Annotated in this window: 199 protein-coding genes, 1 tRNA gene, 1 other RNA gene and 1 pseudogene (2 of these 202 cut by a window edge); 103 read left to right on the forward strand and 99 right to left on the reverse strand. The window is 73.8% G+C overall.

Features of this window, described 5'->3' with window-relative positions; translation table 11 throughout:
• A protein-coding gene (locus H7H31_RS25235) for a sensor histidine kinase (RefSeq protein WP_187061027.1) crosses the window boundary here: on the reverse strand, positions 1–346 show its beginning. The gene continues 779 nt to the left of window position 1, outside the view; 346 of the gene's 1125 nt are visible here — the first part of the coding sequence; its start codon is at positions 344–346; its stop codon lies beyond the left edge, outside the window.
• 389 nt (positions 347–735) lie between these two features.
• On the opposite strand from H7H31_RS25235, the gene H7H31_RS25240 reads away from it, so the two are divergent.
• Both H7H31_RS25240 and H7H31_RS25245 read left to right on the forward strand, forming a co-directional pair.
• Complete coding sequence (locus tag H7H31_RS25240) at positions 736–1281, forward strand: GlcG/HbpS family heme-binding protein (protein ID WP_187061022.1); 546 nt, start codon at positions 736–738, stop codon at positions 1279–1281.
• A gap of 226 nt (positions 1282–1507) precedes the next feature.
• On the forward strand, positions 1508–2275 hold the full coding sequence (locus tag H7H31_RS25245; protein ID WP_187061023.1) for a YqjF family protein: 768 nt from the start codon (positions 1508–1510) through the stop codon (positions 2273–2275).
• A gap of 22 nt (positions 2276–2297) precedes the next feature.
• On the opposite strand, the gene H7H31_RS25250 is transcribed toward H7H31_RS25245, so the two are convergent.
• The 3 genes from H7H31_RS25250 to H7H31_RS25260 form a co-directional block, all read right to left on the reverse strand.
• Complete coding sequence (locus H7H31_RS25250; RefSeq protein ID WP_187061024.1) at positions 2298–2747, reverse strand: MarR family winged helix-turn-helix transcriptional regulator; 450 nt, start codon at positions 2745–2747, stop codon at positions 2298–2300.
• Positions 2747–4216, reverse strand: coding sequence for an MFS transporter (locus H7H31_RS25255; protein WP_187061025.1), 1470 nt, complete (start codon positions 4214–4216; stop codon positions 2747–2749). Before H7H31_RS25255 ends, H7H31_RS25250 begins: the two co-directional genes overlap by 1 nt.
• Positions 4217–4404: 188 nt before the next feature.
• Positions 4405–5139 carry a D-Ala-D-Ala carboxypeptidase family metallohydrolase gene (locus H7H31_RS25260; RefSeq protein WP_187062560.1) on the reverse strand — a complete coding sequence of 245 codons (735 nt, stop codon included), beginning with the start codon at positions 5137–5139 and terminating at the stop codon, positions 4405–4407.
• Positions 5140–5469: 330 nt separating this feature from the next.
• Between H7H31_RS25260 and H7H31_RS25265 the strand changes: the two genes are divergently transcribed.
• On the forward strand, positions 5470–6288 hold the full coding sequence (locus H7H31_RS25265) for an alpha/beta hydrolase fold domain-containing protein (protein WP_232110073.1): 819 nt from the start codon (positions 5470–5472) through the stop codon (positions 6286–6288).
• A 448-nt stretch (positions 6289–6736) separates the two neighbouring features.
• Here H7H31_RS25265 and H7H31_RS25270 read toward each other — a convergent pair whose 3' ends face one another.
• Positions 6737–7660 carry an NmrA family NAD(P)-binding protein gene (locus H7H31_RS25270; RefSeq protein WP_232110074.1) on the reverse strand — a complete coding sequence of 308 codons (924 nt, stop codon included), beginning with the start codon at positions 7658–7660 and terminating at the stop codon, positions 6737–6739.
• Positions 7657–8091: a nuclear transport factor 2 family protein gene (locus H7H31_RS25275; protein ID WP_187062561.1), complete on the reverse strand. Its 435-nt coding sequence runs from the start codon at positions 8089–8091 to the stop codon at positions 7657–7659. Before H7H31_RS25275 ends, H7H31_RS25270 begins: the two co-directional genes overlap by 4 nt.
• 96 nt (positions 8092–8187) lie before the next feature.
• On the opposite strand from H7H31_RS25275, the gene H7H31_RS25280 reads away from it, so the two are divergent.
• The 15 genes from H7H31_RS25280 (at position 8188) to H7H31_RS25350 (ending at position 32022) form a co-directional block, all read left to right on the forward strand.
• Positions 8188–8763, forward strand: a complete 576-nt coding sequence (locus H7H31_RS25280; RefSeq protein ID WP_187062562.1) for a TetR/AcrR family transcriptional regulator — start codon at positions 8188–8190, stop codon at positions 8761–8763.
• A 2092-nt stretch (positions 8764–10855) separates the two neighbouring features.
• Positions 10856–12871, forward strand: coding sequence for an AfsR/SARP family transcriptional regulator (locus H7H31_RS25285; RefSeq protein WP_187062563.1), 2016 nt, complete (start codon positions 10856–10858; stop codon positions 12869–12871).
• A gap of 181 nt (positions 12872–13052) precedes the next feature.
• A complete protein-coding gene (locus H7H31_RS25290) occupies positions 13053–13238 on the forward strand; it encodes a hypothetical protein (RefSeq protein ID WP_187062564.1) in 186 nt (61 codons plus the stop codon).
• Between the two features lie 85 nt (positions 13239–13323).
• Entirely contained in the window at positions 13324–14199 is an 876-nt protein-coding gene (locus H7H31_RS25295) for an alpha/beta fold hydrolase (protein ID WP_187062565.1), read from the forward strand.
• A 185-nt stretch (positions 14200–14384) separates the two neighbouring features.
• Positions 14385–15548: an SDR family oxidoreductase gene (locus H7H31_RS25300; protein WP_187062566.1), complete on the forward strand. Its 1164-nt coding sequence runs from the start codon at positions 14385–14387 to the stop codon at positions 15546–15548.
• A 146-nt stretch (positions 15549–15694) separates the two neighbouring features.
• Positions 15695–15982, forward strand: a complete 288-nt coding sequence (locus tag H7H31_RS25305) for a phosphopantetheine-binding protein (protein ID WP_176161471.1) — start codon at positions 15695–15697, stop codon at positions 15980–15982.
• Positions 15979–17529, forward strand: coding sequence for an AMP-binding protein (locus H7H31_RS25310; RefSeq protein ID WP_187062567.1), 1551 nt, complete (start codon positions 15979–15981; stop codon positions 17527–17529). The genes H7H31_RS25305 and H7H31_RS25310 overlap by 4 nt, the downstream gene beginning before the upstream one ends.
• Positions 17530–17551: 22 nt before the next feature.
• A complete protein-coding gene (locus tag H7H31_RS25315) occupies positions 17552–18538 on the forward strand; it encodes a transglutaminase domain-containing protein (RefSeq protein WP_187062568.1) in 987 nt (328 codons plus the stop codon).
• Between the two features lie 72 nt (positions 18539–18610).
• Positions 18611–20848 carry an MMPL family transporter gene (locus H7H31_RS25320; RefSeq protein WP_187118092.1) on the forward strand — a complete coding sequence of 746 codons (2238 nt, stop codon included), beginning with the start codon at positions 18611–18613 and terminating at the stop codon, positions 20846–20848.
• A gap of 294 nt (positions 20849–21142) precedes the next feature.
• Positions 21143–23029 (forward strand): AMP-binding protein, encoded by a 1887-nt coding sequence (locus H7H31_RS25325; RefSeq protein ID WP_187061866.1) that lies wholly within the window; start codon positions 21143–21145, stop codon positions 23027–23029.
• Between the two features lie 5 nt (positions 23030–23034).
• Positions 23035–24696 (forward strand): FAD-dependent monooxygenase, encoded by a 1662-nt coding sequence (locus tag H7H31_RS25330; RefSeq protein WP_187061867.1) that lies wholly within the window; start codon positions 23035–23037, stop codon positions 24694–24696.
• 56 nt (positions 24697–24752) lie between these two features.
• Positions 24753–27002, forward strand: a complete 2250-nt coding sequence (locus H7H31_RS25335; protein WP_187061868.1) for an anthranilate synthase component I — start codon at positions 24753–24755, stop codon at positions 27000–27002.
• 167 nt (positions 27003–27169) lie between these two features.
• Positions 27170–29149, forward strand: a complete 1980-nt coding sequence (locus tag H7H31_RS25340) for an FAD/NAD(P)-binding protein (protein WP_187061869.1) — start codon at positions 27170–27172, stop codon at positions 29147–29149.
• Between the two features lie 95 nt (positions 29150–29244).
• Complete coding sequence (pcaB, locus tag H7H31_RS25345; protein WP_187061870.1) at positions 29245–30675, forward strand: 3-carboxy-cis,cis-muconate cycloisomerase; 1431 nt, start codon at positions 29245–29247, stop codon at positions 30673–30675.
• A 60-nt stretch (positions 30676–30735) separates the two neighbouring features.
• A complete protein-coding gene (locus H7H31_RS25350) occupies positions 30736–32022 on the forward strand; it encodes an acyltransferase family protein (protein ID WP_187061871.1) in 1287 nt (428 codons plus the stop codon).
• 154 nt (positions 32023–32176) lie between these two features.
• On the opposite strand, the gene H7H31_RS25355 is transcribed toward H7H31_RS25350, so the two are convergent.
• On the reverse strand, positions 32177–32623 hold the full coding sequence (locus tag H7H31_RS25355) for a MaoC family dehydratase N-terminal domain-containing protein (RefSeq protein WP_187061872.1): 447 nt from the start codon (positions 32621–32623) through the stop codon (positions 32177–32179).
• Between the two features lie 641 nt (positions 32624–33264).
• Here H7H31_RS25355 and H7H31_RS25360 point away from each other — a divergent pair.
• From H7H31_RS25360 to H7H31_RS25375, 4 genes are all read left to right on the forward strand, one after another.
• Positions 33265–35205, forward strand: coding sequence for an NAD-binding protein (locus H7H31_RS25360; protein ID WP_187064312.1), 1941 nt, complete (start codon positions 33265–33267; stop codon positions 35203–35205).
• Positions 35206–35799: 594 nt separating this feature from the next.
• Positions 35800–36714, forward strand: a complete 915-nt coding sequence (locus H7H31_RS25365; RefSeq protein ID WP_187064289.1) for a LysR family transcriptional regulator — start codon at positions 35800–35802, stop codon at positions 36712–36714.
• A 412-nt stretch (positions 36715–37126) separates the two neighbouring features.
• Positions 37127–37510, forward strand: a complete 384-nt coding sequence (trxA, locus tag H7H31_RS25370) for a thioredoxin (protein WP_176161459.1) — start codon at positions 37127–37129, stop codon at positions 37508–37510.
• Positions 37503–38111, forward strand: a complete 609-nt coding sequence (locus H7H31_RS25375; protein WP_187064290.1) for a histidine phosphatase family protein — start codon at positions 37503–37505, stop codon at positions 38109–38111. Before trxA ends, H7H31_RS25375 begins: the two co-directional genes overlap by 8 nt.
• Before the next feature lie 98 nt (positions 38112–38209).
• On the opposite strand, the gene H7H31_RS25380 is transcribed toward H7H31_RS25375, so the two are convergent.
• On the reverse strand, positions 38210–38755 hold the full coding sequence (locus tag H7H31_RS25380) for a hypothetical protein (RefSeq protein ID WP_232110364.1): 546 nt from the start codon (positions 38753–38755) through the stop codon (positions 38210–38212).
• Between the two features lie 496 nt (positions 38756–39251).
• Entirely contained in the window at positions 39252–39857 is a 606-nt protein-coding gene (locus tag H7H31_RS25385) for a TetR/AcrR family transcriptional regulator (RefSeq protein WP_176161457.1), read from the reverse strand.
• Positions 39858–39944: 87 nt separating this feature from the next.
• Between H7H31_RS25385 and H7H31_RS25390 the strand changes: the two genes are divergently transcribed.
• From H7H31_RS25390 to H7H31_RS25400, 3 genes are read left to right on the forward strand one after another with little or no spacing between them, the layout of a single operon-like run.
• Positions 39945–40952 (forward strand): LLM class oxidoreductase, encoded by a 1008-nt coding sequence (locus tag H7H31_RS25390; RefSeq protein WP_176161456.1) that lies wholly within the window; start codon positions 39945–39947, stop codon positions 40950–40952.
• Positions 40949–41503, forward strand: a complete 555-nt coding sequence (locus tag H7H31_RS25395; protein ID WP_187118093.1) for a flavin reductase family protein — start codon at positions 40949–40951, stop codon at positions 41501–41503. The genes H7H31_RS25390 and H7H31_RS25395 overlap by 4 nt, the downstream gene beginning before the upstream one ends.
• Complete coding sequence (locus tag H7H31_RS25400; protein ID WP_187064291.1) at positions 41496–42635, forward strand: serine hydrolase domain-containing protein; 1140 nt, start codon at positions 41496–41498, stop codon at positions 42633–42635. The genes H7H31_RS25395 and H7H31_RS25400 overlap by 8 nt, the downstream gene beginning before the upstream one ends.
• 182 nt (positions 42636–42817) lie before the next feature.
• Here H7H31_RS25400 and ectB read toward each other — a convergent pair whose 3' ends face one another.
• The 8 genes from ectB to H7H31_RS25440 form a co-directional block, all read right to left on the reverse strand.
• On the reverse strand, positions 42818–44086 hold the full coding sequence (ectB, locus tag H7H31_RS25405) for a diaminobutyrate--2-oxoglutarate transaminase (RefSeq protein ID WP_187064292.1): 1269 nt from the start codon (positions 44084–44086) through the stop codon (positions 42818–42820).
• A 226-nt stretch (positions 44087–44312) separates the two neighbouring features.
• The gene (locus H7H31_RS25410; RefSeq protein WP_187064293.1) at positions 44313–45200 is read right to left on the reverse strand and encodes a hypothetical protein; all 888 of its coding nucleotides are present in this window, start codon (positions 45198–45200) and stop codon (positions 44313–44315) included.
• A 95-nt stretch (positions 45201–45295) separates the two neighbouring features.
• Complete coding sequence (locus tag H7H31_RS25415) at positions 45296–46951, reverse strand: methionine--tRNA ligase (protein WP_187064294.1); 1656 nt, start codon at positions 46949–46951, stop codon at positions 45296–45298.
• Complete coding sequence (gene epsC, locus H7H31_RS25420; RefSeq protein ID WP_187064295.1) at positions 46948–47544, reverse strand: serine O-acetyltransferase EpsC; 597 nt, start codon at positions 47542–47544, stop codon at positions 46948–46950. Before epsC ends, H7H31_RS25415 begins: the two co-directional genes overlap by 4 nt.
• Positions 47531–48733: an NAD(P)/FAD-dependent oxidoreductase gene (locus H7H31_RS25425; RefSeq protein WP_187064296.1), complete on the reverse strand. Its 1203-nt coding sequence runs from the start codon at positions 48731–48733 to the stop codon at positions 47531–47533. Before H7H31_RS25425 ends, epsC begins: the two co-directional genes overlap by 14 nt.
• Positions 48730–49146: a cupin domain-containing protein gene (locus H7H31_RS25430; protein ID WP_176161448.1), complete on the reverse strand. Its 417-nt coding sequence runs from the start codon at positions 49144–49146 to the stop codon at positions 48730–48732. The genes H7H31_RS25425 and H7H31_RS25430 overlap by 4 nt, the downstream gene beginning before the upstream one ends.
• Before the next feature lie 38 nt (positions 49147–49184).
• Positions 49185–50513 carry a SidA/IucD/PvdA family monooxygenase gene (locus tag H7H31_RS25435; RefSeq protein WP_187064297.1) on the reverse strand — a complete coding sequence of 443 codons (1329 nt, stop codon included), beginning with the start codon at positions 50511–50513 and terminating at the stop codon, positions 49185–49187.
• 38 nt (positions 50514–50551) lie between these two features.
• The gene (locus H7H31_RS25440) at positions 50552–51892 is read right to left on the reverse strand and encodes a SidA/IucD/PvdA family monooxygenase (protein ID WP_187064298.1); all 1341 of its coding nucleotides are present in this window, start codon (positions 51890–51892) and stop codon (positions 50552–50554) included.
• A gap of 514 nt (positions 51893–52406) precedes the next feature.
• Here H7H31_RS25440 and H7H31_RS25445 point away from each other — a divergent pair.
• The 5 genes from H7H31_RS25445 to H7H31_RS25465 all read left to right on the forward strand — a co-directional run bounded on the left by H7H31_RS25445 (position 52407) and on the right by H7H31_RS25465 (position 57179).
• Entirely contained in the window at positions 52407–52850 is a 444-nt protein-coding gene (locus H7H31_RS25445; protein WP_372454704.1) for an Lrp/AsnC family transcriptional regulator, read from the forward strand.
• A gap of 359 nt (positions 52851–53209) precedes the next feature.
• Positions 53210–54109, forward strand: coding sequence for a LysR family transcriptional regulator (locus H7H31_RS25450; protein WP_187064299.1), 900 nt, complete (start codon positions 53210–53212; stop codon positions 54107–54109).
• Between the two features lie 782 nt (positions 54110–54891).
• Complete coding sequence (locus H7H31_RS25455) at positions 54892–55890, forward strand: LLM class oxidoreductase (protein ID WP_187064300.1); 999 nt, start codon at positions 54892–54894, stop codon at positions 55888–55890.
• 21 nt (positions 55891–55911) lie between these two features.
• Positions 55912–56406 (forward strand): methylated-DNA--[protein]-cysteine S-methyltransferase, encoded by a 495-nt coding sequence (locus H7H31_RS25460; RefSeq protein WP_187064301.1) that lies wholly within the window; start codon positions 55912–55914, stop codon positions 56404–56406.
• Positions 56407–56417: 11 nt separating this feature from the next.
• The gene (locus tag H7H31_RS25465; RefSeq protein WP_187064302.1) at positions 56418–57179 is read left to right on the forward strand and encodes a maleylpyruvate isomerase family mycothiol-dependent enzyme; all 762 of its coding nucleotides are present in this window, start codon (positions 56418–56420) and stop codon (positions 57177–57179) included.
• Positions 57180–57228: 49 nt separating this feature from the next.
• On the opposite strand, the gene H7H31_RS25470 is transcribed toward H7H31_RS25465, so the two are convergent.
• Positions 57229–57747, reverse strand: a complete 519-nt coding sequence (locus H7H31_RS25470) for an ACT domain-containing protein (protein WP_187064303.1) — start codon at positions 57745–57747, stop codon at positions 57229–57231.
• A 357-nt stretch (positions 57748–58104) separates the two neighbouring features.
• Here H7H31_RS25470 and H7H31_RS25475 point away from each other — a divergent pair, with 357 nt between their 5' ends.
• Positions 58105–59565: a pyridoxal phosphate-dependent decarboxylase family protein gene (locus tag H7H31_RS25475; protein WP_187064304.1), complete on the forward strand. Its 1461-nt coding sequence runs from the start codon at positions 58105–58107 to the stop codon at positions 59563–59565.
• Positions 59566–60357: 792 nt separating this feature from the next.
• Here H7H31_RS25475 and H7H31_RS25480 read toward each other — a convergent pair.
• The gene (locus tag H7H31_RS25480) at positions 60358–60978 is read right to left on the reverse strand and encodes a mycothiol-dependent nitroreductase Rv2466c family protein (protein WP_187064305.1); all 621 of its coding nucleotides are present in this window, start codon (positions 60976–60978) and stop codon (positions 60358–60360) included.
• A gap of 13 nt (positions 60979–60991) precedes the next feature.
• Positions 60992–61435: a MarR family winged helix-turn-helix transcriptional regulator gene (locus H7H31_RS25485; RefSeq protein WP_187064306.1), complete on the reverse strand. Its 444-nt coding sequence runs from the start codon at positions 61433–61435 to the stop codon at positions 60992–60994.
• Between the two features lie 88 nt (positions 61436–61523).
• On the opposite strand from H7H31_RS25485, the gene H7H31_RS25490 reads away from it, so the two are divergent.
• From H7H31_RS25490 to H7H31_RS25500, 3 genes are all read left to right on the forward strand, one after another.
• Positions 61524–62564, forward strand: coding sequence for an NADP-dependent oxidoreductase (locus tag H7H31_RS25490; RefSeq protein ID WP_187064307.1), 1041 nt, complete (start codon positions 61524–61526; stop codon positions 62562–62564).
• A 103-nt stretch (positions 62565–62667) separates the two neighbouring features.
• Positions 62668–63096, forward strand: coding sequence for an organic hydroperoxide resistance protein (locus tag H7H31_RS25495; protein WP_187064308.1), 429 nt, complete (start codon positions 62668–62670; stop codon positions 63094–63096).
• A 100-nt stretch (positions 63097–63196) separates the two neighbouring features.
• Positions 63197–64051, forward strand: a complete 855-nt coding sequence (locus H7H31_RS25500) for an EI24 domain-containing protein (protein WP_187064309.1) — start codon at positions 63197–63199, stop codon at positions 64049–64051.
• 193 nt (positions 64052–64244) lie between these two features.
• Here the strand turns inward: H7H31_RS25500 and H7H31_RS25505 are convergent, their stop codons facing one another.
• A complete protein-coding gene (locus H7H31_RS25505) occupies positions 64245–65144 on the reverse strand; it encodes an SGNH/GDSL hydrolase family protein (RefSeq protein ID WP_232110076.1) in 900 nt (299 codons plus the stop codon).
• Positions 65145–65466: 322 nt separating this feature from the next.
• On the opposite strand from H7H31_RS25505, the gene H7H31_RS25510 reads away from it, so the two are divergent.
• The gene (locus tag H7H31_RS25510) at positions 65467–65961 is read left to right on the forward strand and encodes a DUF3145 domain-containing protein (protein WP_187064311.1); all 495 of its coding nucleotides are present in this window, start codon (positions 65467–65469) and stop codon (positions 65959–65961) included.
• A 308-nt stretch (positions 65962–66269) separates the two neighbouring features.
• On the opposite strand, the gene fabF is transcribed toward H7H31_RS25510, so the two are convergent.
• The 5 genes from fabF to H7H31_RS25535 form a co-directional block, all read right to left on the reverse strand.
• The gene (fabF, locus tag H7H31_RS25515) at positions 66270–67532 is read right to left on the reverse strand and encodes a beta-ketoacyl-ACP synthase II (RefSeq protein WP_176161431.1); all 1263 of its coding nucleotides are present in this window, start codon (positions 67530–67532) and stop codon (positions 66270–66272) included.
• A 66-nt stretch (positions 67533–67598) separates the two neighbouring features.
• Positions 67599–67847 carry an acyl carrier protein gene (locus tag H7H31_RS25520; RefSeq protein ID WP_176161430.1) on the reverse strand — a complete coding sequence of 83 codons (249 nt, stop codon included), beginning with the start codon at positions 67845–67847 and terminating at the stop codon, positions 67599–67601.
• A gap of 96 nt (positions 67848–67943) precedes the next feature.
• A complete protein-coding gene (locus H7H31_RS25525; protein ID WP_187064043.1) occupies positions 67944–68957 on the reverse strand; it encodes a ketoacyl-ACP synthase III in 1014 nt (337 codons plus the stop codon).
• Between the two features lie 13 nt (positions 68958–68970).
• Entirely contained in the window at positions 68971–69912 is a 942-nt protein-coding gene (locus tag H7H31_RS25530) for an ACP S-malonyltransferase (RefSeq protein ID WP_187064044.1), read from the reverse strand.
• A 95-nt stretch (positions 69913–70007) separates the two neighbouring features.
• Positions 70008–71186 carry a PucR family transcriptional regulator gene (locus tag H7H31_RS25535; RefSeq protein ID WP_176161427.1) on the reverse strand — a complete coding sequence of 393 codons (1179 nt, stop codon included), beginning with the start codon at positions 71184–71186 and terminating at the stop codon, positions 70008–70010.
• A gap of 70 nt (positions 71187–71256) precedes the next feature.
• On the opposite strand from H7H31_RS25535, the gene H7H31_RS25540 reads away from it, so the two are divergent.
• Entirely contained in the window at positions 71257–71928 is a 672-nt protein-coding gene (locus H7H31_RS25540; protein WP_187064045.1) for a pirin family protein, read from the forward strand.
• Positions 71929–72198: 270 nt separating this feature from the next.
• On the opposite strand, the gene H7H31_RS25545 is transcribed toward H7H31_RS25540, so the two are convergent.
• Positions 72199–73017, reverse strand: a complete 819-nt coding sequence (locus H7H31_RS25545) for a serine hydrolase domain-containing protein (RefSeq protein WP_187064046.1) — start codon at positions 73015–73017, stop codon at positions 72199–72201.
• 255 nt (positions 73018–73272) lie between these two features.
• Here H7H31_RS25545 and H7H31_RS25550 point away from each other — a divergent pair, with 255 nt between their 5' ends.
• Together H7H31_RS25550 and H7H31_RS25555 are read left to right on the forward strand one after the other, a co-directional pair.
• Positions 73273–73743: a MerR family transcriptional regulator gene (locus H7H31_RS25550; RefSeq protein ID WP_187064047.1), complete on the forward strand. Its 471-nt coding sequence runs from the start codon at positions 73273–73275 to the stop codon at positions 73741–73743.
• Positions 73744–73748: 5 nt separating this feature from the next.
• Positions 73749–74765, forward strand: coding sequence for an aldo/keto reductase (locus H7H31_RS25555; RefSeq protein ID WP_187064048.1), 1017 nt, complete (start codon positions 73749–73751; stop codon positions 74763–74765).
• Positions 74766–75274: 509 nt separating this feature from the next.
• On the opposite strand, the pseudogene H7H31_RS25560 reads toward H7H31_RS25555, so the two are convergent.
• From H7H31_RS25560 to H7H31_RS25590, 7 genes and pseudogenes are all read right to left on the reverse strand, one after another.
• Positions 75275–76447 (reverse strand): annotated as a pseudogene (locus H7H31_RS25560) (acyltransferase family protein); the annotation flags it as partial.
• A 322-nt stretch (positions 76448–76769) separates the two neighbouring features.
• Positions 76770–78236: an alpha/beta hydrolase gene (locus H7H31_RS25565; RefSeq protein ID WP_187064049.1), complete on the reverse strand. Its 1467-nt coding sequence runs from the start codon at positions 78234–78236 to the stop codon at positions 76770–76772.
• A 391-nt stretch (positions 78237–78627) separates the two neighbouring features.
• Positions 78628–79308, reverse strand: a complete 681-nt coding sequence (locus H7H31_RS25570) for a response regulator (RefSeq protein WP_176161420.1) — start codon at positions 79306–79308, stop codon at positions 78628–78630.
• Positions 79309–79378: 70 nt separating this feature from the next.
• Entirely contained in the window at positions 79379–80812 is a 1434-nt protein-coding gene (locus H7H31_RS25575; protein WP_187064050.1) for a sensor histidine kinase, read from the reverse strand.
• Positions 80813–81127: 315 nt separating this feature from the next.
• Positions 81128–82030: a DUF4429 domain-containing protein gene (locus tag H7H31_RS25580; RefSeq protein WP_187064051.1), complete on the reverse strand. Its 903-nt coding sequence runs from the start codon at positions 82028–82030 to the stop codon at positions 81128–81130.
• A gap of 95 nt (positions 82031–82125) precedes the next feature.
• Positions 82126–83352, reverse strand: coding sequence for an alpha/beta hydrolase (locus tag H7H31_RS25585; protein WP_187064052.1), 1227 nt, complete (start codon positions 83350–83352; stop codon positions 82126–82128).
• Positions 83353–83649: 297 nt separating this feature from the next.
• Entirely contained in the window at positions 83650–84402 is a 753-nt protein-coding gene (locus H7H31_RS25590; RefSeq protein WP_187064053.1) for a TetR family transcriptional regulator, read from the reverse strand.
• Between the two features lie 322 nt (positions 84403–84724).
• On the opposite strand from H7H31_RS25590, the gene H7H31_RS25595 reads away from it, so the two are divergent.
• Together H7H31_RS25595 and H7H31_RS25600 are read left to right on the forward strand one after the other, a co-directional pair.
• Entirely contained in the window at positions 84725–86332 is a 1608-nt protein-coding gene (locus H7H31_RS25595; protein WP_187064054.1) for an MFS transporter, read from the forward strand.
• 356 nt (positions 86333–86688) lie between these two features.
• Positions 86689–87114 (forward strand): peptidase inhibitor family I36 protein, encoded by a 426-nt coding sequence (locus H7H31_RS25600; protein ID WP_176161414.1) that lies wholly within the window; start codon positions 86689–86691, stop codon positions 87112–87114.
• A gap of 68 nt (positions 87115–87182) precedes the next feature.
• Here the strand turns inward: H7H31_RS25600 and aceE are convergent, their stop codons facing one another.
• On the reverse strand, positions 87183–89930 hold the full coding sequence (aceE, locus tag H7H31_RS25605) for a pyruvate dehydrogenase (acetyl-transferring), homodimeric type (protein WP_187064055.1): 2748 nt from the start codon (positions 89928–89930) through the stop codon (positions 87183–87185).
• A 474-nt stretch (positions 89931–90404) separates the two neighbouring features.
• On the opposite strand from aceE, the gene H7H31_RS25610 reads away from it, so the two are divergent.
• The 6 genes from H7H31_RS25610 (at position 90405) to H7H31_RS25635 (ending at position 95137) form a co-directional block, all read left to right on the forward strand.
• A complete protein-coding gene (locus H7H31_RS25610) occupies positions 90405–90845 on the forward strand; it encodes a DUF3052 domain-containing protein (RefSeq protein WP_176161412.1) in 441 nt (146 codons plus the stop codon).
• A 119-nt stretch (positions 90846–90964) separates the two neighbouring features.
• Positions 90965–91423, forward strand: coding sequence for a peroxiredoxin (locus H7H31_RS25615; protein ID WP_187064056.1), 459 nt, complete (start codon positions 90965–90967; stop codon positions 91421–91423).
• Between the two features lie 181 nt (positions 91424–91604).
• Positions 91605–92180 (forward strand): TerD family protein, encoded by a 576-nt coding sequence (locus H7H31_RS25620; RefSeq protein ID WP_176161410.1) that lies wholly within the window; start codon positions 91605–91607, stop codon positions 92178–92180.
• Positions 92181–92525: 345 nt separating this feature from the next.
• Complete coding sequence (locus tag H7H31_RS25625; protein ID WP_187064057.1) at positions 92526–93101, forward strand: TerD family protein; 576 nt, start codon at positions 92526–92528, stop codon at positions 93099–93101.
• Positions 93102–93150: 49 nt separating this feature from the next.
• Positions 93151–94299 (forward strand): DUF475 domain-containing protein, encoded by a 1149-nt coding sequence (locus H7H31_RS25630; protein ID WP_187064058.1) that lies wholly within the window; start codon positions 93151–93153, stop codon positions 94297–94299.
• Positions 94300–94405: 106 nt separating this feature from the next.
• Positions 94406–95137, forward strand: a complete 732-nt coding sequence (locus tag H7H31_RS25635; RefSeq protein ID WP_176161407.1) for a TerD family protein — start codon at positions 94406–94408, stop codon at positions 95135–95137.
• Positions 95138–95279: 142 nt separating this feature from the next.
• Here H7H31_RS25635 and H7H31_RS25640 read toward each other — a convergent pair whose 3' ends face one another.
• Positions 95280–96236 carry a TerD family protein gene (locus tag H7H31_RS25640; protein ID WP_187118094.1) on the reverse strand — a complete coding sequence of 319 codons (957 nt, stop codon included), beginning with the start codon at positions 96234–96236 and terminating at the stop codon, positions 95280–95282.
• Between the two features lie 217 nt (positions 96237–96453).
• On the opposite strand from H7H31_RS25640, the gene H7H31_RS25645 reads away from it, so the two are divergent.
• The 3 genes from H7H31_RS25645 (at position 96454) to H7H31_RS25655 (ending at position 101503) form a co-directional block, all read left to right on the forward strand.
• Positions 96454–97626, forward strand: coding sequence for an HpcH/HpaI aldolase/citrate lyase family protein (locus tag H7H31_RS25645; RefSeq protein WP_187060012.1), 1173 nt, complete (start codon positions 96454–96456; stop codon positions 97624–97626).
• Between the two features lie 119 nt (positions 97627–97745).
• Positions 97746–100640 (forward strand): phosphoribosyltransferase, encoded by a 2895-nt coding sequence (locus H7H31_RS25650; RefSeq protein ID WP_232110077.1) that lies wholly within the window; start codon positions 97746–97748, stop codon positions 100638–100640.
• Positions 100641–100759: 119 nt separating this feature from the next.
• Entirely contained in the window at positions 100760–101503 is a 744-nt protein-coding gene (locus H7H31_RS25655) for an HAD family hydrolase (protein WP_308118128.1), read from the forward strand.
• Between the two features lie 143 nt (positions 101504–101646).
• On the opposite strand, the gene H7H31_RS25660 is transcribed toward H7H31_RS25655, so the two are convergent.
• Entirely contained in the window at positions 101647–102270 is a 624-nt protein-coding gene (locus tag H7H31_RS25660; protein ID WP_187060071.1) for a DedA family protein, read from the reverse strand.
• A 133-nt stretch (positions 102271–102403) separates the two neighbouring features.
• Between H7H31_RS25660 and H7H31_RS25665 the strand changes: the two genes are divergently transcribed.
• The 4 genes from H7H31_RS25665 to H7H31_RS25685 all read left to right on the forward strand — a co-directional run bounded on the left by H7H31_RS25665 (position 102404) and on the right by H7H31_RS25685 (position 106219).
• Positions 102404–103672: a sensor histidine kinase gene (locus H7H31_RS25665; protein ID WP_232110078.1), complete on the forward strand. Its 1269-nt coding sequence runs from the start codon at positions 102404–102406 to the stop codon at positions 103670–103672.
• On the forward strand, positions 103663–104319 hold the full coding sequence (locus tag H7H31_RS25675) for a response regulator transcription factor (RefSeq protein ID WP_176161403.1): 657 nt from the start codon (positions 103663–103665) through the stop codon (positions 104317–104319). The genes H7H31_RS25665 and H7H31_RS25675 overlap by 10 nt, the downstream gene beginning before the upstream one ends.
• A 147-nt stretch (positions 104320–104466) precedes the next feature.
• On the forward strand, positions 104467–105129 hold the full coding sequence (locus H7H31_RS25680) for an O-methyltransferase (protein ID WP_187060192.1): 663 nt from the start codon (positions 104467–104469) through the stop codon (positions 105127–105129).
• 217 nt (positions 105130–105346) lie between these two features.
• Positions 105347–106219, forward strand: coding sequence for a GntR family transcriptional regulator (locus H7H31_RS25685; protein WP_232110079.1), 873 nt, complete (start codon positions 105347–105349; stop codon positions 106217–106219).
• A gap of 70 nt (positions 106220–106289) precedes the next feature.
• Here H7H31_RS25685 and H7H31_RS25690 read toward each other — a convergent pair whose 3' ends face one another.
• Both H7H31_RS25690 and H7H31_RS25695 read right to left on the reverse strand, forming a co-directional pair.
• Positions 106290–106514, reverse strand: a complete 225-nt coding sequence (locus H7H31_RS25690) for an FmdB family zinc ribbon protein (protein WP_187060193.1) — start codon at positions 106512–106514, stop codon at positions 106290–106292.
• A gap of 127 nt (positions 106515–106641) precedes the next feature.
• A complete protein-coding gene (locus H7H31_RS25695; RefSeq protein ID WP_372455944.1) occupies positions 106642–108144 on the reverse strand; it encodes a coiled-coil domain-containing protein in 1503 nt (500 codons plus the stop codon).
• A 200-nt stretch (positions 108145–108344) separates the two neighbouring features.
• Here H7H31_RS25695 and H7H31_RS25700 point away from each other — a divergent pair.
• Both H7H31_RS25700 and H7H31_RS34360 read left to right on the forward strand, forming a co-directional pair.
• Positions 108345–108416: transfer RNA gene (locus H7H31_RS25700), tRNA-Val, on the forward strand.
• A gap of 713 nt (positions 108417–109129) precedes the next feature.
• Positions 109130–109516 carry an anti-sigma factor antagonist gene (locus H7H31_RS34360; RefSeq protein WP_232110080.1) on the forward strand — a complete coding sequence of 129 codons (387 nt, stop codon included), beginning with the start codon at positions 109130–109132 and terminating at the stop codon, positions 109514–109516.
• Here H7H31_RS34360 and H7H31_RS25710 read toward each other — a convergent pair.
• Positions 109428–110537, reverse strand: coding sequence for a LysR family transcriptional regulator (locus H7H31_RS25710; protein WP_408647981.1), 1110 nt, complete (start codon positions 110535–110537; stop codon positions 109428–109430). The two genes, H7H31_RS34360 and H7H31_RS25710, sit on opposite strands and share 89 nt — an antisense overlap.
• 308 nt (positions 110538–110845) lie before the next feature.
• Here H7H31_RS25710 and snpA point away from each other — a divergent pair, with 308 nt between their 5' ends.
• A complete protein-coding gene (gene snpA / locus H7H31_RS25715) occupies positions 110846–111511 on the forward strand; it encodes a snapalysin (RefSeq protein ID WP_187063871.1) in 666 nt (221 codons plus the stop codon).
• Between the two features lie 249 nt (positions 111512–111760).
• On the opposite strand, the gene H7H31_RS25720 is transcribed toward snpA, so the two are convergent.
• Positions 111761–112477: a hypothetical protein gene (locus tag H7H31_RS25720; RefSeq protein ID WP_232110081.1), complete on the reverse strand. Its 717-nt coding sequence runs from the start codon at positions 112475–112477 to the stop codon at positions 111761–111763.
• Positions 112478–112633: 156 nt separating this feature from the next.
• On the opposite strand from H7H31_RS25720, the gene H7H31_RS25725 reads away from it, so the two are divergent.
• Positions 112634–113311 (forward strand): TetR/AcrR family transcriptional regulator, encoded by a 678-nt coding sequence (locus H7H31_RS25725; RefSeq protein WP_232110082.1) that lies wholly within the window; start codon positions 112634–112636, stop codon positions 113309–113311.
• Positions 113312–113601: 290 nt separating this feature from the next.
• Here the strand turns inward: H7H31_RS25725 and H7H31_RS25730 are convergent, their stop codons facing one another.
• Positions 113602–114633 (reverse strand): aspartate-semialdehyde dehydrogenase, encoded by a 1032-nt coding sequence (locus tag H7H31_RS25730; RefSeq protein ID WP_187063872.1) that lies wholly within the window; start codon positions 114631–114633, stop codon positions 113602–113604.
• A gap of 452 nt (positions 114634–115085) precedes the next feature.
• Here H7H31_RS25730 and H7H31_RS25735 point away from each other — a divergent pair, with 452 nt between their 5' ends.
• On the forward strand, positions 115086–115868 hold the full coding sequence (locus H7H31_RS25735) for an alpha/beta fold hydrolase (protein WP_187063873.1): 783 nt from the start codon (positions 115086–115088) through the stop codon (positions 115866–115868).
• Between the two features lie 111 nt (positions 115869–115979).
• Here the strand turns inward: H7H31_RS25735 and H7H31_RS25740 are convergent, their stop codons facing one another.
• From H7H31_RS25740 to H7H31_RS25750, 3 genes are all read right to left on the reverse strand, one after another.
• On the reverse strand, positions 115980–116675 hold the full coding sequence (locus H7H31_RS25740; protein ID WP_187063874.1) for a lytic transglycosylase domain-containing protein: 696 nt from the start codon (positions 116673–116675) through the stop codon (positions 115980–115982).
• A 225-nt stretch (positions 116676–116900) separates the two neighbouring features.
• Positions 116901–117554, reverse strand: coding sequence for a DedA family protein (locus tag H7H31_RS25745; protein WP_187063875.1), 654 nt, complete (start codon positions 117552–117554; stop codon positions 116901–116903).
• A gap of 501 nt (positions 117555–118055) precedes the next feature.
• The gene (locus tag H7H31_RS25750) at positions 118056–118514 is read right to left on the reverse strand and encodes a DoxX family protein (protein ID WP_187063876.1); all 459 of its coding nucleotides are present in this window, start codon (positions 118512–118514) and stop codon (positions 118056–118058) included.
• A 620-nt stretch (positions 118515–119134) separates the two neighbouring features.
• Here H7H31_RS25750 and H7H31_RS25755 point away from each other — a divergent pair.
• Positions 119135–119878, forward strand: coding sequence for a Clp protease N-terminal domain-containing protein (locus H7H31_RS25755; protein ID WP_187063877.1), 744 nt, complete (start codon positions 119135–119137; stop codon positions 119876–119878).
• Positions 119879–119977: 99 nt separating this feature from the next.
• Here H7H31_RS25755 and H7H31_RS25760 read toward each other — a convergent pair whose 3' ends face one another.
• Together H7H31_RS25760 and H7H31_RS25765 are read right to left on the reverse strand one after the other, a co-directional pair.
• On the reverse strand, positions 119978–121729 hold the full coding sequence (locus H7H31_RS25760) for an alkaline phosphatase D family protein (protein WP_187063878.1): 1752 nt from the start codon (positions 121727–121729) through the stop codon (positions 119978–119980).
• 283 nt (positions 121730–122012) lie between these two features.
• The gene (locus tag H7H31_RS25765; protein WP_187063879.1) at positions 122013–122681 is read right to left on the reverse strand and encodes an HNH endonuclease family protein; all 669 of its coding nucleotides are present in this window, start codon (positions 122679–122681) and stop codon (positions 122013–122015) included.
• Between the two features lie 191 nt (positions 122682–122872).
• Between H7H31_RS25765 and H7H31_RS25770 the strand changes: the two genes are divergently transcribed.
• Positions 122873–123730: an ABC transporter permease gene (locus tag H7H31_RS25770; protein ID WP_232110083.1), complete on the forward strand. Its 858-nt coding sequence runs from the start codon at positions 122873–122875 to the stop codon at positions 123728–123730.
• A gap of 269 nt (positions 123731–123999) precedes the next feature.
• Positions 124000–124581, forward strand: coding sequence for a TMEM165/GDT1 family protein (locus H7H31_RS25775; RefSeq protein WP_187063880.1), 582 nt, complete (start codon positions 124000–124002; stop codon positions 124579–124581).
• A gap of 171 nt (positions 124582–124752) precedes the next feature.
• Here H7H31_RS25775 and H7H31_RS25780 read toward each other — a convergent pair whose 3' ends face one another.
• From H7H31_RS25780 to H7H31_RS25800, 5 genes are all read right to left on the reverse strand, one after another.
• Complete coding sequence (locus H7H31_RS25780) at positions 124753–125040, reverse strand: hypothetical protein (protein WP_187063881.1); 288 nt, start codon at positions 125038–125040, stop codon at positions 124753–124755.
• Positions 125037–125312, reverse strand: coding sequence for a hypothetical protein (locus H7H31_RS25785; RefSeq protein WP_232110084.1), 276 nt, complete (start codon positions 125310–125312; stop codon positions 125037–125039). Before H7H31_RS25785 ends, H7H31_RS25780 begins: the two co-directional genes overlap by 4 nt.
• Positions 125313–125597: 285 nt before the next feature.
• Positions 125598–126179, reverse strand: coding sequence for a dihydrofolate reductase family protein (locus H7H31_RS25790; RefSeq protein ID WP_187063882.1), 582 nt, complete (start codon positions 126177–126179; stop codon positions 125598–125600).
• A 126-nt stretch (positions 126180–126305) separates the two neighbouring features.
• Positions 126306–126980, reverse strand: a complete 675-nt coding sequence (locus H7H31_RS25795; RefSeq protein ID WP_187063883.1) for an HAD-IA family hydrolase — start codon at positions 126978–126980, stop codon at positions 126306–126308.
• Between the two features lie 240 nt (positions 126981–127220).
• Entirely contained in the window at positions 127221–128213 is a 993-nt protein-coding gene (locus H7H31_RS25800; protein WP_187118096.1) for a peptidoglycan-binding domain-containing protein, read from the reverse strand.
• A gap of 192 nt (positions 128214–128405) precedes the next feature.
• Between H7H31_RS25800 and H7H31_RS25805 the strand changes: the two genes are divergently transcribed.
• On the forward strand, positions 128406–130526 hold the full coding sequence (locus tag H7H31_RS25805) for a DHA2 family efflux MFS transporter permease subunit (RefSeq protein ID WP_187063885.1): 2121 nt from the start codon (positions 128406–128408) through the stop codon (positions 130524–130526).
• Positions 130527–130550: 24 nt separating this feature from the next.
• On the opposite strand, the gene H7H31_RS25810 is transcribed toward H7H31_RS25805, so the two are convergent.
• The 5 genes from H7H31_RS25810 to H7H31_RS25830 form a co-directional block, all read right to left on the reverse strand.
• A complete protein-coding gene (locus tag H7H31_RS25810) occupies positions 130551–131066 on the reverse strand; it encodes a GNAT family N-acetyltransferase (protein WP_187063886.1) in 516 nt (171 codons plus the stop codon).
• A gap of 69 nt (positions 131067–131135) precedes the next feature.
• Positions 131136–131471 (reverse strand): antibiotic biosynthesis monooxygenase family protein, encoded by a 336-nt coding sequence (locus H7H31_RS25815; protein ID WP_187063887.1) that lies wholly within the window; start codon positions 131469–131471, stop codon positions 131136–131138.
• A gap of 147 nt (positions 131472–131618) precedes the next feature.
• Positions 131619–132299 carry a DUF4352 domain-containing protein gene (locus tag H7H31_RS25820; protein WP_187063888.1) on the reverse strand — a complete coding sequence of 227 codons (681 nt, stop codon included), beginning with the start codon at positions 132297–132299 and terminating at the stop codon, positions 131619–131621.
• Positions 132300–132437: 138 nt separating this feature from the next.
• The gene (locus tag H7H31_RS25825; RefSeq protein ID WP_187063889.1) at positions 132438–132707 is read right to left on the reverse strand and encodes a hypothetical protein; all 270 of its coding nucleotides are present in this window, start codon (positions 132705–132707) and stop codon (positions 132438–132440) included.
• 165 nt (positions 132708–132872) lie between these two features.
• Positions 132873–133283, reverse strand: coding sequence for a DUF2000 family protein (locus H7H31_RS25830; protein WP_187063890.1), 411 nt, complete (start codon positions 133281–133283; stop codon positions 132873–132875).
• 706 nt (positions 133284–133989) lie between these two features.
• Here H7H31_RS25830 and H7H31_RS25835 point away from each other — a divergent pair.
• Positions 133990–136188 carry a bifunctional glycosyltransferase 87/phosphatase PAP2 family protein gene (locus H7H31_RS25835; protein WP_187063895.1) on the forward strand — a complete coding sequence of 733 codons (2199 nt, stop codon included), beginning with the start codon at positions 133990–133992 and terminating at the stop codon, positions 136186–136188.
• Between the two features lie 31 nt (positions 136189–136219).
• Here the strand turns inward: H7H31_RS25835 and H7H31_RS25840 are convergent, their stop codons facing one another.
• The 5 genes from H7H31_RS25840 to H7H31_RS34365 form a co-directional block, all read right to left on the reverse strand.
• Entirely contained in the window at positions 136220–138403 is a 2184-nt protein-coding gene (locus tag H7H31_RS25840; protein WP_187118097.1) for an MMPL family transporter, read from the reverse strand.
• 120 nt (positions 138404–138523) lie between these two features.
• Entirely contained in the window at positions 138524–139105 is a 582-nt protein-coding gene (locus tag H7H31_RS25845) for a GNAT family N-acetyltransferase (protein WP_187060131.1), read from the reverse strand.
• A 186-nt stretch (positions 139106–139291) separates the two neighbouring features.
• Positions 139292–139981, reverse strand: coding sequence for a hypothetical protein (locus tag H7H31_RS25850; protein ID WP_187060132.1), 690 nt, complete (start codon positions 139979–139981; stop codon positions 139292–139294).
• A gap of 88 nt (positions 139982–140069) precedes the next feature.
• A complete protein-coding gene (locus H7H31_RS25855) occupies positions 140070–140207 on the reverse strand; it encodes a hypothetical protein (protein ID WP_187060133.1) in 138 nt (45 codons plus the stop codon).
• 100 nt (positions 140208–140307) lie between these two features.
• A complete protein-coding gene (locus H7H31_RS34365) occupies positions 140308–141201 on the reverse strand; it encodes a MerR family transcriptional regulator (protein WP_232110085.1) in 894 nt (297 codons plus the stop codon).
• Positions 141202–141525: 324 nt separating this feature from the next.
• On the opposite strand from H7H31_RS34365, the gene H7H31_RS25865 reads away from it, so the two are divergent.
• Together H7H31_RS25865 and H7H31_RS25870 are read left to right on the forward strand one after the other, a co-directional pair.
• Positions 141526–142767 (forward strand): acetyl-CoA C-acyltransferase, encoded by a 1242-nt coding sequence (locus H7H31_RS25865; protein WP_187061334.1) that lies wholly within the window; start codon positions 141526–141528, stop codon positions 142765–142767.
• 198 nt (positions 142768–142965) lie between these two features.
• The gene (locus tag H7H31_RS25870; RefSeq protein ID WP_187061335.1) at positions 142966–143421 is read left to right on the forward strand and encodes a GNAT family N-acetyltransferase; all 456 of its coding nucleotides are present in this window, start codon (positions 142966–142968) and stop codon (positions 143419–143421) included.
• A gap of 65 nt (positions 143422–143486) precedes the next feature.
• Here H7H31_RS25870 and H7H31_RS25875 read toward each other — a convergent pair whose 3' ends face one another.
• The 6 genes from H7H31_RS25875 to H7H31_RS25900 form a co-directional block, all read right to left on the reverse strand.
• Complete coding sequence (locus tag H7H31_RS25875; protein ID WP_187061340.1) at positions 143487–144380, reverse strand: ECF transporter S component family protein; 894 nt, start codon at positions 144378–144380, stop codon at positions 143487–143489.
• Between the two features lie 8 nt (positions 144381–144388).
• Positions 144389–146017, reverse strand: a complete 1629-nt coding sequence (locus H7H31_RS25880) for an ABC transporter ATP-binding protein (RefSeq protein WP_187061336.1) — start codon at positions 146015–146017, stop codon at positions 144389–144391.
• Complete coding sequence (locus H7H31_RS25885; protein ID WP_187061337.1) at positions 146014–147411, reverse strand: energy-coupling factor transporter transmembrane component T; 1398 nt, start codon at positions 147409–147411, stop codon at positions 146014–146016. The genes H7H31_RS25880 and H7H31_RS25885 overlap by 4 nt, the downstream gene beginning before the upstream one ends.
• A gap of 17 nt (positions 147412–147428) precedes the next feature.
• Positions 147429–148100 (reverse strand): SCO2322 family protein, encoded by a 672-nt coding sequence (locus H7H31_RS25890; RefSeq protein WP_308284234.1) that lies wholly within the window; start codon positions 148098–148100, stop codon positions 147429–147431.
• Positions 148101–148252: 152 nt separating this feature from the next.
• On the reverse strand, positions 148253–149602 hold the full coding sequence (locus tag H7H31_RS25895) for a prenyltransferase/squalene oxidase repeat-containing protein (RefSeq protein WP_187061338.1): 1350 nt from the start codon (positions 149600–149602) through the stop codon (positions 148253–148255).
• A 540-nt stretch (positions 149603–150142) separates the two neighbouring features.
• On the reverse strand, positions 150143–150520 hold the full coding sequence (locus H7H31_RS25900) for an SH3 domain-containing protein (protein WP_187118098.1): 378 nt from the start codon (positions 150518–150520) through the stop codon (positions 150143–150145).
• Between the two features lie 575 nt (positions 150521–151095).
• On the opposite strand from H7H31_RS25900, the gene H7H31_RS25905 reads away from it, so the two are divergent.
• Entirely contained in the window at positions 151096–151326 is a 231-nt protein-coding gene (locus H7H31_RS25905; protein ID WP_187059877.1) for a ferredoxin, read from the forward strand.
• A 347-nt stretch (positions 151327–151673) separates the two neighbouring features.
• Here H7H31_RS25905 and H7H31_RS25910 read toward each other — a convergent pair whose 3' ends face one another.
• The gene (locus H7H31_RS25910; protein WP_187059878.1) at positions 151674–152279 is read right to left on the reverse strand and encodes a TetR family transcriptional regulator; all 606 of its coding nucleotides are present in this window, start codon (positions 152277–152279) and stop codon (positions 151674–151676) included.
• 358 nt (positions 152280–152637) lie between these two features.
• On the opposite strand from H7H31_RS25910, the gene H7H31_RS25915 reads away from it, so the two are divergent.
• The 4 genes from H7H31_RS25915 (at position 152638) to H7H31_RS25930 (ending at position 156997) form a co-directional block, all read left to right on the forward strand.
• Positions 152638–153999, forward strand: a complete 1362-nt coding sequence (locus H7H31_RS25915; protein ID WP_187059879.1) for a glycosyltransferase family 4 protein — start codon at positions 152638–152640, stop codon at positions 153997–153999.
• Between the two features lie 168 nt (positions 154000–154167).
• A complete protein-coding gene (locus tag H7H31_RS25920) occupies positions 154168–154968 on the forward strand; it encodes a class I SAM-dependent methyltransferase (protein ID WP_187118099.1) in 801 nt (266 codons plus the stop codon).
• Entirely contained in the window at positions 154965–156065 is a 1101-nt protein-coding gene (locus H7H31_RS25925) for a prenyltransferase/squalene oxidase repeat-containing protein (protein WP_187062032.1), read from the forward strand. Before H7H31_RS25920 ends, H7H31_RS25925 begins: the two co-directional genes overlap by 4 nt.
• Positions 156066–156208: 143 nt before the next feature.
• Positions 156209–156997 (forward strand): maleylpyruvate isomerase N-terminal domain-containing protein, encoded by a 789-nt coding sequence (locus H7H31_RS25930; protein WP_187062033.1) that lies wholly within the window; start codon positions 156209–156211, stop codon positions 156995–156997.
• Between the two features lie 100 nt (positions 156998–157097).
• On the opposite strand, the gene H7H31_RS25935 is transcribed toward H7H31_RS25930, so the two are convergent.
• From H7H31_RS25935 to H7H31_RS25945, 3 genes are all read right to left on the reverse strand, one after another.
• Complete coding sequence (locus H7H31_RS25935) at positions 157098–157943, reverse strand: hypothetical protein (protein ID WP_187062034.1); 846 nt, start codon at positions 157941–157943, stop codon at positions 157098–157100.
• 157 nt (positions 157944–158100) lie between these two features.
• The gene (locus tag H7H31_RS25940; protein ID WP_187062035.1) at positions 158101–159036 is read right to left on the reverse strand and encodes an N-acetylmuramoyl-L-alanine amidase; all 936 of its coding nucleotides are present in this window, start codon (positions 159034–159036) and stop codon (positions 158101–158103) included.
• A 195-nt stretch (positions 159037–159231) separates the two neighbouring features.
• Complete coding sequence (locus H7H31_RS25945) at positions 159232–159870, reverse strand: class I SAM-dependent methyltransferase (RefSeq protein ID WP_187062036.1); 639 nt, start codon at positions 159868–159870, stop codon at positions 159232–159234.
• Positions 159871–160742: 872 nt separating this feature from the next.
• Between H7H31_RS25945 and H7H31_RS25950 the strand changes: the two genes are divergently transcribed.
• Positions 160743–162368, forward strand: coding sequence for an MFS transporter (locus tag H7H31_RS25950; RefSeq protein ID WP_187062037.1), 1626 nt, complete (start codon positions 160743–160745; stop codon positions 162366–162368).
• A gap of 221 nt (positions 162369–162589) precedes the next feature.
• Positions 162590–163399: an SDR family NAD(P)-dependent oxidoreductase gene (locus H7H31_RS25955; RefSeq protein WP_187062038.1), complete on the forward strand. Its 810-nt coding sequence runs from the start codon at positions 162590–162592 to the stop codon at positions 163397–163399.
• An 87-nt stretch (positions 163400–163486) separates the two neighbouring features.
• On the opposite strand, the gene H7H31_RS25960 is transcribed toward H7H31_RS25955, so the two are convergent.
• On the reverse strand, positions 163487–164149 hold the full coding sequence (locus H7H31_RS25960; RefSeq protein ID WP_187062039.1) for a response regulator transcription factor: 663 nt from the start codon (positions 164147–164149) through the stop codon (positions 163487–163489).
• A 198-nt stretch (positions 164150–164347) separates the two neighbouring features.
• Between H7H31_RS25960 and H7H31_RS25965 the strand changes: the two genes are divergently transcribed.
• On the forward strand, positions 164348–164866 hold the full coding sequence (locus H7H31_RS25965; RefSeq protein ID WP_187062040.1) for a DinB family protein: 519 nt from the start codon (positions 164348–164350) through the stop codon (positions 164864–164866).
• Here H7H31_RS25965 and H7H31_RS25970 read toward each other — a convergent pair.
• The 4 genes from H7H31_RS25970 to H7H31_RS34370 all read right to left on the reverse strand — a co-directional run bounded on the left by H7H31_RS25970 (position 164860) and on the right by H7H31_RS34370 (position 170675).
• Positions 164860–166131: a sensor histidine kinase gene (locus H7H31_RS25970; protein ID WP_187062041.1), complete on the reverse strand. Its 1272-nt coding sequence runs from the start codon at positions 166129–166131 to the stop codon at positions 164860–164862. The two genes, H7H31_RS25965 and H7H31_RS25970, sit on opposite strands and share 7 nt — an antisense overlap.
• A 182-nt stretch (positions 166132–166313) precedes the next feature.
• The gene (locus tag H7H31_RS25975; RefSeq protein ID WP_187062042.1) at positions 166314–167042 is read right to left on the reverse strand and encodes an ABC transporter permease; all 729 of its coding nucleotides are present in this window, start codon (positions 167040–167042) and stop codon (positions 166314–166316) included.
• Positions 167039–168034 (reverse strand): ABC transporter ATP-binding protein, encoded by a 996-nt coding sequence (locus H7H31_RS25980; RefSeq protein ID WP_187062043.1) that lies wholly within the window; start codon positions 168032–168034, stop codon positions 167039–167041. The genes H7H31_RS25975 and H7H31_RS25980 overlap by 4 nt, the downstream gene beginning before the upstream one ends.
• 1003 nt (positions 168035–169037) lie before the next feature.
• Complete coding sequence (locus H7H31_RS34370) at positions 169038–170675, reverse strand: hypothetical protein (RefSeq protein ID WP_232110087.1); 1638 nt, start codon at positions 170673–170675, stop codon at positions 169038–169040.
• A gap of 370 nt (positions 170676–171045) precedes the next feature.
• On the opposite strand from H7H31_RS34370, the gene H7H31_RS25990 reads away from it, so the two are divergent.
• The 4 genes from H7H31_RS25990 (at position 171046) to H7H31_RS26005 (ending at position 175084) form a co-directional block, all read left to right on the forward strand.
• Complete coding sequence (locus tag H7H31_RS25990; protein ID WP_187063001.1) at positions 171046–172095, forward strand: ABC transporter substrate-binding protein; 1050 nt, start codon at positions 171046–171048, stop codon at positions 172093–172095.
• A gap of 150 nt (positions 172096–172245) precedes the next feature.
• A complete protein-coding gene (locus H7H31_RS25995) occupies positions 172246–173112 on the forward strand; it encodes a Nif3-like dinuclear metal center hexameric protein (protein WP_187063002.1) in 867 nt (288 codons plus the stop codon).
• Positions 173109–173852: a zinc ribbon domain-containing protein gene (locus H7H31_RS26000; RefSeq protein ID WP_187063013.1), complete on the forward strand. Its 744-nt coding sequence runs from the start codon at positions 173109–173111 to the stop codon at positions 173850–173852. Before H7H31_RS25995 ends, H7H31_RS26000 begins: the two co-directional genes overlap by 4 nt.
• A gap of 5 nt (positions 173853–173857) precedes the next feature.
• Entirely contained in the window at positions 173858–175084 is a 1227-nt protein-coding gene (locus tag H7H31_RS26005) for a bifunctional RNase H/acid phosphatase (RefSeq protein WP_187063003.1), read from the forward strand.
• Between the two features lie 142 nt (positions 175085–175226).
• Here H7H31_RS26005 and eda read toward each other — a convergent pair whose 3' ends face one another.
• The 3 genes from eda to H7H31_RS26020 form a co-directional block, all read right to left on the reverse strand.
• Positions 175227–175838, reverse strand: coding sequence for a bifunctional 4-hydroxy-2-oxoglutarate aldolase/2-dehydro-3-deoxy-phosphogluconate aldolase (eda, locus tag H7H31_RS26010; protein WP_222624305.1), 612 nt, complete (start codon positions 175836–175838; stop codon positions 175227–175229).
• A gap of 180 nt (positions 175839–176018) precedes the next feature.
• On the reverse strand, positions 176019–176825 hold the full coding sequence (yaaA, locus tag H7H31_RS26015) for a peroxide stress protein YaaA (protein WP_187063005.1): 807 nt from the start codon (positions 176823–176825) through the stop codon (positions 176019–176021).
• 154 nt (positions 176826–176979) lie between these two features.
• Positions 176980–178242, reverse strand: a complete 1263-nt coding sequence (locus tag H7H31_RS26020; protein WP_187063006.1) for an APC family permease — start codon at positions 178240–178242, stop codon at positions 176980–176982.
• 218 nt (positions 178243–178460) lie between these two features.
• Between H7H31_RS26020 and rnpB the strand changes: the two genes are divergently transcribed.
• Positions 178461–178887: RNase P RNA component class A (rnpB, locus tag H7H31_RS26025), an RNA gene on the forward strand.
• Positions 178888–178963: 76 nt separating this feature from the next.
• Here the strand turns inward: rnpB and H7H31_RS26030 are convergent.
• The 4 genes from H7H31_RS26030 to H7H31_RS26045 form a co-directional block, all read right to left on the reverse strand.
• The gene (locus tag H7H31_RS26030) at positions 178964–179413 is read right to left on the reverse strand and encodes a cupin domain-containing protein (protein ID WP_187063007.1); all 450 of its coding nucleotides are present in this window, start codon (positions 179411–179413) and stop codon (positions 178964–178966) included.
• Between the two features lie 238 nt (positions 179414–179651).
• Entirely contained in the window at positions 179652–180260 is a 609-nt protein-coding gene (locus H7H31_RS26035) for a hypothetical protein (protein WP_187063008.1), read from the reverse strand.
• A gap of 138 nt (positions 180261–180398) precedes the next feature.
• Positions 180399–181160, reverse strand: coding sequence for an SDR family NAD(P)-dependent oxidoreductase (locus H7H31_RS26040; RefSeq protein WP_187063009.1), 762 nt, complete (start codon positions 181158–181160; stop codon positions 180399–180401).
• Between the two features lie 197 nt (positions 181161–181357).
• The gene (locus H7H31_RS26045) at positions 181358–182302 is read right to left on the reverse strand and encodes a PhzF family phenazine biosynthesis protein (RefSeq protein ID WP_187063010.1); all 945 of its coding nucleotides are present in this window, start codon (positions 182300–182302) and stop codon (positions 181358–181360) included.
• A 295-nt stretch (positions 182303–182597) separates the two neighbouring features.
• Here H7H31_RS26045 and H7H31_RS26050 point away from each other — a divergent pair, with 295 nt between their 5' ends.
• From H7H31_RS26050 to H7H31_RS26070, 5 genes are all read left to right on the forward strand, one after another.
• The gene (locus tag H7H31_RS26050; RefSeq protein ID WP_187063011.1) at positions 182598–184238 is read left to right on the forward strand and encodes an alkaline phosphatase D family protein; all 1641 of its coding nucleotides are present in this window, start codon (positions 182598–182600) and stop codon (positions 184236–184238) included.
• Between the two features lie 115 nt (positions 184239–184353).
• Positions 184354–184542, forward strand: coding sequence for a DUF2795 domain-containing protein (locus H7H31_RS26055; RefSeq protein ID WP_176161334.1), 189 nt, complete (start codon positions 184354–184356; stop codon positions 184540–184542).
• 253 nt (positions 184543–184795) lie between these two features.
• On the forward strand, positions 184796–186355 hold the full coding sequence (locus H7H31_RS26060; protein ID WP_232110088.1) for a Bcr/CflA family multidrug efflux MFS transporter: 1560 nt from the start codon (positions 184796–184798) through the stop codon (positions 186353–186355).
• On the forward strand, positions 186277–187521 hold the full coding sequence (locus H7H31_RS26065) for a serine hydrolase domain-containing protein (protein WP_187063012.1): 1245 nt from the start codon (positions 186277–186279) through the stop codon (positions 187519–187521). The genes H7H31_RS26060 and H7H31_RS26065 overlap by 79 nt, the downstream gene beginning before the upstream one ends.
• A 10-nt stretch (positions 187522–187531) precedes the next feature.
• Complete coding sequence (locus H7H31_RS26070; RefSeq protein WP_187118101.1) at positions 187532–188662, forward strand: small ribosomal subunit Rsm22 family protein; 1131 nt, start codon at positions 187532–187534, stop codon at positions 188660–188662.
• Between the two features lie 223 nt (positions 188663–188885).
• Here H7H31_RS26070 and ddaH read toward each other — a convergent pair whose 3' ends face one another.
• On the reverse strand, positions 188886–189710 hold the full coding sequence (gene ddaH, locus H7H31_RS26075; protein WP_372454569.1) for a dimethylargininase: 825 nt from the start codon (positions 189708–189710) through the stop codon (positions 188886–188888).
• Between the two features lie 499 nt (positions 189711–190209).
• The gene (locus H7H31_RS26080) at positions 190210–190389 is read right to left on the reverse strand and encodes a DUF6243 family protein (protein ID WP_187059981.1); all 180 of its coding nucleotides are present in this window, start codon (positions 190387–190389) and stop codon (positions 190210–190212) included.
• 148 nt (positions 190390–190537) lie between these two features.
• On the opposite strand from H7H31_RS26080, the gene H7H31_RS26085 reads away from it, so the two are divergent.
• A complete protein-coding gene (locus H7H31_RS26085) occupies positions 190538–191185 on the forward strand; it encodes a TetR/AcrR family transcriptional regulator (RefSeq protein WP_187118290.1) in 648 nt (215 codons plus the stop codon).
• 460 nt (positions 191186–191645) lie between these two features.
• Positions 191646–192359: a bifunctional DNA primase/polymerase gene (locus H7H31_RS26090; RefSeq protein ID WP_176161330.1), complete on the forward strand. Its 714-nt coding sequence runs from the start codon at positions 191646–191648 to the stop codon at positions 192357–192359.
• A gap of 66 nt (positions 192360–192425) precedes the next feature.
• On the opposite strand, the gene H7H31_RS26095 is transcribed toward H7H31_RS26090, so the two are convergent.
• The 4 genes from H7H31_RS26095 to H7H31_RS26110 all read right to left on the reverse strand — a co-directional run bounded on the left by H7H31_RS26095 (position 192426) and on the right by H7H31_RS26110 (position 196661).
• The gene (locus tag H7H31_RS26095; RefSeq protein WP_232110089.1) at positions 192426–193400 is read right to left on the reverse strand and encodes a hypothetical protein; all 975 of its coding nucleotides are present in this window, start codon (positions 193398–193400) and stop codon (positions 192426–192428) included.
• A gap of 104 nt (positions 193401–193504) precedes the next feature.
• Complete coding sequence (locus tag H7H31_RS26100) at positions 193505–194380, reverse strand: heme ABC transporter ATP-binding protein (protein WP_187061282.1); 876 nt, start codon at positions 194378–194380, stop codon at positions 193505–193507.
• On the reverse strand, positions 194377–195417 hold the full coding sequence (locus H7H31_RS26105) for a FecCD family ABC transporter permease (protein ID WP_232110366.1): 1041 nt from the start codon (positions 195415–195417) through the stop codon (positions 194377–194379). Before H7H31_RS26105 ends, H7H31_RS26100 begins: the two co-directional genes overlap by 4 nt.
• Positions 195418–195611: 194 nt before the next feature.
• Positions 195612–196661, reverse strand: coding sequence for a heme/hemin ABC transporter substrate-binding protein (locus tag H7H31_RS26110; RefSeq protein ID WP_187061284.1), 1050 nt, complete (start codon positions 196659–196661; stop codon positions 195612–195614).
• Positions 196662–196780: 119 nt separating this feature from the next.
• On the opposite strand from H7H31_RS26110, the gene H7H31_RS26115 reads away from it, so the two are divergent.
• The 3 genes from H7H31_RS26115 to H7H31_RS26125 all read left to right on the forward strand — a co-directional run bounded on the left by H7H31_RS26115 (position 196781) and on the right by H7H31_RS26125 (position 201224).
• Entirely contained in the window at positions 196781–198301 is a 1521-nt protein-coding gene (locus H7H31_RS26115) for an HtaA domain-containing protein (RefSeq protein WP_187061285.1), read from the forward strand.
• 237 nt (positions 198302–198538) lie between these two features.
• Positions 198539–200224, forward strand: coding sequence for an HtaA domain-containing protein (locus H7H31_RS26120; protein WP_187061286.1), 1686 nt, complete (start codon positions 198539–198541; stop codon positions 200222–200224).
• Positions 200225–200540: 316 nt separating this feature from the next.
• Positions 200541–201224, forward strand: a complete 684-nt coding sequence (locus H7H31_RS26125; protein WP_187060889.1) for a biliverdin-producing heme oxygenase — start codon at positions 200541–200543, stop codon at positions 201222–201224.
• Positions 201225–201332: 108 nt separating this feature from the next.
• Here the strand turns inward: H7H31_RS26125 and map are convergent, their stop codons facing one another.
• Positions 201333–202190 (reverse strand): type I methionyl aminopeptidase, encoded by an 858-nt coding sequence (gene map / locus H7H31_RS26130; RefSeq protein ID WP_176161325.1) that lies wholly within the window; start codon positions 202188–202190, stop codon positions 201333–201335.
• A 101-nt stretch (positions 202191–202291) separates the two neighbouring features.
• Here map and H7H31_RS26135 point away from each other — a divergent pair, with 101 nt between their 5' ends.
• The 3 genes from H7H31_RS26135 to H7H31_RS26145 all read left to right on the forward strand — a co-directional run bounded on the left by H7H31_RS26135 (position 202292) and on the right by H7H31_RS26145 (position 203977).
• Positions 202292–202495: a hypothetical protein gene (locus H7H31_RS26135; protein ID WP_187060890.1), complete on the forward strand. Its 204-nt coding sequence runs from the start codon at positions 202292–202294 to the stop codon at positions 202493–202495.
• A 202-nt stretch (positions 202496–202697) separates the two neighbouring features.
• Complete coding sequence (locus H7H31_RS26140; protein ID WP_187060891.1) at positions 202698–203648, forward strand: NADP-dependent oxidoreductase; 951 nt, start codon at positions 202698–202700, stop codon at positions 203646–203648.
• A 170-nt stretch (positions 203649–203818) separates the two neighbouring features.
• Positions 203819–203977 (forward strand): hypothetical protein, encoded by a 159-nt coding sequence (locus H7H31_RS26145; RefSeq protein ID WP_187060892.1) that lies wholly within the window; start codon positions 203819–203821, stop codon positions 203975–203977.
• 123 nt (positions 203978–204100) lie between these two features.
• On the opposite strand, the gene H7H31_RS26150 is transcribed toward H7H31_RS26145, so the two are convergent.
• Positions 204101–205243 (reverse strand): FAD-dependent monooxygenase, encoded by a 1143-nt coding sequence (locus H7H31_RS26150; protein WP_187060893.1) that lies wholly within the window; start codon positions 205241–205243, stop codon positions 204101–204103.
• A 171-nt stretch (positions 205244–205414) separates the two neighbouring features.
• Here H7H31_RS26150 and H7H31_RS26155 point away from each other — a divergent pair, with 171 nt between their 5' ends.
• Entirely contained in the window at positions 205415–205750 is a 336-nt protein-coding gene (locus tag H7H31_RS26155) for an ArsR/SmtB family transcription factor (protein ID WP_187060894.1), read from the forward strand.
• 371 nt (positions 205751–206121) lie between these two features.
• Here H7H31_RS26155 and H7H31_RS26160 read toward each other — a convergent pair whose 3' ends face one another.
• Together H7H31_RS26160 and H7H31_RS26165 are read right to left on the reverse strand one after the other, a co-directional pair.
• The gene (locus H7H31_RS26160; RefSeq protein ID WP_232110368.1) at positions 206122–207402 is read right to left on the reverse strand and encodes an MFS transporter; all 1281 of its coding nucleotides are present in this window, start codon (positions 207400–207402) and stop codon (positions 206122–206124) included.
• Between the two features lie 354 nt (positions 207403–207756).
• The gene (locus H7H31_RS26165) at positions 207757–208020 is read right to left on the reverse strand and encodes a DUF5708 family protein (protein WP_372454948.1); all 264 of its coding nucleotides are present in this window, start codon (positions 208018–208020) and stop codon (positions 207757–207759) included.
• A gap of 388 nt (positions 208021–208408) precedes the next feature.
• Here H7H31_RS26165 and H7H31_RS26170 point away from each other — a divergent pair, with 388 nt between their 5' ends.
• The 6 genes from H7H31_RS26170 (at position 208409) to H7H31_RS26195 (ending at position 213928) form a co-directional block, all read left to right on the forward strand.
• Complete coding sequence (locus tag H7H31_RS26170; protein WP_232110090.1) at positions 208409–209536, forward strand: sialidase family protein; 1128 nt, start codon at positions 208409–208411, stop codon at positions 209534–209536.
• The gene (locus H7H31_RS26175; RefSeq protein WP_187064228.1) at positions 209533–210867 is read left to right on the forward strand and encodes an ABC transporter substrate-binding protein; all 1335 of its coding nucleotides are present in this window, start codon (positions 209533–209535) and stop codon (positions 210865–210867) included. The genes H7H31_RS26170 and H7H31_RS26175 overlap by 4 nt, the downstream gene beginning before the upstream one ends.
• A 152-nt stretch (positions 210868–211019) precedes the next feature.
• Entirely contained in the window at positions 211020–211943 is a 924-nt protein-coding gene (locus H7H31_RS26180) for a carbohydrate ABC transporter permease (RefSeq protein WP_187064229.1), read from the forward strand.
• A complete protein-coding gene (locus H7H31_RS26185; RefSeq protein WP_176161319.1) occupies positions 211940–212788 on the forward strand; it encodes a carbohydrate ABC transporter permease in 849 nt (282 codons plus the stop codon). The genes H7H31_RS26180 and H7H31_RS26185 overlap by 4 nt, the downstream gene beginning before the upstream one ends.
• Positions 212789–212845: 57 nt before the next feature.
• Positions 212846–213574 carry an NADPH-dependent F420 reductase gene (gene npdG / locus H7H31_RS26190; RefSeq protein ID WP_187064230.1) on the forward strand — a complete coding sequence of 243 codons (729 nt, stop codon included), beginning with the start codon at positions 212846–212848 and terminating at the stop codon, positions 213572–213574.
• 120 nt (positions 213575–213694) lie between these two features.
• Positions 213695–213928: a hypothetical protein gene (locus H7H31_RS26195; protein WP_176161317.1), complete on the forward strand. Its 234-nt coding sequence runs from the start codon at positions 213695–213697 to the stop codon at positions 213926–213928.
• Between the two features lie 38 nt (positions 213929–213966).
• On the opposite strand, the gene H7H31_RS26200 is transcribed toward H7H31_RS26195, so the two are convergent.
• Positions 213967–214785 (reverse strand): site-2 protease family protein, encoded by an 819-nt coding sequence (locus tag H7H31_RS26200; protein WP_187064231.1) that lies wholly within the window; start codon positions 214783–214785, stop codon positions 213967–213969.
• A gap of 402 nt (positions 214786–215187) precedes the next feature.
• Between H7H31_RS26200 and H7H31_RS26205 the strand changes: the two genes are divergently transcribed.
• Complete coding sequence (locus H7H31_RS26205) at positions 215188–219246, forward strand: BTAD domain-containing putative transcriptional regulator (protein ID WP_187064247.1); 4059 nt, start codon at positions 215188–215190, stop codon at positions 219244–219246.
• Positions 219247–219387: 141 nt separating this feature from the next.
• Here H7H31_RS26205 and H7H31_RS26210 read toward each other — a convergent pair whose 3' ends face one another.
• A complete protein-coding gene (locus H7H31_RS26210; RefSeq protein ID WP_176161315.1) occupies positions 219388–220251 on the reverse strand; it encodes an ABC transporter permease in 864 nt (287 codons plus the stop codon).
• Positions 220248–221285 (reverse strand): ATP-binding cassette domain-containing protein, encoded by a 1038-nt coding sequence (locus H7H31_RS26215; protein ID WP_187064232.1) that lies wholly within the window; start codon positions 221283–221285, stop codon positions 220248–220250. Before H7H31_RS26215 ends, H7H31_RS26210 begins: the two co-directional genes overlap by 4 nt.
• A gap of 495 nt (positions 221286–221780) precedes the next feature.
• Between H7H31_RS26215 and H7H31_RS26220 the strand changes: the two genes are divergently transcribed.
• The gene (locus tag H7H31_RS26220) at positions 221781–222869 is read left to right on the forward strand and encodes a methyltransferase domain-containing protein (RefSeq protein ID WP_232110091.1); all 1089 of its coding nucleotides are present in this window, start codon (positions 221781–221783) and stop codon (positions 222867–222869) included.
• 110 nt (positions 222870–222979) lie between these two features.
• Here the strand turns inward: H7H31_RS26220 and panB are convergent, their stop codons facing one another.
• Positions 222980–223918 carry a 3-methyl-2-oxobutanoate hydroxymethyltransferase gene (panB, locus tag H7H31_RS26225; protein ID WP_232110092.1) on the reverse strand — a complete coding sequence of 313 codons (939 nt, stop codon included), beginning with the start codon at positions 223916–223918 and terminating at the stop codon, positions 222980–222982.
• Between the two features lie 347 nt (positions 223919–224265).
• On the opposite strand from panB, the gene H7H31_RS26230 reads away from it, so the two are divergent.
• The 3 genes from H7H31_RS26230 (at position 224266) to H7H31_RS26240 (ending at position 228311) form a co-directional block, all read left to right on the forward strand.
• Complete coding sequence (locus H7H31_RS26230) at positions 224266–225960, forward strand: MFS transporter (protein WP_187064233.1); 1695 nt, start codon at positions 224266–224268, stop codon at positions 225958–225960.
• Between the two features lie 185 nt (positions 225961–226145).
• On the forward strand, positions 226146–226748 hold the full coding sequence (locus tag H7H31_RS26235; protein ID WP_187064250.1) for a TetR/AcrR family transcriptional regulator: 603 nt from the start codon (positions 226146–226148) through the stop codon (positions 226746–226748).
• A 516-nt stretch (positions 226749–227264) separates the two neighbouring features.
• On the forward strand, positions 227265–228311 hold the full coding sequence (locus H7H31_RS26240) for an endonuclease/exonuclease/phosphatase family protein (protein WP_187064234.1): 1047 nt from the start codon (positions 227265–227267) through the stop codon (positions 228309–228311).
• Between the two features lie 124 nt (positions 228312–228435).
• On the opposite strand, the gene H7H31_RS26245 is transcribed toward H7H31_RS26240, so the two are convergent.
• Positions 228436–228582, reverse strand: partial view of a DsbA family oxidoreductase gene (locus tag H7H31_RS26245; RefSeq protein ID WP_187064235.1) — the end only. 588 nt of this gene lie beyond the right edge of the window; the window shows 147 of its 735 coding nt (coding positions 589–735); the start codon falls outside the window, past its right edge; the stop codon is at positions 228436–228438.

The following is a 228582-nucleotide window of genomic DNA, read 5'->3' on the forward strand; positions in this document are numbered from 1 at the left end:
CGGATACCAGGCGCTGCTGGGCGACCACCATGAACGTGGTCAGCAGCGCGGCCAGGCTGAGCGCGGCGCGCGGCGGCAACGTACGCAGCCCCGTGTAGAACAGCGGCACCGCGCACCACCCGAAGCTGGGAGCGAGCACCACGAGCACCACCCAGACGGCCACTTCGGCGCCGAGCCACAGCAGCCTGCGCAGGGTGGGACGGGAGCCCATCGCGGGGCCGAAGGCGTAGAGCAGGCCGAGGACCGCGCTGAGCGCGACGATCCACACCGTGTGCGGCGACCCCGGGTGCCGGATGAGGTAGCGGGTGAGGGAGGCGGCGAGCAGCAGGAAGAAGGCCGCGTGCATGACCGCCGAGAGCCAGCGGGAGTCGCGCTCACCCGCGCTGGTCGGCTCGTCGGGGCCGACCCGGGTCGAGCTCACGGCCGTGCCCCCGCGAGGTCCCTGGAGGCTGTGCCCACCCGTGCGCTCCGTTCTGGTCGCGTGCGCGCCGCACGAGGCGTGCGGCGCCGTTCCTCACCGTGCACCGCGCGGTACGCGGACGGATCGACACTGCCCGGACCTGCGCGGATGCCCTCATTGTCCGTCGAGGCGTCGTCCGCCGGGTCAACCGATCGGATGACCCGGGGCTCCGCCGTCCGGCGCCGGGGACGAGGCCGATCCGCCGAGCCGCGAGGGCGGACACGGACCGCAGGCTTGGAGCACAGCACGTCACCGAGGAGCAGGAGACACCCGAGATGAAGAAGCTTTCCCGTGGCGCCCGCGCCCTGACCGGCACCGCCGTCGCCGCCACCCTCGCGGCCGGCACCTTCGGCGCGCTCTCCGCCAACGCCGCGACCCCGGAGGCCGCGCCCGTCGCCGCCGTCGCCAGCGCGCACACCACCCAGTCCACGCACCTGTCCGTCGAGGCCGCCACCAAGGCCGCGAGGGCCGCCCTGGACGAGGCGCGGAAGCACAACGAGCGGGTGTCCGTCGCGGTCGTCGACCGCAACGGCAACACCGTGGTCACCCTGCGCGGGGACGGCGCGGGCCCGCAGTCCTACGAGTCCGCGGTCAGGAAGGCGTACACCTCGGTCTCCTGGAACGCGCCCACCTCCGAACTGGCCGACCGCCTGAAGAAGGCACCGAACCTGAAGGACATCCCGAACACCCTGTTCCTGGCCGGCGGCGCCCCGATCGCCGTCAAGGGCGCCCCGATCGCGGGCATCGGCGTGGCCGGCGCCCCCAGCGGCGAACTGGACGAGAAGTTCGCCCGCGCCGGCGTCGCCGCCCTGGGGCGGTAGCCGCCCCGTACGGTGTCCGTGCCCGGCACGTGCCGGGCACGGACACCGGCCCACCACACCCGGGCACCACCGGGGGCGCCGACGGCACGGTGCCACCTCACCACGGGTTCACAGCACCGCTCGCAGGTCGACCAGCACGAAGGGGCCACGCGGCTGCCCCGAAGGCCCGCGCACGGTAGTCGCGCCGGCCGGTGGGGGCCGGGTGGTGTCCTGGGATACTGCGGCGATGGTGTCGCTGGAGAGGGTTCCCGAGCCGATAACGGCCGACCCGCCGCACGAGGCGGAGTACCCGCTGCTCACGCAGTCCTGGCTGGACCTGGCCTTCCTGCACTGGGCCGCCGAACCCGCCGTCGTCGCCCCGCTGTTGCCCGTCGGCACCCGTCCGGACACGTTGGACGGGCGCACCTACGTCGGGCTGGTCGCCTTCCGGATGCACCGGGTGGGCTGGTTCCGTCTTCCCGGCGTTCCCTACCTCGGGACCTTCCCGGAGACGAACGTCCGCCTGTACTCGGTGGACGCCCATGGCCGGCGCGGGGTGGTCTTCCGTTCGTTGGACGCGTCCCGACTGATCCCCGTCGCCGTCGCCCGGGCCGCGTTCCGGCTCCCCTACCTCTGGTCGAGGATGAGTGTGCGCCGGGCCGGGGACACCGTCACGTACACCAGCCGGCGGCGCTGGCCCGGGCCGCGGGGCGCGTACAGCCGGATAGCGATCCGGATCGCCGGGCCGGTCGAGGAGCCCACCGAGCTGGAACACTTCCTGACCGCCCGCTGGGGCATGCACAACACGTTCTTCGGGCGCTCGACGTACCTCCCGAACACCCACCCCCGCTGGCCCCTGCACCGTGCCGAACTCCTGCGCTGCGACGAGAACCTGATCGCCGCCGCTGGCCTGCCGGCGCCGGTGGCGCGGCCGGTGAGCGTGCTGTACTCGCCGGGCGTTCCGGTCCGCTTCGGGCGCCCGCCGCGCGCCCCGGCGGGCATTCCCACGCCGTAGCCGGGCCGTCGCTGACAGCGGGTCAGCCCAGGAGCCTGGTCACCACGCGGTCGAGCGCCTCGATGTCCTCGCGGGGGAGGGCGAGCAGGTCGTCGGGCGGGGTGGCGAGGATCGTGGCGGCGCGGTGGGCGGCGGCCTTGCCCTCCTCGGTGAGGCGGACCAGCTTGGAGCGCCGGTCGACGGGGTGCGTGACGCGTTCGGCGAAGCCGCGTCGTACCAGGTCGTCGACGATGACGGTGGTGTACGGCGGGTCGGTGCTCATCCGCTGTGCCAGGTCCCGCAGCGTGAGCGGGCCCGGGGCGATGCGGCGCAGGGCGCGGATGCGGCTGAAGCTCATGCCGAGCGCGTCGGCGACCTCCTTACGACGGTTGTGGCGCTCCAACAGGAGGGTGTGCAGCCCCTGCCAGGCTCGGGTGGCGGCCTGAGTGGCGGCGTCGTCCACCGGTCGGTCCGTCTCGCGTGGGCGTTCCATCAGGCCTTCACTGTCGCTTGGGTCTCCTCGTCGGCCAGCCGCCGCGCGGTGCGCCGGGCCGTGGACTGCGCCCAGCGGCCAGAGGTGAGCGTACCCACCAGCAGGATTCCGCCGCCGCACCCGGCGATCAGCCACCAGGCCGTCCGGCTGGCGTCGATGAAGGCCGTCGGGTCCGGGTGCGGGCCGGTCGCCGCCGGGTCCAGGTGGGCGCCGGTCGCCAGCAGCGCGCCGATGACCGCCACCCCGAGCGCCTGGCCGAGCTGGCGGCTGGTGGAGGCCATCGCGGCGGCCACACCGGCCCGCGAGCGCGGCAGCGAGGCCACGGCGGTGTTGGTGATCGGGGCGTTGACCATCCCGAAGCCGACGCCGAACAGCGCGTAGGCGGCGAACAACGTGGCCACCGAGAGGTGCGCGGAGTAGGTCAGCGCCTGGAGGGTCGCGCTCGCGCCCAGCGCGGCCCCGGCCACCAGGAGCGGCGCGCGGGGCCCGCGCGATCCGACGATCCGCCCCGACAGCGGCGCGCTGACCAGCGCCATCACGGCCATGGGCAGCATGAACAGGCCGGCGTGCAGCGGGTCGAAGCCGCGTACGTGCTGGAGGTAGAGGGAGCTGATGAACAGGAAGCCGCCCAGCGAGAAGAACGCGGCGACGGCGGTGACGGTGGCCCCCGAGAACGGCACGGAGCGGAACAGTCGCAGGTCGACCAGGGGATCGGCGCGCCTGGGCTCGTACCAGAGGAGCCCCAGGAGCGCGCCGAGGGCGGTGAGCGCGCAGGCGACCACGAGCGGCGAGTCCCCGCCCCGGGCCGGCGACTCGATGATCGCGTACGTCACCGTCGCGAGGAGGACGATGACCAGGAGCTGGCCGATCGGGTCGACGCGGCGGGGACGCGCGGCGCGGGACTCCGGTACGTAGCGCCGGGTCAGCGCGAGCGCGGCCAGGCCGATGGGGACGTTGATCCAGAAGATGGCGCGCCAGCCAGCCGCCTCCACGAGCGCGCCGCCCATGATCGGCCCGGCCGCCATGCTGATCCCGACGACGCCGCTCCACACGCCGATCGCGCGGGCGCGCTCGCGGGAGTCGGTGAAGACGTTGCTGATGATCGACATGGCGACGGGGTTGAGCATCGATCCGCCGACGGCCTGGAGTACCCGCGCGGCGATCAGCCAACCCAGGCCCGGCGCGAGGCTGCACAGCAGCGAGGCCGTGGTGAAGACGGCCAGCCCGGCCTGGAAGACGCGCCGTCGTCCCACCCGGTCGGCGAGCGACCCCGAGAACATCAACAGACTGGCCAGCACGAGGGTGTAGCCGTCGACCGTCCATTGCAGGCCGGAGACCGAGCTGCCCAGGTCGCGCTGGATGGACGGCAGCGCGACGTTGAGGGCGGTGACGTCGAGGCTGACGATCAACAGGCTCAGGCAGCAGATGGCCAGCACCAACCAGCGCCGGCGCGGAGCGAGCTGGGCCACGGGACCTCGATTCGTTGTGTGGCTACAACTATTGCGTCCACACAACTAAAAGTCCAGGGGAGCCTGGCCGCCCCAGGCGGTGGCGGGTGGTGCCGGCCAGGGCCGGAAGGGGGTGGGAAGCGGCGAGCCCGCCCCGTCGGCTCGCCGCTCGGGGCGGGCTCGCCGATGGGGCGGGCGGGTGGTGCGGTTCAGATGCCGCACTTGGGGGCGGACCAGAACGGTGAGGGGTCGAAGGCCACGTGGGTGTGGTCGTCGTGGCCGGTGTAGCCCGGGCCGAGGATCTCCGAGAAGCCGTGCGTCCTGGACTGCTGCGCGAGGCGGCACAGGGTCGGCGAGCCGACGAGGTCGGCGGCGTCGCCGTACAGGTGGCGGCTGCTGGACGCGCCGCCGACCGCGTCGTTGCAGGCGTGGGAGCGGAAGCCGCTGGAGATCTGGATCGGCACGTCGCCGAGCGCGTGCCGCATCGCCTCCAGCTTCCACATGGTCTTCAGCGCGTTTGCCTTGGCGGTGGTCGCCGAGACCGCGCCGCCGGACCAGGTGGAGTTGCACTTGTTCAGCTCGGCGTACGTGAAGTGGATCGGCGTGCAGTCCGCGTCCTGGAGCGAGTAGATCTTGCTGAAGGTCTTCGGGCCCGCCACGCCGTCCGCGCTGAGCCCGTACGCGGCCTGGAACTTCTTCACGGCGGCGGCGGTCCGCGCGCCGTAGTTGCCGTCGTACGAGAGGCGTTCGCCCGAGGTCACCCAACCGGCCACGCGGATCTGCAACTGGGTCACGTCGCTGCCCGACGAGCCCTGGGAGAGGGTGCGGTTCCAGGTGTAGCACGAGGCGGCCTGTGCCGTGCCCGACGTCGTGCCGACGCCGATCACGGCACCCGCCATGACCATGACAAATGAGACAAGCAAGCGTGTGGTGCGTCTGAGCATCCCGGCCTCCCGACCGTCAACCGTCACATCGCGCACGGGAGCCGACGGCCCCCGGCTGAAGTGGCCCACGCCAACGGCTCGTTGGCAGCCGGCATCTAGCCTGTGGCCGGCACGCTACGCGCGTCAACCGCCCGTACGCGGGCCGCCGAAAGTTCGCCTCGCCGTTGCGCGACGGCAAGGGGCGTGGCGCGGGGCGGTGCGGGGCGCGGCGCAGGGGGGCGCGGCGCTCCGGCGGGTCGGGCCGGTGTCGCGGAGGCGGTCGTCGGGGCGGCCGGTGGTGCGGGCAGGATCGAAGGTCCGCCACCACCGACGGATCAGGAGCGCCAGGACGTGACCGCCAAGCCACCCACGACGCACACCACCACCTACGGGGCCGCCGCCCTGGCCATGGATGTCCACTACCCCGACGGGGCCTGGGCGGCGGCGCCCGTCGCCCTGCTGTGGCACGGCATCGGCCCCGAAGAACGGGACGTCCTGCGGCCGTTGGCGCGCGAGGTCGCGCGGCGCGGGCTGCTCGTCTACGTACCGGACTGGCGCTCCGACGCCGCCGACGGCGGGCGCGCGCACCTGCTTGAGTCGCTGCGCTTCGTACGGGAGCACGCCGGCGCGCACGGGGGCGACGTCGATCGGTGCGTGCTCGCCGGCTGGTCGGCCGGGGCCGGGGCCGCGGCGGGCCTCGCGCTGCGGCCCGCGACGAGCGACGGGTGGCGGCCGACCGCCGTCGTCGGCATCGCGGGCCACTACGGCCGGCCCGCCCGCACCACCGGCGCCAGCCCGTCGGCGGAGTCGGCCACCACGTCGGCCGGGCCGCTGCCCGTGCGGCTGGTGCACGGGACGGCGGACGACATCGTGCCGGCCGAGCACACCCGCGAGTTCGCCGCCGCCTTGCGGGGGCGCGGCTGGCCCGTGCGGCAGGCGGAGTTGGCGACCGACCACGCGGGCGTGGTCATGGCCGAGTTCGACGCGGAGCGCGGGCGGTGCGTCCCGGCCCGGGCCGCGCACGCGGTGGCCGGCGGGCGGGCCACGGCCGAGGTCATCGCGCACGCGGCCGGCCTCGCGCTGGCGGAGGACGGCTCGGTCGAGGGTGGTTCGGGTGCGGGTGGTTCGGGTGCGGGTGATGCGGGTGGGGAGGGCCCGGCCGGGCGGTGAACGCGGCGCCGCGTCGGCGGGCGCCGGGCTGACCCGCGTAGGCGGCGAGCATCCGCTCCGTCGGCAGTCGACATGCGTACAGCGGTCAGTGGGACACGCGGGCGCGCGGTCGGCGGCAGGGCCGGGTGCGGGCCGGACCCGGGTGGGTCCGGCCCGGTGTCCGCATCGCGCAGCAGCCAGCAGCGTGGATAGGGACGACTCACACGCTACGACCGACCACTGACAACGCCCGGCCACCGGCCACGCCCCCGGCCGTCGCCACGGCGCACGCGCCGGGCGGTGATCCGCGCACCGCGCGCCGGCCGGTACCGGCCCGCGCTGGCCCGCCCCGTTCAGGGCTCCCCGAACGGGGCGTCAGGCCGCGCGGTCAGGGCTGCCCGCCCGGGGGCGCGTGACCAGGCGTGTACGTCAGCCGTGTACATCAGGCACGTACGTCAGCCGCGTACGGTCAGGGCGTGTGATCAGGGCGCGTGACGTGCGTGGGGCGCTGGACCAGGTGGGCGAGGGCGTGCTCGCGGAGGGTGCGGGGCGGGCGGCCCGTGACGCGCAGCACGGTGTCGGTGACGCGGTCCTCGGCGCCCTCGGCGATGGCACGGTCGAGCCCGGCCAGGAACGCGGCGTACGCCACGGGCAGTTCGGCCGCCAACCGGTCGCGCAGGTCGGCGAAGCCGACCGGGGCGTGGCGGACGGGGCGGCCCGTCACCGTGCTGAGCAGGGCGGCGACCTCGTCGTAACTCAGCGCCTCGGGGCCGGTGATGACCAGGTCGCCGGTGGGTGGCGGATCGTCGGTCAGGGCATGTACGGCGACCGCGGCGATGTCGTCGGCGTCCACGAAGCCGACGCGGCCGGTGCCGGTGGCGGTGGTGAGCACGCCGTCGCCGCGGACGCTGTCGGCGTGCGGGTGGTGGCCGGTGAAGTTCTGCATGAACCACGACGGCCGCAACACGGTCCAGGTGTCGAAGAGGTCGCCGAGCGCGGCGTGCACCTGCCCCACGCCCGGGTCGCCGGCGCGGACGGCGGACGAGCTGAGGAGTACGACGCGGCGCACGCCGGCCGCGCGCGCCCGGCGCAGGAACGGCAGGACGACCGGCGCGGGATCGGGGTCGCTGACCGGCGGGACGACGTACAGCCGGTCCGCGCCGCGCAGGGCGTCGCCGTGCGTGGCGGGGTCGTACCAGTCGAAGCGCGCGCCCCGGGCACCCGCCGGCGCGGTGGCCCCACGGCTGGCCGCGGTGACGGGCCGCCCGAGCGAGACGAGCCGACGGACGATGCGCCCGCCGGTGGTGCCCGTGGCCCCGGTGACCAGGGTGGTTCCCGTGATCTCGGTGGGCGGGGCGGTCGGTGCGGTCGGTGCGGTCTCGTGCTCGGTCACGGCGCGCTCCTCGCGGTGGTCTGCTCGGCGGCCATCGAGTCCGGGATGGCGAGCGGGTTCCAGTAGTCGCGGTAGCGCGTGAACCGCCCGTGGTGGGCGGTCGCGACGACGACGTACGTCATGTCGTAGGGCGCGCCGGTCGCCACGACGCGGCCGGTGCCGCGCCACTCGGCGACGATGGTCGTCGGGTCGGCGGTCTCGTGGATCTCCAGGTGGGCGACGTCGCGCAGGTCGATGTGGGCGGGGTAGTCCCGCAGGTACGCGGCGAGTTCGGAGCGGCCCGTCAGCCGCCGGGGGTAGCCGGGCGGGGCGTACGGGAACTCGACCAGCACCCGCTCGTCGCTCAGCGCCACCCAGCCGTCGATGTCCTTGGCGAGCGGCAGGCGCAGCCCGTGGCGGAAGAGGTCCGCCGGTGTCATGGGGTCGGTCATCGGAAGTGCTCCGTCCGATACGATGCGGACCGATAGTCCGCTTGTGCTCGTCGGCAATATACGGACCGCCGGTCCGCATCGCAAGAGGAGGGTTTCGTGACCGTACGGAGGGAGCGCGCGGACGCCGCGCGCAACCGCGAGGCCGTGTTGGCGGCGGCCGACGCGCTGTTCGCCCGCAGCGAGCGCCCGCGCGGCGTCTCGATGGACGACGTGGCGGCGGCGGCCGGGGTCGGCAAGGGAACCCTCTTCCGACGGTTCGGGGATCGGACGGGGCTGATCCGCGCCCTGGTCGAGGCCCGGATCGAGCCGCTGCGACAGGCCGTGGAGGCCGGGCCGCCGCCGCTCGGCCCGGGTGGCGCGCCCCGGGAGCGCGCCCTGGCGCTGCTCGACGCCGTGCTGGAGTTCAAGCTCGCCAACCGGCACCTGACGCTGGCCCTGGAGGACGCCGGCGGCGGCAGCCCGTACCAGGCCGGGCACTACGTCGGGTGGCACGCGACCCTCCGCGACGTGCTGCGGGACCTGCCCGACGTGCCGGACGCCGACTACGCCGCCCACGTCCTGCTGGCCGCGACCCGGGCCGACCTCGTGGAACACCTGGTGGGGGTCGAGGGGTTGACGGGGGATGAGGTGCGGCGGCGGTTGGCGGACCTCGCGTCCGCGATGCTCGGTTAGCGAGGCGGCGGCGCCCCGCCCGCCGGACGCTGTGGGGCGCCCCAGGGTGGCCCGGTGGTGTCTTCGGTGCTGGTGTCACTTCCGTGGGGTTGCCGGGCCGCGCCACCCCGGGCATTGCGCGCTTTCGGGACGCTCGCATTCCCTGTCGCGCGCGGTGGGAGTTCGGCGCGGGGGATGGCGTCCGGGCACCTTGGCTCGTCGGGTGCGTGAATGGCGGAAAGGCCGTTGCCGTACGGGATCTGGCGTACGATCAGGGGCGCGGTGATATGCGCGACGCGGTGAAGTCCGGGTAAGACGCCATGAGTTCGGGGCGGCGCCCATGGGGGCGGTTCGTGCTGGGTGCGCGTCGTGTGCTGGGTTGGAAATACGGGCCGGAGAATGGGCCGGTGCGGCGTGGCCGCTTCGCGGGCTTCCCCGTCCGGCGTCGCCCGTAACGCGTCAGCCGGAATTCACGAAATGTGCCGGGGAAACCGGGGTTTCTGGGGTGCCTGGTGGGTGTTGCGAGGGGTTGGCGGCGATAGCGCATTTCGCCGCACCAGGGTTGCTGGCGCCGCGCATTCTGCCGCCCGGCTCCCGTTTACGGACCGGTAATGACGGGCCGTGAGGAAAGGCCCGGTGCATACCCGGCCAATCGGTGCGGATTTCGCGCGCGCGGTGTGCCCGCCGGTGCTGCGGGTCGAGGCCCCGGAGCCAGCCGCGTGACCGGGGTGGGTCGGCGCCGGCCCGCGACGGGTGTTCCGACGTGGTCGCCGGGCGCCCGAGGCGTGGCATGTGCCCTGGTGGGGCGGCGGGTGCCGGGCGTGGCGGGCCGGTCGGTGGCTCGGTGCGGGGCGGCCCGCGCGACCTGGCCGGTGGTCGGGGGCGGCGTATTTCGCGACGGCGGGCACCGGCCAGTCGTCGGTACGGGCCGCGCGCGGGCCTGCCGGATGCCGGCGCTGTGCCGATGCTCACACCAGTGGCCGCCGAGGGATGGCAGTCATATGGCGCGGCAATGAACAAGGCGTTGATCGGCGCGAAGGGGGAACGGCGCCTCGGAATCACCATGGAAATCCGGCCGGGTCCTATGCCATGATTCACCGGCGCGACGCACTGGATGCGACCCAACTGGCCACGTAGCTACTGGGATCGCTGGGAAAACTCGTCAGCATGAGACATGGAGGGTCCAGGGATGCGTGTCGCCGCACCGAGCGGTCACCGTTCTCATTTCTCTCTTCCACTATCCCGCGCGAGGGTCGGCGCCGCCGCCCGTAGCGCGGATCGAGCGGGCGAATCCGCCACTTCCGTCGACGGTGGGAACCGCCCCGAACCGGGCGGTACGGGCGTGCGCGGCAAGCGCGTCCCGCATTTCTGTCAGTCGTTTCGTTCGCCCAATGACAAGGCCGCCGAAGACAACGGCAAATTCCTGCTAGTCACCCGATCCCGGTGGTGCTACTGCGCTGATTCGCGGCGCGCCGTACGGTCAGCCCCATGAGCACCCGGCCACCTCGTCCGCGGTTAGCGGCCCGCACCCGGGCGGTAAGCGGTGGATCGCCCCGTCCCCGGTGCGGCACGGGGTCGGCCCCCGGCCGGGTGCGCACGACTCGCCCGCGCACCGCGCAGCTCGCTACCACCGCAGGACCGCTCGCGACGCCCGCCGGGCCGCTCGGGAGACCCGGCACGCCCGTGGCACCGGCCGTCACGCCACCCGTGGCAACGCTGTCGCGGGCCGCCCCGCCGGCGCGTACCACCGCGCGGTTCCGTGGCGCCCCCGGCCGAGTGGGCGCACCTACCCAGGTGGCCGCGCGCGCCGCCATCCCGTACGCCACCGCCTCTCCCACCACCGCCTCACCCACCACCATCCCGTCCGCCGTCGGGCGCCTCGCCGCCCCGACCCGCCGCCGCCGGCCCGCACCGGGCGAGCCGTGGCGGCGCTCGACACCCGATGCCCGCGCCGCGACCGCGGCGGGCGCCCAGCGCCGCGGCCCGGTGCCCGGCCCCACGCCGGACCCACTGGCCGGCCGAGCCCCACCCCGGTGAGCCCGCGGGGCCCACTCGCCCCGCGAGTCGTCGGTGGGAACCATGCGCGATGTGACAACGCAACACGGGGGAAGACATGAAGGACGGCGCGTTGCCCTATGCGGGCACACCCGATACCGAGCCGACGGCCCTGCGCATCGGGGTGCTCGGACCGATGGAGGTCAGAGAGCGGGGCGAGAGCCGCACGCCATCGGCGCCCATGGCCCGGCGCGCCCTGGCCGTGCTGCTCATCCACGCCAACCGGCTGGTCACGACGTCCGCGCTGATCGAGGAGTTGTGGGAGGACGAGCCGCCACGGCTCGCCCGCAAGACCGTACAGACCTACGTCTACCAGCTCCGCCGGGCGCTACAGAGCGCGTCGGGCCCCACCAACCGGCTGGAGACGTGCCCCAACGGCTACCGGATCAACCTGCTGGTGGACGAGCTGGACCTGTGGGAGTTCGAGCGCCGGGTCACCCAGGCGCGGCGGGCCCTCGGCAAGGGGGACGCGCTGAACGTGGTGGCCACGCTGCGCTCCGCGCTGGCGCTGTGGCGCGGCGACCCGTTCGCCGGCCTTGAGGCGGGGCCCGTGCTCGCGGCCAGGATCACGCAGATCTCCGAGGCCCGGATCAGCGCCCTGGAACTGCGCATCGAGGCCGAGCTGCAACTCGGCCGGCACCGCAGCCTGCTGGGCGAACTGCGGCAGCTCACCGCGGCGCACCCGGTGCACGAGGAGTTCACGGCGCAGCTCATGCGCGCCGCCTACCGGGCCGACCAGCGCAGCATGGCGCTCGACGCGTTCAGCCGGCTGCGCCGCAACCTCGTCGAGGACCTGGGGATCGACCCGTCGGAGCGGTTGCAGAAGCTCCAGTGGGACGTGCTCAACGAGACCCTCGAACTGGACCAGCCCGCGGTGCGCGCCGAGCCGGTGGTGCTGACCGCGCCCACCGGTGCCGCACAGCCCGAGCCGGCCCCGCTGTCGCCGGCCGTGCCCGCGCCGGCCGCCACCCTCGCGGCCCACCCGGTGGCGGCTCACCGACCACCGGCCCAACTCCCGGTGGACACCGCCGACTTCACCGGGCGCCGCGCCGAGTTGGCGCGCTTGGAGGAGTTGGCGCAGCCGGCCGCCGGCGCGCGCTCCGCGCCCCGTATCGTCACCGTGCTCGGCGGCGCCGGCGCCGGCAAGACCGCGCTGGCCGTGCACGCCGCGCACCGGCTGCGCGAACTCTTCCCCGACGGGCAGTTGTACGCGCGGCTGCACGACGACGACGACCGTCCGGTGCGCCCCGCGTGCGTGCTGCGCGCGCTCCTGCGCGACCTGGGGCACCCGGTGGTCGACCTGCCCGACGACACCGAGGAACTGGGGCGCATCTTCCGCAACTGGAGCGCGGAGCGGCGGCTGCTGGTCCTGCTCGACGACGCCACGTCGGCCGACCAGGTGGCGCCGCTGCTGCCGGGCGGCCCGGGCAGCACGGTGCTGGTCACCTCCCGGGTGCGGCTGCCGGGCCTGCCGGGCGCGGCCACCGTGGAACTCGGCCCGATGGAGACCGACGAGGCGGCCGAGCTGTTCGCGTCGCTGGCCGGCCGCCACCGGGTCGGCGCGGACTCGGCGGTGGCCCGCCAGGTGGTGCGGCTGACCGGCAACCTGCCGCTCGCGGTGCGCGCCGCGGGCGAGAAGCTGGCGGCGCGGCCCATGTGGTCGGTCACCGACCTCGCCGCGCGGCTGGCCGAGGAGGACCACCGCATCGCCCAGTTGCGTACCGGTTCCTTCGATGTCCTGGCCCGCCTTGCCAGCGCTTGCGCGCGCCTTGACCAGACCGCGTACGAGGCGCTGACGCTGCTGTCGGCCGCCGGCGGCGAGCCGTTCACCATCGCGCGCGCCGCGACGCTGCTCGGCGTGGACGCCTGGAGTGCGGAGATGCTGGTCGGACAGCTTCTCGACCACTGCGTGGCGGAGATGTGGCGCGAGGGCCCGGACGCCGTGCCACTGTTCCGTATCCCCGTGTTGATCCGGCTGTCCGTGCCCGTACACGCGCCGGCGACCGCCGCGTTGCACGTCCTGCCCGGAGCGCGCGAGCGAGCCGTGCCGGCCGCGGCGGGCACCTCCGCGTAAGTCAACCCCCGTTCCCTGGGCACCCCTTTTCCACGCCTTGAACGCGCCTTGGCCGCCGGCCAGCAGGATCGTTCCCGGAGCGTTCGAACAACGCTCCGACATGCCTCCCCACCGGCCGTGCGCCGACCGCGACGAAGCGGCGAGCCCACGGTCGGCGGGCGAAGCAGACAGGGGGTGCCCCATGGGACACAGCGGATGGCCGCTGGTGCCCGCAGGGCTTGACGTGGAGGTCGTCGCAGCGGGCCATGGTGACATCAGCGGATGTCGCTTCGAGGTGCACTGCGCGGCCGAGCGCGCCGCGGACCCGGGACCGCACGCCGGGGTCGGCACCGACCCGGCCCACGGCGGTCGGGAGTCCCGCCGCTGACGGCCACGACCCCGCCCAGGCCCACCACGCCGAGCGCACCTACGCACCCGCGCAGTCGTGCGATGACAACGGAGGACGAACCAACATGGCAGACCTGGAGTTCGGACAACTCGACGTCCGGTACGCCGACCACGAGACGCTGGCGCTCGGCGGCGGTGTGGAGCTGAGCTACGAGGTGCGCGGCGAGGGCCCCGCCGTCGTCATGCTCAACAACTTCGCCATGGTGAGCCCCTTCTGGCACGGCTTCACCACCCAGTTGGAGGGCGACTTCCAGCTCATCAACTACGACCTGCGCAACCAGGGCAACTCCAAGCCCGGCCCGGAGAAAGTCCGCTTCGTGGACCACGTCGAGGACCTCAAGGCCCTCCTCGACCACCTCAAGGTGGACAGGACGTACCTGATCGGCACCTCGATCTCCACCCTCATCGTGCGCGACTTCGCGCTCAGGTACCCCGAGCGCGTCGCCGGCCTGGTCCTGGTCGGCCCGGCGTTCTCGCCCAACGGCGGCCTGCGCCGCGAGCTGGTCACCCGCTCCTGGGTGGCGAGCCTGGACTCGGGCGGCATCCCGCAGTTCTTCAACCACCTGTACGCCATGTCCTTCTGCGACCAGACCATCAACGGCGGCGGCCTGCCCGCCTACCTGGCGCTGCGCGACAGCTTCGCCTCGCTGTTCACCGCCGAGGGCATCAAGGAGAACTTCCTCGCCTCCCTCGAACTGGACGACAATCCCGAGCTGCTGTCCCGGATCACCGCGCCCACCCTGCTCATCCTCGGCGACGGCGACTTCTCCTGGAGCGAGTCGGTCGTCGAGGACGCGCTGGCCCGCATCCCGGGTTCGCGCGCCGTGACGTTGGCCCGCGCCGGCCACGTGCCCTTCTTCGACGACCCGGACGGCTTCCAGAAGGCCACCGGCGAGTTCCTGCGCGAACTGGTGGCGGCCGGCCAGCACGTTCCGGCCTGATCCACCACCCGGCGGGGGAGCGGGCCGGCGCGAACCGCCCGACCGCCCGGCGCGCGTCGGCCGCCACCCCGTGCCGGCGCGCCCCCGAGGCCCGCCCCCGCCGCACCCACGCGACCGACCGACAGTCACCGCCGCCGCGGCGAGCGGACTGACCGCGCTGTCACCATCCCCTGGGAGAAGCACTGATGACGATCCGTCTGCTGACCGGGGCCACCGGCTTTGTCGGCGGCACCGTGGTCCTGGAACTGCTGGAGCGCACCGAGGGCGTCATCTACGCCATGGTGCGCGGCAGCGACGACGAGGTAGCAACCAAGCGCCTGCACGAGGCGCTGAACGGCCTGGCCGAGGGCTACGGACGCCCCGAGCTGGCCACCGCGATCGCCGAGCGCACCCGGGCCATCCGCGGCGACATGACCGTCGCCGGCGGCGGCGTCGACCTGGCCACCGCCCCCCGGATCGACGAGCTGTGGCACTGCGCGGCGTCCCTGCGGTACGAGGAGGAGTACCGCGACGAGATCGAGGCGCAGAACATCGGCGGCACCCGCAACATCCTCCAACTCGCCCAGGACCTCGGCGCCACCACGTTCAACTACGTCAGCACCTCCTACGTCGCCGGCGCCCGGCGCGGCCTGATCCGCGAGGTGCGCGCCACCGACACCTCGGTGGCCAACAACAGCTACGAGCGCTCCAAGATCCAGGCCGAGGCGCTGGTCCTGGACGCCGCCGACCGGATGCGCGTCCGCGTGCTGCGCCCCAGCATCGTCATCGGGCACAGCGTCACCCGGCACGGCATCAACTGGTCGGGCATGTACGGTTTCGCCCGACAGGTGCTGCTCTTCAAGCGCGTGGCCGGCCGCCGGCTCGGCGTCGAGATGCTGCCCGACACGCCGGTGCGGCTGCTGGCCGACCCCGAGTCGCGGCTGAACTTCGTACCGGTGGACATGGTGGCCCGCAACGCGGTCTCCATCGCGCTCTCCGACTCGCCGGAGACCTTCTTCCACCTGGCCAACTCCGAGCAGCCCACCACCAGCGACGTGATCACCACGGTGATGGACCTGGTCGGCCTGCCCAGCCCCATCTGGGCCTCGGACACCACCGACTTCACGCCCGTGGACGACGTCTTCGACAAGGGCATGGACTTCTACCGCCCGCACATGAAGAACAGCAAGACGTTCGACCTGACGCACACCGACGCCGTCTGCGGCGCGGACGCCTCGCGGGCTCCGATGGGCATCGATGACCTGGCCGAGTACGTCCTGTACTTCCTGCGCCAGCAGCGGGGGTTCGACGAGAGCGCCGGCCTCGGGCGCGTGGTCAAGCCCGCCACCGAGCGCCTGCGCGTGGCCTAGGCCGCGGCGGTCGCGGCCCGCACCCGGCGGTCGCGACCGCCGCACCTCCCGTACCGCCCGCACTTCCCCGTATCGCCCGCACTGTCCGTACCGACCGCACCACCCCGAGCCTGCCAGCACACGCGGGCAGTGAATGGAGGACCCCAATGCACAGCCCGGAAGCAGTAGCGGAGAAGCTGCGCGCCCTGCTGGAGGACATAGTCGGCGGCGCTGTGCCGCTGGACGAGCCGGGTGCCCGCACGGTGCCGCTGTGGAACCTCGGCCTGACCTCGACCGGCTTCATGCGCCTGCTCGACGCCATCGACGAGACGTTCGGCGTCGAGTGGGACCTGCTGGACTCGGTCGACGCCGTCTCCTCGTTCGACAACCTGGTGGCGCACATCGCCGCCGAGCCCGACACCCGCGCGGCCGTGCGCGAGGGAGCCGACCAGTGAGCCGGCGCACCATGGCGCTGGCCACCGCGCCCGCGGAGGCCGCACGCCGCCACCCGGGCGCCTCCCTCTACCTGGACCGCCCGCTCGACCTGTTCCCGGCCGCCGGCACCGAGCTGAGCTTCGTGGACTTCCGCGACCGCGTCGACCAGGCCGCGGGGCTGCTCGCCGCCGCCGGGGTCAGCGCCGGCGGCCGGGTCGTCATCGTCAAGCGGCCCAACTTCGACGTGCCGCTGCTCGCCTTCGCGTGCGCCCGGATCGGCGCCGTGCCCGTGCTGGTGCACGACGCGGTCGGGGCGGCCTCGCTCGGCGCCCTGGTGCGCACCGCCGAACCGGTCGCGATCGTCACCGACGCCGCCATCGAGGCCGGCGGCACCCTGGCCGAGGTGGCGGCCGACGCCGCGCCCCGCTGGTACGTCGGCGCCGCCGGCGCCCACGGCCGCTCGCTCGGCGACCTGAGCCCGGCCCCGCTGCCCGCGCTGGCCGTGCCGCCGCAGGACTCCCCGCAGTTGGTCACGCACAGCTCCGGCACCACCGGGGTGCCCAAGCTGGTCGTGCACTCCGTCAGGAGCTTCGCCGGGCACGCCAAGCCGCAGGTCATGATCGGCCGGGTGCTGCGCGTCAACGACCCGCTGCTGATGTGCCTGTCGCCGGTGCACGCGCGCAGCATGTCCGGCATGCTCGCCATCCTCGCCCTCGGCGTGCCGCTGGGCTTCATGGTCGACCCCGAGCCGGCCAACGCCGCCGCCATGATGGCCCGGGTCCGCCCCGGCCTCCTGGAGACCGTGCCCAACGTGTTCATCCGCTGGGAGGAGGTGGCCGAGCAGCGGCCCGAACTCTTCGCGGGCGTACGGATGTTCCTCAGCTCCTTCGACGCCGCCCACCCCAGGACCATCAACACGCTGCTGCGGGTCGCCAAGCCCAAGGCCCGCTACCTCCAGGCGTACGGCCAGTCCGAGACCGGCCCCGTCACCGTCAAACTGCACCGGCTCGGCGGCGGCTGCGAGGACGGCCGCTGCGTGGGCAAGCCGGTCTTCGGGCACACCAGGATTCGCATCAGCGACGAGAACGGCGACACCCACCTCGGCAAGCAGACCCCCGGCGCGATCTTCGCCCGCTCCGGCGGCATCACCCCCAGCTACATCGGCTACCCCGACCAGCGGAAGAACGGCTGGTGGGCGATGGGGGACTACGGGATGATCAGCAAGAAGGGCTGCCTGCACCTGTACGACCGGCTGGTGGACCGCGCCAGCGGCGTGGACAGCCTGCTGGCCACCGAGGACCACATCCTGGAGAGCATCCCGCAGCTCACCGAGGCCGTGCTGATCCCGGTCGAGGACGGGCCGCCGGTGCCGCTGGTGTGCACGCGCGGCGACCTGCCGCTCGACCCGGTGGCCTGGGCGGCGGCGACCAAGGAACTGCCGCCGCTGGCGGACCCGGTGCACTGCCGCTGGGACGACATCCCGCACACCGCCACGTGGAAGGTCAAGCGACTCGAGGTCGCGCGCCGGCTCGCCGCCGGCGAGCTGACCCGGCTCGCGGAACGGTAAAAGGCGACAAGGAGCCCGGAAGATGACGACCGATCACCGGAACGCGGCGGGCGACCCGCCGGCCTCGCGGCTTGAGGCCCTGAAGCGCGGCGTGGAGAGGATGATCCCGGTACCCGCCGGGCACCGGGACGCCCGGCTGGACGTGGACGAGGCGGCCCATCAACTCGGCTGCGACAGCGAGCTGGTGGAGCTGCTGGTGGCGGCCGGCTTCCCGGCCGAGGAGACGCCGCGGGGTCCGCGGTTCGACTACCACGACGTGATGAACCTGGGCCTGCAGTCCGGCACCGGCAAGTCGGTGGCCGAACTCGGCGAGCGCTCCTGCATGCGACTGGCCACGGGCAGGCCGGAGAGCTGGACGACGGCCCGCACCTGGCGCGTGCGGCTCGCCGCCTCCGTCGAGGGCTCGCCCGAGACCGTGGTCGCCCCGCTGCCGCCGGAACCCAAGGTGCTCGGCGGCGAACTCCTCGCGTGGCAGGCGGACGTCGACGGCCCCGGCACCGCCGAGGCCCGCCTGACCACCCGGGGCCTGGTGGACAGCCCGCGCACCGACGCCGTGCGCGACATCCACGACCAGCTCCTGGACGAACTGGCCACCGGCGTCTACCAGTACGGCTGGATACCCGGCACGCTGCGCGCCGAGCCGCGCACCGCGCTCGCCCACCGGATGGCCGACTGCGTGGTCTCCGCCTGGCTGATGCGCGAGCGCGCCGAGGAGGCCGGCCTGCGCGCCCGCACCCGCAAGGGGTTCCTGCTCGGCCTCATCGGCGTCGAGCACGCCTGGACCGAGGTGTACGAGGAGGGGCGCTGGCTGGTGCTCGACCCGGTGCTCGCCTATCTCGGCGGGCGCCAGCGCAATACCGCCCCCGAGTTCGCCGACTTCTGCCGCGGTTCCATTCACAATCGCGTACTCGCCTGGGACCGAACGGCCGAAGAGCCACTGGCCGATCACGTCTCTGCCAATGGCGAGCGAATTCTGGTCGATTGCCGCCCGCTGCCACTGGCCGACTGATCTGATCATCTCCGACACGCCCTCGTCGGAACCGAATCGGCCGGTTCCGAAAGCTCCACACTGGAGGATCTGATGTTCAACAAGCTGGCAGCGCTGGCGACCGGACGCAGAAAGCTGGTGCTCATCCTGTGCCTGCTTTTCTGCGTGGTCGCCGGAGGGCTCGGCGGCAGCGTTTCGAGCAAGCTGTCGTCGGGCGGGTACGAGGTGCCGGACGCGGAATCGACCAAGGCGAGCAAGGCGCTGACCGACCGCTTCGGCACCGGCGAGCCCAACCTGGTGCTGCTGGTGAGGACCCCACAGGGCGCGGACCAGGCGCAGACCGCGCGCAAGGGCGCCGAGCTGACCAGGAAGCTCGGCGACGAGCCCGGCGTCCAGTCGGCCGGCTCCTACTGGACGCTGGGCAAGGACCCCTCGCTGCGCAGCGAGAAGTCCGACTCCGCGCTCGTCCTGGCCCACCTGGAGGGCGACGAGGACGAGGTGGAGGACAACCTGGAGAAGCTGCTCCCGCACTACGAGGACGGCTTCGAGGGGCTCGACGTCCTCTTCGGCGGCCGGGCCGAGGCGTACCGCGAGCTGAACGTCCAGACGCAGGACGACCTGCTCCTCGCGGAGACCATCGCGCTGCCCATCACCCTGGTTCTGCTGATTCTGGTCTTCCGCGGCGTCATCGCCGCCCTGTTGCCGCTCGCCCTCGGAATTGTCTCCATCATCGGCGCCATGCTGGTGTTGCAGATCCTCGTCTCGTTCACCGACGTCTCGGTGTTCGCGATGAATATGACAACGGGGCTCGGACTCGGTCTCGGTATCGACTACAGCCTCTTTGTCGTCAGTCGATACCGCGAGGAACTCGGAAAGGGCGCGACGGTCGAGGAAGCGGTCGCCACGAGCGTCAAGACCGCCGGTCGTACGGTGCTCTACTCGGCCATCACCGTCATTCTGTCGCTTTCCGCCCTGCTGCTGTTCCCCATGTACTTCCTGCGGTCCTTCGCCTACTCCGGCATCGCCGTCGTGGCCTTCGCCGCGCTCTCCACCCTGGTGATGCTGCCGGCGCTGCTGGCCGTCATCGGGCCGCGCATCAACAAGTGGTCGTGGACCAAGCAGCGGACCAGGTCGGTCGAGGACGGTTTCTGGCACAAGGTCGCCACCAGGGTGATGCGCCGCCCGGTCCCGTTCGCCTCCGGCGTCATCGTCGTACTCCTGGTGCTCGGCGGCCCGTTCCTCGGCATCAGCTTCAACCTCGCCGACGAGCGCGCGCTGCCCAAGGACGCCGAGGCGCACCGGGTCAACACCACGCTCTCGCAGGACTACACGGCCCGCGAGATGGAGCCGGTCATGGTCGTCGCCGAGGGCCTCGGCGACCCCAGCGCCAGGACGGCCGAGATCGGCGACTACGCCAGCGCGCTCTCCCAACTCGACAACGTCGCCCGGGTGGACGCGCTGACCGGCTCGTACGCCGAGGGTCGCCAGGTCACCCGGGCCAACAAGGAGTCGGCCCGGTACGCGGGTGAGGACGGCACCTGGCTGTCGGTGGTGCCCAGCGTCGGCTCCTACAGCGACGAGGGCCAGGACGTGGTGCGCGACGTCCGCGCCACCAACGCCCCCTTCGACGTCAAGGTGGGCGGCACCGGGCCGGCGTTCCACGACACCATGGACTCGCTCGGCGACCGACTGCCGTACAGCATCGCGCTGATCGCCGTCTCCACCTTCGTCCTGCTCTTCCTGCTCACCGGCAGCGTCCTGGTGCCCGTCAAGGCGCTGGTGCTCAACCTGCTCAGCCTGACGGCCACCTTCGGCGCCATGGTCTGGATCTTCCAGGACGGGCACCTGCAGTGGCTGGTGGGCGACTTCACGGTCACCGGCGGCATCGTGGCCACCACGCCGATCATGATGTTCTGCGTGGCGTTCGGCCTCTCCATGGACTACGAGGTCTTCCTCCTCTCGCGGATCAAGGAGGAGTACGACCTGACCGGCGACAACACCCGCTCCGTCGCGCTCGGCCTGGAGCGCACCGGCGGCATCGTCACCGCCGCCGCCGTGCTCGTGGCCACGGTCTTCCTGTCCTTCGTCGTCTCCGGCATCACGTACATGAAGATCCTGGGCCTCGGTATGGCACTGGCCGTGATCATGGACGCGACCCTGGTGCGGGGCGTGCTCGTGCCGGCCTTCATGCGGCTGGCCGGCAGGTGGAACTGGTGGGCCCCCGGCCCGCTGGCCGGCCTCCACCAGCGCTTCGGGCTCAGGGAGGGCGGCGAGACCGCCCCCGCTCCCGCCCCGGCCCCGGCGCGCAAGGACTCGGAGGTCGGCGGCTAGACCACGGCGCCCACGCGCACCCGAGCGGCGGCGGGGCCCACGCCACGGCCCACGGCCCCGCCGCCCACGTCGGCGTACGACGGCGCCCGCCGCCCCGCCACCGCTCCGCCGAGGCCGCCACGTACCCAGCGCCCGCACCACCCGCACCACCCGCACACCACGAGGGGAAGCCGAAGCCGTGACCGACCAGATCGCACCGGGTCACCGACCGCTGCCGGAGCCCAGCCACCTGCCGCGACCGCTCGACCGCGCCGCCCACGCCACGCCCAGCACCGCCGGCCGGGAGGCCCGCTGATGTGGGTGGCCCACCTCGTCCGCCGCCACCGCCAGCGGCGCCCCGACGCGCTGGCGGTGGTGGCCGGCGCGCGCGAGCTGACCTGGCGCGAGCTGGACGCCCGCACCGACGCGCTGGCCAGCGCGCTGCTCGACCGGGGCGTACGGCGCGGCGAGCGGATCGCGGTCAGCTCGCCGAACCGCGCCGAGGTCCTTGAGCTGTACGTCGCCGCGGCCAAGGCGGGCGTCATCGTCTGCCCCGTCAACCACACCTTCCCCGGGCCCGAGGTCGCGTACGTCATCGACACCGTCGAGCCGGTGGGCGTCTTCGTCGAGCGGTCCGTGCTCGACCGGCACGGCGACGTACTCGGCGACGGCTGGCGGGTGACGCTCGGTTCGCCCGCGTACGAGGCGATGGCCACCGGGCCCGTGCGGACGCTGCCGCTGCCCCGGCAGGACGACATCCACGCCATCCTGCACACCTCGGCCACCACGGGCCGGGCCAAGGGCGTGACGGTCACCCACCGCTCCCTGTCCGCCTGTTACACCGGGATGGCCGCCGAGCTGGGCTTCGGCCCGGGCGATGTCATGGTCAACCCGTGCCCGCTGTTCCACGGCAGCATGGTCATCGGCCTCGCCCTGCTCGCCGCCGGCGGCACCCTCGTCCTGGAGCCCGAGTTCACCCCGGAGCGGTTCCTGGCCGACGTGGCCCGACACCGCGCCACCCGCGCCTTCCTGGTGCCCGCCATGGTCCGCGCCGTGCTGCGCGCGGCGGCCTTCGACGCGGCGGAGTTGGCCACCCTCACCGAGGTGATGTGCGGCGGCGCGCCGATCCCCGACGAGGTGTTGCGGGAGGCGCTTGAGCGCTTCCCGTGCCCGCTGCGCAACGTCTACGGCATCACCGAGGGCGGCGGGCCCATCGCCGCCATGCTCTTCGACCGCGCCCAGGTGACCGGTGGTGCCGCCGGCATCGCCGACGCCACCGCCGAACTGCGGCTGCGCTCGGCGGGGCGGATGCTGCCCGGCTGCCACATCGAGATCCACGACCGCGCGGGCCGCCGGGTGCCGCCCGGCGAGATCGGCGAGCTGTGCGTGCGCGGCGACGGGCGGATGCTCGGCTACTGGGGCGACGAGGCCGCGACGGCCGAGGTGCTGCGCGACGGCTGGCTGCGCACCGGCGACGCCGCGTACGCCGATCCGGACGGCTACCTCTACCTCGTCGACCGGCTCCGCGACGTCATCGACCGGGGCGGCCGACACGTCTACCCGGCCGAGGTCGAGCGGGTGCTCGCGGCCCAGCCCGGGGTGGCGGACGTGGCCGTGGTGGGCGAGCCGTGCGCGCGGTGGGGCGAGGTGCCCGTCGCGTTCGTCGCCGCGGCCGAGCCGGCGCCGAGGGCCTCCGCCCTGCTCGCCGCCTGCGTCGCCGAACTGGCCGGCTACAAGCGCCCGGCGCGCGTGGTGTTCGTCCCCGAGGTGCCGCGCAGCACCGCGGGCAAGGTGCTGCGCCGGGTGCTGCGCGCTGGCCTCGGCCAGCCGGCCACCGACACCCACGGCGCGCCCGACCTGACCACCGGCGCCCGGCCCGCGACCACCGAGGCCCGGCCCACCGGCGCGCCGAGCGCCGACACCGGGGCAACCGACACGCCGACCACCGACGTCCAGGCCACGGGCGCCGAGGCCATCGACGTCCAGGCCACGGGCGCCGAGGCCACCGGCGTCCAGGCGGCCGGCCCGGCGCCGGGCGGCGAGCCGGCCACCGGCCCGGGCGAGGGCGGGCCGGGCGCCCGGCCGAGCGGTGCCGACGCCGCTTCGACCAGCACACAGGCGCCGACCGACGGCGCCGCACAGGACACCAGCGGGAGTGGCGAGGCGGACCTTCCGCCCGCCACCCCGGCCAAGGGGGTATGAGGACGATGCGAGTTGCGTGCGTGGGCGCCGGTCCCGGCGGGTTGATGCTCGCCCTGTTGCTGCGCCGGCTCGGCGACCACGAGGTGGACGTCTTCGAGCGCAGCCCGGCCGACGCCACCTTCGGCTTCGGCGTGGTCTTCTCCCGGCTGAGCCTGGCCCGGCTGCGGCAGGCCGCGCCCGACGTGGTCGCCGCCCTCCTCGACCAGGGCGCCCGCTGGGAGGACGTGGAGGTGCGCCGCGACGGCCACGCCGTGCGCTCCTCGGGCCACGGCTTCGCCGCCGTCGAGCGGCGCGCGCTGCTGCTGAGCCTGCAGAAGCTGGCCCGCGAGTCCGGCGCCCGGCTGCACTACCGCACCGAGGCCGACGCCACCGACCTGCTGGAGCGCTACGACGTGGTGGTCGCCGCCGACGGCGCCGGCAGCCGCACCCGCGCGGCCAGGTCCCAGGAGTGGGGCGCCCGCCAGGTCACCGGCGAGAGCCGGTACGCGTGGTTCGGCGTGGAACGCGCCTTCGACGCGATGACCTTCCTGTTCGCCGACGGCGGGCACGGCCCGGTCGGCGCGCACGTCTACCCGTACACCCGGGACAAGTCCACCTTCCTGGTGGAGATCAGCGCGGAGACCTTCCGGGCCGGCGGGTTCGTCGACGGACACACCCAGCCGCCGGGGTGGAACGACGAGCAGGCCATGGAGTACTGCGCCAAGGTCTTCGCCGCCGACCTGGAGGGCGCGCGGCTGATCGGCAACGGATCGCGCTGGCTGACGTTCTCGCACGTCGACGCCGACCGCTGGTCCCACGGCCGCCTGGTCGGCATCGGCGACGCCGTGCACACCGCGCACTTCTCGGTCGGCTCCGGCACCACCATGGCCCTGGAGGACGCCACCGAACTCGCCCGCCGCCTGCACGACGCCGCCGCGAGCGGCCCCGACGCGCTGGAGGAGGCCCTGGTCGCGTACGAGAAGGCCCGCCGGCCGATCGTGACGGGCATCCAGCGGGCGGCCTGGGCCAGCCGCCGGATGTGGGAGCACCAGGAGGACCACGCCGACCTGGACGTCGGCACGCTCATGCTGCGCCTGCTCAGCCGCAGCGGACAGTCCCCGGCCGACCTGCTGCTGCGCCTCGACAAGGGGCTCGCCGAGCGCTGCGGGCACGCGTGGACCCCCAAGCCCACCGAGCCGGTGCCCACCCTGGTGGGCGTGGGCGAGCCGGCCGAACCCGGCGACGCGGTGCTCGTGAGGGCGGTGGACGAGCCCCTCGCGCCGATGCGGGACGCGGACACCGTGGTCGTCGAAGTCGACGCGACGGGCGGCACGTTGGACGCGTTCCTGAGCGGCGCGACGGCCCGCCTGCGGCAGGCGCGCGCGGCGGCGCCCGGCGCCCGGGTCGGCGTGCTGGTGCGCGCCACCGCGCCCGCCGAGGAGCCGGTGGCCACGGCCGTGGCGCGGGTGGCCGCACTGGTGCGGGCCGAGACCGTGGACGTGGTGGCGGTGGCCCCGGGCGAGGGTGACGCGGCCGACAACCGGGCCGCACAGATGGCGCTGAGCGAACGCGTCCGCGCCGTCACCGGCGCCCGCACCGCCTACGTCTGCCCGCCGGCCGAACTCAGCCAGGGCTGGACCCACGTGCAGTCCGCCCGCGCGGACCTCCTCTGGACCACCACCGCGTGACCCGGTGATCGACACGGGGTGCCCGCGCGGCACCCGGGCTTGAAAGGAGCCGGGAGATGACCCTGCTGGAAGCCGCCGAACCGCCCGCCACCCGGGCGGCACAGACCACGCGGTGGACCACGCCGGCCGGCGTGCGGGTGGTGCGCACCACCGAGCACGTCGGCAGCGCCACGGCCCTCCGCGGCGTCCTGGAGGACGCGCTGTGCGAACGCCGCGGGCTGCTCCAGTTCCGGGACGGTGACCGGGCGATCGGCTACCTCGACCCGCCCGTCGAGGTCACCGCGTCCGGCGCCCAGGTCACCTTCCGCGCCCTGAACGACCGCGGCGGGCTGCTGCTCCCGGTGCTCGGCGCGCTCCTGGACGGGGTGCCCTCGCTCACCCGGATCAGCGGCCTCACGGGGGCCGACGGCACCGCCCGGGGCGGGGACAGCGTGCGGGTGCAGGGCGCGCCTCCGGCCGGGCTGTTCGCCGAGGAGGACCGCACCCGCCAGGTCGGCGTCTTCGCCGCCGTCCGCGCCCTGGTCGAGGGCATGGCCGGGCCCGACCCGCTGCTCGGCCTGTACGGGGCGTTCGGCTACGACCTGATCTTCCAGGTGGACCCGATGGAGCAGCACCAGCGGCGTACGCCAGGCGACCGCGACATGGTGCTGCACCTGCCGGACGCGCTGTACGAACTCGACCTGCACAGCGACGAGGCGCTGCGGCACGCCTACGAGTTCCGGGTCCCGGCCGGCAGCACCGAGGGGCTGGAGCGCACCACCCCCGCCTGCCCGTTCGCGCCCGGCCGGCGCCCCGTCAGGGAACGGGACCTGGAGCCCGGCGAGTACGCCCGGGTGGTGGACGCGGCCATGCCGCTGTTCCGCTCCGGGGCCCTGTTCGAGGCCGTGCCCGGACAGGTCTTCCGGCGCGCGGTCAGCGGCGGCCCGGCCCAGCTCTTCCGCCGGCTGCGGCACCGCAACCCGGCCCCGCGCAGCCTGCTGATGAACCTCGCCGACGGGGAGTTCCTGGTCGGCGCCTCGCCCGAGATGTTCGTCCGGGTCCGCCGCGACGCCGGCGCCGACGGGACGCGCACCCTGGTCGAGTCGTCGCCGATCAGCGGCACCATCCGGCGCGGCGGCAACGCCCTGGAGGACGCCGAGCACATCCGTACCCTGCTCAACTCGGCCAAGGACGAGAACGAGCTGACCATGTGCACCGACGTGGACCGGGGCGACAAGTCCCGGGTGTGCGTGCCGGGCACCGTGCGGGTCACCGCCCGGCGCCGCATCGAGATGTACTCCAGCCTCATCCACACCGTCGACCACGTCGAGGGCGAACTGCGCCCGGGCCTCGACGCGTTGGACGCGCTGATGGCGCACCTGTGGGCGGTCACCGTGACCGGCGCGCCCAAGCTGGCGGCCGTCGAGTTCATCGAGCGGCACGAGCGCTCGCCGCGCCGCTGGTACGGCGGCGCCGTCGGCCGGGTCGGCTTCGACGGCGGCCTGGACACGGTGCTCACGCTGCGCACCATCGAGCTGCGCGACGGCGTGGCCACCGTGCGGGTGGGCGCGACGTTGCTGCACGACTCGCGGCCCGAGGACGAGGAGCAGGAGACCGAACTCAAGGCCAGGACGCTGCTTGAGGTGTTGGAGGACAGCGTCGACCGGCCGGCCGCCGGCCGGCTGCACGTGCGCGAGGCGCCGGGCGAGGGGCGCAGCGTGCTCATCGTCGACCACCGCGACTCCTTCGTGCACTGCCTGGCCGGCTACTTCCGCGAGACCGGCGCCCAGGTGGACACCTACCGCAGCGGCGGACACCTGCGCCTGCTTGAGGAGCGGCGGCCCGACCTGGTGGTGCTCTCGCCGGGCCCCGGCACCCCGTCCGACTTCGCCACCGCCGCCACCATCGCCGAGGCCGAACGCCTGGCCATCCCCGCCTTCGGGGTCTGCCTGGGACTCCAGGGACTGGTCGAGTACTTCGGCGGACGCCTGGCCACGCTGCCCGCGCCCGTGCACGGCAAGCGCTCGCGCGTCCTGCGCACCACCACCGACTCGCTCCTCCTGGACGGGCTGCCGCCGGCCTTCGACGCGGGCCGCTACCACTCGCTGTACGCGGTGCCCGAGCTGCTGCCCGAGCAGCTCAAGGTCACCGCGACCACGGAGGAGGGGCGGGTCGCGATGGCCGTGGAGATGCCCGAACGCGGCTTCGCCGCCGTGCAGTTCCACCCGGAGTCGATCCTGACCGTCGCCGGGCACACCGGCCGGACCGTCATCGGCAACGCCGTGACCCACCTGATGCGCCGCGCGCCGCGCGGGGCCGGCCGGTGAACGGGCCCGTGGGCCGCCCCGCCCACCCACGCCGCCCGCCGTCAGCGCCGCCGCCGGCCCACTGAACCCGCCAGCCCTACCGGCACCTCCCCCCAGCAGTCAGCACCACCCCCACCGTCACCTCACCACCACTTCTACCGCCACCTCTACCGGCAGGACGGACGCGCATGACCTCCAGGCAGCAAGCCGTGTGCGTAGTAGGCGCGGGGCCACGTGGCCTCTCCGTGCTAGAGCGCCTGTGCGCCGCCGCGCGCGGGACCAGCCGCGACACCCGGCTCCACATCCACCTCGTCGACCCCCATCCGCCCGGGCCCGGCCGCGTCTGGCGCGTCGACCAGTCCCGGCAGTTGCTCATGAACACCGTCGCGGGACAGATATCCCTGTTCACCGACGACAGCGTCGAACTCCAGGGACCCCTCGAACCGGGCCCGAGCCTCTACCAGTGGGCCCAGGCGCTGCTGGCCCCGGGCGGCGCGGCCGACTGCGGCGACCCGGCCTACCGCGACGTCACCCTGGCCGAGGCGCGCGATCTCGGCCCCGACTCGTACCCCACCCGCGCCTTCTACGGCCAGTACCTGACCTGGGTCTTCGACCGGATCGTCGCCGGCGCCCCGGCCCATGTGCACCTCACCACGCACGCCGCCCGGGCCGTCGCCCTGGACGACGCGCAGGCGCGGCCGGGGCACGAGGTGCCGCTCCAGCGGGTGACGCTGTCCAACGGCACCGTGCTGGACGGACTGGACGCCGTGGTACTCGCCCTGGGCCACCTGCCCGCCGATGCCGGCGCGGGGGAGCGCGCGATCGCCGAGCAGGCCAGCGCCCACGGCCTCGGCTACCTGCCGCCGGCCAACCCGGCCGACGTCGACCTGAGCGCGATCGGCGCCGGCGAGCCGGTGCTGCTGCGCGGCCTCGGGCTGAACTTCTTCGACTACCAGGCCCTGCTGACCGCCGGCCGCGGCGGCGTCTTCGAGCGCGTGGCCGGCCGCCTGGTCTACCGGCCCTCCGGCCGCGAGCCGCGCCTGTACGCCGGCTCCCGCCGCGGCATCCCGTACCAGGCGCGCGGCGAGAACGAGAAGGGCCCGCACGGGCGGCACGAGCCGCTGCTGCTCACTCCCGAGAAGATCGCCGAGCTGCACCGCAGGCCCGAGGACAGCCCGGGCGTGGACTTCCGCGCCGAGGTGTGGCCGCTGGTCGCCAAGGAGGCCGAGACGGTCTACTACAGCGCCCTGCTGGCCAGCCGCGACCGGGCCGCCGACGTCGAGGGGTTCCGCAAGGAGTACCTGGACCGGCCCTGGAACAGCGCCGAGGAGTCCCAGGTGCTCGACGCGTACGGGATCGCCGGGGCCGACCGCTGGGACTGGGACGGCCTCGCCCATCCCTACCGTGACCAGGAGTTCGACGGCCCTGCCGACTTCGAGCGCTGGCTCCTGGACCACCTGCGCACCGACGTCGCCCAGGCCCGCCGGGGCAACGTCAGCGGCCCGCACAAGGCCGCCCTCGACGTGCTGCGCGACCTGCGCAACGAGATCCGGCTCGTGGTGGACCACGGCGGGCTGCACGGCGACAGCCACCGCGAACACCTGGACCGCTGGTACACCCCGCTCAACGCCTACCTGTCCATCGGCCCGCCCGCCCGGCGCACCGAGGAGATGGTGGCCCTCATCGAGGCCGGCGTGCTGCGCGTGATCGGCCCCGACCTACGCGTGGACGTCAGCGCGGACGGCTACCGCGCCACGTCCCCGTACGTCCCGGACTCGACGGTGCGCGCGCGGTTCCTCATCGAGGCCCGGCTGCCCGACATCACGCTGCGCCGCACCGGCGACGCGCTGCTGCGCCACCTCCGGGACAGCGGGCAGTGCCGCGCGCACCGCGTCGCCACCCGGGACGGCGGCTGGTACGAGACCGACGGCCTGGCCGTCACCGCCCGCCCGTTCCACCTCCTGGACGCCGCCGACCGCCCGCACCCGCGCCGCTTCGCCTTCGGCGTGCCCACCGAGGCCGTGCACTGGGTCACCGCCGCCGGCATCAGGCCCGGCGTGGGATCGGTGACCCTCACCGACTCCGACGCCATCGCCCTGGCCGCCCTGGCCTGCGGCGCCGCGAGCGCCCCCGACCCGGAGCCGGCCCGCACCGAGAGCGCGGCCTGACCGCGCCCGGGTCGCCAGCCCAGTCCCACTCAGCCCACCCGCTCCACCGAACCCCACCCACCCACGAAGGCCCACGAAGGGACGCGAGTAACGAGATGACAGCCCACCGCAGTGAACCCGTCGGGTCGTTGGACGCGGGACTGCTGTCCCCGGTCAGAGCGGCCACGCCCGTCGAGGCGGAGGTCGACGACCAGGCGTGGCTGCGCGCCATGATCGAGGCGGAGGTCGCCCTCGCCCGTGCCCAGGCCCGCCTGGGCACGGTTCCGGCCCAGGCGGCGGAGGTCATCGCCGCCGTCGGCGCCGACGCCGAACTCGACCTGGTGGCCCTCGCGCACGCGGCCCGGGAGACCGCCAACCCGGTCGTCGGCTTCGTCCAGGCGCTGACCTCGGCCGTGGCCGACCGGGACGCGCTGGCGGCCGACTACGTCCACCGCGGCTCCACCAGCCAGGACGTGCTGGACACCGCGGCCATGCTGGTCACCCGGCGGGCCGTGCGGCTGATCCTGGCCGACCTGGACCGCTGCCGGGCCGCCCTCGAACGGCTGGCCCGCGACCACCGGGACACCCCGATGGCCGGCCGCACCCTCACCCTGCACGCGGTGCCGACCACCTTCGGGCTCAAGGCGGCCGGCTGGCTCGACCTGGTCCGCCAGGCCATCCACCGCCTCCAGACGCTGGCCGACACGCTGCCGGTGGAACTCGGCGGCGCCGCCGGCACGCTGGCCGGCTACCTGGAGTACGCGGGCCACGGGGACACCGGGGACGGGGCGGTCCGGGAGCGGCGGCGGGCCGAGGCCGCCGCGTACGGCGAGGCCCTGACCGCCGCGTACGCCGACGAACTCGACCTGGCCGTGCCGCTGTTGCCCTGGCACGTGCTGCGCACCCCGCTGGCCGACGTCGCGGCGGCCACCTCGTTCCTGGCCGGCGCGCTCGGCAAGATCGCCGTGGACGTGCAGTCGCTGACCCGCACCGAGGTCGGCGAGGTCAGCGAGCCGGGGCCGGCCGGGCGCGGCGCGTCCTCGGCCATGCCGCACAAGCGCAACCCCGTCCTGGCCACCCTGATCCGCTCGGCCGCCCTGCAACTGCCGCAGTTGGCCGCCGGGTTGTACGGCTGCATGCTCACCGAGGACGAGCGCTCCGGTGGCGCCTGGCACGCCGAGTGGCAGCCGCTGCGCGAGTGCCTGCGGCTGGCCGGCGGCGCCGCGCACACCGCGGCCGAACTCCTGACCGGCCTTGAGCCGCACCCGGAGCGGATGCGCGCCAACCTCGACCTGACCGGCGGGCAGATCGTCTCCGAGCGCGTCGCCGCCGTGCTCACCCCGCACCTGGGCAAGGCGCGCGCCAAGGCCGTGCTCGGCGCGGCGGCCCGCACCGCCGCCGAGCGCGGTTGCGGGCTCGGCACGGTCCTGGCCGAACTGCCCGACGTCACCGCCCACCTCGACGAGGAGGACATCAACGGGCTGCTCGACCCCGCCCGCTACACCGGGGCGGCGTCGGCTCTCACCGATCGGGCCCTACGCGCCTGAGCGGGGCACCACTGACACACCGAGCCGGCCACGCGCCGGGCCTCTAGGGAGCACCACACCATGACCCCCACGCACCATCGCACGTCCCGCCTGCCCTCGCTGACCGGCATGCGCTTCATCGCCGCGCTGATGGTCTTCGCCTTCCACGTCGCCTGGGAGCGCTTCTTCCGCGACGCCGAGGTGCAGGGCGACTACGCCGACGTCGTGAACAAGGCCGGCTGGATCGGCGTCTCGTTCTTCTTCGTGCTCAGCGGGTTCGTCCTCGCCTGGTCGCGCCGCGCGGGCGACAGCTCACCCCGGTTCTGGCGCCGCCGGATCGCCAAGGTCTACCCCGGGCACTTCGTGACCGCCCTGGTGGCCTTCTGGCTGATCTCGCGCACCGACGGCATGCTGGCTGCCGCGGGCACGGTCGACGCCGACGAGGCGATCACCAACCTGCTGCTGATCCACTCCTGGTGGCCCGAGTACGACGTGTTCCTCAGCGGCAACGCCGTCAGCTGGTCGCTCGCCTGCGAACTCTTCTTCTACCTGGCCTTCCCCGTGCTGTGGAGGGGGATCTCCCGCATCCGCCCCTCGCACCTGTGGCCCGCCACCGTGGTCGTGACCGCCGCGATCGTCTGCGTACCGCTGGTGGCCAAGCTGGTCACCGCGGAACCGGTGATGATGCTTCCCGACGGCACCGCGAGCCTCAAGCAGTACTGGTTCGTCTACATCTTCCCGCCGGTGCGCGCCCTGGAGTTCGTGCTCGGCATGCTGCTGGCCCGGGTGCTGGCCGAGGGCAGGTGGTTCCGGCTGCCGCTGATCGTGCCGATCGCGCTGTTCGGCCTCGGCTACTACCTGGCCGCGCGGGAGGTCCCGTACCTCTACAGCCTGGTGGCCGCCACCATCATCCCGATCGCGCTGCTGATCCCGGCCGCCGCCGACGCCGACATCCGCGGCCGGGGCAGTTGGTTCGCCAGCAAGCCGATGGTCTGGCTCGGCGAGCGCTCGTTCGCCTTCTACCTGGTGCACCTGCTGGTCCTGCTGTACGGGCACGACTGGCTGGGCCGCGGCAAGAACTGGGAAACCGGCCAGGCCGTCCTCGTCATCATCGGCTTCCTGCTGGTCAGCCTGGCGATCTCGGCCGTGCTCTACGAGGCGGTCGAGAAGCCCGGCATGCGCTACCTCAGCGACTCCCGGCCGACGCGGTCCGCCCCCGGCAGCGGCGGCGCCGCGCGGGAGGCGGGCATGGCCCCCGGCACGTCGGAACCCGCCGGGCCGGACTCTGTCGCGCCGGACTCCGCCGAGCGGGCCCGCGCCGCGCGGTCGAGCGGCGACAGCGACGAGCGGGTGCCGAGCAAGACCTGAACCGGTCGTCGCCGGCCACCTCCGGTCGGCCTCCGGCCGGGGTCGGCCGGCGCCGGCTGACCGACCCCGCGTCGGGGGCGCCGACCGGCACGGCGGCGCCCCGGGGCGGCCCGCTCTCGCGGCGGGCCGCCCCCGCGCCCGGTGCCGCGAGGCTTCAGTCCGCGGCCCGCGAGACCAGGGTCAGGTAGACGGTGACCACGTGCTCGCCCTGGTCGGTGCCCACCTCGCCGCGCAGGTCCACCACGTCGTTGCCGGCCAGCGCCTTGATGCCGTCCACGTGCACGACCACCGTCAGCCGGTCGCCGGCGTAGATGGGCCGGCTGTACTCGAAGCGCTGGTCGCGGTGGACCACGCGGCTGTAGTCCAGGCCGAGTTCGGGGTCGTGCACCACCTGGTCGGTGGCCCGCTGGGCGAGAGTGAAGATGAACGTCGGCGGGGCGATCACATCGGCGTGCCCGTGCTCCCGCGCTGCCTGGGGATCGGTGAAGACGGGGTTCGCCTCCCCCACGGCCGTCGCGAACTCGCGGATCTTCTCGCGGCCCACCTCATAAGGCGCAGTGGGCGGATAAACCCGTCCGACGTAAGAGGCGTCGAGAGGCATGCGGTGCTCCTAGCACATGAACTTGCGGATATCTTGCGGAGAGTGAGTGCGGCAGAACTGGCGGCACCGTAGACGGCCGGAAACGAAAGCGTCGGCCACCCGGCGCCCACGGTCCGGGCGCGATCGGTGGTACGTGCGCGCCGCTCGCGAACCGAGCGGAACAAGGCCCCCCGTTTCGCCTCGCGCGGTCAGTCGCCGCCGTCCCTCCCGGTAATTCCCGGGCCGATAAGCGACCTTGGCGGCGGCCCTCCGCATTGTGCCACGGAACCACGCCCAGGGGACTGCGAAAGAGGCCACACTGACGCGGCGACAGAACACTCGGCCCACCCGGTGAGCGGAATTCACCCCGCGACGATTGGCGGCCACCGGCCGACCAATTGCGCCATGAAACCATCCCCCCGCACCCGGCCCCCACCTCCCGGCCCGCGCCCCGGCCGCCGCCCCGCACGCCCGCGACCTTCGGCTCGTACCTCCCGCGACCCTCGGCTCGTACGCCCGGCCACCCCGCTCCCCGCGCCCGGGCCCCCGGGACCCGAACCGGAGGCGGAGGGAACTGCCGCCGCGGCACGGGACTCTCTACAGGTGTGTCCTCACTCTCCCCCTCCACCCAGGCTGATCCGTCCACGGCGCTGACCGGGCACATGATCGTGTCCGGCGACGACGCCCTGGCCCACCGGCTCGCGGCCGAGTTGCGCGGCGTCTACGGGGAGCGGGTGACGCTCGTGGTGCCGCCCGCGCGGGAGGCCACGGGGCGGCGCGCGCGGGGACGTGCCGTCGTGCGCGCCACGGCGCTGTTCGGGCGCGTGACCGCCGCCATGGCCCGCGCGACCACGACCGGGAACGGCGCCGACCCCGCGACCGGCCCCGCCGACGACGCGCCAACGACGCTGGAAGCGGCGGAACTTGACGAGAGCGTGCTGATCGAGGCGGGCGTGCGGCGGGCCGCCGCGCTCGCCCTGGTCCACGATGACGACGAGGCCAACATCCGGGCCGCGCTCGCCGCCCGCCGCCTCAGCCCCCACCTGCGCCTGGTGATCCGGCTCTACAACCGCAAGCTCGGCCAGCGCCTGGAGGAACTCCTCGACCAGGCGGCGGCCGTCGTCGACCCGGGGAGCGCCGGCGGGGCGGGGGCCGCGCCGGAGGCGGTCACCACCGTGCTCTCCGACGCGGACACCGCCGCCCCCGCGCTCGCGGCCACCGCCATCGCCGGGACCAGCAAGGTCGTCCAGGCGGACGGGCTGATGCTGCGCGTGGTGGAGCGGGCCCCGGCGTCCGGCGGAGCGGACGCCGATCGCGGACTCGGCGTCCTCGCGCTGCTCTCCTCGACCGAGGGCGACCCGGCCGGCTCCGACGGCTCCGACAGCAGCGGCGACGAGGGCCCGCGTCTGCTGCCCGACGAGGCCACCGTACGGGCCGCCACGGGCCGGCGCAGGCTGGTCCTGGAGGCCGTCTCGCACGACGTCCCCGCCCGCTCCTCGCGCCGCGTCGGCGGACGGAGGGCGCCGCTGACCGCGCTGCTGCCCACCCGACTGCGCTGGTCGATCGCGGGCGTGAGCGCCGCGGTGCTGGCACTGGCCGTGACGTCCTGGCTGACCACCGGCGACCACCCGCTGCACGCCGCGTACCTGACGCTGCTCGACCTGTTCGCCATGGGCGACCCGGCGGTGGGGGAGCGCACCAGCCGCCAGGCGATGCAACTGCTGACGGGGTTGATCGGGTTGCTGCTGCTGCCGGTCATGGTCGCCGCCGCGCTGGAGGCGTTCGGCACCTTCCGTACCGCCTCCGCGCTCCGCCGCCCGCCGCGCGGCCTCTCGGGCCACGTCGTGCTGCTCGGCCTCGGCAAGATCGGCACGCGGGTGCTGGTCAGACTGCGGGAGCTGGACATTCCGGTGGTCTGCGTGGAGAACGATCCGGAGGCCCGGGGCATCGCCCTGGCCCGCCGCCTGCGGGTGCCCGTGGTGCTCGGCGACGTCACGCAGGAAGGCGTCCTCGAAGCGGCCAAGATCCACCGCGCCCACGCGCTGTTGGCCCTGACCAGCGTGGACATCACCAACCTTGAGGCCGCCCTGTACGCCCGCTCGGTCCACCCCGGCGTGCGCGTGGCGCTGCGGCTGTACGACGACGACTTCGCCACCGCGGTCTACCGCACCCTGCGCGCCGCCCACCCGCAGGCCCTCACCCGCAGCCGCAGCGTCTCGTCGCTGGCCGCGCCCGCCTTCGCCGGTGCCATGATGGGGCGTCAGGTCCTCGGTGCCTTCTCGGTGGAGCGCAAGGTGCTGCTGGTGGCCGCCGTCGAGGTGGCGGGCCATCCGCGACTCGCGGGCCGCACCGTCGCGCAGGCGTTCCAGGCCGGGGCCTGGCGGGTGCTCGCGCTGGACACCTCGGCCCCCGGCGACCGGTCGGCCGACCTCAGCGCGGCCCCGCCACCCGAGGGCGAGGCCGGCGCCGACGCCCCCCGCCGCCTGGTGTGGGACCTGGACCCGACGTACGAACTGCGCGCCGCCGACCGCGTCGTCCTGGTCGCCACCCGCCGCGGCCTGGCCGAACTCCTCGGCCGCCCGCAGGCGCGCCGCACCGGATAGCACGCCGAACCCGCCGCGATTCCCCGCCCTTTCGCACCGCGGGCAGCCCGCACGTCGTACGCGTTTCTCACCGCCCGCACCGCCACCGCCTAACCGCCCAACGGAGTCCGAGAAACGCGAAACCCGGCAAGTAACTGTCACATCGCGGTGGCTTCACCACGAGAAGAACGCCCACGCTCATGCGCCCTCACGCCATCGGAGGAAACGGCCGCCGAGTGGTACGGAATACGCGACGCGCAGTGCTTGCGTAAGGGCGTCGAAAGGGCGAGTCCGGGCGCTGTGACGGCGAGAGGAAAGGCGGCGGAAACGGGCAGTGCGACGGGCATTGACCGCCCCGCGAAAAAAGGCGAGTGTCCCCTGCGTGACGCGCCCGGTGGGTGAATTCCCCGGTCAGTGCCCCGCCACGCATCTCCGGTGGCCGTCCGCCCGTGACGCCGCCTGGAACCACCACCGCGCGCCGCCGAGCGGCCACCCCGAGCCGGGGGGGAAGCGGGCGGTCCGCGACGGCGCTGGCGCCCGCGAGGGCCCCGGGCGACGGGATGGCCTGCGGGACGCCTTCTCGGTGGGGCGGATGAGCGATAGGTTGCCGGTCCTATGGAACTGGAGTTGCGTCACCTGCGCACACTGGTGACGATCGCGGACACCGGCAGTCTGACCAGGGCCGCTGCCACCCTCCTGCTCTCCCAGCCCGCGGTCTCCACCCAGCTCAAGCGCATCGAGGCGGCATTGGGGCGCCCCGTGTTCATCCGCGAGGCCACGGGCGTGCGGCCGACACGCTTCGGGGACGAGGTGCTCGCGCACGCGCGCAACGCCGTCGCCAGCGCCGACCGCATCCGGGAGAGCAAGCGCATCGCGGCGGCCGAGACGGTGACGGTACGGCTCGGCGGCTCGCCCGGGCCGGTCTTCTCGCACCTGGCGACCAAGCTGTCGGGCCTGATCGACGCGCCCGTGGTCTCGCACCAGTTCCCCTCCGCCTCCTGGGCGTTGGACCGGCTTGCCAATGACCAGCTCGATGTCGCCGCCATCACCGACGTGCCCGGCTACGAGTCCAGGCCCCAGGCCGGCATCGTGCACGCGGTGATCGGTATCGAGCCCGCGCTGGTGCTGCTGCCGCACGCACACCCACTGGCCGAAAAGGAGCGGGTGGACCTGGCGGACCTGGCCGACGAGAGCTGGACCATGTCGCCCCTGGAACGCGACGGGGGCGACCGCGCGGCGTTCATCGCCACCTGCATGGCGGCCGGGTTCACGCCCCGTATCGACCACGACATCGTCGACGCCGGGACCGCCTTCGACCTGGTGATCCAGGGGGCCGCGATCGCCCTGGCCCAGGGCGGGGTGCGGATGCGCGAGGGGACGGTCGCCAAGCGGCTCACCGGCGATCCGATACGGGTGCGCCACGTGCTGGCCTGGCGGGACCCCGGGCGGCTCGCCGACTGCCAGCACACGCTGGTCACGGCCGCCGAGGAGGGCTTCGCCGGTCGACGGCGCGCGGCGGACCTGGAGTGAGGGCGGGCGCGCCGGGTGCGCGAGCGCGCGCCGGCGCCCTTGGGCCAGCGGCCGACAGGCGTGTGGAGCCACGGCTGCCGGCCGCTGGAGTCTTGCGTGGGGGGTGGCAGCACCGGCCCCGGAACCCGGCGACCGGCACGGGCCGGGCCACCGCTCCCCAGAAGCAAACGGCTTGCGAACGACCCGGCCGTGGCTTCACTATCCCGCGCCGCTCGCTGTGCGGCCAATGTCAAAAGCCCATAACGTCAGGTGTTATGGCGGCCCGGGACTGGGCAGCAGACGCCCGTCGAACCTCCGACCACGCCCGGCGGCGGACGGCTCAAAAATACCCGGCGCTCGCGGGAATAGCGCGCGTGCAGGGACCGTTAGGGTTGCCGGAACCACCGCCGAGACGGAAAGCAGGGAGCCGCACATGAGCACGGTGGAACTCACCAAGGACAACTTTGACGAGATCGTTTCCGGGAGTGAATTCGTCCTGATCGACTTCTGGGCTTCCTGGTGCGGCCCGTGCCGCACGTTCTCCCCAGTCTTCGAGAGCGCGTCCGAGCGCCACGACGACCTGGTCTTCGCCAAGGTCAACACCGAGGCGCAGCCGGAGTTGGCGGCGGCCTTCGAGATCCAGTCCATCCCGACGCTGATGATCGTCCGGGACAACATCGCGGTCTTCGCCCAGCCCGGCGCGCTGCCGGCCACCGCGCTGGAGGACGTCATCGGCCAGGCGCGCGCGCTGAACATGGACGAGGTGCGCGCCTCGGTCGCCGACGCGGCGGCCAAGCAGCAGGGCGCGAGTGACTGAACTGCTGTTGGTGCGGCACGGCGAGACGGACTGGAGCCGTTCGGGCCAGCACACGAGCTGGACCGAGCTGCCGCTCACGGAGCGGGGCGCGGAGCAGGCGCGCGCCCTCCGTCCGCTGTTGGCGACCAGGACCCTGGCGAGGGTCCTGGTCAGCCCGCGGAGGCGGGCGCGGGAGACGGCCCGGTTGACCGGTCTGCTCGACCGCGCCGAGGTCGAGAGCGACCTGACCGAATGGGCCTACGGCGCGTACGAGGGCCGGACCACGCCCGACATCCACCGCACCCGCCCCGACTGGGACCTGTGGACCGACGGCGCCCCACAGGAGTCCCCCGAGCGCCCGGGGGAGAGCCCCCAGCAGGTGAGCGCCCGGGTCGACCGGCTGCTCGCCGGGCTCGCCCCGCTGCTGGACGCGGACGCCGAGGACGCCGGTGACGTGCTGCTCTTCGGGCACGGGCACATCCTGCGGGCCGTCGCGGCCCGTCGGCTGGGCCTGCCGGTGGCGGCGGGCGCGCTCTTCCGGCTGGACACGGCCACCGTGAGCCGCATCGGCACCGAGCACGGCCGCCCCGCGGTCACCGGATGGAACGTCCCCGCCGGCTAGGACCGCCGCCCACGAGCGTCCCGCGCGCCACCGACCCCCCCCTCGCCACCAGCACGCGCCACGGACAGCCCCACTCGCGGCACCCAGCCGCGCGAGCCTCACCCGGCCTTGGTCACCCGCTGGAGCAGCCCCCAGGTGAACTCCGCGACGTACGACTCCGGCGCCGGGTCGCCGTCCCCGCCTGGTTCGGCGGGCCCGGCGGGGGCGGTGAAGGCCAGCCGCCAGCGGGTCGGAGCCGTTCCCTCCAGGGGTCGGGCCGGGGCGAAGGCCCGCGCCACCTCGTCCACCGTGCACGACCAGGGCGCCAGGTCGGCGGCGGTGCGCAGGGTGGGCCCCGCCGCCCCCGGGGCGCGCACCAGCCACTCGTTCCAGACCGCCCCGCCCGGGCCGGCCAGCACCTCGAACCGCAGCGTGGGCCACAGCGGCACCGGCCAGCTCAGCGCCTCGCAGGTCAGATCCCCGATCCGGCGCCGGCCCACCGCCTCGGGCGGCCCCAGCACCGACCGGTAGCGCCGCACGGCCCCCTGCTGTCGCGGCGAGCGCACCATGGCCTGCCAGCGGCGGTTCGCCTCACGCAGGTCGGCACGGCTCACCCGCAACGCCCGTAGCGCCTCCGCGACCAGTTCCCCCTGGTGGTCGGCCATCCGTCGGAGCAGCACGAGCTGGAAGTGCAGCGGCCCGAAGGCCGGCCCGAGCCCCTGCGCACCGGACGCGGCGAGCAACGACCTCCCGGCGCCTTCCTCCCCGGCGCCCTCGCCGCCCTCGCCCCCGGCCTCCTCTGCGGTCACCCCCGGGTCCCCGTCCTCGGGCTCGGCGGCGGCGCCGGGCTCCGCGGGATCGGCGTCCGCGTCGGGCGGGCCCGGCGGCCGGCCGGGGGCCGCTGGACGCGCGGAGGGTGCTGGACGATCGGGGTCGGGCGAGACGGCGGCGGGGCTCATGCCCCCATCGTGACGCACCCGGCAGAACGCGGGGGCCCGGGTCCAACGCCTCGTGCGCGTGACGTACGCCGGCGCGCTCGGCCAGCCGCCCTCGGAAGACGTCAGGAGTGCTCTACGAAGGTCAACACGCGCCCCACGTAACGGAGTTGGCGCCGTGCTGGCCAGGTGCCCGGTGGCCGGGCGGTCGACCGGTGGGGAGTCGTCAGGCGCTGGCGCGGACGAGCTGGGCCAGGTGTTCCGCCGCGAGGTGCAGCGGCTCGTCGTCGCTGGAGACGCGGCTCAGCAGCTCGGCGCCTTCGAGGGTGGAGAGGATCGTGCAGGCCAGGGCCGTGGCCTTGACCTCGGGGATCGCGCCGTCCTTGAGCTTGGAGGCGATCAGTTCGCGCCACTGGCGCAGCGCCTCGTCGGAGGTGCGCTGGATGACGGGGGAGCGGCCGATGATCTCCAGCGCGGTGGCCGCGACGGGGCAGCCGTCGGTCCAGTTGGACTCGCGGAGCGTGTCGGCCAGCAGGTGCGCGCAGTTCGCGACGGCCTCGGCGGGCTCGTCGGCGCTGGAGAGCCCCCGGCGCAGCAGGTCGGTGAAGTCGGCGGCGCCGAAGCGCAGCGCCTCGGCCGCCAGCTCCTCCTTGCCGGCCGGGAAGAAGTGGTAGAGGGAGCCGTAGGTGGCCTCCGCCTCCCGCAGGATCTGCTTGACGCTGGTGCCCTCGTACCCCTGGCGTTGCAGCAGCGTCGCCGTCGCCACCACGAGCCGGGTTCGGGTGTCACTGCGCGCTTCTGGCTGAGCAGTCGTCCGTTCCGTGGCGTTCATGCCACTCAGGCTACCGGATGGATCGATCGATCTACTCTGCTATCGTACGGACTAGAGCGATCGATCCATCTAGGGAAGGCTGATGTCATGAGTGACGCGTTCGTACGTGATGCGCACCCCGGTTTCGCGCGCATGTTCGGCGAGGGGAAGCTGACGGTCGGTCTCTTCCTGCCGCTGTGGCAGTACGCGGGTGACATGAAGGCCATGGCCGGCCAGGCGGAGGCCATCAAGCGCGCCGACGAGGCGGAGTTCTCGGCCGTGTGGGTGCGCGACGTGCCGCTGTTCGACCCCGGGTTCGGCGACGCCGGCCAGGTCTTCGACCCCTGGACCTACCTCGCCTGGCTGGCCGCGCACACCAAGCGGGTCTCGCTGGCCGCCGGCAGCGCCATCTTCACCCTGCGCCACCCCATCGACCTGGCCAAGCAGGCCGCCTCGATCGACCACCTCAGCGGCGGGCGCGTCGTGCTGGGCGCCGCCTCCGGCGACCGCGCCTCCGAGTTCCCCGCGTACGGCATCGACCACGCGACGCGCGGCGAGCGCTACCGCGACGCCGTGACCTGGTTCCGCGAGCTGACCGAGGCCAAGAACCCCTCCATCAGCTCCAGCCTGGGCCGCTTCGGTGGCGGCGTGGACGTGCTCCCGAAGCCGGTGGCCGGGCGCATCCCGCTGCTCGTCACGGGCTCCTCGCAGCAGAAGCCGCAGTGGATCGCGGAGAACGCCGACGGCTGGCTGGTCTACCCGGGCGCCACGGCCACCCCGGCCGGCCCGAAGGCGCTGGGCCAGAAGGCCGCCGCGTGGCGCGAGCTCATCCCCGGCGGCCAGTTCAAGCCGGTGGCCACCAACGAGTGGATCGACCTGGTCGAGGACCGGAAGTACAAGCCCACGCCGCTGCGCGGCGGGTTCGTCCTGCGCACCGGCTCCGACGGCCTCATCGAGCTGCTCCAGCGCTGGCAGGACGCCGGCGTCAACCACGCCGCGCTCGGCGTGCAGCACGGCCGCCGGCCGGCCGCCGAGGCCGTGGCCCAACTGGCCGAGGAGGTCGTCCCGCACTTCCCCGCCCTGGCCGGGCCCGCGCCGCACCAGCCGACGTGGTGACCGAGTCCGTCACGCGTACCGCGCCCGAGGTGCGAGGCGCTGACGCCGAGGAGTTCCGTGCCGTGATGCGGCACTTCCCCACCGGCGTCACCGTGCTGACCACCATCGGGCCCGCGGGACCACACGGCATGACGGCGAACGCGGTGATGTCGCTGTCGCTGCACCCGCCCACGGCGCTGGCCGCGGTCAACCACGAGACGAACACGTACGCCATCCTGCGGAACGCGTCGAGCTTCGCGATCAACTTCCTGGCCGCCGACCAGGAGGAACTCGCGGTGCTCTTCGCGCGCTCCAACCCGCGGGAGGACCCCTTCGACCGGGTCGCGTGGCGGCCGTCGCCCGAGACGGGGGACCCGGTGCTCGCCGCGAGCGTGGCCGTCCTGGAGTGCCGCCTGGAGCAGCGCATCCCGGTGGCGGACCACAGCCTGATGGTCGGCGCCGTCGCCGGCTCGTACATCCACCGGCCCGACGCCGCCCCGCTCGTCTTCACCCGGGGCGGCTTCCGGACCGTGACCGGGTCACCTCTCCAGCACGAGGAAAAAGATGCCTGAGCCCCAACGGAAAACGCTGGGCGAACTCGACCTCTTCACCGGCGCCCCGCAGCACGAGCGCTTCAGTCGGCTGCAAAGGCTCCTGCCCACGAGCGAGTTGACCCCCGCCGCCCGGCCGTACACCTGGCCGCACGGCGAGTCGCTCAGCCTGCCGGAGACCTTCGCGTTCGACGGCACCGAGCTGTCGTGCGAGGAGTTCCTCACGGACACCGACACCGCGGCGCTGCTGGTGCTGGTGGACGGCGCGATCAGGTACGAGCGCTACACCCTCACCGGCGGCGTGGACGCGCAGTGGCTGTCGATGTCGATAGCCAAGAGCTACGTCTCCGCGCTCGTCGGGATCGCCGTCGCGGACGGGCACATAGCCGGGGTCGACGACCCGATCAGCTCCTACGTGCCGGTGCCGGCGGGCTCCGCGTACGACGGGGTGTCGATCAGGGACGTGCTCCAGATGTCCTCCGGCGCCCGGTGGAACGAGGACTACAGCGACCCGTCCTCGGACTTCAACCGGCTCACCGGCGCCACCCTGGAGGGCTTCGCCGAGGGCCTGGAGCGCGAGAGCGAGCCCGGCACCGTGTGCCGCTACAACTCGGCCGAGACCCAGTTGCTGGGCACCCTCCTGGCCCGGGCCACCGGTCGCTCGCTCACCGCGTACACGCAGGAGAAGCTGTGCGAGCCGCTGGGCATGGAGGCGCCCGGCTACTGGCTGGTGGACCCCGCGGGGACCGAGCTGGCCTACGCCGGGCTCAACCTGACCGCGCGCGACTACGCCAAGTTCGGCGAGCTGTACCGCAACGGCGGCGTGTGGCAGGGGCGGCGGATCGTGCCCGAGCAGTGGGTGCGGGACTCGGTCACGGTCGCTGCCGACCACCTGGCGCCCGGCGGCCCGATCATCGCCGACCACGCCGTCGACGTCGGCTACGGCTACCAGTGGTGGCTCCCCGAGGGCGACCAGGGCGAGTTCAGCGCGATCGGCGTGTACAACCAGTTCCTCTACGTCGCCCCCGCTCACCGGGCCACCATCGTGAAGCTGTCCGCCAACCGGCGGTACGGCACCACGACCGGTGAGCAGAGCAACCGCGAGATGGAGACGGTGGCGTTCCTGCGCGCGGTGGCGCGGCACGCCGCCTGAGGCACGCGGCCCCGCGACCGACGGCTGGGCCGACGGTCACGGGGCCAGGCTCTCCCGGGCGGGGCGCGCGTGCCGGCCGCCGGTGCGGCGACCAGCGCGCACGCCCCCGCCCGGCCGCCGCGCTGGCGCGCCGACCGGGCGGGTGGGCCGCGGCGGCCGTGGCCGCGCGGCCCGTGGCTGGATCAGGCGGTCTCCCGGATGGCGCGGGCCAGGATGCGCAGGCCCTCGTCCAGTTGCTCGGTCGAGATGGTCAGCGCCGGCAGCAGCTTGACCACCTCGCTCTGCGGCCCCGAGGTCTCCACGATCAGCCCCAGCTCGAAGGCGCGGGCGCACACCTTGGTGGCCCGCTCCTTGTCGGCGAACTCCACGCCCCACACCAGGCCACGGCCCCGGACGCTGACGATGGAGCGCCGGTGCTCGTCGGCCATGGCCAGCAGGCTGGTCTCCACGACCTCGCCGCGGGCCAGGGTCTGCTTCTCCATCTGGCCGTCGGCCCAGTAGGTGTCGAGGGTGGCGGCGGCGGTGACGAAGGCGGGGTTGTTGCCGCGGAAGGTGCCGTTGTGCTCGCCGGGCTCCCAGATGTCGAGTTCGGGCTTGAAGAGGGTCAGGGCCATGGGCAGGCCGTAGCCGCTGATCGACTTCGAGACCGTGACGATGTCCGGGATGATGCCGGCCTCCTCGAAGGAGAAGAAGGCGCCGGTGCGTCCGCAGCCCATCTGGATGTCGTCGACGATGAGCAGCATGTCGCGGCGCTTGCACAGGTCGGCCAGTTCGCGCAGCCACTGCGCGCGGGCGACGTTGATGCCGCCCTCGCCCTGCACCGTCTCCACGATCACGGCCGCCGGGTAGTTGAACCCGGAGCCCGAGTCCTCGAGCAGCCGCTCGAACCACAGGAAGTCCGGGGTGCGGCCCTGGAGGTAGTTGTCGAACGGCATCGGCGTGCCGTGCACCAACGGCACCCCGGCGCCGGCGCGCTTGAAGGAGTTGCCGGTGACGGCCAGCGAGCCGAGCGACATGCCGTGGAAGGCGTTGGTGAAGGAGACGATCGACTCGCGGCCCTTGACCTTGCGGGCCAGCTTCAGCGCGGACTCCACCGCGTTGGTGCCGGTCGGGCCCGGGAACATCACCTTGTACGGCAGGTCGCGCGGGCGCAGGATGATGCTCTGGAACTTCTCCAGAAAGCTCCGCTTGGCCGTGGTCGACATGTCCAGGCCGTGCGTGATCCCGTCGCGTTCGATGTAGTCGATTAACGCGCGCTTGAGCACCGGGTTGTTGTGGCCGTAGTTGAGCGATCCGGCCCCGGCGAAGAAGTCCAGGTAGGTGTGGCCGTCCTCGTCGTACATGCGGCTGCCCTGCGCCCGGTCGAACACGGTGGGCCAGCTCCGGCAGTAGCTGCGCACCTCCGACTCCAGGGTTTCGAAAACGCTCAGGTCAGGGGGCGTGATGGTCACAGCATCCTCCGAGGGGGAACAAGGGGAAGGATCGAGAAGCCGTGTGGTGTGCGGGCTGCTGCGCAGTGCAGTGGGTCGCGGTCGCGGAGGCGGCCCTGGGGCTTGTCGACGAAGGGACTTCGGTGGCGGCCCCGGTCGTCCGACCGGCGCCGCCACCCGTGGTGCAGCAAGGGGACCGGCACGTGGTCCGCGCACGCCCCCGGCGGTGTGGCAGGTGGTGGCACCCCTAGGCGCCGCGCGACCGACGGGCGGCCGACACGGCGAGCAGGGCGTAGATGGAGGCCGTGGCCGTGCCAGGGCCGAGCAGCAGGAGGGCGACGCTCCAGTCGAGCGCGGCGGCCAGGCTGAGGGCGGCCAACGCGATGACGGCCGCCACCGCGATCCCCCGCCGCTCGGGGCCTCGGGCCGCCCCCGCCCCGGTGGCTCCGGGACACAGGTGCCGCCAACGGGCCCCCACGGCAAGCAGGTTGGTCAGACAGTAGGAGGCGAGGACGAGGGCGGCGAACCACCCGATGACCGTCTCGCCGGCCTGGCCCCCGGGCGGCGCGGCGTCCCGGGGAGACAGCAACACGACGTACAGCAGGGTCGGCGCCGCGAGGCCCAACACGATTCCCAGCGTGCCGGCGGCGGGGGAGGAGCGCAGGGACGGCACCGTCGACTCGAGACCCACCCACGCGAAGAGCAGCGGTACGACGAGCAGCAGCGCCCCGCCCGGGAACGAGTCGCCCGTGTCGAGCGACAGCGACCGGGGCGAGAGCCACCACAGCGCGGCCAGCGCCAGGACCACCACCGTCCGCGCGCTCCGCACCGCGGGCGACGGCGTCACCCCGGCCCAGGCCAGCACCGCGGCCAGCAGCAGCACGGCCACCCCGAGGACGTAGGCCGTCGGGCCGGAGCCGGCGAACTCGCCGGCCGCACCGACCACGACGGCCTGTCCGATGGCGAAGCCGCCGAAGTACAGGCCGTGCACGACGTACGCCACGCCCGGCCCGGCCCGCTCCCGCACGAACTCCGCCGCCCCCAGCCCGCGCGTCCCGCCGGCGGCCCCGACCCACAGGGCCCAGGCCAACAACGCCCCGGCGAGGACGAGCGAGGCCGATCCGCTCTTCGACACGGGTGCCAGTGCCGCGGGTACCAGCAGTGTTCCCGCTCCCAGAACCGCGGTCGTGCTACCGAACGCGGTGCGCACGACACTCATGCCGGCCCAGCTCACCCGAGCTTGTGGAAGACGTCCGGCAGCGGGGTCCTCACCTGCCGGCCCGCGGGCACCAGCAGCAGGTCCGCCAGCTCGGGCCAGCTCGGCATCCGCGTCGCCACGTCCACCGGGATGTCCAGGTGCTTGGCGATCAGGTGGGCCCACCCCGGCATCAGCGGCGCGGCCAGCACCGACACCAGCGCCAGCGTCTCCACGTGCGTCACCAGGCGCGAGGCGTACGCCCGCTGACCCTCCTCGGAACCCTCGGCCGCGCCGCGCGCCTCGTTCAGCCGCGGCAGGTCCTTCACGGCCCGGTCGATGGTGGCCGCCAGCTCACCCGCGGCGCGCTGCGGCGAGAACGAGTTGGCCGACAGCGAGACGGCGATGGCCTTGGGGAGTTCCAGCAGCGAGATGGTCAGCGGCTCGGTCAGGCCGTCGTGCTCGGGCACCGTCGAACCGAAGTCCTCGGCCAGCAGCGAGAACACCGTCTGCGCCCACCGCTGCAACCCGTCGACGAGGATCGTCTCCACCGAGTTGACGAGCTCCTTCATCGCGAAGTTGCCCTGCTCCCGCTCCGGCCCGGTCAGGCACAGGTGGAAGCGCAGCGCGTCCGCGTTGACCTGGTGCAGGAACTCCCCGCCCCAGATCGCGTGGCCCCGGCTGGTGGAGAACTTGTCGCCCTCCAACCGGTAGAACTCGTTGGTGATCACCTGGCTCGGCAGCGTGTAGTCGCCGTGCGCCAGCAGCAGCGCCGGCCACAGCACCGCGTGCGAGAAGGAGCAGTCGAAACCGAGGAAATTGACGATCCTGGTATCCGGGTCGGACCACTGTTCCTGCCACAGCCCCGGCTGCCCCTGGGCCTCGGTCAGGCAGGCGGTCCCGGCCAGGTAGCCGCAGATGCCGCTGAACCAGGTGTCCAGGATGTGCCCCTCCCAGCCGTCCAGCGGCACCGGGATGCCGTAGTCGGCCTGCCGGCTGATCGGGGTGAGCGGCAGCTCGTTCTCGAACAACGTGTCAAGGTAGGCGCGCAGCCGGGGCCGCCACTGGCCGCCGTTCTCCGCGTAGTAGGCGAGCAACTGCTCGCGGTACTCGTCCAACGGGAAGACGATGCGCTGGAGCGTGGTCAGCTCCGGCGTCTCCCAGCAGGCCGTGCACTTCGCGGCGCCCAGCGCGCCGGACTCCTGGGCTAGGCCGCACGCCTCGCAGTAGATGCCGTCCGACGGCGCGGCGCAGAACTGGCACTCGCCGCGGACCTCGGCCTCGTACAGGTAGCGCTCGCACCGAGGGCAGTGGAACACCGGCAGCTCGACGACCTTGAGCTTGCCCGCCTCCCAGAGCCGGGTGAAGAAGCTCTGGACGATCTCGGTGTGCTTGGGCGTCATCAGCGGACGGGTGAACCAGTCGTGGTGCATCGAGCCCAGCGAGAGGGTCTCCTCCATCCGGTTGCCGAACAGCAACGCGGTCTCGTGCGGAGTGGACCCGATCTCGGCGGCGCGGCGCGGCACATAGCAGGAGTGCTCGTCCGAGTAGCCGACGTAGCGCACCTCGTGGCCGCGCTGGCGCAGGTGCCGGCTCAGCACGTCCGCGCCGAGGAAGGGACCGGATATGTGACCCAGGTGCAGGTCCCCGTTGGGGTTGGGCGGCGCGCTGGTGACGATGTAGGTGTTCACGAAACGCTGCTTCCTTCCGCGATACGGAGGGCGGAGACGACGTCGTCCGACGCATGGGGGTACGTGATGCCGGCCCCGATACGGGCGTCCGGCGGCAGATCGTCCAGAATCACGGCGTGCGCGCCGATCCGGGTGTTCACGCCGATGCACACCGGGCCGAGCACGCTGGCCCCGGTGCAGATGATCACGCCGTCCTCCACCACCGGGTGGCGGCGCGAACGGGCGGGTCGCTTCAGGTCCTTCCACCAACCCACCGAGCCGAGGGTGACCTGGTGGTAGAGCATCACATCGTCGCCGATGCGGACCGTCTCCCCGATGACCACGCCGGTGCCGTGGTCGATGAAGAAGCGCCGGCCGATCGTCGCGCCCGGGTGGATCTCGATCCCGCTGACCGCCCGCGCCATCAGCGACAACGCGCGCGCCAGGGTGCGGTTGCCGCGCTTCCACAGGCGGTTGGCCAGCCGGTAGGTCCACAGGGCGTGGATGTGCGGGTACAGCAGGACCTCTCGGTTGCTGCGCGCCGCCGGGTCCTTGGCACGAACGGTGGCGAGGTCCTCGCGCAGCATCTCTAACACGGACTTATATGTGGGCATACGGAGCCTCCGGCGTGATCAGGTTGCCGTTCGCGAAACGCTGCGGTCGGTAGGGCTCCAGCAGCGGCTCGCCGGCCTTGCCGATGACGGCCTCGCCCTCGCTTATCTCTCGTGCGGCCAACTCGGCCACGGCGGGCGCCAACTTGAAACCGCCGCCGCTGAAGCCGAGGGCCAGGTACAGCCCGTCGGGCCCGGCCGGGCCGATCACGGGTCGCTTGTCCGGGGTGTAGCCGTCGTAGCCGGCGCGGGTGCCGACCAGCGGGGCGTTGGTCACGGCCGGCACCCGGCGGGAGACCGCGGCCACCGCCGCGTTCACCTCGTCACCGGTCAGCGGGGCGGCGCCCTGCTCCAGGTCCACGTCCGGGTGGCTCTGCACACCGAAGAAGAACCGGTCCGTGCCGCCGGGCCGGAAGTAGCTGCCGATGGTGTCGTCGATGCAGGTCGGGAGCTGGTTGTCGGAGCCACGGCGGCCGGCGCCGGGCAGCGCGACCTGGGCCAGACCGATCCGGCGGGGCACCACCGGGACCTCGACCCCGAGGTGGGCGGCCGACTCGGCCCCCCAGGCGCCGCTGGTCAGCACGACCAACGGCGCCTCGATGCGGCCCGCCGAGGTCTCCACCCCGGTCACCGCGCCCTCGCGCTCCAGCACCCGGACGACCCGCGTGCCCTCGGCCTCGCTGACCCCGATCCGGCGCGCCGCCGCGATCAGCGAGGTGGCCGTGGCGGCCGGGTCCGCGTAACCGCCGGAGGGCTCGTACGCCACGGCGGCCACGCCCGCCAGGTCCAGGCCGGGAAAGAGGGTCCCGGCCTGGTCCGGGTCGATGACCTCGACCCGCTCGTAGGACAGCGCCTCGGCGGCGACGGCGGTGTTCACCCGCAGCGCCGCCACGTGCTCCTCGCCCACCAGCATCGCGAAGCCGGTGCGCCGGTACCCGCAGTCGCCCCCGATGACCTCGCCCCACTGCTCGAAGGTGGGCAGGCTGAGCGCGGTCAGCCGGGTGTCGCAGGCCGTCGTGTGGTGCAGGCGCAGCAGCCCGCCCGAGCGGGCCGTCGCGCCCTGGGAGGCGATCCGGCTCTGCTCGCACACGACGACCCGTTCCAGGCCGGCGAGGGCGAGGTGGTAGGCGATGGCCGCCCCGATCACGCCGCCGCCGACGATGACGGCGTCCGCGCTCCGGGTAGCGGTCACTGACTCGGCCCGGTGGCGTCGTCCTCGATGCCGAACTCGGCCGCCCACTTGGCGCGCTCGGCGGCGATGGCCTCCGCGCTGCCCCACCAGATGGTGACGAACCGCAGTCGGGTGTCGCCGTCGTTGGTCAGCGCGTGGTCCTTGAACGGCGTCATCAGGATCGTGTCACCGGGGCTCACCCGGCGCTCCTCGTCGCCGAGGCGCAGCACGCCGGTGCCCTCGGTGATGAAGAACATCTCGTACTCGTCGTGGTTGTGCGGCGTGGAGGTCGCACCGGGCGCCACATCGACCCAGGCGCCGCCCCAGAACGGGGTCTCCGGGACCGCCTCCTCCCACGGGAAGATGCGCCGGCCGCTGACGTTGAACTTCTCCTCGAAGGTCATGTCTTCCGGGCGTGTGGTGAAGAAGTGCACGATTGATTCCTCTCCTGAGCAGTGCTGTTCCGACGGTGCTAGACGACGAGGGCGGCGGAGGCGGCCTGCTGCTGGCGCGCGATGGTGGCCCGCAGGTCGCGGTGGACGGTGTCCGCCTTGGTCGCCATCTGACTGAAGGACGTCGCGCTGGCGATGCCGTGCCGCCACTCGGTCATTCCGTCGAGGTAGATGCCGACCGTGCAGCGGTCGCTGTTCTCGGCGCGGTAGGCGCGGGTGACGTTGAGGAGTCCGTCGGCGTCGTGCGACAGGTGGGGGGCGAAGGGCTCAAGCGCCGTCGGGAACTGCGGCTCCGTGTACCCGGTGCACAGGATCACCGCGTCGGCCTCGATGGCGCCCGCCTCCTCCGTGTACACCTCGGAGGTCGTCAGCCGCACCCCGCTCTCGGAGACCGCGAGGTCGGTGACCTCGACGCGGCGGTGCATGTGCAGCCGGTTGGTGCCGGACAACCGGTCCTGGTAGGCCGCCTGGTAGAGGGCGGTGGACACGTCGGGGTCCACGGCCGAGTAGTTGGTGGCGCGGGCGTGCGCGAGCGCTCGCTCCCGGGCGTCGCCCTCCAGGCCGTAGAAGTAGTCCGTCTCGGCGGGGAAGTACGCCTCGTTGCTGAAGTGGCCGAGTTCGTACATCTTGAAGCCGCCGTGCCGCACCAGCGAGTGGATCTGCGCGTCGGGGTGCGCGTTCGCCAGGTACAGGATGATCTCACCCGCGGTCTGGCCGGCACCGATGATCGCGAAGCGCGGCGCCCGGCCCAGGTTCTCGCGCAGCGCGGTCATCCGGGGCAGGAACTCGCTGGCGTGGAAGACGCGCTCGCCGACGTGCTTCTGGAAGGACTCCGGCACGTACGGGACGTGGCCGGTGGCCAGCACCACGTTGCGGCTCAGGTGCTCGTGGGTGGTGCCGTCCCGGGGGTCGCGGCTGATCACCCGCGCGGTGCGGACGGTGCCGTCGGCGTCGGTGACGGGCTCGACGCGCAGCACCTCCCGGTGGTACTCGGCCTGCCTGCGCACCTGGGCCGCGGCCCACTGCACGTACTCCGACCACTCCAGGCGGCTCACGTACCCGCCCAGCAGCGTGAACGGGTAGAAACGCCCGCTTTGCATGAGGAAGTTGGTGAAGGAGAAGCGGGAGCGGGGGTCGCGCGGGGTGGCGAGGTCGCGCAGGAAGTGGTGCTGGATGTCGGTGCCCGGCAGGACCTGGTTGGGCTGCCAGGCCGACGTCGCGCTCCGTTCCAGGTAGACCGCGTCCAGGGGGCCGGTTCCCTGATGGGCGTCGTCGTGGTCCTCGATAGCGGCGGCGAGCGAGATGCCAGAGGGGCCGAATCCGGCCACCACAACGTCGTGGATGTGCATGTTGGGGTTTCTCCCGTCGAAGGTCGCGGTCCGGTGGATCAGAGGGCGATCGGGACAGAGTCCGAGGGGTCGTCCAGCTTCTCGCCCAGCCGGGCGGCCAGTCCCTCGGCGAGGGTCCCGGTACGCAGCGACAGCAGGCTGAACGAGCCGGCGTCGCCGATGCCGTGGCTGGACTCGCACAGGCCGTTGAGGAACAGCGGCGGGAGCGCGTTCTCGTCCTCGTTGGAGACCAGCGCGTAGTCGCGGCTGACCTCGAGGCGACCGTCCAGCTCCTTCTTGAGGTGCTGCGCGACGGGGGCCAGCAGCGGCGGGAACAGCTCCTCGTGCGGACCCGGACCCATGTTGCGGAAACCGGTGGCCAACACCACGAAGTCGACCTCGTCGCGCACCTGCTCGCCGGTGTGCAGCTCCTCGAAGTCGATGACCACGCTCTTGTCGTTGGGCACGACGGAGGTGGCCTGGAGGTTGCCCTTCACGAACAGCCGCTGGTCGCCGTCGAGCTGCTGCTCGTAGATGGCCAGGTACAGCTCCTTGAGCACGTCACCGTCGGCCGACGAGTAGTTGGTGGGCTGCATGTACGCGTCCAGCGCGCGGCGGCTCTCCCGCGAGGCGTTGAAGTAGTACTCGGTGAACTCGGGGAAATAGCCCTCTTCGCTGAACGGGCTGGTGTCCTTGAGCCGCAGCGAGTACGAGCGCGGATAGGTCATCACCCGGGTTCCGGGGAATTGCCGGTGCAGGTCGAGCGCGAGCTCGACGGCGCTCTGACTGCCACCGATCACCGCGACGGCCTTCGGCGGTTCGTCGGCGGTGAGTTCCTTGAGCCGCGGCAGGTACTGGGTGAGGTGGAAGACGCGGTTGCTCTCCGCGGCGGCGGCGTCGTACGGGGTGGGCACATAGGGCGTACGACCGGGTGCCATGACCACGGAGCGGCTCAGGTACCTGCGGCCGGAACCGGTGGTGACCTCCCAGACGCGCTCGCCGGCGTTCTCCACCACCTCGATGCCGACGGCGTACTGACCGCAGTCCACCTGGTGGGAGAAGAAGCTCGCCGCCCAGCGGATGTAGCCGGCGTACTCCTTGCGCAGCGGGAACTCGATCGGGAGGTTGAAGTGCTTGAGCAACCGCCCCTGTTCGTGCAGGTAGTTGATGAAGCTGTAGCGGCTGCGCGGGTTCCGCAGCGTCACCAGGTCGCGGCTCGGGTGGTTCTGGATGTCGGAGCCGTCGAGGAGCATGCCGGGCTGCCAGTCGGGCGTCGGGCGAGCCTCAAGAAACCGTATGTCCAGGCTTGGATACTTCTCCTCTAATGCGATTGCCAAGGCAAGGTTGGCAGGGCCGAAGCCAACACCGAGAACGTCGTGCACACGCGCAGGAAAAGACATGACAATTCTCCTCTTACTCGCATTGAGTTCAAGCCTAACGCTGAGGGCGTCGCGAATTGAGAACAAGCCCTGCAGGTGAGTCAAACCGTATGCAGCTTTGGCGCGACATGCAGACAGGTTGCAGCGCAACCTGTCGGTACTTTCCTGGGCAGCCCAAAGGCTTCTCCGGGCTGTACTAAAGGGGGCGCTGTAGCGGCTCTCGGGCCGGCGTCAGATGCCTTCGAAAACCCGTAGAGAGGGGCGGGTTCGAGAGGCGCGTCGATGCCGGATTTGACCGAGAATCAAGAGTTCCGCTTATCCACTCTTGCGGCAGCGAAGCTCCGCAGTCAAAGGGATTCACTGGTAACCGATAGCGACGATCACAGGCTGACGCCCGTCAGAAGGCGGCCGACGGGACCTTCATTGTTGGGCGCTGGAATTACTGTACCCCAAGGTCGCTAGCAACTGACGCTAAGTCCTTGTTTTTTGCGCATGGGTTGTAGCATGATCAACCACCATGGACAGAATTGATCGCATGATCCTCCATGAGCTTGAACAGGACGGTCGGTTAACCAATGCTGATCTTGCTGCCAAGGTGGGATTGACCCCGACGCCGTGCCTCCGGCGCGTCAGGAACCTGGAAAGAATTGGGGTCATACGCGGTTACCGAGCGGATCTGGATGGCAGTTTCCTGGACTCGGGATTCCAGCCCTTCGCCACGGTGGCGCTGAAACAAGGGGATTGGCATCTTATGACCGAATTTGAGGCCAAGGTGGCGGCCCTACCCCAGGTACTGGAAGCGCACCGGCTCTTTGGTGACCCGGACTACCTGCTGCGTATCGCGGTGGCGGACATCACGGCCTATGAGCGGTTCTACGCCGAAACCCTGTGCCGGTTGCCCGGAGTCGCGCAAGTGACGACGCACTTAACCATGAAGGTAGTCAAGGGCAACCGGGGGCTACTCGCGGGACATGAGTGATATCACACCCGGTGCCGAGGCGAACGCTTGCTTTCGATGAGGGCGAGATCGCCGCATGGAGACGTTTGAAGCCCTGGGAGCGATACGACATCGCTCCCGGGCGATCCATCCGCGGGCAGCTCGACCACGGCCTGGCGCCGCGTCGATTCGCGCTTGAGGTGACTATGTCAAGACTGCGAGATCGGTGAGGAAGCGCTGGTCACAGCGGGTATATGGGGGCCGGGCCGGCGTATGGCGCGTTCGGCCCACAATTCATTGATAAGCGTGGAAATAGGGTTGGCCAAATCGAGCGCGGCCGGGCTCGGTTGGTGCCGTCGATAGCGATCACAAAGCGCACGCACAGCGTACACTCACCGTTCATGACGGTTGATCTACGGCAATTCCGCTACTTCATAGGCGTCGCTGAGGAAGGCAACTTCACCCGGGCGTCGGGCCGGCTCAAAGTCGCCCAACCATCGCTCTCCCGGCAGATCCGCCAGTTGGAGCGGGAACTTGGGTTACAACTCCTGATCCGACATCCGCACGGCGTCACTCTGAGTGCCGCCGGGGCGGAGTTCCTCGTGAACGCCCGCGTTGCGGTTGCGGCGTTCGACGAGGCAATCGGCGCGGCGCAGCTCGCGGCCGAAGGCAAGAGCGGTCGTCTCAAGGTGGGCTTCCTGGTTGCCGCGGCCCTTGAATTCACTCCGCTCGTGCTACAGATGTTCCGCAAGCGCTTCCCCGATGTCAAGGTCGAGGTGCGTGAGTTTGACTTTAATGACACATCGGCGGGGCTGGCGGATCGCGCGACAGACGTTGCCTTCCTTCGCCTCCCGCATCAGACCTCGGGTTTGGATCACTTGGTCTTCACTGAGGAACGACTGGTTGCCGCCATGCCGGTCGATCACCCGCTCGCGCACAGCGTCGAGGTCAGTGTTGCCCAGTTGCTCAAAGAACCACTCATCGCGCCACCAGGAAATGGGGCGTGGCGAGATTTTTGGATGTTCAACGATCAACGCGGTGACGCTCCGGAAGTCGTGGGTGTCGAAGCCGCTTCTTTCGAAAGCGAGCTGCAAGCCGCAGCGGCCGGTCACGGGGTCAGTATCACCACCGAGGGCGCGTGCCGCTTCTATAATCGGCCTGACCTGGTGTTCGTCAGCATCCGCGACGCTCCCATGTCCACCATCGCCCTGGCCTGGCGCGCGGACAGCCTCTCGCCGCCCCTGCGGCAGTTCATCGCCGTCGCGAAAGAGGCCATCGAGCAGCAGTCGGGCAGTACGTAACCCCCGGACATCGTTGCCTGTACAGCACGCGTGATGTGTCCACCCGCTGCCCCCTCCACGCCCTTCGCTTCCCGGCACGGATCCGGTGTGACCTGCGACGCTCGCCGCTCCCCACAGCGTGAACCCGCGTCGACGTCATGACCGCCGTGACCCTCCTGCCCCTCCTGACACCATCCCGGCCCACACGACCAGCCGCAACACCCCCTCGGCCCGCTCGTGGGCACCTGCGTCCCGTCAGCCACTTACATGGCCAAAACGCATGGGTCGGCACGGTCGCACCCGCATCATCGGGCGCACCCGCCACCCTTGGAAGGGGGAAAGCGGGGCATAAGCGCGATCGCGTACGACAGCTCGGTGGCTCGTACGGCCCCTCGCGCTGGCGCCCGGCGAACCCGCCGGGCGAGGCCCCGCCGCGGCACCCCGTCGCGGCCCGCCCGCACCCGGCCTGGCCAGCGCCTCCGGTCGAGAACGGGCGACGGTTCCGCGATGCGCCCCGAAGCCGCCCCGAACCGTGGAAGGATGAGGTCCTTCCGGTTCCGGAGCAGGTCAGCGCGCTGCGGAGGGTCACGGGTTAGTTACGTCACAGAGTCGTCCGGAGTCCGGCGGCAATGGAGGCGCTAAGCGGAACCCGTTCAGCTAATCGCTCCAAGGCCACGTGAAATACGTTTCCGGTATATCTCTATTCAGATTCGCTATACCTGATCCCGCAGATCAGCGCCGTGAAGTTTCTGATAGCGTCACGGAGAGCCGACCTTTCTACGCGGGAAGTAGGTATATCCGGGATGGACCTCACGGACGAGCATCCGGGTTTTCTCAGGATGTTCACCCCGGGCAAGCTGACAGTCGGCCTGTTCCTGCCGTTGTGGCCCTACACCGGTGACATGAAGCGGATGGTCGGGCAGGGCGAAGCGGTTCGACTGGCCGACCGGTCCGGCTTCGCGGCGATCTGGGTGCGGGACGTCCCCCTGTCCGATCCGAGCTTCGGTGACGTCGGGCAGGTCTTCGACCCCTGGACGTACCTGACCTGGCTGGCCGCGCACACCAGCCACGCTTCGCTGGCCGCGGGGAGCGTCGTCTTCACCCTGCGGCACCCGATCGACCTGGCCAAACAGGCCGCCTCGATCGACCAGTTGTCCGGCGGTCGCCTGGTCCTGGGCGCGGCCTCCGGCGACCGGCCGGCCGAGTTCCCGGCCTACGGGATCGACTTCCCCACGCGGGGCGAGCGTTACCGGCAGGCGGTGGAGATGTTCCGGACCGTCCTGGAGTCCGAACGCCCCACCGTCGCCTCCCCGCTGGGCCGCCTGAGCGGCGGCGTCGACGTACTGCCGAAACCGGTCAGTGGCCGTGTTCCGTTGTTGGTGACGGGTTCTTCGCAGCAGGACCCGGAGTGGATCGCGGAGCACGCCGATGGCTGGTTGACGTATCCGGGGGCCATGGTCAACGCGGCCGGACCGCGGGCCCTGGGAGAAAACGCGGCAGCATGGCGAAAACTCATTCCGAGTGGCCGGTTCAAGCCGGTAGCGACGAATGCGTGGATTGACTTGGTCGAGGACCGGCGGCACGAGCGCACGGCTCTGCGGGCCGGATTCATCCTGCGGACCGGAACCGACGGCCTGCTGGAGCTGCTGGGGCGCTGGCAGGACGCCGGCGTCAACCACGTGGCCCTGGGGGTCCAGCACGGTCAGCGACCGGCCGCGGAGGTGGTGGCCCAGCTGGCCGAGGAAGTCGTACCGCACTTCCCCGCGCTCGCCGGGCCGACGCCGCAGGAGCCCACGTGGTAGCGGAACAGTGGTAATGGAGCAATGGAAACCCTAGGCAGCGAAGTGCTGGACACCCCCGTCGGGCCGTTGGTGATTGTCAGTCACGAGGACGGCGCGGTAGCGGTGTGTGGATTCTCCCGTACGTCCGAGGAACTGTTCGACTCCTTGCGGATACCGCAGGAGCCGACTTCACCGCGGCGCGAGCCGACCGTTGCGGCGGCGGCATTGCGGGCGTATTTCGACGGAGATCTCACGGCCATTGACGCCGTCGAGGTACGTCAACCCGGTACGACCCTTATGCAAGAAGCCTGGCAACGTCTGAGGGATCAGCCCGCGGGGGTGACGATGACCTACAGCGAGATGCTTCCCAAGGCGCCGCGCGCGGCCGGTCGCGCCTGCGCGGTGAATCGGGTGGGAATTCTCGTGCCCTGCCACCGCGTGCACCGCACCGACGGCAACCTGGGGGGCTATACCTGGGGACTGGACATCAAGCGCTGGTTGCGCCACCACGAAAACCAAGCTGACTCCCTCTTCTAGGAGAGCGCCCGATGACTGCTGCCTCCCCCAAGCAGCGATGTTTCACCGATGAGGAGTACCTGCGCCTCATCGAGGCGTGGACCGCGGAACTCTTCGACATCTCGGCGCACCACCTGGACGTCACCGTGCCCAGTTGCCCGGGATGGCGGCTGCGCGACCTCGTACACCACGTGGGAAACATCGCGTACTTCGTCAACGCCGTCATCGACGCGGCCGGCCCGGAGCCCGAGTTCACCGACGCCACCCCGCGGCCCGACGCCGAGGTCACCGGGTGGGCGGCGGACCAGACGCACGCCATGGTCAAGCAGTTGCGCGCGCTGGACCCGGCGACCCACGTCTGGAACTGGTCGCGCGAGCCCCAGCGACTCGACTTCTGGCCGCGCTGCATCGCCCACGAGGCGCTGGTGCACGCCTGGGACGCGCACCACGCGCTGGGCCGGGAACGCGCCCTGCCGACGCGGGCCTGCCTGGACGGCATCGGCGAGATCCTGGACATCCAACTGCCGCTGCGCACCGAGGAGGTCGCCGACGCCCGCTGGACGGCGGTCGTCCGTGCCACCGACGAGGAGGCACAGGGGGCGCGGTGGTCCGTCACGATCGACCACGGCGCCGTGGCCACCATGCTCACCACCGGCCACCAGGCCGCCGACGACCATGCCGACGTCCTGCTCAGCGGCCCGGCCGACCGCCTCTACCTCGGCCTGTGGCGCAGGGTGCCGCTGCCCCTCACGCACGGGGCCCCGGACCGGGTGCGGGTCCTGTGTACGGACTGAACCCACCACCGCGATCCGGGGCCGGGAAGACGCGCACCCCGAAGGCTTCCTATCGTCCTAGCCCGGCGGGGACCTTCGGCTCCGAGACAGCCGGGAGTTGAAAGGCCGCACTGAGCGCGCGCACTGCCTCGGTCAACCGGGAATCGTGGCAGACCGCCGAGATCTGGAGCTCCGAGGTGGTGATCAGATCGATGCTGATCCGGTGACGTGCCAGCGTCTCGCAGAACTTGGCGAGCACGCCGGGGTCCGCCCGCATACCGAATCCGCGCAGCAGCACCCTGCCGATGTGGTCGTCGAAGAGAACGTCGTCGAAACCGAAGGCGGTCCGCAGATTCGTCAACTGCGTCATCGCCCGCCAGCCCCACTTGTTCGGGACGGTGAAGGTGATATCGATACGATCGTCGGCCGATCGGTTCGTGTTTTGGGAAATCGTGCCAACGACGAGCCCGGAAACAGCGAGGGCTCGCAATATCTGACCAGTCACGCTCGGCTTGGTCGGAACGCCGATGAGGGTTATCTTCGCCTCGGACCGGTCCTGTGCGATGTCGGTGATCTTGGCCTGCTCCACTGTGCTCCCTTTCGCCGTGTCAGCAACCGCGGTGCCTGGGTCGAAAATGCAGGGGACTTGAGCTGGATGAATGCGCCACTCCTTCTGCCGCATTCGACCGATGAGGGTCACAGGATACCTACCCCGCTTCTCGTCATTTCAAGTGCTGGGCCGAGTAAATTCTCCTGAACCCTCCGGCGGCATAGAGATGTCGGGAACGTCGGATGCGGCGCTCCTTTTGAAAGCCACCTCTTGGCAGCAGCCGTTATTGGTTGTAGATTTTCGGTGCCGGGGAATATCCCGTGCCACTTTCCGCGCGATTCGCGCGACCTCAAGACGAGATAGGCGATGATGAGTGATCTTATTTCTGCCGACCTAATGGAGTCCTGGCTCCGCAAGCCGAGCCCCCTGGACATCGGGCCGGAGCAGGTGGACGAGTTACTGGAGACCACCGTCACCCTGGTGCGCAAGCACGCGGACGGGGTGGCCGACGGGCCCGTGGCGCCCGTGGCGTTCGACAGCGACCAGATCCGCAAGTGGGTGGGCGAGTACGACTTCTCCACGCCCCACTCCGCCGAGTCGGTGCTGGCCGACGTCGCCACGGGGCTGACGCAGTGGGGCGTCCACACCACCCACCCCCGCTACTTCGGGCTGTTCAACCCGACCCCCCACTGGTGGGGTGTCGCGGGCGAGTTGCTCACCGCGGCGTTCAACCCGCAGCTCGCCGCGTACAGCCACGCGCCGGCGGCGGTCGAGATCGAACAGCACGTGCTGCGCTTCCTGGCCGACCGACTCGGCCTGCCGTCGCCGGTGGCCGGTTCGTTCACCACCGGGGGCGCCGAGGCCAACCTGAGCGCGGTGCTCATCGCGCTCACCCGACACTTCCCGGAGTACGCCGACCGCGGCCTGGCGGCCATTCCCGGCCAGCCGGTGCTGTACGCCTCGGCCGAAAGCCATCTGGCCTGGCTGAAGATCGCGCACATGACCGGCCTCGGTCGGGACGCGGTGCGACTGGTTCCGGTCGACGACAGCTACCGGATGGACATCGACGAACTCCGCCGGCTGCACGCGGCCGACGTCGCGGCCGGCATGCGGCCGTTCCTGCTCGTCGGCACGTCGGGCACCACCGGCGGCGGCGCCCTCGACCCGCTGCCCGAGCTGGCCGCGTGCGCCGCCGAGTGGAACACGCACCTGCACGTCGACGCGGCCTGGGCGGGCACGGTCGCCTTCTCCGACGAACTGCGCCCCATGCTGGCCGGGATCGAGCGGGCGGACAGCGTCACCGTGGACGCGCACAAGTGGATGTCCGCGCCGATGGGCGCCGGCATGTTCCTGAGCAAGCACCCACAGGCGGTCGCGGAGAGCTTCCGGGTCAGCACCTCGTACATGCCCGCGGACACCGTGGGCAGCGACCCCTACACGAACAGCGTGCAGTGGTCGCGCCGGCTGATCGGTCTCAAGGTCTTCCTCGGGCTGGCGGTGACCGGGCAGGACGGTTACGCCACCCAGGTCGAACGCGACACCGCGCTCGGCCGGTTGCTCGCCGTCCGCGCCAAGGAGAGCGGCTGGCACCGCATCAACGACACGCCGCTGCCCCTGGTGTGCGTCGTGGACCCGGCGGTCGACGCGCGGCTGAGCCCGGCGGAGAGCTGGGCCTGGCACTCGGCCGTCGCGGACAAGGTGGTCGAGCGCGGACAGGCGTGGATCAGTCCGGTGCGCCTCTCCGGCCGCGCCGCGCTGCGGCTGTGCATCACGAGCTACCGCACCGAGGCCGCCGACGTCGCCGCGTTGGTGGAGGAGATGGACAAGGCCCGTACCGCCGTCGGCATCCCCGGCTGACGAGCGGGCACGACGACGAGCCGGACCGGCACGCTCCGGTCGCCGACCGCCCCGCCGTCGGCCCGCCGTTCCGGTGTCGGACCCGCGGCCTGCCGGTCGCGGCGGGCGCACGATGAGGTACGCGGTACGCACGCCGCACGCGACAGGACGCCGCCGGTGGGGAGTCGGCGGGCGTCAGCGGCGTGCGGGGGCCGGGCCCGCGGGCCCGGCGAACGAGAGCGGGCTGCGGTCGCGGCCAGCGTTGTCCCACGCGCCGGAGGGCATCCCCGGCGCGCATGACCGCAGCGAGTGCCGTGCGATCGGGCCGCGGAAGCCACTTGGTCGAGAACGCGGCCCGAACGAAACCCACAGGCTCAGCAGCCGAGCGCAACGACGCGCCCTGCGACAGACATGCGACGGACCCGCGATGGACCCGCGCCGGAAATGGTCGGCGCGACGCGGCCGGAAGCGGTCCGCCGCGCCGTCGAACGCGCGGTGAGCGGCCCGACGCGGGCGCGCTCGCCGCGACCGCGGCCCGAGGCGACCCGTTGTCGCGCGGCGGTGGGACGCCGCCGCCCGCGCGTACATCGCGACCGCGACGGCCACGGTCAACCGGCCGCCACCCGCACCACCGCGCGAGCGAGTTCACGCCTGCGGGCAGTCGGGAGCAGGTCAGGCGACGGCCAACCGCCCTCGCCTGAGCCGGTGTTGGGGCGCGGCGTAGGCAACCGGGCCGGCGAGGTAGGGATACGGCGCGCGGGGCGGTGGCGTGGTGGCTGGATCGCCGCTGCGCCACCGCCCCGCGCGGCGGTCTCAGGAGAAGTCCAGCTCCCCGGTGCGGGAGCGCTTCAGCTCGAAGAACTTCGGGTAGCCGGCCAGCAGTCGGGCCCCGTCGAAGACCCGCAGGGCCTCCTCGCCACGGGGGATGGCGGTCAGCACGGGACCGAAGAAGGCGACGCCGTCGATGTGCAGCGTCGGCGTGCCGACCTCCTGGCCCACCGGGTCCATGCCCTCGTGGTGGCTCTTGCGCAGCGCCTCGTCGTACGCGGTGGAATCCGCGGCGTCCGCCAGCTCCGTCGGCAGGCCGGCCTCCGCCAGCGCCTCCTCGATGAGCTTCCGGTCCACCTGGCGGCCCTCGTTGTGGATGCGGGTGCCCAGCGCCGTGTACAGCTCGCGCAGCACCCCCTCGCCGTGCTGCTGCGCCGCGGCTATGCAGACCCTGACCGGGCCCCAGTTGCGCGCGAGGGACTCCTTGTAGCGCTCGGGTATGTCCTCCCGCCCCTCGTTGAGCACGGACAGGCTCATGACGCGAAAGCGCAGGTCAAGGTCGCGGTGCTGCTCGACCTCCAGGATCCAGCGGGAGGTGATCCAGGCGAAGGGGCAGGCCGGGTCGAAGTAGAAGTCAACGGAGTGGCGTGTGGTCTGATCGCTCATGGTCCGAACCTAACTATTCAGCGGGCTCTTCCGGGGTGATCTCCAGCATCCGTTGCAGAAGATCACGTAGCACCATGCGTTCCTGGTGCGAGAGGCCGGCCAGGGGCTCTCGCGCGAAGTCGAGCGAGCCGCGCAACCGCACCGCGGTCTCCATGCCCGACTCGGTGGTGGCGGCGAGCTTGACCCGACGGTCGGTCGGGTCGGGGCGGCGCTCGACCAGGCCCCGGCCTTCGAGGCGGTCCACGATGCCGGTGACGTTCGACGGCTCGCACTTGAGCTGCTGCGCGATCCGGCGCATCGGCATCGGCTCACGCGCGAGCAGCCCGAGCACCCTGGCCTGCGCGCCGGTCAGCGCGTGCTGGGCCGCCGCGTGCTCGTACTCCTCGTGGTAGCGCGCTACGACGGTGCCGATGAGCTCGATGACCTCGAAGGTGAGGGGGTCGATGCGTGGGGCCATACGAGTCAGGGTACCGCGTTGCTTGACATCATGAAATATCGATGTGCATGGTTGTTTCACCACCTGAAGTAACTGGAGGTTCCGCCGCATGTCCGTCACCCACCCGTCCGGCCTCCCCGCGACCAGCCGCGCCTGGCACCTCGTCGCCCGCCCGAAGGGCTGGCCCACGCCGGACGACTTCGCGCTCCGCGAGATCCCGATCGACGAGCCGGGACCGGGCGAGATCCTGGTGCGCAACACGCACATGTCGGTCGACCCCTACATGCGCGGCCGTATGAACGACGTCAAGTCGTACGTGCCGCCCTTCGCGCTGGACGAGCCGATGGACGGCGGCGCGGTCGGCGTGGTCGTCGCCGTCGGCCCCGACACCCCCGAGTATCGGCCCGGCGACCACGTCACGCATCGCCTGGGCTGGCGCGAGTACGCGCTGGTCGCGGCCAAGGACACCGGCGCGGTCAACCCGGACGCCGCCCCGCTCTCCGCCTACCTCGGCGTGCTCGGCATGACCGGCCTCACCGCCTACGCCGGCCTGCTGCGCTCCGCCGCGTTCCAGGAGGGCGACGCGGTCTTCGTCTCCGGCGCCGCGGGCGCGGTCGGCAGCCAGGTCGGCCAGATCGCCCGGCTCAAGGGAGCCTCGCGGGTCGTCGGCAGCGCCGGCTCGGACGAGAAGGTGCGACTCCTCCTCGACGAGTACGGCTTCGACGCGGCCTTCAACTACAAGAACGGCCCGGTCGCCGAGCAGCTCAGGGAGGCGGCCCCCGACGGCATCGACGTCTACTTCGACAACGTCGGCGGGGACCACCTGGCCGCGGCCATCGACTCCCTCCACGTACACGGCCGGGTCGCCGCCTGCGGGATGATCGCGCAGTACAACGCCACCGAGCCGAGCCCGGCCCCGCACAACCTGCCGCTGATCGTCGGCAAGCGGCTGCGCATCCAGGGGCTACTCGTCTCCGACCACTTCGACCTGCGTCCCCAGTTCCTGAACGAGGTCGGCGGCTGGCTGCGCGACGGAAGCCTGCGCCACCGCGAGACCGTGGTGCCCGGCATCGAGAACGCCGTGGACGCCTTCCTCGGGATGCTGCGCGGCGAGAACGTCGGCAAGATGATCGTCAGCCTCGGCGACTGACCCCCCCCGCACGCCTGCCCGGGCCCACCGCCCGGGCAGGCGCCCGGCCCCGCACGACCCCCGCGTCGCGGCGTGCGCCGCGACACCCCCAGAAGGAGCACCCATGTCCGTCCAACTCGTCGAGGTCGCGTACACCGCCGTCGCCACCGCGGAGAACGGCCGTGACGGCCGCGTGGCCACCGACGACGGCAAGCTCGAGGTCACCGTCAACCCGCCGCGCGAGATGGGCGGCAGCGGCGCGGGCACCAATCCGGAGCAACTCTTCGCCGCCGGCTACAGCGCCTGCTTCCAGAGCGCGCTGGGCGTCGTCGCCCGGCGCGAGAAGGCGGACGTCTCCGGCTCGACCGTCACCGCCAGGGTGGGCCTCGGCAAGACGCCCGACGGCGGCTTCGGCCTCACCGTCGAGATCTCGGCCCACATCCCGAACGTGACCGCCGACGCCGCTCGGGACCTGGTGGAGAAGGCCCACCAGGTCTGCCCGTACTCCCGGGCCACCCGAGGCAACATCGAGGTGTCGCTCGCGGTCCACTGACGCCACGGCCCCGGCGGGCGCGGGGTGCCAGGGCCCTGGTGGGCGCGGGGTGCCAGGGCCCCCGACGGTCTTCCGACCGGTCACCGCCTAAGCTGCGCCCATGCGAGATCTGGCGGCCGGCTTGGGCTATCTGATGAAGGGTCAGCGTTGGGTGGCCCGCCACCCCCGCTCGTGGGGGCTGGGCATGGTGCCGGCCCTGATCACCCTGGTGGGGTACGTCGCCGCGCTGATCGCGCTCGGTTGGTGGACCGACGACGTCATCGCCTGGCTGACGCCCTTCGCCGACGACTGGGGCACGCCCTGGCTCGGCCTCTTCCGTGGCGCGCTGGCCGTGTTGTTCTTCGGCGGCTGCCTGCTCCTGGCGCTGATCACCTTCACCGCCGTCACCCTCCTGGTGGGCCAGCCGTTCTACGAGTCGCTCTCCGAACGCGTGGACGCGGCCATCGACGGCCAGGTCCCCTCGTCGGGGCTGCCGCTCTGGCGCGAACTGCTCATCTCCGCGCGGGAGAGCACGGCCGTCCTCGTGCGCGTCGCGCTGTGGGGGACGGTGCTGTTCGCGGCGGGCTTCCTGCCCGTGATCGGGCAGACCGCGATCCCCGCCATCGGCTTCTGCGTCTCCGGCTTCTTCCTCACCGAGGAACTGGCCGCCGTCGCCCTCGCCCGCCGTCGGGTCCCGCTCGCCGAGCGGCTGCGGCTGCTGCGCTCCCGCAAGCTGCTCGTCCTCGGCTTCGGCGTGCCGCTGACCCTGCTCTTCCTGGTGCCGCTGGCCGCCGTGATCGTGATGCCCGGCGCCGTGGCCGGGGCGACGCTGCTCGCCCGCGACCTGCTCGGCGAACCGACCTCCGAGGAGGGACCGGCCCCGGGCGAGGCCACGGCGGGCACGGGCGGCGCCGGTACGGGCGGTACGGGTACGGGCGCGCCGCACGGCCCCGGGGGACCCACCCCGTACGGCTGAGTCGCGCGGCGCGTCCGGGCCACACGACATGACCCGTACGGCTGACCCTGCCGCGCCGCCCCGCGCTGACCCGGTACGGGTGGCGCGCCCGCCCTCGCTGGGGCGTCCGCGCTCGGGGTGGGGCCGGGGGAGCGGGGCAACTCCCTTGTGTCGTACGCCCGCTGGGGTGGTTCGGGGCGGCCCCGGGGCCGGGCTAGGCGCCGCCGTCGCGGCGGGTGATCTCGGTGTAGGCCAGGGTGGCCAGCTTCTGCTGGCCCTCCTTGCTGGGGTGGAACCAGTCCCACTTGCTCAGCTCGTCACTCGTGAAGCGGTAGTCGTGCACCGCCTTGTCGTAGCGGCAGAGCACGACCTTGGCGCACTCCTCGCGCAGCACCTGGTTGTAGTCCCGCACCCGTTGGTGTACCTGCTCGCGCCGGTCGTTGGCCCGTTCGTGGGTGGACTGCGCGTCGCGCAGCATCGAGGGGCAGATGCCCAGCTTCCACACCTGGCGCCGGACCGCGTCCTTGCGGCCCTCGGACCACAGCCGCTTGAGGTCGGGCACGCTCGCCACGTACACCTGCGTCTTGGGCAGCGCGCGGCGCAGCGCGCCCAGCGAGGCGGCGAAGTCGGCCCGGAAGTCGGCCACCGGCGTCATCTGGGCGACCGTGTCCTGGCAGGCGTCGTTGGCGCCGATCAGCACGGTGACCAGCTCGGGCCGCTTGGCCGTGGCCGCGCTGACCTGGGCCGGCAGGTCCGCCATCACCGCGCCGGTCTTGGCGTAGTTCCAGGTGCGCCGCTGCGGGTTCGGCAGCAGTTGCCGGGCCAGGCTGTCCACGTCCATGCCGGTGGACCAGGACGCCTCCGGGCAGTCGGAGAGCACCGAACAGGCGTCGAAGCCGCGGCTGATCGAGTCACCGACCGAGGCGATCGAACTCGGTCGGGGGTCCCACGTCGGAGTGGGTTTCGCGGCGGGGCGGTTGGCCCCCGACCGGGCGCTCTTGGCGCCGGCATCGCCGGAGTCGCTCGTACACCCCGCGAGCAGCGCCGCGCACGCCAGCAGGGCGGTAGCTGCGGTGGAGCGCCGCAGACGAGTTGACTGAGCGTGATCCCGCACCGCTGTTCCCCTCTCGGGCCGCGCAATGATATGTATCCGAGACCGACGGTACGTCATCCCCCCGGTGTCGCTGCGCGGTAGCTTTGCCCGTGTGAGGTGGGCGCCAATCGTGGGAGCATGCGTTTCCGTGCCGGCAGATTACATCGCGTCATTTCCTGTCCCATTTCGAGAGAATTACCCCCAGTAGTGTTTACTGCAGGTAGCCTCGGGGGCTGGTGCGGGTGTGATCATTGGGGCAGAATGGCTGCTGTCCTGGGCTCAGGCCGGTACGGAACGCGAGGCCGCTGGGGAAGGCGAACCTCGAACCGCACTGGAGGTCCCGGTGACGACACGTGGAGTTCTGTACGTTCACTCCGCCCCGCGCGCGCTGTGCCCGCACGTCGAATGGGCCATCGCGGGCGTGCTCGGCGTGCGCGTCACCCTGGACTGGATCAGACAGCCCGCCGCGCCCGGCACCTGGCGCGCCGAGTTCTCCTGGCAGGGCCAGGCCGGCACCGCGTCCAAGCTCGCCTCCGCGCTGCGCGGTTGGCACCTGCTGCGCTTTGAGGTGACCGCCGAGCCGTGCGCCACGGCCGAGGGTGAGCGCTACAGCTCCACGCCGGAGCTGGGCATCTTCCACGCCGTCACCGGCATGCACGGCGACATCCTGATCCCCGAGGACCGGCTGCGCGCCGCGCTCGGCCGCGCCTCGCGCGGCGAGAGCGAACTCGCCGCAGAACTCACCCGACTGCTGGGCAAGCCGTGGGACGACGAGCTTGAGCCGTTCCGGTACGCCGGCGAGGGCGCCCCGGTGCGCTGGCTGCACCAGGTCGTCTGAGCCGGCACGGTCCGCGACACGGGCCGACGGGCGGGCGTGGCGTCGCGCTGTGCGGGGCGCGCGCCGCGGGCCGCCCGGGGCGGGGGCGCCCGCCCTTCCCGCCGTACGCCCCGGACACCGTCCGTGGGACGTTCGCCGCGTGTCACCTGCCCGGTACGCCGAAACGCCGAAGCGCCCGTCCGGTCGTCGAGACCGGACGGGCGCTTCGGCGTACGCCGTCGAGCGGGGCCGCCGCCGTCACACAGGGCCGTTGCCGCGGGGTCGCCGTCGAGCGGGGCCGCCGCCGTCACACAGGGGCGGCGGCGGGGTCAGACCGTGCGGAAGGCGAGCGCCACGTTGTGGCCGCCGAAGCCGAACGAGTTGTTCAGCGCCGCGATGGTGCCCTCGGGCAGCGCGCGCGGCTCGTCGCGCACGATGTCCCCGTCCACCTCCGGGTCGAGTTCGGAGATGTTGATCGTCGGCGGGGCGGTCCGGTGCTTGAGCGCCAGTACCGTCGCGACGGTCTCGATGCCGCCCGCGCCGCCGAGCAGGTGGCCGGTCATCGACTTGGTCGCCGAGACGGCCATGTGGTCGACGTCGTCGCCGAACACCTTGCGCAGCGCCTTGAGCTCCGCCACGTCGCCCAGCGGCGTGGAGGTGGCGTGCGCGTTGATGTGCGTGATCGTGGCGGGGTCGAGGTCGGTGCCGTCGAGCAGGTTCTGCAGGGCGTTGGCGATGCCGCTGCCGGAGGGCTCGGGCTGCGCGATGTGGTGGCTGTCGGCGGACAGGCCCTGCCCGACGGCCTCGCAGTAGACCGTGGCGCCGCGCTGCGCGGCGTGCTCGGCCGACTCCAGGACCACGACGCCGGCGCCCTCGCCGAGCACGAAGCCGTCCCGGCCCGTGTCGTAGGGGCGCGAGGCACCCTCGGGGTCCTCGTTGTTCTTGGTCATCGCCATCATGTTGCCGAAGGCGGCGATGGGCAGCGGGTGGATGGCCGCCTCGGTGCCGCCCGCGACGACGACGTCGGCGCGCCCGCTGCGGATCATCTCGATGGCGTAGCCGATGGCCTCGGCGCCGGAGGCGCACGCGCTCACCGGGGTGTGCACGCCGGCCTGCGCGTTGACCTCGAGTCCGACGTTGGCCGCCGGGCTGTTCGGCATGAGCATGGGCACGGTGTGCGGGGAGACCTTCCGCACGCCCTGCTCCCGCAGGATGTCGTACTGGCCGAGCAGGGTGGTGACCCCGCCGATGCCGGACGCGATGACCGCGCCGAGCCGGTCGGGGTTGACGGCCGCCTCGGCCCCGGCCTTGCCGGTGTACCCGGCGTCCGCCCACGCCTCGCGGGCCGCGATCAGCGCGAACTGCGCCGACCGGTCGAGCTTCCTGGCCTGCGGCCGGGGGATGGACTCACCGGGGTCCACGGCGATCTGCGCCGCGATCTGGACGGGCAGCTCGGCCGCCCAGTCCTGCGTGAGGGGGCTGACGCCGGAGCGCCCGGCGAGCAGACCCTCCCAGAATGACGCGCTGTCGCCACCCAGCGGTGTGGTTGCGCCGATACCGGTGACGACCACCGTGCGATTGGTCGCGTTCACAGGAATTCTTTCTCCACGGGTAGAGGTGCGGAATACGCCACCGCTCGGGTGGCGACAGGCGGTGCCTCAGGACTGGTGCTTGAGGATGTAGTTCGTCGCGTCGCCGACGGTCTTGAGGTTCTTGACGTCGTCGTCCGGGATCTTGACGTCGAAGCGCTCCTCGGCGGCGACGACGACCTCGACCATGGACAGCGAGTCGACGTCCAGGTCGTCGGTGAAGGACTTGTCCACCTGGACGTCCTCGGCCGGGATACCGGCGATCTCGTTCACGATCTCTGCGAGACCGGCGACGATCTCTTCCTGAGTGGCGGCCATGTTGGCGCTCTCCTTCGATGTTGTGCGATGAGGTGTGCAGCCCCGAGGGTTCCGGGCTGCGGTGAAGCGGTGGATCCGCGGGTCGATCGTACGGACCTAGGGGAGGGTAACGACCGTGGCGGCGTAGACGAGACCCGCCCCGAAGCCGATGACGAGAGCGGTGTCGCCGCTCTTCGCCTGGCCGGTGGCCAACAGCCGCTCCATGGCGAGCGGGATGGAGGCTGCCGAGGTGTTGCCGGTGGACTCCACGTCACGGGCGACCGTGACGTGCTCCGGCAGCTTGAGAGTCTTGATCATCGAGTCGATGATGCGCATGTTGGCCTGGTGCGGGATGAAGACGTCGAGGTCCTCGGCCTGCACGCCGGCCTGGTCCAGGGCCTGCTGGGCGACCTTGGCCATCTCGTAGACGGCCCAGCGGAAGACCGCCTGGCCCTCCTGGGTGATGGCCGGGTAGCGGACCTCGTTGCGGTCCTGGGCGTCCTTGAAGACCTCCCACGACTCGGTCTGCATGATGGTGTTCGACTTGTCACCCTCCGAGCCCCAGACCGTGGGGCCGATGCCGGGCTCCTTCGCCGGGCCGACCACCACGGCGCCGGCGCCGTCGCCGAACAGGAACGCCGTCGCGCGGTCCGTCAGGTCCGTCAGGTCGGACAGCCGCTCCACGCCGAGCACCAGCACGTACTCCGCGCTGCCCTCGACGATCAGGCCCTTGGCCAGCGTCAGGCCGTACCCGAAACCGGCGCAGCCGGCGGAGATGTCGAACGCGGCGGGCTTGCCGGTGCCCAGGCGGTGCGCGATCTCGGTGGCGATGGCCGGGGTCTGCTTGAAGTGCGAGACCGTCGAGACGATCACGGCACCGATCTGGTCCGGGGTTATTCCGGCGTCGGCGATCGCCTTGCCGCCGGCCTCCACGGACATGGCGGCCACGGTCTCCTCCGGGCCGGCCCAGTGCCGGGTGGCGATGCCGGAGCGCGAACGAATCCACTCGTCCGACGAGTCGATGTGCTTGAGGATCTCCTCGTTCGGCACCACCCGGGTCGGGCGGTAGCCGCCGACGCCGAGAATGCGCGCGTACGGGTGGCCCTTGGCGGGCTTGATCTTCGACGTCATGCTCTGAGGACTCCTATTCGGCCGGGACAGCGTGCTCGGCGATCAGCGTGCGGGCCGCTTCGAGGTGGTCCGGCTTCTTCAGCGCCACGTGCCGCACGCCGGGTAGCGCGCGCTTGGCCAGCCCGGTCAGGGCTCCACCGGGCGCCACCTCGATGAGGGCGGTGGCGCCGAGTGCGCTGAAGGTCTCCATGCACAGGTCCCAGCGCACGGGGCTGGCGACCTGTCCGACCAGCCGGTCGATGACGTCCTTGCCATCGGCGACGAGCTGGCCGTCCTTGTTGGACACGTATCGGGTGTGCGGGTCGGCGGGCACGAGCTGGGTCGCGGCGGACGCCAGGGCGTCGACGGCGGGCGCCATGTGCCGGGTGTGGAAGGCACCGGCCACCTTGAGCGGCACGACCTTGCGGGTGCCCTCCGGCTTGTCCGCGGCGAGCGCGGCGAGCTGCTCGGCGGTGCCGGCGGCCACGATCTGGCCCGCGCCGTTCACGTTCGCCGGCGTCAGGCCCAGCTTCTCCAGGTGCGGCAGGACCACGTCCTGGTCGCCGCCGAGCAGGGCGGCCATGCCGGTCTCGGTCACCGCCGCGGCCTCGGCCATCGCCAGGCCGCGCTTGCGCACCAGGCGCAGCGCGTCCACGGTCGACAGCACGCCGGTCAGCGCCGCCGCGGTCACCTCGCCGACGCTGTGCCCGGCCGCCACGCCCACCTTCGCGGAGAAGTCCTCCGCGGTCGGGAAGAGCTGCTGGGCCGAGACCAGCGCGGCGGCCACGAGCAGCGGCTGCGCCACGGCGGTGTCCCGGATCTCGTCCTCGTCGGCCTCCGTGCCGTAGTGGACGAGGTCGAGGTCGAGGACGGTGGACCAGGCGCGGAGCTGGTCCTCAACGCCGGGAAGTTCGAGCCAGGGGGTGAGGAAGCCGGGCGTCTGAGCGCCTTGGCCGGGAGCGACGAGTACGAGCACTCTCACACTCTCTCTTGTGCGGGGTCCCGAACGCCCGTGGGGACAGGGACGAAGAACCGTGTGGGGAATTGTGGGGCTTGGACAAAACCCTGGACTCACGTTCCGGCGTCGGTCAGCCGCCCCAGGATGAGCGCGATACGCAGCGTGAACGCCGACCGCACGTCAGACGGGGACCATCCGGTGACGTCGGTCACACGTCGGAGCCGGTAGCGCACGGTGTTGGGGTGCACGAACAACATCCGGGCGGCGCCCTCCAGGCTGCTCGCCTGCTCCAGGTACACGCTCAGCGTTTCCAGGAGTGCCGAGCCCGCCTCGCTCAACGGTCTGTAGATCTCCTCCACTAGCTGTTCACGAGCGGCAGGGTCGCCCGCCATCGCTCGTTCGGGCAGGAGATCGTCCGCGAGAACCGGTCGCGGAGCGTCCGGCCAGGCCGCGCTCGCCTTCAGGCCGGCCGCTGCCGCCCCGGCCGAACGGGTCGCCGACACCAGGTCGCCCACCACCGGGCCGGCGACCACGGGGCCGGGCGCGAACGGGCCGATGAGGGCCTTCGCCGTCTGGAGCGGATTGTCCGATCCGCCCGCGATGACCACCAGCCGCTCGCCGAGCACCCCGGTCAGCACCTGCACCTTGGCGTGCCGGGCGGCGCGCCGGATGGCCTCCACCGTCAACTCGCTGTTGCCGCTGGGGGCCGTGCCGAGCACCACGCACACCGACTCGGGCGAGGTCCAGCCGAGCGCCGCGGCCCGCGAGAGGGCGCCCTCGTCCGCCTCGCCGGAGAGCACCGCGTTGACCACCAGCGATTCGAGCCGGGCGTCCCAGGCGCCCCGGGCCTCGGCGGCCTGCGCGTACACCTGGGCCGTCGCGAACGCGATCTCCCGCGCGTAGACCAGGACCGCCTCGCGCAGCACCGACTCGTCGCCGGGCGCCGCGACCTCGTCGATGGCCGACTCCATGACCTCGATGGTCGTACGGACCATCTCCACGGTCTGCCGCAGCGTGATCGCCCGGGTCAGCTCCCTGGGCGCGGTGCCGAACACGTCGGTGCTGATGGCCTGCGGCGTCTCGGGATGCCGGAACCACTCCGTGAACGCCGCGATACCGGCCTGGGCGACCAGACCGATCCAGGAGCGGTTCTCGGGTGGCATCGCCCGATACCACGGGAGCTGCTCGTCCATGCGGGCGATGGCGACCGCCGCGAGCTTGCCGGACGACTTCTCCAATCGGCGGAGCGTTGCGGGATGCGGGTGCGGAGTAGCGGATGCGGGTTCAGGCACGGAGACAAGCCTGCCTTATCGGGTGGGGTGCGCGGGGGCACGGGGTCCGCGCAGGGGCTACCGTGGGCCGATGACGTGGGTGCGACGGGCTGACGAGCGCTACCGGGGCGGAGCCGAACCGGGTGTCGAGACCTGGCATGCCTTCTCCTTCTCGGGTTTCTACGACCCGGACAACGTGCGGTTCGGACTGCTGGCGGCGTGCAACGAGGAGCACCTCGCGCCCGGCGCCGGGTTCGACGAGCACCCACACCGCGACCTGGAGATCGTCACGTGGGTGATCGAGGGAGAGCTCACCCACGAGGACTCCACCGGGCACCGGACGGTTGTCCGCCCCGGCGACGTGCAGCGACTGAGCGCCGGCAGCGGCGTACGGCACAGCGAGCGCAACGAGGGCAGCCGGCCGCTGCGGTTCGTACAGATGTGGCTGACGCCCGCGGCCTGGGGCGGCGAACCGGAGTACGAGGTGGTACGGGGCATCGCCGACGCGACCCCGTACGCGTTGGAGCGCACCGAGGCGGTGCTGCACCCGCGCCGGCTCGCGGACGGCGCGCACACCGAGTTGCCCGACGCGCCGGCGATCTACGTCCACGTGGTGCGCGGCGGCCTGCGGCTGGCGGGCGAGACGCTGGGCCCGGGGGACGCCGCGCGCCTGTTCGAGCGGCCCGGGTTGCGGGGCACGGCGGTGGGCGAGACGGAGTTCCTGGTCTGGGAGATGCACGCGGAGCCCGACTACGGCTTCTAGCGCCGGCGGGTACGGCCGCGGTGGCGGGTGGGGTTGGGCGGCGCCTGCCGGTGCTCGCGCGCTGGGCTTGTGCGCCGGGGCGTCGAACGCCGGGGCTTCGCGTGCGGCCGGTCGTCGCGTGTGGCGCGTGTGGCGCGAGTGGCGGTGTGTCGGGCGCGGGCGGGTCGGCAGGTCGGAGGGTTGGTGTTCCGGGGGCCCGGGCCTGGGGCCGGTGGCGGCGCGCCCTCCTGGAGCGGCGGCCGTCACCGGCCCGTGCGTGAGCGCGTGGCGTCAGGCCCGTGCCAACTCGGCGAGCACCGCGTCGGTGAGGACCGGCCACGCCTCGATGGCCCACGGGCCGAAGGCCCGGTTCGTCAGCGCCACACAGGCCGCGCCGGCCGCCGGGTCCACCCACAGGAACGTGCCGGCCTGCCCGAAGTGGCCGAACGTGGCGGGCGATGAGGCGGAGCCCGTCCAGTGCGGCGACTTGTGCGCGCGGATCTCGAAGCCGAGGCCCCAGTCGTTCGGCCGCTGGTTCCCGTAGCCGGGCAGCACGCCGCCGAGGTCCGGGAAGACCACGGACGTCGCGTCGGTGAGGGTCTGCCGCGCGACCAGGCGGGGGCGTTGCAACTCGGCGGCGAGGGCGACCAGGTCGGCCACGGTGGAGACCGCGTCCTTGGCCGGCGAGCCGGCCAACTCGCTGTCGGCCATGCCGAGCGGCTCGAACACCGCCTGCCGCACGTACTCGGGGAACGGGATGTCGGTGGCCGCCGCGATGTGCTCGCCGAGCACCTCGAAGCCCGCGTTGGAGTAGATGCGCCGCTCGCCGGGGCCGGCCATCGTACGGTGCTCGTCGAAGGCGAGCCCCGAGGTGTGCGCGAGCAGGTGCCGCACCGTGGACCCGGCCGGACCGGCCGGCTCGTCCAGCTCGACCGCCCCCTCCTCGACGGCGACCAGCGCGGCGAGCGCCACCAGCGGCTTGGTGACCGACGCGAGCGGGAAGCGGTCACGGATCGGGCCGTGCGTCCCGACCACGGTGCCATCGGCGCGTACGACGGCCGCCGCCGCGGCGGGGACCGGCCAGTTATCGATGATCCGCAGGCTTTCCATGGCAGCGAGCCTACGACCCGGCCCCCGCCGCACGACGCACAGGGCCCGCCCTCGCCGGCCCGCTCGCCCGCTCGTCCGTCCACCCGCCGGTTCGGGTTCGGCCGGCCGGTCCGGTCGGCCCGGCGGGGGAGGCCGGGGTGCTCGACCGGCCCGCGGGCAATGACTTCGCAATATCGGCGCTTGCTTGGAGTGCACTCCAACTCTCTAGCGTTGAAGACGCCGCGAGGGACAGGCAACCTGCGAAGGGTGGACGGCATGACCGTGACGGACAGCGCATACGCCACGACGGCTCCCGCAGCCGCGGTGACGACGTGTGCGCAGCCGCTGGTACATCCACGGCCGACCGGCCAGGACCGCTACACGATCAGCGAGGTCGTCGCCGCGACCGGACTCAGCGCGCACACGCTGCGCTGGTACGAGCGGATCGGCCTGATGCCACACGTGGACCGGTCACACACCGGCCAGCGCCGCTACAGCAACCGGGACCTGAACTGGCTCGACCTGGTCGGCAAGCTCCGACTGACCGGCATGCCGGTCGCGGACATGGTCCACTACGCCGAACTGGTCCGCGCCGGCGAGCACACCTTCCCCGACCGCGAGGAACTGCTCACCGCGCACCGGGAGGACGTACGGCGCCGCATCGCCGAACTGCAGGGCACCCTCGCGATCCTCGACCACAAGATCGACATCTACGCTGACGCCCGTCGGGCGTCGGAGAGGGCCTGAGCGCCATGAGCAACGAGAAGATCGCGGCCGTCACCCTCGGCACGGACGGCCCCCTGGTCGGCGTGCAGGGGCTGGGCTGCATGGGCATGACGCACGCCTACGGCCCGACCGACGAGGCCGAGGCCCGAGCCACCCTGGAGCACGCCCTGGAACGGGGCGTCACGCTCTTCGACACGGCCGACATCTACGGCTTCGGCCGCAACGAGGAGTTCCTCGCCCCCTTCGTCACGGCCCACCGCGACGAGATCACGCTGGCCACCAAGTTCGCGATCGTACGCCGCGAGGACGACCCGTCGTACCAGGAGATCCGCAACGACCGCGACTACATCCGGCAGTCCATCGAGGGCAGCCTGCGCCGGCTCGGCGTGGACCACGTGGATCTCTACTACATGCACCGCCGTAACGTCGACGTGCCGATCGAGGAGACCGTGGGTGCCATGGCCGAACTCGTCACCGAGGGCAAGGTCAAGCACCTCGGGCTGAGCGAGGTCTCCGGCACCGAACTGCGCGCCGCGCACGGCGTGCACCCGATCGCCGCGGTGCAGTCCGAGTGGTCCCTGTTCAGCCGCGACGTGGAGGAGGGCGTGGTGGCCGCGGCGCGGGAACTCGGCGTCACCTTCGTGCCGTACTCGCCGCTCGGCCGTGGCTTCCTCACCGGCGCGTTCGTCCACGCCGACCAGGAACTGGCCGAGGACGACTGGCGCCGCACCCAGCCCCGCTTCACCGGCGACAACGCCGCCGCCAACGCCGCCCTGCTGGAGCCCGTGCGCGGCATCGCCGAGGAGCGCGGGGTGACGCTCGCCCAGGTCGCCCTGGCCTGGGTGCACCAGCGGTCCCGGGTGCACGACCTGGCGGTGGTCCCGATCCCGGGCACCCGCAAGCGCTCCCGGCTGGACGAGAACCTCGCCGCCGCCGACCTCACCCTGGACGCGGCCGAACTCGCCGCCCTGGAGCCGATCGCCAGCCGGGTCACGGGCGGACGCTACGCGGACATGACGTTCACGGCGGTCGGTCGGGAGTAACGGCGTTCGGCCGCGAGTAGCGGCCACCCCTCGGTGGGGGGCCGGGTGCTCGCGGGGCACGCCGGTCCGGCCTCTGACGGGGAGCGGGCCGGGGGCGGCCTGGCAGGCGGCCGGCCGGAGCCGGAGCCGGATCCCCACCGGGACGCGGCGCGGGTCGGGGGCCGGTGTTCGGGCAGCGACGTTCGGGCGTGGGTCTTCGGGCATGGGCGTTCGCGTCGTACGGGTCGTGGGTGAGGTGACGGCCGGCACCGGGACTACGGCCGGCGCGGCCGGCACGGTATCGCCTCGCGCTCGGGTGGCGCGGACCGTCTGGCCTGGGCCGGCAGCGGCGTTCGCGGGGGCGGCAGCGCCGTTCGCGGGGGAGGCGTTCCCCCGGTCCCGTGCGTCGGCTCTGTCGGCTCTGCGGGTTGCCCCGCCTGGGCGGGTTGCGCCGCCTGGGCTGGCGGCGTCGGCCGGGCCGGCGGCGTCGGCGCGGCCTCCCGCGTGGAGGGCGCACCCCTCGCCTCCCGCCCGGGGCCCGGGCGCCGCGCCGGCCCGGCGGCCTGGGCGGCCGGGCCTCGCTCGAACTGGCGGGCCCACCGCGCCAGGACCAGCAGGACCGCGGCGAACAGCGGAAGCCAGGCACCGCGCAGCAACAGCCAACCCATCGAATCCGGCGCCGCCACCAAGCCCGGCACTTCACCGAGCCACGCGGCGGGCACGGCGAGCACCAGCGGCGCGCACTGGTGCCAGCAGAGCACCGTCACCGCCGAGAGGTTGATCAGCGCGACCGGGGCCCACAGCAGCGGGCGTCGCAACAGGCGGGCCAGCGGCCCGCGCAGCAGTATCGCGGCCCCGCACTGCGCGGCGGCCAACGCGAGCACCAGCAGGGAAGGCGGATGCGAGTTGGTGCGGTCGGCGCCCGGCACGCCGACCATGCTCGCCGGATAGCCGCACCGGCCGACCAGCACCGCGAACAGCGCCGTGCCCCCGACGAGCAGCAGCCAGCCCCCGCGCCGATCCAGCCGCCCGCGCCCCCAGGCCACACCGAGCTGGTAGCCGAACAGCCAGCCAGGCAGCATGTTGAGCAGCCCGACCGAGGAGGGCACGGACTGCGCGTACGGCCCGTACCGCAGGAGGTCAACGGCGGCCACGCACAGCAGCAGCGGCACCGCCGACCAGGCTCCGGCGCGGCGCACCGCGCGGTCGCAGTACGGGGTGAGCGCGGTGAGGACGGCGTAGAGGGCCAGGAACCACAAGGGTTGTGCCACCAGCGTGAGGGCGGTGCGCAGCGTCTCGCCGGGCACGCCCACGGCGTGTAGCTCGGCCACCAGAACCGCACAGGCGACCGCGAGCGCGCCCACCGGCCGCCCCAACCGCACCAGCCGGGCCCACAGCCACTGGCCCGTGCGCACGCCACGGGCCTCCGCCCGGCGCCACGAGCGCACGGACGCGTACCCGCCGACCAGGAAGAACAGGCCCAGGAGCTGAAGGACCCAGCTCAGCGGCGCGAGCTGGCCCAGCGATGCCAGCGGGCTCGCGGTCTCCAGCGCCCCGCCGTCACCGCGGGTCAGCCCGCCCAGCAACCAGTGCCCGAGGACGACGGCCAGCAGCGCCAGCGCCCGCAGCCCGTCGAGGGCCCGGTCGCGGTCGGTCGGCGTACCGGCATCGATGCGGCGCGCGGCGCGGCGGGCCCGCGCCAACGGCCGGCCGGCGTCCCGCCGCGCGTCGGCGCGGGCGCGGCCGGAGCCGCCCGTACTCGGGCCCTCCGCATCAGGCTCGTCCGCACTTCGCCCCTCGGCACCTGGCCCCTCCGCACCTGGCCCCTCCCTGTTCGTGCCCTGCGCGCCCGGGCCCTCCGCACCCGGCGCGTCCACACTCCGCCCGTCCGCACCTGGCTCCTCCCTGCCCGAGCCCTGCGGGTCCTCCGCCTCCAGGCCGTTCCCACCAGGGCCCTTCTCACCGGGGTCGTCCGTGCCCGCGTGGTCCGTGTCCCCATGTCCCGCTGCGGTGGGCGTTCCGCGGTCAGAGCAGATCACTGACGCACCCCCGAGCGTCGGCGGCGGTGCTGTCGGAGTCCACCGCGCAGCGGACCGCGTCGAAGTCGCCCAGCGTGATGCGGGCGAAGTTGCGCACCGACTCGGTGTTCGGCGCGAAGTACCCCGCGTGGCCGTCGACGCGCGCCGTGGACAGCCGGCGGGCGCCGAAGCCGCCATCTGCCGGGTCGGCCCCGTGGCCGAGGCCGAACAACTCGACGTGCGGGATCTTGCCGATCCAGTCGGAGCCGTCCTTGGCGGCCCACACCCTGGCGTTGGTCTCCAGGTCGGCCGCGCTGTCCGCGCGGGTGCCGGGGCTCCCCAGGACGACCAGGTCGGACGCGTCGGGGCCGATCCGGTGCGCGGCGAGCCCGCAGACCACCGAGCCGTAGCTGTGGCAGAGCACGGTCGGCGGGGCGGCGGGCGCGCCGTCGGCGGCTGCCAGCCCCGCCAGGAACCGGTCGAGCCGGGGTGCGCCCGCCCGCGCGAGCCGGCCCGTCGCCGCGTCCAGGCCGAGGCCCACCGGCGTGGAGTAACCGGTCCAGGAGATGACGGCGGTGCCGGTGTGCGGGGCCTGGCGTGCCAGTTCGGACCGCAGTGACGTGGCCATCCCGATCGGTGTCGCAGCCGCCTCGGCATCGGCCGGCGGCGTGCTCGCCCCCTCGCCGGAGCCAGCGTCTGCCCGGTCGGCGGTGGTCGTGGCCGCGCGGGATGGCGTGGCTGGAGCCGTCGGGGTGGCGTACGAGCCGAGGTCGATGTCCGAGCCCGGCACGATGACGGCCGTGCGGCGGGCCCGGGTCAGGTCCCCGTAGACCTCCGCGACCTGGCCTCGGTCGCGTGGGTCGAACGCGAGGATCTGCCGGTCACCGACCAGGAGCGCGGCATAGCGCTCGGCCCGGTCGCGGGCCCGGTCGCGGCCTTGCGAGGTCAGCCCGTCGTCCCGGGCGCGGGCCAACTCGCGGTCCCGCTCGACCGCGAGGGCGCGCGCGTTCGCCGCGTACCGCAGCGTGATCGGGGCGCCGTCCAGGTTGCCGGTGATCAGGGGGTGTCGCTGGGCCAGCGTGTGCTGCTCGGCGGTGGTGAGGCCGGCGAAGAAGCGGGCAACGGTGGTGGGCGAGGCGGTCGCCGGGTCGGGCAGCGGGCGGCCCAGCGAGTCGTCCGCGCGCCAGGCCGCGGCGCCCGGTGGCGGGCCGGTGACGGCGGGCTGCTCGTGCGCCACGGCCCAGCCCGCGGTGCCGGTCACGGTGGTGATCGCGAGCGCCACCGCCACCAGCGTCCGTCTGCCCCGCCCCGCGCGGCGCCGCCTCCCGCGCCGCCCGCCCGGGGCGAGAGTGGCGCCAGCCGTGGACGACGGGGACGCCGCGGCGGCGGCCGGCCGTGCCTCGGCCGTCGCGTCCAGCACCTCCGCACCCCGCGCGTACCGCTTCCGCTCGTCGTGCTGCCCCCGCTGGGCCATCGCCGCTCACTTCCCTCGTCCGTGGCCGCGCGCCGTCCTGGCGGCCTGGCGAGGGGAAGGTAGGAAGCAAAAGGGTCGCGACACCTCGTGCCTCGGAGCCAACTCGCGGTTGGCTCCGGGGTATTGCCGGGTGCTACTGGGGTAGGGGGTCGCTCCCGTACACCCAGGTCAGCGGGGCACACCTGAGCACGGGGCCGGTCGCCGGGCCCGGCGCGGGGGAGTAGGGAAAGGGGGTGTGGAGGTCGCCCGTACTGGGCGGGGGCGCGCGATCAGGCCGGAGCCGGCCCACGAGGCCGGCCCGGCACCGGAGGACGCGACGGGCCGATCGAACCGCCCGCCACGGGCTTTCGCCGCCCGGGCCCGCCGCCCGCCACACCGCCGTCCGGCCAGGTCAGGGGGCGTCGCCGGGGGCGACCAGGCCCGACTCGTAGGCGAAGATCACGGCCTGCGCGCGGTCGCGCAGCCCCAACTTGGCCAGCACCCTGCCGATGTGGCTCTTCACGGTCTGCTCGGCCAGCACGAGGGACGAGGCGATCTCCGCGTTCGACAGGCCCCGGGCTATCAACTCCAGGACCTCCGTCTCGCGAGGCGTGAGCCCCTGGAGGCGCAGCGCGGGGTCACGTCGCGGGGCCGGGCGCTGCCGGGCGAAGTCGGCGATCAGGCGGCGGGTCACCGACGGCGCGAGCAGCGCCTCGCCCCGCGCGACGATCCGTACCGCCGAGATCAGGTCGGCCGGCGGCGCGTCCTTGAGGAGGAAGCCGCTGGCGCCCGCGCGCAGCGCCTCGTACACGTAGTCGTCCACGTCGAACGTGGTCAACATCAACACCTTGGGCCGGTGCACGACGCCCGGCGGCGGCGACAGGAGTTGCCGGGCCGCCTCCAGCCCGTCCATCTCGGGCATCCGGACATCCATGAGCACCACGTCGGGGTGCGTGGACCGGCTGACCTCGACCCCCTGCTTCCCGTCCGGGGCCTCGCCGACGACGTCGATGTCGCTCTGCGTGGCGAGGAGCGCGGCGAAGCCCGCCCGCACCATGGCCTGATCGTCAACGATGATCACGCGGGTGGTCATGGATTCCTGGGGTCCTTTATCTCGCGGGCTGCTCTGCCGGGCGCGGCCCCGCCGGGGGCCCGTGCGGAGACTAGCCGTCCGGGGCGGGCGGGGAGGGAGTCCGCGGGATCTCCACCTCTTCGGGGCCCGCGGCCGAGCGGTCCGACCCGGACTCCGCCCCCGCGCCGTGTGCCGATAGCGGCAGGCGGGCCGCCACGCGGAACCCCCCGTCGGGCAGCGGCCCGATGTCCACGGTGCCGCCGACGAGCCGCACGCGTTCGCGCATGCCCACCAGACCGTGGCCGGTGCCCGCGGTCTCCAGCGGCACCGACGCCGGCTCGGGCGGCGCGTAGTTGATCACCAGCACGCCCAGATGGCTGCCGGTCGTGGTCAGCGACACGTGCGTGGGGGCGCCCGGCGCGTGCCGTACGACGTTGGCCAGCGCCTCCTGCACGATCCGGTACGCCGACAGCTCCACGGCCTGCGGGAGCGGACCGAGCCGGCTCACCGCCTCCGGGATCTCCCACTCCACCGGCACCCCGGCCCGCAACGTCGCCTCCACGAGCTGCGGCACCCGGCTCAGCCCCGGCTGCGGCATGCGCTCGGGATCGTTGCCGGCGCCGTCGCTGCGCAACACGCCGAGCAGCCGACGCATCTCGGTCAGCGACTCGCGGGCCATCGCCGCGATGGTGCCGAACTCCTCGCGCGCCTGCGGCGGCAACTCCTCGATGCGGTACGGAGCGCTGTCCGCCTGCACGGTGATCACCGACATGTGGTGTGCCACCACGTCGTGCAGCTCGCGGGCGATGCGCGCGCGCTCCTCAAGCAGCGTGCGGCGGGCGCGCTCCGCCTCGCTGATCGTCTCCACCTCGGCCAGTCGCCGCTGGGCGTCGCGGCGCTCCCGCACCGTGCCGCCGATCAGCAGCATGATGCCGCCGAGTACGAACAGCAGCACGGGCGAGCCGTCGCTGCGGTCCTGCGAGACCAGCTCGAACAGCGCGCCGACCGCCCCGCTCAACAGCCAGACGGTGACCAGCGTGCGCCGCCCCTCGCGCAGCCCCAGCGCGAGCGCCAGCGCCAGGTAGCCGATGATCACCATCGGCGTCCAGGGCCAGGGCTGCTCCTGGCCGGGCACCGCCAGCAGCGCGAACCCGCCCACCACGTCGGCCGGGAAGATGATCCACCACGCCTGGAGCGGTCGGCGCACCGTCAGCAACAGCGGCGTGACCTGCGTGACGGCCAGCACCCCGGAGGCCGCCGGATGCAGGCCGTAGTTGTTGGTCAGCACCGTCCCCGTGACCGGCAACAGGATCGCCGTGAGCACGCCGAGGAGGAAGTAGGGCAGCCGGTGCGGCCAGCGCCGTTCACCGGGCGCTGGCCGCGCCGGCGGCGGTTCGGCGGGCGTGGTCAGGTCGTGCACGACGTCACGCAGCACACGAAGCGCCGCGGCACGCGCTCGCTGCCACGGCGGCGTGCGCGGCTCACCGCCGGACGGCGGTACGGGGGAGGGGGGTGCGGTGGACATGACGTGCCCAGCGTATGGCCTGACCATCCGGGGTCGCGCGGCCCCACGTGCGGTGACGCCCGATACGTCCGTGAGGTCGGCCCGCCGGGGCGCGGCCCCCGCGACGGGACGACGCCGCGGCGCGCCCGACCCCCCGGCCGAGACGCGCCGCGCACGCCGTCACCGCTGCTCGGTGCCGCCGGCCACCGCCCGACACGGGCTAGCGCCGGAACGCGGGCCACCGCTCGACGTGGGGCGGCGCACGACGTGCACCCTCGTACGACGTGAACCGCCGCGCGCCACGGACCGCCGCACGCCGTGTGTCACCGCGCGCCGTCACAGCTCCGCCAGCAGCTCCGCCTTCTTCGCCGTGAACTCGTCGTCCGTCAACAGCCCCGCCTGGTGCAGGTCGCCCAGATGTCGGATGCGGTCGGCGATGTGCCCCGGGTCGGGGCGGGCCGCGGCCTGCTGGGCCTCCACCGGGCTCGGCACCGGCGCGCCGTGCGGGTGCAGCCCGCCACCGTTGCTGGTGGACGCGGCGCGCACCGCCTCCAGGACGGCCGCCGCGAACGGCAGCGAGTCATGCACCAGGCCGTATCCCATGCCGAAGACGACCGCGGCCGGGTTCTGGTCGGCGGCACCCGGTTCGCCCCCGCCCGCGCCGCGCGCCACCAGCCGCAGGTGCCCGTTGAACACCTCGGGTGACCGCCACTCGACCCCGGCCAGCTCCGAGATCGGGAACCGCTGGTCACCGGCCTTCCACTTGGCGGAGGACGCACCCGTCCAGAACCACCGGAAGATCACGGACGACCCGTCGAAGGACGCCTTCCCGTCGTACGCCTTGAAGGCCAGCGGTGGCGCGGGCGCCGCCACCAGATGGGTGTCGGCCGGCGCCTTGGCATCCGGGCCCAGCGCGGCCCGTATCTCGTCCGCGTAGTACTCGGCGAGCGTCTCCCGCTCGGCGGGCAGCACCAGCCGATACGGGTCGTAGTTCTCCTTGAGCTGCCCGTCCGCCGCGTCCATCAGCGGATCGGCGCCGGGCCTCGGCACCGCGCGCAACACCACCGTGCCGCGCTTGCCGGGCGTCAGCTCCACTCCTGCCAACGCCTCGTAGGGGATGCGGCGTTCACCGAGCGCCTGGAGCAGCTTCGGTGTGCGAATCCCCCGTTCGAAGCGGATGAGCACGGAGTCAGCGTCGAACTCCCAGACCGTGTGAAAACCGGCCAGCACATCACCCATATGGCTCATCGTATGTTGCGGTCGCCCGCCCGTCCCCCTTTGGTGCGCTACGCGCGTCAAACCTCTGCTTGGCGTTCCTTCGTCTTCCGCCGCGGTCAGATCAGGCCCGCGGTGCAGGCGTCACCACCCCCGCAGCTCACCGACGTCACCGCGCCGACGCCGACCTTGGCGAAGTTGGCGAGGCTCGTCGTCCCCGGTTCGAAGTATCCCGCGTGTCCCGCCGCCCCGTCAGCAGACAGCACGCGAGCGCCGAAGTCCGGCTCCACCGGGTCGGCCCCGTGCCCGAACCCGGCGATGTCCAGATGGGGCACGTCGGCGATCCAGTCGCCGGAGTCCCGCGCGGCCCACACGCGCGCGGATGTGCCCAGGTCGGCGACGTTCTCGGCGCGCATGCCGGGGCTGCCCGAGACGGCGATGTCGGTGACCGCGCGCGGCAGGTCGTCGGCGGCGACCCCGCACACCACGGAACCGTAGCTGTGACAGAACAGGGCGACCTCGGCCCGCGACCGCCCGGGCAGCCCGCCCAGCGTGGCGCGCAGCCGCCGCGCGCCGTCCTCGGCCCGCGCGCCGGTCGCGGCGTCGATGCCGATGCCGGCCGGGCTGGTGTAGTCGGCCCAGGCGATCACGGCGGTCCGGCTCGCGGGACCCGCGGACCGCTCGGCCGCGTACAGCGCACGCGCCATGCCGACCGGCGCCCGGTAGGGCTGGCGGGTCCGCTCGAACGTCAGGAGGTCCGTGTCCACGCCAGGTACCACGACCGACACCCGCCGCGCGGTTGCCAGGTTCCCGAAGACCTCCGCGACCCGGCCCGATCCCGCGGGGTCGAAGGCGAGAATCTGTCGCCCCCGGCTCAGCAGCGCCTCGTAGCGATGCATGCGCCGCCCCGCCTCGCGCTGCCCGTACGGCGTGAGCCGGTCGTCGCGCGTCCGCTCCCGCTCCACCAGCCTGGCCTGGCGCAGCGCCAACCGGTTGGCCCGGTAGCGCAGCGCGACGGGGGCGCCGTTGAGGTTGCCCACGGCCAGCGGGTAGCGCCGGACGAGACGGGTGAGTTGGGCGCCGGTGAGCGAGTCGAAGAACCGCGCCAGGCGGCGGGGCGAGGAGTCCGTGTCCGGCAGCGGGCGCCCGGCGATGGCGCCCTTCCCCCACGCGGCCAGCGAGGCGCTCAACGGGTCGGGCCCGGCGCCGAGCCGCCTGCCCACGGCCCAGCCGCTGGTGGCGAGCAGCACGAAGACCACGACCAGCGCGAGCGCGGTGCGCCAGGCGGTGGCCGTGTGGACCCAGGACAGGGAGGAGCGGGAGCCAAGCTCCGGAAAGGAAGTCACCGCGAACCACCCTAGGAGAAGCGGGGCAACGGCCGCCAAAACGCGTGAGTCATCTCACGTTTGAATGCGGACAATTGAACTCAGGGGGTGATTTTCCTTCGCCCTTCCGGCGCCTTCCGAACGCTCGTCCGGACCGTTTATCGGCACTTTCCAGCGCTTTCCAGAGGTTTGGGGCACTTCGTCCCTGTTGTGTCATGGTGCACGACGCGCCGGTGGCACGGGCTGACCGCCGCGCCCGCCACCACGAGCGGCGCGCCTACCCCGTCCAGGCGGGGCCCCATCGCTTCCGGATGTCGGCTACGCGCGGCACACGCCGTCCGCGCCGGCCACGGTGACCGTGTGGCCACGGCCGTGGCTGTTGGGGTTGGGGTTGGGGGTGTTGGGACTGCTGGGTCTGGCCGGGCGTGGGCGGTGCCAGTCCTCGGCCAGCGCCGGGGACAACTGGTCCAGATACGACTCGGTGAGGTCGCGAATCGCGGCCACCGTGCAGTCGTCGCCCTCGCTCCACACCTTGGCCGCCACCCGCATCACGCCCCCGAACGCCGCCACCAACACCCGCGGCCTGGGGTCGGCCTCCAGGTCCACTCCCTCACGGCGCGCGATCTCCTGCGCGAACCGCGCCTCAAGCTCGGCATTGCGACGCAGGTGGACGGCGAGCAGGGCGGGGGTGGACTCGATCATCCGGTAGGCGCGCATGTGGAGTTCGAGCGGCACCACCTCCCGGATGGCCTCGTCGATGCTCTCCCAGGCCGCGGAGACGCTCCGACGCAGCGCGACGAGCGGCGCCTCGTGCGCGGGCCGATCCAGCACCGCCGCGTAGAAGTACGCCTCGGCCAACTCCTGTACGGAGAACGCCACCTCCTCCTTGTTGGCGAAGTAGCGGAAGAAGGTGCGCTGCGAGACGTCGACCGCCTCGGCGATCTCGTCAACGGTGGTGTCCTCGTACCCCTGCTCCACGAAGAGTTCGAGCGCCGCGCGGGTCAGGGCGTCGCGCGTCCGTTGCTTCTTGCGCTGCCGCAGGCCGATGGGGGGTGTCACCTGGTCCGTCATCACCTTCCGGCTCTCTCCTCGCGAGGGCGGGCCCACGCGCCGTCCGCACGCCACCCGACTGGATCCGTACGCCCTGCGGCCTGGCCGCCGGCGCTCGGTGCTCGGCGGTGTCCTGTCGTACGTCTCCCGCCGCACCGCACGTCGTACGAGGTGCCTGCGTGTCGTGCGAGGCGCCGCGTGTCGTACGGCGTGCGCCCGGTCGTGCGCTCCGGTGGCACGGGCGTGCCCCCGGGGCAGTTCACCCTACCCAGCGCCTACCGTGACAGGCTCCGACTCTTGAAACTGTTTGTCACTTGTCAGTGGCTGTCATTAATCTCATTTAATGACTTCAGAGACCACCGTCGCCGGCGCCGCGCCGGAGCAACAGGAGCCGCTGCCCCAGTCCGGAATGCGGGGCCACCCCTGGCTCACCCTCATCTCCGTCGCGATCGGCGTCATGATGGTCGCCCTCGACGGCACGATCGTGGCCATCGCCAACCCCGCCATCCAGCACGACCTCGGCGCCTCGCTCGCCGACGTGCAGTGGATAACCAACGGCTACCTGCTCGCCCTCGCCGTCGCCCTGATCACGGCGGGCAAGCTCGGCGACCGCTTCGGCCACCGGCAGACCTTCCTCGTCGGCGTCAGCGGCTTCGCGCTCGCCTCGGCCGCCATCGGACTCTCCGGCAACGTGTCGGCGGTGGTGACCTTCCGCGTGCTCCAGGGCCTGTTCGGCGCCCTGCTGATGCCCGCGGCGCTCGGCCTGCTGCGCGCCACCTTCCCGGCCGAGAAGCTCAACATGGCGATCGGCATCTGGGGCATGGTCATCGGCGCCTCCACCGCGGGCGGCCCGATCGTCGGCGGCCTGCTCGTGGAGCACGTCAACTGGCAGTCGGTGTTCTTCGTCAACGTGCCCGTCGGCGTCATCGCGCTCGCCATCGGCCTGCTGATCCTGCGGGACCACCGGGCCGAGAACGCCCCGCGCTCGTTCGACCTCCCCGGCATCGCGTTGCTGTCCGGCGCGATGTTCTGCCTGATCTGGGCGCTGATCAAGGCGCCCGAGTGGGGCTGGGGCGACCCGGCGACGCTGCTCTTCCTCGGCCTCGCGGTGGCCGCCTTCGCCGCCTTCGCGTACTGGCAGACCCGGGCCGCGGAACCGCTGCTGCCGCTCGGCCTCTTCCGCTCCGTCCCGCTGTCCGCCGGCACCGTCCTCATGGTCCTGATGGCCTTCGGCTTCATGGGCGGGCTGTTCTTCGTGACCTTCTACCTGCAGAACGTGCACGGCATGAGCCCCGTCGACAGCGGCCTGCACCTGCTGCCGCTGACCGCGATGATGATCGTCGCGTCCCCGGCGGCCGGCGCGCTGATCACGCGGGTCGGGCCGCGTGTCCCCCTGGTCGGCGCGATGGTGCTGACCGCGGTCGCGCTCTACGGGCTGGCCGGCCTGGACGTCGACTCGGGCACCGGACTGATGTCGCTGTGGTTCGCCCTGCTCGGCCTCGGCCTGGCACCCGTCATGGTGGGCGCGACGGAGGTCATCGTCGGCAACGCGCCGCTGGAGTTCTCCGGTGTGGCGGGCGGCCTCCAACAGGCCGCGATGCAGGTCGGCGGCAGTCTGGGCACGGCCGTGCTGGGCGCGGTCATGGCGGGCCGCGTGGACCGCGACCTGCCCGCCAACTGGGCGGAGGCCGGCCTGCCCGCCCCCTCCGGGCACGAGCTGGACCAGGCCGCCGACGCGGTCGCCATCGGTCGGCCGCCCATCGACCCGGACAACCCGCCGCCGGCGGACGTCGCGGAGAAGATCACGCACGTCGCGCACGAGACGTTCGTCTCCGGCATGGGCCTGTCCTTCACGGTCGCCGCCGTCGTCGCGGTCGGCGCGGCCGCCGTCGCGACGCTCGCCAAGCGGGGCGCCCAGTCCGATGCGAGCACCGGAACGCCGCACATCTGAACGCTTTCCGTCCTCCGTTCGGGTGACTCTCGGGCGCCCCGCGCGGCGGCCCCGTCGTGGGTCCGGCGGGGCCGCCCGGGCCGGTCAACACCCCTCTGAGCTTGGACGCAAGGCTCAACCCTGCCCTTTACGCAGCGTCAACACCGCACGTCAACGAGGGCCGTCGTGGCCAAACCGACGCGAGCATCCCCTATCTGGGTCGCGTCCCTCCCTCGCCCTTGGCGCACCCCTTCGCAACCCAGCAAGCTGCGGTGACGGGGAAGCGGCGCCGGCCCACACAGGGGCCGCGCCGACGCCTTCCCCGGGGCGTGCCACCAGGCCCGGCCCGAAACCGAGCACACGGGGAGTAACAGGACATGCGTACGACGACGAAGCGGGGCACCACGGTCCGGGCGCTGACGACCCTCGCGACGGTGGGGGCGGTGGCGGCCATGACCACGGCCCTGGCACCCCCGCGAGCCAGCGCGCAGCCGACCGCCCCGCACGCCAGCCGGTCGGGCGCCTGCGCGGCGGGCCAGCTCTGCCTGTGGGAGCGACCCGACTTCAAGGGCCCGCGCCACACCTACGAGCTGTCGAACACCGACATCGAGAGCTGCGTCCCGCTGCCGGCCGGGGCGAGGGCCGAGTCCCTCGCCAACCGCACGGGGCGCCCGGTCACCACATACCAGAGCGCCGAGTGCGGGGAGACCGGCGAGTTCGACACCTACCCGGGCAAGGGCAGCGGCGCCCGGCTGTCCGAGTCGCCCTACCAGATCGGCGCGATCAAGATCTGGGAGCGCTGAGAACGCCGCCGGGCCGGACGGGAAGCCCCGTCCGGCCCGGCGGTTCGCGCCTCGTTACGCGGTACGGCTCACGCGTCGCCACCCGCCGCGCCCGGGTCGGCCGCGGTGGCGTCCAGGAGCTGGTAGCGGTCGATGGCCTGCTTGAGGGCGGAGCGGTCCACCTTGCCCTCCTGGGCGAGCTCCGTGAGCACGCCGAGGACGATCGACTGGGCGTCGATGTTGAAGAAGCGGCGGGCCGCTCCCCGGGTGTCGGCGAAGCCGAAGCCGTCGGCGCCCAGCGACTGGTACCGGCCGGGCACCCAGCGGGCGATCTGGTCGGGGACCGCGCGCATCCAGTCGGAGACGGCCACGAACGGGCCCTGCGCGTCGGCGAGCTTGCGCGTCACGTACGGCACGCGCTGCTCCTCCTCCGGGTGCAGGAGGTTGTGCTCCTCGACCTCCACGGCGTCGCGGCGCAGCTCGTTCCAGGAGGTCGCCGACCAGACGTCCGCCTTGACGTTCCACTCGTCGGCCAGGATCTGCTGGGCCTCGAGCGCCCACGGCACGGCCACGCCGGAGGCGAGGATCTGCGCCGGGATGGCGCCCTTCTCGCCCGACTTCAGGTGGTAGATGCCCTTGAGGATGCCCTCGGCGTCCACGTCGGCGGGCTCCGCCGGGTGCTGGATGGGCTCGTTGTAGACGGTGAGGTAGTAGAAGACGTCCTCGCCCGGCTGGCCGTCCGCGGTCTCGCCGTACATCCGGCGCAGGCCGTCCTGCACGATGTGCGCGATCTCGTACCCGTACGCCGGGTCGTAGGACACGCACGCCGGGTTGGTCGAGGCCAGGAGCTGCGAGTGGCCGTCGGCGTGCTGGAGGCCCTCACCGGTCAGCGTCGTGCGCCCGGCGGTCGCGCCGAGGACGAAACCGCGCGAGAGCTGGTCGGCCATCTGCCAGAACTGGTCACCCGTGCGCTGGAACCCGAACATCGAGTAGAAGACGTAGACCGGGATCAGCGGCTCGCCGTGCGTGGCGTACGCGGAACCGGCCGCGATCAGCGACGCCGTGCAGCCCGCCTCGGAGATGCCGTCGTGCAGCATCTGGCCGGTGGGGGACTCCTTGTACGCCAGGAGCAGGTCGCGGTCGACGGACTCGTACTGCTGGCCCAGCGGGTTGTAGATCTTGGCCGACGGGAAGAACGCGTCCATGCCGAAGGTGCGGTACTCGTCGGGGGCGATCAGCACGAAGCGCTTGCCGATCTCCTTGTCCCGCATCAGGTCCTTGAGGACCCGCACGAAGGCCATGGTGGTGGCGATCGACTGCTGGCCGGAGCCCTTCTTGGCCGCCGCGTACAGCTTCTCGTCCGGCTGCGGCAGCGGCTTCGCGCGCACGACACGGGTCGGCACGTAGCCGCCCAGCGCCTTGCGGCGGTCGTGCATGTACTGGATCTCCTCGGAGTCGCGACCCGGGTGGTAGTACGGGGGAAGGCCCGACTCCAGTTCCTTGTCCGCGATCGGCAGGTGCAGCCGGTCACGGAAGCGCTTGAGGTCCTCGACCGTGAGCTTCTTCATCTGGTGGGTCGCGTTGCGGCCCTCGAAGTTCGGCCCGAGCGTCCAGCCCTTGACGGTCTGCGCGAGGATCACGGTGGGCTGGCCCTTGTGGGCCTTGGCCGCCGCGTACGCCGCGTAGATCTTGCGGTGGTCGTGGCCACCGCGGCCCAGGTGCAGGATCTGGTCGTCGGTCATGCCGTCGACCATGGCGCGCAGCCGCTGGTCGTCGCCGAAGAAGTGCTGGCGGATGTAGGCGCCGGTCTCGGTCGCGTACGTCTGGAACTGACCGTCCGGGGTCGTGTTCAGCTTGTTGACCAGCACGCCGTCCCGGTCCTGCGCGAGCAGCGGGTCCCAGCTCCGGTCCCACACGAGCTTGATCACGTTCCAGCCGGCGCCGCGGAACTGCGACTCCAGCTCCTGCATGACCTTGCCGTTGCCGCGCACCGGGCCGTCGAGGCGCTGCAGGTTGCAGTTGACGACGAAGGTCAGGTTATCCAGGCCCTCGCGGGCGGCGATGGAGAGCTGGCCCAGCGACTCGGGCTCGTCCATCTCGCCGTCGCCCAGGTAGGCCCAGACGTGTGAGGCGGAGGTGTCGGCGATGCCGCGGGCCTCCATGTAGCGGTTCATCCGCGCCTGGTAGATCGCGCCGAGCGGGCCGAGGCCCATGGAGACGGTCGGGAACTCCCAGAAGTCCGGCATCAGCCGCGGGTGCGGGTAGCTGGACAGGCCGTAGGGGGCCTTGGACTTCTCCTGCCGGAAGGCGTCGAGGTGGTGCTCGTTCAGCCGGTCGAGGAGGAAGGCGCGGGCGTAGATGCCGGGCGAGGCGTGGCCCTGGAAGAAGATCTGGTCGCCGCCGTCGCCCGCGTCCTTGCCCCGGAAGAAGTGGTTGAAGCCCACGTCGTACAGGGAGGCCGAGGAGGCGAAGGTGGCGATGTGGCCGCCGACGCCGATGCCGGGGCGCTGCGCGCGCGAGACCATGACGGCCGCGTTCCACCGGGTCGCGTTCAGGACCTTGCGCTCGATCTCCTCGTTTCCGGGGAAGAACGGCTCGTCCTTGGTCGCGATGGTGTTGACGTAGTCCGTGCTGCGCATCTCGGGCACGGCAACCCGCTTTTCGCGGGCGCGCTCGATCAGGCGGAGCATCAGGTAGCGGGCGCGTTCCCGGCCTCGCTCATCGACGGCTGCGTCGAGCGAGTCGAGCCATTCCTGGGTCTCTTCGGGATCGAAGTCCGGGACCTGGCTGGGAAGGCCGCCAATGATGATCGGGTTGCGATCTGATCCGGAAGCCACGCTGTTCCTTCGCTGTTCTGTCGTGTCGTGCTCGGCACGTGAGTGCTGCTGCGCACGCGGTCTTCGTATCTGGTCCTGCTTTCGCGCCGTCCTCCATCGTGTACCGCGGTGTGCGAGTACGTCATCTCTACTCAGCGGTAACCACCACAGGGTGAGACGGGCGCCAGGGAGCCCAGCGACTGGCGACGGCCAAATCGCAACCATACGCCCACTATGGAAGTCGCTCGTGTACGGCCGTTCGACCCCGAATGCCGCAGTGTCGGGAAAGAACTTCGCAAGCCGGACATAAGCCTGTGTCTTGAATCACTTACGCCCGTGGCGTCAGGATGTGAGTTGCGGCGAGTCGTCAACGTTTGGGCGGGATCGGCAGCCGGGTACTTGCGCGAACCGCCCGGCACGTGTGGACTACGCCCAATGCCCCGCGTACGCGCGAGGCGATCAAGACAATTTCTGCAGGATGACAGGAGGCAATCCGTGAGCGCGACCGCGGACCACGCGGAGGAGCGGACCAATCCGGCCGCCAGGCTGGGTTTCGAGCCCGGGCAGGTGGTCCAGGAGATCGGCTACGACGACGACGTGGAGCAGGAGCTGCGTGAGGGCATCGAGGAGCTCACCGGCACTGAGCTTGTCGACGAGGATTACGACGACGTGGCCGATGCCGTGGTGCTGTGGTTCCGAGAGGACGACGGCGACCTGACCGACGCGCTCGTGGACGCCACCACGATGATCGACGAAGGCGGCTCGGTCTGGTTGATGACCCCGAAGACCGGTCGCGACGGGTACGTGGAGCCCAGCGACATCGGTGAGGCGGCGACGACCGCCGGTCTGTCCCAGACCAGGAGCATCAGCGCCGGGAAGGACTGGAGCGGCAGCCGCCTGGTCACCCCGAAGACGGCTCGCTCCGCCAAGCGCTGAGACCGTCGGTGGCCTTGCCCCGAGGTCGCTGCGAGAGCCCCCATCCGACGACGGTCGGATGGGGGCTCTGCGCGTAGGGTGGACGCGATCTGTCGAGATTCTTCGAAGGGACGTCCCCCATGGCCGTCGAGGTCGGTGCGCAGGCCCCGGACTTCGCGCTGCGGACCCAGCATGGCGAACAGGCCACGCTCTCCGAGTTCCGCGGAGAGCGGAACGTCGTCCTGCTCTTCTACCCGTTCGCCTTCACCGGCGTCTGCACCGGCGAGCTGCGCGCGCTCCGCGACGAACTCCCGACGTTCGTCAACGACGACGTGCAGCTCCTCGCGGTCTCCAACGACTCGCCGTTCAGCCTGCGCGTCTTCGCCGAGCAGGAGGGGCTTGAGTTCCCGCTGCTCTCCGACTTCTGGCCGCACGGCGAGGTCTCCCGGGCCTACGGGGTCTTCGACGAGGAGAAGGGGTGCGCCGTGCGGGGCACCTTCGTCATCGACAAGGAGGGCGTGGTGCGCTGGACGGTCGTCAACGGCCTGCCGGACGCCCGCGACCTGAACGACTACGTCAAGGCGCTCGCGGAGCTCTAGGCGTGGCCCGCGCCCCGCGTCGGCCGAGCGGGCCGGCGGAAGCGGCGCGACACCTCGTCCCGGCGGTGCACGGTCGTACCGCTCGGGGGGAACCGCTCACTAGGATCAAAACGTTGATCCGATGGCAACCGTATGACGGGGGCACGCTGTGCTCCCTGACGAAACTCACCTGGGAGGACTCGTGGGAGTCAGCCTCAGCAAGGGCGGCAACGTCTCGCTGACCAAGGAAGCCCCTAACCTGACCGCCGTTATCGTCGGTCTCGGCTGGGACGCCCGTACGACCACGGGCACTGACTTCGACCTCGACGCCAGCGCGCTGCTGGCCAACGCCGAGGGCAAGGTCGCCAACGACTCGAACTTCGTCTTCTTCAACAACCTGAAGAGCCCCGACGGCTCCGTGGAGCACACCGGTGACAACATCACCGGTGAGGGCGAGGGCGACGACGAGCAGATCAAGGTGAACCTGGCCGCTGTTCCGGCCGATGTCGCCAAGATCGTTTTCCCGGTCTCGATCTACGACGCCGAGACCCGCCAGCAGAGCTTCGGCCAGGTGCGCAACGCGTTCATCCGCGTCGTCAACCAGGCCGACAACGTCGAGCTGGCGCGCTACGACCTGAGCGAGGACGCCTCGACCGAGACCGCGATGGTCTTCGGCGAGCTGTACCGCAACGGCGCCGAGTGGAAGTTCCGGGCCATCGGTCAGGGGTACGCCTCGGGCCTGCGCGGCATCGCGCAGGACTTCGGCGTCAACGTCTGACCCTCGCGTTCGTCGTAGCGCGTCCGGCGCCGCACACCCCCGACCTTCCGGTGGGGGCCCGACTCAACCCCGGGAGTGCGGCGCCGGACGTGCTCCGGGGCCCGGTCGCGTGACCGCGGCCGGAGGTCCGGCCGGGGGCGGGCCACGCGCCCGGGCCCCGGGTCGGCGGCGCGCGCGGGGCGTGCGCGCCCGAGCGGCTCGACGTCGGCCCGCGCGGGCGCGGAAACGAGCAGAACGAGCAGTACGCGCTGTACTGGCCTGGCTGGTGGGGCGTGCAGTACGAGTAGTGCGGTGGTGCAGCGCGAGCCGTACCCAGCGCCGTGACTTTGGGGAGGACACAACAACATGGGCGTAACGCTCGCCAAGGGAGGCAACGTCTCCCTCTCGAAGGCCGCGCCGAATCTCACCCAGGTGCTGGTGGGGCTCGGCTGGGACGCGCGCTCCACCACCGGTGCGCCGTTCGACCTCGACGCCAGCGCGCTGCTGTGCCGGTCGGGCCGAGTGCTGGGGGACGAGTACTTCGTCTTCTACAACAACCTCAAGAGCCCCGAGGGCTCCGTGGAGCACACCGGCGACAACCTCACCGGCGAGGGCGACGGCGACGACGAGTCGCTGATCGTGGACCTGGCCAAGGTGCCGACCGAGGTCGACAAGATCATCTTTCCGGTCTCCATCCACGACGCCGACGCCCGGGGCCAGAGCTTCGGCCAGGTGAGCAACGCGTTCATCCGCGTGGTCAACCAGGCCGACGGCAGCGAGCTGGCCCGGTACGACCTGAGCGAGGACGCGTCGAGCGAGACGGCGATGATCTTCGGCGAGGTGTACCGGTACGGCGGCGAGTGGAAGTTCCGTGCCGTCGGGCAGGGGTACGCGTCGGGTCTGCGGGGCATCGCTCTAGACTTCGGGGTCAACGTTTCGTAAAACCGCGCACTAGCGCGCGGGGGACCCCTCACACACGATTGGGTGGCCAGTGCTCCTGAGAACCTTCGGCTGGTCTTTCGGCGTCACCGCCGCGGGACTCGCCTGTGCTGCGATCTTCTGGGGCTGGGAGGCCTTCGCGATCGTCGCGATCCTCTCCGTCCTGGAGATCTCACTCTCCTTCGACAACGCGGTCGTCAACGCCGGCGTGCTGAAGAAGATGAACGCCTTCTGGCAGAAGATCTTCCTGAGCGTCGGCATCATCATCGCCGTGTTCGGTATGCGACTGGTCTTCCCCGTCGTCATCGTCGCCGTCACCGCCCAGATGGGGCCCATCGAGGCCGTCAGACTGGCGATGAACGACGCCGACAAGTACGAGCAGCTGGTGACGGACGCGCATCCGGCCATCGCCTCCTTCGGCGGCATGTTCCTGCTCATGATCTTCCTCGACTTCATCTTCGACGACCATGAGCACAAGTGGATCGGGTGGCTGGAGCGCCCGCTGTCGCGGCTCGGCAAGATCGACGGGTTCTCGGTGTGCGTGGCCCTCATCGTGCTGCTGACCGCCGCCACCACCTGGGCCGAATCGGCCGCGCAACACGGCGGCGGACACGTGGACAAGGCGGCGACGGTGATGCTGTCCGGCATCGCCGGCCTGATCACGTATCTGATCGTCGGCGGACTCTCCGGACACTTCGAGAACAAGCTCGAAGAAGAGGAGGAGCGCGAGCACGAGGCGGAGGAGGAGGCCAAGAAGGCGGGCAAGGAGCCCACCATGATCGGCCTCGCCGGCAAGGCCGCGTTCTTCATGTTCCTCTACCTCGAGGTGCTGGACGCGTCCTTCTCGTTCGACGGCGTGATCGGCGCCTTCGCGGTCACCAACCACATCTTCTGGATGGCGCTCGGCCTCGGCATCGGCGCCATGTACGTCCGGTCGCTCACGGTCTACCTCGTTCGCGAGGGCACCCTGGACGACTACGTCTACCTGGAGCACGGCGCCCACTACGCGATCGGCGCCCTGGCCGCGCTGCTGCTGGTCACCATCAAGTGGCACATCCACGAGGTCATCACCGGCGGCATCGGCGTCGCGTTGATCGCCGGTGCGTTCTGGTCCTCGGTCGCCCGCAACCGTCGCATCGCGGCGGAAGAGGGCGGCGCGGGTGGCTCGAACGAGAAGTCCGAGGTCACCTCCGGAGTGTGACCCGGGCTCGGATGCGGAACCCTTCTACGGGGCGGGCCGCGAGGTTGCACCTCGCGGCCCGCCCCGCTTCGGTGTGGGTGTCTTCTCGGACATGGGGGTGTGCGCAATGCCGTTGTGGAGCGGTTGGCGACGCGGCGCGGGACAGGACTTCGACAGCGGCGGTGCCTCCGGGGCCGTCGAGCTGACCAAGCGACATCCGACCGTCTCGCTCACCAAACAGGGCGCGGCCAGCGGGAACCTACGGGTCAACCTCTCCTGGCAGATGCGCACCACCGACTTCAACGCCAAGCCGAACAGAGGGCTGTGGCGCAACCCGCTCCAGATGTTCAAGCCGCAGATGGTGCAGACCCAGGGGCCCGCGATGGTCAACGTGGACCTGGACCTGGCGTGCATGTACGAGATGCAGAGCGGCAGCAAGGGCGTGGTGCAGCCGCTGGGCAACTTCTTCGGGTCGCTGAACGAGCCGCCGTACGTGCACCTGAGCGGCGACGACCGGTTCGGCTCGGCCTCCGGCGAGACCGTCTACATCAACCTCGACCACAAGGACGACTTCAGCCGGCTGCTGATCTTCGTCTACATCTACGACGGCACGCCCGCCTTCGACCGGACACACGGGGTGGTCACGCTCTACCCCAGCAGCGGGCCGCGCATCGAGATCACCCTGGACGAGCGGGCCCCGCAGGCGCGCTCGTGCGCCGTGGTGCTCATCGAGAACATCAAGGGCGAGATCGTGGTGCGCCGCGAGGTGAAGTACGTCTACGGCTTCCAGGCCGAGCTGGACCGGCTCTACGGCTGGGGGCTCCAGTGGGGTCGGGGCTACAAGAAGACCAAGGTCTGAGCCGGGGGCCGGGGGCCGGTCGGCCGACCGCCACCCAGCCTAGACGACCCCGCCAGCTTCGACGCCCTACCCGGCTTCGGCGATCCGCGCGGCGGCGGCCACGACCCGCCCGGCCCCGGCCGACCCCGCGCGGGGGCGGGGCTCAGCGGCGCCGTTGGAACTGCGGGCCCTGCGGGGGCAGTTGGAACTGGTGCGGTGGCGGGGCCACCGGCTGTGGGTGCTGGGGGTAGCCGTACGCGGGGTGCGGCGGATAGCCGTAGGCCGGCTGCTGCTGCGGCGGCGCCGGCGGCTGCTGCGGGTGCCCGGCCCACTGGGCGTCGCGCCGCGCGCCCGCGGCGTACGCGGGGGCGGTCGCGGGCTGGGGCGGGACGGCCGGGGGCGCGGCCGGTGGGGCCGTCGGGGGCGCGGGCGGTGGCGGCGGGAAGCCGTAGCCGCCCACGGGCTGGGCCGGGACCGGGCCCGGGGCGGGGCCGGTCGCGGGGCTCGGGGCGCCGGGGCCCGGAGCGCCGGGGCGCGGGACGTGCGCGGTGGGCTCGGAGGCCGGGGGTGCCTCGGAGTCGTCCACCGAGATGCCGAACTCCGTGGCGAGGCCGACCAGGCCCGAGTCGTAGCCCTGGCCGAGCGCGCGGAACTTCCAGCGGTCGCCGCGCCGGTAGAGCTCGCCGCAGATGAGTGCCGTCTCCTCGCCCGTCTCGGCGACGACGTTGAAGACGGCGAAGGGCTCCCCGCCGTCGGCCGCCGCGCTGTCGTACAGCCGCAGGCGCAGGTCCCGGACCAGACCGAAGGGGCCGCCGTCGGCGGAGGCCGCGAGCACCACCCGGTTCACGCCGGCCTCCAGGGAGCCCAGGTCGGCCTCGATGGTGTCCGTGAGCCCGTCGGCGAGCCGCTGCTTGGGTAGGTGCCGCACGAGGCCGGAGGGGTGGCGGGGCTGGTTGTAGAAGACGAAGTCCTCGTCCGAGCGCACGTGTCCGTCGGCGGCGAGCAGCAGTGCCGAGGCATCCACGTCCGGCACGCCGGACCCCGGCGTCCACTGCAGCACCGCCCGTACGGCCGTTGCCGGCAGCGGGATGTTCGACCCCTTCGACATCGCGTGCGTCATGGTCGCAATCCTGCCCTCCCGAGGGGTGCCGGAACAACGTGGGGGTTACACGCCGGCCATCTGGGAGATACGGGGAGCGAGTGCACCCTGCGTACGCATGTGAGTTACCGGACTTTCACGTACTTGGGGAACTCTTGACCCGCATGGGTCGTACGATTATCGGCCACGCTTCCGGCCAGTCGGGCCGTCGGAGGGCTGCGGCAGCTTTGGGAGTTATATGCGTCATTTCGGATACCTGTCGGCGGCGGCGCGGAAGGATCTGTTCCACCGCGAGCCCACCGAGTTCACGCCGGACGCACCGGCCAGCACCCTCGCCGTCGCGCTCGGGGCCACCCTCTACAGCCCCGCGACCCGCCAGGGCCTCGCCGACGCCATCGTCAAACAGGCAGGTCGGGGCGTGGTTTCGATGGTGCTGTGCCTGGAGGACTCGATCGATGACAGCGAGGTGACGCAGGCGGAGGAGAACCTGGTCCGCCAGTTCGCCGCGCTGGCCGCGCGCACGGACGAGGTGCCGCTGCCGCTGCTGTTCATCCGGGTGCGGACCGCCGAACAGATACCGGACCTGGTGCGGCGGCTCGGCGCCTCGGTCCGATTGCTGTCTGGTTTTGTACTTCCCAAGTTCACCGAGGAGCGTGGCGTACCGTTCCTGGAGGCGCTGACCTCGTGCGGCCCGGCCCTGGAGCGGCGGCTGTACGCCATGCCGGTCCTGGAGTCGCCGGAGCTGCTGCACCTGGAGACACGCGGGGAGACGCTCGGCGGCATAGCGCGCACCGTCGACAAGTACCGGGACCGGGTGCTGGCCCTGCGCCTCGGCGTCACCGACTTCTGCTCCGCCTACGGGCTGCGCCGGGCGCCCGACATGACCGCGTACGACGTGCAGTTGGTCGCCTCCGTCATCGCGGACGTGGTCAACGTCCTCGGCCGCGCGGACGGCACCGGGTTCACCGTGACCGGCCCCGTGTGGGAGTACTTCAAGCCGCACGAGCGGATGTTCAAGCCGCAGCTTCGGCGCAGCCCCTTCATCGGCGAGGCCGAGGCGCTGCGTACCGCCCTCATCGAGCACGACATGGACGGCCTGCTGCGCGAGATCGAACTCGACCGCGCCAACGGCCTCCAGGGCAAGACCTGTATCCACCCCACGCACGTGGCCCCGGTGCACGCGCTGTCGGTCGTCAGCCACGAGGAGTTCAGCGACGCGGCCGACATCCTCGCGCCGCAGCGCTGCGGCGGCGGCGTGCTGCGTTCCGCGTACACGAACAAGATGAACGAGGTGAAGCCGCACCGAGCCTGGGCGGAGCGGACCATGCTGCGCGCCGAGGTGTTCGGCGTGGCGCGCGAGGGCGTGGGCTTCGTGGAGCTGCTCTCGGCGGGGCTGCCAGCGGCCGACTGACGGCGGTCCGGTGTCCGGCGGTCGAGCCGGGCGCGGCCGGTCGTGGTGGCCGGTGGTGGTGGCCGGGGCGTGCGGGTGGCGCGGCGGGCAGGGGCGATGATGCGTGAAAGGTGCGGGAGTTGACGGTTGACGAGGGAGCGGGGCAGCGCGTGATGTGGTCGGGGCAGTGGGTGGCGGATCAACTCGGCATCGCTCTGGAGGACGCGCCGGAGGCGTCGGAGGCGGTGGCCGCAGTCGGCGCGTCCGACGCACCGGCCGACCAGGCCAGCCGGGCCGACCAGCCCAGCCACGCCGGCCCGGACGGCGCCGGTGACGGGCGGCTGCGGGAGTTGCTCGGGCTCGCGTTGCGCCGCAACCCGCGCCGGGCGCACCTGTTGGTCTCCAACGTCCTCGGCAAGCACGTGCCGCAGCGCCCCGCCGTCGTCTACGGGGCGGGGGTGCGGCTCGGCGAGCGGGTGCGCGCGCTGCTCGGCGACGCGGACGCGGCGCGCGCGGTGGTGCTCGGCTACGCGGAGACGGCGACCGGGCTCGGCCACAGTGTCGCCGACGGCCTCGCGCTCGCCCCGTACCTGCACTCGACCCGCCGGCCGGTGGACGGGGTGCGGCCGGTGGGCGGCTTCGAGGAGGAGCACAGCCACGCGACCTCGCACCTCCTGCTGCCCGAGGACCCCGCGCTGCTGGCCGGGGACGGGCCGCTGGTGCTCGTGGACGACGAGTTCTCCACCGGGCGCACCGTGCTCAACACCATCCGCACGTTGCACCGAAGGTTCCCGCGCGAGCGGTACGTGGTCGTCGCCCTGGTGGACATGCGCTCCGCCGCCGACCGCGCCGACCTGGACCGCTTCGCCGCCTCGCTGGGCGCCCGGGTCGACCTGGTGGCGCTCGCGGCCGGCACGGTGCGCCTGCCAGCGGACGTGCTGGCCCGCGGCCAGGCGCTGGTGGCCGAGCACGAGACGGACCCCGCCGCCGCCCTCCCGGACGAGACGCCCGAGCACGCCGGGCCCGAGCACCCGGCCCCCGTACGCGTCGAGCTCGACTGGCCGCGCGGGCTGCCCGACGGCGGCCGGCACGGCTTCACGCCCGCGCACCGCCGGGCCCTGGACGCCGCGCTGCCCGAGATGGCCCGCCGCCTGGCCCGGGCCGTGCGCCCCGCGCGGCTCGCCCCCGGGGCACGCGTGCTCGTGCTCGGCTTCGAGGAGCTGATGTACGCGCCGCTGCGGCTGGCCGAGGCGTTGCAGGCCGAGTTCGACCACACCACGACCGACGGCGCCAGCGGCGCGGGCGGGGCGGGCGGCGCGGCCGGTGGCGTCGAGGTGCGGTACTCGACCACGACCCGCTCGCCGGTGCTGGCCCTGGACGACCCCGGGTACGCCATCCGCACCCGACTCACCTTCCCCGCGCACGACGCGCCCGCCGACGGCCCCGGCCCGCGCTACGCGTACAACGTGGCGCCCGGCGGCGACCCGGCGCGCCGCTTCGACGCGATCGTGGCCGTCGTGGACTCGGCCGCCGACACGCCCGCCCTGCACGCGCCCGGCGGGCTGCTCGACGCGCTGGCCGCGCAGACGCCGTGCCTCGCGTACGCCGTCGTACCGTCCTACGTGCCCGCCGGCGCCGTCGACGAGCCGGCCACCGCCGCCGGGCCGGCCCCCGTCGAGGCCGCCGTCCCCGCCCGCCGCGCCCCGCAGGACCCGCCCACACCCGCTACCGCCGCACCCGCCGGCCCGGCGGCTCCCGCCGAACCGGCCCAGGCAGCCGGCCCCGCCGGTCCCGCACCCTCCCCCCGCACGCCCGCCGGCGTGCCCGACCGACAGGCGTCACCCATGCAAGAGCCGCTCCGCGGGCCCGACTTCTCCTCGTACGCCGCCGACGAGGTCGGCTGGCTGCTCCAGGACTTCTCCGAGGTGACCCTGGAGGCGCCGATCGAGGAGCGGGAGGAGGCGATCCAGGGCGGCGGGGCGCACTACGCCGAGTCGCTGCCCATCGAGTACCAGCCCAGCGACGCCTACCAGGACCTGTTCCGCTCCGCGCTCCAGACCTCCGCCGCGCGCATCGCGCGGGCCGTCGGGGCCGTCACCGAGACGCTGCTGGCCGAGCACCAGGACCGCCCGGGTCGCGGGCCCGACTCGCGCCCGGTGCTGGTCTCGCTGGCCCGCGCGGGCACGCCCGTCGGCGTGTTGATGCGCCGCTGGGCCCAGCACGCGCACGGCATCGACCTGCCGCACTACGCGATCTCCATCGTGCGCGGCCGGGGCATCGACACGGCGGCGCTGCGCTGGCTGGCCCGTCACCACGACCCGGTCGACGTCGTCTTCGTGGACGGCTGGACCGGCAAGGGCGCCATCACCCGCGAACTGGCCGCCGCCATCGAGGAGTTCGAGGCGTCCGAGGCGGCCGGTGGCGTGCGCGGTTTCGACCCGCGGATCGCCGTACTGGCCGACCCCGGCGGGTGCGTCGCGACCTACGGCACCCGGGACGACTTCCTCATCCCCTCCGCGTGCCTCAACTCGACGGTCTCCGGGCTCGTCTCGCGCACCGTGCTCCGCGCCGACCTGGTGCGGCCCGGCCAGTTCCACGGCGCGAAGTTCTACCGCGAGCTGGCCGACGCCGACCTGTCCGCGCTGTTCCTCGACACCGTCACGGCGCGCTTCGCCGAGGTCGCCGACGCCGCCGCCCGGGACGCCAAGGAGTTGCTCGCCACCCCGCACCGGGCCCCCACCTGGGAGGGCTGGGCCGCCGTCGAGCGGATCAGCGAGGAGTACGGCATCCACGACGTGAACCTCGTCAAGCCGGGCGTCGGCGAGACCAGCCGGGTGCTGTTGCGCCGGGTGCCCTGGAAGGTCCTCGCGCGCTGTGGCGCCGGCCCCGACCTGGATCACGTGCGCATGCTCGCCGAACAGCGCGGGGTCCCGGTGGAGGAGGTGGACGACCTGCCGTACTCGTGCGTCGGGCTGATCCACCCCCGTTACACGCGCGCCGCGACCGGCGCCGACGGCCGGGCGGTGGCCCAGTGAGCGCCTCCGTCGCGGGTAGCCCGGTGAGCGCCTCCGTCGCGGGTGGCACCGCCCCCGTCCTGGTGGCCAGCGACCTGGACCGGACGCTCATCTACTCGGCCGCCGCGCTCGGGCTCGACATGCCCGACGCGCGGGCGCCGCGCCTGCTGTGCGTGGAGGTCTACCAGGCCAAGCCGCTGTCGTACCTGACCGAGACCGCCGCCGGGCTGCTCACCGAGCTGGCCTCGGCCGCCACCTTCGTGCCGGCCACCACCCGCACCCGCGAGCAGTTCGGGCGCATCCGGCTGCCGGGCCCGCCGCCGCGCTACGCGGTCTGCGCCAACGGCGGCCACCTCCTGGTGGACGGCGAGAGCGACCCCGACTGGCAGCGCACGGTGGGCCGGGCGCTGCGCGGCGAGTGCGCCTCGCTGGCGGAGGTGCGCGCCCACCTGGTGGCCACGGCCGACCCGGCCTGGCTGCTCAAGGAGCGGGTCGCCGAGGACCTGTTCGCCTACCTCGTGGTCGAGCGCGCGCTGCTGCCCGACGGCTGGGTGGCGGAGCTGACCGACTGGGCCGACCAGCGCGGCTGGGGCGTCTCGCTCCAGGGCCGCAAGCTGTACGTGGTGCCGCGCCCGCTGACCAAGAGCGCCGCCGTCGCCGAGGTGGCGCGGCGCACCGGGGCGCGACGGGTGCTCGCCGCCGGCGACGCCCTGCTCGACGCGGACCTGCTGCTCGCCGCCGACCAGGGCTGGCGCCCGGGCCACGGCGAGTTGGCCGCCGTGGGCTGGTCGGCGCCGCACGTCAGCGCCCTCGCCGAACGCGGGGTCGCCGCCGGCGAGGAGATCCTGCGCCAGTTCCGCAAGGCGGCGGCCGACGGCGGCTGAGCGGAGCGGCTGGCCGGGCCGGTGGCTGGAGCAGCCGGTTCCGCGCCCCGGCCTGGCCACCCGGACCGGGTCGGTGGCCGGAGCGGTTGGGCCGGCCGGGGCCCGCGCGCTGGCGGGCTCGCCCGCCCCGTCCCCGTCCCGGCTCAGCCGCGCCGCTTCCCACGGCCCGGGCGGGCCAGCCGCAGGGTGACGAAGGCGAGGACGGCCAGGAGGGCGGCGGCGAGCACGCCCTTGGAGTAGACCGAGACGTAGTCGGAGACGTCCTCCCAGTTGTCCCCGAGGGCGTAGCCGGCCAGCACGAACGCCGTGTTCCACAGCAGGCTGCCGAGGGTGGTCAGGAGCGTGAAGGTGGGCAGCGGCATCCGCTCGACGCCGGCGGGCAGGGAGATGAGGCTGCGGAAGATGGGGATCATGCGGCCGAAGAAGACCGCCTTGGTGCCGTGCCGGACGAACCAGCGCTCCGTCCTGTCGATGTCGGCCGGCTTGACCAGCGGCAGCCGTCCGGCGAGCGCGATCACCCGGTCCCGGCCGAGCAGCGCGCCCACCCAGTACAGGGCGAGCGCCCCCACCACGGAGCCGGCGGTGGTCCAGGCCAGCACGGCCAGCAGGTTCATGTCGCCCTGGCCGGCCGAGAAGCCGGCGAGCGGCAGGATCACCTCGCTCGGCAGCGGCGGGAACAGGTTCTCCAGCGCGATGGCGAGCCCCGCGCCCGGCGCTCCCAGGGTGTCCATGAGACCGGTTGCCCAGTCGGTGATGCGATCCGTCATGCCCGAGACGCTAGAAACGCCGCCGCCCCCGGACCATGGTGTGCGCCGCCCACCCCACCTGCCGTCCGCCGCAGCCACCACCTGCGGAAATCCTCAGTGTGCCGGCCCCGGTGGGGCGGCTAGCGTGCGGGGCATGGTCATGTGGGTGCGGCGTGGGCTGCGCATATCGGTGGGGCTGGTGATCGGTGGTTGCACGGCCGTGGTCAGCCTGGTGTACGCGGCGCTCAGCGGCCTGGCGCTGCTGTGCGTGTTCGTCTGGCCGCGGGTACGGCAGGCGGTGCTGCGGGCCGTGGCCCGCGGGGCGCGCCACCTGGCCCAGGTGGAGCGGCGCCGCCTGGCGTACTTCCTGGACGTCGAGATCGGCTCCTCCTACGGCGGCAGCCGGGCGCTCGGCTACCTGGCCGTGCGTTGGCTGCTCGCGCCGCTCGGCTGCCTGGTGGTCTTCTCCGCGCTGATCGGCGCCCTGTACGGGTCGCTGATCATCTGGGGCTGGCCGATGTTCCACTCGCACAACCGCGACGAGCAGGTCTACTCCTCCGTCGCCGGCATGTTCCTGCTCTTCCTCGCCGCCCAGAGCCTGTTCGGCGTCGTCGCCCTGGAGCAGCGGCTCGCCTGGCACTTCCTCGGCGCCGACCCGCGGGACGAGTTGCGCCGCCGCATCGAGGAGCTGGCCAGCAGCCGGGCCGGCGTGGTCGCCGCCGTGGACGACGAGCGCCGCCGCATCGAACGCGACCTGCACGACGGGGTGCAGCAGCGCCTCGTGGCGCTCGGCATGCTGCTCGGCCGGGCCCGCCGAGGCCAGGACGCGGCGCGCACGCGAGCCCTGTTGGCCCAGGCGCACGAGGAGAGCCGGCAGGCGCTGGACGAACTGCGCGAGGTGGCCTGGCGGGTCTATCCCACGGTCCTGGACGAGGCGGGGCTGCGGGCCGCCCTGGAGACCGTCGCCGAGCGCGTCGGGCTACCCGTGCGACTCGACTACGGCCTCACCGCCGAGCCCGCGACGGAGGTGCGCACCGTCGCCTACTTCGTCATCAGCGAGGCCGTGACCAACGCCGTCAAGCACTCCGGGGCGCGGCGCGTGCACATCGCCGTGACCCGCGCCCCGGCCGAGCCCGCCCCGCCCGCCCCGGTGCCGGTGGCCGCGGGGCCGCCCGGCGCGCGCGACGGGCAGCCACAGCCGGCCCCGCCCCGGCCCCCGGCCCGTACCGCCCGTGGCGCCGACCGCGCCCCGTCCTTCGTCCTGCGGGCGCGGGTCACCGACGACGGTGCGGGCGGCGCCGACCCGACGGGCAGCGGCCTGCTCGGGCTGGCCCGCCGCGTCGCGGCCATCGACGGCACCCTGCGGGTGGACAGCCCGCCGGGAGGCCCCACCACCATCACCGCGGAGTTGCCGTGCGCGTAATCCTGGCCGACGATTCGACACTGCTGCGCGAGGGCCTGGTGCGGCTGCTCGCCGAGGAGGGCCACGACGTCGTCGCGGCCGTCGGCGACGCGACCGCGCTGCTGGCGGCGGTGGACGAACACCCCGCAGACGCGGTCTGCGTCGACGTACGCATGCCCCCCACGCACACCGACGAGGGGTTGCGCGCCGCCCTGGAGATCCGCGGTCGCCACCCCCGGCTCGGAGTGCTCGTGCTCTCCCAGTACGTCGAGAAGCGCTACGCCACCGAGTTGCTGACCGGCGAGATGACCGCCGGCGGCGGGGGCGTCGGCTACCTGCTGAAGGACCGGGTCATGCAGGTGGACGAGTTCCTGGACGCCCTGGAGCGGGTCGCCGCGGGCCAGGCGGCCTTCGACCCCGAGGTGGTACGCCAGCTCCTGGCCCGCAGCACCCACACGGACCCGCTCGCCCGGCTCACCGAGCGCGAACGCGAGGTGCTCGGCGAGATGGCGCAGGGGCACGCCAACGCCGCCATCGCGCAGCGGCTGCACGTCTCCCGCAGCGCCGTCGAGAAACACATCAACGCCATCTTCGACAAGCTGGAGCTGACCGGAACCACCGGCTACAGCCGCCGGGTGCTTGCCGTGCTCCGGTACGTGGGTAGTTAAGCCGGGATCGCCCCGCGCGGCATGGCGTGCCGCACGGGGCGCTCACTCATGGCGGCCACACCGTTCGGAGAGCGGTCGCCGCTTTCGGAGACATGCGAGGAACGAGGAACGCCGTCGCTCCGCGGGAAGTGAGAGGGAAGGGTTTCCATGGCTGATTCCAAGCGTCCGGCACCGTCCAGCGCGCTGCACGCCTACGTACTGGCACACAACCCCCCACCCGACGCCGTACAGCGCGAACTCGTCACCCGGACCAGGGCCGCCCTGCCGGACCACGCGGGGATGCAGATCGCGCAGGAGCAGGGGCCGCTGCTCGCGTTCCTGGTCCGCCTGGTCGACGCCCGCCACGTCGTGGAGATCGGCACCTTCACCGGCCTGTCCACCCTGTGCATGGCCCGGGCGCTGCCCCCGGAGGGAAAGCTCGTCGCCTGCGACGTCTCCGCCGAGTGGGCGGCGTACGGCCGCGCGGCCTGGGAGCGGGCCGACGTCGCCGACCGCATCGACCTGCGCATCGCCCCCGCCCTCCAGACGCTGCGCGCGATGCCCCCCGAACCCCATGTCGACCTGGCCTTCATCGACGCCGACAAGCAGGGCTACCTGGCCTACTGGGAGGAGCTGGTGCCCCGGATGCGCCCGGGCGGGCTGATCGCCGCCGACAACGTCTGTTACGGCGGCGAGGTCGCCGACCTGCCCTCCGCGTCCCCCAACGGCGCCGCGATCCACGCCTTCAACGAGCACGTGCTGGCCGACTCCCGGGTCGACTCGGTGATGCTGGAGGTCGCCGACGGCCTGACGCTGGCCCGCCGCCGCTAACCGCCGGCCCGGCCGCCCCGACCCCACCGATCCGCGGGCCCACCGCCCGCGCCGCTCGCCGCGCCGCCCCGGCCCTCGGGGGCGGCCGGCGAGCGCGCCGCGCGCGGCTAGGCTCCCATTCCAGGACGCGCGCGGCGCCGGCAACCGGCGCGACGGACATGCCGGGCGCGGGGCGCTAGCGAGGCGAGGGCGCGGGAGACGTGGAGGAGAGGCAGTGGTGAACGGCGCGACCGCGGGCGACACCGCGGAGGGCGGTGCCGTGGCGGGCGGCGCGACCGGGGGCCGGCAGCGGACGATGTACCAGCGGGTGGCCGCCGACCTGCGGCAGGCGATCACCGACGGGGCCTACGGATCGGGCGGCCGGCTCCCGGCCGAGGGCGACCTGGCGCGGCGCTACGGCGTCTCGCGCGGCACCGTACGACAGGCGCTCGCCGTGCTCCGCGCGGAGGGCCTGGTCACCTCGCGGCGCGGCACCCGCCGGGTCGTCCTCGGCTCCGAGGGCACGCAGAGCTTCGGCGAACTCCTCAGCTTCACCCGCTGGGCCCGCTCCGTCGACGAGGAGCCCGGCGGCCGGGTCATCTCGATCGAGCGCCACCCGGCCGACGCCACCGAACGCGAGCAGCTCCGGCTCGACAGGCAGGCCACGGTCTACCGGATGCTGCGGGTCCGTACGCTCTCCGGCCGGCCGGTCATGACCGAGCGCACGGTCTACCCGGAGCCCGTCGGCGCCCTCGTCGCCGCGCTGGACCCGGACACCGTCTCGCACACGGTGCGGCTTGAGGAACAGGGCGTCATGATCGCCGACGCGCACCACACCATCGACCTCGTACGGGCCGACGCGGACGACGCCCGGCTGCTCGGCTGCCGCCCCGGCGACCCGCTGCTGCGCGAGCGCCGCCGCAGCACCGACCCAGCCGGCACGCCCATCGAGTGGTCGGACGACCGGTACGTGCCGGGCACGATGGCCTTCACGGTGCACAGCTCGGCCGCCACCGGCTCACTCGCCCGGCGCCGCGCCACCCCCGAGGAACCGGGCCAGGACGCGGACGCGAACCCGGGCCAGGCCCCGGCCTCGCCGCCGGCACGCTGAGCGCACGGGCCGGCGGGCGGGTGGGCCGGGACAGCCTGGCGGGGACGGCGCGCACGTCCCCGGCGGGCGCTCAGCCGCAGCAGCCACCGCCGCAGCAACCGCCCCCGCCCCCGCCGCCCGTGGCGGGCGCGGGACCGCGCGAGGCGGCGCTGGTGCCGACGGCGACCGTCGACAGCAGCTTGACCGTGTCGCCGTGCCCGTCGGGGCAGGTGGCGGGCGCGTTGGAGTCCGCCATGGGCCGGCTGAGCTCGAAGTTGGCGCCACAGGCGCGGCAGCGGTATTCGTAACGAGGCATGCCCGCAGCCTAATCGCGATCCGCCGCCGGCCGGGCCTTCGTTCGCAACCCCGTTCGCGACCCCGTCCCGACCACGTCCCCGTCGCCTTGGCGCGGGGCGCGCGTCGCGGCCGGGCGCCGGGGCGGGTCAGCCGCCGGCCGCGCCGCGCTCCTCGCGGATCTCCTGCACCACCCGGGCCGCGGTCTGCCGCACGGCCTCGGTCTCGGTGAGGAAGTGCCACCAGTCGGGGTGCCGTCCCTCCAGGCCGGCGATCGCGCGGTCCAACCGCGCGACGGCGTCGTCGAGCGGGCGCGCGTGGCGCGGATCGGGGGTGTTACGCCCCGCCATGGCCAGCCGCTGCGCGTCCCGCACGGCGAACCGGGTGCGCTCCACCTCGTGCGCCTGGTCGTGGGAGACCTCGTCCAGCCGGCGCAGCCGCTCGCCGGCGGTGGACACCGCCTCGTCGGTGGTGTTGAGCAGCGCCCGCGCCGTGGACAGCAGGGCCAGCGCGTCCGGCCAGCGCTGCTCGTCGCGGGCCGCCCGCGCCTCGGCCAGCTTGGCCTCGGCCTGCGCCACCGCGTGCGCGGCCTGCTCGGGCACGGGCTGGAGGTCCTGCCAGCAGGCGGCGCTGTAGCGCCGGCGCAACTCGCTGAGCACCGGCTCGACGCCCGCGGCGCGCGTGGTGATGGCCTCGGCCCGGGTACGCAGCGAGACCAGCCGCTTGTCGATGTCGGCGGCGGTCGCCGGCAGCCGCTCGGCCTCCCCGCGCACGGCCTCGGCCGCGCGCAGCACGTGATCGGCGCGCCGGATCGTCTCCTGTACGCCGTGCTGCCCGGCGCCCTGGTTGAGCTTGGTCAGCTCGGGCGAGAGCGCGGCGAGCCGGGCCGCCAACTCGTCGGCCCGCAGCCCGGAGGCCCGCACCGCGTCCAGCGCCTGGGTGGCGGCCAGCAGCGCCTGCCGGGCCCGCTCGACGGCCGGCGCCAGCCGGGCCAACTGCGTCTCGGCCGTACGCAACAAGGGCGCCAGACCCTCGGCGAACCGGTCGAGGTCACCCTTGGCGCGCTCCAGCTCGGCCTTGGCCCGCGTCAGTTCGGCGCGGGCGCGGGAGGCGGCGGAGGCTTCCAGGTCGTCGCGGTCCAGGTCGTGCGAGTCGACGGCGTTGATGTAGTCGTGGCTGGCCTGGTCGATGCGCTGGCCGAGCGCCGCGAAGTCGCTGATGGCCCGGCGCGCGGCGGGGGAGTCGTCCACGGCCGCGATCGTCTCGATGGAGATCCGCAGGTCCCGCTGGGCGGTGTCCAGCTCGTAGAACGCGGCGGCGGCGGCGTCCTTCGCCGCCTGCGCGTCGGCCCGCTGGCTCTCGCCCCGCCCGAACCAGCGCCGCGTCCCACCCCCGGTGAACGACCCGGCCAGCGCAGCCAGCACCAGCGGCACCGGCAGCGCGACGAGCACGAGGACGTCCCCGGCCGCGCGACGGGTGGTGGTGGGGGTTACGGCGGCGGGGGCCCCGGTGGCCGGGCTGGTCACGGAGGTCGGGGCGGCGGCGCGGGCGGGCGGCCGGCCATGAAGCAGGCGACGTACTAGCCGTACAGACTGCGCGGTGGTCGCCGTCACTACCCTCTCCCGATGAATCGCCCCAGGCCCGAATGCCATTCTCCCACCCGTTAGGGACGAACACACGGGTCGGATAGTTCGCGCCCCACCACGCCGATCTGAGCCCTCCAGGCCGCTCGCTTCCCTCCCCGGCCCTCGGCCTCGGCGCCCCCGCCGCCCCACCGACCGGAGCCCGCGTCCTCAGGGGCACGAGTTTGCGAGTACGGGGCCGGGTCGGGGTAGGCTGTCGGCGCGTACCAGGGCGCATAGCTCAGCGGTAGAGCGCTGCCCTTACAAGGCAGATGTCACAGGTTCGATCCCTGTTGTGCCCACCCAGCCGGCCTGGTCCTTCCTCGCGAGACCGCGAGAGGGGCCGGGCCGTCAGTGTTTTCCGGGCCCGGTGGCGGGGCACGTCGGCCGAGGTGTCGGCGGTCGGGTTCGACGGCGCCTGCGAGCCGCCTCCGCTAGGCCCCGCCGGGGCCCTCCGGAACCGGGCTCCGAGGCGGCGTCGGACGGCCCCGGTCGGTCGCCGGGATCGTCCACGGAGCGCATACTTCAAGCCCACTCGCGCGGAGCATGTTTGACGCCACGTCAACAACAAGAGTGCGGGGGCGTCTTCACTCGTACGAGTGTTCTTCGGCGCCCAAGAATCGTTCTTGCATGCTGTCTCGGCACGGCTCGCCGCTAGCGTGGCCCGTCTGTCACCCCAGTTGCCGATGGCGTGAAATCGACGTCGGCGAGCACCAGGCACCGGCACCAGGCGTACCCGTGCCAGGGCGGCAGGTCAGGCGGACATGGGGACCTCAGCATGGGCTGTGACCATCAACGAAGGACGGCGGCGGTGGAGCACGGGGAGACCGCCCTGTCCACCCGCACGCCACGGGCGCTCGGGCCGGCGGCGGCCGGGACGGTAGGTGCCCGCGTCGGGCACTCAGGGAATCTGGGGGAGACATGCGGTACGGGGGATGTGCGGGACACGGGAGTGATCAGGGGAGCAGGGGGTGCGGGGGCTGTGGGGGAAACGGGGCCGTGTGGCGGGTGTGGGGTGAGCGCGAGCGGTGCCGCCTGGGCGAGCGAGCGGGCCGACGGCGAGCGGCTGGCACGGTCGTACGACGTACGCGGCTGCACGGTGGTGGAGCTGTCGGGGGATGTGGATCTCGCCACCGCCGGGGAGATCCGGGTCGTCCTTGACGAGGCGACGGCGCCGAACGGGACCCCGCACGTCGTCGTCGACCTGCGGCGTACGACGTTCTTCGACTGCACGGGGCTGGCCCTGCTGGTGCGCGCCGAGGAGCGCATGACGCAGCGCGCGGGGCGGCTCGGCCTGGTCTGCGCGCACGCCGTCACCCTGCGGCTGATGGAGATCGCCAACCTGACGGGGCTGCTGCGGCCCGTGCCGACGTTGGAGCAGGCCCTGGAGCGGGCAGCGTGACCGGTATCGGCGCCAGGCACGAGGCGGCGGCCGAGGACGGGCGCGCGCCGGGCGCGGCCTCGTCGGAGCGCAACAACGGGCTGTTGTGACGCAGCAGCCACAGCCGGTACGCCGCGTTCGCCCAGGCCAGCTCCAGGTAGGACGCCTTGAGGTCGGCGTAGAGGGCGTCCGCGTCGGGGGCGCAGGTGGTGTGCGGCCGGGAGACCATGAACAGCCGTACGGTCAGCGGGTCGTCCCGGAGCGGGCGGATCACGATGCCCTCGCGGGCGCTCGTGGTGGGCTGGCAGGGGGTGACGGCCTCGCCGGAGGCGACGAGTTCGGCGGCCGTGGTGTTGTCGCGTACGTGCACCAGGCGGGGGTTGAGGCCGGCGTCGGTGAAGGCGCGGCGCAGCGCGGCGCACTCGTCCTCCACGGTCAGGTCGACCACCCAGCGGTCGTCGGCCAGGTCTGCGAGCCGGACCACGGGGCGTTCGGCCGCCGGGTGGCTCGCGGAGAGGGCGATGAACTGCGGCTCCCGGGCGACCAGGACGCGCCGCTCGACGCCGCTGGGCACGGGCAGCGGGAAGCCCGTGAACTCGTGCACGAACGCCACGTCGAGCTGCTGGGTGGCCACCATCTGGAGCAGCATCGTGGCGGAGACGTCGACGTGGATCGTGGTGTCCGTGTCGGGCAGCCGGGTGTGCAGCCTGCGCAGCCAGCCGGCCACGGCGCGGTTGCCGGTGCTGCCGATGCGCAGGTGCGCCTCGCTGATGTTGGCGGCGGCGTCCTTGGCGGCGCTGACCAGGGCGCTCATGTCGGCCACGATCGGCCGGGCCCGGGCCAGGATGGACCGCCCGAGTGGCGTGGGTTGGCTGCCTGACTGTTCGCGGGTGAACAGCAGGCCGCCGATCGCCTTCTCGATGCGCCTGAGCTGTGTGGTGAGGGACGGTTGCGTCATGCCCAGTTGCAGCGCGGCCTTGCGCACGCTGCCCGCGTCGGCAATAGCACAGAGCGCACGAAGGTGTCTCACGTCGAGCTCCACGGCCGGAGCATAACGGCGCACGCGGGGCGCACACCAGACACACCATCCGATCGTCCGCTTCGACGTCCGGACAACGGCGCGTCGCTTCGCGTTGCCCTTCCGGCCCCACGGCGGCGGCACCTTGCCCTAGTGTGAGTGGATTTGTGCTGTTCCCGGCTTCCTGGCCCCATAGCGCCGTGCTATCGCCACTTGGCATCATCCGCGCCGCGCGATGTCTCCCTGACACTCGGCGGGACACGTTCCGGACGGCCCGACCGCTACCCCACGGCGGTCGCTGGGGCCCCCGGACGCACGAAGGAGTCCCCCACATGAAGCACTCCAGGATATTGGTGTCGGTTTCGCTGGGCCTCGGCCTGGCCACCATGAGCGCGCTGCCCGCCTCGGCCGCCACCAGCACGGACGCCGTGCAGCGCTCGACGCCGGCCAGCATCGCCGCGTACGAGGCGTCCGGTGAGAACGCCGCGGCCACCAAGGCGTTCTTCACGGCCGTCATCGAGTCGGCCAAGGCCAAGCAGGCCAGGACCGGCGAGCGGGCCGTCACCGTCACCTACGACGCCAGCCAGGCGCCCACCTTCGCCTCGCAGATCGCGCGGAGCACGCAGATCTGGAACTCGCACGTGTCCAACGTGAAGCTCCAGGAGGGCTCCGGCGGCGACTTCGAGTACCGCGAGGGCAACGACCCGCGCGGCTCGTACGCCAGCACCGACGGGCACGGCAGGGGCTACATCTTCCTGGACTACCAGCAGAACCAGGAGTACGACTCGACCCGGGTCACCGCGCACGAGACCGGCCACGTCCTCGGCCTGCCGGACAACTACTCGGGCCCGTGCAGTGAGCTGATGTCGGGCGGCGGCCCCGGCCCGTCCTGCACCAACCCGAACCCGAACGCGCAGGAGTCGGCCCGCGTCGACCAGCTCTGGGCGGGCGGGATCACCAGCCTGAGCGCCTTCGACAAGGGCGCGTTCCTCAAGTGACGCCTCCCGCCGCGGCCTGACCCCGCCAGGGCCTGACCCCGCCGCGGCCCGTCGAGCGGGCCGGCGCGCGACCGCACACCCCCCACGGCAGCCGCGTTCCGCGCCGGCGCCCGCCCGTGGCCGCGACAGCACGACGGACCGGCCGTCCCCGCACGACCCGTGCGGGGACGGCCGGTCCGCTGCCGTACGGAGCGGGAGCCCGGCCCGTGAGGTCGGGCCGTGACCAGTCGTGTCGAGCCGGGCCGGGGATCAGTAGAGCTTGTTGACCGCGGTCGTCGTGGTCTTCTTGAAGTCGGGCACCTGCGCGTGCTGGAAGTTGCCCATCTGGCCCCACTTCACGACCGTGACCGTCCGGCCGTCCCGGCCCACCGAGAACATGTTGATGTCGGACGAGCCCCAGGCGTGGGCCGTGTGGATGCCGTAGACGTTGGCGCCCTCCTCGACGTTGATCGAGCCGAAGTCCCGGAACTCCGCCGTCATGTCGGGGTCCTCCTGCTCGACCTTGTCCGCGCAGGCGCGGATGGTCTTGTTCCACAGGGCCGCCAACGACTTGGCGCTCGTCTCGTCCCGCTCGACGACGGTCACCTGGACCGCGCCGGTGTCGTACTCGGTCCAGAAGTCGCGGTGTACGGAGGTGGCGCCCGGCAGCGCGGGGCCGACGCAGAACGGCAGCGGGTCCGGCGTGCCGGCGGTGACGGGGCTGGCGTACCAGGCGGAGGAGGCGTGCGGGGGCAGCTCGTTGGGCGCCAGGAACGCGGGCTCGGCCGCCTGGGTCGCCCGCGGGGCCGCGGTCGCCGTCGGAGCGAGGACGGCGGTGGTCGCCGCGGTGGCCAGGACGGCCAGGCCGATGGCGCCGGCCCGGCCGAGCTGGGCCCGGACGCCGGCACGGGTGGTGCTGACGGTGCTGGCAGTGGTGGCAGTGGTGCCGGTGCTGGCGCTGTTGTCGTGGTGCGAGTGCGTGTTCATGGGGCAACTTCGCCACGGCCGCGCCCGGGCCGGCAAGGCCATGGCGCCCATGCGGGACGCTGGAACGCCGAAACCCCCGCTCACCTGCGCATATGCCAGGTGGCTGGAACGCCGGCGCGGAACGCGGGAACGGCGCTGGCACTAGGATCGGGCAGCGTGTCGACCCCATCGCCCCCACGGCGCCGGAAGCCGCGCGCCGACGCCGAGCGCAACCGGGCCCGTGTCCTGGCCGCCGCCCGCGCGCTGTTCACGGCCCGCGGCCAGGACGTGCAGATGCCCGAGGTGGCCCGGGCCGCGGGGGTCGGCATCGGCACCGTCTACCGTCACTTCCCGAGCCGGGCCGCGCTCATCGAGGCGGCGGGCGAGGCGCGCCACGACGACATCGTCGAGTTCGGCCGCACGGTGTGCGTGCCGTGCCCGGACGCCGCCGACGGGCTCGCCCGCTACATCGGCTACATCGGCGAGGTGCTGGCCAGCGACCGCGGGCTGACCGCGTCGATCGAGGCGACCCTCGGATCGGCCAGGCCCGAGGGCGCGGCGGCGGAGCGGACCGAGGCCATAGCGGCCGAACTCATCGCCCGTGCCAGGACGCAGGGGACGATCCGGCCCGACGTGGAGGTCGCGGACCTCAGCATGATCGTGTGCGGGCTCGCGGCGATCATCCGCAACGGGACCGGGGACTGGCGCCGCTACCTGGACATCAGCCTGGCCGGCCTGCGCGACGTGTCCGCGGGCCCACTCGACGCGGCCCCCGGCGCCGCCGCCGTGCCCCGGCCGAGCGGCGGGCCGCGCGACGGCGCGACCTCCGGCGAGCACCACCAGGCGGCGACCTGACGGCCCGCCGGACCAGCACCGCGACCGGGCCGCCACCGAACGCGCCGCCGGGCGCCGCCCCGGGGCCCCGACGGGCGCCCGCTACCCCGAGATCGGAGCAGCCGACCGAATCCCGACAGGCGCGACACGACCGACCCCACCCGCACCGACCCCGCCCGCACCGACCCCACCCGCACCGGATCCGCCCGGCGCGCCGGGCGGGCACACGGCGGGAGCCCGGCCCGCGGACTCGCGGGGCCGGGCTCCTGTCGTACGGCGTGGGCGGCGTGCGTGCGGCGTGGCCGCGGGCGTTACGCGGACTCGGCCGCCACCAGCTCCGCGAGCTGCACGGCGTTGAGCGCCGCGCCCTTGCGCAGGTTGTCGCTGGCGCAGAAGAAGGCCAGGCCACGGCCGTCGGGAACGGTCTCGTCCGACCGGATGCGGCCGACGAACGTCGGGTCCTGACCGGCGGCCTGGAGCGGCGTGGGGATGTCGGAGAGCGTCACGCCCGGCGCGTCGGCGAACAGCTCGGCGGCCCGCTCGGGGCTGATCGGCGCCGCGAAGCGCGCGTTGACCTGGAGCGAGTGGCCGGTGAAGACGGGCACCCGGACGCAGGTTCCGGAGACGAGCAGCTCCGGGATGCCCAGGATCTTGCGGCTCTCATTGCGCAGCTTGCGCTCCTCGTCCGTCTCACCCGAGCCGTCGTCGAGCAGCGACCCGGCCATCGGCAGCACGTTGTACGCGATGGGCCGGGCGTACTTGCGCGGCTCGGGCAGGGCCACGGCCGAGCCGCCGTGGGTGAGCCGCGCCGCCGTCCCGGCGGTCTTCTGGATCTGCTCCTCCAGTTCGGCCACGCCCTCCAGGCCGCTTCCGGACACCGCCTGGTAGGAGGCGATGACCAGGCTCTCCAGACCGGCCTCGGCGTGCAGCGGGCGCAGCACGGGCATGGCCGCCATGGTGGTGCAGTTGGGGTTGGCGATGATGCCCTTCGGGCGCTTCGCGACGGCGTCCGGGTTCACCTCGGAGACCACCAGCGGGACCTCGGGGTCCATCCGCCAGGCCGACGAGTTGTCGATCACCACGGGTCCGGCGGCGGCCACCTTGGGGGCCAGCGCCCTGGAGGTGGCGCCGCCCGCCGAGAACAGCACGATGTCCAGGCCGGAGTAGTCGGCCGTGGCCGCGTCCTCCACGGTGATCTCGGTGTCCTGCCACGGCAGGGTGCGCCCCGCCGAGCGCGCCGAGGCGAACAGCCGCAACTGCTCCACCGGGAAGCCACGCTCGGCGAGTATGCCGAGCATCACCCCGCCGACCTGGCCGGTGGCACCGACGATTCCGATTCTCATCCTGCTCCTCCACTCACCCGCGCCCGCCGGGACCGGCGGACGCACCGCCACCCCCGGTCGTGCTCCGTCATCACGTCGTCACCCCGTCCGCACGCGCCCTCGCCCCGTGGGCGACCCGCCGCCGACCCGCTGGCCGGGCGCGTACGACCGTGTGCAGTATCTCCCGCACCTTCCCGTCCGCCGCCCCGGTGTAAGCCCGATCCGCGGGTGAAGCGGGTCACGCGGACCGGCGGGTTCCGATCGCGGGTGTGATCTCGGACCGAGGCGACGCGGCCGGTGGCGGCGCTACGGACGGGGGTGGCCGGGGTCCCGCCCAGGCGACGCGGCAGGCGGCGGCGCTACGGACGAGGGTGGCCGATCCGGCCAGCCACCTTGCCCGGGCGCCGCGTTGCGGCCACGGTGATGCCCTGTGGGTGTGCCAGGCACCCGCGTCCACCCGTACCGGAGGCGCCGTGGCATCCCTCGCTCCCTTCGTACCACCGCACGAGGTCATCGGAGAGGGCCCGCACCGGGTCGTGGCCATCCACGGCTGGTTCTCGGACCGCTCCGCCTACACCGCGCTGCTCCCGCACCTCGACCGCCGGGCGTTCAGCTACGCCCTGCCGGACCTGCGCGGATACGGCAGGGCGCGCGGGGTGCCCGGCGAGTACACCACCAGCGAGGCGGGCCGCGACCTGCTGGCGCTCGCCGACCACCTGGGGTGGGAGCGCTTCTCCGTCCTTGGCCACTCCATGGGCGGCGCGGTGGCCCAGCGGCTGCTGGCGGCGGCCCCGCACCGGGTGCGCCGGCTGGTGGGCGTCTCGCCGGTGCCCGCGAGCGGGGTGCCGATGGCGGGCGAGCAGTGGGAGCTGTTCGCCTCGGCCGCGGACCGCCCCGACAACCGGCGCGCGATCATCGACCTGACGACGGGCAACCGGCACCCCGACGCCTGGCTCGACCTCATGGTCCGGCACTCGGTCGAGCACATCGACCCCGTGGCGTTCCGGGCCTGGCTGGACTCCTGGGCCCTTGAGGACTTCCACGAGCAGATCGAGGGCCTGTCGCTGCCGGTGCGGGTGGTGGTCGGCGGGCACGATCCGGCGCTGTCGGCGCGGGTCATGCGCGAGACCTGGCTGCGCTGGTACCCGGCCGCGGAGTTGGTGGAACTGCCGGCCGCGGGGCACTACGCGGCCGACGAGACTCCCCTCGAACTCGCCCGCGTGGTCGAGGACTTCCTCACCCCGGACGCGGGCTGAGCACGCGGGGCCCGCATCGGGCCCCGCCGCCGCCCCGCCCTCGCGCGGCCGGCAACCGCCGCCAGTCCCCAGCGGTTACGGCTGTGGCTGTGGCTGTGGCTGTGGCTGTGGTTACGGCTGCGGCTCGACGGCGCCGGTCGCGTCGATCGGGCTCGCGTCGGTGGGGCTCGTGTCCGTGGGGCGCGCCGCCGTGGGCGTCGGGTCCTCGCCCTCGGGGCGCGTGGCCCCGGCGCTTTCCCGCAGCTTCTCGCGCCGCTCCCGCTCCGTCTGCTCGTAGTCGGGCAGCAACCGCTTGGTGATGCGGTCGACGTAGCCCCGGGTCTCGTTGAACGCGGGGATGCCCCGCGCCCGCAGAACCGCGCCCGGGCCCGCGTTGTAGGCGGCGAGCGCCAACTCGGTGCGGTCGCCGGGCACGTCCTTGACCGAGTCGTACAGGTGGCACAGGTAGCGGGCCTGCGAGGGGATGGCGTCCCTGGGGTTCCAGACGTCGGCCTGGCCGTCGCCGTCCCCGTCGCGGCCCCACTCGGTCCAGGTGACCGGCGCGAACTGGGCGATTCCGTCGGCCTTGCCCGAGCTGGCCCGCGGGTCCCAGCCGCTCTCCGCGTCGATCTGCGCGGCGAGCAGCGGCACGCTCAGCGGCGCGCAGGTGCGGGCGGCGGCCTCCAGGGTGGCGCGGTGTTCGTCCGGAACCGTGGGCAGCGGGTCGGGTCCGTCCGTCACCAGCTCGCGTACGGCGAAGACCCCGGCGCCCAGCAGCGCCGCGCTGACCACGATCCCCAGACCGGAGCGAGCACGACGGGTCACCATACGGAAGCGGAAGGTGGGGAGAAGAGCATGGGAGGGACGATAACCGGATTTACCCAGGCGCCCGTAATCGGACGGTGACGTGCGGCGGTTGATCCGTATTCGCGTTCTCACCTCGTGCGGAGGTGCCCCACCGTGGCCGTGCCGCCGGACGACGTACGGGCCCGCGCGAGTGCTCGCGCGGGCCCGTAGCGGAAGCGGTACGGCGGCAGTTGGCCGCTGTAACGGTCAGGCGGTCTGCTGGGCCTTCTGGTTGCTCGGCCGCCGGCTCATCACGAATCCGGCGATGGTGCCCACCGCGAACAGGGCGAGCACCGAGACCGCGGTGCTGAGCCACGTGGCGCCGAGCCACTGGCTGCCGAGGTAGCCGAGGCCCACGCTGTACGCCGCCCACATCAGCCCGGCCAGTGCCGACCACGGCAGGAACTCGGCGACCTTGCGGTGCGCGGCGCCGGCTCCCAGGCTCACCACGGAGCGGCCGGCGGGCGCGAACCGGGCGAGGACCACCAGCGTGGCCCCGCCGCGCTCCAGCGCGGCGCCCAACTTCTGCTGGGCCGCGGTCAGTCGGCGGGAGCGGGCGATGGCGCGGTCGAGGCGTTCGCCGCCGCGCCAGGCCAGCCGGTAGGCGACCAGGTCGCCGAGGACGGAGGCGGTGGCGGCGCACAGCACGAGCGCGAGCATCTCGGGGACGTCGGCGTCGGGCTTGACGCCCCGCGCGGCCCCGACGGCGTCGGCCGTCGTCGTGCCGGCGGCGGCGGTGGCCGCGGCGATCACCAGAATGCCGCTCGGTAGTACGGGCAGGAAGACGTCGAGGACCACGGACGCACCAATGATCACGTAGATCCACGGGGTGTCGACCAGCGACCCCAAGGTTTCCAGCAACGTCTCTCCCGGTCCCGTTCCCCCGCCGCGACGTCGCAGGGGAGCGGCAGGAGCGGCCTCTTCAGCACAGCCATACAGCGTATGCCTGTGCTGATAGAGCATACCGAGCCGAGGGCGGTCACCGCGGCTGCATAACGCCCAGATCACGGCGTACGGCCGCCTGTGGCGCGGGTGACCGGGCGGTCGCCGGTCGATCATGCGCCCAATGCCCCGGTGCACACCATGAGCAACGGCCCATAACGGCCCACCGGCGCGGGCGGGTCTCGGTATCTCGATATGTCGACTCGTCATCACGTCGTTACATCCGCAGGTCGGCGAAGTCACGGGAAACGCGGCTGCCGGGGCCGTGGGGGCTGCCGTTCGGGCCCACGCGGACGGGCCCGAACGGCACCCGGCAGCGCCCCGATCGTGATCGGGGCGCGGCCGGGTGGAGGCTGCGCGGACGGTGCCGGGTGCCGCCCGGTGGAGACGGGCGGCGGGCCGGCGGTCGGCCGGGCGGCGTCAGACGCGGGTCGGCTGGCGGTGCGGCTCGGCGACGCGCCGCTCGCCGAGGAGCCGGTCCAGGGCCCAGGGACCGGGGCCGGTGAAGACGATCATGAGGAACGCCCAGCAGAACATCGCGGACGCCTCGCCGCCGTTCTCCAGCGGCCACAGCTTCTCCGTCTGGTGCTCGGTGAAGTAGGCGTACGCCATCGAGCCGGAGGATATGAAGGCCGCGCTGCGGGTGAACAGGCCGGTCATCACGAGGATGCCGCCGACGAGCTGGATCACGGCCGCGTACCAGCCCGGCCAGGTGCCGGTGTCCACGGTGCCGCCGGCGCCGTCGACGCCGCCGAAGCTGCCGAAGAGCGACGAGGCGCCGTGGCAGGCGAAGAGCAGGCCGACGACGATCCGGAAGAGCGAGGTGACGCGCGGTCGCGCGGCGTCGAGCTGCTCGGTGAGCGAGGTGGGGGTCGACATGACAGGGGACTCCTCGTTTCGGGGACGGGAAACAACGAGGGGGCCAGGTTAGGGACGCCTAAGACTTTGTTGCAAGTTCAAGTTCTGCCAGATCTGCTCGTCCCGTGCCGTGGCTCGCGGATCGGCGGGAGTGGCGGGGGTCACGCGGCGGCGCGGCTGCCCGCTTTTGTCCATCGTCGCTGCCCGTGGCCGTGCGGTGGCCGGGGCGCGCGCGTTATGCAAGGTCATTGCGTGTGAGGCGGGGATCGCCCCACGGTGGGCGGGGTGTCGTGAACGGGCTCGGCCGCCGCGTCGAGCGTAAAGCGACATGGGCATGACCGTCAGGTGGTCTCGACCAGTTGGTATGGACTTTTTGCGGGTAGCCGCCGACCCGCCTCTCGGTGTCCCGGACGGCCCGGCCCATGAATGGCCGAAATGCATCGCCCTGGTCGGGGTGTGGCCCTCCATTCCGCATATGCCGGACGCGGCAGGTCCCGCCCGTCGGGGTGGGGTGTCGGTCGAGCCGGTCGCGAGGCGCGGTGCGTACCGGCGTGGCGCGAAGGTGTCGCGCCGGGGGCTTGGTGCATATCAACTGTCAACCTCGGGTTGACGAGTGGAGGTTGTCAACCTACGGTTGACGCATGACGAAGCCCTTGGACATCACGCCCCCCGTGCGGCTCGACGAACTGATCGAGGCCATCAGGCGGGCCCACCCCGACGCGCTCGACCAGCTCTCCGGCGCGGTGGTCGCCGCCGACCACCTCGGCGACCTCGCCGACCACCTCATCGGCCACTTCGTGGACCAGGCCCGCCGCTCCGGCGCCTCCTGGACCGAGATCGGCAAGAGCATGGGCGTCACCCGGCAGGCGGCCCAGAAGCGGTTCGTGCCCAAGGGCGCCGCCGAGGCGCCGGCGCTCGACGCCCAACAGGGCTTCAACCAGTTCACCACCGCCGCCCGCAACGTCGTGGTGAGCGCCCACAACGAGGCCAAGGCCGCGGCCAGCCCCGAGGTCGGCCCCGCGCACCTGACGCTCGGCTTGCTGAGCGCTCCCGACACGCTGGCCGCACAGGCCATCCGCGCGCAGGGGGTGCCCCTGGAGCGGGTGCGCGAGGCGGCGCTCGCCGCGCTGCCCGCCCCCGCCGCCGGCGAGGCCCCCGAGCTGATCCCGTACAGCGCGGGCGCGCGCAAGGCGCTGGAGCTGACCTTCCGCGAGGCGCTGCGCCTCGGCCACCGCGAGATCGGCACCGAGCACCTGCTGCTCGCGCTCCTGGAGCACGAGGACGGGGCGGGTGTGCTCACGGGCGTCGGCGTCGCCAAGGACGCCGCCGCGGCCCATGTGGCGCAGGCGGTCGCCGACAGCGCGCCCACCGACGAGCCGGGGTAGCCCGCGCGGCCCCGGGCCCGGCCGGCCGCGCGTAACCGTACGGTCCGAGGGCCCGGGGGCGGGGCCCGGCGCCGGGGCCGCTGGCCGCGGGGCCCCCGGTCAGCCGGGCGTCAGGTCCCGCTGCTCCGTGGTGACCAGGCGCGCCGCCCCGGGGTCGGTCCCGCGCGCTTGGTCGAGGCGGAGCCGGGCGTGCCTGCCGCGCAGCGTCAGGGTCATGAGCTGGTTGCCGAACCAGGGCCCGCCCGTGCGGCGCCAGCTCAGCTTCGCCCGCCCGGCCCTGGCGTGCCGGGCGAAGAGGCGGCCGAGCAGCCGCGCGGGCTGGCTCCAGCCGAACCGGAAGCCGATCCGCATCGAGGCCGGGATGCTGTTGTGCACCGGCGAGCAGGTCAGTTGCAGCACCCGGCTCACGGGCGGCCGTGGCCACCGCGACCAGTCCGGCTCGGCGACGTAGGCGTGGTGCACGTCACCGGAGAGCACGCTGATCGTCGCGGGCGCGGCGGGCCCGCTGCCCACCTCGGCGATCAGCTCGGTCAGCGCGTCGAACGAGGCGGGGAAGGCCGCCCAGTGCTCCAGGTCGGCGCGTTGGCGCAGGTCCTCGGCGAGCCTGGCCCAGCGCTGGCCGCGCTCGCCGGCGCACAGCGCCGCGTTCCAGCCCTCGACGTCGTGCACGAAGGGCGGCAGCAGCCACGGCAGCGAGGCGCCGACGAGCAGGTGGTCCACGGTCTCGGGAGCGTCGTGGAACTGGTCGCGCAACCAGCTCAGCTCCTCCTTGTCCAGCATCGACCGACTGCCCTCGGTCAGTACCCGCGCCGCCCGGTTGTCCACCATCACCAGCCGCACCCGGCCGAAGTCGCGGCGGTAGCTCCAGCGGGTGAAGGTCGGATCGGCGTCGGCGCGCGACACGAAGTCCCGGAGCAGCTTCGTGGCCCCGTCCGGCCCCTCCCGATCGGCCGCGCGGACGGCCGCGTACAGCTCGTCGGCCGCCAGTTCGGCGGGGGAGAGGTTGCCCAGGTGCTGATAGACCCAGTACGACATGAGGCCGCCGAGCACGCGCTCGCGCCACCACGGGACGGCGCGCATCCGCGCCTGCCAGGCGGCGCTGGTGTTCCAGTCGTCGATCACGTCATGGTCGTCGAAGATCATGCAACTCGGCACCGTCGACAGCAGCCAGCGCACCTCCGGGTCGAGCCAGGACTCGTCGTAGAGGCGGGTGTACTCCTCGTAGTCGGCGACCTGGTCCCACGGCGGCTGGCTCAGGTTGCGCCGCGTGGCCAGCCAGTCGCGGGTGGCCGCCGAGGTCTCGTCCGCGTACACCTGGTCGCCGAGGAGGACGAGCACGTCCGGGCGCTCGCCGTCCGGGTCGCGGGCGATGCGGGCGGCCAGCGCGTCGAGGGCGTCCGGGCCGATCGGGTCGTGCGCGCCGGCCCCGGGGGCGGGCGGCGCGGCCCACCGACACGAGCCGAAGGCGACCCGCACGGCGAAGTCGCCGGTGGCCCCCTCGCCCGCCTCGGTCCGTACGGGCGGGGTGCGGATCGTGGAGGCGGGGAAGCGGGAGTCGGGCAGCGGCCACACCCGCTCGCCGTCGAGCAGCACCTCGTAGCCGACCACGCTGTCCGGGCGCAGCCCCGCCACCTCCACCAGGGCGTAGTGGTGGCCGGCGAGCTGCCAGGTGCGGGCCGCGCCGCCGGGCCCCGGCGCGGGGTCGCCCGCCGCGCGCGCCGGCGCGCCCGCCGGGGGCGTGCAGCGCACCTCGACCTCGCACGGCGCGTCGGTCTCGACCCACACGGTGGCGCGCTCGCCGGTCTCCCAGTCGATCTGACGTAGCAACGGCCCCACTCGCAACCCGGCCATCCGCGCTCCCTCCATCGCCCTCACCCGCCGACCCGCGGGCGTTCGCCGGTGGCCGCCGGCGGGTGCCGTGCGGCGTCGCGTGCCGTGGGGCCCGGCGTACCCGTGTTCGTACGGTACGGAACGGCGGGGCCGGGCGGGGTGGAACGCCGCCGGGGAGGCGCGGCCGGAGGCGGCGGGAGGCGCCGGAACGGCCCCGGACGCGGCCGATCCGCCGCCCCGTCGGTCGGGTGCGGCGGATCGGCGCGGCGCCTCGCGGGCGGTGGGCCGGCGGTCGACCTGGGCGTCAGCAGCCGTTGAGGATGCGGCTGAGGGCGCTCTTCTCGGGGCTGTCGACGGACAGGTCGTAGTGGTGCTTGACCGAGACCCACATCCGGGCGTACGTGCAGTGGTAGCTCTTGGTGGGCGGCAGCCACTCGCCCGGGTCTTTGTCGCCCTTGGCCTGGTTGACGTTGTCCGTCACGGCGATGAGCTGCGCGCGGCCGAGGTCGTTGGCGAAGCCCTCGCGGCGGGAGGTGGTCCACTTGCTGGCGCCGGACTTCCACGCCTCGGACAGCGGCACCACGTGGTCGATGTCCACGTCCGACGCGGCGCTCCAGGTCTGCCCGTCGTACGGCGAGAACCAGGTGCCCTTGACCGCGGCGCAACTGCTGTTCTGCTCGACGTTCCTGCCGTCGCGCTTCAGGACGACCTCGCGGGTGTTGCAGGCGCCGCTCTGGGTGCTCCAGTGCGGGAACTTCTCGCGGCTGTAACCGTCGGACGAGCCCTCGGACTTGACGGTGAGCTGGGAGAGGTAGGTGCGCGCGGTGTCGGCGCTCGGCGGGGTGGGCGGCGCGGCCTGCGCGCTCGGACCGCTCAGCACCAGCGTGCCGACCAGCGTGGCGAGACCGCCGACGGCGGTGGCTCGACGCGCGTAGATGCCGCGACGTGTCGAAGTCGTGTCCGTACGGGACATGGCGAACTCCCTCTGCGGTGGGGGGATGCGGGCGCTGTGGCCCGAACATGGTCTCGGCGTCCGGTTTCCGTGGGGTGGGCGCCAGGTAACAGCGTGACGACGCGGTCATGTCAAAGCAAGGGGGCGTGGCGGGTCGACGCGCCTCGAACCGAGGTCGTGGCCAGCGCTTTGACGCCCCGTAAGGTGTGGTGGTGCCTGCCACCGTCCCCCTCGCGGGCGCCGCCCTGCTCCCCGTCGGGCCCGCGCTCGGGGTGCTGCTCGCGGTCCTGTTGCTCGCCGCCGCCACCGTGGGCGCGCTCGCCCACCTCACACACGGCACCGGCCGCCCCGGCGGCGGGGCCCGGTCGGCCGGCGGCGGGCACGGCCACGCGCGCGCCGTGCTGAGCGCGGGGCTGCGCGCCGTCGTCCAACTCGCCGCCGTCTCCCTGCTGATCGGCTGGGTGGTGCGCGCGGTGCCGCTGCTGCTCACGTTCATCGCCGTGATGTTCGCGGTCGCCGTGCGCACCGCCGGCCGCCGCATCACCCCGAACCGCTCCTGGTGGTGGGCGGCGGCGCCGATCGTCGCGGGCGTGCTGCCGGTGGTCGCCGCGCTGCTGCTGACCGGGCTGGTTCCGGTGCGGGGCATCACCCTGATCCCGGTCACCGGCATCCTCATCGGCGGCGCGCTCACCGCGACGGTGCTCGGCGGCCGGCGCGCCCTGGACGAGCTGGAGGCCCGGCGGGGCGAGGTGGAGGCCGGGCTCGCGCTCGGCCTGCCGCCGCGCGACGCCCGACTGGAGATCGCCCGCCCGGCCGCCTCCGACGCGCTGCTGCCCGGCCTCGACCAGACCAGGACCGTGGGCCTGGTCACCCTGCCCGGGGCCTTCGTCGGCATGCTGCTGGGCGGCGCGTCGCCGGTCCAGGCCGGCGCGGTGCAGCTCTTCGTGCTGGTGGCGCTGATGGCGGTGCAGGTGGTGGCGGTCGCGGTGGTCCTTGAGCTGGTCGCCGGGGGACGGCTGCACCGCGACGCGGACCCTGACGTATCCTCGACGGCAGCAGAAGGGGAGTAGCTCTTCGCCGGATCGTCGACATACTGCTCACCCGCCTCCCGGCCACCGCTCGCGGTGGAGGTGCTCGCGCACTCGGGGGAACGGGGAGCCGGCGCCCGGAGGCCGGTGGGTGCGGACCGGGCACATCTACGCGATGTGCCGATGGGTCCGTCACGTACCACCGTGCCAGCGAGACCTTCGGCCGCAGTGTCCGACGCTGCCGTGCCGAAGCGATCCCTGAGCAGGGCCCTCTCGGCGCGGACGCCCGACCGAATGAGGGACCAGACCCCGTGTTCAGCCTCACCGTCGCCGCCGTGACCTTCGGCGTCGTCTTCCTCGCCGAGCTGCCCGACAAGACCGCCCTGGCCGGCCTCATGCTCGGCGCCCGCTACCGCGCCTCCTACGTCTTCGCCGGCGTCGCCGCCGCGTTCGCCGTCCACGTCGCGCTCGCCATCGCCGCCGGCAGCGTGCTCACGCTGCTGCCGCAGCGGCTGCTCCAGGCCATCGTCGGCGTGCTCTTCCTGGCGGGCGCGGCGATGCTGCTGCTCAAGAAGGACGAGGGGGACGAGGAGATCGCCAAGCCCGCCGACCAGAGCTTCTGGAAGGTCGCCGGCAGCGGCTTCATGCTGATCCTGGTCGCCGAGTTCGGCGACCTGACGCAGATCATGACGGCCAACCTCGCCGCCCGCTACGACAGCCCGCTCTCCGTCGGCGTCGGCGCGGTGCTCGCGCTGTGGGCGGTCGCGGGCATCGGCATCGTCGGCGGCCGGACCCTGATGAAGTACGTACCGTTGCGGCTCATCACCAAGATCGGCGCCTGCGTGATGCTGGTCCTCGCGGGCTTCAGCCTGTACGAGGCGGTCGCCGGCTGACCCGCGCCCGGCGGCCCGGCCGGTCTCGGCGACGGCCTGACGGCGCGCCCGCCGCCCGCCTGCCGCCCACCCTGCCCAGGTACGGAGCGGCCGATGGGGCCCGTGCCCCGCGCCCCGCGCCGTCGTGGCCCCCGCCGGCTGATCCGCGCGGCGGGCCGGCGGGCGGCGCCGTCAGTGGTACGGGATCGGGCGCGGTGGGGCGGCGGCCAGCGCGCGGGAGGTGCCGCGCGCCGACGGTACGCGCCCGTGCGGCGCGTGCCCCGGCGTGTGGCGGCGTACCTGCTCGGGCTCGACCGTCCACTCCACGCCGCCGCGCTCCGGCCGGATGAAGACCAGGAACGTCGTGCGTCGGGTGGTCGGCGAGGTGTACGGGCCGGCGTCGGTCAGCACGCCGACGCGGCCCGTGGTCAGGTCCTCCACGGCGTCGCCGATCGCCTCGACCGCCTCTTCCTCGGTCACTTCCCCCACCGCCCGTTCACGATCGCGATCCGCGCGCTGAGCCGCTCCCGGGGCGTGGGCAGCCGTACCGCCGCCGCCTCCGCCTCCCACCGGTCGCCCCCGGTGAGCGCGCGCAACGCGACGCGGCCCGCGCCGGGGCGCAGCACGACCCCCATCCGGCCCGACGACTCGTCCATGGCCAACTCGCCGCGTGCCGGCCCCCGCTCGGGGTCCATCGGCCACGGGCCACCCGACCCGTCCAGCGCTGCCGGAGGCTTCCCCATGGAGGTCATCGGTCCGTATCCCTTCCTCAAGGTGTGGGGCCCACGTGCGCCCGCGCGGAGACCAGCCCAGAGTGGGCCAACCGGCGGCGTGTGGCGGGGAAGGCGGGATGTGCGGCGCGTCAGGTAGGAAATCAGCCTGTACCACCCGGGCGGTTGACCCGGCGGTACGCGGGAGACCACGCGTGAGGGCACGCGCGCCCCGGCGGCGCCGAGGCGGTGGAAGTCGACGCGTCGGCGGCCCCCGTCTTCTTCCGTTCGCGGCGAGGCCGCTTAACACGTAGCCGCTCGGGTCGGTCAACGGCGCACCTGGTAGCGCAGGTGGAGCACGCGGTCGCCCTGAACCACCAGGTCGGGTCCCTCCAGCAGGTGCTGTGCGTGGACCGACCCGAAGTAGCGCTTGCCGGAGCCGAACACGACGGGTACGACGTCCATGCGCACCTCGTCGACCAGACCCGCGGCAAGTACCTGGCCACCGACGTCGCCAGCGGCGACCTCGACCAAGCGGTCACCCGCGAGCTCCTGCGCCTTGGCCACGGCTGCTTCGACGCCGTCGACGAAGTGAAAGGGTGCCTTGGGGTCCCAGCCCTCGGGCTGCGGCCGGTGCGTCACGACGACCATGTGGTCCATCCCGCCCGGCGGCTTCCCGTCCCAGCCGTCCGTCAGGTCGAAGACGTGGCGGCCGACGACCGTGACGCCGATCTGGTCCCAGTACGGTCGGATGTAGTCGTAGGACGCCTGCGACACCTTCAACGCGCCGCTCTCGTCCAACGGGACGTCACCGCTCAGCAACCAGTCGAACAGCGGTCCAGGCTGGTCGTTCTCGTCCGCGACGAAACCGTCCACCGACACCGAGCTGTACATGACGACCTTGCCCACGGGGCTCTCCTCCGCTTCGGGGTGCCCCAAGTTAGCGTGTGCGGGCTGGCACTTCGCATGGCAGGGCTACGGATCTCCCCGTGGCCGGGTCGAGGCGGCCCGAAGCCGGCTACCGGGCCGCCCGGCTCACGGGGCGATGTGCAGGGTGAGGCCGCCGTCCGGCAGCGCCTCGACGCGGACCTGCGTCAGGTCGCGCACGTGGGCCGTGGGCGCGTGGGCCGCCGCGCGGGGACCGACGCCGACCACGCGCATGCCCGCCGCGCGGGCCGCGGCGATGCCCACCTCGGAGTCCTCGAAGGCGACGCAGTCGGCGGGCGCGAACCCCAGCTCCGCCGCGCCCTTGAGGAACCCCTCCGGGTCGGGCTTGCTGGCGCTCACGGACTCGGCGGTGACCCGCACGCGCGGCATCGGCAGCGCGGCGGCCTCCATCCGGGCCTGGGACAGGCCGCGGTCGGCCGAGGTGACCAGGGCGTGCGGCAGCCGCGCCAGGGAGGCGAGGAACGCGGGCGCGCCCGCGATCGGCACCACGCCGTCCACGTCGGAGGTCTCCCAGGCGAGCATGCGGGCGTTGTCGGCGAGGTTCTCCTCGTGCGGGCGGTCGGGGAGGAGCACGGCCATGGTGGCCTGGCCCTGCCGCCCGTGTACGACCTTGATCACGCTGTCGCCGTCGAGGCCGTGCTCCGCGGCCCAGCGCCGCCAACAGCGCTCCACGACGGCGTCGGAATTGACGAGCGTCCCGTCCATGTCGAGGAGCAGCGCCTTGACGGCGCCGATGGTCTGGGGGGTGCTCGTGGGAGCCATGGGGCACTCCTGGGCTCGGCGTGGGCGCGCGGTGCGCGAAGGAAAGCGGCCCCGCCCACGGTCAGGGGTGCGGGCGGAACCACTTTGTTTCTCAAACATACAAAGAGTCGTCCCGCGACGCCAGCGCCCCCGGTCATGGCCCGGATGAACACCTCATATCCGCCGTGTGACGGACCCGCGCGCGGGTCCGTCACACGTCCGCGCCCCGCCGGCTCCGGCGGCACGCGCGGCCCCGCCGGGTCACGGCTGGTCCGTGCGGGCCTCCAGGTAGTCGCGGGTGTGCGGGCCGTAGACGCCCTCCGGGTCGGCGGTGATGTCGTGGCGGCGCTGGTAGGTGCCGACCGCGTCCGTGACGCTCGCGTCGTACTCGCCGTCCACCGTGCCGACGTAGGTCCAGGTCTGGCGCAGCCGGTCCTGGAGTTCGGCGACCTCGGTGCCGCTGTCGCCCTGGCGCAGCACGGGCGGGCCCGTAGGTTCGGTCGGTCGCGGCGGGTCGGCCGGGGCCGAGGTGGAGGGCGTGGGCCGCTCGCTCGGCCGGTCGGGAGCGCCGGTCTCGGAGGGGCGCGCCGAGGACGCGGAGGGCGAGGCGCTGGGCTCGCGCGTCCGCGACGGCGTCGCCGACGGTGTCGCGGACGGGCTCGCGCCGCCCGAGCGCGAGGCGCTGGGCGAGGGGGTCGCGGTGCTGCTCGGCGGTGGCGTCGCGCCGTCGGTCATCCGCCCGTCCCAGGTGGGCAGGGCCGCGGAGGGGGTGGCCGCGCGGTCGTCGGTCAGCGCGCGGTCGTCCGACCCCTCGCCGCTCCGGCCGCCGAGCAGCCCGGTGCCGAAGGCGACGGTGCCCACCACGGCGACCAGGACCGCCGCCGCGATCACGATCGCCAGCGGGCGCCGCCGCCGGTGCCGTGCCGGTCTGCCCCCCGCCCCGGTGTCGCCCCCGTCCGGTCCGTCCCCGTGCCCCGCACCGCCGGCCGGCGCGGCGCCCGTGGCACCCCCGGGCGCCCCGCCCGCCGCTGCCGAGCCGGCGTCCGCCTGGTCGGCGTCCGCCTGGTCGGCGTTCGGCGGGTCGTCGTCGAAGAGGCGCAGGTCGTCGGGGTTGGGGCCGGTCTCGGGTGTCTCGGGCAGCGCGGCGGTCGTCGCGAGGTCCGGCAGGCCGGCCCCGCGCGCCGCGCAGGCGCATCCCGGTCGCCCGTCCGCGCGCGGCGGTGCGAAGCAGTGCGGGCAGAGTTCTCCCGTCACGTTGTTCCCTCCCTCGTACGTCGCTGGCGATTATGCAGACCGGACACGTGTTCGCGCAGGCGGACGTCCGCGGTGGGGACGGCGCTCGACAGGCCGTAACCGGGCAAACGGGTGAGGATGGGATGAGCGGCCGGCCGCCGTCGGCGGCCAGCGGCACCACGCGCAGCCGACCCACGGACAAGGAGACGCCACATGGCCGAGGACGCACGTTCGCGGGGCCCGCTGCCCGGCGGGCCCGCCGCGTCCGCCGCCGGCGCCGCCAGCCACCCGGCCGCCCACCCGGACCGACACCACGACCACGAACGGCGCACCGTGCTGGTGGCGATCGGCGCGCTGCTGCTCGGCATGTTGCTCGCCGCCCTCGACCAGACGATCGTCTCGACGGCGCTGCCCACCATCGTCAGCGACCTCGGCGGCCTGGAGCACCTGTCCTGGGTGGTGACGGCGTACCTGCTCGCCGCGACCGCCGCGACGCCCCTGTGGGGCAAGCTCGGCGACCAGTACGGGCGCAAGAACCTCTACCAACTGGCCATCGTCATCTTCCTCATCGGCTCGGCCCTGTGCGGCATCGCCCAGGACATGCCCCAGCTCATCGGCTTCCGCGCGGTGCAGGGGCTCGGCGGTGGCGGGCTGATCGTGCTGTCCATGGCGATCGTCGGCGACCTCGTGCCGCCCCGGGAGCGGGGCCGCTACCAGGGCCTGTTCGGCGCCGTCTTCGGGGCCACCAGCGTGCTCGGGCCGCTGCTCGGCGGCGTCTTCGTGGACCACCTGAGCTGGCGCTGGGTGTTCTACATCAACCTGCCCGTGGGCGTCGTGGCCCTGCTGGTGATCGCCGCCGCGCTGCACATCCCGCGCCACCGCACCCGGCACACCATCGACTACCTGGGCACCTTCCTCATCGCGGCCGTCGCCGCCTGCCTGGTCCTGGTGGCCTCGCTCGGCGGTGTCACCTTCGGCTGGGACTCCTGGCAGATCACCGGCCTCGGCGTGCTGGCCATCGCGCTGCTCGCGGCCTTCGTCCGCGTCGAGCGGCGGGCCGTGGAGCCCGTGCTGCCGCTGCGGCTCTTCCGCAGCCGCACCTTCGCGCTCTGCTCGGCCATCGGCTTCGTCATCGGCTTCGCGATGTTCGGCAGCATGACCTACCTGCCGACGTTCCTCCAGGTCGTCCACGACGTCACGCCGACCATGTCCGGCGTGCACATGCTGCCCATGGTGCTCGGGCTGCTCATCGCCTCCACGGCCTCCGGGCAGATCGTCAGCCGCACCGGCCACTACCGCGTCTTCCCCATCGCCGGCACCGCCGTCACCGCGCTCGGCCTGCTGCTGCTCCACCAGCTCGACCGGCACAGCGGCGTGGCCGAGATGAGCGCGTACTTCTTCGTCTTCGGCCTCGGGCTCGGCCTGGTGATGCAGGTCCTGGTGCTAATCGTGCAGAACGCGGTGGACTACGCGGACCTCGGCGTGGCCACCTCGGGCGCCACGTTCTTCCGCTCCATCGGCGCCTCGTTCGGCGTCTCCATCTTCGGCACGATCTTCGCCAACAAGCTCGGCCCGCGCATATCCGACGCGCTCGCCGGACAGCCGCTGCCACCCGGCGTGAACCCCGACTCGCTCAGCGCCGACCCGCGCGCGGTGAGCGGACTCCCGCCCGGCGAGCGCGCCGGCGTGCTCGACGCGTACGCCGCCTCCATCACCGACGTGTTCCTGTACGCGGTGCCGCTGGTGCTCGTCGCGCTGGCGCTCGCCTGGTTCCTGCGGGAGGAGCCGCTGCGCGCGTCCGTGACCGCCCCGGAGGCGAGCGAGGTGCTGGCCAGCAACCCCGTCGAACGCACCTCGCGCGACGAGGTGGCCCGCGCGTTGTCCACGCTCGGCAGCCGCGAGGGCCGCAAGCACGTCTACGCCGAGATCGCCGAGCGGGCCGGCGTCGAGCTGCGGCCGGCGTCCTGCTGGTTGCTGCTGCGGATCAACTACCACGGCTTCGTGGAACCCGCCCTGCTCGCCGAGCGCGCCGACCTGCCCCTCGGCGTGGTCACCGCCGCCGCCCGGCAGGTCGAGGAGCGCCGCCTCGCGGAGCGCGAGGGCCTGTCGCTGGTCCTCACCGAGCGGGGCCGCGAGGTCGCGGCCCGCCTCGCGCACGCCCGCGAGGAGTCGCTCGCCGCACTGCTCGGCGACTGGTGGGGCCCGGATCGCCCGACCGACCTGGTGGCCCTGGTCCACGAGCTGACCGGCGAGCTGTGCGGCTCCGACGGCGAACGCCCGCACAACGGCGACGCCTACCGGCCGAAGGCCGGCGTGCGCCGCCGTCCGGTGTGAACCACGGCCCCCGCGCCGTTCCCGTCAGACCAGGCCCTTGGCGAACCAGTGCTCCGCGTACGGATCGTCGTTGTAGCGCTCGATCTCGACATAGCCGTGTCGCTTGTACAGCGCCCGCGCCTCGACCAGGTCGTTGCGGGTGTCCAGGATGAGACGCCGGGCGCCCAGCTCCCGCGCGCTCGCGTGCGCCGCGGCCAGCAGCGCGGAGCCGCCGCCCGTGCCGCGCTCGGCGGGCCGCACGTACAGCCGCTTCAGCTCCGCCGTCGCCGCGTCGCGCAGCCGCACCCCGGCACAGCCCGCCGCCGCGCCCCCGTACCGCCCGACCAGGAACACCGCGCGCGGCGGTATCAGGTCGTCGCTGTGGTGCTCCAGGAGACCCGACTCGATCTCCTCGGGGGTCGATCGTCGGTTCTCGTGCCGCAGGTAGTAGCGGTCGCTCACTTCGACGAAGTACGCGCGCAGCAACGCGGCCGACTCCGGCGTGTGTACGGGTCGCGCGGCGACCTCCCAGGTCGCCCGCTGGGTGAAGGCTGATGTCATGCGGGTCATTGTGAGCACCCGCCGCGGGCCGCCGCAGCCGCGTTTCGCCGGGTCAGCGGGGCGCGGGCCTCAGCCCTTGGGCGACGCCTGCTGCACGACCTCGAAGGACCACAGCGTGGCGCCGGTGGAGGCCGGCTTGGGCCGCTCGCCACCCTCGCCGCCGTGGCTGCCCTGGCCGCCCTGGCCGGCTTTCATGGTGCTCTCCATCCACGCCGCGAAGTCCTCCTCGCTGCGCCAGCGGGTGTAGACGAGGTACTGGTCGGTGCCCTCAACGGGGCGCAGCAGCTCGAACCACTCGAAGCCGTCGGAGCCCTCCACGGCGCCGGCCCGGGCGGCGAAGCGCTGCTCCAGCACCTCGCGCTGCTCCGCCGGAACCGTCAGTACGTTGATCTTGACGACGCTCACTCGACACCTCTCACACCCGGAGGCCACCGCGCCGGCGACCTCGCCTCGGTCCTGTGCGAGCAGTCTCCTACATCGCCCGGGGCGCCGGCCGAGGCGGTCGGCGCCCCGGCCGGCGTGGCCGCCCCGCCCGCCCCCGCCCGAGCCGGGCTACTTCGGCAGCTCGACCGTGAAGGAGGGGGACTCGCCCCCGGCGTTCGCGTCGTAGTAGTGGACGACCCCACCGCGCCGCACGACGTCGAGCACCAGCCGCCCCGTCACGGACTGCCCGGGCTTGTACGTCGTGTCCAGGTCCGCCCCCTCGCCGACGCCCTCCAGCGTGGTGGCGTCCTGCGCGGCGGTCTTGGCGTCCTCCCACTTCATCATCCCGTAGGCGGCGAAGTCGGCCGGCGCCCCGCCGGTGTTGCGCACGGTGAGGGTGAGGGCGACGTACTGCCCCTTCTCGGGCTGGTTGGTGGTGTTGACCTGCGCGGGCGTCACGTACTCCGCGCTGACCACCGTCACCTTCATCCGGGAGGTGACCTTGAAGTTCTCGCCGTACTCGTCGGTCTCGCCGACCTCGTACGTGCCCGACTCGCCGACCGCGAGCGACGGGGCCTTGGCGGCGGGCGCGGTCTTCGCCTCGGTCGTCTCCTCGGGCACGTCGAGCGGGGCGTCGCCGGCGGCCTCGGCGTCCGTACCGGTGGCGGCCTCGCTGGCGGCCGGCCGCGTCGCCGATGCGGCCGGGTCGGCGGCGCCCTTGCCGTCACCCCCGTCGTCGGAGCAGCCGGCGAGTACGGCGCTCAGCAGCGCCGCGGACGTCAGGACAGCAAGGGCGCGGGACACGCGCATGGGACCCCCCGAATGGCCACCAGCGGCCCGAGCGCCGCTGGTGCGGGCTCAGTATGCACCGAACGGTTCCCTTTGGGCGCATGGCGTATCTCACCCGCTTAGTTCTCCGCGGCCGACCGCCCGAGGGCCGCCGAGTGATCAGGTCGCGGTCAGGTACGCCGGTCGGGGCGGGGGCGCCGGCCAGACGGCGGCGGCGGCATCGGGGCCGGAGACGCCCACGGCGTCGATCAGCCGCAGCGCGGTGACCACCGCGAGGTCGTACTCGTGCGCCGCCAGCAGCCCGTCCGCGTACGGACCGGGCCGAGCGTTCTGGATGAGCGCCCGACCGCGCTCCCGGCCACGCTCGATGCGCTCGATGTTCGACTGACGCTCGGCCTTCGTCATGGCGAGTGCGGTTGCGATATCCACGCGTGTCCTTCCACGGAGAGAGTTGCCTGCGCCGACCATGGTGGCCAACGCGCCCCGGCCTGTCCGGGAAACATTTCCGGTCCGGGGCGTGCACCCGGGCCCGTCGGCGCCCGTGGCACTCCGCGCGCCCCGTACGCGCGCGGACGCAACCCCCTGGCGTGCCGGTCAGTCGTGCATCCGCAGCCCCCGGACGACCTTGTCCACGGCCGCGCGGGGGCCGCGCACCGCCAGGCCCGCCAGGTCGAGGTCCGGGGCGGGCACGGCCAGTACGGCGGCGCGGTTGTCGTCGTCGTTGTCCGTGGCGAACAGCTCCACCGGGTACAGCGCCGTGCTCACGCCCCGGTTCAGGGCGCGCTGGTGCGTACGGAGCAGGGTGGCGGCCTCGGCCGCGTAGACGAGGACGGGCTCGCGGAACATCGGCAGGTACCCGTTGCCCGAGCCGTCCTCGTAGGGCTTGCCCACGACGTCAGCCCCGGCGTGAGCGATGCCACTGGAGAGGAACGCGGTTACGTTCAACTTCTGCCAGGCGGCGAGGTCGCTCCGGACAATTACCGCGATCTTGGTGTCAAAGCGCATGTCAGCACGGTGCCGGGGGTCGGGGGCGGCGTCTTGGACGCTGGTGCGCGGCGCCGGCCCGCCGCCGCCCCGGCGCCGCGTCGACACCGTGTGCGGCCGGCTCGCGGAGCGGGGGTACCCGAGAGCGCGGCACAATGACGTGATGGAGGCAGCGAGCGGAGCGGCGACGTGGGCGGACCCGTCGGCCCGCCACGGAACCGGCGGCCGGCGCTCGCCGGGTTCGGCGCACGCCCGGTCGCACCGGCCCGCGCGCGGTCGGCGCTCCCTCGAACGGCGTAGCCGCGCGGTGCCCCGTCGTACGGTGGCCACGGCCGGAGCACGGCGTTCCGGGCGCCCCGATCGGGCGTCCACGCCGGCGTGCGGGCGACCGCGCGCTCGCGCCGCGGGCCGGCCGGCGGGTGGCGGGTGCCCCCGGCCACCCAGTGATCAGACGGCTCACGGGAAAGTGGTGAAATTACTCCTGGCGACGTATGCGCGTACATGGTCACCCCGGCGAACGACAGGCGACTTCCAGGCAACCCGCGGCAGCGGTCAGGTGACGCGGGGGTTTTCCGCGTCTTTTCTGCGGGCTCAGTAAGGTCTCGAACATTGGATACGAGTGACACGGCGAGTGGGGGAGCAGCAGGGCGTGACGGACGTCGAGCGGAGCGGACTGGGCAGATCCGCGGGCACCCGGCCGGAGCCGGCCGCCCGCTCGCGGATCGGCATGGCGCTCGCCGGGCTGTGGGTGGTGGCCGGCCTGCTGGCCGCCCGCCAGGCGGCGGCGGTGCTGCGACTGCCCCCGGACCAGCGCCTGACCGATCTGGAGACGTGGATCGGCGAGCGGGGCGTGCTGCACGTCCGGGGCTCGCTGTACGACACTGACGCCTTCACCGGCACTCCCTTCGCCGGCCTCGTCCTCAAGCCACTGACCCGGGCCGCCGAGCAGAGCCTCGGCGTCGCCTGGACCTTCGGTACCCTCGCCCTCGTCGCCATCCTCGGCCTGGTCGCCGCCCGCCTGCTGCCGAGCCCGGTCTCCCGGCGCACCGCGCTGCTCGCCGCCCCCGTCGCCATCAGCCTGATCGTTCTCTCACTCCCGGTACGCAACGCCTTCACGCTCGGCCAGACCAGCATCATCCCCGTCCTGCTGGTGTTGCTGTCCCTGCTGCCGAAGACCTCCGCCCGCCAGTCGGCCCTGCTCATCGGCGTCGCCGCGGCGCTCCAGCCCGCCCTGCTGCTGTTCGCCGGGCTGCTGTGGCTCACCGGCCGCCGCCGGGTCGCCGTCCTGACCGGCGCCACCTTCGCCGCCTGCTCCGCGCTGGCCTGGGCCGTGATGCCGCACGACTCATGGACGTACTGGGTGCACCACATCGGCGGCGCCGGCCTCGGCGAGAGCCCCGACAGCCTGTCCAACCAGTCGCTGCACGGCCTGCTGCTCCGCGCCGGGCTGCGCGGGCCGCTGGAGCTGACCCTGCTGGCCGTGCTCGCCGCGGCGGTGGTCTGGTGGGGCCTGCGCCGCGCCACGCACTACGCCAGGGACGGGCAGTTGCTGCTCGCCGCCGCGATCACCGGCTGCGTCGCGCTGGCCGTCTCGCCCACCTCCTGGCAGCACCAGCTCCTGTGGATACTGCTGGCCGTCGTCGGCCGGGTCGGCAGGCGGCAGGCGGACCGGCTGGTGTGGCCGGTGCTCGTGGTGCTGGTCATGACACTCAACCGGCATGCCCTGATGCCGGGCGGCCTGGAGGGCCTCGGCTTCATCGGCGACAACGCCCAGCTCTTCGCCGCGCTGGCCGCCGCCTGCCTGGTGCCCTTCCTGACGCGCGACGCCCCCGAGTGGGACCGGCCGCAGCCGAGCCCGACGGCGGAGCCCGCGCGGACGCCGTACTCGTGGGTGCCGATGCTGAAGTTCTGGCGGCGCCCGCTGTCCCGGCCGAACCTGGTCCTGGAGCTGATGCTCATCCGCGTCGGCTACTGGGGCTACTCGTTCATCCGCGCCCACGCGCCGGACGAGCGGAGCCTGGCGGAGGGGCACGGCCGGCAGATCCTCAGCATCGAGAGCTGGCTGCACATCGACGTGGAGTACTGGTTCAACCACTTCGTGGCCGACACCCCGTGGCTCGAAGCGAGCATGAACTACTACTACTCGACCTTCCACTTCCTGGTCCCGCTGTCGCTCCTTGCCTGGCTGTACGTCTGCCGCCCCGCCACCTACCGCTGGGCGCGCACCCCGCTGGCCTTCGCCACGCTGCTCGCGCTGTTCGGCTTCTGGCTGTACCCGCTGGCGCCGCCGCGCCTGATGGACATGGGCTACATCGACACGGCGCACGGCCCGCAGGACCTCAACGACCCGGACTTCGGCGCGCTGACCAAGCTCTCCAACCAGTACGCGGCGATGCCCTCGCTGCACGTCGGCTGGTCGCTGTGGTGCGGCGTGGTGATCGCCCTGGTGGCGCCCAAGCTGTGGATGAAGGTGCTGGGCCTGCTGTACCCGGTGCTGACCACCGCGGTCATCGTCGGCACGGCCAACCACTACCTCCTTGACGCGGTGGGTGGCGCGGCCGTCGTCGCGGCCGGCTTCGCCCTCCAGTACGTGCTGACCGGCGCGGGCCGCGCCCCGATCGAGCCGGCCAGGGCCACGGAGTCCGCGGCCATCGAGGCGCGCGGCCGGGTGGCCGCCCTGTGGGCCAGCGCCCGGGCCAAGCTGCCGGGAGCCGACCCCGCCCGGGCCTCCGCCACGGCGCCCACCGCCGTACGGGACGACGCCGGTGCCGCCGAGCCCACCGACTCCCAGCCCGCCTCCGTAACGCCCGAAGCCGTGAAGCCCGACCTCGGCAAGCCCGGTCCAGGCAAGCCGGGCTCCGGGAAGTCCGAGGGCTCCGACGCGGGCCCGGACGACCAGCCAGCCCCGGCCGACGCGGCCCGCTAGCGGCGGCGCGCGACGGGCAGTCGCGCGCCGCTCAGGCGTCGGGTGGGGGCGGTGGGGCGTCCGGGGCGCGTTCGCTCCGGGGGCCGGCGGCCGGTGTGTCGGGGGTGGCCGGCTGGTTCGGGGCCCGGTCGCCGTGGCCGGGCCACCACGCCTTGTGGCCGATCAGCGCCGTGAGGCTCGGCGTGAAGATCATGGCCATCACGAACGCCGCCACCACGATGCCGAAGGACAGCGCGAAGCCCATCTGGGACAGGGTGGCGTTGCCCGCGAGCATCAGCGTCGCGAACGTGCCGGCCAGGATGACGCCGGCGGCGGCGATGGTCGGCCCGGAGTGGCGTACGGCGGTGCCCGCCGCGTCGCGCGGGTCGCGGCCCTCGCGGGCCTCCTCCCGCAGCCGGGAGACCATCAGGATGTTGTAGTCGGTGCCGAGGGCGACCACGAACAGGTACATGATCACCGGCAGCATGAACATCAGCCCCGGCTGGGTGCCGATCTGCTGGAAGATGATGGACGTCGCGCCGAGCGTGGCGCCGAAGCCGAGCGCGACCGAGACCATCAGGTACCAGGGCGCCACCAGGCTGCGCAGCAGCAGGCCGAGGATGATCATGATGCACAGCGCGGCCACCGGGAAGACCACGGCGTAGTCGCGGTCGACCGCCTTGTTGATGTCGACGTACACCGCCGTGGTGCCGCCGACCAGGGCCCGGGTGCCCTGCGGTGCCGCCTCGTCCGCCGCCGGGCGCAGCCCGCTTCGTACCGTGTCGAGGGCGTCGTCGGAGGCGGGCGGGTCCGCGAGCACCACCTCGTAGGACGCCGTCCGCCCGTCCTTGCTGAGCTTGGCCGGATCGACCGAGCCGACGCCGTCCACCTGGCGGAGCCGGTCGCGGAAGGCCGTCGTCTCGGCGCGGCTGAGCCGGCCGCCGTCGGGGGCGTCCAGGTAGATGGAGGTCGGGTCGGTGGTGCCGGCCGGGAAGCCCTTCTCCATGTCGCGCTGGGCGACGATGGACTCCTTGGTCTTGGGCAGCGAGGAGCCCGCGAGGTCGAAGTTGGCGCGGTAGCCGAGCGCTCCCACCGCCAGCGCCCCCATGAACACGGCGGACGCCACGGCCCACACGGCCGGCCGGCGGGCGAGCGCCGCCCCGAAGCGGGCGAAGCCGGTGCCGGACGGCTCGGCCCGCCAGGAGCGCGAGGGCCAGAAGACGCGGGTGCCCAGCAGCGACACCACGGCGGGCACCAGGGTCAGCCCCGCGAGCAGCGTGACGAAGACGGCGATGGCCAGCGCCGGGCCCATCGACTTGAGCATCCCGAGGGTGGACAGGGCGAGCGCGGCGAAGGCGACGATGACGGCACCGGCGGCCGAGGCGATGGCCTCGCCGACCCGCTCCACGGCGTGCACCATGCCGCCCTTGGCGTCCTCGCCGGCGCGCAGCGCCTCGCGGTAGCGGAAGAGCAGGAACAGGATGTAGTCGGTGCCGACGCCGAACAGCACGACCGTCAGCAACTCCTGGATGGAGCGGTCCGCCTTCATGTCGAAGACGTCGTTGGCGCTGGCGATCAGGCCGGTGGCCATCGGCGAGATGAGGCCGATGAGTACGACGGGCAGCAGCGCGATGATCGGGCTGCGGAAGATGGCCACCAGCAACACGATGATGATCACGACGGTGCCGACGGCCACCAGCGTGCCCGCCCGCTCGGAGGACTCGCGCTCGTCCAGGGACTGGGCGGCCGAACCCGTCACGCCCGCCGTGAGGTCGGTGCCCTTCAGCGTCGTGGGCAACACGTCCCGCAGGGTCTGCACCGCGTCCTGCTGCGCGGTGTCGTCCGGGTTGGCCACCTCGGGCATGGCCACGGTCGCGGTCTGCACCCGCTTGTTGGGCGACACCGCCGCCGCGCTGACGTCCTGGACCTCGGGGATGTCCCGCCCGGCCAGGTCGGCGGAGACCTGTCGTACGCCGGCGGAGTCCGCCGGGGTCAGCCGGGCGCCGTCGGAGCGCTGGAAGACGATGATGGCGGCGATGTTCTGCTGCTGCGGGAACTGGGCCTCCTGGAGGTCCATCGCCTTGATCGACTCGTACTCCGACGGCAGGAAGCTCGCCTCGTCGCTGGTGGCGGTGAGCTTGGGGGCGAACGAGAGGACGGCGGCGGCGGCGATGACCCACGTCGCGATCACCCACCACGGGTGGCGCACCACGAAACGGCCCAGACCTGCGAACATGCCTGCCCTCTCGCTCGCCCCCGTTCGGATCGTCGCGTTCAGCCAGCATCCGCCGGCGCGCCACCGCGCGCATCTCGGAGACGCCCATGGGGCGGGCCCCGCCCACCCGGGCGCGTGGGGTCAGGCGGGGTGGCGGTCGTTGAGGACGCGGTGGAAGAGCAGGTGGTCCCGCCAGGCGCCGTCGATGTGCAGGTAGCGCTCCGCCCTGCCGAACTGCTCGAAGCCGCTCTTGGCCAGCACCCGCTGCGAGCGCGTGTTGTGCACCAGGGTGCCGGCTTGCAGGCGGTGCAGGTCGAGTTCCCCGTCGGCCGCCTGGCACGCGGCGCGCACCGCGGCGGTGGCCAGCCCCCGGCCGAGGTGTCCGGCGGCGATCCAGTAGCCGAGGTGCGCGTTGCGGAAGGGGCCGCGGACGATGCCGGAGAGCGTCAGCCCACCGACGACCGCCTCGCCGTCGGTCAGCAGCCACGCCGCGACCCGGCCGGCGCGCTGCTCCACGGCCTGCTCGCGGAGCCGGGCCCGTTGACCCTCGGTGGTGAAGAAGCTGTCGGGGCGCCGCGGCTCCCAGGGCCGCAGGTGGTCGCGGCTGTGCCGGAAGGCCGCAGCCAGCGCCTCGGCGTCGGACTCGGCGGCGGGGCGTATCAGTACGCCGCCTGGGAGCGGCACGGCCTCGGTGAGCGAGGCGGGAGCGAGGGGAGTGGCCATGGCGACACCGTAAGCCAGGCCCGGGTCCCGGAGCACGGGAGAAAGGCGTGGTCGGGCGGGTCCGGCGGGGCCGCCGCCCGGACTGGCCCGGCCCGGGCGGCGGCGGGCGGCGCGCCGGGGTGTGCCAAGACCCCACCCCGGCCCGGGCGTTGTCGCGCCGGGCCGGGGCGGGGAGAGTGGGCCGGATCAGGCGGTCACGGCGAGCGTGGCCGACGGGTCGGTGACGTCCGAGACGTCGTACGCGGCGCTGAGCGAGGCCGAGGTGACGTCGGTCGGGCAACCGGCGCCGCCCGTGATGGTCACCGGGACGGTGGACTCGGCGTAGCTGAGCTTGGCCGGGGAGCCGTTGGTCCAGGTGCCGGGGACGTTCGCGGCGCCGGAGGTGCCGGTGCAGGTGAGAGCACCGGTCAGGCTCATGACCAGGCCGCCCTGCGGGGCGGACAGGTTGGCCGCGATCGTGGTGCCGTGCTGGATGGAGATGCCCCAGGTGCCGGAGGTGGCGATGGAGACGTTCACGCCGGGCACGTTGGTGGTGCAGTCCTCGAAGGTGGGCGCGGTGATGGTGCCGGACACCGGGCCGCTCGGGTTGGTGTTGTTCGGCGCCGCGGGTATCTGATTGGCGCTGCCGCTGCCGGCGGGCTGCGAGGTGGAGACCTTACAGGTCACGGTCATGGCGCCGGCCTTGAGGACGATGTCGCCCGACTGCTTGGCGCCGAAGTAGTGGCCCGCCGGGGTCACCGTGGTGGACCCGGCCGCCGCCGTGGTCCGCGACTCGGCGGTGGCGGTGCCGGCGAGCGAGAGCGCTACGGCCGCGGCGGCGGCGACGCCGGCGGCGGAGGTGGTCAGAACGCGGGAGCGGTGCGTGCGGTTCGTCATGAAGGGGCTCCTTGAGAGCGGCGTTGCGGAAGCGGTCTCCGCGCACAACATGAACCGAGCTGATTACCTGACGTAACGGGGCCCGATCCTAAAGCTGCCAATGGCCATTGAAAAGATCAGCCAGGGCGTTTTTCGGCCGACCCGGCAGGTTCTGATGAATCGTCGGATCAACGATCGATGCCCGGCCGCGCCAGCGAAGTGCAGGTATGCCGTCGTTGTCAGCCATGGGATGGAAGCCGTACTTGGCGGAATCGCACCCCGGGGTGCGGCGCCCCGGCGGGTCGTTCCGGGTCTGGGCCCGGCCGGATCCGAGGCGGCCGAGCCGGTCAGCGCGCGGGGTCGGCGTCGCCCCGTACGGGCCGCCGTGCCGCGCCGTACTCCGCCGCCACCGCGCGGTCCACCGCCCGCGCGAACTCGGCGCCCAGCGCCTCGCCGGCCAGCGGGCGCAGGGTGGCCACCGCGCGCGCGAGCCGCCGCGCCGCGGGCTGCGGCCCGGCGGCGCCCGGCGGCTCGGCCCCGGGCGGCTCGGCGGCGGGTGGGCCGGTGTCGGGCGGGCTGGTGTCGGGCGGGCTGGTGTCGGGCGGGTCGGTCTCGGGTCCGGGTGGCCGGGGGGCCGGCGCGTGGCGAGGGTCGGCGGACGCGGGGGCGCCGACGGCGGTGACCAGGTGGCGGGCCAGTCGCGCGGTGTGGTCGCGGACCATGGCGCCGGCGGTGAGCAGCGCGTCGAGCGGTACTCCGGCGCGCACCAACTCCGCGGCCAGGTCGACGAGTTCGGGGCTACCGTGGGTGATCGTCTCGCCCTCGACGCGGAGGTAGCCGAGTTCCGCGGCGCGGCGCAGGTTCTCCTCGGTCACCTGGTCGCCGAACCGCTCGCGCAACTCCTCGCGGCAGGTCACCACCGGCGTGCGGCGTTCGGCCACGGGCCGGCACCCGCGCGCGGGGTGCTCGTAACCCAGGAACTCGGCGAGGCAACTGCCCTGGTCCCAGGCGGCGAACAACTCGGCGATGCCGTTGACCGGGTAGCCGCGCGCGAGCAGGTCGCTGATCAGCCGCAGCCGCGCGAGGTGCGCCTCGGAGTACAGCGCCACCCGGCCCTCGTAGCGCGGCGGCGGCAGCAGCCCGCGGCCCTGGTAGTAGCGCAGATTGCGCACCTTGACGCCCGCCGCGCGCCCCAGTTCCGCCACGCGGTACTCCCGGCCGTGCCCCGATGCCTGGTCCACGCGAGCGAGTGTAGGGTCCCGACATCTCCGCCGGGTGACATGGCGGCGACCCGACGGCGCCTGGCAGCAACCTGCCCGCCACGCGGGCGCGTTCGCCGCCGGACCGGGCTCGTACCCGCCCGGCCGCGAACGGTGACGGCCGCGCCCCGGGCCGCGCGGGGACGCCCGCCGACCGCCCAGCGCGCCCCTCCTGCACGACTCTTGCGCCCCCGTCGCGTCCTCCGCAGACTGAACGCCCGTCACAGATACGCGTACCAGTCCCGACTCCGGGGGGGGGCACGCACACCGGTTCGCCCCGCGCGTGGACGCGAGAGAGGACGAGCCATGGCCCGGGAACCCGTCATCGTCGAGGCGGTGCGCACCCCGATCGGCGCCCGTGGCGGGGCGCTCGCCGGCCTGCACCCGGCCAGCCTGCTCGGCGAGACGTACGGCGAACTCCTCTCCCGCACCGGGCTCGCGGCCGACTGCGTCGAGCAGGTCGTCGGCGGCACCGCCACGCCGGCCGGGGAGCAGTCGATGAACGTGGCCCGGCACGCGTGGCTCGCCCGGGGCCTGCCGTACGAGACCGCCGCGACCACCGTGGACTGCCAGTGCGGCTCCTCGCAGCAGGCCAACCACATGGTGGCCAGCATGGTCGCGAGCGGGGTGATCGACGTGGGCATCGGCTGCGGGGTCGAGGCCATGTCGCGGGTGCCGCTCGGCAGCAACAGCCGGCAGGGGCCCGGCCGGCCGTGGCCCGACCCGTGGCACGTGGACCTGCCGGGGCACTTCGAGGCCGCCGAGCGCATCGCCCGCCGCCGGGGCCTGACCCGGGAGCGGGTGGACGCGGTGGGCCTCGCCTCGCAGCAGCGGGCGGCGCGGGCGTGGGCGCGGGGCCGGTTCGCGCGCGAGACGTTCGGCGTGCGGGTGCCGCCGCCCAGGGGCGGTCAGGCCGATCCGGCCGGCGACTGGGCCGGCGCGGCCGGGGAGTGGGACGGTGCGGCCGGGGGCTGGGACGGCCAGGCCGCCGGCGCGGCCGACTGGCGGCTGGTGGAGCGTGACGAGGGGTTGCGGGAGACCAGCCTGGCGGCGCTGGGCGAGCTGCGGGCGGTGATGCCGGCCGCTGTGCACACGGCGGGCACCACCGCGCCGGTCTCCGACGGGGCGAGCGCCGTCCTGTGGGCTGCCCGGCCGGTGGCCCACGCCCTCGGACTGCGCCCGCGGGCGCGCGTCCTCGCCCAGGCCCTGGTCGGCGTCGACCCGCACTTCCACCTCGACGGCCCCGTCGACGCCACCCGGGCGGTGCTCGGCCGGGCGGGCATGACCCTCGCGGACGTGGACCTGGTCGAGATCAACGAGTCCTTCGCGTCGGTGGTGCTGTCCTGGGCGCAGGTCTTCGAGCAGGACCTGGAACGGGTGAACGTGAACGGCGGGGCCATCGCCATCGGCCATCCGGTGGGCGCCACCGGCGCCCGGCTGATCACCACGGCCCTGCACGAGCTGGAGCGCCGGGACGCCGAGATCGCGCTCATCGCGATGGGTACGGGCGGCGGCCAGGCCACGGGCACCCTGCTGCAACGCCTGTAGGCCCCGCCCCCGCGCCCCGTCCGGGCACGCGCCGCGCGCCGCCGCCCGTGCCCCGGGTGCGCCGGATCACGCCGCGCACGGCTGGAGGCCCACCACCACGCGTAATAGTCTGTGGTCCTAGTGATCTATTACGCGACGGGCGTGCGTCGGGCCCGGCCCGCGCGCGACGGGCGCGGTCAGGGCGACGGGAGCGGTGTCATGCGCGGAACGGACGTCACGATCCGACGGGCCACGGCGTCGGACGCGCGCCGGCTGACGACGCTGGTCCGGCGCTCCTCCGCGTACGAGGGGCGCTACGCCGCGATGGTGGCGGGCTACCGGGTCGGCCCCGACTACATCGCGACCCACCGGGTCTTCGTGGCGGTGGACGCGACGGATCGGCTGTTCGGGTTCTACTCGCTGGTCCTTGACCCGCCCGAGCTGGACCTGATGTTCGTGAGCGACCTCGCGCAGGGCTTGGGCATCGGGCGGCGGCTGGCCGAGCACATGAAGGCACAGGCGCGCGCCGAGGGCATCGCCAGCGTCCGCGTCGTCTCCCACCCGCCGGCCGAGGGCTTCTACCGCAGTGTCGGCGCGCGGCGCGTGGGCACCCTGCGCGCCAACCCGCCGTCGGTCGCCTGGGACCGGCCGGAGCTGGCCTTCGTCCTCGACTGAACGGCGCGCGCGACGGATCGAGGCAGGGCGGCGCCGAACGAGTGTCGGCGGCGATCCGGCCACGTCTACGGCGTTCGGCCGGGGCGCGGCGCGCCCTCGTGCGGCCGGAAGGCGACCGGCGCGTCGAACGCGGCCCGCCGGGTGGCGCGGCGCAGCGCCGCCAGGATGGTGCCGCCCAACGTCAGCACGAGGACGACCGTCAGGACGGCGCGCGGCAGGTCCCAGCCGAGCGAGGTGGCCAGGTGGTAGGCGAGGAAGCGGGACAGGTTCTCCGGCAGCGGGTCGCCGGGCACGAAGGAGACGCCGGAGCCCAGGCCGCCGATGTACGGCCAGCCCTGGAGGTTCATGATCAGGCCGTAGAGCGCCGACGACAGGGCCCCGTACGCGGCGAGCAGCGCGAGTTCCCCGCGGCCCCGCAGCCGGTGGGGGCCCGGCAGCAGCCCGGCGCCCATCGAGACCCAGCCCATCGCCAGCATCTGGAACGGCATCCACGGGCCGACGCCCCCGGTCAGCAGGGCGGACGCGAACATCGCCACCGCGCCGAGCACGAACCCGAAGCCCGGCCCGAGCACCCGGCCCGAGAGCACCATGAGGAAGAACATCGGCTCGATGCCCGCGGTGCCCGCGCCCAGCGGGCGTAGCGCGGCGCCGGCCGCGGCCAGCACGCCGAGCATCGCGATGGCCTTGGCGTCCAGGCCGGTGTCGGCGATCGTCGCCACCACCACGGCGAGCAGCAGCGGCAGCAGCGCCGCGAACAGCCAGGGCGCGTCCCGCGAGTGGGCGAGCCCCGACTCCGAGTCGGCCAGCAGCGGCCAGCCGAACGCGGCCACGCCGATCGCGCTGACCAGCACGAGCGCGGCCACCGAGCGCGGGCCGAGGCGGATCGGCCGGGACTGCCGCTGGGCGCGCGGCGGGTGCGCGGCGGCGCCGGCCGTGGGCGCGTCGCCGGGCGCTGGCAGCTGGCCCGTCACGCGCCGGCCCCGAGGGCGTGCGCGACCTGCGGGACGGTGAGGTAGGGCAGCGGCGCCAGCACCTTGGCGACCTGGGGCGCGAAGGCCGGCGAGGAGACGACGACCTCGGCCGTCGGCCCGTCGGCGACCACCTCGCCGTCGGCGAGGATCACCACCCGGTGCGCCAGTTCGGCGGCGAGTTCCACGTCGTGGGTGGCCAGCACGATGGCGTGGCCGTCGGCCGCGAGGGCGCGCAACACCTCCACGAGCCGGGCCTTGGCCGCGTAGTCCAGGCCCCGGGTGGGCTCGTCGAGCAGGATCAGCGGCGGGCTCGCCGTGAGGATCACGGCCAGCGCGAGCGCGAGCCGCTGCCCCTCGGACAGGTCGCGCGGGTGGGTGGCGTCGGCGACACCCGGCAGCAGCCTGGTCACCAGGGCGCGGCAGGTGCCGCGCGGCGCGTCGGCGTCGCGGTCGGCGGCCTCGCACTCGGCGGCCACCGTGTCCGCGTACAGCAGGTCGCGCGGCTCCTGCGGCACCAGGCCCACCCGGCGTAGCAGGTCGGCCGGGCGGGTGCGGTGTGGGACCGCGTCGCCGACCCGCACCGTGCCGGTCGCCGGCTCGTGCAGCCCGACGAACGCCGACAGCAGCGTGGACTTGCCGGCCCCGTTGCGGCCCATCAGGGCGACGCTCTCGCCGGGGCGCACCGCGAGGTCGACCCCGCGCAGGGCGTCGGTCCGGCCGCGGCGCACCGTCAGCCCCTCGGCCCGGCCGACGGGCGGCGCGACGGCGTCGGGCGCGGCCGGCTCGGCCGCGCCGTCCGGGGCGGGCTCCGGGGCCAGCCGGTCACGCAACGTCTTGGCCCTGCGGCGCGCGTCGCGCACCGAGAGCGGCAGCGGCGACCAGCCCGCCAGCCGGCCGAGCGCCACCACCGGCGGGTGCACCGGCGACGCGGCCATCATCGCGGCGGGCTCGCCGACCAGGGGGGCCTCGCCCGGCGCGGGCAACACGATGACCTGGTCCGCGTACTGCACGACCCGCTCCAGGCGGTGTTCGGCGAGCAGCACGGTGGTGCCCAGGTCGTGCACGAGCCGCTGCAACACGGCCAGCACCTCCTCGGCGGCGGCCGGGTCGAGCGCCGAGGTCGGCTCGTCGAGGACGAGGACCCGCGGGTGCGCGGTGAGCACCGAGCCGATGGCCACCCGCTGCTGCTGGCCGCCGGAGAGGGTGGCGATGGGCCGCTCGCGCAGCGCCGCGAGGCCCAGCAGGTCCAACGTCTCCTCGACGCGGCGGCGCATGGTGTCCGGCGGCAGCCCGAGCGACTCCATGCCGTACGCCAACTCGTCCTCGACGGTGTCGGTGACGAAGTGCGCCAGCGGGTCCTGACCCACGGTGCCGACGACGTCGGCGAGTTCGCGCGGCCGGTGGGTGCGGGTGTCGCGGCCGGCCACGGTGACCGTGCCGTGCAGCGTGCCGCCGCTGAAGTGCGGAACGAGCCCGGACACGGTGCCGAGCAGCGTGGACTTGCCGACCCCGGACGGCCCGACGAGCAGGCACAGCTCCCCCTCGTCCACGGTCAGGTCCACGCCCGTCAGGGCGGGCCCGGCGTCGTCGTCGTAGGTGACGGACACCTGGTCGAAGCGGATCACCGCTCGCTCTCCTTCGCTGGTGGTTCGGTGCTCGGGTGCGCCGCGCGGGACGCGGGCGGCGGGCCGGCCGCGTCCCGGGGCCCGGCCGCCGTGCGGCGCCGGCCGCCGCCAGGGGCGCTCACCGGGCCCCGCCCGGCCGCGTCGGACCGTACGGCCGCGCCGGAACGCCGGGCCGGGCCGGGGCGTGCGGCCGCGTCCGGCGGTACGGGGGCGACCAGTGCGGGCAGCAGCCCGAGCAGCACCGAGGCGGCCGGCCACAGCGGGAGCGTCGGCGCGGTCAGCGGGACGGCGGGCGGGTGCAGCGCGGTGGGCGCGTACGAGCCGGCCCAGATCATCAGGCCCGCCACCGCGACCCCGGACCCGGAGACCAGCCAGGCGCGGGCGCCCCACCGGTCGGGCCGGTAGCGGCTGCGCGCGGAGCGGCGCCCGCCGAGCCACAGGCCGCCGAGGGCGGCGGCCAGCCCGGCGAGCAGCACGGGCAGCGCGTAGCCCGCGCCCTCGGCGGCGAGCAGGCCGTATGTGCCGGCGCACACGCCGAGCAGGCCACCGACGCTGAGCGCCGTCGTGGTGTGCCGCACGGCGCGCGGCACCCGCGCCGTGCGCCCGTAGCCGCGGGCGTCCATCGCGGCGGCGAGCGCCACCGAGCGCTCCAACGCGCCCTCCAGGACGGGCAGCCCGACCTGCAACAGGGCCCGCAGCCCCCGGTCGGCCCGGCCGCGCAGCCGCCGGGCGGCGCGCAGCCGCTGCACGTCCGCGACCAGGTGCGGCGCGAACGTCATGGCGACGACGACGGCCACCCCCGCCTCGTACAGCGCCCCCGGCAGCGACTTGAGCAGCCGGGCCGGGTTGGCCAGCGCGTTGGCCGCGCCGACGCAGATCAGCAGCGCGGCCAGCTTCAACCCGTCGTACAGCGCGAACACCAGCCCCTCCGCCGTCACCCGACCACCGAGCCGCACGCCCTTGGCCCACTCGGGGAGCGGCACCTCCGGGAGGGTGAACAGGGTGTGCGTGCCCGGGATCGGCGAGCCGAGGAAGACCGCGAAGACCAGCCGGATGCCGATCACCACCAGGGCGATCTTGACGAACGCGCCGTACGAACGGGCCCACGGCGCCTGCGTGCGCCGCACCGCCACCACGTACCCCGCGACCGCCACCAACAGGGCCAGCAGCAGCGGGTTGGTGGTGCGGGACGCGGCGACGGCGAGCCCGAGCGCCCACACCCACCACGCACCGGCGTGCAGGGCGTCCGCCCGGGTGGCCACCGGCGCGCGGGCGGCGCGCCAGACGCGGGCCGGGCGCCCCTCGCGCGGGGCGGTGGCGCGCTCGGCGCCGCCCCGGCCCAGGGCGCGCTCGCGGGCGGCGGCGGGGGCCTCGCCGTGCGGAAGGTCGCTCATCGGGGAGTCGTCGGTGCTCATCCGCGACGGCGACGGGCCTGCCACAGCGCCGCCGCGCCCAGCGCGGCGACGGCGACGGCGCCGCCGATCAGCCCGGCCGATGGCCCGCCGTCGTCCGTGCTGTCATCCGCGCCGTCCCGCGCCGCTTCGCCCTTCGCCGGGCCGCCCTCCGCCGTCTCGCCCGGGCCGGGGGAGTCCGCCCCGTCGCCCACCTGCTCGCCGCAGCCCGCCCTGGGGTAGCCGGCGATGGCGCACAGCAGGGCGGTGGAGTCGTAACGCAGCGGCTTGGCCACCCGGGCGAGCGCGTCGGCGGCCGTGTCGTCGTCGCCGATACGCGCGCACGCCGTGCGGGAGCGGGGCGGCCGGTCGCCGCCCGGCGCATCCCGCACCGTGCCGAAGTCGAGCACCACCGCGACCCGCTTGCCGTCGCCGTCGTCGGGCGTACCGGCGCAGATCGCGGCGAAGTCGGCGGCGCCGCGTGGCCGCGCCGCGTCCCGGGTGTCCTGACTGACGGCGAACCGGAAGCCGATGGTGTCCCCGTCGCCCGGCCGCGCGGTCGCGGGCCCCTGGGTCGCGTACGTCCACTCGCCGCCGTCGCGCTCCCAGAACGACCAGTAGCGGTAGCCGTCGGCGGCGGCCGGCGCCGCGCCCCACAGGCCGAGCAGCGGGGCCGCGAGCGCGAGGGCCACCAGCGTGGCGAGCCTCCCGCGCCGCGTCCGGGGGCGGGCGGGGCGCCGCGAGCGCGCGCCGGTCGGCCGCGCCGACCGTGCCCCGCGCGCCGCCGGCGCCCCGTGGCGGGCCGACCCGGTCGCGGGCCGCTCCGTCGCCTCCCCCGCGCGCATCAGAGCCGCTGCTTCTTACGGCCGCTCAGCAGGAAGCCGATCCCGATGCCGGCCACCAGGCCCACGCCGACGACCCACCAGACGCCCGTGCCGCCCCCGTCGTCGTCCTTGTCGTCCTTCTCGCCCTTGCCGTCCTCGCCGTCCTCGCCCTCGCCGTCCGAGGAGACGGCGGCGGGGGTCGGGCCGGTGGCGTTGAGCTGCTCGACCAGGTCCGCGCCGCCGAACGCGCGCGGGTCGGCGCCGCCCGCGTGCGCGGCGAGCACCAGCTTGGCCAGCGCGCCCGGGTCGCCCTTGGCCCAGGTCAGCGCGCCGCTCTTGGACGCCTGGAGCCACTTGAGCGGGCCCTGTGCCGCGTCCTTGTGGCCGCCGGCCGCGAGCGCGATCACCGCGTCGGCGGTGCTGCCGTAGTCGGGCTGCGGCTCGGCGCCGGGCATCGCGGACGTCAGGTGCTGGTCGCCGGCGGTCAGCGTCGCCGCGAGGTACGCGGCGGCGGCGTCCGCCGTGCCCTGGCGCCCCGCCGCCTTCGCGGCGTCGCCCTTCGCCCCGTCGTCACAGGCCAGCGGCTTCGGCTCGGCATCTGACCGCTTCGCCGGCGCCACCAGGAAGCCCCGCCCCTGCGCGGCCAGCGCGCCGTCCGCGGTGGCCAGCCCGTTCGGCGACAGCTTGCCGTCCTTGTCCGGCAGGTAGCCGAACGCGCCCCGCTCGCCCTGCTTCGCGTCGCAGCCGAGCTGGAAGTTCCGCAGCGCGTCGTACGGGTTCTTGCCGCTCCGCGCGGTGACCTTGCCCGGGTCCTTGTCGGCGGCGGCGAACGCGCCGATGACCACGGCCGTGGAGTTCGGGTCGCTCGGGCTGCCCGGGTTCATGCCCCAGCCGCCGTCCTTGTTCTGGTGCCGGGTGAGCCAGTCGAGCCCCTTGGCGACGTCGGCGCCGCGCCCCTCGACGGCGGCCAGTGCCTGCACGGCGGCCCCGGTCGCGTCGCTGAACTCGCCCTTCTTCGGGTCGCACGACTTCCTGGTGTCCGGTCGGAAGGCGGGGAACCCACCGTCCGCGCACTGCTGCTGGGTCAGCCAGTCGATGGCCTCGGTGGCCGGCGTGACGCCCACCGCGTCCTGCGCGAGGAACGCCAGCGACTGCCGCCACACGGCGTCGAACTTCGGGTCCTTGGCCCCATACAGCCCCTTGGGCAGCTTCTGCGCCCCGGGCGCCGGGGCGGAGGAGGACGCCGCGGCGGACGGGGCCTCGTCGGCGCCCGCGGCGTTCGCGAGGGGTGCCGCGGCCGCGCCCACGGCGACGGCGCAGGCCAGCGCCACGGCGCCGCGGCGCGCGTGGACGGCGAAGGAGGGGGCCATGGTCGGTGCCTCTCGGTGGGTAGCGTCGCGATGTCCGTCATCGCGGCGTCGGTCGTCGCGCCGCGCAGCCGCGCACGCCGCCCTCCGCGCGCTCCGCGCGGTGGCACCGGGCTCAGCTCCGCAGACCTCGACGGGTGCCGGCGACCGGCCGGCGCCCATACGGGCCCGGCCGGCTCCGGGAGCCTGTCGCCCCGGTGCGGGTGGTCCGGCTCGCGCGCTCGCGCCACGGGGCGCGCCGCGCTCACGGTTGCGGGTCAGCGCCGGTCTTCCACCGGCTTTCCCCGACGCGGGGCGGGATGAAGTTGTCCGCCACAGCTTATCCGCCGCCCCCGCGCCCCCCGATATCAGCCGCCCCCGACCCCAACCCCGGCACCGGCCCCGACCCCGCCTCCGGGCCGCGTACGCCGTGCCTCGCCCGTACGGCATGCCCCGCACGCCGCCCCGTCGCCCGTACGGCCGCGCCAGCACGTCGGCCCCCACCGCCCGCGAGGGGAGGTGAAGGCCGACGGGGGCGTCGCTCCGGCTGGGCCGGGCGTCAGGTCAGCACCAGTGCGGGGCCGCGCCGATGTTGACGATGTAACGGGCCGCGCCCCACGCCCACTTGCCGTTGCTCAGCAGGTACCAGCGCGGGTTGCCGTCGATGTTCTGCCCGTTGACCTTGCACACGATGTTGACGACCGTGCCGTGGGGGAGGGCGCCGACGACCTTGTGCTTCTGGCTCGGGCCGCTCCGGATCAGCAGGCCCGACTTCGCGATCACGCGGCCCTTGTAGCGCGGCGCCTCGGCCTTGGTGGAGGCGTTCTTCTCCGGGGCGGCGGTGGGGGTCGCGGCGAGGGCGGGGGTGGCGGCGGTGGCGAGCGCGAGGGCGCCCGTCGCCGCCGTCACGGCGAGCTTGCTGAACGTGGACTGCAGGAACATCTGTTTCTCCAGAGAGGTGAAAGAGCGGCTCCCCAGCGGGGAGTGCGCGGAGCCAGCGAAAGAGTGCGACTGAGTGCGACGCCGGGCGTTCGGCGACGCCGGCGACCTCACCGGCGCCTCAACGGGCACCCGACAGCGACCAGGCAGATCTGATGCAAACCCACCTAACCGCCACAAAGCACGCTAAGTAGGTCACAGAAACTTCGCAACTCATCACATTCCGTAACTCCCGCCGGCCTGCCGGCCCGCCTGCACCGGCCCACACCTGTCTGCCCGCACCGGCCCCCACCGGCTCTGTCCGCACCGGCCTGCCGGCCGGCCCGCCGCTCGCCCCGTACGCCGGACCGCCCGGCGGCCGGGCCTGCCCCGTGGGCTCGCGCCCGGAACGGAGCTGGATGGGGCGGCGCCGGTACGGGGCGAATGGGAGCCGAACGGGGTCGGTTGGGGCTGAGCGGGGCCGGGCCGGGTCGGGACGGACGGGGCGTTGGGGTGGGGTGGGGCCGCCGCGTGGGGCGGCCTATCGTGCGCGGGGAATGATCACGTGCCCTCGGGGCGTACGCGGAAGGCGGGACGGCATGGCGGAGCGCTGGCAGATCGAGGTCGACCAGGGCCGGTGCATCGGCTCGGGGCTGTGCGTGGGCGAGACGCCGGACGTGTTCCGGCTGGGGGCGACCCGGCGGTCCGAGCCGATCGCGGCCGAAGTGGACGCCGGTGAGCGGGTGTTGGACGCCGCCGAGAGCTGCCCCGTGGAGGCCATAACGCTGCGGCTCGGCAGCGGCGAGCCCGTCTTCCCGCCCGTGGACTGACCCGGCGGCGACCTCCCCGGGCGCGCGGCGGGCGGGCCGGGGCGCCCGGGGTTCGCCGCGTGGGCCCGGGCCGTGATGCGGCGGCAACCGCTCAGTCCCGGCGGCGAGTTGCGGGGCGACGTATGGCGGGCCACGCCGGCGTCGTGCCGGGCGCGGCTCCAGCGGGGCGTTCCGCCCCCTCCGCCCGACCGGCGACGCCCAACCGCGCGCCGTACGCGTCGAGTTGGGCGGCGTGATCGGCGATGAGGCGCGCCCGTACATCCCCTCGGCGCCGGCGGGACGGCCCGCCGCGCCGGTGGGACGGCCCGCCGCGGCGACGCCGGTGACGCCGCGCGCCCCCGTGTGGGTCAGGCGGGGTTCGGGGGGTCGATCAGGCGGCAGACGGTCTCGATGTCGATCTTCACCTGGGCGATGGAGGCCCGCCCCGAGAGCCAGGTGATGAGCGCGGAGTGCCAGGTGTGCTCGATGACCCGGACGGCCGAGAGTTGGGCCGGGGTCGGCGTGCCGGTCAGGCCCATCGCGTCCAGGATGATGGCCGTCGTCAGCCGGGAGACCGTGTCCACCTCGGGGCTGACCGAGCGGTCGGCGAAGGTCAGGGCGCGCGCCATCGCCTCGGCGAGCTGCGGCTCGCGCTGCATGGCCCGGAAGGCCCGCATGAGCGTCTGGGCGACCCGGGCCGCGGGCTCCTCCTCGGTCGGGGGGCGCTTGCGCAGCGTCTCGTGCAGCCGCTGCAACTGGTCCTGCATCGTCGCCACCAGCAGGTGCACCTTGGACGGGAAGTAGCGGTAGAGCGTGCCGAGCGCCACCCCCGAGGTCTCGGCCACCGCGCGCATCTGGACGGCCTCGAACCCGCCCCGGCTGGCCAGTTGGGCGCTGGCGTGCAGAATCCGACGGCGGCGCGCCTCCTGCCGCTCGGTGAGCGGCGCCGAGGTCGGCTTCGAGACTGCGGTCATCTGTCCTACTTCGGTGCGGGTGCCGGTGCGTCCGCCGGACGGCTGCGAACACCGTGCATGATGACAGGGCCCACGAGGCCGCGCGAGTGCTGGAACCTGTTTCACTTTGACGCGCCTCCCGGGCTCCGGACCGCTCCGCGCCCGCCCGCCGGCGCGCGGCTCGCCGGTCGCGGCCGGCCCCCGGCAGACCGCCGCGACCACGGTTCACCCAGTGGCGCGAATCACCCGGCCCCGCCCCGGGGCGCCCTGGCGCGGCGGGTATCTTCGAGACTTCCCGCACGTTCCGATGGTGGAACTTGTTCTAAATCTCAGCGAGCGGTTACGCTCCCGCTGAACTCCGTCGAGAAGGGGGCCGCGAGTGACCGCTGAGGCCGTACAGGCGACCGGGCCCGAACCGCTCCGGGCGGCACCCCCCGCCGCCGAAGGCGCCCCGTTGCGCATCGCCCTGCTCACCTACCGGGGCGACCCGTTCTGCGGTGGCCAGGGCGTGTACGTGCGCCACCTCTCCCGCGAGCTGGCCCGGCTCGGCCACCGCGTCGAGGTGCTCGGCGCCCAGCCCTACCCCGTCCTGGACGGCGCGGACGGGCCCGACTACCCCGCGGGCGGCGGCGTCCACCTCACCAAGCTGGCCAGCCTCGACCTCTACCGGCAGCCCGACCCGTTCCGCACGCCCAGGGCGCACGAGTTCCGCGACTGGATCGACGCCCTTGAGGTCGGCACCATGTGGACCGGCGGCTTCCCCGAGCCGCTCACTTTCAGCCTCCGTGCCCGCCGCCACCTCGCGGCCCGGCGCGGCGCCTTCGACGTCGTGCACGACAACCAGACCCTCGGCTACGGCCTGCTCGGCCTGGACCGCGTCGGCTTCCCCCTGGTCACCACCATCCACCACCCGATCACGGTGGACCGCAAGCTGGAGCTGGACGCGGCCACCGACTGGCGCCGCCGCGCCTCGGTGCGCCGCTGGTACGCCTTCAGCCGGATGCAGAAGCGCGTCGCCAAGCGGCTGCCGACGGTGCTCACCGTCTCCGGCTCCTCCCGCCAGGAGATCGTCGCCGACCTCGGCGTCTCCCCGCGCCGCGTGCACGTGGTGCCCATCGGCGCCGACGCCACCCTCTTCTCGCCCGACCCCGCCGTCCCCCAGATCCCCGGCCGCATCGTCACCACCTCCAGCGCCGACGTGCCGCTCAAGGGCCTCGTCTACCTGATCGAGGCGCTCGCCAAGCTGCGTACCGAACAGCCCACCGCCCACCTGGTCGTGGTCGGCAAGCGCGCGGACGACGGGCCGGTGGCCGCGGCCATCGAGCGGTACGGGCTCGCGGACGCCGTCCAGTTCGTCAAGGGCATCAGCGACGCGGAGCTGGTCGACCTGGTCCGGGGGGCGCAGGTGGCGTGCGTGCCCTCGCTCTACGAGGGGTTCTCGCTGCCCGCCGCCGAGGCCATGGCCACCGGCACCCCGCTGGTGGCCACCACCGGCGGCGCCATCCCCGAGGTGGCGGGCCCGGACGGCGAGACCTGCCTCGCGGTGCCGCCCGGCGACGCGGGCGCGCTCGCCCAGGCCATCGGCCGGCTCCTGGACGACCCCGCGCTGCGGGCCCGGCTCGGCGCGGCCGGGCGGGAGCGCGTGCTGCGCCGGTTCACCTGGGAGCAGGCCGCGCGCGGCACCGTCGAGCACTACCGCGAGGCCATCCGCGTGCGGGCCGCCGCCGCCCGGCGCCGCTGACCCGCCCGCCCCGTACCCGCCGCACCACCTCGCCCGCCGAGCCCGCCCCCGATCCCCGCGGCCCGCAACCCCGCCCGCCGCCGCCCCGCACCGCCTCCCCGCCCCGGCGCCCCCGCCGGTCTCCGGGAGGTGCCCCCACCGCCTGATGGAAAGAGAGGGCAGACCCCCGTGCTGACCGTCGACTTCTCCCGCTTCCCGCTCGCCGCAGGCGACCGGGTCCTCGACCTCGGCTGCGGCGCGGGCCGGCACGCCTTCGAGTGCTACCGGCGCGGCGCGCACGTCGTCGCGCTGGACCGCAACGGTGAGGAGATCCGCGAGGTCGCCCGGTGGTTCGCCGCCATGCGGGAGGCGGGGGAGGCGCCCGCGACGGCCACCGCCACCGCCCTGGAGGGCGACGCGCTCGCGCTGCCCTTCCCCGACGACAGCTTCGACGTCGTGATCATCTCCGAGGTCATGGAGCACATCCCCGACGACAAGGGCGTGCTCGCCGAGATGGTGCGGGTGCTGCGCCCGGGCGGCCGGATAGCGGTCACCGTCCCCCGGTACGGCCCGGAGAAGGTCTGCTGGGCCCTCTCGGACGCCTACCACGAGGTCGAGGGCGGCCACATCCGCATCTACCGCGCCGACGAACTGCTCGACAAGCTCCGCGAGGCCGGCCTGCGACCGTACGGCACCCACCACGCGCACGGCCTGCACAGCCCGTACTGGTGGCTCAAGTGCGCGTTCGGCGTGGACAACGACAAGGCGCTGCCGGTCCGCGCGTACCACAAGCTGCTCGTCTGGGACATCATGAAGAAGCCACTGGCCACCCGGGTCGCCGAGAGCGCGCTCAACCCGCTCATCGGCAAGAGCTTCGTGGCGTACGCGACGAAGCCGCACGCCCCCGCGCGGCCGCTGCCCGACCCCGCGCCGGACGCCCCCGCCACCGCCCAGGCCCCCGCCCGCGCCGCGGCCGAGGAGCGGGCGTGACCGTCGCGGGCCGCGGGCCTGGGCGTACCGAACGCCTGGTGCTGCCCGGCGTGTTGACCGCGGAACAGGCCGCCGAGACCGTCGCCGGCATCCTCGCCGTACAGCGCGCGGACGGCGCCATCCCCTGGTTCCGCGGGCACCACCTCGACCCGTGGGACCACACCGAGGCCGCCATGGCGCTGGACGCCGCCGGCGAACACGAGCGCGCCGAGGCCGCCTACCGCTGGCTGGCCCGGCACCAGAACTCCGACGGCTCCTGGTACGCGGCCTACCCCGACACCCCCGACGGCGTGGCCGCCGACCGGCCCACCGACCGAGGCAAGGAGACCAACTTCTGCGCCTACGTCGCCGTCGGCACCTGGCACCACTACCTGGCCACCGGCGACGAGACCTTCCTCGACCAGCTCTGGCCCACCGTCTACGCGGCCATCGAGTTCGTCCTCGGCCTCCAGCAGCCCGGCGGCCAGATCGGCTGGAAGCGCGCCGCGCCCGACGACGGCGGCGCCCTGGTCACCGACGCGCTGCTGACCGGCTGCTCCTCGATCCACCACGCCCTGCGCTGCGCCCTGGCCATCGCCGAGCACCGCGAGGACCCGCAGCCCGACTGGGAGTTGGCGCTCGGCTGGCTCCGGCACGCCATCCAGCACCACCCCGAGCGGTTCCTCGACAAGAGCCGCTACTCCATGGACTGGTACTACCCGGTTCTCGGCGGGGCGGTGACCGGCGCCGCCGCCAAGGAGCGCATCGCGAGCGGCTGGGACCGCTTCGTCGTCCCCGACTACGGCGTGCGCTGCGTGTCCCCCAACGCCTGGGTCACCGGCGGCGAGAGCTGCGAACTGGCCCTCGCGCTCTGGGCCATGGGCGAGAGCGACCACGCGGTGCGGGTGCTGCGCTCCATCCAGCACCTGCGCGCCGCCGACGGCCTGTACTGGACCGGCTACGTCTTCGACGACGACGCCGTCTGGCCGCGCGAGCTGACCAGTTGGACCGCGGGCTCGCTGCTCCTCGCGGTGGCCGCGCTCGGCGGCGACGAGCCCACCGTGCGGATCTTCGGCGGCGAGCGGCTGCCCACCGGGCTCGCCCCTGACTGCTGCTGACCCCGCCGGGACCGCCCCGGCCGCGCGCCGCTGGGCGACGCGCGGCCGGCGGGTCCGCGGTCACGGTCACCGCCGTCTCGACCGGCCCCGGCCGGGGCGGAAATACCGAGGCGGGCCGCGCGGGCCGGCCATACGGTAAGCCCATGACCGACCTTGGATACGACCGCTACCGTGCCGCGTTGGCCACGGAGAGCGAACTGCTGCGCGCGGCCGTCGCCGACGCCGACCTGTCGACGCGCGTACCCACCTGCCCCGACTGGACCCTGGCCGACCTGCTGCGCCACGTCGGTCGGGCCCACCGCTGGGCCGAGTCCCTGATCGTCGCGCGCGCGACGGAGTACGTGGAGGACGAGCGGCCCGCGTCGGCCGGCCCCGACGGGAGCGACCCGCGCGCCATGGACGCCTGGCTGGCCGAGGGGGCCGCGATGCTCGACACGGCGCTCGCCGAGGCGGGCCCCGCCGCCCCCGTGTGGACCTGGGGCCAGGAGCAGAGCCCGGCGTTCTGGGCGCGCCGCATGACGCACGAGACGGTCATCCACCGCGCGGACGCGGTCTCCGCCACGGGCACGGAGTACGCCGTGGCCCCGGACGTCGCGGCGGACGCCGTCGACGAGTGGTTGGAGATCGTCGGCAACCCGATGGCCGCCCACTTCAACCCCAAGCTCGCCGAGTTGCGGGGCACCGGCCAGGCCATCGGACTGCGGGCCACGGACACCTCGCCGGAGTCGGCCGGCCACTGGACCATCGAACTGACCCCGGAGGGCGTGCGCTGGGACCGTACCGAGGGCACCACCGAGGTCACCGCCAGCGGCGCCCTCACCGACCTGGTGCTCCTCTTCTACCGCCGGCTGCCCCGGGACACCGACCGCGTGCGGCTGACCGGCGACCGCGCGCTGCTGGACTTCTGGCTGGACCGGGCCAGCTTCGAGTGACCGCCGCGCGCCGGCCCGCGGCCGGCGCCGGGCACGGCGACGGCCCCCCGTCCACGAGGGACGAGGGGCCGTGACGCCGCGAACGGCCGGCTGGATCAGCTCAGCCGCGCTGGATGCCCGTGGTGTCCTGCAGCACGCCGCGACGGCCGTCCTGCGTCTGCGCCACGAGCGCCTGCCCGCGCTGCTCCACCGCCAGGTACCAGGTGCCCGGCGCCAGCTCGGCGATCGGCGTCGCCGAACCGTCCTCGGCGTAGAGCGGACGCGCCACCGGAACGGCGAACCAGAACGGGGCGAACTCCCCGGCACCGGCGCCCGCCGCGGCCGGCGCCGCGCTCGCGCCACCCGGCTGCCCGCCGTACGAGGGCTGGCCACCGGCCGGCGCGCCGTACGGGGACGGGGCACCCGGCTGCTGACCGCTCGGGTATCCGTAGCCACCGGCCGGCTGGCCGACCTGACCCGGCTGGCCGCCGTAGGGGGAGGGGGCGGGCTGCGGCGAGGCCGCGCCCATGAGCGGGGCCTTGAGGGCGGGCACGCGCGGACCGGCCAGGACGGCGCCGGCCAGCAGCAGCAGGGCGATGAAGCCCAGGATCTGGCCCACGCCCTTCTCCATGCCGTCCGGGTGGCTGAAGAGCATCGTCCAGGTGGAGGTGAACGCCGCGGCCACCGCGAGCGCCGTCCCCCACTGCTCCAGCGTCAGGCCGACCAGGTTGCGCTGCGGCAGCAGGTGCGACAGGACGACGAGAGCCGCCCCGACCACACCGAGGATGAAGATGCCGGCCGTGTTGGAGGCGAAGTCGGAGCTCCAGCCGTTCCACGACGAGCACTGCGACGACGGCACGCCCGACGGGCATTCGATGGCAAGGAAATCGAGGAACGAGGCGACGAACAGCAAAACCGCTGCTCCGATCACCACGCCATCGCCTCGAGTGAGGGAGCGGATGTTCACGTAAGGTCCTCTATCGGTCTCGTCTGTTTTCGTCGCTGTCGCCGGACGCGAAGTGCGAGGGCGCGGGGGTGGCCCCCCATCGTACGGGTGAATCTATCGCCGGAACGGCCGGGTGCGCCCCTTCGGGAGCGACCGTTACGGCTGCTCAACCCGGCCGTTATCGCTTCCCACGCAAGAAGTCCGTAATGCCGTCGGCAATACCACGCGCGGCCCGCTGTCTCCAGCGCGCATCGGTCAACAACGCCGCATCCTTCGAGTCGCGCATATTGCCACACTCGATGAACACCTTGGGAACCGTGGAGAGATTGAGTCCGCCCAAATCGTCGCGGACCGTCAAGCCCTCGCCGCCACCCAGGTAGTTGGCGGGAGCGCTCCCGGTGGCCTCGGTGAAGCGGCGCACCAGCGAATCGCCCAGGTGGCGCGAGGGGCCGGCGATGGCCGACGTGTCGGCCTCGCCGCCGCGCACCGACGCGGGCAAGATCACATGGAAGCCGCGCTGGCCGGCGCCCGCCCCGTCCGCGTGGACGGAGACGGCCGCGTCCGCGCGCGCCGTGTTGCCGATCGCCGCCCGCTCGTCCACGCACGGCCCGTAGGGACGGTCGTCGTCCTGGGTGAGCTTCACGGTCGCGCCGCGCTCGCGCAGCAGCGTGCGCACCCGCCGCGCCACGTCGAGCGTGAAGGCGGCCTCGGCGTACCCCGCGTTGGTCGCGGCACCCGTGGTGTCGCACTCCTTGCGGTGGGTGCCGACGTCGACCAGCCGGGCGATCTCGGCGGTGTGGTCCCGGTTGCGCGGGTTGTGCCCCGGATCGACGACCACGACCTTGCCCCGCAGGGCCCGTTCGTCGGACGTGCGCCCCGGCGCCGGGGGCCGGCCCGAGCCGGCGGTGTCCCCCCGCCGCCCGTCGTCCCGCGTCGCGGACGGCCCGGCCGACAGGGGCGGTGGGCCCGGCGCGCCGGTCGCCTCCGCGTCGCCCTCGTCCATGGAGCGCCACACGAGCCAGCCCGCGAAGCAGACCGGCGCGAGCACGGCCAGCACGATGACGAGGGTGCCGCCGAGCCGGCGCGGGGTGGGGGGAAAGCTGCCGTTCGACACGCGGGCGATCGTAGTGCGCCGCGCGCCGGCCAGTGCGCTCCGGGGCGCGTTCCCGTGGCCCGCCGCCGCAGGACGGCGCGCGAGCGGGCGTGCGAGTGCGGCGTAAGCGGGACGTAGGCGGCAGGGCGTACGAGACGGGCGGTACGCGGCGCGACGGCCGATACGCCGCGGAGCGGAACAGGGGGCGGCGGGGCGTCAGACGCCCGGGGCCGTACGGCGCAGGACGCGGAGCGAGCCGGTGTCGGAGACCTCGGTGAACGCGCCCGACTCCAGTGCCCGCCGGTAGACGCGGTACGGGGCCTGGCCGCCGTCGGCCGGGTCCGGGAACACGTCGTGGATCACGAGCAGCCCGCCCTGCGCGAGGTGCGGCGCCCAGCCCGCGTAGTCGCCGCTCGCGTGCTCGTCGGTGTGCCCGCCGTCGATGAACACCAGGCCGAGCCGGCCACCCCACACCGCGGCGACCCGCGGCGACTTCCCCACCACCGCGATCACGTGCCCTTCGAGCCCGGCCGCGTGCAGCGTGCGGCGGAAGGTGGGCAACGTGTCCATCAGGCCCACCCGCGGGTCGACCAGCGACGGGTCGTGGTACTCCCATCCCGGCTGCTGCTCCTCCGAGCCGCGGTGGTGGTCGACCGTGACGACCACGGTGCCCGCCTCGCGCGCGGCGGCGGCCAACAGGATCGTGGAGCGTCCGCAGTACGTGCCGACCTCAAGCAGCGGTAGCCCACGCGCGCCCGCCTCCTGTGCCGCCTCGTACAGGGCCAGTCCCTCGTCGAGCGGCATGAATCCCTTGGCCGCCTCGAAAGCGGCGACGATCTCCGGCTTGGGCGACATGGTCGGTTCCTCTGCTCTCTGACGATCTCTGGGTGCTCCCGGCCACGCGGTGTGGCCGGTTGTCGGGCGGGGGTATGAAATTTTCCGCGATGTGCGGCCATTCCGGGACTTAAGGCGTCCCTTTCGCTCCCCGGAACGCTGCCCGGGGGCCGTACACCGCAATTCCCGAACGGTCGGATTTCCCACCGCATTTCGGCCCGGATTTCCCGCCGCGATACGGGCCACGGTCCACCGCTCGGACCGCGCCGCACGGGATCGCCGCACCGCCCGCGCCGCGCCCCGGCGCGGGCGCCCGCGCGCGCCCCGCCGCCCGGACCGGCCGGCCGTTCATCGTGCCCCATGCGCCGGCCCCGCGCACGCGCGGGGTGACGCCAACGGCACGGCCCGCGACCGGAGGTGGAACACGCGACCAGGGGCGGGCGGCCCGCGACCGGGGTGGCTGCCCCGCGACCGGGGCCGGGGCGGAGCCCGTACGGGGCGCGACGGGGCGCGCGGCGACCGTTCGCCAGCCGGCACGCGTGGCCGCGCGGGGCGTGCGGGGCGTGCGGGGCGTGCGGGCGTAGGGGAGGGATGGGCGCCCGGGGCGCGGTGCCGGCGCGAACACGGACGGGCACACGCAGACCCAGGCGCACTCAGGCGCGCCCAGGCAGACGCAGGCAGACGCAGACAGGCGCAAACAGGCGCAGACAGACGCAGGCAGATGCAGGCAAACACATCCGGACACAGGCGGACACGGAGGGGTGCGGGGGTCGGGGGAGCGCCCGGAGTTGACCCCTAGGCGGGCGAGCGGAGCCCCTAACTCGGCCGGGTGGGGCCCGGTACGCGGCGAGCGGGCGGCGGCGGGGCGGCGCCCCGCTGCCAGCATGGCTGTCATGTCGCAGACAGATGCTGGTGGGCCCGCCGCGGCCGACGCTCCGGCCCCCGCCGCCGCCCGGCCCACGCCGTTCGCCTGGGCGGTGATCCTCGCCGCGTGCGCCGGGCAGTTCCTCGTCGTCCTCGACGTGTCGGTCGTCAACGTGGCCCTGCCCTCGATGCGTACCGGACTCGGCCTCGACGAGAGCGACCTGCAGTGGGTGGCCAACGCCTACACCCTCACCTACGCCGGCTTCATGCTCCTCGGCGGCCGGGCGGGCGACCTCTTCGGGCGCAAGCAGGTGTTCCTGGCCGGCCTCAGCCTGTTCACGCTGGCCAGCCTCGCCGGCGGCCTGGCCCAGGAGCCCTGGCAGATCATCGCGGCCCGCGCCGCCCAGGGCGTGGGCGCCGCCACCCTCGCACCGTCCACGCTCACCATCATCACCTCCTCGTTCCCGGAGGGCCCGGAACGGATGCGGGCCATCGGGCTGTGGATGGCCGTCGGCATCGGCGGCGGCGCGGCGGGCGGGCTCATCGGGGGCGTGCTGACCGACGCCCTGTCCTGGCGCTGGGTGCTGCTCATCAACGTGCCGATCGGCGTGCTGGTGTGTGTCGTCGCCGCCACCTCGCTCACCGGCCAGCACGCGACACCGTCGCGCCGACCGCTCGACCTGCCGGGGGCGGCGCTGGTCACCGTCGGCGTCGGCGCCGTGGCGTACGGGATCGCGCGCACCGAGGAGTACGGCTGGGGCGGGGCCGAGGCCCTGGTGCCGCTGGGCGGCGGGCTGCTCGCGCTCGCCGGTTTCGTGGCCGTCGAGTCCCGCTCGGCCGAACCGCTGGTGCCGCTGCGGCTGTTCCGCGTCCGCGCCGTCTGGTCGGCCAACCTGGTGCTGGTCGTCTGCGGCATGGGCTTCTTCTCGATGTGGTACTTCCTGTCGCTGTATATGCAGAACATCCTGGGCTACAACGCCGTCCGGGCCGGCCTCGCGTTCCTGCCGCACACCATCGCGATCGTCGTCGGCGCGCAGGTCGCCCCCAAGTTCATGGCCCGTGGCGTGGAACCTCGGCTGCTCACCTTCGCCGGCGGCGCCATCGCGTCGGCGGGCTTCTTCTGGCAGAGCGCCATGGACGTGGACGGGACGTTCCTGACCACCCTGCTCGGCCCCGGCGTCCTCATGTCGTTCGGCGCCGGCCTGATGATGACCCCGCTCACCGCCGCGGCTACTTCGGGTGTCCCGCCCACCGACGCCGGCGTCGTGTCGGGCCTGCTCAACACCGCGCGGACGATCGGCGGCGCGCTCGGCCTGTCGCTGCTCGTCACCGTCGCCGCGGACCGCACCGACGCGCTCGGCAGCCGCTCCGCCGACGCGCTGACGCAGGGGTACGCCCGGGCCTTCCTGGTCGGCGCCCTGGTACTGGTCCTCGCCACCGCCCTGGTGGCCCTGCTGCCGACCCGCCCCGCCCCGCAGCCGGCGGCGGACGGCGCGAAGCCGGGGGCGGGGCCGGAACCGGGCCCGGAGGGAGTGGACGCGTCGCACGCGTCGGCCGCGCAGGACACGCCCGGTAGCGCCACGACGGGCCCGGACGGAGCCGGCACGGGCCACGACGGAGGTGCCCCGGGGCAGCGAGCCGAGACCGGAGGCTGAGAACACCGGGGGCGCGGGACAGCGGGGCGCGGAAGGCACGGGGCATGGAGGCGCGGGGCATGGAGGGGGCGCCGGGGCGCGCGGGCGCGGCGGCATAGGCTGGCCGCGCCGGCCGCGAGGCCCGCGCGGAGCCCGCGCACCGCGCGGAGCCACGCGGGACCCGTGCGATCCCGCGCGGAGCCTGCCGGAGCCCATGCGACACCGTGAGGAGAGAGCACACCATGGCCAATCCCGCACCGCCCACCGCCGATTCGCCACCCGGTTCGGGGTTCGCCGCCACCGGGCGGCGGGTGCTCGTCAGCGGGGCCTCGCGCGGCCTCGGCCGGGCGGTGGCCGCGGCCTTCGCGGCCCACGGCGACCGGGTGGCGGTGCACTACGGCACACGCCGCGCCGACGCCGAGGCCACGCTCGCCGCGCTGCCCGGCACCGGGCATGCCCTCGTCGGCGCCGACCTCGCCACGGCGGAGGGGGCGCGGGAGTTGGTCCAGGACACGGTCGCGGCGCTCGGCGGCATCGACGTCCTGGTGAACAACGCCGCCGTCAACACCCCGCACCCGCCGGCGGACACCACCTACGCGGAGTGGACCGCGGCCTGGCAGGCGCACGTGGCGGTCAACCTGCTCGGCACCGCCCACCTCAGCCACCTCGCCACCCGGCACATGATCGACCAGGGCACCGGTGGCCGCATCGTCAACATCGGCTCGCGCGGCGCCTTCCGCGGCGAGCCCGACCACCCGGCGTACGGCGCGACCAAGGCCGCCGTGCACGCGCTCGGCCAGTCGCTGGCCGTGGCCCTGGCGCCGCACGGCATCGCCGTCGCCTCGGTGGCGCCCGGCTTCATCGACACCGACCGCGTCGCGCACCGGCTGACCGGGGCCGAGGGCGAGGCGATCCGCGCCCAGAGCCCCTTCGGCCGGGTCGCGGAGCCCGCCGAGATCGCGGCGGCGGTGTTGTGGCTGGCCTCACCCGACGCGCAGTGGAGCTCCGGCACCGTCCTGGACCTCAACGGCGCCTCGTACCTGCGCACCTGACGCTCACGGCCCCGGCACCCACGGTCCCCGCGCGCGCCCGCGCACCGGACGCGCTGGCGGGCGCGTCCGGCGCGCGCGCCGGGCCGCTCACAGCCAGCCGTTCTGCCGGGCGGCGCGGACCGCCTCCATGCGGTTGCGGGTCGCGGTCTTGCCGATGGCGGCCGAGAGGTAGTTGCGCACGGTGGCGGGGGAGAGGTGGACCCGGCCGGCGACGTCCGCGATGGTGGCGCCGTCGGCCGCCGCGGACAGCACGTCCCGCTCGCGCGGCGACAGGGGGTTGGGCCCGGCGCTCAGCGCCGCCGCGGCCAGCGCCGGATCGATGACGCGCTCACCCGCCAGCACCCGACGGATCGCCACCGCCAACTCCTCCACGGGCCCGTCCTTGACGAGGAACCCGTACGCCCCGACCTCCATCGCGCGCCGCAGGTAACCGGGGCGACTGAAGGTGGTCAGGATCAACACGCGGCACTCCGGCAGCCGCTCCCGTAGTTCGGCCGCCGCGTCAAGCCCGCTGCGACCCGGCAGCTCGATGTCGAGCAACGCCACGTCCGGCCGCGCCTCCAGCGCCCGCGCCACGACCGCGTCCCCCGTCGCCACCTCCGCGACCACCGCGATGTCCGGCTCAAGCCCGAGCAACAGCGCCAACGCGCCGCGCAGCATGCCCTGGTCCTCGGCGAGCAGGACCCGAATGCGCGGCGCCCTCTCCTCGCTCCCGGCCTCGGAGGTCTGCTGGCTGGCGGAGTCGGTCATGCGCGCAGCCTAACGAGGGCCCGGCGAGCGCCGGACCAGCCCTGACCCGCCACCGCGTGCGGCCCGCTGCCCGTGCGGCCACTCGCCCCCGCGGCGGCCGTACGCACCGGGCCGTGCCCGCCCCGCCCGCTGGCCAGCCCACCCACCCGCGAGAAAACGCCATGCGGGTGTGCCGCCGCGCAGGTAGCGTCACCGGCCATGACGACACCACCTCGCGAGCGCCCTCCCTACACCGCTGACGAGCGGACCCAGTTGGTCGGCTGGCTCGACATGCAGCGTGCGGTCGTCCAGTGGAAGTGCGCCGACCTCAGCGACGAGAACGCGCACCGGGCGCTGCTGCCCACCTCGCCCCTCATGACGATGGCCGGCCTTGTCGCCCACCTGACATGGGTCGAGCACCTCTGGTTCGAGCACGTCTTCCTCGGCCTGCCGGAGCGGGGGCCGCGTGCCGCCGCCGACGCTCCCGACAGTGCCGAGATGCGGGTGGAGGGCGTACCGCTGGCCCAACTCCTCGCGGAGTACGAGCGGCAGTGCGCGGTGTCGAACGAGATCATCGCGGGGCACGCGCTCGACGACACCGGCCGGGCGCCGGGAGTCGCCGCCCGTGAGGCGAGCCTGCGGTGGATCCTGTTCCACCTGCTCGAGGAGACCGCCCGGCACGCCGGGCACATGGACACCCTCCGGGAGTCGCTGGACGGCACGAAGGGCTACTACTGACGGGCCGTCGCGCCCGCGCCGTTCCCCGGCGTCATCTCGGCTTCGGCCGGCGGCCCGTCGAGGTCCACGGGCAGCGCGGCGCTGAGCCGGAAGCCGCGCCGGCCGTCCGGGCCGGAGCGCAGCGTGCCGCCGGCCGCCGCGAGCCGTTCCGTGAGGCCCGCGATGCCCGTTCCGCCGCCCGGCCGCGTCGCACCGTGCTCGCGCGGACCGGCGGGCCGTTCGCCCGCCGCCCCTGCCGCCTTTGCCGCGCCGCCGGGCCCGTCGTCCACGATGGTCAGCCGCACCGCGTCCGCGTCCGTGCGGAGTTCGATCTCGCACCGCGTGGCGCCGCTGTGCCGGACCGTGTTGGTCACGCCCTCCCGTACCACCCAGCCGAGCAACGCCTCGGTCTGGGCCGGTAGCGGCGGCCCCGACTGGCGGACGACCGCCGTGATGCCGGCCGCGTCCAGCAGCGAACGGGCCCGGTCCAACTCGGTGGCCAGGCTGCCCTCGCGGTAGCCGGTGACGGCCTCGCGGATCTCGGTGAGGGCCTGCCGGCCGATCGCCTCGATGTCCGCCGCCTGGGCCAGGGCCGCCTCCGGGTCGCGCGGGCCGAGCCGCCGTACCGCCTCGGCCTTGACCACCACGACGGACATCGTGTGGCCGAGCAGGTCGTGCAGGTCGCGGGAGAAGCGCAACCGTTCCCGCTCGACGGCCGAGCGCGTCAACTCGTCCCGGGTGTCGTGGAGTTCGTGGACCGTGACGATCAGCCGCCGGATGATGGCGACCACCGCGCCGGACAGCAGCGAGGAGTACGCCACCGTCAGCACCTCGTCCGGGTGGCCGCCGAGCGCGGCGCTGAGCACTCCCACGGCCACCACGCCGAGCAGCGCCAGCGGCACCACCGGCGCGCGCACCGTGACCCCGGTGGCCAGCGACAGCAGCGAGAACAGGGTCAGCCAACTGCCCCCGTACGCGCTGCCGAGCGCGCAGGCCAGCGCCGCGGCCGGGAGGAGGAAGAGGACCGCGACGCGACGCCGGGCGGGGACGCTGCCGACGAAGACGGCGGCGAGATAGCAGGCGACGAACGCGGCCAGACCCGCCGCCGCCCACCAGCGCTGGGCGACCTCGCCCTGCCACACGTCCACCGCCGCCCCGCTGGCCAGCAGCAGCCAGGGCACGAGCACCCACTCGCTCGGCCCCTCGTCCCGCGCCCCGGGTGCCCCGTCGGCGCCCCGCGCCACCCGACGCCTGAGCCGCGCGCCGATCCGCTCCCACCACGCCATCACACCCACCCTCCGCTCACCGCTCACCAGACCACTCCGCCCACCGGCCGGTGCCCCGCCCGCGTGGCCGTGGGCGTCGGTTTCCGGCCAGTGCGTACCGTACGCGCCGGGCTCGGACGCCCGTCCCCGGACTGTCGTGGGCGGTGCGCACCGGTGGGGGGTGGGCTGGTTTCGGCCGCGCGTCATGCCGTACGGGTGCACACGCGGTACGAGTGCAGGGCGTAGCCGGCGAAGAGGGCGAGCCAGCCGGCCAGCGCCAGGGCCGTCGCCAGGTGCGGCGCGTGCCCGTCGGCCACGCTCCAGCCCAGTTCGGCGAAGCGGTGGGTGGGGGCCCAACCGGACAGGGCCCGCAGCCAGCCGGGGAAGGAGTCCGTGGGCACCCACAGGCCGCCGACCACGGACAGGCCCAGGTTGCAGACGAGGTTGACCACGCCGGTGGTCTGCGTGCTCAGCCGGTAGCCGTTGCCGAGACCCAGCAGCGTGAAGGGCGCGCTGCCCAGCCAGAGCAGGCCGAGGAGGGCACCCCACTGCCAGGGGGCCAGGGCCACGTGGTTGACGAGCCGGCCGGCCAGCAGCACCGCCACGATGGCGGGCAGCACGATGACCGAACCGGTGAGGGCCCGGGCGGCGACGACGCGGGAGGGCGCGAGCGGGGTGAGCCGCAACTGCCGCAGCCAGCCGAGCGAACGGTCCTCGGCGAGCCCCGTACCCACGCTGAGCGCGGAACCGAGCGCCCCGTACGCGGCCATGCCGACCATCAGCGACACCGTGGTCTCCGGCCGCTGACCGCCGCCGTCCAGAACCAGGTTGGAGAAGAGCAGGTACATCGCCACCGGCATGCCGACGCCGAAGATGACGAAACCGACGTCGCGGAGCGTGCGGCGTACTTCGAGCCGCAGGTAGGCGATCACCGGGCCACCGCCCCCACCGCGCCGCGCCCCGCCGCATCCCGTCCCGCCGCGCCGTCTCCCGCCGCGCCGTCTCCCGCCGCACCGTCTTCCGTCGCACCGTCTTCCGCCGCACCGCGCGCCGTCGCGGGCGCGGCGGTCAGGGCCAGGAACGCGTCGTCGAGGCTGGCCGGGACGACCTCAAGGCCACGGACGGCGCCGCGCTCGGCCAGGGCCAGGACGGTGGCGTCGGAATCCACGCTGCGCAGTCGGGCGCGACCGCCGTGCACCCGCACGGCCGTCACGCCCGGCAGCCGGGCGAGGTCCGCCCCGGACGCTCCCGCCAGGTCGAAGGCGACCAGGTGGCCGCCCACGGAGCGCTTCACCTCGGCGCCGGAGCCGTCGGCGACGACGCGCCCGCCGTCGATGACGACGATCCGGTCGGCGTTCTCGTCCGCCTCCGGCAGGTAGTGCGTGGAGAACAGCACGGTGTTGCCCCGCCCCGTGTAGCGCCGCATGGCCTCCCAGAAGGCCCACCGCGCGGCCACGTCCAGGGCCGTGGTCGGCTCGTCCAACACGACCAACTCCGGGTTTCCGGCAAGCGCGAGCGCGAACCGGACGCGCTGCGCCTGGCCCCCGGAGAGCCGGTCCACGCGCCGGTCGGCGAGCGCGTCGAGCCCGGCGAGCGCCAACGTCTCCGCCACGGGCAGCGGGGCCGGATAGCTGGCGGCCACGAACCGCACCAACTCCCGTACCGTCACGCGCGGGATGGGCCGACCGTCCTGGAGCATCGCCCCCACCCGCCCCTCGCGCACCGCGCGGCGCGGCGGCACGCCGAAGAGCGCGACCTCGCCCGCCGTCGGCGGCAGCAGGCCGAGGAGCACGTTCAACGCGGTGGACTTGCCCGCGCCGTTGCGGCCGAGCAGGGCGACGGTGGAGCCGCGGGCGATCTCCAGGTCGAGTCCGTCGACGGCGCGGACCGTGCCGTAGTGGCGCCCCACGCCGCTCAGCCGCACGGCCGGCGCGGCGCCGCGGTGGCCCGGCCCGTCGAACGGGCCACCCGCGCCGACTGGAGTGGCGGGGCTGACCGGAGTGGCGGGGCTGACCGGGGTGGTTGGAGTGGTGGGGCTTTCTGGGGTGGCTGGGCCGGTGGCGCCGGATGCGGCCGGCGCGTGGGGGCCCGTGCGGGCTGGTCGCGTCATGCCTCAGACGCTACGAAGCCCGCCGCTGACCTGGGCAGATGTAAATGTCAGCGGCTCGGCGGGACAAATGTCACGGGTGCGGGGGAGGGGCGGGAGGAGAAGGGGAGGGCCGGTGGCGAGGGGGCCCGCACGCGACCGCCGAGTGCCCCCCTCACCGCGTCCCGCCCCGACCGCCCGGGTGACGCTTTTCTCCGCGCGCGGTGGGTCGTCGTTATTGGCCCGAGGGGCGTCGGTGCTTGCCGTGCGGCTGTTCCTGGCCGCTTTCGGCGGCGGCCGGGCCGCGGTGTTTGCCGGCGCCCGCGGCGTCGGTGGACGCGGCATCGCCCCGCTGCGATGCGGGCGATCCCCATTGACGTGTATCGGGGGAATCCATTCGGACATTGGCCATGAGGGAAGTCACTCCGTGAGATATCGCTGATGTCGTGCGCGCGGGGGGTCACTGTCCGTGCACGCGAGCTGTGACCAGCGTCAACACGCCACCAACGACAGACCGTTCGGCGCACGAATACGTGCCCCGCCCACGGCTTGCGTAGCCCCCACTCAAGTCTAACCAGCCCGTGGATCACGCGCCGACTGCATAAGGCGCCGGATTTCGACTCCCTTTCGCCGCGGCCTTCTCCGCCGGCGAGCACGCGTCGAACGGTGCGTATTCCCCCGCGATTTCGCAGACGCTCCCGCTTTGCGCTGCTGAGGCGGATATAGCGGGAGATGCAATGCGTTGTGCGGCCCGGGAGTTACGCCGAGGCGCCGACCGGTCGAGGGGAATCGACCGGTCGGCGCCGACGCGACATCGACGAACCGCCCGCCGGCGTCCGCCCTACGCCGGCCGCTCCAGCGGAGCCTGCTGGAGCGGCACGGGGCGGGCCGCGCCCGTGGCGCGGTGCGGATCGGCGGCGGGGCCCCAGGCGGCCGGGGCTTCGTACCGGGTCTCGTGGTGCGGGCTCGCGCGGTACTGGCTCTCGTAGTGCCGGCCCGGGCCCCCGTGCCACTGCCGCGTGGCGTCGAGCGGGAGCGCCCCGCCCCCGCGCGGGGCGGCGGGGTGCGCGGGCGGCTCGGCGCACCGCTCGTGCGTGGGCAGCGGCGCCTCGTAGGCGGGCAGCGGCGCGCGGAAGCGGGCCGCCTCGTACGGGGCCAGCGAGTGGCCCGGCACCCTGGGCCGGCCGGCGCCCGGCGCGCGCCCCTGTCCCGCGCCGTCGCGTACGCCACGGCCGGCGGGCCCGGCCTGCGCGGGCGGGACGTAGGCGGGCTGCGCCCGTCGCCTGGCCGGGGGCTGCGCGGCGAGGTCGGCCGCGCGCAGGCGGGCCAGGCCGCAGGTCGTCTGCGCGGTGGCGTACGGCAGGCGCAGTTCGCCGTCCCGGGTCCACAGGCCCGTGCCCGGCAACCAGCCGGACGGCGCGGACAGGTGGCGCAGCCGGCGGTCCGTGGGGCGCCACACGGCGACCCAACTCGCGCCGCCGCCCGGGTGCACCGGCGTCATCCGGAACGCCACCGCGCAGTTCTCCGGCGTCAGCGACTGGCCCGGCTGGGCCGCGAACGGCGCCAACGTGACCGCCGGGTGCGCCGTGCCGCCGGTACGCGGGTCGGTGGGGCGCGGGTCGAGGCAGTCGGGGAAGCGCACCGGGAGCGCGCTGCCCAACACGCCCCAGCCGAGCCGCTCCCGGCCCGGCGCGTTGGACCGCACGAGCAGCAGGCCGCTGTCCGGGTCGGCCAGGACGAGCCGGTCGTCGCTGTCCTCGGCGATCTGGAGCAGCGGCGTGGTCTCACCGCCCCGGCGCAGGTCCACGACGACGGACTTGACCCGCCCGCCCCACTCGCGGTCCAGGGCGAGCAGCCGCCCGGTGCGGTCCAGCCAACTTCCCCCCGAGCACCGCCCGGGCACCTCCGCGACGTGCTCGGGCCCGAACGAGCCGCCGTGCACCAGCCACACGTGCGTGGAGTGCTCGCCGGGCGCCAGCGCGTACGCCAGCGTGCCGCAGGGCGCCGGCGGCAGCAGCGACAGCTCGTCGCACTCGACGTAGCCGAGCGGGAGTTCGCCGGTGCCGGGGCCGGCGGGGTAGAGCAGCGAGAGCGCGTGCCGCTCGGCGACCTGACGGCGGATCAGCACGCGCCCGTCCGCCAGCGGCAACACCTCGCTCTCCGGCTCCTCCGGCTGCCGCGCGGGCAGCGGCACGGCGTACGGCTCGGGGCCGCTCAGCGTCCAGCGCTCCGGGAAGCGCTCGCCGGTCGCGCGGCAGACCGCGAGCCGGGCCGCGTACGAGCCGTCGGCGGCGAGCGTGAGGGCGGCCGGGCCGGGCTGCGCCGCGGCGGCTGCGGTGGTGTGCTCGGCCGGGCCCCGTACGGCGTCGCCCGGGCCCCGTCCGCCGTCGCCGGGGGCGGGCCCCGGGACGGTCTCGGGGTGGGTGGAACGCGTGGTGCGGTCAGTCTGGGGAGCGGTCTCGATGGCACAGGCCGTCATGGAACGGTCACCTCCAGTGCCTGAACGTAGTTTTGTCGACCCCGTGAGGAGCGGAGACCGGTGCGCTACTTCACGCGAAAGGGTGGCTAGCGCCCGGATTTCCGGCATGTGCGGGGTTGGTGTGCTTGGCCCGACTGGGCGGCCGGCGCGGCGCGACCGCGAACAGAGCGCCGTGGCGGCCCGGCCCCGCCCGCCGGGCGCGCCGGGCAGGAGACGGGGCGGCGAGGGACTGCGGCTCACAGGGGGGATCGTGGACCGGCTTAAGGTAAGGGTCGCCTCACCAAGAGACTGGTACGCCGCCAGGGCCCGCCCCGCGCGGCGCCACGCCCCCGTGGGCCCCCGCACCACCCTCGTAGAGCAGGAGCACGTCATGCCCCCACGCCGTCGCGCCACGGTGCCCGCCCTCCGGCGGCGCACCCTCGCCGCGGTCTCCCTCACCCTCGCCGGCGCGCTCGCCCTGTCGGCCTGTGGCACGTCGGACGACGACGGCGGGTCGGGCGGCGGCTCGAAGTCCGTCGCGCAGGGCGGCAAGGACTTCGGCAAGGCCGCCGAGGAGACCGCGCGGATGGGCACCGACGCGCGACCCGGCGCCTTCCCGCGCACCGTCACGCACGCCATGGGCGAGACGGAGATCAAGTCCGCGCCGCGGCGCGTGGTCGTGCTCGATGTCGGCGAGCTCGACAACGTCGTCTCGCTCGGCGTGCGGCCGGTCGGCTACGCCGCGTCCGAGGGCGACGCCGGCATCCCCGACTACCTGAAGAAGGCCGCCGGGAACCCGAAGAGCGTCGGCACCATCAACAGCCTCAACCTGGAGGCCATCCACGCCCTGCGCCCGGACCTCATCCTGGGCAGCAAGCTGCGCGCCGAGGGCCAGTACAAGAAGCTCGCGGAGATCGCCCCGACCGTCTTCTCCATCCGACCGGGCTTCACCTGGAAGGAGAACTACCTCCTCAACGCCTCGGCCCTGGACAAGACCGAGACGGCGCGCGAGGAGCTGGCCGCGTACGAGGCGGCGGCCCGGAAGCTCGGCGCCGACATCGGCCCCGACAAGCCGACCGTCACGATGCTCCGCTACATGCCGCAGTTCACCCGGCTCTACGCCAAGGCGTCCTTCATCGGCACCATCCTGGCCGACGTGGGCCTGCCCCGCCCGAAGAACCAGCAGGTCAACGACCTGGCCACGGAGATCAGCCCGGAGCGTGTCGACGAGGCGGACGCCGACTGGATCTTCACCGGCGTCTACGGCGACCCGAAGACCACCAAGCGCGACCGCGCCGAGGACAACCCGCTGTGGAAGAAGCTGGGCGCGGTGCGGGCCGGGCAGGCCAAGGACGTCCCGGACGAGACCTGGTACCTGGGCCTCGGCGTCACCGCCGCCCGCAGCGTGCTGGACGACCTGCGCGGCCACCTGGCGCCGTAACGCCCGCCCGCCCCGTCCCGTCCCCCCTTCGTACGGCCACGACGTCGGCCGCCCGCTCCCGCCGGTCCGCCCGCGCCGGCGGGACCGGCGGGAGGCGGGGTGCCACAGCTCAGGGGCGTGGGGGCGGGGCGGGCAGGTAACCTCTGACCCGTGCCCGCACTCGCTGAAGTCCTCACCGCGCTCGACGCCCTCTGGCCCCCGCAGCGGGCCGAGGAGTGGGACGCCGTCGGCACGGTCTGTGGAGACCCGGACCAGCCCGTCACCCGCGTCCTGTTCGCCGTCGACCCCGTGCAGGCCGTCGCCGACGAGGCCGTACGGCTCGGCGCCGACCTGCTCGTCACGCACCACCCGCTCTACCTGCGCGGCACCACCTCCGTCGCGGCCTCCACGTTCAAGGGGCGCGTGGTGCACACCCTGATCAAGCACGACGTCGCGTTGCACGTGGCGCACACCAACGCCGACCGCGCCGACCCCGGCGTCTCCGACGCCCTCGCCGGGGCGCTCGACCTGCGCGTCACCGCGCCGCTCGTGCCCGACCCGAGCGACCCGGCGGGCCGCCGCGGCCTCGGCCGGATCTGCGAGCTGGACGCGCCGCTGAGCCTGGCCGCCTTCGGCGAGCGGGTCGCGGCCCGGCTGCCGCGCACCGCGCAGGGCGTGCGGGTCGCCGGCGACCCGGAGGCCACCGTGCGCACCGTCGCCGTCTGCGGCGGCTCGGGCGACAGCCTCTTCGACGCCGTGCGGGCCGCCGGCGTGGACGCCTACGTCACCGCCGACCTGCGCCACCACCCGGCCTCCGAGGCCCGGGAGACCGGCCCGCCGGCCCTGGTGGATGCCGCGCACTGGGCCACCGAGTGGCCCTGGGTCGAGCAGGCCGCGGCCCAGCTCGACGAGATTTCCGACCGGAACGCGTGGGGCCTGCGTACGCACATCTCGCACACGGTCACCGACCCGTGGACCGCGCACGCGTCCGCCACATCCCCAGCCCACACGACTCAGCCCTCTGGAGCCCCGAACTGAACGCCGCGCCCGCCGACCAAATCCGCCTCCTCGACGTCCAGGCGCTCGACGTACGGCTCTCCCAGCTCGCCCACAAGCGCGCGAGCCTGCCCGAGCACGCCGAGATCGAGACCCTCAACGCCGACCTGACGCAACTGCGCGACCTGCTCGTCGCCGCGCAGACCGAGGAGAGCGACACCGCCCGCGAACAGACCAAGGCGGAGCAGGACGTGGACCAGGTCCGCCAGCGCGCCGCCCGCGACCAGAAGCGCCTCGACTCCGGCGCCGTGACCTCGCCCAAGGACCTGGAGAACCTGCAGAGCGAGATCGCCTCGCTCGCCAGGCGCCAGGGCGCCCTGGAGGACGTGGTCCTGGAGATCATGGAGCGCCGCGAGTCCGCCCAGGCCCGGGCCGCCGAACTCACCGGGCAGGTCGCCGCCGTCGAGGCCAAGACCGTGGACGCCACCGCCCGCCGGGACGCCGCCACCGAGGGCCTCGACGCCGAGATCGCGACGGCCACCAAGGAGCGCGAGGTGGTCGCCGGCTCCATCCCGGCCGACCTGCTCAAGCTGTACGAGAAGCTGCGCACCCAGCAGGGCGGCGTCGGCGCGGCCCGGCTCTACCAGCGCCGCTGCGAGGGCTGCCGCCTGGAGCTGAACATCACCGAGATCAACGAGGTCAAGGCCGCGAAGCCGGACGAGGTCGTGCGCTGCGAGAACTGCCGCCGCATCCTGGTCCGCACGCCCGAGTCGGGGCTCTGAGCCGGATGCCGCACCGCTTCGTGGTCGAGGCGGACGGCGGGTCCCGGGGCAACCCGGGGCCCGCCGGCTACGGCGCCGTCGTCCTCGACGAGGAGACGGGCCAACCCCTGGCCGAGGCCGCGGAGTTCATCGGTACGGCGACCAACAACGTGGCCGAGTACCAGGGCCTGATCGCCGGCCTGCGCGCGGCGTACGCCCTCGACCCGGCGGCGCACGTGCTGGTCCGCATGGACTCCAAGCTCGTGGTGGAGCAGATGTCGGGCCGCTGGAAGATCAAGCACCCCGACATGCGCCCGCTGGCCGCCGAGGCGGCGGCGATCTTCCCGGCCGGCCAGGTCAGCTACGCCTGGGTGCCGCGCGAGCGGAACAAGCACGCGGACCGGCTGGCCAACGAGGCGATGGACGCGGCCGGGCGGGGCGAGCCCTGGCGCCCGGCCACGGCCCCGCCGGCGGCCGGCCCGGCGAACCCGTCGGGCACCGGCGCCGGGGCGAGCGTGGTCCCGGCCCCGGACGCCGACCCGGGCGCGAGCGCCGCACCGGACGCGACCGGCGCCACCGAGGCGCGGCCGGCGACCCGGCCCATGGGCTGGAGCCCCGCCCCGGACCTCGGCCCGCCGACCACCTTCGTACTGCTGCGGCACGGCGAGACCGCGCTCACCCCGCAGAAGCGGTTCTCCGGCAGCACCGGCTCCGACCCCGAACTGTCGCCCGCCGGGCTCCGACAGGCCGAGCACGCCGCGGCGGCGCTCGCCGCCCGGGGCACCATCGAGGCCGTCGTCACCTCACCGCTGCGGCGCTGCCGACAGACGGCGCGGGCGGTGGCGGACCGGCTCGGCCTCGATGTCCAGGTGGACGCGGGGCTGCGGGAGACGGACTTCGGCGCGTGGGAGGGGCTGACCTTCGCCGAGGTGCGCGAGCGGTACCCGGCCGACCTCACCACCTGGCTGGACTCGCCCAAGGCCGCCCCCACCGGCGGCGGCGAGAGCTTCGCGGCGGTCGCCCACCGGGTGGCGGCGGCCCGCGACGCGCTCATCGAGCGGCACCCGGGCCGCACGGTCCTGGTGGTCACGCACGTCACGCCGATCAAGACGCTGGTACGGCTGGCGCTCGGGGCCCCGCCGGAGTCCCTGTTCCGGATGGAACTCTCGGCGGCCTCGCTGTCGGCCGTGGCGTACTTCGGCGACGGCAACGCCTCGCTGCGCCTGCTGAACGACACCTCACACCTGCGCTGACCCGCACCCGCACCCGCGCCGACCGGCCCGGCGCCGCGCGCCCGGCCGGCCCGCCCTCCGGGGCCACGCCGCCGGGCTACGCCACGGGGACCACGCCGCCGGGCTACCCGACCCGGCTACGCGACCGGACGAGGCGGTCGGGCTACGCGGCCGGGGCCAGCGCCGCCGCCTCGCGGGCCAGGTGCTCGACGCGCGACCAGTCCCGGGCCCGCAGCGCGTCCGCCGGCAGCATCCAACTGCCGCCCACGCAGGCCACGTTGGGCAGGGCCAGATACGCCGGCGCCGAGGCGAGGCCGATGCCGCCCGTGGGGCAGAAGCGCGCCTGCGGCAGCGGGGCGGACAGCGCGCGCAGGTAGCCGGCGCCGCCGGCCGCCTCCGCCGGGAAGAACTTCATCTCGTGCACCCCGTGCTCCAGCAGCCCCAGTACCTCCGAGGCGGAGGAGACGCCGGGCAGGAACGGCAGCCCCGAGCCCTGGAGCGCGCCGAGCAGCCGCTCCGTCCAGCCCGGGCTGACCAGGAACCGCGCGCCGGCCGCCACCGAGGTCCGCACGTCCCGCGGGCTGAGCACGGTGCCCGCGCCGACCACGGCGTCCGGGACCTCGGCGGCGATGGCCCGGATCGCGTCGGGCGCCGCCGGCGTACGCAGCGTCACCTCGATCGCCGGCAGCCCGCCCGCCACCAGGGCCCGCGCGAGCGGTACGGCGTCGGCCGCGTCGTCGATGACGACCACCGGGATCACGGGCGCGAGGCCCAGGACCGAGCCCGGCGAGCCGGCCGCGGGCGGTGGAGCCGTGGCGCCGGCGGTGGGGGAGGAGGCGGCGGAGGCCGCGGCGGAGGAGGAAGCAGCACCAGTCACCCGGCCATCCTCCGCCCGTACGGCACTATCCGCAATGCCCGTTGCGCATAACGCAATGCGCTGCTCGGAAAGGCCGCTTCAGAGCTCCGTCACGATCACGTCCAGCGCCCAGGGGGCGCCCCGTCGCGCCGGCGGCGTGGCCTCCACGGCGTAACCCAGCTCGCGCAGCGCCTCGACCAGCTCCCGGGGGTCGCGCGGCGCGCTGCCCGAGGTCAGCAGGTCGCGCACCATGCGGCCCTTGGTCGCCTTGTTGAAGTGGCTGACCACCGTCCGCTTCTCCACGCCGGCGACCACCTTCGACTGCAGGACGCGCACCGTCGCCGTGCGCTCGGCGACCTCGCCCGCCGGCTTCCACGCCGTCGCGTACGCCGCCGAGCGCAGGTCGAGCACCAGCCCCTGGCCCGCCGCCGCGGGCAGCGCCTCGCGCATCGGGCCGCGCCAGTGGGCGCCGAGCGCGCCGAGGCCCGGCAGCTTGACCCCCATCGAGCAGCGGTAGGAGGGGATGCGGTCGCCGATCCGCACGGCGCCCCACAGCCCGGAGAACACCAGCAGCGAGCGGGCCGCGCGGCGCCGGGCCGCCGGGTCAAGGGTGGCCAGGTCGAGCGCGTCGTACAGGACGCCCGTGTAGATCTGGCCGGCCGGCCTGGTCCCCGCGGTGCGCAGCTCCGCGTTCTTGGCGATCTCGCCGCGCAACCCCGGGCTGAGGCCGAGCACCTCGGCGGCCTTCTCCTCGTCGCTCCCGTCCCCCGTACACAGCGCCACCAGCTCGTCGAGGACCGCGGCCCGCGCCGCCCCCAGCTCCGGCAGCGACAGCCCCTCCAGCTTCAGGGCGGCACCCGACCCGCTGGGGGCCTTCCCCTCGGACGGCGGCAACAGTACGAGCACGGTGGTTCTCCTCATCCGGACCGACGACGCGGGGGACGCGGTGTGTCGGGGCCGCGTCGGGACGCCGGGTCCGGAACGGCGACCGGCAGGCGGCCCCGCCGCAGCCTATGCCGGCCGCGCCGGTGCGACGAAACCGCCCTTTCCGCCCCGGCCGTCAGCTCCGCCCCGCACCGGCCCAGCGACTGCGCACCCCGTACGAGAGCGCCCCCGCCGCCAGCACGCCGGCACCCACCAGGACCGAGGTCAGCGGCAGGGCGAAGGCGAGCACGACACAGCCGGCGAGGCCGATGACGGGCACCACGCGGGGCGGCCGGGACTCGTCGGCGGTCAGCGTCCAGGCGCTGGCGTTGGCGATCGCGTAGTAGGCGAGCACGCCGAAGGAGGAGAAGCCGATCGCCCCGCGCAGGTCCGCCGTCGCCGCCACCACGGTCACCACCGCGCCGACCGCGATCTCCGCCCGGTACGGGGCCGCCGTACGCGCGTGGACCGCCGTCAGCGGCGCCGGCAGATGCCGGTCGCGCGCCATGGCCAGGGTGGTACGGGAGACGCCGAGGATCAGCGCCAGCAACGAGCCGAGCGCGGCGAGCGCCGCACCGGTCCGTACGAAGGGCGCCAACCACTCCGCGTCCGCCGCCCGCACCACGTCGGTGAGCGGCGCGCTCGCGTCCGCCAGGGCGCCCGGCCCGAGCACGGCCAGCGCGGCAGAGCCGACCGCCGCGTACACCACCAGGACGATGCCGAGCGCCAGCGGGACGGCCCGCGGGATGGTCCGCGCCGGATCGCGCACCTCCTCGCCGAGGGTGGCGATCCTGGCGTACCCGGCGAACGCGAAGAACAGCAGCCCCGCCGCCCGCAGCACCCCGCCCACCGTCACGTCCGGGGCCGTCGCGTCCGCCGCCCACGGGGCCCGGATGCCGTCCCCGCTCCACGCGGCCACGCAGACGGCGGCCAGCACGAGGAGCACCGCCGCGACGATCGTCCAGGTGAGCCAGACGGCCTTGCGCACCCCGAGACAGTTGACCACCGTCAGCGCCACGACGGCGGCGACCGCCACCGCCCGCTCGTGCTCCGGCCACGCGTAGGAGCCCACCACCAGGGCCATCGCCGCGCACGACGCGGTCTTGCCGACCACGAAACCCCACCCGGCCAGGTGCCCCCAGAACGGGCCGAGGCGCTCCCGCCCGTACACGTAGGTGCCGCCGGAGGCCGGGTAGCGGGCGGCGAGCCGGGCCGACGAGGTGGCGTTGCAGTACGCCACGATCGCGGCCAGGCCGAGGGCGAGCAGCAGCCCGGCGCCCGCCGCGTCGGCGGCGGGCGCGAAGGCGGCGAACACACCGGCGCCGATCATGGCCCCGAGCCCGGTCATCACGGCGTCGAAGGTGCCCAGCTCGCGGCGGAGCCCAGCCTCGGTCGTCATGCGGTTGATTGTGTCGCCCGCCGCGCCGCGCCGCTACGGCCGCCCACCCCGGACACCCCACGCCCCGCGTCCGGCCACCGGGCCGGGACGCGGGGGCGGGGCCATGCTTCCGCCCTCGGCCTCCGCCGGTGTCCCCGCCCGCCTACGCTCCTCTTCCCTCCCCTGCCTCCGGCGCCGGCCGCGCGACGACCGGCGGGTAGCATGGTGCGCACGACGGACGAGTCGGCTGGGCGGTCGCGTCGGGCGGCACCACATTCCTCGGAGTGTGGACGCTGCCCGCCGAGGAACGTCCGGGCTCCACACGGCAGGGTGGTGGGTAACGCCCACCCGGGGTGACCCGCGGGACAGTGCCACAGAAAACAGACCGCCGAGGGCCGTCAGGCGCTCGGTAAGGGTGAAACGGTGGTGTAAGAGACCACCAGCGTCCGGGGTGACCCGGACGGCTAGGTAAACCCCACCCGGAGCAAGGTCAAGAGGAACCGCCGACTGGCGGTTCTGCGCGAACGCCTGAGGGCTGCCCGCCCGAGTTCGCGGGTAGACCGCACGAGGCTGTCGGCAACGGCAGCCCTAGATGGATGGCCGCCTCCCCCGCGCGCCGCAAGGCCACGGGGAGACAGAACCCGGCGTATATGGCCGACTCGTCCGTCGTCCAAACGGCCCCTGACCAGCGCGCACGCTGATCAGGGGCCGCTTCGGTAGGCGAAGGTGCCGGCCGGGCCGGTCAGCGCGGCGGCGTGTCCGCCGTCTCCAGTCGGTACAGCTCCGGCACCGAGACCTTGATCGGTTCCTGCGTGGTGCGGGCGATGACGACGACCGCGGGCTCGTGCGGGTCGGGGTTCTCCTCGCGGTGCGGGACGAACGGCGGTACGAGGAAGAAGTCGCCGGGGTGGCCCTCCAGGCGTACCTCCCGGGTGCCGTCGTGGTAGACGAACACCGGGTGGCCGCTGACCACGTAGACGCCCGCCTCGGAGTCGCCGTGGTGGTGGTTGTCCGTCGAGCTGAGCGGCGGGTTCTCCACCAGGCCCATCCAGAGCCGCTTCGAGCCGACCGTGCCGCCGCTGATGGCGGTGTAGCCGTCCAGTTCGCCGCTTCCGACGCGGTGGACGCGGTCGTTGAGCGGGGTGTCCGCCTCAGAGGGGGTCGCGGGGGCGGCGTCGTGTGGAGTCGTCATGGTGCGGCCTCTCGGGTGTGGTCGTCTCGGCTGGCACCAGGCTGCGACTCCCTTCCCCGGACGGGCAATTGTCGTTGCTGTTCCGGCAACGTGGGTCCGCTGGCGCGGAGCGGGTGGGTGACACGCCGGGGCGCTCGACCAGGTGAGGCGGCTGTCTCCGGGAGTACCCGCCGCCGGGGCGTCAGGGCGCCAGCCGCGACCGCGGGTCGCGTCGGGTGGCGGGGGCTGGCCGGGCCCGCTATGCGGCGGCTGACTGATACCGCCAGACGGCGTGTTCGAGCCCGGCCTGGTCGTGACCGAGGAGAGTGGCGGCCTCCTCGTACGCGGCGCGTAGCCGCTCGTAGCGCAGGTCGGACAGGCCGGCCTGGGTGGCGAAGGCGCGTAGGTGGACGTCGACGGCGACCTGGGAACGGCCGACGAGGTTGCCGACGTAGCCGACGCTCTTCACGCCCACTCCCCGCACCGTGCGCAGCAGGGCACGGTGGGTCGGGTCGTCAAGCCAGGTGCGGAGGTCGTCGCGGGTGTCGACGCCGTGGGCGGTCAGCAGGTCGGTGAGGGCGTGGGCCGTCGCGACCTTCCGGGGGGAGTTGAAGCTCATGGCCACGGCCAGGTCCTCGACGGCGAGCCGCCGCTGGAAGCCCTGGACCGTCGCCGCGTCCGGCCAGTTCGCCTGGAGTCGGAGCAGTCGCGGCCGGAGCGTCGCCTCGTACCGGCAGCGGGCCTGGAAGCTGACGTCGCAGATGACGGCGCCCATGTGGGCCCATCCACCGGGCGGGATGAAGGGCCCCTCGCCCAGGAGGCGTTGGACGTGGTCAGCGAGCCGCTGGGCGGGATCGGGTGGAGTCATGCAGCGATGATGCCGCTGTGCGCTGATGATCGGGGCGGAAAGCCCGGCGTCTCTCGCGCGGGCCCGGCCCGGCGCGGTGGCGGACTCCGGAGTCCTTTGCCGCCCCGCGCGGGCTCGCGGGTTCCCGGTCGTGGTCGGTCAGCGGGCCGTGAAGCCGCCGTCGATGGCCAGCGCGGCGCCGGTCACGAAGCTGGCCTCGTCGCTGAGCAGGAACGCGGCGAACGCGGCGATCTCCTCGGGCTGTGAGATCCGGCCCAGCGGGTGCAGGGCCGCGATCTGGGCCACGGCTTCCGGGGTGGTGCCCATCGTGCCGCGGAACAGCGGGGTGTCGACGCCGCCGGTGATCAACGCGTTGACCCGTACGGCCTGTTCGGCGTTCTCCAGTGCCGCCGCCCGGGCCAGGCCGACGACGCCGTGTTTGGCCGCCACGTACGGGGCGACGCCCGGCATGCCGACGACGCCGAGGTTGGAGGCGTTGACGACGACGGAGCCGCCGCCGGCCGCCACGATCGCCGGGAGCTGGTGCTTGAGGCTGAAGAAGACGCTCGTCAGGTTGTGTTCCAACTCGGCCGACCACCGCTCGGTCGCCGTCTCCTGGAGCGGACCGAAGGAATTGACGCCACCGGCGTTGTTGAACGCGCCGTCCAGCCGACCGAATTCCCGTACCGCCGTTTCCACCAGGTGGGCCATGTCGGATTCCACGGTGACGTCGGTCGGTACGAAGAGGGCGTTGCCGCCGTTGGCCCGGATGCCCGCCACCACCTCGTCACCGACGTCCTTGCGGCGCGCCGCGAGCACGACCGACGCGCCTTCGGAGGCGATCCGCTCGGCCACCGCCCTGCCCATTCCCGAGGTGCCGCCGGTGACCACGATGACCTTGGATTCCAGTCGCGTTGACATGACGGATATTCCTTTCCTCACTACTGTGCTGGCCTCCGAATTCGTTCGGCGAATTCGGCGATGAGGAAAGCTTCGCCCGCGGTGTCGTGGCGTGCTGGCGGTAAACGGACAGGCAGATCGGGGCCGGTCGCGCGCGGTGGTGAGCGCGGTGCCGGGCGGCGACCGCCGCCCGGCACCGGTGCCGCCCCGACGCGGGGTCAGGGGATGCGCGTGGCCGCCCCCGTCACCGCGATCCGCGGGTCGCCGGCGGCGATCCGGACCTCGAGGAGGCCCGGCCGGCCGAGGTCCTCGCCCTGGTGGAGGGTGAGCGTGGCCGGCGCCGTGGTGATGCCGAGGGCGCGGGTGTAGGCGCCGAAGGCCGCCGCCGCCGCGCCGGTCGCCGGGTCCTCGACCACCCCGCCGACCGGGAACGGGTCGCGCACGTGGAAGGTGGCCGACCGCTTCGTGCCGCCGGGCGCCGCCCACGCCAGTTGCAGGGTGGTCAGGTCGTGGGCGCGCATGAAGGTGGCGAGCCGGTCGAAGTCGTAGTCGAGGTCGGCCAGCCGCTCCCGGGTCGCCACGCCGATGACCAGGTGGCGCGCGCCCGCGTACGCGATGCGCGCGGGCAGTCGCGGGTCGAGGTCGGCCGCGGCCCAGCCGAGCGCCGCCAGTGCCTCGGCGAGGTCGGCGGCGGCGACCTCGGAGACCTTCGGCTCGACGCTGGTGAGCGTGGCGTACGCGACGCCGTCCCGCTCGGTCACCGCCACCGGGACGGTGCCGGCCCGGGTGGCGAACAGCAGGTCCCCCGGGCCGATCCGGTCCGCGAGCGCCACCGCCGTGGCCACCGTGGCGTGGCCGCAGAACGGGACCTCGGCCAGCGGGCTGAAGAAGCGCACCGTGAACGCGCGGCCCGGCTCCCCGCCGAGCCCCGGCGGCGGCGCGGTGAGGAACGCCGTCTCCGAATAGCCGAGTTCGGCCGCGATGGCGAGCTGCTCCGCGTCGGTCAGACCGGTCGCGTCCAGCACGACCCCGGCCGGGTTGCCGCCCTGCGGATCGCGGGAGAAGGCCGTGTAGCGCAGCACCTCGGGTCGGTCGGCCGGCGCCGGTGCGGGTGCCGACGCCGTCTCGGCGAGGTGGGGTTCGGGATCGTGTCGCGTCGTCATGTCCCCACCAACTGACCAGGTCAGCGACGTATTCCGGGCCATGACCAGGGCATCACCCGCCCGTGCGCCCCGACCGGACGGCGCGTGCTCCGCGCCCCCGGGCGGCAGGCCCCCGCGCGTCGAGGACAGGGCCGCGTACCGCTGTGACGGCGGCCAGCCGTCACGGAATGCCTCAAACGCCCGTTACGGGGAGGGAACTCACGCACCCGACATGTGTGGGTCGTACACGGGTCAGCGTGCGGCCGTCCGTCACCGCTCCAATCGCCTGCGACCCACACGAGCCCAGGAGGGGCAGATGACGCACTCATCGTATGACGACCAGGTGGAGCGGGAGATACGGGCCGCGGCGGCGCACCTCGGTCGCCGGCGGTTCCTGACGGTCACCGGTGCCGCCGCCGCGCTCGCCTTCGCCACCAACCTGCCCGGCACCGCGCAGGCCGCGTCGAGCACCTACGATGCCGCGCGCATCGCGGACGACCCGTTCACCCTCGGCGTCGCCTCCGGCGACCCGCGCTCCGACTCGGTGGTGCTGTGGACGCGGCTCGCCCCGCGCCCGTTCGAGGTCGGCGGCGGCCTGCCGCGCAAGAAGGTCCAGGTGCGTTGGGAGGTGGCGCACGACGAGCGGTTCCGCCGGGTCGTGCGGCGCGGCACGACCAGCGCGTACGCCGAGTTCAACCACACCGTGCACGTCGAGCCGGCCGGGCTCGAGCCGGGTCGCACGTACTACTTCCGCTTCCGGACCGGGAAGTGGGTCAGCGAGGTCGGCCGCACCCGCACCGCGCCCGCCGCCCGGGCCCGCGTCTCCGACCTGAGCTTCGGCCTCGTCTCCTGCCAGGCGTACCACGACGGCTACTTCACGGCCTACCGGCACCTGGCCGACGAGGACCTCGACGCCGTCTTCCACCTCGGCGACTACCTGTACGAGTACGCGGTGAACTCGGTCGGCGGCGCCCGCGAGTACACCGACCGCACGCTGCCGGAGGTCTTCAACCGGGAGACCGTGAAGCTGGAGGACTACCGGCTGCGGTACGCCCTCTACAAGACCGACCCGGAGCTGCGGGCCGCGCACGCCGCGCACCCGTTCATCGTCACCTGGGACGACCACGAGACGGAGAACAACTACGCGGACGACACCCCCGAGAACGACGTGCCGCCGGCCGAGTTCCTGATCCGCCGGGCCGCCGCGTACCGCGCGTACTGGGAGAACCAGCCGCTGCGCGCCCCGCAGCGCCCCGACGGTCCCGACATGCGGCTCTACCGGCGACTCCAGTACGGGCGCCTGGCACAGTTCGACATCCTGGACACCCGCCAGTACCGCTCCGACCAGGCGTACGGCGACGGCTGGCAGGTCCCGGGCCCCGAGTCCACCGACCCGTCGCGCACGATCACCGGCGCCGAGCAGGAGCGCTGGCTGATCGACGGCTGGCGGCGCTCGAACGCGGTGTGGAACGTGGTCCCGCAGCAGGTCACCTTCGCCGAGCGGCGCAGCACCGACAAGCCGGGCTACAAGCTGAGCATGGACTCCTGGGACGGTTACCCGGCCTCCCGCGAGCGGGTGCTCGCCGGTGCCGAGTCCGCGGGCGTGGACAACCTGGTGGTCCTCACCGGCGACGTGCACGTGCACTACGCGTTCGACATCAAGCGCGACTTCGCCAAGCCCGACTCGCGCACCGTGGGCGTCGAGTTCGTCACCACGTCGGTCGCCAGCGGCAAGGACGGCGTGGAGAAGCCGGACAACTGGGACCGGTACATGAAGGCCAACCCGCACCTGAAGTTCTACAACGGCAAGCGCGGCTACGTGGCCCTCACGCTCGACGGCGAGCAGGCCCGCGCCGACTACAAGACGGTGCCCTACATCACCAGGCCGGGGGCCCCGATCCAGACCGTGGCCTCCTACGCCACCGAGGCCGGCAACCCGGGCCTGCACCAGGTCTGACCGGCCGGTCGAGCTGACCCGGGCCGCGGGGCCCGCCCCCGTGCCCCCGCGACCGGCTCACCCGTTCGGCGGATGCCCGTTGGCCGTGCCGCCGGCCTGCCACTGTGCTGGAGGTATGGACGTGAACCCCATCGAAATGCAGAAGTGCCTGGGCGGGGTGCACTACCCCGCCTCCAAGCGCGAGATCGTCGACCAGGCCAAGGAGCACGGGGCGGGCAAGGACGTCATGGGCGCCCTGAAGTCGCTTCCGGAGAAGGAGTACGACTCGCCCGCCGCCATCAACAAGGAAGTGGGTCAGCAGTAGCCGACACCGGCCGATCCCGGCCGGGCGGAGCGGGTGCCGGTGTCGCCTCACGAGGCGACACCGGCACCCGCTCGTGCTCCCGCCACTCCCGCCCCGCCGCGAGCCCGTCCCGTGTCGGCGGCGCGGCGGGTCGCGCGCCGCGCGGCCGGCCCGGCTGAGCCGGGAATCACGTACGGAAGGCGGCGAATGAGGCGAGGCCGGCGGCGTCCTCGTGACAACATGGTTAGGCCATCAAACGACTATGGAGTCACGCATGACGGACCCCGGCCCCCGCGCGGCCGAGCCCACCACCGACACCCCGACCTCCACTCCCGTCACCGTTCCCGACGCCCCCGCCGGCGTCGCCGACGCCCCGGCCGCCACCGCCGACCCCGTCATACCCGGGCGGCCGGCGCGCCCGGACCCCGCCACCCCCACCCTGCCCGGCCAGCGCTCGTCCGGCCCGCACGGCGGGACCGCGGACGCCAAGGCCGCGGCGGCCAAGGCGGCGGACGCCAAGGCCACGGGCGGCACGTCCGCCGGTGCCGAGTCCGCCGCGCCGCACCTGGTCGCGCAGCGCCGCACCGGCCTGCTGGTCACCCTCATCCTCGGTGGCCTCACCGCGCTGCCGCCGCTGTCGATGGACATGTACCTCCCGGCGCTGCCCGAGGTCACCGACGCCCTGCACAGCCCGGCCGCCACCGTGCAGCTCACGCTGACCGCCTGCCTGGCGGGCATGGCCCTCGGCCAACTCGTCGTCGGCCCCATGAGCGACCGCTGGGGCCGCCGCCGGCCGCTGCTCATCGGCATGGTGATCTACGTGATCGCCACCGCCATCTGCGCGTTCGCCCCCAACGCCGAACTGCTCATCGCCTTCCGGCTGCTCCAGGGGCTGGCCGGCGCCGCGGGCATCGTGATCGCCCGGGCGGTCGTGCGCGACCTGTACGACGGGGTCGAGATGGCCCGCTTCTTCTCCACCCTGATGTTGATTTCGGGCGTCGCGCCGATCATCGCGCCGGTGATCGGCGGCCAGGTGCTGCGGCTCACCGACTGGCGCGGGGTCTTCGTCGTCCTCACCGTCATCGGCGTCCTGCTCACCGTGGTGGTCTGGCGCCGCCTCGACGAGACGCTGCCGCCCGAGCGGCGGCACACCGGCGGCCTCCCGGAGACGATGCGCACCATGCGCGGGCTGCTCGCCGACCGCGTCTTCACCGGCTACACGCTGGCCGGCAGCTTCGCCTTCGCCGCGCTCTTCGCGTACGTCTCCGGCTCCGCCTTCGTCATCCAGGAGATCTACGGGGCCTCGCCGCAGACCTTCAGCCTGCTGTTCGGCCTCAACTCGATCGGCCTGGTCGCGGTCGGCCAGCTCAACGGCAAGGTGCTCGTCGGCCGGGTCAGCCTGGACAAGGCCCTGTCCGTCGGCATCGCGGTGATCATGGTGGCCTCGGTGGCGCTGCTGCTCATGGCCTGTGGCGTCTTCGGCGAGGTGGGCCTCGTACCGATGGCCACCGGACTGTTCGTGCTGATGTCCGCGATGGGGTTGGTGATGCCCAACACCAACGCGCAGGCCCTGATGCGCACCCCGCACGCCGCGGGCTCCGCCTCGGCGCTGCTCGGCACCACCTCGTTCCTGGTCGGCGCCATCGCCTCGCCGCTGGTGGGCATCGCGGGCGAGGACACGGCGGTGCCGATGACGGTGGTCCAGGTCGGCTGCACGTTCGCCGCCGCCGCCGCTTTCATGGGACTGTGCCGCCCATGGCAGCGCGCGACCAGCGACAACGAGACGGTGCGGGTCCAGCCGCCCCCGGCACCGGGCGGCCAGGGCCGGAGCTGACCGACCCGCCCGCCCGGGCCGCGACCCCGGACCGGGGCCAGCTCACGGCGCTGGTGCGCGAGGTGGCCGCGCTGCCGGCGGGCGAGCGGCCCTGGTGCGCGGGCGTCGTGGTGCTCGCCGGGCAGGGCGACCGCACGCTGGTCCACGAGGCGTTCGGCTGGGCGGTGCGGTACGCGGCGTACGACGAGGCGACCGACCGGGGCGTCGAGCTGCCGGTGGGGGAGCGGGTGCCGATGCGCGCCGACACCGTCTTCGACCTCGCCTCGCTGACCAAGCTGTGCACGGCCCTGGTGGCGGTCGGCGCGGCCGAGCGGGGCGCCATCTCGCTGGAGCGACCGGCCGCCGCGTACGCCCCGGAGCTGACCGCCGCCGCGGCGCACGGCATCACCGTGCGCCAGCTCCTCACGCACACCTCGGGGCTGCGGCCCGAACTGCCGCTGTACGCGCTGCCCGCGGGCCCCGCCGACGACCCGGCCGCCGCCCGGTGGGCCGCGGTGGCGCGCGAGGCGCCGCTGACCGCGCCGGGCGGCCCGTACCGCTACTCGGACCTCAACATGCTGCTGCTCCAGCGGGTCCTGGAGCGCGCAACGGGGCGCCCGCTGGACGCGCTGGTCCGCGAGATGGTCACCGGGCCGCTCGGCATGCGCCGCACCCGCTTCGTCCCGCCCGCCACCTGGCGGCCGAACATCGCCGCGACCGAGGACCAGCGCGCACCGTGGGGCAAGCTCGACCGGGGTCCGGTGCACGGCGTCGTGCACGACGAGAACGCGTACGCGCTCGGCGGCGTGGCCGGGCACGCGGGCCTCTTCGCGCCGGCCGGGGACCTGGAAATCCTGTGCCGGGCCCTGCTGGCCGGCGGCGTCCACCGGGGTACGCGCGTCCTGGCGCCCGAATCCGTGGCCGCGCTGCTCGCGCCGCCGGGGCTCGGCTTCGCGGTGGACCAGCCCTGGTTCATGGGGGAGCTGGCCGGGCGCGGCGCGGCCGGGCACACCGGGTTCACGGGCACCAGTCTGGTGCTCGACCGGGCCACCGGCGGCTACCTGGTGCTGCTGGCCAACACCGTGCACCCGCGGCGCCGGCCGGCCGACAACGGGCCGCGCGCCGCCGCCACCACCCGCCTGGCCCGCGCGCTCGGCGCGCGGCCGGCGACCGGGCACACGGACTAAACTCCACCGGATGCACGCCCCCCGCCCCGCCGCCCGCGCCCCCCTCGCTGGCCCCGCCGACAGCCCCGTCGACAGCGCTGGTGACGCCTCCGACGGCCCCGTCACCGGCGAGAGCCTGCGCACCGCGCTCGCCACCCTCCTCGACGGGCTGCCGCCCAAGCAGGCCGCCCAGGCCGTCGAGCGGCTCATCGCCACCTACCGGGGGCGCACCCCGACCGGCGCGCCGGTCCTGCGCGACCGCTCCGACGTGGCCGCGTACGCCGCGTACCGGATGCCCGCCACCTTCGAGGCGGTCCGGCACGCCCTCGGGGCACTGCGCGCCGCCGCCCCGCACTGGGTGCCCGCCAGCCACCTGGACATCGGCGGCGGTACCGGCGCCGCGACCTGGGCCACGGCCGCGACCTGGGCCGACGAGCGGCGCGCCGGCACCGTCTACGACTGGGCCGAGCCCGCGCTCGCCCTCGGCCGCGAACTGGCCTCGGACTCCGGGTCCGCCGCGCTGCGCGCCGTGCGGTGGGAACGCCGCCCCATCGGCGCCGGCTTCACGCTGCCCGAGCCGGCCGACCTGATCACGGTCTCGTACGTGCTCGGCGAGCTGACCGAGGCCGACCGGGAGACCGTGATCGGCGCGGTGGCGGAGAGCGGGCGCGCCGTCGCGGTGGTCGAGCCGGGCACGCCGGAGGGCTACCTGCGGGTGCTGCGGGCCCGGGAGCGACTCGTCGCGGCGGGGCTGCGGGTGCTCGCGCCGTGCCCGCATAGCGACGCCTGCCCGATCGCCCCGGGCAGCGACTGGTGCCACTTCGCGGCCCGGGTCAGCCGCTCGTCGCTGCACCGCCAGGTCAAGGGCGGCTCGCTGGCGTACGAGGACGAGAAGTTCAGCTACGTGGTGGCGGCGCGGCCGGACGTGGCCGGGCGGGCGTCGGAGCACCGGGTGGTGCGGCACCCGCAGATCCGCAAGGGGCAGGTGTTGTTGGACCTGTGCGCGGTGGACGGCGAGCTGCGCCGGGAGGTGGTCACCAAGCGTCGTGGGTCGCTCTACCGGGCCGCCCGCGACGTGGCGTGGGGCGACGGCTGGCCGCCGGCGCGCGAGCCGGAGCCGGAGTCAGGGGCCGAGCCGGAGTCGCGGTCGGGGGAAGCCTGACCCACGTGTGCTGACCCGACCCGCCGCGCGCGGTGCGGTGTCGCGGCGGGTCGGTCGCCGGGCGGGCCTGACGCGGGTACGCGAGGGCGCGCCCGCGCGCCAGGCCAGCGGGGTCAGCGGGGTCAGTGGGGCCGGCGGATGGTGGTGAGGGTGGGGATCAGCGGGAGAGGGCCCGCTGGGGGTGCGCCGGACCGGTGGCCGGGCGGCGCGGACCGGTGGGCCGCTACCGCAGCTCCTGGGTGCAGCACTTGACGCTGCCGCCGCCCTTGAGGAGTTCGCCGGTGTCGAGTCCGATGGGCTCGTAGCCGCGCTCGCGCAGTGGCTCGAACAGGCCCACCGCCTCCTGCGGGAGCAGCACGTGGCGCCCGTCGCTGACGGCGTTGAGGCCGAACGCCGCCGCGTCCGCCTCGCTGGCGAGCAGCGCGTCCGGGAACAGCCGGGCGAGCACGGCCTGACTGCCGGCGGAGAAGGCGCCCGGGTAGTACATGATGTCGGCGTCGGTGGAGTCGTCGAGCACGGCCAGCGCCGTGTCCAGGTGGTAGTAGCGGGGGTCCACGAGGTCGAGGCCGATGACCGGACGGCCGAAGAACTCCTGGGCCTCGGGGTGGGAGAGCGGGCTGCTGCGGAAGCCGCGCCCGGCGAGCAGCAGGGTCGCGGTGACGGCGAAGTCGCCCTCGCCCTCGTTGATGTGCTCCGGCTCGTAGACGTCGGTGTAGCCGTGCGCGCGGAACCAGGCCGCGTGCGCCGCGGCCTCCGCCGTGCGCTCCGGGTGCGCGAAGCGGGCGCCGAGCACCCGCCCCTCGACCACGAGCGCGCCGTTGGCCGCGAACACCATGTCGGGCAGCGCGGGATCGGGACTCAGCTCCTCGACGGTGTGCCCGAGCGCGCGGTACCGGTCGCGCAGCACCTCCCACTGCGTGCGGGCGAGCGCGAGGTCCACGGGCTTGTCCGGGTCCATCCAGGGGTTGATGGAGTACGAGACCTTGAAGTGCGTGGGTGGGCACATCAGGTAGCGGCGCGGAGTCGCGCGGCGCTCAGACGTACGCAATGAGGGCTCCTCCCGGTGGGGTGGCTACGCACGGATCGCGTGCGCACCAGAATCGTCCATCCTTATGGACCGCGGTACATGGACCGAACGGGCCATTTGCTGCTAGCCCGGGCTGACCCCTTGAGCAGCCGCTATGCACCGGTATCACACCGAACGCAACCTTCGCGCGCGGGCGGTCGTCAGGCGGTCACCGACGACCGAGTGCGCCGGCGTACGCAGAGCGCACTCACCGTACCCGGCTGAGCCGGGCGCGGCGGGCGCGGCGGGCGCGGCGGGCGCGGCGGCGGCGCCCGGCTCGGCCGGGCGCGAGCGGCCCGTGACGCGCCACGGGCCCGCAGCCGATGGTGGCTACGGGCCCGCGTCCGGTGCGGTGCGTGTGGGGTGTCGCGGTTGGTGCTGGTGCCGGTGCTGGTGCCGGCGCCGGGGGAGTGGGCGCCGTGTCGGCCGCCCGGTGCCGCGCGGCCGGCGGCGGCGTGTGGCCCCGCCGGCGGCCCGCGGGTCACGCGTCCGTGGTCCGGTTCTTCTCCTGGAGCTTGCGCAGCAACTCCCGCTTCTGCGCCATCGGGTCGAGGTCGCCCTGCGCGCCGCGTCGCCCGCGCCCGCCGCGCAGGGCGGAGCGGGAGAGGTTGGCGCGGGTGCCGCCGACGCCGAGCATGCTTCCGGAACGTCCCTTGCTCATGGGGTCTCCCTTGGGGTGCGAGGTGGTGAGGTACGAGATGAACGAGACGAGGCGTCTCGCATGTCGTCGAGTCTGCGCGAGACGTATCGTCTTGTCAAGACGATACGTCTCGCCTCGTGGTTGGTAGATTGCCCCCATGACCCAGAACATGGCCCGTAAGACGGCCCCCGACTCAAGTCGCCGCAGCGAGCGCTCGCGCCGCGCGATCCTGGACGCCGCCCTCGAACTCGTCGGCGAGGTCGGCTTCGGCAAGCTCACCATCGAGGCCATCGCGGCCCGCGCCGGGGTCGGCAAGCAGACGATCTACCGCTGGTGGCCCTCGAAGGCCGCCGTGCTCTTCGACTCCTTCCTCGAACAGAGCGGCGGGGCCGGGGCGGAGATCACGCTGCCCGACACGGGCGACATCGTCGCCGACGCGAAGGACGTGCTGCGCGCCACCGTGGACACCATGGACGACCCCAAGTACGCGCTGCCCACTCGCGCGCTGATCGCCGAGAGCCAGAGCGACCCCGAACTCGGCGCGGAGGTCAACGCCCGGGTACTCGAACCGCAACTCGCCGCCTGGACCGGTCGGCTGCGCGCCGCGCAGGAGGCCGGCCAGATCGCTCCCGACGCCGATCTGCGGGTGGCCGTCGAGATGCTCGTCGGCCCGATCTTCCACCGCTGGTCGCTGCGGACCCTGCCGATGAGCCACGCGTACGCGGACGCCATCGTGGACCAGGTGCTGGGCGGCATCGCCACGCCGCCCGCCCCCGCGCCCGCCCCCGTCGCCACCTCGGGCCCGACGGACTCCTAGCCCGGACTCCTGGCCCGGACTCCCCGCCCGGCCCGCCGGCCGCCTTCCTCGTCTGAACTCCGATCCGCGTCCCGGCCCGAACCGGTCGGGACTGAACCGGTCCGGTCCGCGGACTGAACCGGTCCGATCCGAACTGGTGTGAAGCGGCCCGGTCAGGGATGGTCCGAGACGGCCCGGTCCGTCGCGTGCGCCCGCCGCCTCCCGTGAGCGGCGGGCGCCGCCGGTGCGTGCGGAGCCGGCCCGTCCCAGGGTGGCGGAACGCTCAGGGATGGCGTACGGACGGCCAGCACAACGCCCCGAGTGATCATAAGCAAAACGCTAGGGCCAAAAATCGGGATTTGCCCGCTCTCCGCACCGGGCACCGGGATAGTCTCTGCCGCCCCGGCTCCGCACTGCGGTCACCTGGGGCGCAGGATGGTGGCAGCATTGATCTCAGGACAGCGGCGAAGCGAGGGGATAGATGGAACGCAAAAGCAGGTTCTCCCAGTGGCTGCGCCGACCCCGGGGCGGTTCGGACCCGGCCGCGAGTGCCGGGGGCACGCGTGAGGATCTGCTGCTGGCCGCGGCGAGCGCCGGCCTCCCGCTCGCCCCCGCCGCGCACCCCGCCGGCTACCGGTGTTCCTGTGAGCGCGTCGGCTGTCCCACCCCGGCCCGACATCCCCTCTCGTTCGCCTGGCAGACCCAGGCGACCACCGACGTGGAGCGCGTCACGCACTGGCTGCGGACCCAGCCGGAGGCCAACTTCATCACCGCGACCGGCATCGCCCACGACGTGCTCGACGTGCCGGTCGACGCCGGTCGGCACGCCCTGGAGCGGCTCGGCGCCGCGGGCGTCGAGGTCGGCCCGGTCGCCACGTGCGGCCCCGACCGGATGCTGTTCTTCACCGCCACCCGTGGCACCCCGGACGACGAGGACGAGTGGTGGCCCTGCGAGCTGGACTGCCACCCCGAGACCATGGACGAGCACCCCGGGCTGCGCTGGCACTGCCGCGGCAGCTACGTGCTGGTGCCGCCGGCCCGGCTGCCGGGCGACGGGCACGTGGCCTGGCTCCTCGGCCCCGAGCGTCCGCTGCCCGACCCGCTCAGCCTGCTGGAGACGCTCACCGACGCGTGCGCCCTGTACGCGAGCGACGACGCGGACCACGAGACGGCGGCCTGGCCGATCGGCCACTGAGCCCGCGCCGACCGCCGGCCCGGGCCACCGGTCCCACCGGCCCGGGCGCGCGTCGCCCCCGCCGCGCTACTCGCCCTTGGCGGCCGTGACGCCCTCAAGACGGTTGAGGAAGACCACCTCGCGCTCCGCGGCGCCCTTGGCCGGGACGCGCACGGAGGACTCGAAGACCCGGGTCAACGTGATCGCCTTGCGCACCTCGCCGGTCATGACCGCCTCCACGCGCTTGGGCGGTGTGGGCCGGAAGCCCTTGGCGGCGGTCTGCTTCTGGCGGTGGTAGGAGGCGAAGAAGACCACGCCCCCGCCGTCCTTGGTGCGCAGCCCGACCGGGGCGAAGTCACCGCCGTGCGCGGGGGTGTCGATGTACTCGGTCCAGTACTTCGGCGTGCGCACGTGCTTCTGGCGCTCCGCCCGCAGCCCGGAGGTGGCCGGCCCGTCCGCGAACTCCGTGCCCTCGCCCGTCATCAGGTAGTTCACGTACGAGGAGCTGAGCCGGTCCGGGCGTACCGCGAGCCCCGAGTCGGCGCCGGTGGGCACCGGCTTGGCGAAGCCGTCGGCGTCCAGGGCGAAGTCGGGCACCTCGTCCTTGCTGAGCAGCGACAGGTAGGCGGCCCGCCACGGCTCGTCGGGCCCGCCCCGGGTGAACATCAGCATCCAGCGGTCGGTGCCGCGGTTGCTGTCCGCGTCGGCGACGAAGAACTTGGGCCAACCCGCCTGCTTGGGGATGGTGAAGCGGGCGTCCTTGAGTTCCAGCGCGCCCACCTGCGGATTGCCGCCCGGGTGCTCCGCCCGCTCGGCCGTCAGGTCCGCCTTGCCGATCGCGAGCAGCGGCCCCGTCTCGGCCTGGGCGATCAGCTTCGGATCGGCCGCGCGCCACGCCTTGTTGTACGTGTCGGTGAAGTGGCGGAGGACATCCGGGGCCTCTTCCTGGCTCACCGCCGGGATCACCTCCCGCTCACCGTGCACCGTCATGCAGCCGGTCAGCGTCAGCAGCGCCGCGGTGGTCAGCGCCGTCAACCGCAGGCGGGGCAACCTTTCCTTCATGGTGCTCCTGCTCCTTCGGGTGCGCCTCGCTCTGCACCGAGGACGCCACGAACGGCGCAACCCTATACGGGGCGGGCCCGGGCCAGGCTCCGGGGACCGGCCCGTCAGCCGAGCCGGGCGGGCGCCTCGGTGCCCCGGCCGTCGCGGCGGGGCACCACCAGCGGCACCCCGGTGCGCGGGTGCGGCAGCACCTCGACCGGCTGCCGGTAGACGGCCGACAGCAGTTCCTCGCCGAACACCTCGTCCGGCGGCCCGTCGGCCGCGATCCGCCCGCCGTGCAGCACGGCGGTGCGGTCCGCGTACGCCGCGGCCAACCCCAGGTCGTGCAGGACCACGACGACGGCGTCCCCCGCCGCGGCCCGCTCCCGGCACACCCGCAGCACCAACTCCTGGTGCCGCAGGTCCAGCGCGGCCGTCGGCTCGTCGAGCAGCAGCAGGGCCGTGCGCTGGGCCAACACCCTGGCCAGCGCGGTACGGGCGCGTTCGCCGCCGGAGAGCGCGCCGAAGGGGCGGTCGGCGAACGCGGCCACCTCCGTGGTGACCATGGCCGCCGCCACCGCCGGATCGTCCTCGTCCTCCGCCGGCGTGCCCACCCACGGGGCGCGGCCCATCCGTACCACCTCCTCCACCGTGAACGGGAAGGACAGCGCGGCGGACTGGGGCAGCACGGACCGGCGCAGCGCCAACTCGCCCGGGCTCCAGTCGGCCACGGGGCGTCCGTCGACGCGTACGGTGCCCGTGGCCGGGGTCAGGTCGGCGGCGAGCGCGGACAGCAGCGTGGACTTGCCCGCCCCGTTCGGCCCGACCAGCGCCAGCACCTCGCCCGCGGTGACCCGCAACGACACGTCGTCCAGCACCGTCCGGCCGCCGAGGACGACCCGCAGGTCGGCCACCTCGGCCGCCGCCTCGCCCGGCGCGGGGCGGCCCGGCAGCCGCCGGGCGCGGCCGGTCAGCCGGCCCGTCAGGGAGCGCACGCTCATGCCCAACCTCCTTGCTTGCGACGGGTCCTGCGCAGCAGCCAGAAGAAGAACGGGCTGCCGAACAGCGCGGTGAGCACGCCGAGCGGCAGTTCGGCGGGTTGTGCGACGGTGCGCGCCGCGAGGTCGGCCGCGACCAGCACGACGGCCCCGCCCAGCGCGCTGCCCGGCACCAGGAACCGGTGGCCCGGGCCCGCGGCCATCCGCAGCAGATGCGGTACGAGAAGGCCGACGAAGGTGATGATGCCCGCGACCGCGACGGCGGCGGCCGTCAGCAGCGCGACCAGCACCACGACGGCGACCCGCAGCCGTTCCACGTCCACGCCCAGGTGCCGGGCCGGGCGCTCGCCGAGGGCGAGCAGGTCCAGTTGGCGCGCGTACACCGGCGCGAGGACCAGGCCGGCCACGGCGCACGGCAGCACCGCGAGCACCTTGGGCCAGGTGGCCTGGGAGAGGCTGCCGAGCTGCCAGAAGGTGATCTGGGTGATCTGGGCGTTGTCGGCGAAGAAGATGAACAGGCCGATCAGCGCGCCGGCGAAGGCGTTGACCGCGATGCCGGTCAGGATCAGCGTCACCACCTCGGTCTTGCCGTCCGACCGCGAGAGCGCGTACACGACAAGCACGGTCAGCAGTCCGGAGCCGAACGCGCAGGCGGTCACGGTCCAGTCGCCGAGGAAGGTGAGGCCGAGCGCGATGGCGCCCACCGCGCCCACGGCGGCGCCCGCCGAGATGCCGATCACCCCGGGCTCGGCCAGCGGATTGCCGAACCCGCCCTGCATCAGCGCTCCCGCGCACCCCAGCGACGCCCCGACCAGCAGGGCGAGCACGACGCGCGGCAGCCGCACGTTCCACAGCACGCTCTCGCCGACCCGGTCCAGCGGCGCCCCGCCGAGCCCCACCCGGTGCAGCGCCGAGCGCGCGACGTCGCCGATGGGGATGTCGTACGCGCCGGTGCCCGCGGCCACCAGGCACAGCGTGACCAGCGCGACGACCAGCCCCCCGGTCAGCGCCGCGGCCCGCGCGCGCCGCCGCCCGGCCACCGTGGGGCTCGGCGGCCGCGCGGCGGCGGACTCGGCCGGCGACTCCTTCAGAGGCTCCGAAGCCGCCACGGCCTCCGAAGCCGCCACGGCCTCCGAAGTCCCGGGGAGCGGGGCGGACTTCCCGTCTTGCGGGGACTCGGCCGCCCCCGGGGGCCGTGGGGCGTGCGGGGGCTGGGACGGCCCGGTGGAGAGCGTCACGGCGCGTCCTCGTACAACTGGTCCACGAGCGAGCGCAGCACCTGGTCGGTGCGCGGGCCGTAGTTGAGCAGCTTGCCGTCCTCGATGGAGACGACACGGCGGTCCATGCCGGCCGGTGTCTCGGCGACGCCAGGCAGTTTGAGCAGGCCGTCCACGCCGCCGACCGAGTCAAGTCCCTTGGACATCACGAGGATGGCGTCCGGCGCGGCCTTGGCCAGCGCCTCGCTGGTGATCGGCGTGAAGTCCTTCGTCAGGCCGGACTCCTTGCCGGCGTCCCGCGCGCCGGCCGCCTCAAGCAGCGAGCCGGCGCCCGAGTCGCGCCCGCCGAGCAGGTAGACCGCGGCCGAGCCGCGCAGGTACAGGAACGCCACCCGTGGGCGCTTGCCGTCGGCCGGGCGCTTGATGTCGGCGCGGACGGCGTCGATCCGGCGCTCGGTGCGCTCGCGCAACTCCCGGCCCGCGTCCGGCACGCCGAGCGCCGTGGCGACCGCGTCGATGCGGGTGCCGACGTCGGCGAGTTCCTTCGCCGGGGCGAGGATGATCAGCGGTACGCCCGCGTCGCGGATCTGGTCGATGGCCTCGGCCGGTCCGGTGCTGGTGTCGGCCAGGACGACGGTGGGTTTCAGGGAGAGCACGTTCTCGGCCGACACGTCGTGCGCCCGGGTGACCACCGGCAACTTCCTGGCCTGCGCGAAGTCGGCGGTGACGTCCCGCCCGACGACCCGGTCGCCGAGCCCGAGGGTGAACACGATCTCCGAGAGCGAGCCGGTCAGCGGCACGATCCGGTCGGCGCTGGTCACGGTGGTGCGGTGGCCGTCGACCGAACTGACGGTGGCCGGGAGGCGCGGGCTCGGCTTCCCCGCGAGCGGTTCCAGCGCTTCCGCTTGTGTCGCGGAGGCGCCCCCGCCCCCGTTCTTCCCGCCGCCCGAACCGCCGTCGGACCCGCCGCACCCGGCGAGCCCGAGCGCGAGCGCGAGGGTGGCGGCGAGGGCGGTGACGATGCGTGGAACGCGGGCGGGTGGCCTCGCCGACTGCCGTTGCTGCACGTTTTCGCCTCTCTGTCGTCCTGCCGTCCACGGGGGCGCCGGCCCCGGGGTTCCGACCAGGCCGAGCTGTAGCTTAGGTTAGCCTTACCTGCATCGCTACGTTCCGGGAGGGGCATCTGATGCTGCCAGCCAGACCCACCCGCGCCGGTGTGCTCGTGCTTCTCGCCGGGCTCCTCGGCGCTCTGTCACCGGTCACCGCCGCCCACGCGGCGGACCGCACGGTCGCCGGCGGGCGCCTGGACTGGGGCCTCAAGTCCTCCTTCCAGCGCTACGTCACGGGGCCGATCGCCCAGGGCAGTTGGAGCCTCCAGCAAGGCGCCGCCACGGTGGGCGAGAGCCAGTTCCGCTTCCACTCCGCCAAGGGCTCCTACGACCCGGACAGCGGCTCCTTCAGCGCCGCGTTCTCCGGCGGGGTGCACTTCGTCGGGCACCGCAAGCCGAGCGGCACGTACGAACTCGACCTGAGCCTCAGCCGCCTGACGGTGCGCACCCCGGGCAACGGCACCGGCACCCTGTACGCGGACATGGTGAGCCGGGCCAAGGGCACCGGCAAGGTGACCAGCGCCAGCCAGGTCCCGTTGGCATCGCTCGACCTGTCCCGCGTGAACATGCGCGGCGGCGGCACCGCCGTCGTCCTCCAGTCCATCCCGGCCACCCTCACCGCCCGGGGCGCGCAGGCGTTCGCCGGCTACTACACGGCCGGCACCCCGCTCGACCCGCTGAACCTCTCGGCCGACATCGCGCCCGGCGCGACGGACGACAAGGGCGGCGAGTCCGACCAGGACAAGCCCGAGGACGGTGCCAAGAACGGGGACAAGGACGGCGTCGAGAACGGGGACGAGAAGGGGGACAAGGACGCCGACCGGGCCAAGGGCACCGGGAAGGTCCAGGACGCCGTCGTGGACTGGGGCGTGCGCCGCACCTTCCGGGAGTACGTCACCGGCCCCATCGCGAAGGGGCGTTGGAGGCTCACCGAAGGGGCGCAGGACGGCGGCGCGCTGTTCCGCTTCCCGGCCGGCAAGGGCAGCTACGACCGCCGCACCGGGGCCCTGGACGCCACGTTCACCGGCCGTACGCACTTCACCGGCGCCCGCCTCGACCTCGCGCTGAGCGGCGTACGGATCCAGGTCGCCGACGGCCTGGGCACCCTCGCGGCCGACGTCACCACCGACGGCGCCACCCGCCGCGACGTTCCCCTGGTCACCTTCGACGCCACGGCCCTCAAGGCGCCCACGGCCAAGGACGGCCTGGTCACGGTGGCGGAGGCGCCGACCAAGCTGACCCGGCAGGGCGCCGAGGCGTTCGGCGGCATGTACCGGGCCGGCACCGCGATGGACCCGCTCTCGCTGGCCGTGGCCACCGACGCGGACGCCACCCTGCCGCCCCTGCCCGACCTGGGCAGCGAACCGACGGCCACGCCGGGGCCGGAGCGCTCCGCGACGGCGGTCGCGGCGCCGGCCGACTCCGACGGAGGACAGGCAGCCGACGACTCGGACGGGCCCTCCACGCCCGCTCTGGCGACCGGCGGCGCCGCGCTGCTGGCCGCGGTCGCGGCGGCCACCGTGCTCGTCGTCCGCAGGCGCCGCACCGCCGCGGTCAGCACGCCCACCGACACCGACGGCGCACCCGCCGGCGGTTGACCCCGGCGCCCCACCAGCCCCGGTCCGCGCGGCGCCGCCGCGCGGGCCCCGTACCCCCCACGCGAGAGCCCCCGAGCGGGGCAGCCGCGCGGCGGGCGACCGGCCCACACCGGCTCGCCCGCCACACGGCCCAGGCCACCCCGGCCCGTGCACGACGGGCGCCGCGCACCACGCAGCGGGCCCGGCCGCGTCCCCCCGGCGGCCGGCCCCACCACCCATTCGAGGAGAGATCTGACGATGTCCGCCACCCACCCCGCACCTCGCGGACCGCGCCGTACCACGGTCGCGCGGACCGCCGCGATAGCCACCGCCGCGGCGCTCGGCGCCGCCGCGCTGAGCCTGCCGGCGTTCGCCGCCGGCGACGGCGGCGACAAGCCGGCCGGTCCGCCGAAGCTGGAGCTCAAGAACGGCACCCTGGACTGGGGTGTGAAGGAGAGCTTCCGCAAGTACGTCGCCGGGCCCATCGCCGGCGGCAAGATCACCGTGTCGGACGGCGCGAAGCAGGCGGCGGGCAACGGGCCGTTCACCTTCGTCGACGGCGCGGGCACCTACGACACCGGCACGCACGCCGTCAACACCGCCTTCAAGGGCGCCGTCCGCTTCACCGGCCACGAGGAGAAGCTCGACCTCAGGCTGAGCGACCTCAAGCTGAGCACCGAGCGGACCAAGGGCGCGATCACGGCCGACGTCAGCTCGAAGGACATGAAGACCGGCAAGGTCACCAACAGCGACGACGTGCGGCTCGCCGACCTGGACCTGAGCAGCGTCCGGCCGGGCCAGGGCGCGGGCGGCGCGATGGTCTTCGCCAACATCCCGGCCAAGCTGACCGAGGACGGCGCCAAGGCGTTCAGCGGCTTCTACGCGGCCGGCGACGACCTCGACCCGGCCACGCTCACGGTCACCCCCGGCGGCCCGGTCAAGCCGGAGCCGACGGACAAGCCCACCGACAAGCCGACCGACAAGCCCACGGACAAGCCGACCGACAAGCCGACGAACAAGCCCACCGACGAGCCCACCAACCGGCCGACGGACAACCCGACGGACACCCCCACGAACCAGCCCACCGACCAGCCCACGTCCAAGCCGACCAGCGACCCCACCGGGCAGCCCGGGGTCAGCGGCGAGATCCACTCCGGCAACCTCGACTGGGGCGTCAAGGAGAAGTTCCGCACGTACGTCACGGGCCCGATCGCGAGCGGCAAGGTCGAGCTCTCCGCCGGCGCCAAGAAGCAGGGCGACGTCTACCGCTTCCCCAAGGGCAGCGGGAAGTACGACGCGGACGCCAAGTCGCTGGACGCCAAGTTCGCCGGCGCGGTCCGCTTCACCGGCCACCAGGGCAAGCTGGACCTCAGGATCAGCGACCTGAAGGTCAGGGCGAACGGCGCCCGGGGCACCCTCGTCGCCGACCTCTCCTCCAAGGACATCAAGACCGGCAAGGTCACCAAGAGCGACGACCTGACGCTGGCCGACCTCAAGCTGCCCGCCGGCGGGCTGACCGGCACCGACAAGGTGATCTCCCTCAACAACGTCCCGGCCACCCTCACCCCGGGCGGGGCCAAGGCGTTCGCGGGCTACTACCAGGCCGGTGAGGCGCTCGACCCGATCAGCCTCGCCGTCTCGCTGGACAAGGACGCCAGCCTGCCGGGCGGCACCGCCGGCTCCGGCGGCACCTCGGGCTCCGGCACCGGCGGCGCGGGCGGCACCGGCGGCACGGGCTCCGGCACCGACGCGTTCGGCACCGGCGGCGTGACCGGTGGCGACGGCGGTGGCGGCAGCACGGGCGGCTCCGGCTCGCTGGCCGCCACCGGCGCCGACGTGCCCACCGGCGTGCTGCTCGGCGCCGCTGGCGTGCTCGTCGCCGGCGGTGGCGCGGCGGCCTTCGCCGTCCGCCGCCGGGCGGCGGCCACCCCCGCCCAGGGCTGACCCCGCACAGCGCCCGGCGCGCGCGAACCCACCCCCCACTCCGCGCCCGCGTCCCCGGCCCCGGCCGGTGGGCGCGGGCGCGCGGCTGCCCCCGCCCCGACCACCGCCGCGAAGCCACTCGCCCGAGGGCGGTCGCGGCGGTAGGGTTTTACCGACAAGTCGTCGGGAAGTCATTGACTTAGGCAAACCTAAGTAGACAGAATTGCCGGTGGGGCCGCCCGCGAAGCGGGTGTATCCCGTGTTCTCGGCTTTTCATGTCGCTTTTCGGCATGCACGGCCCGCTCGCTCTCGTCCCATCGGCACCCGGAGGTCCGTCTTGGACGCCGCACCCGCACCCGAGCCGTTCTCCACGGTCATCCGCACCGCCTCGCACGCGCAGCACACCGAGGCCGAGACCTCGATGTTCATGAGCGCCATGCTCGGCGGCCAGCTCGGCGTGACCGCCTTCCGGCGGTACACGGAGCAGCTCTGGTTCGTCTACCGGGCCCTGGAGAGCGGCCCGGCCACGCTGGCCGACGACCCGGTGGCGGGCCCGTTCATCCGGCCCGAGCTGGCTCGTACGGCCGAGCTCGAACGCGACCTGGCCTTCCTCGGCGGCCCCGACTGGCGCGCGGGCCTGGAGCCGCTGCCCGCCACCGCGGCGTACGTGGCGCGGGTCGAGGAGTGCGCGCGGCGCTGGCCCGGCGGGTTCGTCGCGCACCACTACACGCGCTACCTCGGCGACCTCTCCGGCGGCCAGATCATCCGTGGCACGGCCGAGAAGACCTGGGGCTTCGAGCGCAAGGGCGACGGCGTGCGGTTCTACGTCTTCGAGGAGATCGGCAACCCGGCCGCGTTCAAGCGCGAGTACCGTGCGCTGCTCGACGCGCTGCCGGTGGACGACCTGGAGAAGCAGCGCGTCATCGAGGAGTGCAAGCGGGCCTTCGCGCTGAACACCGGGGTCTTCCGGGAGCTGGGCGAACTCTTCGGCACCGACGGCCCGGGCGCCCTCAGCGCCTGAGCCCCGCCGCTCCACGACGCGAGCCCGCCGCCCCGGAAGTGGGGCGGCGGGCTCGCGTCGTGGCCGTCGTCGCGGTGGTGGCAACGGGCCGTCAGGCCGGTGTCCGCGTCAGGGCAGGGTGAGGATGTCCGCCCCGGTCTCGGTGACCACGAGCGTGTGCTCGAACTGCGCGGTGCGCTTGCGGTCCTTGGTGACCACGGTCCAGCCGTCGTCCCACATGTCGTACTCGTGCGTGCCGAGGGTCAGCATCGGCTCGATGGTGAACGTCATGCCCGGCCGGATCTCGGTGGTGTGGTGCGGGCTGTCGTAGTGCGGCACGATCAGGCCCGAGTGGAACGACGTGTTGATGCCGTGCCCGGTGAAGTCCCGCACCACGCCGTAGCCGAAGCGCTTGGCGTACGACTCGATGACGCGCCCGATGATGTTGATCTGCCGGCCGGGCTTGACGGCCTTGATGGCCCGCGCCAGCGACTCCCGGGTGCGCTCCACGAGCAGTCGCGACTCCTCGTCCACGTCGCCGCACAGGTAGGTGGCGTTGTTGTCGCCGTGCACGCCGCCGATGTACGCGGTGATGTCCAGGTTCACGATGTCGCCGTCGCGCAGCACGGTCGAGTCGGGGATGCCGTGGCAGATGACCTCGTTGACGGAGGTGCACAGCGACTTGGGGTACTTGCGGTAGCCGAGCGTGGAGGGGTACGCGCCGTGGTCGCAGAGGAACTCGTGCGCGACCCGGTCGAGTTCGTCCGTGGTGGTCCCCGGCACGATGTGCCGCGCGGTCTCTTCCAGCGCCTGCGCGGCGATGCGCCCGGCGACCCGCATCCGCTCGATCGTCTCGGCGTCCTGCACCTCGGGGCCGGTGTACGGGGTGGGGGCGTCCTTGCCCACGTACTCCGGCCGCGGAATGGCGGCGGGGACGGTGCGGAGGGGGGAGAGCTGCCCCGGGACTAGAAGCGACTGGCCAGACATGCGAGCGAGTGTATCCAGGACCCATCGGGCACCATGGCGGCAAGTGAGCCAGCACACGTGAATGCGGTGCGGTGGAGACATCTGAGGAAGGCGAGGCACAGATGGCGCTGTTCTCGAAGGGCACGCCCGGCAAGCCCGGCGAGTGGTACTACTGCGTGCGCCACGGGAGCGTGGAAGAGGGCCCCGAGTGCCGGGCGGCCGACCGGCTGGGCCCGTACGCCACCCGCGAGGAGGCGGCCCAGGCGATCGAGCACGCCCGGGACCGCGAGCGCGACTGGCAGGACGACCCCCGCTGGAACGACTAGCGCGGCGCGCGGCGCTCAGCGGGATGCCGGCCGCCGGCCGTCGGTACGGGGCTGGTCAGCGCGCCGACCACGCGCCCGGCGCCCGCGACTTGGCCCGGGATTCCGGCCCGGATTTGGACCACGGAGCGGGCCAAGGGCGCGACTAGCGTCGCCCTCGTGAGCAGCGCGGAGACGGGCTCGGCTGCGGGGGAGGAGAGTGGCCATGAAGGCGATCAGGGTGCGCGACCGGGCGGCCGGGACGGGCGGGCTGGTGTACGAGGAGGCCCCGTACCCGCACGCGGCCGAGAACGACGTCATCGTCCGGGTGCACGCGGCCGGCTTCACACCCGGCGAACTGGAGTGGCCGGGCACCTGGACGGACCGCGCCGGCCGCGACCGCACGCCCTCCGTCCCCGGCCACGAGGTGTCCGGCGTGGTGGCCGAGCTGGGGTACGGCACCACGGGCCTCACCGTCGGCCAGCGGGTCTTCGGGCTGACCGACTGGACGCGCGACGGGACGCTGGCCGAGTACGTGGCCGTGGAGGCCCGCAACCTGGCGCCACTGCCGGCGTCCGTCAGCCACCTGGAGGCCGCGGCGCTGCCGATCTCCGGGCTCACCGCCTGGCAGGGGCTCTTCGACCACGGGCGGCTGGTGGCCGGGCAGAGCGTGCTGGTCCACGGCGCGGCCGGCGGGGTCGGCAGCATCGCGGTCCAGCTCGCCCGCGAGGCCGGGGCCCGCGTGGTCGCCACCGGCCGCGCCCGGGACCGGGCCACGGCCCTGGAACTCGGCGCCGACGTCTTCGTCGACCTCGACGGCGCGCGGGGTGGCGACGCGGGCGGTCAACTGGCCGACGCCGGCCCGGTGGACCTGGTGCTCGACGTGATCGGTGGTGAGGCGCTCGACCGCTCGGCCCGCCTGGTGCGGCCCGGCGGCACGCTCGTCACGATCGCCGCGCCGACCACGGTCCGCCCCGAGGACGGGCGGTCGGTCTTCTTCGTCGTCGAGCCCGACCGGCACCGCCTCGCCGACCTCGCGCGACGGGTCCAGGACGGGCGGCTGCGACCCCTGGTGGGCACGGTCTACCCGCTGGCCGACGCCCCCACCGCCTTCACCGCCCGCCGCCACACCCCCGGAAAGCCCCTGATCCAGGTCGCCGACGCGGCGACGGGCTGAGGCCGCGCCGCGTGGGCGGGGCCCGGCGCAACCGCTCGGGGCCGGCGCGCCGGAGCGGAGACCGGGGCGTGCCCCCGGACGTACGCGCCGAGCGGAGGCCGTAGCGCGCCGAGCGGCGGGCCGGAGCGCTCTGACACGCGGCGGGGGCCGCTCCCCGCACGGAAGTCCCCGTGGGAGGAGTGGGAGGAGCGGCCCCTTGGCGCGCCGTCGCGCGCGCCGGCGCTGTCGGCTTCGGCAGCGCCGTGCTCCGGGCCTCCTCGGCCACCGACGGGGCCCGCGACCCGTCCCACTTCCTGGCCGCGTTGGCGTACGCGTACATGTTCCGCTGAGCTTCTGCCGACCTCAGGTCGCGGCGTGACGAAGGGCGGGGACGGTCTTCACGGTGGCGCCGACCGGCTGAGAGCTACCGCGGAGTCGCGCACCGACCGGTGCGCGGTCGGTGCGGACCCGGGCTACGGGTTCGCGGCCTGGCGAGAGGTGACCCGGTTCGTGTGACCGACGGCGCGGCCCACCGCGTTGCGCACCGCGAGGCCCGGCCGGGTGCGGGGCACCAGGAGCCTGGAGAGCGGTCCGACGCGTCGCTGCCGCGGGCCCACCTCGCGGCGGAGCCGCGACTCGTAGGCGGCGAAGGCGCGGGCGTGGTCGCCGGGATGGGCGGCGAGCTCTTCCGCGAGGGCGTACGCGCCTGCCATCGCCAAGCTGGACCCGTCGCCCAGCAGGGCTGTCGCCGCCGCCGCGTCCCCGAGCAGTACGACCCGTCCACGGGACCACGAGGGCATCCGGACGCTGGTCAGGCGGTCGAAGAACGGAGCCGGGTGGTCGCGGAACGCGGCCACGAGTTCCGGTGCCCGCCACCGCACGTCGGCGTAGGCGTCGGCCACGGTCTGCTTGTGAAGGGCGGTGTTCTTGCGGTCGTGGGACGCCAGTCGTGCGGCCCGGAAGGTGAAGATCGCCAGCGGGGTGGTTCGCGAGGGGTGGACGACCAGCATCCGGTTGGGCACGGTCAGCATGGTCATCTCGCTCGGGTCCTCGACGGCGTCGGGTTCCAGCGGGACGGTCGCGCTGTACAGGCCCAGGTCGCTCGCGAACTGCCGCTCGGGTCCGAACACCAGGCGCCGTACGGTGGAGTGCATCCCGTCGGCGCCGACGACCAAGTCGAAGCGCCGTGGCGGGGACCGCCGGAAGGTGACGTCGACTCCACCTCCGTCCTGGTCGAGAGCGGTGACCGTGTCGTCGAACAGGAGCTCGGCCTCGGCCTGCGCCGACCGGTGAAGCACCTCGGACAGGTCGGCGCGGGTCACCTCGACCGTCGGCGCCTGGTCCGAGGCGAGCGGGAGTCGCAGAACGCGCCTGCCGCCGGGGTCGAGCAGGATCAGTGACCGACTGCGGGTGGCGAGCCCGCGGAGCTGCGGAAGGATGCCCATGCGGTCGGCGACCGGGATCGCGGGCCCCTTCACGACGATCGCGCTACCACCGGAGCGCAGTTGCCGGGCGTGTTCGACGACCGTCGGCCGGTAGCCGTTCCGGGAAAGCCAGTACGCGAGCGCGGGCCCCGCGATTCCGGCACCGACTATCAGCACCTCGGGCTTCTGCATGACGATGACCTCTCAGAGGGTCGATGACCAGGCCCCCTCGGCGAGTGCCGGCCCCGCTTCCAGGGAGCGGCGGCACGGGGTAGCGCGAGCGGACCAGGTACGAAGAATTTCGTACCTCAGTGGAGCACGTCTTTCAGGTACGATGCAAGTCGTACCTGAAGGAGGTGTCACGTGGCCGGGAAGAACCTGGTCGGCCCGGAGGCCGACGCACTCGACCTGGGCGCGGTGTTTCGCGCCCTCGCCGACGAGCACCGTCGTTCGGTGATCGCGCGGTTGGCCGCCGACCACAGCGACAGCGAGCGGGGCTGCAACTCGTTCGATCTTCCGATCTCGAAGCAGACCCAGACCCACCACTTCCGCGTCCTGCGCGAGGCAGGTCTCGTCGACGAGATCGACTACGGCAACCGCAAGGGCATCCGACTGCGACGCGCGGACATCGAGAGGAGATTCCCCGGGCTGCTCGCGCTCCTGGGAGCGGAGCCCCCGGGTGGTACCGCTCCTCGCTGAGTGCAGACGGGCACACCGGAGGGGAGTCCGGGTCGGCTCTGAGCCGCGAGCTCGACCGCCCAGCCCGCGCCCGGTTCGCGGGTAGCCGAGCACGACGCGGAACTGGATCGCGTCCGATCGGACAACCCGGCCCCGAACGCCTGGCTTGAGTCCCGGCGCCGGGCGTTGTCCGAGTGGGCCGAACGGCACGGCGACGACCGGGACCTCAGCGTCGAATCCCGGACCCGGGCGGGGAACTGGTACGCGCGACGTATGCCGACAGCGCCGACCGTCGCGCCGCCGACCCCGGTCGCCCGCCGCCGCGCACGCGGCGGGGCGTGGCGTGGCGAGGCCGGGCGTGGCGCACCCCGACCCGCCACGAGCCCCACGCCTCACGGCGCCGTCGGGCTCGCCTCACGCGCCTCGCGGGCCGCGCGCATCTTGAGGGCGTGCGGGTTGGTCCGGGAGTCGTACGCCATCAGCTTCGGCAGCGAGGCCGCCAGCAGCCCGACCGCCGCCACGCACGCGACGCCGCCCGACCACACCGAGGTCCGCACGCTCGTCAGCGCGGCCATCGAACCGGCCCTGACCTGGCCGAGCTGCGGGCCCGTCATGTACGAGAGCAGCTCGATGCCGGCCAGCCGGCCGCGCAGCTCGTCCGGGATGGTCTGGTTCCACAGCGTGGACCGGAACAGGCCGCTGATCATGTCCGCGCCGCCCGCCACCGCCAGGCACAGCAGCACGAGCCAGATGTTGGGCAGCGCCCCGGCCGCGGCCATGGCCAGTCCCCACAGCGCGGCGCCGGCCGCCACCATGCGGCCGTGCCGGTACACCCGCGAGGTCCACCCGCTGGTCAGGCTGACCAGCACGGAGCCGACCGAGCCCGCCGCGTACATCAGGCCGAGCGCCCAGGTCGCGTCCAGGTCGTCGGCGAGGAAGGGGAAGATCGCGTTCGGGTACGCGAAGAACATGGCGACCATGTCGACCGCGTAGGTGCCCAGGAGTTCCTTGCGCTGCCACGCGTAGCGGGCGCCGGCCCAGATGCCGGCCAGCGAGGGGCGCTCCGCGTCGTGCGCGGGCGGCGCCGCCGCGAGCCGCACCGCGAGCAGCGTGGAGACGACGAAGGTCAGCAGGTCGAGCCCGTACGCCACGGGCAACCCGGCGAACGCGACGATCAGTCCGGCGACCGAGGGCCCGACGATGGCCGAGAGCTGCCAGCGGATGGAGTTGAGCGCCGCGGCGGCGGTGAGCTGGTCGTGCGGGACGATCCGGGCCATCAGGGCGTCAAGGGCCGGTTGCTGGATGCCGGCCAGCGCGCTGGTCAGCCCCGCCACCACGTAGAGCAGCCACAGCATCGGGTGCGGCAGCAGGCTGTTGACCAGCAGCAGGACGGTGAGGAGGCCGAGGCCCAGCTCGGTGAGGAGGATGAGCGTGCGCCGGTCCATGGCGTCGGCGAGGGCGCCGCCGTACAGGCCGAAGACGATCAGCGGTACGAGTTGCACGGCGCCGATCGCGCCGACCGCGAAGGCCGAGCCGGTCAACTCCTTGACCTGCAACGGCAGCGCGATCATGGTCAGGAAGCTGCCGAAGGAGGTCACGGCGCCGGCCATCCAGATCAGCCGGAAGTCCCGCGAGGAGCGCCACGGCGACAGGTCGGGCAGCAGCGCCCGCACGCGCCCGCCGGAGCGCGGCGGCTTCCCGCCCGCGGCCTGGCCGCCCTCGCCCGTGGCGGCGCCCGGGTCGCCACCGGCGGGCCGGGGGATCTCGGCGGCCCCACCGGTCCCGACAGCCTCGACGGGGGAACGGTCAGCATCTGCCACGTCGGGCTGTTCGGGATGGGTCACGAGAGGTCATCGTCCGCCGACCAGCGAACACGGGCAAGCGAATATCGATCGGCCTCGCACACGGCCGGCGCGAGGTCGGGCCGCCCTCGTGCCACAGGCCCCCGCCGCCGCTCCCGCGACGCCGCGTCCCCGCCCCGCGCCCCAGCCAGCGGTCGCCCCGCGCCTCGGCGGTCGCCGCGCGCCTCAGCGCCTGTCGCGCGCCGAGGCCCCCACGTACGCGCCGTAGAGAAGCTGGGCCGCGCCGACGAACATCAGCACCACGCCGACCTTGCGCAGCGTGATGACCGGGGTGTGCACGTCCGCGGTGAACAGCCACAGGGCCAGACCGACCACGGCCGTCGCCGCTCCCTCGACCAGGTGCTTGACCACCGGCCGGCCGCCCTCGCGAGCGCTCCGCCACTTCTCGTCCATCCGTACGCCCCTCTCCTCGCCGGTCTGTGCCGGCACGTATCCGTGGTGCGCCGCGCGAACGGCGCTCGCCGAGGGGCGCGCGTCACCCGTTCGCGCGCCGTCTGGCGGCCCTTCGGGCGAGCCGCGTCGGCGACTCGTTCGCGGCACGCGCCGACCGGTCGCGACCGGCGTCGGGCCGGGTGCGCGCTCGCTCCCTTCACGCCGTTCACGCTAGGTCCCGGCGGGCGCCCGCGCCTCGACCCAGGGCACGAGAAGACGACCGGTATGACTGCATCCTTTGGCGGAATCGCTCAGGCTGCGTTGCTAACTGTTCATGTGCCGTGTCTTGACGCTCTGTAAGGCGCTCCTTATGGTCACCGCACACAAGGGACGTCCTACGTCCTGTCGTTGGCGCTCGATTGCACCGGGGCATCGGGAGGGTCTGATGGCAAGCGATATGACGGCGTACAAGACCTACGAAGTGTCCGTCCCCTTCCGCGCCGGCACCGATGGGTACGCGAGCTATCGGATTCCCGCGCTGGTCGTCACGGACCGGGGCACGGTGCTCGCCTTCGCCGAGGGGCGGGTGGCCTCGTCGGCCGACTGGGGCGACATCGACCTGGTGCTGCGGCGCTCCGCCGACGGCGGGCGCACCTGGGGCCCGCTCCAGATCGTCAGCCGCAACGGCGACGGCACCGCGGGCAACCCCGCGCCGGTGGTGATCGACGGTGGCCGGATCGTCCTGGTGCAGGTGCACAGCGCGGCCGGCGCCACCGAGGACCGCATCCGCCGCGGCGAGGTCTCGCCGGCCGACGGCCGGCGGGTGTGGGTCCAGCACAGCGACGACGACGGCGCGACCTGGTCGAGCCCGCGCGAGATCACCGAGCACGTCAAGCGCCCCGAGTGGCGCTGGTACGCCACCACGCCCGGGCACGCCCTCCACCTGCGCCACGGAGCGCACGCCGGGCGCGTCGTGGTCCCGGCCAACCACTCGCTGCCGCCCTCCGGCGCCGACAGCGGCACGGAGGGCAAGTACAACGGCGGCCACGACCTGCTCAGCGACGACGGCGGCGCGACCTGGCGGCTGGGCTACGTGGACGACAACCCGGACGGTTACGTCAACGTCAACGAGACGACCGCCGCGCAGCTCCCGGACGGTCGGGTCTACCTCAACACCCGCACCGACGCCGCCGCGCCCGGCAACCGGGCCGACGCCTACTCGACCGACGGCGGCGCCTCGCTGGTCAAGCCGTTCCGCCCGCAGGCCGGCCTGGTCACGCCCGTCGTCCAGGGCAGCGTCCTGCACCTGGACCGCCCCGGCGCGCCCGGCGGCGGAACGTTGCTGTTCTCCGGGCCCGCGACGCCGGACTACCGGGCCCTGATGACCGTGCGGGCCAGCGACGACGGGGGCGTCACCTGGCGCACGGCACACACCGTGGACGGCCTGCCGGCCGCCTACTCCGACCTCGCGCGACTGGACGACGACACCGTCGGACTGCTCTACGAGACGGGCGACTTCAGCGCCTACTCGACCCTCACCTTCCGCCGCGTCCCCGTGGAGGACCTGACATGAGCCCACGGGGACCCGGTCGGCGCGCCGTCGTGGGCGCGGCAGCGGCGGCGGCCGGGGCCGCGCTCGCGGGCTGCGGCGACGACGGCCACGAGGTCAGGGAGCGCAGGAAGGGCGAGAAGATCACGCTCAACTTCTGGTCCTGGGTGCCGGGCATCGAGAACCCGGTGGCGCTGTGGAACGAGCACCACCCCGAGGTGCGGATCAACCTGGAGAAGGTCTCGGCGGTGGGCGGCGCCCAGTACGCCAAGATGCACGCCGCCGTGAAGGCCGGCGACGCCCCCGACCTCGCCCAGATAGAGTATTCGGTCGTCCCCAGCTTCCTCCTCGACAACGCCCTGGTCGACCTGTCGGCGTACGGCGGCGACCGCTACCGGTCCCGCTTCGTGGGCTGGCAGTGGCAGCAGTCGGTGTACGGCAGGTCCGTGTACGCCATCCCGCAGGACTCGGGCCCGATGGGCCTGTTCTTACGTCAGGACCTGTTCGACGAGTGGCGGATCAGGACGCCGCGGACCTGGGCCGAGTACGCGGACGCGGCCCGGGCGGTGCGCAAGCACGGTGCCTGGATCGAGACGTTCTCGGCCACCAACGGCAACCGCTTCGCCGCCCTGGCCTGGCAGGCCGGCGGGCGCTGGTTCGGCACCCGGGGCGACACCTGGACCGTCGCCATCGACGACGCGCCCTCGCTCAGGGTCGCCGACTTCTGGAGCAGGCTCGTCGACGACGAGCTGATCAAGACCATCCCGGACCGGCAGAACGCCTGGTACAAGGACATCCAGACCGGTGACATCGTCTCCTGGCTGGGCGCGAGCTGGGGCGACGCGCTGCTGACCGGCAACGCCCCCGACACGGCGGGCAAGTGGCGGGCCGCGTCGCTGCCGCAGTGGAAGCGGGGCGAGAACGCGCAGGCCAACTGGGGCGGCTCGACCACCGCGGTGTTCACCGACTGCACCTACCCCAGGGACGCGCTGGCCTTCGCCGTGTGGCTCAACTCCGCCCCGGAGGCCGTCCAACTGCTGATCAAGGGCGGCTACGGCTTCCCCAGCGCCGTCTCCGGCTACAGCACCGCCGACCTGGAGGGCCGCCGGGAGTTCTTCGGCGGCCAGCACTACAGCCGGATCTTCATCGAGGCCGGCAAGGCCGTGGACACGAGCTGGAAGTGGGGCCCCACCGTGGACACCCTCTACCAGCGGCTCGGCGACGCGTTCCTGGAGGCCATCGGGGACGGCACCGCCTTCCGCTCGGTGCTCAGGAAGGTGCAGGGCGAGACCATCGAGGACCTCAAGGACAAGGGGCTCAAGGTCGAGGCCGGCCAGAGCTCGGCCAGCGGGTGACCCACCGGCGCGCGGGGTGCCACCGGCGCGCGGGGCGCCCACCGCCGGGCCCCCGCCGCACCCGCCAGGCCCGCTCCCACGCGCGTGACCCCGGCCGCCCGCGCGCCGCCCGCAGACCCCGCCGGACTGCCGGTCGTTAGGAGTACCGCAACGTGAAGCGACCCACCCGCACCGAGGCCCGCAACGCCCGCGCGGCCTTCGGCTTCCTGCTGCCGTTCCTCGCGGTGTTCCTGCTCTGCTTCATCGCGCCCATCGGCTACGCCATCTACCAGAGCCTGCTCAAGGTCGAGCGGCCCGCGCCGCTGGGCATCGGCGGCCCGACCAACGAGGTGTGGGCCGGCCTGTCCAACTACAGCCACGCGCTGGAGGACGAGCGGTTCATCAACGGCTTCGGCCGCGTGCTCCTGTTCGGCATCGTCCAGGTGCCGGTCATGCTCGTCTTCGCCACCGCGCTCGCGCTGCTGCTCGACGCCGCGTCCGCGCGCTGGGTCGGCTTCTTCCGCACCGCCTTCTTCCTGCCGTACGGCATCCCCGGCGTCATCGCCTCCATCCTGTGGGGCTTCCTCTACGTCCCCGGCATCAGCCCGCTGGTGGAGATCGCCGACTCGGCCGGCTGGCAGGTGGACTTCCTCGGCCGGGACGCCGTCCTGTGGTCCATCGCCAACATCGTCACCTGGCAGTTCACCGGCTACAACATGCTCGTGCTGATCGCCCAGCTCAAGGCTATCCCCGGCGACCTGTACGAGGCCGCGCGGATCGACGGGGCGAGCGCCTGGCAGATCGTCCGGCACGTCAAGCTGCCGCTGATCAAGCCGGCGCTGGTGCTCACCACCGTGTTCAGCATCATCGGCACCCTGCAGCTCTTCGCCGAGCCGATGGTGCTGCGCCCGCTCGGCACCTCCATCGACTCCGGCTACACGCCCAACCTGCACGCCTACAACGAGGCGTTCACCAGCAACAACCAGCACATCGCGGCGGCCGAGGCGGTCCTGCTCGCGCTGGTCGCCTGCGTGTTGTCGTTCGGATTCCTCAAACTCGTCGGCCGGGGCCCCCGGGACGGGAGGGACGGCAAGTGAGTCAGCAACCGCCGCTGCGGCACCGCATCATCACCCTGTCCCTGCTCTCGGTCGCCGCCATCTACTTCCTGGTGCCCGTCTACTGGCTCACCGTCTCGGCCACCAAGGACACCGGCGACCTCTTCGGCACCTTCGGCTTCTGGTTCGCCAACCCACACCCCGTCGACTACCTGCACGACGTCCTCACCTACGACGACGGCATCTACGTCACCTGGATGCTCAACAGCCTGCTGTACGCCGGCGTCGGCGCGCTGGCGGCCACCCTGCTGTCGGCCGCCGCCGGCTACGCGCTGGCGAAGTTCGTCTTCCGCGGCCGAGAGGCGATCTTCAACGTGATCCTGGCCGGCGTGCTCATCCCCGGCACCGCGCTGGCCCTCCCGCTCTACCTGCTGTTCAGCGAGGTCGGCCTCGCCAATACGTACTGGGCGGTGCTCGTGCCGAGCGTCGTCAGCCCCTTCGGGGTCTACCTCTGCCGGATCTACGCCTCGGCCGCCGTGCCGGACTCGCTCCTGGAAGCCGCCAGGATCGACGGCGCGGGCGAGACGCGGATCTTCGGCACGGTGGTGCTGCGGCTGATGAGCCCGGCCCTGGTGACCGTCTTCCTCTTCCAGTTCGTCCACATCTGGAACAACTTCTTCCTGCCGCTGGTCATGCTCAACGACTCCGACCTCTACCCGATCCAACTCGGCCTCGTCGGCTGGCAGGGCTACGCCGACCGGGCGCCGGAGCTGTACCAGTACACGGTCGGCGGCGCGTTCATGTCCGTCATCCCGCTGATGGTGCTGATGGGCGTGCTCCAGCGGTACTGGCGCACCGGCCTGGCCGAGGGCAGCGTCAAGACGTGAGCCGCGACACTACCGGTCAGTAGGGTCTGGCTGGCGCGCGGCTGGCAGGATCGCCGTATGACTTCTCCTGATGACACGAGCAAGGCCCCGGCACCGGCCGGCGGCAAGGCGCCGGCCAAGGACCCGTGGGACCTGCCCGACGTGTCCGACCTGGTGGTCGGCGTCCTCGGCGGCACCGGCGACCAGGGCCGCGGCCTCGCCTACCGGCTGGCCAAGGCGGGCCAGAAGGTGATCGTCGGCTCCCGCGCCGCCGAGCGGGCGCGGGCCGCCGCCGAGGAACTGGGCCACGGCGTCGAGGGCGCCGACAACGCCGAGTGCGCGCGGCGCAGCGACATCGTGATCGTCGCCGTGCCGTGGGACGGGCACGGCAAGACGCTGGAGGCGCTGCGCGCCGAACTCGCGGGCAAGCTCGTCGTCGACTGCGTGAACCCGCTCGGCTTCGACAAGCAGGGCGCCTACGCCCTCACGCCCGACGAGGGCAGCGCCGCCCAGCAGGCCGCCGCGCTGCTGCCCGACTCGCGCGTCACCGCCGCCTTCCACCACCTGTCGGCGGTGCTGCTCCAGGACCCCGAGATCGCCGAGATCGACACCGACGTGCTGGTCCTCGGCGAGCGCCGCGCCGACACCGACATCGTGCAGGCGCTGGCCGCCCGCATCCCCGGCATGCGCGGCGTCTTCGCCGGCCGGTTGCGCAACGCGCACCAGGTGGAGTCGCTGGTGGCCAACCTCATCTCGGTCAACCGCCGCTACAAGGCGCACGCCGGCCTGCGGGTCACGGACGTCTGAGCGCCCCGCCCGCCCCGCGCGCCGTACGGCCAGCGCGCGGGGCGGCGCACCCGGCCCCGGCGCGGCGCGCGGGTGGGGGACAATGGCGGGGACACACCCCCGCCCCGCAGGAGCCACCGCATGTCCGCCCAGTCCAAGCCCGACCCCGCCCGGCGCATCGCCCTGTACGCGCTCGTCGTGTGTGCCTTCGCCACCGCCGCGGCCGTCGTGTCCTTCGTGAAGGGGAGCTGGCTGGGGGTCGTATGGGTCCTGTTGGCGGGGCTCACCAGCAACCTGTGGTGGATCTACCTGCGCAAGGTGCGCACCGAGCGGGCCGCCGCCCAGGGCGGGCTCGGCGGACCGCTTCCCAAGTAGGCGCTCACGGCAGGCAGGCACTCACGGCAGGCAGGCGCTCACCGCGTGGGCTGCTGCCAGGTGGGGGACCAGTCGTAGGTCTCCTGCTGCTCCTGCCAGAAGCGGAAGCTGTCCAGGCCGTACCGCGTCTCGAACTCCGTCACCCCCAGCGCCCGCAGGATCGCGTCCACCGCGTCGAAGAACGCGTGGTTGACCTCGGGAATCCACAGCAACCCGAAGGCCATCAGCAGCCCGAACGGCGCGAACGGCGCCGCCTGCCGGCGCACTCCGGACGAGAGCCACGGCTCGATCACCCCGTAGCCGTCCAGGCCCGGTACCGGCAGCGCGTTGATGATCGCCGCCGTGACCTGGAGCAGCGCCAGGAACGCCAGCGCGGCCCGGAACACCGGCGGCGCGCCGTCCAGCCAGCCGAGCCAGAACGGCGCGGTCAGCACCAGCGCGCACAGCGCGTTCGTCAGCGGCCCGGCCGCCGAGATCAGGCTGTGCCGCCACCGCCCCCGGATGCGGTGCCGTTCGACGAAGACCGCGCCGCCCGGCAGCCCGATCCCGCCGAGCACCACGAACAGCAGCGGCAGCCCGATGCTCAGCAGCGGGTGCGTGTACCGCAGCGGGTTGAGCGTCAGGTAGCCCTTCGCCCCGATCGACAGGTCGCCGCTGTGCAAGGCCGCGCGGGCGTGCGCGTACTCGTGCAGGCACAGCGAGACGACCCAGCCGGAGACCACGAACAGGAACACCGCGAACCCGGTGCTGCCCGCGGCCTCGGTCCACACCGCCCAACCCGAGACCGCCATGACCGCCACGATCGCGAGGAAGACGGGGCTGACACGCAGGTCATGGCGGGTGGCTGGCGCAGTCATCGGACGCGGCTCCAGGGATGCGGGCGAGGGGTGCGGGCGGGTCGGTGCCGGACGGGGTGGCGCGGGGCCCGCGCGCGGCGGTGCCCCGGGCGACGGTAGCCGCGGCCGGGGCACCGCCGCAGCGAAAACGACGCGCGACGGGCACGGGGTTCCAGGCAGAGTGGGCCCGTGGGTACACGCAACGGGGATGTCGGGGGCGCGGGGTGCGGCGCCCGGCCGGCGCGGCGGCGGGTCGCGCCGTGCGCGGGCCGAGGCCGAGGACGGGAACGAGGACACGGGGAGCGCGCCGCGAAAGTGCTCGCGGGAGGTTTCGGAGGAATGCGACAACGCCCCGGCGCACAGCGCCGCATCCAAGCCGACGAACGAGGACCCGTGAACGTCGACAGTTGGCCGTCGACCACAATGGACGGCGTGCGCTACGGCATACTCGGCACCACCCAGGCCCATCACGACGACGGCACCCTCGTCGCGCTCGGCGGCGCCCGGCTGCGTGCCCTCCTCGCGGCGCTCGCCCTGCGCCCAGGCCGGGTGTGCTCCGCCGACGCCCTGATCGCCGAGGTCTGGGACGCGGAGCCCGGCGCCCCCGGCAGCGCCCCGCGGCAGGCCAGCGGCGCGCTCCAGGCCCTGATCGGCCGGTTGCGGAAGGCCATAGGACGCACGGCGATCGTCTCCGTGGACGGCGGCTACCTGCTGCGGACCGACCCGGACTCCGTCGACCTGTTCCGCTTCGAGCGGCTCGCCCGGGACGCCTCCGGCGCGCTGGCCGACGGTGACCCCGGCCGGGCCTCCGCCCTCCTCGACGAGGCCCTGGCGCTGTGGCGCGGCCCGGCCCTGGCCGACCTGCCGAGCCGTACGGCGTCCGCGGCGCGGGCCGAGGCGCGGCACCTGGACGCGCGGCGCGACCGGGCCCGGGCCGACCTCGCCCTCGGCCGCGCGGCCCACGCCCTGCCCGCCCTCACCGAGCTGTGCGGGGCCCACCCGCTGGACGAGCCGCTGCACGCGCTGCGCATCCGCGCCCTGCGCGACACGGGGCGCGCCGCGGAGGCGCTCGCGGCCTACGAACAGGTACGCCGCGAACTCGTCGACCGCCTCGGCACCGACCCCGGGCCGGAACTGCGCGCGCTCCACGCCGAACTCCTCACCCCGGACGCCGGCCGCGCCCCCACCGACGGGAGCTGGCCGGCCGGCCCCGGTGGTTCGCCCGACCGCGCCGGCCGGCCCGTCCCCGGCGGCCCGGCGGGCGCGTCCGGGGCGTCCGTACCGCCCGATCGGAGCGGACCCACCGGCCAGGCCAGGCCGGTCGACGTGCGTGGCACCGCCGGCCAGAACGGCTCGCCCGTCCGCGCCGCCGACTGGCCCGCCCCCGACCAACTCACCGGCCCCACCCCGCTGACCAGCTACGACCCGCTGCCCGGCCCCGGGGGATCGGGCCACGGGGAGCCGTCGGGCCGCGTCGCATCGACGGGCCGCGCCACTCCGGCCGCGAGCGCGGGCCCGGACGCGGGTACGAGCACCAGCACCAGCATGAGCACGAGCACGGCCGCGCGGACGGACCCGCGCCCGCACGCGGCCGTGAGCGCGGGCCCGAGCCCCGGGCCCACCGGCTATCCCGCCGTGCACGGCACCGTGGACCGGCCCGTGGCCCCCGCCGCGCCGACCGCCCCCGCCGCGCCCGGCGTCTCCGCCGCCCCCGGCGCCGCCCGACCGGTGGGCAATCTGCGGGCGTCGCTCACCAGCTTCGTCGGGCGCGAGCGCGACCTGCACGCGCTGCGCGCGGACCTCGGCGCGCACCGGCTCATCACGCTGCTGGGGCCGGGCGGCTCCGGCAAGACCCGGCTGTCCAAGGTGGCCGCCGCCAGCGTCGCCGACGACTGGCCGGACGGCGCCTGGCTCGCCGAACTCGCCCCCGCGCACGACCCCGACACCGTCGTGGAGACGGTCCTGACGACGCTCGGCGCGCGGGAGACCGTCATCCGCAGCACCGCGGCCGAGGGGCTGCACGCCGCGGCCGACCGGGCCGCGCTCGATCCGCTGACCCGGCTCACCGAACACTGCGCGGCCCGCCGCATGCTGCTCGTCCTCGACAACTGCGAGCACGTCATCGAGGTCGCCGCCCGACTGGCGGAGACGCTCCTCGCGCACTGCCCCGGCGTCACCGTGCTCGCCACCAGCCGCGAGCCCCTCGCCGTCCCCGGCGAGGTCGTACGCTCCGTCGAGCCGCTGCCGCAGCCCGTCGCGCTGCGGCTGCTGGCCGACCGGGGCGCGTCGGCCCGGCCCGGGTTCCGGGTCGAGGACGACCTGGCCGCGTGCGCGGAGATCTGCCGCCGCCTCGACGGGCTGCCGCTGGCCATCGAGCTGGCCGCGGCGCGCCTGCGGCTGCTTTCGCCCCGGCAGCTCGCCGACCGGCTTGACGACCGGTTCCGGCTGCTGACCACGGGAAGCCGCACCCTGCTGCCGCGGCAACAGACGCTGCGGGCCGTCGTGGACTGGTCCTGGGACCTGCTCGACGCGCGGGAGCGGGCCGTGCTGCGGCGCCTGTCCGTCTTCGCCGGCGGCTGCGACCTGGCCGCCGCCGAGGCCGTGTGCGCCGACGACCCCGCGGGGACCGACGAGCCTGCGGGGACCGGCGACCCCGCCGGGGCCGGTGTGCCGGGCGGGACCGGTATGCCGGGCGCCGCCGCGAACGGCGGCGTGGACGCGGGCGTCGACCCGCGCGACGTCGCCGCCCTGCTCGGCTCCCTGGTGGACAAGTCGCTGGTCGTCGCGGCCCCCGCCGAGGCGAGCGGGCCGGGCGTGCGGGAGCCCGGGCCGCGTTCCCCGACGGGCGGGCGCGGGGCGCCCCGAGACGCGGGAGCGACCGGGGCGGGCGCCGGCGGGCCGGCCGATCCGGCGTACGACGACGGGATGCGCTACCGGCTCCTGGAGACGGTCGCCGAGTACGCGGCCGAGCGGTTGGACGAGGCGGGGGAGCGGGCGGCCGTGGAGCGGCGACACCTCGTCGCGTACCGCGAACTCGCCCGCCGCGCCGATCCGCTGCTGCGCGGCGCCGCGCAGGGCGGCTGGCTGTGGCGGCTGGAGCTGGAGCACGAGAACCTGCGCACCGCGCTGCGCCGGGCCGTCGCCGCCGGCGACGAGCAGGAGGGGCTGTGCCTGGTGCTGTCCCTGAACTGGTTCTGGCACCTGCGGGATCACCGCGCCGATCTGCGCACCTGGGCGGCGGCCGTGGCGGAGCTGGGGCCCAACCCGTTCCAGGCGCCCGTCACGCCGGCGCCGCCGCTGCTGGCGCGGGCCACCGACGCGCCGCCGCCCATGCCGCCCGACCAACTGTGGGAGGCGCGGCGCAGCGTGCGTCTCATCGGGCTCGCCCTCCTGGAGGGTGATCTGCGCGGGCTCGAAGACCCCGCTTCCCGGGGAGAGTTGCGAGGCGTGGTCGCGGCGTACCGGCCGGGTCTGCCGCAGACCTGCCGGCTGCCGGGCCTGCTGTGGTTCATCGCACCGCTGGTCGTCGGCGACTCCACGAGCCTGCGCGAGATCGTCGACGCCTCCGTGCGGGTCGGCCGGGAGATCGGCGACCCGTGGGAGTTGGCGTTCATGCTGCAACTGAGGGCCAAGGTGCTCGCCGCCCAGCACTTCGACCCCACGGGCCTGGACCGGGACATCGGCGAGAGCCTGGAGATCTTCGCGCGGCTCGGCGACTCGTGGGGCGCGGCCGAGGCGTTGTCCGGCCGTGGCGCGGCGCGCGAGGAGCGCGGCGAGTACGCGGCGGCGACCGACGACTACCAGGAGGCGATCGGCTACGCCGAGCGACTCGGCGCGCAGACACAGGTGTGGCTGCTGCGGGCGCGGCTCGCCGGCGTGATGATCAAACGCGCCGCGAGCCCGCGGGAGACCGAGCAGGGCGTGCAGATGCTCATCCAGATCATGACCGATGGCCAGCGCATGAACACCGAGGCCGTGTCGTACGCGCGCCTGCACTACGCCGTGTGGTGCGCCGAAGCGGGCCGCTACGCCGAGGCGCGCGCCCATTTCGAGCACCAGCTCACCGAGTTCGGCGGACGCAGCCACGAGCTCTTCCAGGGAATCATGGAGGGCCTGTTGGCCTGGCTCGACACGTTGGAGGGCCGGCCGGCCGAGGCCCTGCGGCGGCTGCGGGGCGCCCTGGACAAGACCCGGTCGGCGGTGGGCTGGCTGGTCGCGCCGCAGGTGCCGATCGCCCAACTGGTCACGGGCGCGCACGCGTTGACCGCGCTCGGCGGCACCGACCGGGCGCGCGTCGCCGCCCGGCTGATCGGCGCCCACGACGCGCTCTTCCCGCCCGGTGTGTGCCTCGCCCGGACGCACCAGTTGGAGCGCGCCGAGGCGGAGCGCTCGGCCCGGGCCGAACTGGCCGCCGCGCGCTACGAGCAGGAGTACGCGGCGGGCCGCGACCTCTCCCTCGCGGAGGCCGCGGCCCTGATCTGACGCGTCGCTGACCGGGGCAGGCCACCGGCTCGGCCCCCGCACCGCGGTGTGCGGCGGGCGGCGCCCGACGTCTCCCGTGTGGCCGCCGGGTGCCCTACCCCCGCGGTCGCCGATCGGGAGACCGGCCGGCCCTGCCACGGCTCAGACCTTCGTGCGGAACTTGCGCACCGCCAGCGGCGCGATCACCACGGTGATCCCCACCGACCAGGCCAGTGTGGCCAACACCGGGTCGGCCACCGCGCCCTCGCCGTTGAGCAGGGCGCGGACCGCGTCCGCGAGGTTGGACAGCGGGTTGTAGTCGGTGAACGCCTGCAACCAGCCCGGCATCGTCCCGGTCGGGGCGAACACCGAGGACCCGAACTGCAGCGGCATCAGGATCAGGAAGCCGATGCCCTGCACCGCCTGCGGGGTCTTCATGGACAGGCCGAGCAGCATGAAGATCCAGGTGAGCGACGTGCCGAAGGCCAGCGCGAGACCGGCGGCGGCCAGCAGCTCCAGCGGGCCCGTCTTCAGGTCGAAACCGATGATGAACGCCACCAGCAGCAGGATGGTCGAGGAGACCAGCATCCGGCCGCCCTCGACTATCAGCTTGGCCACCAGCACCGAGGAGCGGGCTATCGGCATCGTGCGGAAGCGGTCCATCACCCCCTTGCTGAAGTCGTCGTTGATGCCGGTGCCCACCGACATGGCGATGTTCAGGCCACCCATGGCCAGCAGGCCCGGGATGACGTAGTTGGTGTACACGTCGCGGTTGCCGCCGAGACTGCCACCCACCGCGCCGCCGAAGACGTACACGAACAGCAGCGTGAAGATGATCGGCATCAGCATGGCGTCGATCATCGACCCCGGGTCCTGCTTGATCTGCATCACGTTGCGGCGCGCCAGCGCGCCGATGTGGCGCAGGTTCCCGCGCAGGCCGATCCGGACGTCGTCGGACGTCCCGGCGACCTGGCCGCGCTGCTGGTCCGGAGCCTTGTCCGGAGCCGTCATGGTTGCCGCGCTCATGCGGCGACCTCCTCAAGCTTGGTCTCGTCCTGGTCCTGCTCGGCGTCCGAGGTCTTGCGGCCGGTGATGGCCAGGAACACCTCGTCCAGGCTGGGCAGATGGGTGTCGATGCTGGAGATGGTGAAGCCGCGCTGGCTGAGCAGCCCGACCAGCGCCGTGAGCTGCTCGTCGCTGACGATCGGCACGCTGACCAGGCCCTCGGCCTCGTCGGCGCGCGCGCCCGCGACGCCCTCAAGGCCCGCCTGGGCCACGGCACCGACCATCCGGTGCAACTGCTCCGGGTCGGCCGGGCGGATCTGCAGGGTCCGGCCACCGACCTTCGCCTTCAGATCGGCCACCTGGCCACCGGCGATGACCTGGCCGCGGTCGATGACCGTGAGCTCGTTGGCGAGCTGCTCGGCCTCCTCCATGTACTGCGTGGTGAGCAGCACCGTGGCGCCGTCGCCGACCATCCGGCGCACCTCCTCCCACACCTCGTTACGGGTGCGGGGGTCGAGGCCGGTCGTCGGCTCGTCCAGGTACAGCACCTGGGGGTTGCCGATCATCGACGCGGCGAGGTCGAGCCGGCGCCGCATGCCGCCCGAGTACTGGGCCGCCGGCCGCTTGGCGGCCTCGGTCAGCGAGAACCGCTCCAGCATGTCGTCGGCCCGCTTGCGGGCCGCGCGGCGCGGCAGGTCGAGCAGCCGCCCGATCATGTAGAGGTTCTCCCAGCCGGAGAGCTTCTCGTCCACCGACGCGTACTGCCCGGTGAGGCCGATCGCCCGGCGGAGCTGTCGCGGCTGCCGCCGCACGTCGAAGCCGGCCACCCGGGCGCTGCCGGAGTCCGGCTCGACCAGCGTGGAAAGGCAGCGCACGAGCGTGGTCTTGCCCGCGCCGTTGGGACCGAGGACACCGAGCACGGTGCCTTCCTTCACGTCGAGGTCGACGCCGTCGAGCGCCTTGGTCGTGCCGTAGTGCTTGACCAACCCCCGTACCTCGACCGCGTTGCCGCGACCGGGACTTGTCTCGTGTGGTGAGTTTTGCGAACGCGTCATGGCGTAACGCTCTCAGACACCACTGACAATCGACCTACAGGCCACCGACGGCCAGCCGACATACGCGTGTCGGCAGGCCGTCGATCACCCCTCCGCCCGCCTCTGACCTGCCCCTTACGCGCACTGTCGGGGCGATTCCGGGCGCGGCCCTCCCGATCAACTTCGGCCACTCCGGGGCCGGTCGCGCGCCGCGCCCCCCGGCCGACGCGCACCCTACGGCGCACCCACGGCGCGCACGGGCCCACCCCACGGCGCGTACGGCCCACCCCACGGCGCGAACGGACCCCCGTGCGCTCTCCCGTCCACGGCCGACCGGCCTCACACTGCCCCCGTCGGCGTCGACAGGGCGTCGACAGGGAGGACCGATGGGTACGCACGGAAAGCCACCGCAGCCCAATCCGCAGCCGAAGCAGCCCTCGCCGCGCGATCAGGACGGACAACACCCCGACGTCCAGAAGCCGGGTGGCGGCACCCACCGGAAGTGAGGACCCCGAGGTGACGGCGTACGGAGATGGACTCGCGTTCCCCGAGCCGTGGATCGAGCGGGGTTGGAACGCCGTGTCCCGATCCGACTTCATGCCCGACTCGGTGTGGGTGCTCGACGGCGCGCGGTACCGCGAACTCCACCGAGCCAGCGAGCCCGAGCGATGGGCGCACCTGGTGCGCGATCCCACCCAGCCCGTGGTGACCCAGGTGGACGGCGGGGCGCCCGACCCCGCCGGCGGCGACCTCCCCACCAGCTCGGTCTCCGCGTCGACGGCCGTGGTGGACATGCTGGCCGACCTCGATCTCCACCCAAACCAGCGCGTCCTGGAGATCGGGACCGGGAGCGGCTTCAACGCGGCCCTGCTGGCCACCCGGGTGGGGGCCGAGCGTGTCACCAGCCTGGAGATCGACGCGGACGTGGCGGCCGGAGCGCGCCGTGCTCTGCGGCGGGCGGGGTACGGCGGCGTCACGGTGGTGGAGGCGGACGGCGAGCTGGGGTGGGCGCCGGGCGCGCTCTACGACCGCCTGGTGGCCACGGCCTCGGTCGCGTCGGTCCCGTGGGCCTGGGTGGAACAGGTGCGCCCGGGTGGGCTGATCCTCTCCCCGCTGCGGACCGCCTTCTGCTCCCACGGGCTGGTGCGGCTCTCGGTGTCGGAGGGGGCCGCCGAGGGGCGCTTCACGGGTGCCACCACGTTCATGTCCGTGCGCGGCCAACGTGGTCGGCCTCGTATCGACGCCGTCTTCTCCGCCGCGCGGTGGGAGACCAGTCGGCGAAGCCGTGCCACCTTCGACGTCGGTCTGCTGAGCGACCCGCACGCCGAGTTCGCGGTGGGCGCGCGCCTGGCCGACGTGGCGCACTGGCGGCAGGGTGACGCGCACTGGTGGTGCGGCTACGACTCGTGGGCGTACGCGGCCGGCGACGGCACGGTGTACCAGTGGGGACCGCGCGACCTGGCCGGCGAGACGGCGGCGGCGCTGGCGTGGTGGGAGGGCGCGGGGCGGCCGGAGTTGTTCGACTTCGGGTTGACCGTCACGGCGCGGGAGCACCGCGTGTGGCTCGGCGATCCGGCGCGCGGGTGGCCGCTGGCCCGCGCGTAGGCAGCCGCCTGTCGCGCGCGGGTCGGGTGGGTGTGCCCGGGCCGTGGCGCGCCACGGCCCGGGCAGGGGGCCCGAAGGCCCGGTAGGACGGGACCGCCCTACCGGAGGGCCTACCGGAACGCGTGCTCAGGCGCCGGGTAGGTGCCGCCGACGACCTCGTCGGCGAAGGACCTCGCGGCGTCGCCGAGGGTCTGGCGCAACTGCGCGTACTGCTTCACGAAGCGCGGCACCCGGCCGCCGGTCAGGCCCGCCATGTCCGTCCACACCAGCACCTGCGCGTCGCACTCCGCGCCCGCGCCGATGCCCACGGTCGGCACGTGCAGCGAGCGCGTGACCTCGGCGGCCAGCTCGGCCGGTACGAGTTCGAGCACGACGGCGAACGCCCCCGCGTCCTGCACGGCCTTGGCGTCCCGCAGCAACTGCGCGGCCGCCTCCTCGCCACGGCCCTGGACCGGGTAGCCGCCGTAGGCGTTGACGGACTGCGGGGTGAGGCCGATGTGCGCCATCACCGGGATGCCGGACCGTACGAGCAGCTCGATCTGGTCGGCCGAGCGCTCGCCGCCCTCCAGCTTCACCGCGCCCACGCCCGCCTCCTTGACCAGCCGGGTCGCGCTGCGCAGGGCCTGCACGGGGCCCTCCTGGTACGCGCCGAAGGGCAGGTCGCCGACGATGAGGGCGCGCCTGGTGCCGCGCACCACGGCCGCGGAGAGGATGGTGATCTCGTCCATCGTGACCGGCACGGTGGACTCGTAGCCGAGGTGGCAGTTGCCCATCGAGTCGCCGACGAGCATGACGGGGATGCCCGCCTCGTCGAAGACCGACGCGGTCATCGCGTCGTAGGCGGTGAGCATGGGCCACTTCTCGCCGCGCTCCTTGGCGGCGGCGATGTCCCGGACGGTGATCCGCCGGGTCCCCTTGCCGCCGTACAGCGCCTTGCCGCCGTCGGGCGCGCCGGCGCCCGGTGCGGCGGCGGGCGCGGCCGGTGTGACGGGTGTGGCTGGCGTGGCTGGTGTGGTGTGTGCAGCCTGTTGCGAGGCATGCGTCGTCATGACATGGCTCCGATTTCGTCATCTCAAGGCGCCCTCACGGCGTCCCTGGACCGCCTCCATGCTGGCACGCTGCCTACCTGCTGCGGAAGGGTCGTCCACCCTCGTTCGTCCCACGGATCACGCCCGCCATCTGGACAGCCGCCGTGCCCCCGCCCGCAGCGCCCCGGGTCCCGCGCCGGCGCGGGACCCGCGCGACCGCCCGGGCCCGGCTGGGCCGCGCCCCCCGCACCCGCGCCGCAGCGTGGCCGGAAAGCCGGCCACGGAGGTCGATCATCCGCTCGAGGCGCTACGTAAAGACTTTCCAATACGAGACGGTTCCGTATCGGAATAGTCGTAGTCTGGGCGCCATGGCAACACCTTCCGACATAGACACGGTCCGCACCGTGCCCGAGGCGATCCACCGCAGGCGGTGGGCGATCCTCGTCGTCCTCATGTTCAGCGTGCTGATCGTGGTGCTGGACAACTCGATCCTCAACGTCGCCATGAAGACCATCTCGTCGCCGGAGCCGACCGGCCTGGGCGCCACCCAGAGCGAGCTGGAATGGGCGATCAACTCCTACACCCTCGTCTTCGCCGGGCTCCTCTTCACCGCCGGCCTGTGCGGTGACCGGTACGGCCGCAAGAAGGTCCTGCTCGCCGGCATGGTGGTGTTCGGCATCGGCTCGGTGCTCGCCGCGTTCTCCGGATCGCCCGGCGAGCTGATCACCTACCGGGCCGTGATGGGCCTCGGCGGCGCGCTGGTGATGCCGGCCACCCTGGCGATCCTGATGAACGTCTTCGAGCGGGACGAGCAGCCCAAGGCCATCGGGATCTGGGTCGCCGCCGTCGGCCTCGCCATCGCGATCGGCCCGATCACCGGCGGCGTCCTGCTCGACCACTTCTGGTGGGGCTCGGTCTTCCTCGTCAACGTCCCCGTCGTGATCGTGGGTCTGATCGCGATGGTCGTCCTGGTGCCCGACTCGCGCGACCCCAAGCCCGGCCGGCTCGACCCGATCGGCGTGCTGCTGTCCATCGTGGGGCTCATCGCGCTCGTGTACGGGATCATCAAGGGCGGCCAACTGGCCGACTTCACCGACCCCGAGGTGCTCGGCACCATCGGCCTGGGCCTGGCCGTGCTGGCGCTGTTCGTCTGGCACGAGAGGCGCAGCGACCACCCGGCCGTCGACGTCAGCTACTTCCGCAAGCCGGCCTTCTCGGCCGCCATCGCCGCCATCGCGCTGGTCTTCTTCGCCCTCATGGGCGTGACGTTCTTCATCGTCTTCTACACCCAGAGCGTGCGCGGCTACACCCCGCTGGAGTCCGGCCTGTTGCTGCTGCCGCTCGCCGTGGCGCAGTTGCTCTTCGCCCCGCGCTCGCGCCTGGTGGTCGAGCGCTTCGGGGCGCGCGCCGTGTGCACCGGCGGCATGGTGGTCATCGCGGCGACCCTCGCCGGCTTCCTGCTGCTCGACACCGACAGCCCCATCTGGGTCCTCGAGGTGCTCTTCTTCCTCCAGGGCGCGGGCATGGCGCACATCATGCCGCCCGTCACCGTCGCGATCATGCAGGCCCTGCCGCGCGACAAGGCCGGCTCCGGCTCCGCGCTCAACAACACCTTCCGGCAGGTCGGCGGAGCGCTGGGCGTCGCCGTGCTGGGGTCGCTGCTGTCGACCACGTACCGTAACGGGATCGACGACGACCTCGCGGCCGTACCCGGTCTCTCCGCCGCCCAGCGGCACACCGCCGGCGAGTCCATCGAGGCCACGCTCGGCGCGGTGCAGCGGATGGGGGAGCGGGGCAAGGCGCTGGTCGAGCCCGCGCACGACGCGTTCATCCACGCCATGCACGTCACCGCCCTCAGCGCGGCCGGCGTCGCACTGCTCGGCGCGCTGGTCGTCGCCGTGTTCCTGCCCGGCAAGGAGGCCGGCGCGGGGCCTGGCCAGGGGCCCGGCGAGAAGGCCGGCGAGGAGCCGGCCGCGCGGGCGGGGTCGGACGGCGCGGGCGCGGCCGGCGGCGCCACGGAGCACGGACAGGACGAGCCGAACACGCTGGAGGCACACCGGTGATCCCCACGCCATCCGACGTCGAGCAGGCGTCCGACCGGCCCGACCCCGCACCCGGGGAGGGGCCCGCCGACGCGGCGTCCCCCGCGGGGGCGGGCGGCGCCGCGCGGGCCACGGCGTCGGATGGCGGGGCGCCGTGCGGTACGACGCCCTCGGCCGACTCCGCCGCGACGGGCTGCCCCGCGGGCGTGCCGGCTCCGGTGCCGGGGGAGCGGCGGGGTCGGCCGCGCAGCGCCGCGGCCGACACGGCGATCATCGAGACGGTGCTGCGCCTCCTCGAAGAGGGCGTCACGATCGGCGAGTTGTCCATGGAGCGCATAGCGCGCGAGGCGGGCGTCGGCAAGGCCACCGTCTACCGCCGCTGGTCGGGCAAGCCCGCGCTGCTGCTCGACGTGATGCGCGCCCTCGACGCGGACCCGCCGGCTCCCGCGGGCGAGTCGGTCCGCGACGACCTGGTGCGGTTGTTGGAGTTCCTCCGCCGGCGCGGCCTGGCCAAGCGGCACTCGGCGCTGCTGCGCACGGTGGTGACGCAGGTGAAGGCGCACCCGGAGCTGTGGCGGACGTACCACGAGACGGTGGTGCACAAGCGGACCGAGGTCCTGCGCGCGGTCCTGCGACGCGGCGTCGAGCGCGGCGAGATCCGCACCGACCAGGACGTGGACTTCCTCGCCGAACTCTTCGTCGGCCCGATGCTCTCGCGGATGCTCCTGCACGAGTGGATGGACCTGCCCGAGGGGCTCGCGGAACGCATCGTCGACACGGTGCTGGACGGGGTTCGCCCGCGCGGCTGAACGGACGGGCCGGCGGGCCCGGGTCGCGGGTCCGAAGTGCGGGCTCAGGAGTACGGATTCGGAGTGCGGGCGCGGGAGTACGGATTCGGGAGTACGGGCGCGGGCCGGCCGGCCGGCTGACCGTACGGTCCGGCGGGCTGATCGGTACGCGCGCGCTCGCGAGGCATCAGCAACTGGGGGCTGGGGCCCGTGGCCCGGCACTGCCGGGTGGGGCCGGTGGGGCGCGAGTGACCCTCCGCGTTGAGTTGGTTTCGGCCAGCCATGACGGTGGTCGCGAGTCGGGTCAGCGACCGCCCGTGTGTGCCCGCGCGCCCGCGACCGTACGGCACGGGCCGGTGCGTACGCCGATTTGTGCCTGTCGTGTCACAGCGCCTGGCTCAGGCCCGTGCGGCGGAACCCGGGCCCGCCCGTCACTCGTCCTCCCTATCGAGACGCCCACCCAGGGCGTCGGGAAACGACCTGGTCATCGCCTATGGTCTAGGCGGTGGCGGGCCGGTGAGCTAGTGAGGACGACGCATGGCGCAGGCGTACGCGGAAGAGACCGGGCACGACCGGGACGAACCCGGCCCGGTCCGCTCTCGGGTGCGCCGCCTGATTGACTCCCGGGGGCGCCGCCTGATCAACGGCTGGCGGGGACGCGACGTCTGGCGGCGCGGTCTGGTGGTGGCGGGATGCGCGGTGCTGCTGGCGCTGTTGATGATCCTGCACGCGCAGGTTCCCAACGACGTCGGCAACCTCGGCAGCCTGCTGGAGACGTTCCTGCCGTGGATCGGCATGGTGACCATTCCGGTGCTGCTGGCCTGCGCGCTGTTCCGCAGGTCGGCCAGCGCGTTGGTGGCGCTGCTGCTGCCGGTGATCGTGTGGCTGAATCTCTTCGGCGGCCTGTTGACCAGCAAGTCCGGTTCCGGCGGGGATCTCACCGTCGTCACGCACAACGTCAACGCGGACAACTCCAACCCGGCCGGCACGGCCAGGGACGTGGCGGCGTCCGGCGCTCACGTGGTCGCGCTGGAGGAGCTGACGGCCGACGCGCTGCCCGCCTACGAGCGGGCGCTCAAGTCGGCGTACCCGTACCACACCGTCAAGGGCACGGTCGGCCTGTGGAGCGCGTACCCGATCAAGGACGCGCGGGCCGTGGACATCAAGATGGGCTGGACCCGCGCGCTACGGGCCACGGTCGCCGCGCCCAAGGGCGAGGTGGCGGTGTACGTGGCGCATCTGCCGTCGGTGCGGGTCAAGTTCAACGCGGGGTTCACGGCGGGCCAGCGCGACGACAGCGCGGAGGCCCTCGGCAAGGCCATCTCCCACGAGCGCCTGGCGAACGTGATCCTCCTCGGCGACCTGAACGGCACCATGAACGACCGCGCGCTCGCCCCCGTCACCTCCCAACTGCGCTCCGCGCAGGGCGCGGCGGGCGACGGCTTCGGCTTCAGTTGGCCCGCGTCGTTCCCCATGGCCCGCATCGACCAGATCATGGTGCGCGGCGTGGAACCGGTCTCGGCGTGGACCCTGCCGGAGACCGGCAGCGACCACCTGCCGGTCGCGGCGTCGGTCAACCTGTAGCGCCGGCCTCCTCGACCGCCGGGCCGAGCCGGGCCGGTCGCGCGGGCGAACCGGGCGCCGCGCGGGCGGCGCGGCTGCGCGGAACGCCCGCGCCGCCCGCCCCGCGCCGCCGCCCTCGCACCGCTCAGTCGCGCGGAACCTCGCACGCGTCGCCCTCGCACGCGGCGCCGCCCTGGCCCGCCTGGCCCGCGCCGGCGTCCTGGCTGGCGGCGGCGGGTGCCGCACCGGCCGTCTCCCGGGCCACCTGCTCGAAGACGCGCAGGAAGGTGTC

The sequence above is a fragment of the Streptomyces buecherae genome (genome assembly GCF_014295035.1).
Classification (GTDB): Bacteria; Actinomycetota; Actinomycetes; order Streptomycetales; family Streptomycetaceae; genus Streptomyces; species Streptomyces youssoufiensis.

What these genes read in the sequence shown, in the direction of transcription:
- H7H31_RS25575 (WP_187064050.1), bottom strand. Translation starts at nt 80,812, where the DNA reads ATGTCCACCGCACCCCCCTCCCCCGTACCGCCGTCCGGCGGTGAGCCG.
- H7H31_RS25440 (WP_187064298.1), bottom strand. Translation starts at nt 51,892, where the DNA reads ATGTCTTTTCCTGCGCGTGTGCACGACGTTCTCGGTGTTGGCTTCGGC.
- H7H31_RS25500 (WP_187064309.1), top strand. Translation starts at nt 63,197, where the DNA reads ATGCGAGATCTGGCGGCCGGCTTGGGCTATCTGATGAAGGGTCAGCGT.
- H7H31_RS25400 (WP_187064291.1), top strand. Translation starts at nt 41,496, where the DNA reads ATGCCTGAGCCCCAACGGAAAACGCTGGGCGAACTCGACCTCTTCACC.
- H7H31_RS26050 (WP_187063011.1), top strand. Translation starts at nt 182,598, where the DNA reads ATGACGCACTCATCGTATGACGACCAGGTGGAGCGGGAGATACGGGCC.
- H7H31_RS26095 (WP_232110089.1), bottom strand. Translation starts at nt 193,400, where the DNA reads ATGAAGGAAAGGTTGCCCCGCCTGCGGTTGACGGCGCTGACCACCGCG.
- H7H31_RS25365 (WP_187064289.1), top strand. Translation starts at nt 35,800, where the DNA reads ATGGAACTGGAGTTGCGTCACCTGCGCACACTGGTGACGATCGCGGAC.
- H7H31_RS34370 (WP_232110087.1), bottom strand. Translation starts at nt 170,675, where the DNA reads ATGACGGCCTGTGCCATCGAGACCGCTCCCCAGACTGACCGCACCACG.
- H7H31_RS25525 (WP_187064043.1), bottom strand. Translation starts at nt 68,957, where the DNA reads ATGACGTCGAAGATCAAGCCCGCCAAGGGCCACCCGTACGCGCGCATT.
- H7H31_RS25955 (WP_187062038.1), top strand. Translation starts at nt 162,590, where the DNA reads ATGGCCAATCCCGCACCGCCCACCGCCGATTCGCCACCCGGTTCGGGG.
- H7H31_RS25495 (WP_187064308.1), top strand. Translation starts at nt 62,668, where the DNA reads ATGTCCGTCCAACTCGTCGAGGTCGCGTACACCGCCGTCGCCACCGCG.
- H7H31_RS26030 (WP_187063007.1), bottom strand. Translation starts at nt 179,413, where the DNA reads ATGACGACTCCACACGACGCCGCCCCCGCGACCCCCTCTGAGGCGGAC.
- panB (WP_232110092.1), bottom strand. Translation starts at nt 223,918, where the DNA reads ATGACGACGCATGCCTCGCAACAGGCTGCACACACCACACCAGCCACG.
- H7H31_RS25485 (WP_187064306.1), bottom strand. Translation starts at nt 61,435, where the DNA reads ATGGCCCCACGCATCGACCCCCTCACCTTCGAGGTCATCGAGCTCATC.
- H7H31_RS26150 (WP_187060893.1), bottom strand. Translation starts at nt 205,243, where the DNA reads ATGCAGAAGCCCGAGGTGCTGATAGTCGGTGCCGGAATCGCGGGGCCC.
- H7H31_RS25465 (WP_187064302.1), top strand. Translation starts at nt 56,418, where the DNA reads ATGACTGCTGCCTCCCCCAAGCAGCGATGTTTCACCGATGAGGAGTAC.
- H7H31_RS25565 (WP_187064049.1), bottom strand. Translation starts at nt 78,236, where the DNA reads ATGGCCCAGCGGGGGCAGCACGACGAGCGGAAGCGGTACGCGCGGGGT.
- H7H31_RS25910 (WP_187059878.1), bottom strand. Translation starts at nt 152,279, where the DNA reads ATGACCGCAGTCTCGAAGCCGACCTCGGCGCCGCTCACCGAGCGGCAG.
- H7H31_RS25905 (WP_187059877.1), top strand. Translation starts at nt 151,096, where the DNA reads ATGGCGGAGCGCTGGCAGATCGAGGTCGACCAGGGCCGGTGCATCGGC.
- H7H31_RS25615 (WP_187064056.1), top strand. Translation starts at nt 90,965, where the DNA reads ATGGCCGTCGAGGTCGGTGCGCAGGCCCCGGACTTCGCGCTGCGGACC.
- H7H31_RS25600 (WP_176161414.1), top strand. Translation starts at nt 86,689, where the DNA reads ATGCGTACGACGACGAAGCGGGGCACCACGGTCCGGGCGCTGACGACC.
- trxA (WP_176161459.1), top strand. Translation starts at nt 37,127, where the DNA reads ATGAGCACGGTGGAACTCACCAAGGACAACTTTGACGAGATCGTTTCC.
- H7H31_RS26085 (WP_187118290.1), top strand. Translation starts at nt 190,538, where the DNA reads ATGGCCCGTAAGACGGCCCCCGACTCAAGTCGCCGCAGCGAGCGCTCG.
- H7H31_RS25320 (WP_187118092.1), top strand. Translation starts at nt 18,611, where the DNA reads ATGTTCAACAAGCTGGCAGCGCTGGCGACCGGACGCAGAAAGCTGGTG.
- H7H31_RS26120 (WP_187061286.1), top strand. Translation starts at nt 198,539, where the DNA reads ATGTCCGCCACCCACCCCGCACCTCGCGGACCGCGCCGTACCACGGTC.
- H7H31_RS25520 (WP_176161430.1), bottom strand. Translation starts at nt 67,847, where the DNA reads ATGGCCGCCACTCAGGAAGAGATCGTCGCCGGTCTCGCAGAGATCGTG.
- epsC (WP_187064295.1), bottom strand. Translation starts at nt 47,544, where the DNA reads ATGCCCACATATAAGTCCGTGTTAGAGATGCTGCGCGAGGACCTCGCC.
- H7H31_RS25850 (WP_187060132.1), bottom strand. Translation starts at nt 139,981, where the DNA reads ATGACGAACCGCACGCACCGCTCCCGCGTTCTGACCACCTCCGCCGCC.
- snpA (WP_187063871.1), top strand. Translation starts at nt 110,846, where the DNA reads ATGAAGCACTCCAGGATATTGGTGTCGGTTTCGCTGGGCCTCGGCCTG.
- H7H31_RS26175 (WP_187064228.1), top strand. Translation starts at nt 209,533, where the DNA reads ATGAGCCCACGGGGACCCGGTCGGCGCGCCGTCGTGGGCGCGGCAGCG.
- H7H31_RS25295 (WP_187062565.1), top strand. Translation starts at nt 13,324, where the DNA reads ATGGCAGACCTGGAGTTCGGACAACTCGACGTCCGGTACGCCGACCAC.
- H7H31_RS26035 (WP_187063008.1), bottom strand. Translation starts at nt 180,260, where the DNA reads ATGACTCCACCCGATCCCGCCCAGCGGCTCGCTGACCACGTCCAACGC.
- H7H31_RS25625 (WP_187064057.1), top strand. Translation starts at nt 92,526, where the DNA reads ATGGGCGTAACGCTCGCCAAGGGAGGCAACGTCTCCCTCTCGAAGGCC.
- H7H31_RS26210 (WP_176161315.1), bottom strand. Translation starts at nt 220,251, where the DNA reads ATGAGCGCGGCAACCATGACGGCTCCGGACAAGGCTCCGGACCAGCAG.
- H7H31_RS25380 (WP_232110364.1), bottom strand. Translation starts at nt 38,755, where the DNA reads ATGGCCGACCACCAGGGGGAACTGGTCGCGGAGGCGCTACGGGCGTTG.
- H7H31_RS26215 (WP_187064232.1), bottom strand. Translation starts at nt 221,285, where the DNA reads ATGACGCGTTCGCAAAACTCACCACACGAGACAAGTCCCGGTCGCGGC.
- H7H31_RS25660 (WP_187060071.1), bottom strand. Translation starts at nt 102,270, where the DNA reads ATGACGGATCGCATCACCGACTGGGCAACCGGTCTCATGGACACCCTG.
- H7H31_RS25855 (WP_187060133.1), bottom strand. Translation starts at nt 140,207, where the DNA reads ATGGCTGACAACGACGGCATACCTGCACTTCGCTGGCGCGGCCGGGCA.
- H7H31_RS25300 (WP_187062566.1), top strand. Translation starts at nt 14,385, where the DNA reads ATGACGATCCGTCTGCTGACCGGGGCCACCGGCTTTGTCGGCGGCACC.
- H7H31_RS25655 (WP_308118128.1), top strand. Translation starts at nt 100,760, where the DNA reads ATGCCCGACGCGCGGGCGCCGCGCCTGCTGTGCGTGGAGGTCTACCAG.
- H7H31_RS25350 (WP_187061871.1), top strand. Translation starts at nt 30,736, where the DNA reads ATGACCCCCACGCACCATCGCACGTCCCGCCTGCCCTCGCTGACCGGC.
- H7H31_RS25360 (WP_187064312.1), top strand. Translation starts at nt 33,265, where the DNA reads ATGATCGTGTCCGGCGACGACGCCCTGGCCCACCGGCTCGCGGCCGAG.
- H7H31_RS25970 (WP_187062041.1), bottom strand. Translation starts at nt 166,131, where the DNA reads ATGGCGTGGTGGGAGCGGATCGGCGCGCGGCTCAGGCGTCGGGTGGCG.
- H7H31_RS25285 (WP_187062563.1), top strand. Translation starts at nt 10,856, where the DNA reads ATGAAGGACGGCGCGTTGCCCTATGCGGGCACACCCGATACCGAGCCG.
- H7H31_RS25570 (WP_176161420.1), bottom strand. Translation starts at nt 79,308, where the DNA reads ATGACCACCCGCGTGATCATCGTTGACGATCAGGCCATGGTGCGGGCG.
- H7H31_RS25450 (WP_187064299.1), top strand. Translation starts at nt 53,210, where the DNA reads ATGACGGTTGATCTACGGCAATTCCGCTACTTCATAGGCGTCGCTGAG.
- H7H31_RS25895 (WP_187061338.1), bottom strand. Translation starts at nt 149,602, where the DNA reads ATGGCCCCCTCCTTCGCCGTCCACGCGCGCCGCGGCGCCGTGGCGCTG.
- H7H31_RS25785 (WP_232110084.1), bottom strand. Translation starts at nt 125,312, where the DNA reads ATGACCTCCATGGGGAAGCCTCCGGCAGCGCTGGACGGGTCGGGTGGC.
- H7H31_RS25845 (WP_187060131.1), bottom strand. Translation starts at nt 139,105, where the DNA reads ATGGCCACTCCCCTCGCTCCCGCCTCGCTCACCGAGGCCGTGCCGCTC.
- H7H31_RS25795 (WP_187063883.1), bottom strand. Translation starts at nt 126,980, where the DNA reads ATGGCTCCCACGAGCACCCCCCAGACCATCGGCGCCGTCAAGGCGCTG.
- H7H31_RS26195 (WP_176161317.1), top strand. Translation starts at nt 213,695, where the DNA reads ATGTCCGCCCAGTCCAAGCCCGACCCCGCCCGGCGCATCGCCCTGTAC.
- H7H31_RS25760 (WP_187063878.1), bottom strand. Translation starts at nt 121,729, where the DNA reads ATGGCCGGGTTGCGAGTGGGGCCGTTGCTACGTCAGATCGACTGGGAG.
- H7H31_RS26200 (WP_187064231.1), bottom strand. Translation starts at nt 214,785, where the DNA reads ATGACTGCGCCAGCCACCCGCCATGACCTGCGTGTCAGCCCCGTCTTC.
- H7H31_RS26240 (WP_187064234.1), top strand. Translation starts at nt 227,265, where the DNA reads ATGGCGCAGGCGTACGCGGAAGAGACCGGGCACGACCGGGACGAACCC.
- H7H31_RS25540 (WP_187064045.1), top strand. Translation starts at nt 71,257, where the DNA reads ATGACGTGGGTGCGACGGGCTGACGAGCGCTACCGGGGCGGAGCCGAA.
- H7H31_RS25240 (WP_187061022.1), top strand. Translation starts at nt 736, where the DNA reads ATGAAGAAGCTTTCCCGTGGCGCCCGCGCCCTGACCGGCACCGCCGTC.
- H7H31_RS25885 (WP_187061337.1), bottom strand. Translation starts at nt 147,411, where the DNA reads ATGAGCGACCTTCCGCACGGCGAGGCCCCCGCCGCCGCCCGCGAGCGC.
- H7H31_RS25750 (WP_187063876.1), bottom strand. Translation starts at nt 118,514, where the DNA reads ATGTCGACCCCCACCTCGCTCACCGAGCAGCTCGACGCCGCGCGACCG.
- H7H31_RS25840 (WP_187118097.1), bottom strand. Translation starts at nt 138,403, where the DNA reads ATGTTCGCAGGTCTGGGCCGTTTCGTGGTGCGCCACCCGTGGTGGGTG.
- H7H31_RS25290 (WP_187062564.1), top strand. Translation starts at nt 13,053, where the DNA reads ATGGGACACAGCGGATGGCCGCTGGTGCCCGCAGGGCTTGACGTGGAG.
- H7H31_RS26040 (WP_187063009.1), bottom strand. Translation starts at nt 181,160, where the DNA reads ATGTCAACGCGACTGGAATCCAAGGTCATCGTGGTCACCGGCGGCACC.
- H7H31_RS25960 (WP_187062039.1), bottom strand. Translation starts at nt 164,149, where the DNA reads ATGACCGACTCCGCCAGCCAGCAGACCTCCGAGGCCGGGAGCGAGGAG.
- H7H31_RS25325 (WP_187061866.1), top strand. Translation starts at nt 21,143, where the DNA reads ATGTGGGTGGCCCACCTCGTCCGCCGCCACCGCCAGCGGCGCCCCGAC.
- H7H31_RS26100 (WP_187061282.1), bottom strand. Translation starts at nt 194,380, where the DNA reads ATGAGCGTGCGCTCCCTGACGGGCCGGCTGACCGGCCGCGCCCGGCGG.
- H7H31_RS26170 (WP_232110090.1), top strand. Translation starts at nt 208,409, where the DNA reads ATGGCAAGCGATATGACGGCGTACAAGACCTACGAAGTGTCCGTCCCC.
- H7H31_RS26020 (WP_187063006.1), bottom strand. Translation starts at nt 178,242, where the DNA reads ATGACGACCGAGGCTGGGCTCCGCCGCGAGCTGGGCACCTTCGACGCC.
- H7H31_RS25335 (WP_187061868.1), top strand. Translation starts at nt 24,753, where the DNA reads ATGACCCTGCTGGAAGCCGCCGAACCGCCCGCCACCCGGGCGGCACAG.
- H7H31_RS25810 (WP_187063886.1), bottom strand. Translation starts at nt 131,066, where the DNA reads ATGACATCAGCCTTCACCCAGCGGGCGACCTGGGAGGTCGCCGCGCGA.
- H7H31_RS25455 (WP_187064300.1), top strand. Translation starts at nt 54,892, where the DNA reads ATGGACCTCACGGACGAGCATCCGGGTTTTCTCAGGATGTTCACCCCG.
- H7H31_RS25695 (WP_372455944.1), bottom strand. Translation starts at nt 108,144, where the DNA reads ATGGCATTCGGGCCTGGGGCGATTCATCGGGAGAGGGTAGTGACGGCG.
- H7H31_RS26055 (WP_176161334.1), top strand. Translation starts at nt 184,354, where the DNA reads ATGGACGTGAACCCCATCGAAATGCAGAAGTGCCTGGGCGGGGTGCAC.
- H7H31_RS25945 (WP_187062036.1), bottom strand. Translation starts at nt 159,870, where the DNA reads ATGTCGCCCAAGCCGGAGATCGTCGCCGCTTTCGAGGCGGCCAAGGGA.
- H7H31_RS25765 (WP_187063879.1), bottom strand. Translation starts at nt 122,681, where the DNA reads ATGTCCCGTACGGACACGACTTCGACACGTCGCGGCATCTACGCGCGT.
- H7H31_RS26070 (WP_187118101.1), top strand. Translation starts at nt 187,532, where the DNA reads ATGCACGCCCCCCGCCCCGCCGCCCGCGCCCCCCTCGCTGGCCCCGCC.
- H7H31_RS25385 (WP_176161457.1), bottom strand. Translation starts at nt 39,857, where the DNA reads ATGAACGCCACGGAACGGACGACTGCTCAGCCAGAAGCGCGCAGTGAC.
- H7H31_RS25315 (WP_187062568.1), top strand. Translation starts at nt 17,552, where the DNA reads ATGACGACCGATCACCGGAACGCGGCGGGCGACCCGCCGGCCTCGCGG.
- H7H31_RS25680 (WP_187060192.1), top strand. Translation starts at nt 104,467, where the DNA reads ATGGCTGATTCCAAGCGTCCGGCACCGTCCAGCGCGCTGCACGCCTAC.
- map (WP_176161325.1), bottom strand. Translation starts at nt 202,190, where the DNA reads ATGTCTGGCCAGTCGCTTCTAGTCCCGGGGCAGCTCTCCCCCCTCCGC.
- H7H31_RS26205 (WP_187064247.1), top strand. Translation starts at nt 215,188, where the DNA reads ATGGACGGCGTGCGCTACGGCATACTCGGCACCACCCAGGCCCATCAC.
- H7H31_RS26060 (WP_232110088.1), top strand. Translation starts at nt 184,796, where the DNA reads ATGACGGACCCCGGCCCCCGCGCGGCCGAGCCCACCACCGACACCCCG.
- H7H31_RS26090 (WP_176161330.1), top strand. Translation starts at nt 191,646, where the DNA reads ATGGAACGCAAAAGCAGGTTCTCCCAGTGGCTGCGCCGACCCCGGGGC.
- H7H31_RS25590 (WP_187064053.1), bottom strand. Translation starts at nt 84,402, where the DNA reads ATGACGGACCAGGTGACACCCCCCATCGGCCTGCGGCAGCGCAAGAAG.
- pcaB (WP_187061870.1), top strand. Translation starts at nt 29,245, where the DNA reads ATGACAGCCCACCGCAGTGAACCCGTCGGGTCGTTGGACGCGGGACTG.
- H7H31_RS25830 (WP_187063890.1), bottom strand. Translation starts at nt 133,283, where the DNA reads ATGCGCTTTGACACCAAGATCGCGGTAATTGTCCGGAGCGACCTCGCC.
- H7H31_RS26140 (WP_187060891.1), top strand. Translation starts at nt 202,698, where the DNA reads ATGAAGGCGATCAGGGTGCGCGACCGGGCGGCCGGGACGGGCGGGCTG.
- H7H31_RS25720 (WP_232110081.1), bottom strand. Translation starts at nt 112,477, where the DNA reads ATGAACACGCACTCGCACCACGACAACAGCGCCAGCACCGGCACCACT.
- H7H31_RS25930 (WP_187062033.1), top strand. Translation starts at nt 156,209, where the DNA reads ATGACCGACCTTGGATACGACCGCTACCGTGCCGCGTTGGCCACGGAG.
- H7H31_RS25480 (WP_187064305.1), bottom strand. Translation starts at nt 60,978, where the DNA reads ATGAGCGATCAGACCACACGCCACTCCGTTGACTTCTACTTCGACCCG.
- H7H31_RS25665 (WP_232110078.1), top strand. Translation starts at nt 102,404, where the DNA reads ATGGTCATGTGGGTGCGGCGTGGGCTGCGCATATCGGTGGGGCTGGTG.
- H7H31_RS26135 (WP_187060890.1), top strand. Translation starts at nt 202,292, where the DNA reads ATGGCGCTGTTCTCGAAGGGCACGCCCGGCAAGCCCGGCGAGTGGTAC.
- H7H31_RS25390 (WP_176161456.1), top strand. Translation starts at nt 39,945, where the DNA reads ATGAGTGACGCGTTCGTACGTGATGCGCACCCCGGTTTCGCGCGCATG.
- H7H31_RS25820 (WP_187063888.1), bottom strand. Translation starts at nt 132,299, where the DNA reads ATGCGCGTGTCCCGCGCCCTTGCTGTCCTGACGTCCGCGGCGCTGCTG.
- H7H31_RS25595 (WP_187064054.1), top strand. Translation starts at nt 84,725, where the DNA reads ATGACTTCAGAGACCACCGTCGCCGGCGCCGCGCCGGAGCAACAGGAG.
- H7H31_RS26230 (WP_187064233.1), top strand. Translation starts at nt 224,266, where the DNA reads ATGGCAACACCTTCCGACATAGACACGGTCCGCACCGTGCCCGAGGCG.
- H7H31_RS25275 (WP_187062561.1), bottom strand. Translation starts at nt 8,091, where the DNA reads ATGACCGACCCCATGACACCGGCGGACCTCTTCCGCCACGGGCTGCGC.
- H7H31_RS25355 (WP_187061872.1), bottom strand. Translation starts at nt 32,623, where the DNA reads ATGCCTCTCGACGCCTCTTACGTCGGACGGGTTTATCCGCCCACTGCG.
- H7H31_RS26080 (WP_187059981.1), bottom strand. Translation starts at nt 190,389, where the DNA reads ATGAGCAAGGGACGTTCCGGAAGCATGCTCGGCGTCGGCGGCACCCGC.
- H7H31_RS25635 (WP_176161407.1), top strand. Translation starts at nt 94,406, where the DNA reads ATGCCGTTGTGGAGCGGTTGGCGACGCGGCGCGGGACAGGACTTCGAC.
- H7H31_RS25305 (WP_176161471.1), top strand. Translation starts at nt 15,695, where the DNA reads ATGCACAGCCCGGAAGCAGTAGCGGAGAAGCTGCGCGCCCTGCTGGAG.
- H7H31_RS25245 (WP_187061023.1), top strand. Translation starts at nt 1,508, where the DNA reads ATGGTGTCGCTGGAGAGGGTTCCCGAGCCGATAACGGCCGACCCGCCG.
- H7H31_RS25435 (WP_187064297.1), bottom strand. Translation starts at nt 50,513, where the DNA reads ATGCACATCCACGACGTTGTGGTGGCCGGATTCGGCCCCTCTGGCATC.
- H7H31_RS25645 (WP_187060012.1), top strand. Translation starts at nt 96,454, where the DNA reads ATGCGTCATTTCGGATACCTGTCGGCGGCGGCGCGGAAGGATCTGTTC.
- H7H31_RS25730 (WP_187063872.1), bottom strand. Translation starts at nt 114,633, where the DNA reads ATGAGAATCGGAATCGTCGGTGCCACCGGCCAGGTCGGCGGGGTGATG.
- H7H31_RS25990 (WP_187063001.1), top strand. Translation starts at nt 171,046, where the DNA reads ATGCCCCCACGCCGTCGCGCCACGGTGCCCGCCCTCCGGCGGCGCACC.
- H7H31_RS25550 (WP_187064047.1), top strand. Translation starts at nt 73,273, where the DNA reads ATGACCGTGACGGACAGCGCATACGCCACGACGGCTCCCGCAGCCGCG.
- H7H31_RS25865 (WP_187061334.1), top strand. Translation starts at nt 141,526, where the DNA reads ATGGCCCGGGAACCCGTCATCGTCGAGGCGGTGCGCACCCCGATCGGC.
- H7H31_RS25490 (WP_187064307.1), top strand. Translation starts at nt 61,524, where the DNA reads ATGTCCGTCACCCACCCGTCCGGCCTCCCCGCGACCAGCCGCGCCTGG.
- H7H31_RS25640 (WP_187118094.1), bottom strand. Translation starts at nt 96,236, where the DNA reads ATGACGCACGCGATGTCGAAGGGGTCGAACATCCCGCTGCCGGCAACG.
- H7H31_RS26045 (WP_187063010.1), bottom strand. Translation starts at nt 182,302, where the DNA reads ATGACGACGCGACACGATCCCGAACCCCACCTCGCCGAGACGGCGTCG.
- H7H31_RS25475 (WP_187064304.1), top strand. Translation starts at nt 58,105, where the DNA reads ATGGAGTCCTGGCTCCGCAAGCCGAGCCCCCTGGACATCGGGCCGGAG.
- H7H31_RS25555 (WP_187064048.1), top strand. Translation starts at nt 73,749, where the DNA reads ATGAGCAACGAGAAGATCGCGGCCGTCACCCTCGGCACGGACGGCCCC.
- H7H31_RS25950 (WP_187062037.1), top strand. Translation starts at nt 160,743, where the DNA reads ATGTCGCAGACAGATGCTGGTGGGCCCGCCGCGGCCGACGCTCCGGCC.
- H7H31_RS25740 (WP_187063874.1), bottom strand. Translation starts at nt 116,675, where the DNA reads ATGGTGACCCGTCGTGCTCGCTCCGGTCTGGGGATCGTGGTCAGCGCG.
- H7H31_RS26065 (WP_187063012.1), top strand. Translation starts at nt 186,277, where the DNA reads ATGGCAGCGCGCGACCAGCGACAACGAGACGGTGCGGGTCCAGCCGCC.
- H7H31_RS25545 (WP_187064046.1), bottom strand. Translation starts at nt 73,017, where the DNA reads ATGGAAAGCCTGCGGATCATCGATAACTGGCCGGTCCCCGCCGCGGCG.
- H7H31_RS25835 (WP_187063895.1), top strand. Translation starts at nt 133,990, where the DNA reads ATGGCGCTCGCCGGGCTGTGGGTGGTGGCCGGCCTGCTGGCCGCCCGC.
- H7H31_RS25900 (WP_187118098.1), bottom strand. Translation starts at nt 150,520, where the DNA reads ATGTTCCTGCAGTCCACGTTCAGCAAGCTCGCCGTGACGGCGGCGACG.
- H7H31_RS25580 (WP_187064051.1), bottom strand. Translation starts at nt 82,030, where the DNA reads ATGGGTGATGTGCTGGCCGGTTTTCACACGGTCTGGGAGTTCGACGCT.
- H7H31_RS25460 (WP_187064301.1), top strand. Translation starts at nt 55,912, where the DNA reads ATGGAAACCCTAGGCAGCGAAGTGCTGGACACCCCCGTCGGGCCGTTG.
- H7H31_RS25445 (WP_372454704.1), top strand. Translation starts at nt 52,407, where the DNA reads ATGATCCTCCATGAGCTTGAACAGGACGGTCGGTTAACCAATGCTGAT.
- H7H31_RS25965 (WP_187062040.1), top strand. Translation starts at nt 164,348, where the DNA reads ATGACGACACCACCTCGCGAGCGCCCTCCCTACACCGCTGACGAGCGG.
- H7H31_RS25690 (WP_187060193.1), bottom strand. Translation starts at nt 106,514, where the DNA reads ATGCCTCGTTACGAATACCGCTGCCGCGCCTGTGGCGCCAACTTCGAG.
- H7H31_RS25260 (WP_187062560.1), bottom strand. Translation starts at nt 5,139, where the DNA reads ATGCTCAGACGCACCACACGCTTGCTTGTCTCATTTGTCATGGTCATG.
- npdG (WP_187064230.1), top strand. Translation starts at nt 212,846, where the DNA reads ATGACTTCTCCTGATGACACGAGCAAGGCCCCGGCACCGGCCGGCGGC.
- H7H31_RS25755 (WP_187063877.1), top strand. Translation starts at nt 119,135, where the DNA reads ATGACGAAGCCCTTGGACATCACGCCCCCCGTGCGGCTCGACGAACTG.
- H7H31_RS25805 (WP_187063885.1), top strand. Translation starts at nt 128,406, where the DNA reads ATGGCCGAGGACGCACGTTCGCGGGGCCCGCTGCCCGGCGGGCCCGCC.
- H7H31_RS25250 (WP_187061024.1), bottom strand. Translation starts at nt 2,747, where the DNA reads ATGGAACGCCCACGCGAGACGGACCGACCGGTGGACGACGCCGCCACT.
- H7H31_RS25330 (WP_187061867.1), top strand. Translation starts at nt 23,035, where the DNA reads ATGCGAGTTGCGTGCGTGGGCGCCGGTCCCGGCGGGTTGATGCTCGCC.
- H7H31_RS26005 (WP_187063003.1), top strand. Translation starts at nt 173,858, where the DNA reads ATGCCGCACCGCTTCGTGGTCGAGGCGGACGGCGGGTCCCGGGGCAAC.
- H7H31_RS25870 (WP_187061335.1), top strand. Translation starts at nt 142,966, where the DNA reads ATGCGCGGAACGGACGTCACGATCCGACGGGCCACGGCGTCGGACGCG.
- H7H31_RS25340 (WP_187061869.1), top strand. Translation starts at nt 27,170, where the DNA reads ATGACCTCCAGGCAGCAAGCCGTGTGCGTAGTAGGCGCGGGGCCACGT.
- H7H31_RS26115 (WP_187061285.1), top strand. Translation starts at nt 196,781, where the DNA reads ATGCTGCCAGCCAGACCCACCCGCGCCGGTGTGCTCGTGCTTCTCGCC.